The following is a 230,686-nucleotide window of genomic DNA, read 5'->3' on the forward strand; positions in this document are numbered from 1 at the left end:
TCCAACCCAAATTATATTGGGCTTGTGCATACCCTTGTTCTGCTGATTTACGAAACCATTTTAGCGCTTCTTCGTAATCCTGATTAACTCCTACTCCATTGTAATACAGCAAACCTAAATTTTTTTGAGCAGTTTGCTGACCTTGCTCTGCTGCCTTCCGAAGCCAATACGTAGCCGATGCGTAATCTTCACGAAAAAGATAGATTGCTCCCAAACTAGACTGTGCTGGTACACTGCCTTGTTTTGCATTTTGTATTAGTTTGTCCAAATCAGACACATCTTCCGCCCAAGCTGCTTGCCCTATGCCAAAAGCTAGTAAGGCAACCATCATTTTTTTTAATAATTTATTCATTCTAAAATCTATTTCTTTCAAGTTATTGTTTCTGTTTTATACTAGTTTTTCAGACGACGTTTTATTTCTTTCTTGGTTTTGCCTGACGATAGCCGTTACCGACATTTTTACCTGTATTGATACAAATGCGCCCTTCACATATGTAGGCATCCGACTCAGCAAATGCTTTGGCAGTTTCAATGGCATGTTCATAACTCTCCAATTCCGCACGCCTATCAGCCAAATCAACAACCATATATCGCACCACCACAAACAATATAATGACAGCAATAGCTAATACTACGCCTATGCCGATATACCAGCTTTTGATAATTTTATTGAGCTTTCCCACTTCACGATTTAATTCATCAACTGCCTTCTTATACCCTTCACTTGCTAAGCCCAATGACTGCTCAGTTTCTTGACGGATAGTTTTCCCTGCATTGTCAACTATATTACCAACCTGTCGTCTGAACCGGTTGGACTCCTCCGACAAAGCACGCTGTTGCTCATTAATTCGGCCATCAATTTTCTTCCCCTGTTCGATAACGTCCGCCCGCAACATTACCAACACCTTTATAGCCTCATCAAATTTCTTATCGTCCATTTAAACCTTCCCTGATATACGGATTTAAAGCGTTCTGACCATTGCCCGGCTTGAATGTACCAACTCCTGTTGCCGTTCCAATTCCTGCTGTTCTTTATATTCAACCAACAGATTTTCTCCCTGCCTCAGCATACGCTGACCTTCTTCCGACTGCGCCAGACTTTTACCTAACATATCTAACTGACTGCTGTCCGCAGACAAAACTGCAGCGTATAAATCACTACCGTTCAAATTATTCCAGTCAGGCAAATTATAGTTGAAAGAGGACTCATCTTGAATTTGTTTGATAGGCTCTCCATTTATATCAGTAACCGTCTCACTTTCCACTGGCAAACCACGCTCATCTTGACGCAAATAATCAGTATTTACCGTCTTGATAGTTTCATTTTTTTCGTCGTAAGTTTTGACTGTTTTACCTATAAGGTTGCCATCTTGGTCGTAATGATTGGTTTGAGAATTGATGGGATTAGGTACAGAAACAAACATTGACTCACCGATATAATCAGGTCTTATTGGCTCATTATGAAATTTACTGACTATTTCGTTGGACATCGTTACAGCCAAATATTCAGGAGCGTTATAAAATTTATGTTTCTCGTCACCTGATGCAAAAGGCTTATTATAACTGTCCATTTCAACATCAGATTTTGCCAAATTAGGATCAGTTGCATGAACCAACTCATGAAACAAAACATTAGCAGCAGATTGGACTCCTAATGAAACTTTTTTCCCATTAATTTCAGAAAAAATCTCTGCCGATTGATTAGGGTTCCAAAAGATAATCCCATCAGTATTATTGGGTCTTAGTGGATAAAAAGTGTTATCTCCCTCTTTAAAGATTACGATATGAATACCCATATCAGAAGCATTTTGAATCAACGAATTAGCTTTTTCATTTTGCTGCAAATATTGCAAAGCCAAGTCTAATTTTTTGACATCATCCGAATCTGCAGGCATTAAAGCATTCACTTTTGTTTTATCAAACTCTTTCGTCTCATTACTGTAAGCGTTATTTTCTATTAAAACTCTCCCAAAAGTTTCCTTATTTTGCACACTGGCAACAAAACCTTTTTTATTAAAATCCACACCGCTTGTCATAAACAGCTCCAACTTAAATTAATCATTTCAGGATATTTTGATTTGGATCGATCATATTAAATAACTCTTTTAATCCTTTTGAATCCAATAAAATCAAGAATCTCTCATCATTCTTAATAATTTTACTGAATAAAAAAGCTTCTCCCACTGCTGCCTCTCGAGTAAGTATTTGGACAGAATGGGTGTTATACTTAATTTCAATCAATATCAAATATACTGAATCAAATTGATCATAGGGATTTAATGTACTTTTAATTCTATTAAAACCAGAGAAAAAATGAGAATAGTCTTTTGGTTCTAAACGGTAATGGACAGATTTTGTACCAAATAAGTCTTTATAACCCAAACCTTCCCCTACTCTTTGTTTAATTTGCTCAGCAGTAGAAATTGGTGAAAATGATTCAACAAATCCATAAAGAGCATATACATCGATAGATTTAACACCCTCACTAGGAATTTGTATCACCTCATCTAATTTTTTTGCATTCTTAGCAAAATAAGTATTCATATTATGCAACTCCTGTTTTTTCGAAATGTTCACATCTTTTACCAAAGTTTCTGTTTGGCAAGCTGATAATGTTATACAAAAACTAATTCCAAGTAGAAATCTCAACATAACTATCCTTTCTTATATCTTTTCCACAATTTTAAAAATATAGATAACTGGGAATTTCAAAAACTTCTCCGCAACGGCTCACTCCATAATAGCTTCTTGTTTTTTCAATTTTCTGATAAACACGCTTTTGTTCTTCATCCATTTTAAAATTTGGCCTTATTTGCCAATACTCCAACATTACATATCCATAAAATTTCCCAGTGAATTTATAGACATATTTAACCGGACCGCTACCGTCATTAATATCACCTATATATACATGACAGCAATCATCATTAAATGATTTAAAATTAGCAATATCAAAAGTCTCAGAATTTTTAGAAAAATCTTGATTTTTTTTATACCCACCCAAAGAAATATCTGAACCCTTATTTATCAACAAAATTATTGCATCATTAACCATTTTTTCTTTTGAATATTCAGAAAAATACTTTCTGTCCCTAATGCAATATCCTTTATCTACGATTTGCGACATACCCATATATAAAATTAACGGGGTAACAATGATTAAAATTGCTATACATCGCCGCACTTTTATAGGAAGTGTGCACGTATATTTATAAATTCTCCATACGATGTACACAATAATAGGAAAAAAGACTATTCCAACTAACCACATCAGCATTATTCCTACAACATCCATATTACCTCCTGTTTTAGCCGTAGGCTGGATTCAGAATCCGACCTTTTCATGATTCGAGTTTAAAGTCCCCTTTTATCATGATGATTAATCTATTTTTACATTTGCTATCATAATCACTTTTCAGACAACCTCAACCTTCAAAATAACTGTCCACGCCATATTGCTTTAAAACGTTTTTCAATTCGGGAATGCGGATTACGGGATCAACCGCCATCGGCGGCATAGGCGGTTCGACACCGTCTTCGTTTTGATTACGACACCAATCTGCCATCGCAAAAACTTGGATTAACACCGGTTCGGCAAGTGCTTTGTCGATGTCCAGTTCGCTCATGGCTTGGGCAAAACAGGCGACCCATTCGTTGCGGACTTGTACGTTGACGGCAAAAGGCATATGGCGGGCACGCAGTTGGGGATGGCCGTATTTTTCGACAAAGAGTTGTGGACCGCCGAGCCAGCCGCTGAAAAATTCGTAGAGCTTTTCGCGTATCAGGGTCATGTCTTCGCCGTGCATTTGGCGCAAGGCTTGGTATTGCGGCTCGAGTTCCATCAAGTCGTAGAAACGGTCGGTCAGGGTGCGGATGCCGGTTGCGCCGCCAAAAGATTGGTACATGTTTGGGGACTTTCTGTGTGGATTATTGCGGGATTTATTTTGAGACGTAGGATTCAGGCAAGCATACTTACCTTACATAATGGCCGTCTGAAAGTTTCAGACGGCCTTTGAAGATTTAGCGGATTTTGAGGGTACTTAAACCAATCAGCACCAAGACGATGGTGATAATCCAGAAACGGACAACGACTTGGGTTTCTTTCCAGCCTTTTTGTTCGTAATGGTGATGAATCGGCGCCATCAGGAAGATGCGTTTTTTGGTACGTTTGTACCAACCGACTTGCAACATAACGGAAATGGCTTCAACAACAAACAGGCCGCCCATAATGACGAGGACAAATTCTTGGCGGATGATGACGGCAACGGTACCGAGTGCCGCGCCAAGCGCGAGCGCGCCTACATCGCCCATAAAGACTTGTGCCGGATAAGCGTTAAACCACAAAAAGCCGAGACACGCGCCACACATGGCGGTACAGAAAATCACGACTTCGTTCGCGCCGGCAACGTAAGGTAATTGCAGGTATTGTGCAAATTGTGAGTGGCCGCTGGCATAAGCAAAAATGGCAAGGCCGGCGGCAACGAGGACGACGGGAAATGCGGCCAAGCCGTCCAAACCGTCGGTCAGGTTAACGGCATTGGATGTGCCGACGATGGTCAGGTAGGACAATACCAAGAAGCCGACTACGCCAAGCGGCAAGGCAACTTGTTTGAAGAAGGGAACAATCAGGATATTGTTGGCGGAATTTGTCGCAAGGTAGAACAACGCCAAGCCGGCAATGATGGCAACGCTGGACTGCCACACCATTTTGAATTTGGCAGACACGCCGTTAGGGTCTTTATAAACCACTTTGCGCCAGTCGTCGTAAAAACCGAGTGCGCCGGTAGCGAGCAGGACGCCTAAGAGAATCCAAATATACGGGTTTGCCCAGTTGCCCCACAAGATTGTGGATACGGTAATGGCGGTCAAAATCAACGAGCCGCCCATGGTTGGCGTACCGTTTTTGACGAGGTGGGTTTGCGGGCCGTCGGTACGCACTGCCTGGCCGACTTTAAGCGCAGTCAGTTTGCGGATGGTCCACGGACCAAGCAATAGGGAAAACGCCAAAGCAGTCAAAGCCGCCATGACGGCGCGGAATGTGGTGTATTGAAAAATATTCAGACCGGTTAACCAGTTACTGAAATGTGCGAGCCATAAAAACATGGAACTTCCTTTTTTGTTTTTGTTGTTACAGCGGGCTTATGCCCAATTAAAAATCAATCGGTATGCCGTCTGAAATTGCAGACGGCCTTATTGAGTAAGATTATTTCTCTACCACGCAAATCGGATAGTTTCCGGGGTTCTTTCCGCCGCCCAAGTCCAAGCAGGTATCTTCATAGATAAATGCCTGTACTTTCATTCCGGCATAAAACGCGGCAAACAGCAAACCAGCCAATAGAAAAATCTTTTTCATATTTCAGACGGCCTTTTACGCGGTTGTTGCTGCCAACGCCTCAACCACTTCTTCCATCTTCATAAAGCGCGAGCCTTTGACCAACACAGTAGCGCGTTCAGGCAAATCATGGCTCAACACTTGAATCAAAGGATCTTTGTCTGCAAACCACAAACCTTCCGCACCAAACGTCTCTGCCGCTTCAACGCTGTTGTCGCCGACAAAATATGCAGCCTCGATGCCTTTATCCCGTGCATACGCGCCAACTTCGGCGTGCATGGCGGCGGCTTCATACTCACCCAATTCGCCCATGTCGCCCATCACAAAAATACGCGGCGCGGGCATAGCGGCAAGTACATCAATGGCGGCTTTCATGCTGTCGGGGTTGGCATTATAAGTATCGTCAATCAAAGTTGCATCTTTAATGCCTTGCTTGATATTCAGACGGCCTTTGATATTACTGAAATTTTTCAGGCCGTCTGAAACTTCGGCAAGACTCAAACCTGTTGCCAAAGCCAGAGCCGCCGCTGCTACGGCATTATGCACATTGTGACGGCCGGGGACTGGCAATACCACGGCAACACGTTCATTACCACGCACCAAATCAAATTCGCAGGACAACGGTTTCAACTCAATATTTTCTGCATGGACATCGCCACTGGCAACGCCAAAAGTCTGAGCGTTCAATTGTGCAGTAGCAGCTTCAAATGTAGCGATATTGGCATCTTCGCACGGAATCAGCGCAATGCCGTCTGAAAGCAAACCTTCGTAGATTTCACTTTTGGCTTTGGCAATATCACCGACACCATCAAAACCGCAACCGACATGCGCACGCAAAGCGTTATTGACCAGAGCAACATTCGGACCGGCGATTCGGGTCAGCAAAGATAATTCACCAAAATGGTTCATACCCATTTCAATAACGGCATAGCGGTGTTTTTCGTTCAGTTTCAACAAAGTCAGCGGCAAGCCGATATGGTTGTTGAAATTGCCGGCAGTTGCCAACACGGCTTCATCGCCGAATCGATGACGCAATACGCCGGCCAACATCTCTTTCACCGTCGTTTTGCCGGAAGAGCCGGTAATGCCAAAGACAAACGGATTCACATTTTCACGCCACGCCTTCGCCAGTTTTTGCAACGCCACAAGCGTATCGTCAACCTTCAGCGCGCCTTTCAAAGCCGCACAATCTTCGCGCGAAACCACAACTGCCGTTGCCCCCGCTGCCAACACATCTTCAACAAAGTCATGCGCGTCAAAGCGCTCACCGACAAGCGCGAAAAATACGTCGCCGTCCTGAATATCGCGGCTGTCTGTCACAATACGCGAAACGGGTTGATTTTCAGACGGCATTGGAAGGCCGAGAGTTTGACAGATGAAATTTAGGTCTAGTGGTTTCATGATTGTGTTTCTTGTCCTTGTTCTAACGGCTCCACATTTTTATCCGTATTTTGGGAAACCATTTTTAAATGACGATAATTGCGTCCTGCCAGCACAATAAAAAGGATAGCGGCAAAATTTACGCCGACAGTAAGTTTATTTATTATGAGGCTGAACGATAGTTTCAATACACTATCTATATAAAATACAAAAGAAAATACATCGCTTGCAAAAGCAATCTGCAATATGCATGGCATGTACACATATGTCATTCTCTTAAAACCGACTTCACGGAATTTAAACGCATTCCATGCTGCAGACAGCGCCAATAAACCTAAAGCGAAAATTAAAACTCCAAACAGCACAGACCATGCTATGTTGTTAATCAGTCCTTGCACACTCTGAATTGATGCCAGAATCAACCAAACCACGCCCTGTACAAAAGTCAGCCATGCCATAAATTTGCCGCTTTTGGGCAATTTTTTATATTCAGGAAATGTATTGGAAAACCAACTTTTCATACTACAAATCACTTTCTCTTATCAACTGCCGATTTTCCCGTACTGCTGGTAATCGGAAAAACACAATACAATGGTTTTACCGTTTTGGCGGTAGGGGTGGCAAAGGCTGTAATTGCCGTCTTTTACCTCATAACGTATTTCATTTGTTTGTCCGGCAAATATTCTTTGCAAGTATTCACGCTCGCTCAAATTCGGAGCATAAAGATATTGCGTTTTGCTGATTGTTTCTTTATTGCCATTCCGAGTAACGACAAAACCATTATCATCGCCTACTCCCTGAGCATTAGGTGCTTGCTCATCAATCCCACTTAAATGGGAATCGGCTGAGAAAGCCAAATAAACCTGTTTATTACCGATCGTATCCGGCACAATCACCGTAGCGGCTTTAAAGGCAGAATCTTCCTTCGACATCAGCTCAAGGATTAACGCCGCTTTTCTGATGTACGCCAAGTCAAAACGATAATCTGCCAAAGCATTGATTTGCGATGGATTATCCTTGACGATGCGCTCTAGCGATTGAGTCAAGATCTGACGTTTTTTCTGAACAGTCAGATAATTTCCGCCAAATAACAAGGCGGCTAAAACGGGAAATACTGCCAACAACAAATATAAGGTTTTCCGGCCGCCTTTGCTTTCTTCCTCTTGTCCTCGCTCGGCGATACGGGTCAAATTCAGCATGATGTTCAGTATCAAGGCCCCTGCCATCACGGCAAAAATCCCCAAAATACTCATCAGGAAAATTTCCGTAATGTATTCGCGGAATACCTTAAGCCCGAAAACATTGGATACAATCAGAACAAATACCCAATACACCAGCAGAACGACTGCCACTATACCGACAATATTCGTTGCCTTAACCAATTTCTTTGCGTTCATACTCTCAAATCTTGTTCAGACGGCCTATCTGCTCTGATTAATCAGAGGATACGGATTCACCGCGCCGTTCGGCAGATACACGCCGTAATGCAAGTGAGCTGGCGTAGTCCTGGCGTTGCCGGTTTTACCGACATAGCCGATGACCTGCCCTTCTTTGACTCGCTCATACAGACGGATACGGGCAAATTTATTCAGATGGGCATAGTAATGCCATGCACCCGGCCCTTGAATACCGACAACTTTACCGCCCAATCGGTTGCGTCCGATTTTGGTGACGATGCCGGGCGTGGTACTGCGTATTGGCGTATTTTTCTTAGCAAAAATATCCACACCTTCATGCCTGCGCCCCTGACTGCGCGCTGTGCCCCAAGTGTCATCAAAACGCTTGCCTTTAACAGGATTGGGCAGGCTTTGCTCGGCCGGAGGCTGTTGCGCCCTCAACTGCTCGATTTCGGCAGTAGGACGCGGAAGTTGTTTGGTTGTACAGCCTGCGAATAAAACTACGGCCGCACTGATTAATAAGGTTTTTGTCGGCATTTTCAGCATCAAATCGGTCTCCTTGTTGTTCAGACGGCCTTGTTAAAAAGTCTTCTGAAACAAACAACTGTGATGGGTTTAATGGCTGACGTGCCGTAATGCGTGTGTCGTATTGCTTTTATTGTATATGCTTAAATCTTTTTCAGACGGCCTTAAGGTTTCGGGCCGTCTGAACATTTGTGATATGGCTTAACCGCGCTCTGCCAATGCTTTTTCTGCGATTTCAAAATCGGAGAAATGGTGCTTCACGCCTTGTACATCCTGATAGTTTTCATGCCCTTTACCAGCAATCAGAATGATGTCGTTCGCGGCAGCCTGCTCAACCGCATAACGGATGGCGGCGGCGCGATCAACCTCGACGCATTCAGAATTAGATACGGCAGGCAAAATATCGTTGATGATGTCTTGCGGATTTTCCAAACGCGGGTTGTCGCTGGTGACGACAACTTTATCAGCACCCTGCACGGCTGCCGCGCCCATCAGTGGACGTTTGCCGCGGTCTCGATTGCCGCCGCAGCCGAAGACGCACCATAAGGCCGCGCCCTGCGGTTTGATTTCCTGCAAGGTGGAGAGTGCTTTTTCCAGTGCATCGGGCGTGTGGGCATAATCGACAACGACCAAAGGTTTGCCGCTGTTCATAATGCAATCCATGCGGCCTGAAGCAGGACGGATTTTTGCCAGTACTTCCAAAACGTTATTGAGTGGATAACCGTTGGCACACAGCAAGGCAACGCAGGCGGCGAGATTTTGCGCGTTGAACCGTCCGAGCAGGCGCGTGCGACAGCGGCCTTCGCCCCATGGTGTTTGGAATACGGCTTCCATGCCGTCTGAAGAAGCGGTGAAATCGGTAATGCGGATATCGGCGTGTTCGCTGAAGCCGTAGCCGTAAACGGTCAAATCAGGGCAGTCTTTTTTCAGACGGCCTACCAGTTCTGCACCGTATTCATCATCGACATTAATGATGGCGTGTTTCAAGCCGTGCCAGTAGAACAGGCGCGACTTGATGGCGCCATAGGCTTCCATGGTGCCGTGATAGTCGAGGTGGTCGCGTGTGAGATTGGTGAAGATTGCGCTACGGAATGGCACGCCGTTGACGCGCGATTGGTCAAGGCCGTGGCTGGAAACTTCCATCGCGGCGGCAGTTGCGCCTTGCTGGCGGAAGCGGTAGAGCAGGGTTTGGACATCGACAGGGGCAGGCGTGGTATGCGTGGTCTCTTCCAATGCGCCCCAAAAGCCGTTGCCGACTGTGCCGATAATGGTGGTTTTTTCGCCCAACAAATCGGCAGCTTGCGCCAGCCATTGTGTGATAGAGGTTTTGCCGTTGGTGCCGGTTACGCCCCAAACTTTAAGGCCGTCTGAAACATTGCCGTAAACTTGCGCCGCCAACATACCAGCGCGATGTTTCAGATCTTTAATGCCTTGATTGGGAACATTCCATTCGGGATTCCATATGAATTTGCCGTCATCATCCCAAAAAACAAAGGTTGCACCGTTGGTAATGGCGGCAGGAATATAGCTGCGACCGTCTGTATATTCACCCTGACAGGCAACGAAAATGTCACCCTGTTTAATTTGTCGGCTGTCTGAATGCAACAAACGCCCTGCTGCGTTTTCACACAGCAGAGGCGGAAAGTTGGTTTCAGCCAAGGGGGTTAACTTGCTGAACATAAACAATATCTCTTTGATTGTTTGGATTATGACGGTACTTTGACAGTAGCGGTATTACTTAAAGGCTTAGTCGGGGAAACGCCCAAGATGTTCAAGCTTCCGCTCATGACTTCTTTGAATACGGGACCGGCAACCACGCCGCCGTAATAGCCGTTGGCAGTCGGTTCGTCGATGGTAACGGCCACAATCACGCGTGGATTTTTAGCCGGAGCAAAACCGATGAACGTACCGACGTGTTTGTTATCCACATAGCGGCCATTAACCAGTTTACGCGCCGTACCGGTTTTCGCACCTACGTCGAAACCATCCACAGCACCGGCAGTACCAGTACCGCCGGCTTCAGTAACGGAAACCATCAACTCACGCACTTTTTTCGCAGTAGAGGCTTTGATGACACGCTTGCCTTTAGGTGCAACCGCTTGTTTTTCAAAACTTACCGGCAACAATTCGCCATCATGGGTCAAGACAGTATAAGCTCGCGCCAATTGCAATAAGCTTAATTGCAGACCATAACCGAAAGACATGGTTGCCTGTTCGATTTTTTGCCATCTGCGCCAGCTTCTCAACAAACCTGCAGTCTCACCAGGAAAGCCTGAATGCATACGCACGCCCACACCTAAATCGTGATAGAAATCATACATTTCTTTAGGCGTAAACATGGCAGAAAGTTTACTGGTACCGACGTTTGAAGATTTTTGCATAATGCCACGCACATCCAAAGTAGGATAAACGTGGGTATCTTGTACGGTAGCCGGCCCGATTTTGTAAGGCAGGGTATTAAATGTGTCGGTCGCATCCACTTTGCCTGAATCCAATGCTTTAGCAATGGTAAACGGCTTCATGGCAGAACCGGGTTCGATCATGTCGGTTACGGCGCGGTTACGGCGCTGTTCGCTATTGGCTTGACCCGGTTGATTCGGATCGTAAGCCGGGCTGTTGACCAATGCCAAAATCTCGCCGGTTTGCGCATCCAATACCACAACCGTACCCGCTTTGGCTTTATGATAAGCCACAGCTTTGTTCAACTCCTCATAAGCCAGCGTCTGAATGCGCTGATCCAAAGACAAAATCATGTCTTGGCCGTTTTTAGGCACGCTGTTGCGCGGAGAGTCGAGGCTGTCTACGATATTGCCTTTGTTGTCGCGCAATACGACTTTCGCACCATCTTCGCCGCGCAGGCTGTCTTCACGGGAAAGCTCCAAGCCCTCCTGACCCTTGCCGTCGATATTGGTAAAACCGATAACGTGCGCAAACAGATTGCCCATCGGGTAATGGCGTTTCAATTCTTTTTGGAAGGCGATGCCTTTAATGCCCAATGCTTTGATTTCTTCCGCTTTTTCGTAGCTGAGTTGACGCTTCAGATAGATAAAGCCTTTGTCTTTTTTAGACAATTTATTTTTTAACACTTCAACAGGCACATCGGCAATGGCAGACAGTTTCTCCAACTGCTCGTCAGTCGGCATTTCCTCCATACCGGAAGGCATGGCATACAATGATTCGGTAGGTGCGCTCAAAGCCAATGTAGCACCATTGCGGTCAGTAATCATACCGCGTGATGCAGGCAGCGGAAGCGTGCGCACAAAACGTTGGTCACCCTGATTTTTCAAAAACTCATGCTGACTGGTTTGTAGATAAACCCCGCGCACCAACAGACCGGTAAATGCCAGCGCAACGGCACCCAGCACCAAACCGATACGTCCGTTACTTGTCAGCGGTTTTTTTGTTTTTGTGGTTCCAGACAGCATTTGAGGTTTATATTCGTTCTTAATTAACATGTTGGACTTCTCATGACTTAGCTGCTCAGTGAGCTATTAATTCCCGTAAATCTTGCACTAATGCAAGGCTCTATATTCTTATTTTTTGCGTTCCAGCATAGCCGTATTATGCGCACCCGGCGGAAGCAGATGTTGCTTTTCGGCCGCCACTTTAATCAACTTGTGGTTTGCTAGCCTAGCCTGCTCCAATTTCAAGCGCGCGTAATCCTGTTCCAACTGAATTTCCCGTTTTTGCGCCTTATCCAACTCGATAAAATGCAAGCGGGACTGGTTTTGCTTAAACACTACGGCAAAAGCTGAGACCGTCACCAAAACCAGCAATAAAATATTCAATTTACCCATCTCAAACTTTCAGACGGCCTGTCAAATAGAAACATCCCTTGCGACAGTGCCGAAACGCTTTCCCTAGTCAACAACCGAAAATTCGCCACTGCTTCGCTCCGCCACACGCAAAACTGCACTGCGCGCACGCGGATTGGCTTCAGTTTCTATCGAACCCGGTTTGATTGCTTTGCCCACAGCCTTCAAAGGCAGCTGAGGCAAATCCGCTTCCTTAACCACTGCCCAACGAGGCAATGGCGCATGTTGCGAATATTTTTTAATAAACTGCTTCACAATTCTGTCTTCCAGCGAATGGAACGCAATGACAGCCAAACGTCCACCCTCTTTCAGACGGCCTGCAACCTGCGGCAAAACTGCCTCTACCTCTTCGAGCTCGCGGTTAATAAAGATGCGAACTGCCTGGAAGGTGCGCGTTGCAGGGTCTTGTCCGCGCTCACGAGTACGGACGTTTTGCGCCACAAGCTGCGCCAGCTTGCGGGTTGTATCGATGGGACTCTCCTCGCGTTGCGCAACAATGGCGCGCGCAATCTGGCGACTAAACCGCTCTTCACCATAATTCTTAATTACCTCATGTAAATCCTGTTCGGATGCGGTTGCAATCCATTCTGCCGCAGACATCCCGCGAGTCGGATCCATCCGCATATCCAATGGCGCATCAAAGCGGAAACTGAATCCGCGGCTGCCATCGTCAATTTGCGGCGACGAAATCCCCAAATCAAAAAGCGCACCGTCAATCTTATCGATGCCTAATTCATCCAAGGCCGTCTGAAATGTTTCAAAACCATTGTGTACGACACTGACGCGCTTATCTTGCTCTGCCAATTCATTAGCTACCGCAATCGCCTCGGGGTCTTTATCAAAAACAACCAAACGACCCTGCTCACCCAAACGCGACAAAATCAGCCGGGAATGCCCTCCCCTACCGAACGTACCGTCCACATAAATCCCGTCTTCACGGATTGCCAACGCATCCACCGCCTCATGCAACAAGACAGTAACATGCTGATAATTCTCAACTTTACTCACAATTGCAAATCCGTTTGACTCAATTGGAAAGCCAATTCATCAGGATCGATATCCAAAGCCCGATTCATTTCCTCTTCCCAATGTTCGCGGCCCCACAACTCCATACGGTTTGCACGACCAACCAAAGTAACTTCTTTTTCAAAATCCACGCGTTTGCGCAGATTGGCCGGAATCAAAACGCGTCCGGCGCTGTCCCATTCCAAAATCTCCGCATTGTGCAGCAACAAATTCTGATACCGTTGCAAAGCTTCATTGCCGGCTACTTTCAACTTCAAAATCTGCTCGGCTTTCTCTTCCCAAACGGGCTCGGGGTACATTAATAATTTTTTTCGGGAATCCAGTGTGACCACAATTGCAGGCGTATAACGGCGCAGCAAAATATCGCGGAATTTGGCAGGAATCGCCAACCGCCCTTTACTATCCATACTCAATTCATGAGCACCGCCAAACACATCACACCCCAAATTCGATTAAAATAAAACTAGAGTGGGATTAAAAATCCCACCTCCCTAAAATATTTCGTTTTCACTTCTACGGAACACTTTTTAGGAAAAAGTAACCACTTCCACCCACTATGCCCCACTAACCGACACTATAAGAAATTTTGGCAATCAGGTCAAATTCGTTTCTTATCTGAAATGAAACACTAAATGCTTAAAATTCAATAGTTTATATACGCAACAATGAATGACATATGGATTTTATAAGCATTCCGTTTAGCATAAAATACTAGATATAGTATGATTTATATTATAAAAATACTACATATAGTATTTTTATACTCAATTACCACCCATTCCGTAAGCAGCTATAATATACAAACAAATTCAAATTTTTTACATTATCTAACAGTCATGAAGCCACAACTCCCCCTCCCCTCCCCTGACGCACAAGCCTCTTCAGCACACCTGACTAAGCTCATCAAAAACGAAATTGAACAACATCAAAACTGGATACCTTTCTCCCGATTTATGGAGCTTGCCCTTTACACACCCCAATACGGCTATTACAGCGGAGGCAGCCATAAAATCGGCACGGACGGCGACTTCATTACTGCCCCCACCCTATCTCCCTTATTCGGGCAAACCCTTGCCAGACAACTTACCGAATTACTGCCACAAACAGCAGGCAATATCTACGAATTTGGTGCAGGCACAGGCCATCTTGCCGCTACTTTGTTACAAAATCTTTCAGACGGCCTAAATCATTACTACATTATTGAGCTGTCGGCAGAGCTTGCAGAAAGACAACGTCAACATATTCTTGAGCACACATCTCCCGAAGCAGCCGCAAAAGTCATCCACCTCACCGCATTACCCGAACACTTTGACGGCATCATCATCGGCAACGAAGTATTGGATGCCATGCCGGTCGAACGCTTGATTTATCAAGATGAAGGATTTCAACAAATCGGCGTCAGCTTAGAGAATGACAAGTTAATCGAAGCCATCAGACCATTGGCCCAAGCCAAGCTTACACAAACAGCCTCTTTGTACTTTCCTCCCCTCCCTTCATACACAAGCGAGCTTCACTCGGCACAATATGCCTTTATCCAAACCCTGGCCGCCAAATTGCAGCGCGGCGGCATGATATTTATCGATTACGGCTTCGATGCCGCTCAGTATTACCACCCGCAACGCAAGGAAGGCACATTTATCGGCCACTATCGCCATCACACTATCCATGACCCATTTTTCAATATCGGCCTGACCGATTTGACTGCGCATGTCAATTTCACCGATATCGCACGCGCCGGCACGGAATCAGGTTTGGACTTAATCGGTTACCTGCCCCAATCTTATTTCCTACTCAATCTCGGTATCACTGATCTGCTGGCACAAATCGGTAGCCCGGATTCGGTTGAATATATCCAAGCCGCAGCAGCAGTACAGAAACTGATACATCAGCACGAAATGGGCGAACTTTTTAAAGTGATCGCTTTTGGCAAAGACATCGATATTGATTGGGCAGGCTTCAGCCACGGTGACATTTGCCATAAACTATAGCCTGACAATCTACTTTTTATTTTTTAAAAACAATAAGAAATAAAAAAAACCAAAATTATCGCTTGCCAAATATTCAAAAAAAACTATAATAGCGACTTCACGAAACGGCGAATTAGCTCAGTCGGTTAGAGCAGAGGAATCATAATCCTTGTGTCCGGGGTTCGAATCCCTGATTCGCCACCAAATTTCGGGGGTATAGCTCAGTTGGTAGAGCGCTTGCATGGCATGCAAGAGGTCAGCGGTTCGATCCCGCTTACCTCCACCACTAAACAAAAAAGCTCTTGTTAAATACAAGAGCTTTTTTGTTTGGCTTAATTAATAACTGATTACCCATTAATTTTGCCACTTCAATACCCCCAATCAATAAAGGCCGTCTGAAACATTTCAGACGGCCTTTTGTCTTTAATTACTTCACAAGCTTCAATACTTTTTTCGGTTTGTCTTCCGCAGATTCAGCTTTTTTATCTTCCGCCGCCGCAGCTTCAACAGAAGCAGGCTGATATGGTTCTACCTCAAAACCCATACCCTCTCCACTTTCGCGACCAAATATACTGACAATATGACCGACCGGAATCCAAATCTCGTGCGCTACGCCGGAAAAGCGTGCAGAGAAATTGACCCATTCGTTGTCGATATTCAAGTTATGGCTGGCGGTAGGACCAATATTTAAAACAATTTCATTATCACGCACATACTGCATCGGCACTCGGGTATGTTCATTTACCCAAGCCACGATGTGCGGTGTTTGGTTATTATCCAAACACCATTCATACAAAGCACGCAAAAAATACGGTTTGGTTGAAGTTGCCATAGGTTCGTCCTTTAGCGGCGCATGGCTTTTTCAGCCGGCGTCAATGCTTCAATAAAGGCTTCGCGTTGGAAAATACGCTCGGCGTACTTCAGCAAAGGAGCAGCAGATTTACCCAGTTTGATGTCGTAATAATCCAAACGCCACAACAGTGGAGACAAAGCAACATCAATCATGGAGAAGTCATCGCCCAAGATGTATTTGTTTTTAGCAAAAGACGGTGCCAACAGTGTCAAACCATTACCAATGGCTTCACGTGCTTTAGCTTGTTCTTTATTGGTAGATTCAGGGTTTTCCAACACTTGCACCAAGCTGAACAATTCTTTTTCCATACGGTACAGTACCAAACGGCCGCGACCGCGCATAACAGGATCACCCGGCATCAACTGAGGATGAGGAAAACGCTCGTCAATGTATTCGTTGATGATGTTTGATTCGTGCAAAATCAAATCACGCTCAACCAGAACCGGTACTTGGTTATACGGATTCATCAAAGCCAAGTCTTCAGGTTTATTGAACACGTCCACATCTTTGATTTCAAAATCCATGCCTTTTTCGTACAGCACAAAACGGCAGCGTTGGCTGAATGGACAAGTAATACCTGAATACAATGTCATCATAATCTTTTACTCCTGATAAATCTTTTCAGACGGCCTTAAGCCTTATAAAAATTCAGACAGAATTATACATAATTTCAAACACTTAATCCAGAAATTTCACATATCACTTTGTTTATATTAAGTAATTTTAAAATTTACATTATTTCCGCATAAACCAATTTCACAAACAAAAAAGGCAAACCCGAAATAGGTTTGCCTTTTTGATTCAAAAGAATTAGTGAACGTCTTTCCAGAATTCTTTTTTCAGGAAGTAAGCCAATGGCAGCATTACCGCAAACAGGAATGCCAGAACCATGTAGCCGATGCGGTGGCGTTGCAACTGAGCAGGCTCACCCATGTACACCAAGTAGTTCACCAAGTCGCGTACATAAGTATCGTACTCTTTTTGGATCACTTTACCGTTAGGCAGGCGACGGCTTTGCAGACCGGTAGATTCCCAATACAGCTTAGGAGTTAGGTTGCCATGCTCGTCTTTAATCATAACGGGCTGACCTTTGGCATCCAACTCAACGGCTTGAACACCTTGTTGCTCCCACAATGGGTGAGGCATACTCGCACCGGCCAAAACAGTATTGTTCCAACCGTTCGGACGAGTTGGGTCTTTATAGAAGCCGCGCATATAGGCGTACAGGTAGTCTGCACCCTTAGAACGGGCAATCAGGGTCAAATCCGGCGGAGGCGCACCCAACCATTTGGAGGCATCTTTCGGATCCATTGCCGCTACCATGACATCACCAACGTTGTCTGTTGTGAACATCAGGTTTTTCTTGATTTCATCTTCAGTCAAACCGATGTCTTTTAGACGGTTGAAGCGCATACCGCTTGCAGAGTGGCAAGACAAACAGTAGTTTGTAAAGATTTGCGCACCGTGCTGCAGGCTGACTTGGTCACGCAGGTCGATATCGACTTTTTCGTAGTGTCCGCCGCCGCTGGCAACGGCTGCACTCATAGGCACTGCCAGCAATAAGGCAGCAAACCAGTTTTTCAGAGTTTGTTTCATTTTCGCTGCCCTCATCAGATATTGGTTGCAAACAAGTAAGCACCGACAACGGTAATACCGACGTAAACAAAGAACATAATTTTTTGTTTAGTAGTGCTCATGGTTACGCGTTCAGGAACTGGTTTGTTGGTATCCAGTTTGGTATAGAACGGCATACCCAGGAAGAATGCAAAGTAGACGAAAGACAGGATACGTGCAACCAAAGTACGAGTATCAGTTGCTACCATTGCACCCAAAATACCCAAACCGATGAAGGCAATAATGAACAGAACCAACGCCGTTTTGAAGATTGGGCCGCGATAGCGGACAGATTTAACCTCGCCTTTATCCAACCAAGGCAACAAGGCGATCAGTACAACTGCTGCACCCATACCGATTACACCCCATACCTGAGTACCGGCAAAGGAAGGAATCGCACGCAGAATTGCGTAGAACGGAGTGAAGTACCATACCGGCGCAATGTGCGGAGGTGTTTTCAGCGCATTCGCTGCATCGAAGTTTGGCGCTTCCAAGAAGTAGCCGCCACCTTCAGGTGCAAAGAACAACACAGAACAGAAGACAATCAGGAATACAACGACGCCCAAGATGTCTTTAACGGTGTAGTAAGGATGGAAGGGGATACCATCGCGTGGAATACCGTTTTCGTCTTTGTTTTTCTTGATTTCAACGCCATCAGGGTTGTTAGAACCCACTTCGTGCAGGGCGATGATGTGTGCCACAACCAAGCCAAGCAATACCAGAGGTACTGCGATAACGTGCAGGGCAAAGAAGCGGTTCAGAGTAACGTCGGAAACGTTGAAGTCACCGCGGATCCAAGTGGACAAATCAGGACCGATAACAGGGATGGCGGAGAACAGGTTAATAATTACCTGCGCACCCCAGAAGGACATTTGACCCCAAGGCAACAGGTAACCCATAAAGGCTTCTGCCATCAATGCCAAGAAAATCAGGGAACCGAAAATCCACACCAATTCACGAGGTTTTTTGTACGAGCCGTAAATCAGGCCACGGAACATGTGCAGATAAACGACGATGAAGAAGAAAGATGCGCCGGTGGAGTGCATATAGCGGATAATCCAGCCGCCGGACACGTCGCGCATGATGTACTCTACTGCGGTAAAGGCAGCAGGCAGATGGTAGGCGTTAAGGTTGCCGTCCGGTTTGTAGTTCATGGTCAGGAAAATACCGCTGACGATTTGAATTACAAGGACGAGCAGGGCCAAAGAGCCGAAGTAATACCAGAAGTTGAAGTTCTTCGGCGCATAGTATTGAGCCAAATGCTCATTCCACATTTTAGACAGAGGGAAGCGATCGTCCATCCAGCCTAACAATGCTTTTGCTTTGCTATTGGTTTGGTTTGCCATAATTATCGTTCCTTATTTTTAGTCTTCGCCCACCAAAACAGTCGTATCGCTCAGATATTTGTAAGGCGGTACAACCAAGTTGGTCGGTGCAGGAACACCTTTATACACGCGGCCTGCCATGTCGAATTTCGAACCGTGGCAAGGGCAGAAGAAGCCGCCTTTCCAGTCTGCACCCAAATCCGCAGGAGCAACGTCGGGACGGTAAGTCGGAGAGCAACCCAGGTGGGTACAGATACCGATAGCGACGAGGAGGTTCGGTTTGATCGAACGGTGCTCGTTTTTAGCGTATTCCGGTTGCTGATCCACTTCGGAATTAGGATCCGTAACTGCGCCATCCAAACTTTTCAAGTCTTTGAGCTGTTGATCTGTGCGGTTGACCAGCCAGATCGGTTTGCCCTGCCATTCGGCAGTCAGCATTTGGCCTGCTTCGATTTTGCTGACATCTACTTCGACAGCAGCACCGGCAGCCTTAGCTTTCTCCGATGGGAAGAAGCTGGCCACGAAAGGCGTAGCTACGCCCAGAGCCGCCACACCGCCTGCACCGCAAGTAGCCAGTGTCAGGAAACGGCGGCGACCGTTGTTGATTTCTTGATTATCCATTATTCAGTCGTCCTAAAATTTTGGGAATACCGAGCCATTAAACAGCGTAATTCTACCTAGTTTGTTGTAATACTCAAAGCATTATTTAAAATAAGGTAAAGTTTTATGATATTTCTCAATACTCAAGCAGGATTGTTTTCATCAAAGTGAACCACTTCGATACCGAATTTTTCTGCCACGGCATCGCCTAAGGCGCGTACGCCGTAACGTTCTGTCGCGTGGTGGCCTGCGCTGATAAATGCCACACCTGTTTCATTGGCAAGATGATATTGCGCTTCGGAAATTTCACCGGTCAGATACGCATCGACACCTTCGTCTATGGCCGTCTGAAAAAATCCCTGCGCACCGCCGCTGCACCAGGCAATACGTTTGATTTCGCGTTCAAAATCACCGATAACGGTCGGCTTGCGGCCGAATACCGCCTCAATGCGTTCAGACAACTGCGCCAATGTTTGCGTGGTTTTCAGACGGCCGGTATTCAACAGGTTTTGCACGCCGAATTGTTTTTCGAGCGCCCAATCGAGTTTCTCGGCCAATTGTGCGTTATTGCCTAATTGCGGGTGCGCATCCAGCGGCAGGTGGTAGCCCGCCATATTGATTTGGTGTTGCAGCAAGGTTTCAATGCGTGCTTTTTTCCAACCGGTAATCGTGACAGGCTCGCTTTTCCAAAACATGCCGTGGTGAACCAAAAGCATATCCGCTCCCTGTCCTACGGCAAAATCGATTGCAGCTTTGCTGGCGGTAACCGAAGTGGCGATTTTGGCAATTTCTTCTTTGCCTTCGACCTGCAAACCATTGGGCGCATAGTCTTTAAACAGCCCGACCTGCAATATCTCATCACACCAAGCCAGAATTTCGCGGCGTAAAGCCATATTCCGCTCCTTATATCTATCTTCAAAAACAGCTTCGCATTCTAACCGCAAAATCTGTTTATGCCTCAAATTCTTACATTCCGATTTCAGCAATCATTCCCAACATTAATCATTTGCACATCATCATGAATTATTTTAATATACCCCACCTTACCCACAGGCCGTCTGAAAACACATGGACTCTATTATCGAATTGCGTCATCTCAAAACCTTGCTGGCTTTAGAAGAAACCGGCAGCGTTTCCCTTGCCGCCAAACGGGTTTTCCTGACCCAATCCGCCCTGTCGCACCAAATCCGCGCCTTGGAAAATTATTACGAAACGCCGTTGTTTGAACGCAAATCCACACCTTTGCGCTTCACTCCGGCCGGTATGCGCCTGCTGCAACTGGCGCGCGAGCTGTTGCCGCAGGTTGCCGCTGCCGAACGTGATTTGGTGCGGATTATCGAAGGCGAAGCCGGCGAACTCAGGCTTGCCGTCGAATGCCACACCTGCTTTGACTGGCTGATGCCTGCCATGGGCGAGTTCCGCCCGTTATGGCCGCAAGTTGAATTGGATATTGTTTCCGGTTTCCAAGCCGATCCGGTCGGGCTGTTACTGCAACACCGCGCCGACCTTGCCATCGTTTCCGAAGCCGAGCCGCTCAACGGCATCAGCTACCGCCCTCTGTTTGCCTATGAAATGGTCGGTATCTGCGCAGAAGACCACCCGCTTGCCGACAAAGACGTTTGGGAAGCGGAAGATTTTATCGACGAAACCCTGATTACTTATCCCGTCCCCGACGAAATGCTGGATTTGCCCAAAAAAGTGCTGCTGCCCAAAGGCATTAATCCGCCGCGCCGCCACAGCGAGTTGACCATCGCCATTATTCAACTGGTTGCCAGCAAACGCGGCATCGCCGCCCTGCCCTATTGGACGGTCATGCCGTATTTGGAAAAAGGCTACGTCGTCCACCGCAAAATCACTTCAGACGGCCTGCAAAGCAAACTTTATGCCGCCATTCGTACGGAAGACGCCAACAAAGGCTATCTGGACAATTTCTGCCAAATTACTCACGACCGCTGTTTTGCCGACTTGCCGGGTTTGAGCGAATTGGAAATGTAAACTTGAAACAATCAAAAGGCCGTCTGAACAATTTTCAGACGGCCTTTTTTAATACATACAAAAATTTCACTGCTTCTATTCGGACTCATCCGAACCCAAACACGCCGACAAATCGATTTCAGACGGCCATGTTTTATCAGGCGCAACCCGAATATCGAAATGCTCGCCGCGATAGTCGAAAACCAAACGCCAAGCGTGCAGAAACAGATGTTCCGCCTCATCGCCGCCATACAGCGTATCGCCCAAAATCGGACTGCCTATGCTTTTCATGGCCACGCGCAGCTGATGGGTTTTGCCGGTAAACGGTTGCAACACAAACAGGCGCAAACCGGGCTGCAGGCTTTGGCTGCTGAAACGGGTAACGGCAAAATTATCCTCGTCACGCGTCAGCTTCCATGTACCGCGCCGCGAACGCGCCATACCGCCTTTCACTCAGCCCTGCTTTTTCGCCGGCTTGTGCGTACCGAGTGCCAAATAAGTTTTACGCATGGTTTTCTCGGCAAACTGCGCCGACAAAGCCGCCGCGCTGTCGCGGTTGAGCGCAAGCAGCAACAGGCCACTGGTGGCTTTGTCCAAACGGTGAACCAGCCACACGCGTTCAACGCCGAGCTGCTGTGCCAGCGATGCGGTCAGACAAACCTCCCCTTCCGATTCGCTGTGCACCGATACGCCGCAAGGCTTATTAATGACCACAAAGTCTTTGTGTTCAAAAACAATGTCCCACATTTCAGACGGCCTTCAACACGATACCGTCGCCAAGCAGGGTCAAAATACCCAGCAGGCAGAACAAGATACATGCGGCAATGCGCACTGCTTTGGCCGGAATTTTGCGCATCAGCATTTCGCCCAAATACACGGCAGGCACAGAAGCAATCATCAAACCGGCAATACTGCCGACCACGACCAGCAGGATAGATTGGTATTTTGCCGCCAAAAGAACTGTTGCAATCTGCGTTTTATCGCCGATTTCAGCCAAGAAAAACAGGACGACCGTCGCCGTAAATGCGCCGTATTTCAGCCACTTGCCGTCAGGGTCTTCGTCTTTGTCCGGCAACAGCAGCCATAATCCGACCGCAATAAAGCTGCCGCCAACCACCCATTTCATGACTTCGGGCGAAATAGCGGATGCCAGCCAGACACCGAGTGCGGCTGAAACAAGATGGTTCAACAGGGTTGCAATAAAAATACCGGCAACAATCGCGTTTTTGTGGGCAAAACGTGCTGCCAAAAAGAGCGCGAGCAATTGCGTCTTATCGCCGATTTCGGCAATGGCAACGCCCAGCGTCGAGGAGAAAAAAGCTTCCATGATTTAAGATACTCAACCGACAAGCGGGCAAACAAAAAGCGCTGTGCATACCGCCCGCAAGGGTATGGACAACGCTTACGTCTTGCCTGTCTTCCGATAAAGCAGAGAAGATACCGCTGCCACGGCCGCACAAGCCGATTATGTTGACAACGGTTTCGGCATTGCGCCGAATGGCTACTCCCGTAAGAGTGAAGCGCGAATTGTAAGGCAAACCATGGCTTGAAGCAACAGAAAGAAAAACAAAAGGCCGTCTGAAACCCAATGTAAAGCAGATTTCAGACGGCCTTTTTCACAGCGATTAATTATCGGAGAACAAATCGCCTACTTTTTCGCCTACTTTTTCCCAAAACGATTTTTTGCGCGGGGTTTGGCTGAGGTTGAGACCGGAGGAGATTTTTTCAAATTCTTCCAGCAACTCTTTCTGACGATCGGTCAGGTTAACCGGAGTTTCAACCAAAATGTGGCAGTACAAATCGCCGGTCGAGCTGGAGCGCAGAGACTTGATGCCTTTGCCTTTCACGCGCATACGGCGGCCGGTTTGCGTTTCTTTCGGAATGTGCAGTTTGACTTTGCCGTCCAAAGTCGGCACTTCGACTTCGCCGCCCAATGCGGCAATGGCAAAGCTGATCGGCAGTTCACAATGCAAGTCCAAGCCGTTGCGCTCGAAGATTTTGTGCTGTCTTACGCGGACATTGACATACAAATCGCCTGCCGGTGCGCCGTGTTGACCCGGCTCGCCCTCGCCGCTCAAGCGGATGCGTTGACCGTCGTCGATGCCTGCCGGAATGTTGACTTCAACCGTTTTGCTGGTTTTGGTGCGGCCTTCGCCACGGCATTTGACGCAAGGATCTTTGATTTCTTTGCCTGTACCGTGACAAGTCGGACAAGTCTGCTGCATTTGGAAAATGGCTTGGCGGACGTGTACCGTACCTGATCCGTGACAGGTCGAACAAGTCGATGCGGATGTGCCCGGTTTGGCACCTGAGCCGTGACAAACATCACATTCTTCGTAAGTCGGAATGTTGATGCGTTTTTTCACGCCTTTGGCGGCTTCTTCAAGCGAAATTTCTATGCCAACCTGCAAGTCCGCGCCGCTGTAATCCGGCTGGCGGCCGCCGGCACCGCCGCCGAACATTTGGCTGAAAATATCGGAAAAATCGAAGCCTTGCGCGCCGCCGAACCCGCCAAAACCGCCGAATCCGCCCGCGCCGCCGCCCATGCCCTGCTCAAACGCGGCATGGCCGTATTGGTCGTACATGGCACGTTTTTCCTTGTCTGACAAGGTATCGTAAGCTTTTTGGACTTCTTTAAATTTTTCTTCCGCTTCTTTGTTGTCAGGGTTGCGGTCGGGATGGTATTTCATTGCCAGCTTGCGGTAGGCTTTTTTGATTTCATCGTCGCTAGCGCTGCGGGCAACACCAAGTGTTTCGTAAAAATCTTTATTGCTCATAATTTTGATAGTGTTAAGAATGAATTCAAACTGGGTGGGATATGTGGGCGAGTATCAAAAACTCAAGTCAGTATTTTCAAGGCCGTCTGAAATTGTGCTTTTCCGACATCCAAACATTCAGACGGCCTTTGTCAAACCGACAGGCCCGACAACCTGCTATAATCCCATCTTTATTTTTTCCAACGTTTTCAAGCGAAAAACAGAATGACTATGCAAGAACATTACCAACCCGCCGCCATCGAGCCTGCGGCGCAGAAAAAATGGGACGACGAGCGTATTTTCAACGTCTTCGAAGACGCTTCCAAACCCAAATACTACTGCCTCTCCATGTTCCCCTACCCCAGCGGCAAGCTGCACATGGGGCATGTGCGCAACTACACCATCGGCGACGTATTGAGCCGCTTCAAACGCTTAAACGGCTTCAACGTCATGCAGCCTATGGGTTGGGACGCGTTCGGTATGCCGGCGGAAAACGCGGCGATGAAAAACAACGTCGCCCCCGCCGCTTGGACGTACGACAATATCGAATACATGAAAACCCAGCTCAAAAGCCTGGGTTTTGCGATTGACTGGGAGCGCGAAGTCGCCACCTGCAAACCCGAATACTACCGCTGGGAACAATGGCTGTTTACCAAGCTGTTTGAAAAAGGCATCGTGTACCGCAAAAACGGCACGGTAAACTGGGACCCTGTCGACCAAACCGTCCTAGCCAACGAGCAAGTCATCGACGGACGTGGTTGGCGTTCGGGCGCGTTGATCGAAAAACGCGAAATCCCGATGTATTACTTCAAAATCACGGATTACGCCGAAGAGCTGCTCAACGATTTAGACAAGCTGGAACACTGGCCGGAACAAGTCAAAACCATGCAGCGCAACTGGATCGGCAAATCTCGCGGTATGACTGTGCGCTTCGCCGTTTCAGACGACAGCAAACAAGGCTTGGAAGGCGATTACGCGAAATTCCTGCAAGTTTATACCACCCGTCCCGACACGCTGATGGGCGCGACTTATGTTGCCGTTGCCGCCGAGCATCCGCTGGCAACCGCCGCAGCCGCCGACAAACCCGAATTGCAGGCATTTATCGCCGAATGCAAAGCCGGTTCGGTTGCCGAAGCCGATATGGCGACGATGGAGAAAAAAGGCGTGCCGACCGGCCGCTACGTCGTCAACCCGCTCAACGGCGACAAGCTGGAAGTGTGGATTGCCAACTATGTATTGTGGGGCTACGGCGACGGCGCGGTCATGGCGGTTCCGGCGCACGACGAACGCGATTTTGAGTTTGCCACCAAATACAATCTGCCTAAAAAACAAGTGATTGCAGTCGGCGACAACGCATTCGATGCAAACCAATGGCAAGAATGGTACGGCGACAAAGAAAACGGCGTATTGGTCAACAGCGGCGACTTGGACGGCATGAATTTTCAGACGGCTTTCGACGCCATCGCCGCCAAACTGCAAAGCCAAGACGCAGGCGAACCGAAAACCCAATACCGCCTGCGCGACTGGGGTATTTCGCGCCAGCGCTACTGGGGCTGCCCGATTCCCATCGTCCATTGCGAAAAATGCGGCGACGTCCCCGTCCCTGCCGACCAACTGCCGGTCGTCCTGCCTGAAAACGTCGTACCCGACGGCATGGGTTCGCCGCTGGCAAAAATGCCAGAGTTTTACGAAACCACCTGCCCATGCTGCGGCGGCGCGGCGAAACGCGAAACTGACACCATGGACACCTTCATGGAATCGAGCTGGTATTTCTTCCGCTATATGTCGCCCAAGTTCGCAGAAGGCATGGTATCGGCTGAAGCCGCGAAATACTGGGGTGCGGTCGACCAATACATCGGCGGTATCGAACACGCAATTTTGCACCTCTTGTACGCGCGCTTCTTTACCAAACTGATGCGCGACGAAGGCTTGGTCAGCGTGGATGAACCATTTGAACGCCTGCTCACGCAAGGCATGGTCGTCTGCGAAACCTACTACCGTGAAAACGACAAAGGCGGCAAAGACTGGATCAATCCTGCCGATGTCGAGCTGACTTTTGACGACAAAGGCCGCCCCGTTTCCGCCGTCCTCAAAGCCGACGGCCTGCCCGTCGTGATCAGCGGCACGGAAAAAATGTCCAAGTCCAAAAACAACGGCGTCGATCCACAAGAACTGATTAACGCCTACGGCGCGGACACCGCCCGCCTGTTCATGATGTTCGCCGCACCGCCCGAACAGTCCCTCGAATGGAGCGACAGCGGCGTCGAAGGCGCACACCGCTTCCTGCGTCGTCTGTGGCGTACCGTTTACGAATACTTGAAGCAAGGCGAAGCAGTCAAAGCGTTTGCAGGCAACCAAGACGGTTTGTCTAAAGAACTCAAAGACCTGCGCCACAAACTGCATTCCACTATCGCCAAAGTCAGCGACGACTACGGTCGCCGTCAACAGTTCAACACCGCCATCGCCGCCGTGATGGAACTGCTCAACCAATACGACAAAACCGACACCGGCAGCGAACAAGGCCGCGCCGTCGCCCAAGAAGTATTGGAAGCCGCCGTACGCCTGCTGTGGCCCATCGTGCCGCACATCTGCGAAACCCTGTGGAGCGAATTGAACAGCGCGAAACTGTGGGAAGCAGGCTGGCCGACAGTCGACGAAGCCGCCTTGGTCAAATCCGAAATCGAAGTGATGGTTCAAGTCAACGGCAAATTGCGCGGCAAAATCACCGTCGCCGCCGACGCCTCCAAAGCCGACCTCGAAGCCGCCGCCCTTGCCAACGAAGGCGCAGTGAAATTCATGGAAGGCAAGCCTGCGAAGAAAATCATCGTCGTTCCCGGACGCTTGGTGAATATCGTCGTCTAAATCGCTTTTAAGGTTTAGCCACACAGATAAAGGCCGTCTGAAACCCTATATTCAGGTTTCAGACGGCCTTTTTTACTACCCGATTTTATTCGCCGTAATAGGCTTTGGTCAGGATTTCTTCCATATCGGCCACCATGGCGAGGCGTGGGTTGGCCGGGGTGCATTGGTCTTCAAAAGACATCATGGCCAGCTCTTTTCTGCCGTCGAGGAAGGTTTTCTCATCGATGCCCTGCTCTTTCAACGACATTTTGATGCCGACGTTGACCGCCAGTTCATGGCAGGCGCGGGCGAAGGATTCGACGCCTTCAGCCGGCGTGCTGCATGGCAGGCCTAAGGTACGGGCGATTTCCTGATATTTCAGGTCGGCTTTGTAGTAGTTGTACTTCGGCCAAGTGGCGGTTTTCTGCGGACGCGTGCCGTTGTAGCGGATGACGTGCGGCAGCAGGATGGCGTTGGCACGACCGTGCGGAACGTGATATTTGCCGCCGATTTTGTGTGCCATCGAGTGGTTAATGCCCAAGAACGCATTGGCAAACGCCATGCCTGCGATGGTGGAAGCATTGTGCATATGCTCGCGCGCTTCAGGATCGGCCGCACCGTGTTTGTAGGAACGTTCGAGGTATTGGAACACGAGCTTGATGGCTTGCAGGGCGAGGCCGTCTGTAAAGTCATTCGCCAGTACGGAAACGTATGCTTCTACGGCGTGGGTCAATACGTCCAAACCGGTATCGGCGGTTACGCCTGCCGGCACAGTCATGGTAAACGCAGGGTCGACAATCGAAATGGTCGGGGTCAGCGAGTAGTCGGCAATCGGATATTTCTTATCGCCGTCGCTGATGACGGTAAACGGCGTGACTTCGGAGCCTGTACCCGATGTGGTAGGAATGCCGATAAATTTGGCTTTGCGGCCCAATTCAGGGAAGCGGAACGCGCGTTTGCGGATATCCATGAATTTTTGCACCAAGTCTTCAAAATCGACTTGCGGCTGCTCGTAGAAAAGCCACATGGCTTTTGCCGCATCCATTGGCGAACCGCCGCCCAGCGCGATAATGGTGTCGGGCTGGAAGCTGCGCATCAAATCCGTGCCTTTATAGACGGTTTGGACGCTCGGATCGGCTTCGACATCGGTAAACAGCTGAATGGTCACTTTGTTTTTGCGTTGATGCAGTTGGTGGGTGATTTTATCGACAAAGCCCAGATCAACCATCGAACGGTCGGTCACAATCATGACTTTTTCGCAGTCTTTCATGTCTTGCAGATATTGGATGGAATCGCGTTCAAAATAGATTTTGGCGGGCACTTTGAACCATTGCATGTTGTTTCTCCGACGGCCTACTTTTTTGATGTTTAACAGATTGACTGCGCTGACGTTGCCGCCGACGGCGTTTTTACCGTAAGAGCCGCAACCGAGGGTCAGAGAAGGCAGGAAGGCGTTGTACACATCGCCGATGCCGCCGAAAGTAGAAGGCGAATTCCAAATCACACGCAGCGCTTTGACGCGGGAGCCGAACGTTTTGACCAATTCCTCGTCGGCGGTATGGATGGCGGCGGAGTGTCCCAAACCGTCGAAGGCAACCATTTCTTCGGCGAACTTCAAACCTTGTTCGGTCGAATCCGCCTTAATCATGGCCAAAACAGGTGAAAGTTTTTCGCGGGTCAGCGGCTCGTTCGGACCGACTTCGCGGCATTCGGCGATGATGATGTTGGTTTTTTCAGGCACTTTAAACCCGGCCTGCTCGGCAATCCATGCCGCCGGTTTGCCCACAACGGCGGAATTGAGTTTCGCTCCGCCGCAGCTGGCACAATTCGCCGTTACGCCGAAGATAAACTCTTCGAGCATGGCTTTTTCTTTTTTGTTGGCAAAGTACACGCCGTAGGATTTGAACTCTTCGGCCAACTCTTTGTAAATCTCTTTATCGGCAATTACCGCTTGCTCGCTGGCGCACACCATGCCGTTGTCGAAAGATTTCGACATCACAATATCGTGTGCCACCTGTTTGATGTCCGCCGTTTTTTCAACATAAGCAGGTACGTTGCCCGCCCCGACGCCGAGCGCAGGTTTGCCGCAAGAATACGCGGCTTCTACCATCGCATTGCCGCCGGTCGCCAAAATCGTTGCCACGCCCGGATGCTTCATCAGCGCGGAAGTGCCTTCCATAGACGGCTTTTCAATCCACTGGATACAGTTTTCCGGCGCACCGGCCGCAATTGCCGCATCGCGCACAATACGCGCTGCATGGGCGGAACACTGCTGTGCAGACGGATGGAACGAGAAAATAATCGGATTGCGGGTTTTCAGCGCAATCAGGGATTTGAAAATGGTGGTGGAAGTCGGATTGGTCGTCGGCACAATACCGCAAACTACGCCGACAGGATCGGCAATTTCAGTAATACCGGTTACATCGTTTTCGCTGATGACACCCACGGTTTTCAAATCGCGCAGGCGGCGCACGACGTTTTCGCAGGCAAACAGGTTTTTCGTCGCCTTATCCTCAAACACGCCGCGTCCCGTTTCTTCCACCGCGTGCATGGCGAGTACACCATGTTTGTCCAGCGCGGCGATAGAGGCTTTGGCCACAATAAAATCAATCTGTTCCTGATCCAACTTAAGAAACTCATCCAACGCCCGTAAACCCTTTTCAACCAGGCTATTTACCTCGACTACAGCTGGGCTGACGACGTTGTCGGCTGATGCGTTCATGGTGTATCTCCTTAATAAAAGGTGGCAATAAGGTCAATAAATTTTCACTACGATAACTATAAGTAATTTAGTTACATTCTGCTTTGACCTACATCACAAACCATGATTGAACTTTTCAGACGGCCTCTTTATCATTTATTCATTTTAATTTATTGAAGTATAATGATTTTACTCTCACGTAACCGAAGACGGTCATTCTTGGTCGCTTTCCCCGCATATTAAAATAAGAACAGAAAACCAATGTATCAAAATTACATACTTAAAATAAAACAAAGGCCGTCTGAAAATATTTTTCAGACGGCCTTTTCATATCTATCTTTTATTGACTGATGTCTTCCAGCGTACGGCCTTTGGTTTCTTCACCCAATACCAAGATTACCGCCACAATCAACAGCATAACCAGCGCAAACATCATAAAGATATTGCCGAAGCCGCCGCTGTTGCCCACCATCATCGCCACTACCATGGGCGCGAGTATGCCGCCGACGCGGCCGATGGCGCCTGCCCAGCCGGATGCGAAGGCACGGAAGCGCAAGGGGTAGAGTTCGGGAGTGTAGGTGTACAAAACGCCCCATGCGCCCAAGTTGAAAAAGGACATCAGGCTGCCCCAAATCATCACTTCGGCGGCAGTTGCACTCTGCCCGAAAAACCATGCGCACACGGCACAAGCGGCCAGGAAGCCTGCCAGCGTTGCTTTGCGGCCGATTCTTTCCACCAAAGCCGCGGCGGCAATATAGCCGGGCAGTTGCGCAACAATCATCACCAGCATATATTCAAAGGTTTTAACCACAGTATTGCCCTGCTCGACCAGCAATTTGGGCAACCAAGTGAAAATGCCGTAATACGAAAACACAATGCCGAACCAAACCAGCCACAACATCAGCGTGCGCCGTGCAAACGGATGTTGCCAAAGTTGGACGAAGCGGATGCGTTCGCGCGGAGCGGTCGGTGCGGCAACGGCTTCTGTCGGCGGCGTTATGCCCGATTGCATTTCCAGCGCGGATACCAAATGGTGCGCTTCGTTGGTTTTGCCGCGGGAAAGCAGGTAAGGCACGGATTCGGGAACGAACTTCAACACCAACGGCACATAAAACAGGGGCAAGGCGCCGAATAAAAACGCGCTGTGCCAGCCGGTTTGCGGAATAAAGAAATAAGACACCAGCGCGGCCGAAAGCCAGCCCAAGCCCCAAAAGCTTTCCAGCAACACAATAAAACGGCCGCGTACTTTCGGCGGCGCATATTCGCTGACCAGCGACACGGCGACGGGCAGTTGGCCGCCCAAGCCGACGCCGACAAAAAAACGGCACACCAGCAAAACCGTCAAATCAGGCGCAAGCGCGCACAAACCTGTGGCAATGCTGTACACCACCATTGTGCCGGCAAAAACGGTTTTCCGTCCGAATCTGTCCGCCAGCCAGCCGCTGAATACTGCGCCCAAAGCCATGCCGACAAAGGCAATGCTGACAATCCAGCCCAACTGCGCCGGAGCCAGCGCCCAATCTTTGCCCAAAGCCGGCAATACAAACGACACCAAGCCTGTATCCATGGCATCAAACAGCCAGCCTATACCGACCAACACTAAAAGTTTGTAATGGAAGCGGGAAGGCGGCAGATTGTGCAGCCGCGTCAGAATATCCATAACTTCTTTCCTTTATTTGTGTATTATCGAATTAGATTTTATAAATAACTGCTTGAGTTTCAGCGACAAACCCCAAATAGAGCATTATGTCGATTTTAACATTTATACAATATGCAAAGAATAGGAAGCGCGCGTTTTTTGGCTATTTTTGAATATCTTAATCTCAGCGATAAACCGCATACCCTATTGAACCGTTATACAAGACATCACTTCAGGCCGTCTGAAAGTCGATAATCTGGTTTTCAGACGGCCTGCCGTTTTTTGCAAAGGCTTCATGCTTGGGTTATGATGTTTATTTGTAATATGTAAACAGATGATTGCCTGTTTTTACATAACAGGCCGTCTGAACAACGGAGAACGATATGAATGCGGTTGTAATTGCGGTCATCATCATGCTTGTGCTGTCTTTATCGCGCGTGCATGTGGTGCTCAGCTTGGCTGTCGGCGCGTTTGTCGGCGGCTTGGTGGCCGGTATGCCTTTGGAGAATGTAACCAACGCGGCCGGCGATGTGGTGCAGCAAGGGATTATTCCTGTTTTTAACGAAGGCCTGAAAGGCGGGGCGCAAATCGCGCTGTCTTATGCCATGCTCGGCGCGTTTGCCATGGCCATCACGCATTCCGGCCTGCCGCAACAGCTCGCCGGCGTGATTATCCGCAAGCTCAACGGCGGCGAAGGCAATGCGAAAGGCGAAGGCGCGGTCAAATGGCTGCTGCTGGCGATTATTTTGTGCATGGGCGTGATGAGCCAAAACGTTGTGCCGATTCATATCGCGTTTATTCCGATGATTATTCCGCCGCTGCTGTTGGTGTTCAACCGTTTGAAACTCGACCGCCGCTTGGTGGCCTGCGTGATTACGTTTGGCTTGGTAACGACTTATATGTTCCTGCCTTACGGTTTCGGCTCCATCTTCTTGAACGACATCATGTTGGGCAATATCCGCTCGGCAGGCATGGACACCAGCGGCATCAATGTGATGCACGCAATGGCGATTCCGGCTTTGGGCATGGTGTCCGGCTTGCTGCTGGCCTTTTTGCACTACCGCAAACCACGCATTTATCAAAACAATACCACTGACACGGAAGACAACCGTGCGGCAGTGCAACAACAGGAGCCTTCAACCTATCGCAGCTTGGTGGCGGCCGTGGCGATTGCCGTGTGTTTTGCCATTCAGCTTTTGTATGATGGTTCGCTGGTATTGGGCGCTATGTTGGGCTTTGCCGTGTTTATGATGTTAGGCGTGATGAACCGCTCCGCCGCCAGCGATGTGTTCGGCGAAGGCATCAAAATGATGGCGATGGTCGGCTTTATTATGATTGCGGCACAAGGTTTCGCCGCCGTAATGAACGCAACCGGCGAGATTCAGCCTTTGGTCGAACACAGCATGGCTTTGTTCGGCGGCAATAAAGGCATGGCCGCATTGACCATGTTGTGCGTCGGCTTGCTGGTGACCATGGGCATCGGCTCATCCTTCTCGACTTTACCGATTATTACCGCGATTTATGTGCCTTTGTGCATGAGCTTGGGCTTCTCGCCTATGGCGACCGTCGCCATCGTCGGTACGGCCGGTGCGCTGGGCGATGCAGGCTCCCCTGCTTCCGACTCGACGCTCGGCCCGACCATGGGTTTGAACGCCGACGGTCAACACGACCACATCCGCGATTCGGTTATCCCGACTTTTATCCACTACAATATCCCGCTGATGGCTGCCGGCTGGATTGCCGCAATGGTGCTGTAATATGAGCGATATTCAGGAATTGGAACACCGCGTCACGGAACTGGAAATTCAGACGGCCTTGCAGGAAGATTTAATCGGCAGCCTGAACGACACCATCGCCAAGATGCAGCAGGCTTTGGATTTGCAGCAAGGCCAGTTGCGGCTTCTATATCAACGGATGCAGGACAAAGGCGCAAACGGTGAACGCGAACCGTACAGCCTGCGCGACGAGATTCCGCCGCATTATTGATAAACTAAAAAGGGCATGTTTGATACATGCCCTTTTCTTTCATAACAAAGGCCGTCTGAAAGTCAATTAAGCTTTCAGACGGCCTTTTAAACAATCAAACCTTACAAACAAGCCAATTCGTTGGCCATTTGCTGCTCGACGGTTTCACGTTGGCGGATAAGTTTGCATTCGTTGCCGTCAACCAATACTTCCGCCGCACGGTTGCGCGTGTTGTAGTTGCTCGCCATGCTTGAGCCATACGCACCGGCGCTGCGGATAAGCAGCAAATCCCCTTCTTCGCAGGCGATGGTGCGGTCTTTGCCGAGGAAGTCGCCGGTTTCGCAAATCGGGCCGACGATATTGGCCGTCAGAGGCTCAATGTCTTTGGTTTCGACCGCTTCGATGTGATGATAGGCATCATAAAGCGCCGGACGCATCAAATCGTTCATCGCCGCATCGACCATCACAAAGTTTTTCTCTTCGCCATGTTTGACGAACTCAACTCGCGTCAACAACGCGCCTGCATTGCCGACCAAACTGCGGCCTGGCTCAAGAACCAGTTTCAGACGGCGTGTACCCATCAGTTTTTGAACTTCTTTGGCATACGCGCCCAAATCAGGCACATTTTCATCTTGGTAAACAATGCCGACACCGCCGCCCAAGTCCAAGTGTTCCAACACAATGCCTTCGGCTGCCAGTTGGTCGACCAAGGCCAAGATACGTTCGCAGGCTTCGACAAGCGGGCTGAGGTCGGTCAGTTGTGAGCCGATATGGCAGTCGATACCGACGATTTTCAAATGGCTTTGTCGGGAAGCATGACGATAGGCCTCAAGCGCATCGGCATAGGTAATACCAAATTTATTGGCTTTCAGGCCGGTGGAGATATAAGGATGGGTTTTAGCGTCGACATCAGGGTTGACACGCAGGGAAACCGGAGCGACTTTACCCAAACGCGCAGCAACTTTCTGAATGCGGTCGATTTCGGGAATGCTTTCCATATTGAAGCATTTCACGCCTGCATTCAGCGCAAATTCAATTTCTGCCTCACTCTTGCCCACACCGGAAAAAATCGTTTTCGCCGCATCGCCGCCGGCCGCCAAAACACGCGCCAACTCGCCGCCGGACACAATGTCAAAACCGCTCCCCAAAGAAGCAAAGTGCTTGATGATGCTCAGGTTGCCATTCGCTTTAACTGCATAGCAGACAAGCGGATTTAAAGCGGCAAATGCGGTTTGGTAGTTTTCAAATGCCTCGGTCAGCGCAGATTTGCTGTACACATAAAGCGGCGTACCAAACTCTTCGGCAAGGTGTGTATAAGGGACTTGTTCGCAGAATAAAGTCATGTTTGTGAAGTCTTTTTTAATCGTTGGTTTGAGTGGTCGGTTCTTTGGCCGTATCAAATTTCAAGCCGGTTTGAATCACGCCGAAGCGCGCCTTGTCGCCTTCTTTGGGCAGGTAGAGGTCACCTTTGTAACCGCAGGCAGAGAGCAGCAGAGCCGTTGCCGCTGCAAAAAATACGCCGTATTTCATCAGTAAAACTTTCTTCATCATTACGAATGTGGCAAGATTCGGTATCTTAAACAAAAACCACACAAAAAGCCATGATGACCGAAAGCGAATTCATCCGCATGAGCGAAGAATTGTTCGAACACATCGAAGACCAAATCGACGAAAACGGCTGGGATTTCGACTGCCAGTTTGCCGGAAACGTACTGACCATCGAAGCCGAAGACGGCACGCAAATCATCGTCAACCGCCATACGCCCAACCAAGAATTGTGGATTGCCGCCAAAAGCGGCGGCTACCATTTTGCCGAGCAAAACGGCACATGGCTGGCAACACGCGACAGCCGCGATTTCTACGACGTTTTAAACGAAGCACTGAGCGAGGCTTCGGGCGAAGCAGTTGAGATTGCGGAATTGTGATTCAGTCTTCAAATATCCCTAGCTAAAAATCTATTTACCTCAAAGGACACCCAAATGCCCCTACTAGACAGTTTCAAAGTCGACCACACCCGTATGCACGCCCCTGCCGTACGCGTGGCAAAAACCATGACCACGCCCAAAGGCGACACCATTACCGTGTTTGACCTGCGTTTCTGCATTCCCAACAAAGAAATCCTGCCTGAAAAAGGCATTCATACGCTGGAGCACCTGTTCGCAGGCTTTATGCGCGACCACTTAAACGGCAACGGCGTTGAAATCATCGACATTTCCCCGATGGGCTGCCGTACCGGTTTCTATATGAGCCTCATCGGCACGCCCGACGAGCAAAAAGTGGCCGACGCATGGCTCGCTTCAATGCAGGATGTTTTGACCGTTCAAGACCAAAGCAAAATCCCCGAGTTGAACGAATACCAATGCGGTACTTACCTGATGCACTCGCTTGCCGAAGCACACGAAATCGCCCAAAACGTTTTGGCACGCAAAGTCGCCGTCAATAAAAACGAAGAGCTGACATTGGACGAAAGCCTGTTGAACGCTTAATACTCAATGACAGCAAAGGCCGTCTGAAACTTTAATATGACAAGTTTCAGACGGCCTAAGACCTTTTATTCCAATTTTCAACCTTTCAGCCATAGTTTTACACCGCCTAAAAATAAGTTGGCGGTTGCTGACAGTGTACATAGTATAATTACACTTTAAACAAACAACCTGATTCTATTGCCTTTATGAAACCGTTTTTCTGCAAAACCGCCATTGCCCTCAGCCTGACCCTCCCTGCCGCCGCCAACGCTGCCGAGTATGTCTGCAATGTTGAAGGCATCACTGTTTATACCTCTCACCAGATCAACAATACCTGCCGCGTAGTTGACACAAACACCACCACAGAGAGCAGCATTGTTGCAGAACCTAACGTATTCACTGAATCTGAACCAGCTAATAAATCCGTTACAAATGGTTCCGCCATTCTCAACGATATGTCCGCTTTAAAAACGGCACAAACAACAGAATTCAAAGCATCTGCCACTGACTACGTTCATGCTTCTCAAGCAACGCCTGCGGTACAAACCCCAGTCGTTGTTACTCGAAATGAATACGGTATTCCGGCACCTATTTCCATTCCTATTGCACAAGCTCGTCTAACTTCTCAAATTGACAAAAACGTTGCTGACGGCCTTGCCATTCTCAGCGATACAACTGTTTTAGACACTGCCCCTACAACAAAGTCTGAAATTGACACTACCGACGTTCTCAACGTCATGCCTGCTACTACACAGCCTCAAACTATGGCTGTTCAAACTCCAAACAATACTCCTGCCACTATTACGCAAACCCTTCCAACAACATCTGCGATTCAAATCCCTCAAACAATTATTCAGAATCCTGTTGTTTTACCCAAAACACCTGATAGAACTGCGGCCAAACAAAATAACCAAACCGTAATTGCCTCAGATGAAGCAATCGACAAAACACCTATCAACGTTGAAACCAAGCGTAAAGGTAAAGCCTATACCAAAACCTCAACCCGACATAATGCAAAAAACACCAATACTGGTAAAACAACTGTCGCAAACACGGCTAACGAACAAACGATTAAAACCGTTGTTGCGCCAACAGTAGAATCAAATGTACCAAATAAACCTGCTACAACGGTTTCCCCGGTAGATCAAAGCAAAACATCCGCGCAAACACCTTTTCCTAAGGCATATACACCTGCTGCTAATATTCCGTTTGATCCAAGCAATGTTTACAACGATATTAAAATTTTGCCCCATATTCCAATTACAAGCGTGACCAATACAGCCGAAGCTGCCAATCCGCGCCTCAATATTATCCTGCGCAACCGTCAGAACAAATCACGCAGTTCTTCATACAGCAAATACAAAGCCCCTGTTATCCGTACTGCTCCTGTGGTTACCCCGGCTCCTAAACCAAGCCCTAAAGAAACCCGCAAACAGATATTGCAGACTGAAGTACGCAATGAACAGGCTGCTATTACCCGCCTTCAAACACAGCTGAATGCGGCCAAACAAAAAGGTGATCAGATTAAAATCCAACAGCTGACCCGTACCATCAACGCCCGTAAAGCGAATATCCGCGCTATTCAAGGCGAGATGTCTCGTTGATTGGTTTTAGATATAAAAAGGCCGTCTGAAAATATTTTCAGACGGCCTTTTTAATGGTGCAAACCTTATTTATTCAAAAGACAAATACTTTCTCTAAAATCATTTGCTGATCACACCAAAGTACATTTCTTTACATCCCTACCCTCGTACGCCGTTACTTCTTCTATCCAATCGGCGATATTTTGCCAATAATATTGCGGCTTTTCAGACGGCCTATCAGCCTGCATCACTTCATCATTCAACACAACGGGAACACCCTGCTCTGCACCGGCTTCAAGCACAATCCAAATACTGCCTTCATGAGTATCGGCATGAGCCGCTTGATGTTCGTATGCCCAACCAACCGCAGCTTGTCCGCCATTTTGCAAAGACTGCATCGCCAGAGATAATGGATGAAAGCACGTATCTACATTGTTGTCGGCAGCCACGACCAAAGTTGCACCATGCGTTCCTAACGCTTGCGCGGCATGAAAAACGGGAGCATTGTGCAGGTTGGCAATAAAGTCAAACGGCATCGCGGCGTGATGGTTCAGCACATTGTCTGCCATTTTTTCAAATACGGATGGCGAAGAGAACGGCGTACCGAGAAAAACGGCGCAATCAGAACGAATTTCGCATTGCTCTTTCAGTTGCCCTGCACCAAGCGCGGCAATCAAACTCAAGCGGCTGAGGCGGCGGGTATCTATACCGCTTTGCTGCTTTAAGGTTTGCTTGAGAATTTTGCCGCCAGTGCCGGCGTCAGTATCAAAACGCACGGCGGCGGTAATACGGATATTAGGATTTACGGTTGCCATTGCCATACCAAAGATGTGTTGCTGCCGCCAAAACCAAACTGATTAGCCAAACAGAAAAAGCCGCCTTTTTGTGAAGCCGCGCACTCGGAAAAACAAATTTCCCTCCCCTGATAATCGCTGCTTTCGCCTTGTTTTAAAGCGGATAAAAGCAGGGCTGTTTCAAGGGCTGCCGTTGCGCCAAGCGTGTGTCCGATTTGCGGTTTGAACGCCATCAAAGGCGGCAGTGTACCGAATATATTTTCCAGCGCGGCCAATTCGGCGGCATCGCTGTCAGCCGTGCCGATACCGTGTGTTTTAACGGCTGCAATGCTTTCAGGAGCGATGCCTGCAATATCTAACGCATGGCGCATCACCTGCTCTTGAGCTTGGCCATCGCTTTGAATCAGGTCATTGCCTGTATTGGCGGCGTGTCCGATAAGTTTCAGACGGCCTGAAGAAGATTCGGGAGCAGCGGAAGATAAGGCAAGCGCAGCAACACCTTCGCCTAAAATCAAACCGTTTCCGCCAAAAGGCTGATAGTGTTCGGCCAGCAAACCCAAGCTGTGAAAATGCAGCAAGGTCAGCCGGTTGAGGTTTTCAATGCCAAGCACAAAGGCACACTCCGCCCCGCCGCGCAAACAATTATCCGCCTGAATCAGCGCATGGGCAGATGAAGTGCAGGCAGTAGCGAAACTGAAAATTTGCCGATTGCCGCTGCGCCGGCGCAAATCTTCGGCGAGATAAAGCAAATTGTGTTCCTCTACCACCCTATTGCCCGCAAGATGGCGATTTTCATATTCGGAGATGGAATAGGAACTGGAACCGATAAACACCGGCGCATCATGCCAGCTTTCAGACGGCCAGCCTGCATTTTCGGCGGCTTGTCGCAAATGTTGTTCGGCAATATCCGCAAATTCCTTCCGCCCCAAACTGTCGCCGGCAAATGCACGAAAATAAGCAGCCTGCTGCGGTTGGTTTAAAAACGTATAAGACACCGCATCAGGCCGTCTGAAATCCGTTTGCGGATTCAAGGCAGAAGTGGCCGCCGTACCGCAAACCCAACTCACGCGCCATGCTCCGCACGGATAAACGCCGCCAAATCGCGTACGCACATCATATGTTTGCGCACCATCCGGTCGCCCTGCAGGCGTACTTGAAAATACTGTTGTAAGGCAACGCTGATTTGCAGCGCATCAAGCGAATCCAAACCGACCGGACTGTCATCGCCAAACAAAAGTGCATCGTCGGTGAAATCATCCATATCCACATCGTCGGCCTTATCGGCCTCTTGTACGATTAACTTTTTCAATTCCGCTTCCAGCTCGTGCTCAGCCAGTGTAAAGGTGTAAGACATTTTTTAAACTCCCATTTTTATCTCATGAAGCAACAGCTTGTTTTAACAAAACTCGTTACACTCGTTTTAGCGAAACTCGCTACGCTCGTTTTCAGACGGCCTGAACTTTATGCAAAATCGCCCCAAAGCGTCTGCATGGCGGCAATGGCCGCAAGTGAGGCGGTTTCGGTACGCAACACCCGTTTGCCAAGCGTAACGGATTGAAAACCGGCATCAAATGCCTGCTGCTCTTCCTTCTCCGTCCAGCCGCCCTCCGGACCGACCATAAACACGACCTTGCCGGATTGCGGCCGAACATCGCTCAGTTTTTGTGCGCGGTTCAAGCTCATTAACAGTTTGGTCGTTTCCTGCGGCAACTGCTGCAGAGCCTGCGCATAAGTCGTCAGCGGCAAAACCTTCGGCACAATATTACGGCCGCTTTGTTCACACGCCGAAACGACGATTTCCTGCCAACGTGCCACCCGCTTTTCAGCGCGTTCGCCACTCAAGCGGACGACACAGCGTTCACTGATGACCGGGTGAATTTCTGCCACGCCCAATTCCACGCTTTTCTGCAAAGTGAAATCCATGCGCTCGGCGGAGGATACCGCCTGTACCAACGTAATGTTCAGCGGCGATTCGTTGTCCGTTGCCTCTTCACGCAAAATCCGCACGCTGGCGCGGCGTTTTTCCAAAACTTCGGGCAAAGCCGGATATGCCTTGCCATTGCCGTTGAACAACACGATTTCTTCCGTGTTTTTCACGCGCAATACATTCAGATGGCGCACCACATCATCGGGCAATTCGACTACGCTGTCGGGGCTTAAGGCAAAATCAACATAAAATCGGGGCATGGTTTCCTGCTTTATTCATGTATATAATTTGAACTTTCGTGAACGAAGTTGAAACACGGCGACATACACTTGCCTGCCTGATTTCAATTTCATCCACTATAATTTAAAACTTCCCGAATTTTAATCCACTGTCACGCAAAACTGCAAAAAACAAGGATACGCCGTGCTATATCGTTTACAGAAAGTCGTCCGCCACATCGCCCAAACCGAAGTCATGCCGCGTTTTCTGAACACGCCGTCACGACGCAAGGAAGACGGCTCGGTTTTGAGTGAAGCAGATTTGGCCGCACAAACCGCTTTTGCCGCCGCCCTGCCCTTATTGGAGGATTGTCCGATGTTGGGCGAGGAGATGAGCGTTCTGGAGCAAACCCGTTTGTGGAACGAACATTCAGACGGCCTGTGGATTGTCGATCCTATCGACGGCACAAACAACTTCGTCAACGGTTTGCCGCATTTTGCCGTATCCGTCGCGCTGGTTAAAAACGGCCACGCCGAATTGGGCGTGATTTACAATCCGGTCAGCGGCGAATGTTTCTATGCCGAACGCGGTAAAGGCGCATTCCTCAACGGCACGCCGCTGCCGCTGCGTTCGGAAAACAAAAAACTCAACGAATCCATCGCCGGCGTGGAAATCAAATACCTGCGTTCGGGCAAACTCGCCAGCCGCATGAATACCCTTGCCCCATTCGGCACAATCCGCAGCATGGGCAGCAGCACGCTCGATTGGTGCTACCTTGCCAGCGGCCGCTACGATATTTACATCCACGGCGGACAAAAGCTGTGGGACTACGCTGCCGGCGCATTGATTTTTGAAGAAGCCGGCGGCTGCCTGACCACTTTGGAAGGAGACGATTTTTGGAGCGGCGAACATGTATTCAAGCGTTCCGTCATCGCCGCATTGCAACCCGAGCTGTTTCAGCAATGGGTGAAATGGATTCGAGAAAATCAGTAAAAATACCGTTTATCTTCAAAAAATCACGATTATCTTGCAATTTATTGAAATTATTTCACTTCTTAACAGCATTTAATACTAAAAACGGTAGAATATTAATCGCTGACACAACACCGCTCTTTCATCCCTTTTGGGCGGTGCAGCAAGTAAGACGTTTTCCCGCAATGTATTGGCCATTCATACTTCTCCCTTAGTATGAATGGTTTTTTTTATCTGAAAAAACAGCTCAGGCCGTCTGAACGTTCAGACGGCCTGTTTACATTACTATTTGAAAAACTGTCCGCAACACGCCTTAAACTTTTTGCCAGAACCGCACAAACAAGGCTGTTTCATCGTCGGCAAAGCAACGGTCGGATCAATAAAGTACCAACGCCCGTCTATTTTCACAAACGCCGACAATTCATGATGGCACTCAGTTTGCCCGTTCTCTTCAAAATACGCCTCAAACTCGACCAAAGCATGCAGCTTGCCAAACGGCACATGACGGATAACCTTCAATCCCGACCACTGCGTCTGCTTACTCCACGACGCCAAATCCTGCTTGTCCAACAAATTCTGCTGCGCAGGGACAGTCGTGTCCACGATATAGTCGATTTCCTGCAAAACATACGCGCTGTAACGCGAGCGCATCAACTCTTCCGCCGTCGAAGCCGCCGCCTCACGCGCATGAAACGGTGCGCAACATTCCGCATAAACGCGCCCCGACTGACAGGAGCAAAGTGTAGCCGTCATTCCTAATTACCCAAATAAATCCATTTCAAAATTATAACGCAAACCCGACTCAGGCCGTCTGAAAACGAGCGTAGCGAGTTTCGCTAAAATAAGCGTGGTAAATTTCACTAAAATAAGCGTAAAGAGTTTCGCCAAAATAAACGCAACAATCTGATATAATGCGCCTTTTCGATTTTGATTATCCATGATGACCATTCCCATCCAAAGCATCAGCCGCCTGTTGCCGCAAACCCAATGCCGCGAGTGCGGCTATGAAGGCTGCTTACCCTATGCGCGCGCCCTGTCGGCAGGAGAAGCGCCGGTAAACCTGTGCGCGCCGGGTGGGGAAACCGTCATGAAAGACCTGGCCGACCTGTTGGGCAAGCCCTACCTCGCGCCGGCAAAAACACAAATCAAAGCAGTGGCCCTGATTGACGAATCCGCCTGCATCGGCTGTACCGCCTGCATCCGCGCCTGTCCTGTCGATGCCATTATGGGCGCGTCCAAACTGATGCACACCGTCATCAGCGACGAATGCACCGGCTGCGGCTTATGCGTTACCCCCTGCCCCGTCGACTGCATCGACATGGTTCCCGTATCGCAGTCCTTCCTGCCGTCCGCACGCCGTTTCAGCACCTCTGCCGAACCGCGCTTTGCCGCCGCCGAACACGCACAAAGCCGTTTTGAACGCCATACCGCGCGCAAACAGCGCGACGATGCCGAACGCAAAGCTCTGCTGGCGCAACGCGAAGCCGCCGTCAAAGCCAAACAGGCCGCACAGGCGCAAACCCAAACAACCGCACCAAGCGCCGTATTCAACCCCATGGATTTGATTGCCAAAGCCATGGCCAAAGCGCAATCGCAACAGGACAAACTCGTCTCCTCCGACAACCGCGAAGACTTCAAAGCGCGCCAAATCGAAGAAGCCAAAGAACGCGCCGAACTGCGCCGCGCCCAACGCGATGCCAAATACGGCAACGAAGCCGAAAAAGCCGCCGCCATCGAATTTCTGCGCCGCTATAAAGCCGAACAGGAAGCGGCCAAAGAAGCGCGCTGATATCCAAAACAACAAACCTATTCCGACCGCTTCAGGCCGTCTGAAAACATTGCACGAAAACCAATAACTTTATGACCACACAAGAATTTCCACACCAGCATACCGCCCATTGCGAAAGCGGTGTGATGTCCACTCTGCTCAAATACCATGGCCACAATTTAGACGAAGCCATGATTTTCGGCATTGCCCACGCGCTGACGTTTGTCTGGATGCCGCTGATCAAATTAAACGGCATGCCGCTGGTTTCCTACCGTACCGCGCCGCGCAGCATCATCAAAAACACCTGCAAAGCATTGGGGCTGAAATTATCCGTCCGCAAATTTTCCGACGCACAAAGCGGGCAAGCCGCATTGGATGCTGCGCTGTCTTCAGGCAAACTGGCCGGTTTGCAAACCTCCGTCTTCTGGCTGCCCTACTTCCCGCCGCAAATGCGCTTCCATTTCAACGCACACAATCTTTTGGTGTACGGCAAAGACGGCAACGACTACCTCATCAGCGACCCCGTATTTGAAACCGTACAACGCTGCGCCGCCGAAGATTTGCAGCGGGCGCGCTTTGCCAAAGGCGTATTGGCGGCAAAAGGCATGATGTACACCTTGGAAGACAACAGGCCGTCTGAACAAATCATGGCAGACTTGCCCGCCATTATCCGCAAAGCCATACGCAAAAACGCTAAACATATGCTCGCGCCGGTCTTTTTCATCGGCGTCAAAGGCATCCGCACGCTGGCCAAAAAAATCGAATCCCTGCCCGCCAAACAAAACGACAAATACCAAAAACTGTTTCTCGGCCATTTGGTGCGGATGCAGGAAGAAATCGGCACCGGCGGCGCAGGTTTCCGCTACATCTACGCCTACTTCCTCGAACAGGCCGCCCATATCTGCAACGAACCTGCGTTTCAGACGGCCTCAGAACAAATGACCGCCATCGGCGACCAATGGCGTCAATTCGCAGCCATGTGCGTGAAGCAGTGCAAAAAACCGTCCGAAAATGGCTGCCGCAACATCGCCGAATTTCTGCGCAAAATTGCGGACGATGAAGAAACGTTGTGGCGGGGATTGTTGAAATAATGGGGAATCATGCGGCATAACTCAATCCGCCGCGTACAGTTTTGAAATCAGGTCGTCTGAAAACTAAAAGAAAAGATAAAAATGCGTTACTTAGCCACACTCTTATTATTGTGTTCCGCCTTAACCCATGCCGCGCCGCCGAACGGCTTTGCCTTGGTTCATGATGCCGACGGACATACCAACTTACGCGAAAGCCCCGATTTGAATGCCAAAGTCTTGGCAAAAATTCCCAACGGTACGCCGTTGAAATGTTTGGGTGATGGCGGCGAAGGCAGTTTGACTTTCTGTACTGCCCAGCTGCAACAACCTGCCGCAGAAGACTACGGTTTCATCCATTACAGCCGTCTGATATTTCCCGCCTCCGACAAAAACTTCGTCCGCCTGCGCGAACAATCCGGTCATGACGATACTCTGACTTTGTCCGGTAGCGGACAAACGGTACACATCGTTGCCCGCCGCATCCATCCAAAACTCAGCGACTTCTCGGGCATCAACAAAGACAAATACACCGCGCGGCTCTATCAAGGCAAACCTTTCTATGGTACAGACTACGACATTCCCAAAAGCGTGTTCGCGCTTGAACGTATCACGCTGAACAGTCAAACAGTTCCCGCTGCCGAACTGCAAGGACTGTTCTCGCCCGATTTTGCCGCCACTGCACGCGGCAGCAATGTATATCAACGCTGGGAAGCCTATTACCGCCACACCGACAAGACGCTTTATCTGTTCGGCAGACAAAGTTCGGGAGCCGGTAGTTTCGATGTCTGCTTTATATTTAAGGACGGCAAATTCCAGCGCCGCTATTTATGGAATGCTGCGATTTAAATATCGCTCGAAAAGGTCGTCTGAAAACTCAAAGAAATGGTAAAAATGCGTTACTTAGCTTCCCTCTTATTATTGTGTTCCGCCTTAACCCATGCCGCGCCGCCGAACGGCTTTGCCTTGGTTCATGATGCCGACGGACACACCAACTTACGAAAAAGACCCGATTTGAATGCCAAAGTTTTGGCAAAAATTCCCAACGGCACACCGTTGGAATGCATGGAAGAACTCAGTGAAAACAAGCCAGACTTCTGTTTTGTCCAGCTACAACAGGCAAGCGCCGACGATTCCGGCTTTATCCATTACAGCCGTCTGATATTTCCCGCCTCCGATAAAAGCTTCGTCCGCCTGCGCGAACAATCCGGTCATGACGATACGCTGACTTTGTCCGGCAACGGTCAAAAGGTACACATCGTAGCCCGCCGCATTCACCCAAAACGCAGTGATTTCTCGGGTATCAGCAAAGACAAATACACCGCGCGGCTCTATCAAGGAAAACCGTATTATGGTATCGACTCTATGATTCCCAAAAGCGTGTTCGCGCTTGAGCGTATCACGCTAAACGGTCAAGCGGTTCCCGCTACCGAACTGCAAGGACTGTTCTCGCCCGATTTTGCCGCCACTGCACGCGGCAGCAATGTATATCAAGGCTGGGAAGCTTATTACCGCGGCAATGATAAAACACTTTATCTGTTCGGCAGACAAGGTTCGGACGGCGATCCTTTCGGCGTCTGCTTTATATTTAAGGACGGCAAATTCCAGCGCCGTTATTTATGGGGTGCTGTGATTTAAATATCGCTCGAAAGGCCGTCTGAAACCATGATTCAAATCCAATCCCTCTCCCACCGTTATCCCAAAGCCGAAACCGCCGCGCTGGACAATGTGTCGTTCGACATTGCCGACGGCGAATGTTTGGGGCTGCTCGGTCACAACGGTGCGGGGAAAACGACGCTGATGTCGCTTTTGGCCGGCTTGCAGGAAGTGCGGCAGGGCGAAATTTTGTTTGACGGCAAGCCGTTGCGCCTGCTGAGCCGCAGCGAGCGGCAGAAAATCGGTTTGGTGCCGCAGGATTTCGCGTTTTATCCGCAGCTTTCTGTGTGGGACAACCTGCTGTTTTTCGCCTCACTTTACAAAGTGCGCGACAAAGGCCATCTGAATGCGCTGTTGGAACAGACTGACCTGACCACCCACAAAAACAAAGCGGCAAAGCATCTTTCGGGCGGGCTTAAACGTCGTCTGAATTTTGCCATCGGCCTGATTAACACGCCGCAATTGGTGTTTCTCGACGAAATCACGGTCGGCATCGACCCGCAGTCGCGCCGCTTTATCCTCGACAGCGTGGCGGATTTGACGCGGCAGGGGGTAACGGTGGTTTACACCTCGCACTATCTGTCGGAAATCGAGCAGCTTTGCGGCAAAATTGCGCTGCTGCAACACGGTAAACTGGTGTACCACGGCGGTTTGGACGAGCTTTTAAGTACGCAAACCGGTGTCGTGCGCTTTACCGTCGAACCGCCGCTGCCGCCTCAAACACTGGCCGCTTTGGGTGCAAAGCAAGTGGACAGCCGCGGCATGATGGAAACGGCGCACGATGCCGCCGCCGTTTACGCCGTCCTACAACAAAGCGGCGCGCAAATCCGCTACTTCCAGCAGGGACACGGCTCACTGGAAACGTTTTACCTTGATTTCCTGCGTAAAGACGAGCCAGCAACAGATAAGCAAAATCCACAATGACGACTTCCTCCCTCCTCAAAGAACTCAAACTGCTCTGCCGCGACCTGCACGGTTTGGCCGTGTTGTTTGTGATGCCCATCGCCTTCATGCTGATTATGTCGTTGGCGCTGAGCCGCGACCAAGACCCGCACACCGACAGCCGCATCGCGCTGGTCGGCGCGGCAGACGACAGCGTCAATACCGCACTGGCCGCCGCGCTGGAAAAAGAGCAGATTCATGTTACGCGGATGCCGTCTGAAAAGCTGACCGACGCGCAAAACGGCCTGCATGACAAGCGTTTCCAACTGGTGCTGCTCAACCCGAACCCCGCTTCCGGCAAAATCGCCGACAACAAAGCCCTGCAAATCTATGTACCGCCCGATACCGAGCCTTCATGGCTGGCGGCGGTCAAAGGCGTTTTGCAGCAGCACTACACCCAAACGCGGCTGGACGCTTATTTCGACAACAACGAAGGCATCAAAATCGACAATAAAAAACTGCCCCGCGCCATCCGAAAAGACATCCAGAAAAAAGTCGATGAAAAAAACGACGAACAATTCGCCGCCGTGCGCAGCTTTTTAGATAAAAAAATGCTGGAAGAACACTATCTGAGCGCAGGCAGCGGCACTGTGGAAAAACCCAACGCCGTACAGCACAGCGTCCCCGCATGGCTGATTTTCGGTATGTTTTTCATCATGATACCGCTGTCGAACGTCATGGCACTGGAACGCCAGACCAACACCATTACCCGCCTGCGTCTCGCCCGCGCTTCCGCGTCCGGCCTGATTGCCGCCAAACTCGTCCCCTATTTCCTGATTAACCAGCTTCAGTTTGTCGGAATGCTGCTGCTCGGCCGCTACCTGCTGCCCGAAATCGGCGTACCCGCCCTCATACTCAACGGCAGCCTTGTTCCCTACGCGCTGCTGTCCGCCGCCGTCAGCGCCGCCGCACTCGGCTACGCGCTGTTAATCAGTGTCTGCGCAAAATCTACCGAACACGCCGTCGTACTCGGCGGCGGCGGCATTATCCTGATGGCGGCAATCGGCGGCATTATGGTGCCCGCCCACGTCATGCCCGAAACCATGCAGCAACTCACTTGGATTTCCCCAATGGCTTGGGGCTTGAAGGCTTTTCAGGAATTGCTGCTCAACCGCAGCGGACTGGACGGAATCGGCCGTTATCTGCTTTTATTGTCTGCATTCTCTTTTGCCACGCTGACTGCTGCCGTATTGGTTTATCGTAGACAGTTGCAGACGCAAGTAAGGTTTTAAACATTTGTCTGCCAGGTAGAAAGCTTATTTCTCAAAACCATTCCTATAAAACTTCAGGCCGTCTGAAAATATCTTTCAGACGGCCTGATGCCTGATGTGCTATGGATTGTTTCAATAACAAAATATTTTCAACAAAATCCTAAAATCCAAACGTAAAAAACCTGCTTTTTTCAAAGCAGGTTTTTATATTTGGTGGGTCGTGAGCGATTCGAACGCTCGACCAACGGATTAAAAGTCCGCTGCTCTACCGACTGAGCTAACGACCCGACAAGATGTGCATTATAGAGACGGGTCACACAGCTGTCAACACCTTTTTTTAAACTTTTTTATTCGACGACGATTTTCGGGAAGCGGCTGCTGAAGTCTTTGCCTTTATCGGCAATGGTCAACGCGATTTGGAAGGCGGCTTCGGTGTAGATGTCGGCGATGGTTTGGTTGTTTTCAAACAAGGCCGAAGATGTGCCGCTGTCCATGGCTTCGCGTACAGGCAGGCTCAACGGAAGCTGGCCGAGCAACGGTACGTTCAAACGCTCTGCCAAGTTTTTACCGCCTTCTGCGCCAAAGATTGCTTCGGCATGGCCGCAGTTGGAGCAGATATGGACAGACATGTTTTCCAAAACGCCCAAAATCGGGATATTGACTTTGTTGAACATATCCACGGCTTTGCGTGCATCAATCAGGGCGATGTCTTGTGGCGTGGTGACGACAACGGAGCCGGTTACGGGAATTTTTTGCGACAGGGTCAATTGGATATCGCCGGTACCGGGCGGCAGGTCGATGAAGAGATAATCGACATTGTCCCACTCGCTTTGGAACATCAGCTGTTGCAAGGCTTGGCTGACCATCGGGCCGCGCCAAACGACGGCTTGGTCGGTATCGACCAGGAAACCGATAGACATTACTTGAATGCCGCTTTCGGCTTCAACGGGAATCAGTTTTTTGTTTTGTTGGTCGGGTTTGCGGTCTTGTACGCCGAGCATGGTGGGCTGGCTTGGGCCGTACAGGTCGGCATCGAGTACGCCGACGCGTGCGCCCATTCTGGCCATTGCGGTGGCAAGGTTGGCAGTGGTCGTTGATTTGCCGACACCGCCTTTGCCGGATGCAACGGCAATAATATTTTTCACGCCTTTGATGGTCGCCACGCCGGGTTGGACTTTGTGCGTACCGATTTCGGTATCAATACTCAAATGAATATGCGTGTCGCCAGTATGGGCCATAACGGCTTCTTGGAGGGCGTTGGCAATGTCTGCGGCGATATGGGCAACTGGGAACGCGAATTTCAGGCCGATATGCAGGCCGTCTGAACGCTCTTCAAGGAGTGTAACGGCTTTTTCGCTGCCCAAAGTACGCATTGTATGGGGAATCAATACGGCATCGAGTGCGGTTCGGATGGCTGGGATATTCATAATCTGCCTCTTGAATGTGGGAAATTGTTTATGTGCGCGATTTGTCGTGCGACAAATCTGCCGAATTATACCCTTGAACGCCATGCAAGGGATACGCCCGAAAAACTTCAGGCTGCCTGAAACATCGGGCAGCCTGAAAAAAGGATCAACTGAAACGCGGCCTTATTCGCTCAAGAGCGCAATGTCGGCAACTGCGTTCATTTGTTCTGCCAAGCGGTTCAACAGGTTCAAACGGTTTTGCTTCACGGCGGCATCTTCAGCCATCACCATCACGCCGTCGAAGAATGCATCGACTTGCGGTTTGACGGAAGCCAGCTCGGACAAAGCAGTTTGGAAATTGCCTTCGGCAACGGCGGCGGAGATTTTCGGCTGCAAACCTTGCGCGGCGGCATACAGGGCTTTTTCTTCGTCCTGTTGCAGCAGGCTTTCGTTAACCGCGCCCAACTCGGCATCGGCTTTTTTCAGCAGGTTTTGCACACGTTTGTTGGCTGCGGCCAGTGCGGCGGCTTCGGGCAGCTGTTTGAACGCGGCAACGGCCTGCAGTTTCGCCACTACGTCGTCCAAACGGCGCGGCTGTTTCGCCAATACGGCGGCGACGATGTCTTGCGGATAATCGTTTTGCAATAACACGGCCAAACGCGCCTGCATGAAGTCGGCAGTTTCAGACGGCGTTTTCTCGTTGAGCAAACCTTGCGGGAAGCTGTTGAAGGCCGTCTGAATCAGTTCGTTTACGTCCAAACCGTACTGCATCAGCATACGCAAAATACCCAATGCGGAGCGGCGCAGTGCGTATGGGTCTTTGTCGCCGGTCGGAATCAGGCCGATACCCCAAATGCCGACCAAGGTTTCCAGTTTATCGGCCAACGCAACGGCGGTTGCCACTTTGCCGTTCGGCAGGTTGTCGCCGGCAAAGCGCGGTTGGTAATGTTGCTCGATGGCTTCGGCGATTTCTTCGGTTTCGCCGTCCAAGCGGGCATAGTATTTACCCATCGTGCCTTGCAATTCGGGGAACTCGCCGACCATTTCGGTGACCAAGTCGGCTTTGGCCAAACGTGCGGCGCGCTCGGCTGCGGCGGCATCCGCACCCAATGCTTTGGCGATATGGGCGGCAATGCTTTGCAGACGCTCGATGCGCTCGGCTTGCGAACCGATTTTGTTGTGGTAAACCACGCTGGACAATTTCGGCAGGCGGCTTTCCAAAGTCGCTTTTTGGTCTTGTTTGTAGAAGAACTCTGCATCAGACAGGCGCGCGCGCAAAACGCGTTCGTTGCCTTGAATGATGTGCGACGGGTCTTCGGTTTGCAGGTTAGACACCAGCAGGAAGCGGTTCATCAGCTTGCCGTTTTGATCGAGCAGCGGGAAGTATTTTTGGTTTTGCTGCATGGTCAGAATCAGGCATTCTTGCGGTACGGCGAGGAAGTGTTCTTCAAAACCGGCTTCCAATACCACAGGCCATTCGACCAATGCGGTCACTTCGTCCAACAAGGCTTCATCAGCGGCAACGGTCGCGTTCAGACGGCCTGCCTGCTCGTTCAAGGCCGTCTGAATGGCGGCTTTGCGCTCGGCAAACGAAGCGACGACTTTGCCTTGTTCGCGCATTTGGGCGGCGTAGCTGTCGGCATTTTCAATGGCGATTTCGCCGTTGGAGAGGAAGCGGTGCCCCAGTGTTTTGTTGCCGCTTTGCAGACCCAAAACGCTGACGTTGACGATGTCGCCGCCGTGCAGCACGATCAGGCTGTGTACAGGACGCACGAAGGTGAATGTGCTGCTGCCCCAACGCATGACTTTCGGAATCGGCAGTTTTTTCACTGCGGCATTGATGATGTCTTCCAAAAGCTCGCCCAGCGGTTTGCCGGTTTGGACGTATTCGTAGGCATACACGTCTTGCTTGCCGTCGTTGATGATGGTCAAGTCTTCGATTTTCGCACCCGCACCGCGCGCAAAACCTTCCAAAGCCTTAGTCGGCGCACCGTCTTTCATAGCATTCGCCACGGCCGGGCCTTTTTTCACGATTTTTTGGTCGGCTTGAACGGCCTTCACGTTTTTGACTTGAACGGCCAAGCGGCGCGGAGAAGCGTAGGCGGTGTACTCGGCTGCGCCGTCAATCAGTTGCGCTTTTTCCAAGCCTTCGGCAACGGAAGCGGCAAAATGGTTGCCCAAATTATTGAGGGCCTTTGGCGGGAGTTCTTCAGTGAGAAGTTCGATTAAGAGGGTTTGGGTTGTCATGTGCTTATCGTTAAATAGGAAATTGGTTTGGCGTCTGAAAACGGCATCATGCGGTTTTCAGACGCAAGGTTGATTGAATTGACGGCGATTTTATCATTTTCAGACGGCCTGTGGCTGTCTTTCACAAACAATTTGCCCAATTTTCAAGCAACTTCGTCCGCAACGGCTTCAATTCGCAGCGCGGATATACGGCAAACCGCTGGTTTCGTCGCTTTCGGGAATGTCGCTTCCGGCAAACAGCGCGCCGGCCAAACGCACGGCTGCGCCGGTTACTGCCGGAGAAATCATAAAGCCGTGGCGGAACAGGCCGTTGACTTCAATCAGGCGGCGTTCGCGGCTGAAGCGGATTTCAGGATTGTGGTGGTTTAAAGTCGGACGCAGGCCGGTGGCCAGTTCCAAAAGGTTCGCCTCGCCAAATGCCGGATGCACGGCGTACAGCGCGGACAAAAGTTCCAAACCAGAACGCACGCTGGCCGGCGCTTGGCTTTCGCTTTCGATTTGGGTCGCACCAATCACAAAAATATGGTTTTCCTTCGGTGCGATATACAAAGGATAGCGTGGATGCAGCAGGCGTACTGGACGGGACAACTCGACTTCGGGTGCGTAAACGCGCGCCACTTCGCCGCGTATGCCGCGCAATTGACTTTCAGACGGCCTGTTCCACGCTGCTTTTGCACCATAACCGCGGCAGTCGATGACCCAATCGTATTGCACCGCCAAATCTTCGACTTCGCGTTCGCACAACCAATGGCAAGGCACATTCATTGATTCCAAAGCATCGGCCAGCGCATTCAATACCTGCCGTCCGTCCAACTGCCCTTCCGCCGGCAGATACAGGCCGTCTGAAAACCGTCCTGCCAGTTGCGGCTCGTTGGCCGCGATTTCGTCCGCGTTCCAACGTATGGTTTCGTGTTCCGGCACGCCGCCGCGCTTCAAATGCCGGGCGAACTCGGCAGAAAGCGGCTTGTCCTGCGTATGCCAAACAATCAGGCTGCCTTTTTCCTGCATCATCACCGGCGTATTCAGACGGCCGACAATCGCGCGCCAAAGCGCAATACTTTGTTTGCCCAAACGGATGACTTCGGGCGTTGCCTCCACCGCTTCGGCAGAAGGTGCCAGCATGGCCGCGGCAACATAAGCGGCGGCTTGCGCGCCGTTGCGTTCACCTTTCTCAAACAACTCGACCGAAATACCCTGCTCTGCCAGTTGGAACGCCATCAGACGGCCAGAAAGACCGCCACCGAGTACCGCAACCTTAGACATCAGTTTCTCCTTGTTTTTAATATATAAATAAGCAGTATATTTTAGAACTTGTTTTGCTGTATCACAATATCGACAGAAAATGAGAACATTTTTTACAGGTCATGCTCAAGCTAAATCAGGAATAAGTAAACAAAAATCTTTCCTCAAGCTGCCAATCAGCTTTTACAAAAATATCTTCCTTACATAAAACCTACTATAATGTCATCTTTTGACATATTCACATTCACTCAGCTTCATTGCACCTGCTGATTGGTCCTGAAGCATACATTTGATTTTATAAGGAATAATGATGAAAAGCTTGGGCAGTACTTTATTTATCCTCGGCGTATTGGCATTCGGTTTGAATTATATGAACGCGGTACCCAAAGTTTTAGCCTGGATTTACGAATGGGGCGAAGATACCGCCCTATGGATTAAAGCAGGCATTACGGGTAGTGGCGCTTTACTTTGGTTGGCAGGCAACTTCCTAGAAAAACCTGCAGAGGCAGAACAGGAAGAAGAAGAATAAATACCATAAAAGGCCGTCTGAAAAGTTTCAGACGGCCTTTTTTATATCTTCGGCAAAACAGTACCTACTTTATGTCCGAAAATATGCCTTAATCGGATAAATTGCTTGTTTATTACTCCACGCGTCGAAGTTGACTTTTGTGGATATAACCCTGAATCGAAACATGATGACCATACTCGTTTTTTTCTGTGTAAGCTCCCTGATTGCTGTACCACAACCAGTCGCCTTTTCTGAAGGCTGGGACGATCTGTACACGTGTTCCGTTTGGGAGTGTTTTGATGATTTCGCCTTGCTTGATCGGTTCTTCGGGGTAGCTGTTGTTACGGACGTTTGCCGATCCGTCAGGGCTGGCGACAACATAATTGTGCACGATAAAGCCTTGGCTTTGATGGACGTAGCCTGTACGGTGCCCGTCTAATTGAATATGAAACCATTTACCCTGTTTACTGAGTATTTTATGTTTTTTGCTTTCATAATCCAGTACGGTCATGATTTTGCTGCGTGTATCAGGCGCGGAACGGACGTTTGCAGAGCCATCGCATTCGGTATAAGGCAAAAAGTAATCAGCGGCTTGGGCTGCTGCCGACGACAGTAAAACCGTTAAAAACAGTGCCATTTTCTTCATGGTTGGTTTTCCTTATATGTTTAGAGTGAGTTTGTTGTGGCGGTAAATTGTGTTGCTGTACAGGGCTTTTGACGCTGAATACGCCCGCCTGTTTATCCAAACTTCACTTCTGCCCCGAATACTTCCTGCCATAGTTTTCGCACATTGCCGTAATGGGTCAGCAATTCGTCCGTCACTTCGGTTTTTTTGGCATCGCGCAGTTTGGTGTTGTGTTGCTGCTGGCGGTAGAAGCGGTAGGCGGTGCGGCTTTGTTCGGCGAGGGTTTTGTCGATGAGGCCGCAGTCGGCGGCGATGTTCAATAGGGCGATGTTGCCGTAGTTGTCCAAGAGTTGCGGATACTGGCGGGCATGGGCAAGGATGAGGTATTGGACGATAAATTCGACATCGACCACGCCACCGCGCGCGTATTTGACGTTGCTGTCGGCAGGCGGATGGGTGGGGAACATTTTTTCGCGCATTTCGATGATTTCGCCTGCTAAAACGGTTTGGTCGCGTTCGGCAGTCAGCATTTCGGTGCGGATGCGGTCGAAGGCCGTCTGAACATCAGGCGTACCGCAGATAAAACGGGCGCGGGTGAGGGACTGGTGTTCCCACGTCCAGGCGTTTTCGCGCTGGTATTTTTCAAAGGCGGCGATGCTGTGGGCGAGGAAACCTGCGTCGCCATTGGGGCGCAGGCGCAGGTCGGTTTCGTAGAGGCTGCCTGCGCCGGTGGCGGCGGAAAGCCAGTTGGTCAGGCGGCGGGCAAGGCGGCTGTACACGTCGCCTGCATCGGGATGAGGGTCGTCATAAAGATAGACCAAGTCGAGGTCGGAGGAATAGCTGAGCTCTTTACCGCCCAGTTTGCCGTAGCCGATGATGGCGAATTGCGGCGTGTCGCGGTGTTTTTTGGGCATATCCGCCCACGCGCACGGCACGGCGGCGGCGAGGATGGTGTCGGCGAGTGCGGAGAGTTGATCGGAAAGTGATTCTACCGTCCACAATCCGGCAAGGTCCTGAACGGCGAGGCGGAAGACTTGGGCGTGTTGGAAATGACGCAGCGTGTCCATTTGCGCTTCAGTATCGCCGCCGCAGGCTTTGAGGTCGTTTGAAAGCGAGACGGCGAGTGCCGACCAGTCAAACGCGGTATCCAAAAGCTGCGCGCTGATAAGTTCGTCCAGCAGAATCGGATATTTGCTCAGATACGCCGCCACCCATGAGCTTTGGCTCATGATTTGTGCCAGATGTGCCAAGGTTTGCGGATGTTCGTTGAGGAAGGCGAGATAGGCGGAGCGGCGGCTGATGTTTTCGAGGAAGTCAAACAGCCGCATTAATGTATCGGTCGGGTTGGGTTGCTCGGCTGCCGCCTGTACCAACAACGGCACAATGGCGTCAAAACGCGGCTGGGCGTGTGCGGAAAGGTGGCGGTATTTATGGCCGTTGCGGATTTGGTCGAGCCGCGTGGCGATGGTTTCGGCATCAAACCCATATTCTTTCAGACGGCCTTGCCGCTCTTCTTCGTCGGGCTTGTTTTGCCATGCCCATTGCCATTCGCTGTTGTCTAGGGTTTGCTCTTCGGATTCGCTCAAAATTTCGTTGAACAACTGATTGACTTTGTTTCGATGAACGTTGAGGTCGTCTGAAAAGGTGGTGTAGCTGTCGAAACCCATGCTTTCGGCGAGCAGTTGCTGCTGTTCGGGCGAGGTCGGTAGGGTTTGGGTTTGCTGGTCGTCCCAGTATTGCAGGCGGTGTTCGACGTCGCGCAGGAAGCGGTAGGCGGCAAGCAGGGTTTCGACGTTTTCAGACGGCATGATGCCCAGCTCGGCTAGCTTTTTCAGCGTTTCCTGCGTGCCTTTCAGTTGCAGCGCGCGCATTTGGCCGCCGCGTATCATTTGGAAAATCTGGGCAATAAATTCGACTTCGCGGATGCCGCCCGCGCCGAGTTTGATGTTGTCCGCCATGCCTTTCTTGCTGACTTCGCTGCGGATTTGGCGGTGCAGGTTGCGCATTGCTTCATATGCGCTGTAATCCAGATATTTGCGGAACACAAAGGGGCGCACCAGCGCTTTGATGTCGTTCGGATACGGCGTGACTACGCGGCCTTTACACCACGCGTAGCGTTCCCATTCGCGCCCTTGCGTAATCAAATATTGCTCCAGCGCGGTTTCGCTCAACACCAGCGCGCCCGAATCGCCGTCCGGCCGCAGCCGCATATCGACGCGGAACACCTGCCCGTCGGCGGTAATGTCGTTCAGCAGCGCAATCAGTTTCTGCCCGACTTTGGTGAAAAACTCCTGATTGCCGCGCTCGCGCCTGCCGTCGGTGTCGCCCGATTCGGGATAGATGAAAATCAAATCGATGTCGGAAGACACGTTCAGCTCATAGCCGCCCGCCTTGCCCATCGCCACCACGCTCAAATGCTGCGGTGATTTGGTATAACGCCCGATCGGCGTGCCGTACATGTCCCGATAATAGGCGTAGGCGAAATCCAGCGCGGTATTGACGGCAAAATCGGCAAACAACGTAATCGTGCGGGTTACTTCGTTCAAATCGCTGATACGGTTTATATCGCGCACGATAATCTGCGACACCACATAACGGCGCAACTCGCGCAACTGCCGTGCCAACTCTTCCTCGTTTTCTTCCGCGCGGATTTTGTTCCAATCGGCAAAGGCTTGGAAATCCGCTTCGGTCAACACCTTGTCCAGCATGGGCAGGAAAATTTCGGGCTTGAGTTTGCCTGAATCAAGGTTGCGGGCGAGAAAAAGGGAATAACGGCGGGCAGTATCGAGGCGGTTCATAATCTTTGCCTGAATAAACAGAAAAGACCATCATAGCAAGGTTTCAGGCCGTCTGAAAGCCACGCTTTCCCCTATCCGTGCAATCGGCTAAAATACCAACTTTGCAACCCATCATAAGGAAACCGCCATGACCCGTATGGTTCACTGCGTCAAACTCGGCAAAGAAGCCGAAGGCATGAAATTTCCGCCGCTGCCCAACGAATTGGGCAAACGCATTTTTGAAAACGTTTCCCAAGAAGCATGGATGGCTTGGACTCGTCACCAAACCATGCTGATCAACGAAAACCGCTTAAGTCTTGCCGACCCTCGCGCACGCGAATACCTCGCTCAGCAGATGGAACAATACTTCTTCGGCGACGGCGCAGATGCCGTACAAGGCTACGTTCCGCAAGAGCCTAAATAAGCATTGAAAAGCCAAGGCCGTCTGAAACCCGATTTTCAGACGGCCTTTAAAATTCCCGATTGCCCCGCATATTAGGCAAATAGAACAGATAAATCATACAAATCCATGATTCTCTGTTAAAATCCAAATTTCATTCATTTCCAATCCACACTGGAGCAAACGCCATGCAAAACGACGTTTACGACTATACCTCGCAAGGCTCGGTTGCCAAAAATACCGTCCTGCAAAAAACCTACCGCCTGCTCGGCTTGTCTTTCATTCCTGCCGTTGCCGGCGCGTTCTTTTCCGCCAAAACAGGCTTTAACATTTTCGCCATGTTCGGTTCATACTATGTTGCCCTGGCCGCCTTCTTCGGCTTCTTCTACGGCATGACCTTCCTGATTGAGAAAAACCGTTACAGCAACGTCGGCGTAGCCCTGTTGATGATCTTCACTTTCGGCATGGGCCTTGCCATCAGCCCTATGTTGCAATACGCCTTAGCGATTAACAACGGCGCGCAAATCGTCGGTACGGCCGCCGCCATGACCGCCGGTGTATTCTTCACCATGTCCGCTATGGCACGCCGCACCACAATGAACATGAACAAACTCGGCAGCTTTCTTGGTGCCGGTGCGATCGTGCTCATGATTGCCGTTGTGGCCAACATCTTCCTCAACATCCCTGCCCTGAGCCTGACCATCGCGGCCGGCTTCGTTGTCTTCAGTTCCCTGATGATTATGTGGCAGGTGCGTGCCGTTATCGACGGCGGTGAAGACAGTCACATCAGCGCGGCGCTGACCATCTTCATCTCCATCTACAACATTTTCAGCAGCCTCTTGAGAATCCTCATCTCTATTAGCGGTGACGACTGATAAAGCCAAAAAGGCCGTCTGAAATTTCAGACGGCCTTTTTGATTTTTGACATCACCGGCAAACTCCCCTATCCTGAAAACCACACAAACCCCATTCCCAACCCAAAATGACCACGACCACTCCGCGCCGTGCCGTGTACGCAGGCAGCTTCGACCCTCCCACCCTCGGCCACCTGTGGATGATACAGGAAGCCCAATCCCTCTTTGACGAACTCATCGTCGCCATCGGCACCAATCCCGAAAAGCGCAACACCTACACCATAGAAGAACGCCGCGCCATGCTCGATGCCATTACCCACCCCTTTCCCAACGTCCGCATCAGCGTGTTTGAAAACCGCTTTTTGGTCGATTACGCCCGCGAAGCCAACGCCAATTTCATCGTCCGCGGCATCCGTTCCGCCGCCGACTACGAATACGAACGCTCGATGCGCTACATCAACAGCGACATCGCCCCCGAAATCTCCACCGTCTTCCTGATGCCGCCGCGCGAAATAGCCGAAGTATCCTCCACCATGGTCAAAGGCTTGGTCGGTCCACAAGGCTGGCGCGACATGATAGGCCGCTACCTCCCCGACCCCGTCTATCAAAAAATCCTGCAAGACCACGAAACAAACACATAAAACAAAGGCCGTCTGAACATTTCAGACGGCCTTCCAATTTCCATTGATTATTTACGGGCAGACATCAACACCTGCAGGTTTTGATTCAACGTTTCCATGTCCAACCAACCGGCGGCAATAAACAGCATCAAAATCACCGTACCCACACACAGCACGCCGATACCATACAACAGATAGCCCACCAAAACACGGCCTACCGTCGCATTCCCCATCCACATCAAACCGCGTACCTGCACCACAAAAACCCAAGCCTGCCACAGCAGCGCAAACGCAGCCAACGCCGGAACATACAACACCAGCAACAGCGGCAGCAGCAAAGCCTCAGACACCAAAATAAAGCCCCACAAAGGCAGCCGGGGCGCACCGTAATAATGCAGCACCTTACGCATCGAGCGGCTCAACACCAACCATTTCACAATCACCAAAATCACCGACAGGCACACCGCCGCCGCGCCACTGCCAAACAAAGGCGACATGTTGGCCGCGTTCACCACGCCCAACAACAGCAGCACCGCCGCCATTACCAAAGGCGAATACAAATACGTCTCCGGCGAACGATAGCGCAAACGCAAAACATCCCACATATCACGAACAAACACATACAGCATGGCATAAATCCAAAGCAAAAAAGCCGATTGTATCTTAGGCCGTCTGAAAATCAAACCGGCAAACCTAAAAACCGCCAATTAAAACGAAAAATAATTCAATACAAAACAAAATCTTAATTTACCGCCTCAAAAATAAAGCCTACAACCGCTTGCACAAGGCAACGAAATTTGGTTTAATTCACATCTCGCAACGAAACACGCGAAGGCCAGATAGCTCAGTTGGTAGAGCAACGGATTGAAAATCCGTGTGTCGGCGGTTCGATTCCGCCTCTGGCCACCACCAACCGCCTTAAAGCGGTTATTTTTTTATCTATACGATTTGCACACTATACTTAGCGCAAATCCCATTCCAGACCATGCGTCCCGATTTCCACACAAGGCCGTCTGAAAAATTTCAGACGGCCGTTGTTCATGTTGGCATGGCATAAAAATCTACTTCACCGCCTCATTCCGACAGAATACGGCGCTTCCATCCAAATCGGCTGAAACCTTCGCGCACATACTGAATATGAATAAAGTTCAAGGCAGGTCGGTTTACTATATAATACCGTCCAAACCAACCATAACTTACTCATTGCAGGGAAGATAATGAAAAAAGTGCTGATTGTGCATTACTCACAAACGGGGCAGCTCTCCAGCCTGGCGCGAAATTTTGCCGCGCCGTTGCAAACAGCCGGCGTACAGGTCGATTGCGTAAATATCGTACCGGAGCAGGCATTTCCGTTTCCGTGGCCGTTTTGGCGTTTTTTCGATACCTTTCCTGAAACCGTCCATTTAAAACCCGCTCCGATTCTGTCGCCGCACATTCCGTCCGAAGATTACGATGTGGTGGTTATTGCCTACACCGTTTGGTTCCTCTCTCCTTCGCAACCGATTACCGCCTTTTTGCAACGCGAAGAAACGCGCCGCCTGCTGGACGGCAAACCGGTCATCACGCTTATTGGCTGCCGCAATATGTGGCTGGGCGCGCAGGAAAAAATGAAATCTTTGCTGAAACAAAACGGCGCCAAACTCATCGGCAACATCGTAAAAATCGATGCCTGCAACAGCGCAGCAAGTTTCATTACCACGCCAGCATGGATGCTGACCGGCGACAAGCGCTATTTCCGCTCCCTGCCCTCTGCCGGCATTGCTGAAGAAGAATTGGCGGATGCGGCGCGGTTTGGTACGAAATTGCGCGATGCACTGTTAAACCAACAGCCTTTGGACGAAACCCTGTTTCAAAACATGAGCGCAGTGACAGTGAATGAAAAACTGATTTTCAGCGAACGCGCCGCCGGCCGCAGCTTCTTCGTCTGGGGCAGGCTTTTGATGGCGGCAGGCAGGATTTCTCCGCTTTTGCGCCGTGCCTTGTTGTGCTTCTACATCGTCTTTTTATTGGCGATGATTTTAGTGGTTTTACCTGTCAGCATAATTTTGAAAAAACTGCTGCATCCGCTGCTCAAAGGCCGTCTGAAAAAGCTGGCAGATTATTATGAGCAACCGTCAGGCAGATAATAATTTTCAGACGGCCTCAAACCAGGAACCCATCATGCCCGAAGTGATCCACTACCCCGAGCGCCGTCGCTTTCAAATCGATATTGACGGTTTGGAAGCAGGCTATATCAGCTATACCGAACACAACGGCGGCTGGGACGTAAACCATACCGAGGTCTCGCCCAACTTCCGTCATCGCGGCATTGCCAAACTGCTGGTGGACGCGCTGATGGAATATGCCGAAACACATCACATCCCGTTGACTGCAAGCTGCGACTACGCGGCGCGGTTTATCGGTTGATTATTTTGACAAACACATTATGACATCAAATAACACACTCAAAGACGTTTATCTCAACCGCGTTTCTGCCTTTTTGCCCAATGCCCCCGTCGGCAATGACGAAATGGAAGCCGTACTCGGCATGGCAGGCGATGTGCCTTCACGCGTGCGCCGCATGATTTTGCGCTCCAACGGCATTTTGTCGCGCCATTACGCCATCGACCCCGAAAGCCGTCGTACGACACACACCAATGCCGAGTTGGCCGCCGAAGCGGTCAACGGCCTGTTTGCCCAAGGCGTTGCGGCAGAAGCCGTCGGCAGCCTGGCCTGCGCCACTTCCTATCCCGACCAAACCATGCCCGGACACGGCGTGATGGTGCATGGTTTGCTGGATATGCCGCCTTGCGAAGTGTTCAGCATGGCAGGCGTATGCGCAGCAGGGATGGCGGCGATGAAACATGCCTACAACGCCGTGCGCACCGGCGAACACGCACATGCGGTTTCCGTCGCTTCCGAAAACGCCTCGGCAGTCATGCGCGGCGAAGTGTTTCAAAGTGAAACCGACCATAAAAAACTGGAAAACGCGTCCCCCGAAATCGGGTTTGAAAAAGACTTTTTGCGCTGGATGCTGTCTGACGGCGCAGGCGCGGTGTATCTGTCCGATCGTCCCAATTCAGACGGCCTCAGCCTGAAAATCCATTGGATAGACCTGCTTTCCTACGCCAACGAAATGCCGCCCTGCATGTATGCCGGCGCAGAATTCCGCGACGGCGTATTTGAAGGCTGGAAACACGCAGATGCCGATTACGGCCGCCGCCACAGCCTGATGGCGGTCAAGCAGGACGTCAAACTGCTGAACGAAAACATCGTCCGCTATACAGTGGAAAAACCCCTCTCCCAAATCGCCGCCAAACACGGCATCCGCGCCGAAGAAATCGATTGGTTCCTGCCACACTACTCTTCCGGCTTTTTCCGCGACCGCCTTTCAGACGGCCTGAAAAACATCGGCTTCGACATTCTGCAGGAAAAATGGTTTACCAATCTGCACAACAAAGGCAACACGGGTTCGGCCTCGATTTACATCATCCTTGAAGAATTTATGCGCACTTTCCCTATCGAACACGACCAAAAAATCCTGTGTTACGTTCCGGAAAGCGGCCGTTTTTCAACATGTTTCATGCTTTTGGAAGCAGTAAAGGCTGTCTGAATGAAGATTGACGATATCCCTCAAGACAACAGCGCCAGCTACCACGGCCACCGCAAAGTCATCTACGGCACCCGCGACGGCCACTACGAAGCGGCCACCAGCAACGGTTGGCAGGACGAAGCCTACGCCACCGAAATGGCGGTGTGCGAACTCAATGCCCAAACGCAGGCAGCGCGCGAAGCCGTCGAAAAAGGCGAATATTCGCCGCTGTACTACCATATGTTCCGCTGCCGTTATGATGAAACCGGCTTGGCCATGGCGGCAGGCGTATGGAAATGGCAGCTGCGTCGGCATTTCCGTCCCGAAGTGTTCGCCAAACTACCGGCAAAAACCCTGCAAAAATATGCCGATGCCTGCCAAATCAGCATAGACGACCTCAAACAAACCAATATTTAAAGCTCCTCATGATTACCCTGCATTCGCTCGACCAATCCCGCGCCCTGCGCATTGTTTGGCTGCTTGAAATCCTCGGTACGCCCTACCGTCTACAAACCTACCGCCGTCATCCCGACACTTTGCTCGCCCCTGACGAACTCAAAGCCGTCCATCCCTTAGGCAAATCGCCTTTATTGGATGATGACGGCTTTATCTTGGCGGAAAGCGGCGCGATTACCGACTATCTGATTCAAACCTACGGCAACGGCCGTCTGATGCCCGAACGCGGCAGCCGCGAATACTGGCAATATCAACGCTGGCTGCATTATGCCGAAGGTTCTCTGATGCCGTTATTGCTGCTCGGACTGGTGTTCCGCCGGATTGAAAGCGCGCCCATGCCGTTTTTCGTCAAACCGATTGCCCGCAAAATCAGCGGCAGCGTCAAAAGCAGCTTTATCCATCCGCAAGCCGCGCTGCATCTTTCCCACATCGACAGCGAGTTGGAAAACCGCGAATGGTTGGTCGGCAACAGCCTCAGCGGTGCCGACATCATGATGAGCTATCCGCTGCAAGCCGCGGCCGACCGCTTCGATTTCGCCGACTACCCCAATATCCGCGCTTATTTGCAACGCATCGAAGCGCATGAAGCCTACCGCCGCGCCGTTGAAAAAGCAGGTTCGCCTTTATTGAAACTCGACCAATAAAACAAGGCCGTCTGAAACGTTTTCAGACGGCCTGAAACCTTGGTTCACTTATCGAACAGCTTTGCGGTAAACGGCGTTTTTACCCAAGCGCCGCCCGAGTGCTTTGTTCCCCCTCGCCGTTCCACTATAATGGCAACCCATATCCTTCTAAAAAATAACACCATGCCAACCGACAACCGCCCGACTCTCGCCATCGACACCAGCACATCCTTTCTGTCCATCGCATTGGAACATCAAGGCGAAGTCCGCCTGTTTCATGAAAACGTCGGCACCAAGCAATCCGAACAAATCCTGCCGCAAATCGAACGCCTCTTTAAAGAAGCGGGCATCACGGCCGCCGATTTGGGCTGCATCGTCTATGCACAAGGCCCCGGCGCATTTACCGGCCTGCGTATCGGCGCGGCGGTTGCACAAGGTTTGGCCACGCCGTTTGACACGCCCATGATCGGCATTCCCTGCCTCGATGCCGCCGCTTCGCTGCTGCCGCCATCAAGCTGTGTACTGGCGGCCACCGATGCACGTATGGGTGAAGTGTTCTACGCATGGTTTGATACGCAAAACCACATCCGCTTGAGCGATTACACGGTTGGCAAAGCCGCCGCCATTACCGCTCCCGAAGGCAAAACACCTAGCGGCGGCATCGGCAATGCCTTTACCCTCGCCGACAAACCGCCTTTTGACGGTCAGGCCGATATGCCGACCGCCGCCGATTATCTCAGACTTGCCCGCAGCGGCCGCTATGTTGCCACCGATGCGGCACACGCCGAGCTGCTCTACGTCCGCAACAAAATTGCCCTGACCGCGCAAGAGCAAGCCCAACAAAAGGCCAAACCGTGAACCTGCGCCCAGCCTTACTTGCCGACTGCCCCACCCTTGCCGCCATCGACGCACAAGGCAATCCTTCGTCGTGGACGGCGCAGCAGTTTGAATCGGCGGTTCAACACCATCCCGACAGCGTTTGGCTCAGCCAGACCGACCACCAAATTACCGGCTTTATCGTGTGGCAAACCGTATTTGACGAATCCGAGCTGCACCTGATTGCCGTCGCGTCCGACTACCGCCGCCAAGGCATTGCGTCCGCTCTGTTGCAACACTGGCAAAACGCAGTGCAACAACAAGGCGCAACCCGATTGCTGCTCGAAGTCCGTGCAAGCAATGAAACCGCGCAACAGCTCTACCGCAAACACGGCTTCCAAACCTGCGGCCGCCGCAAAAACTACTACGCCCTGCCCGACGGCGGCAGCGAAGATGCCGTATTGATGGAGAAATCATGTTAAGCAGCCGCTATCTGCACCTGCACGAAGCCTTGGGCTTGGGCCCGATGTGGCTGAACCGAAACGCCAAAATCATCCATGCTGCGCCTCAAGCCGCAGCATCAGCCGCGCCCGTCCGCCCCAAAACCATTGCTGCCGATACCGCGCAAGCCGTGCGTACTTTATCCGCAGGTGCCCATCAGGCACGCACCGCCGCCATTGCCACTGCGCAAACGGCCAAACCGGCTGTCCGCGTTCCCGAAGCGGCACCCAAAGCCATGGCCGAAACACCGGCAAAAACAGAAAAAGCCGTGCATTCAGACAATCTTCCCCGCCTTGACGTAACCATCAGGCCGTCTGAAATCATGGTGGTCAGCATTTGTCCGTCCACCGAAGACAGCCTGCACGGCACGCTCTTTAGCGGCGACGTCGGCACGCTTCTCGACAACATTCTCGCCGCCATCGGCCTCAAGCCTGAGCAGGCGCACAAAACCGCATGGGTCAAAACCGCGCCCGTGTTCACCGCCCTCCCCGATGCCGAACACATCCGCTCCGAGCTTGCCGAAATGCAAAACGAGCTGACCGCTTCGCAAGCACGCGCAGTCTTGTTTCTCGGCAAAATCTTCGACAGCCCCGACATGATCGGACTGATGAACGAATTGTGCGCAGAGCGGCCGCATTTCATCATTCCCCACCCCGCCCGCCTGCTGATGCAGCCGCAACTTAAAGCGCAAGCATGGCAAATCTTAAAGCCATTGAAACAGCTTTTGGCCAAGGCCGTCTGAACATTCTGTTTAACCTGAAATCAGGTTTTCCACCAATAAAAAAGGGCGTGTTCGACACGCCCTAATGTTTTTCAATATTCCGCCGAATGCCAGAAAGGCTGACCCACCGTCGGCGTACTGGCGCGCGCTTTCTCACGCGCTTCCACAGGTTCCGCCTCATATGCCAGACGGCCCGACTCGACCGCAAGCGCAAAAGCGCGTGCCATATTGACCGGATCGCCGCTGCGGGAAACGGCGGTATTCAACAACACACCGTCAAAGCCCCATTCCATCACTTGCGCCGCCTGCGAAGGCAAACCCAAACCGGCATCAATAATCAACGGCGTGTCGGGCAGGCGTTCGCGCAGGACTTTCAACGCATAAGCATGAACCACGCCCAAACCCGTGCCAATCGGCGCCGCCCACGGCATCAACGCCTGACAGCCTGTGTCGAGCAGGCGGCGGCAGGCAATCAGGTCTTCAGTGCAATAAGGCAGCACTTTGAAGCCGTCTTTAATCAGGATTTCCGCCGCTTCGACAAGCTGAAACACGTCCGGCTGCAACGTGTCATCATCGCCGATAAGTTCGAGCTTGATCCAGTCGGTATCAAACACTTCGCGCGCCATTTGCGCAGTAGTCACGGCTTCCTGCACACTTTGGCAACCTGCGGTATTGGGCAACACAGGCACACCCATTTCTTCCAATAACGACCAAAAACCCTGCCCGTGCGCTTCGCCGCCGCTACCGGCACGGCGCAATGAAACGGTAATCATCGCCGGTCGCGCGATTTGGACAGACTGCTTGAGGATTTCCGGCGTCGGATAAGCAGCCGTACCGAGCAGCAGCCGTGAAGGGAAAGTTTCTCCGTATAGGGTAAACATGATGGATTCCTTTGTAATATTATTTTTGGGACAATAGCCTTCTGAAAAATCGGTTTAGATAGTTTCCAAATAGTTTTCAAGTCCTTCGGCGACCTTGGTCGGAATAAACTCGGTAATTGTGTATTTCGCCACGCCTTCTCGGTGAAACGGGTCTTCTGCAATTAACTTTTCCACCTGTTCCCTGCCTGATGCTTTCATCAGGATAACGCCGCCTGTCCGCGGCTGTTTGCGTCCAGACATCACAAATACACCTGCTTGATAATACTGTTCGAGATACGCAATATGCTCGGACAGGTAGGTTTCAACCGCAGCCAAGTCTTTCATATATTCCAACGATACGATAAACATTTCTCTTCCTTTTCTCAGCATTAAACCAATAGCGCAGATATACGCACAGTAAAACCGCTTATCCGCCGACTACGGGGCGCACAATGTCCACTTTATCGTTTTCGTTTAAAACCGTTTCCGCATACGCGCCTTTGGCGACAAACTGGGTATTGACGGCAACAGCAAACGGTTTTTGCGGCTCAGTTTGGGTGATAAGGTCGGCAACGGTTGTGCCGTTTAATGTGATGGTTTCATTGTTCAATATAATCTTCATAATGTTTGCTTCTCTTGTCGGGCTTCTTATTTTCAGACGGCCTTATTGATCCCACAAAGCCTGAAACGCTTTAACCACCGCTTCGGGATTTTCCGCTTCGGTCACGGCGCGGACGACGGCGAGTGAGGAAACGCCGGTTGCCAGCACATCTTCGGCATTGTTCAAATCGATGCCACCAATGGCAACGACGGGCGTGCCGCGTGCCTGTCTGACGTATTCACGCAGTTTGTCCAAACCTTGCGGGGCGGTCGGCATTTGTTTGGTCGTGGTCGGGAAAATCGCGCCGCTGGCGACATAGCTGGGGTGTACGGATAGGGCGCGGTCGAGTTCGGCAACAGAGTGCGTACTCAAGCCCAAGCGCAAACCGGCGGCTTCAATCGCGGCAAGGTCGGCGGTGTCCATGTCTTCCTGTCCGAGATGTACGCCATATGCACCCGCTTCTATTGCCTCGCGCCAGTGGTCGTTGATAAAAAGCTGGGTTGTGCTGTTTTGACAGGCGGCGACGCAACGTTCGATTTCACGTTTCAATTCGTCGCCATGCAAGGTTTTGCAACGCAGTTGCACTGTGTCGGCACCTGCTTTGACCATGCGCTCGACCCAGTCGGCGGTGGGAACGACGGCGTAAAATTTCAGGGGGGATTTGAGTGGCGGGAAATTCATGGCGGCTCCGAATCGGACAAATTGTTGTCATGTTATCAGAAAGGCCGTCTGAACAATATTTGTTTTCAGACGGCCTTATCAAATGGTTTTAAACAATCAAGAAGGATGTTACAAACCCACCCTTTTGCTGATTGGGATAAAGGTTGTTACAACAAAAACAATGTGGCCAATCCCAAGAAAATCAGGAAGCCGCCGGAGTCGGTAACTGCGGTAATCAGCACCGAGCTGCCCAATGCGGGGTCGCGTCCGGCTTTTTCCATAATGACGGGAATGAGGACGCCGACGGTTGCGGCAAGCAAAAGGTTCAAGGTCATTGCGGCCACCATGACCAAACCGATGCCGATGTTGCCGTAGAGCAGCCATGAAATCACGCCCATTACCGTACCCCAAATAATGCCGTTGACGAGGGCGACGCCGACTTCTTTTTTCAACAGACGGCCTGCCTGCGTGCTGGTCATTTGTCCCATCGCCATGGCGCGGACGATCATAGTGATGGTTTGGTTGCCGGAGTTGCCGCCGATGCCGGCGACGATGGGCATCAGCGCAGCCAGTGCGACGATTTTCTCGATACTGCCTTCAAATGCGCCAATCACGCGGCTGGCGATAAAGGCGGTACACAGGTTGATGGCGAGCCACATCCAGCGGTTTTTCACCGAGTCCCAAATCGGGGCGAACAAGTCCTCTTCTTCTTGCAAACCGGCCATGTTAAACATGTCGGCTTCGGATTCTTCACGGATCACGTCCACCATTTCGTCAATGGTGATCCTGCCGATCAACTTTTTGTTTTCATCGACAACCGGCGCGGTTACCAAGTCATAACGTTCAAACGCCTGCGCCGCTTCTTCCACGTCGTCTTCGGGACGGAAGCGCACGACATCGGTGGCCATCACGTCCGCCACCATGTCTTCGGGGTCGGCGACCAAGAGTTTGCGGATGGGCAGAACGCCTTGCAACACGTCGTTTTCATCGACCACGAAAATCTTGTCGGTATGGTCGGGCAGGCTGTCGAAACGGCGCAAGTAGCGCAATACGACTTCACACGCCACATCGGCGCGGATGCTGACCAATTCAAAGTCCATAATCGCGCCGACTTGGTTGTCTTCGTAAGACATCGCCGCTTTGACCTGCTCGCGTTCTTCTTCATCACGCGTTTGCAGCGCTTCGTACACCACTTGGTGCGGCAAGTCGTCTGCCAGTTCTGCCAATTCGTCTGCGTCCAAATCATCGACGGCGGCCAACAGCTCGTCTTTGTCCATGGACTCGATCAGCGTTTCGCGTACGGCGTCGGATACTTCCAGCAAGACTTCGCCGTCGTCTTCCGGGGCAACCAAAAGCCAGACGATGTTACGCTCGCGCGGCGGCAGGGATTCCAAGACGGCGGCCACGTCGGCAGGGTGCAGCTCGGCCAAGAGGACGGTCAGCTCGGTGAACTTGTCGCGCAGGCTTTCGTCTTCAATCGGCACGCCTGCTTCGATTTGTTCGAAGGACGGCTCGAGGATTTCGCATAAGGCGTGGATGCGGTCGATATCGTCAGAGATGCGATCGTCAGAAATGCTGTCTTCCACCGCATCATTGTCGGGGGTATGGTCGAGATTCGGAGGGGTTTGTTCGATGCTCATAAATGCTCCGCCCGCCGGACGCGGGGAGGCATTTCGGCGGGATGATTATTGTTGTTGTGTGTCTGATGGGAAGTTCAAAGGCGAACTGGGAAGGTCCATAATTCGAGCCTGCTGAGAGGCGCAGAGTTGTAAACGGTGCATATTCTACTCTTTTTTAGGCCGTTTTACCATTTTTAACGAGGAAGGCCGTCTGAAATCGGGTGATATCGATCCCTTTTTTCAGACGGCCTGATGATTTGATTTTATTTGTTTCTCCTGCCAAACGCTTCTCTGACCACATTCAACCAAGCCCTTAAGGCCGGCGTCGGGCGTTGGTGTTTTTTCCATGCCATGGTGAGCTGCCAGCGGATTTCGGGTTCGACCAAAGGAATGGCGGCAAAGACATCGGGATTGATTTTTCGGGCATAGTATTCGGGCAGTAGGGCAATGCCCATATTGTGCGCCACCATGTCGGCAACCAAATTCCATTGCCCGGTACGGTAGACAACGTTGGGGGTAAAACCTTGATTGCGGCAGGCCGTCTGAATGGTTTCGTTGAGGGAAAAGCCAGCACCGAAAAGGATAAAGGGCTCGTATTGCAGGCTTTTAAGTGTCAGCGCATCGTGTCTCGCCCGATTTTTCGGCATCAAAACAACCAGCGGATAGTCGCACAAAGTGATACTGTCGAAGTCTTCGTGAACCGGCGCGAGCAGTTGTCCGGCATCGAGTTCGTTGTTACGCAGGGATTGCTCGATGGCGAGCGAACCTTGTTCCAAAAACGACAATTCGATGTCCGGCCATTTTTGGTGGAAATCAAACAGCGCATGACTGAGCAAATCGCTGCCAAACAAGGCCAAACCCAAACGCAGCGTCCCGCTTTTGACATGGCGGTAATCGTCAATGCGGGCAAGTAATAAATCGCGTTCATGCAAAAGGTTTAAAGCGTGGCGATAGACTTCTTCGCCGATTGCGGTCGGCTGCACCTGCCGCTTTTTGCGTCCGTTTTCTTTGCACAAAAGCGGTACGCCCAATTCCTCTTCCAAAGCCTGAATGATTTTGCTGACCGTCGGTTGCGTAACGTTCAACGCGGAAGCAGCGGCAGAAAAACTTTGCAGGCGGATAAGTTCGGCAAAACAATGCAGGTTTTTGAAATCCATTATTCCTCTAAGGCATGATTATTCATTTAATAATTCATATTATGCAGAAACCAGGTTTCTATAATCAAGCCTTTCATTCGACACACACCGGCATCATGGATTCCTTCACCAGATTTTTTCAGACGGCCTTGCAGCTTGCCATCATCGGCGCAGTATGGGGCGTTTCCGAACTCATTGTCCGCTTCACGCATCTGCCTGTTTCTTCAGGCGTATTGGGTCTGTTTCTCATGCTCGCATTGTTAGGCTGCCGCATTATCCGCCCCGGCATGGTCGAACACGGCGCAAAATGGGCATTGGGAGAACTCGTCTTTTTCTTCATCCCCATCATGGTTTCCGTCTTGCAATATCAAGACTTGCTGATGTCCGAAGGTTGGCAGCTGATTTTGACCATCGCCGTCGGTACCGCGCTTGTGATGATCAGCACCGCCCTCACCCTCGACTTCTGCTACCGCTGGAAGCGCCGCCTCTACAAAAAACTCCACTCCTAAAAATAGAGAATAAAAATGGACTACACCGCCCTCGCCTGCTTCATCTGGACTTGTTTCGCCTACGTCGTTGCCAAAAAAATCCACCGCAAAAAACCCTTAATGATTTTCTCCCCCGTCGTTACCGTCTCCGTCAGCACCATCCTTCTGCTGCTGGCATTCGGCATCAGCTACGACACCTACCATCGATACACCCAAGGCATCGTCTTCCTGCTCACTCCGGTTACCGTTGCCTTTGCCGTCCCCATCTATGAAAACCGCGAAGTCATCCGCCGCCAACTGCCTATTTTGTCCATCGCCATTATGGTAGGCATGTTTGTCGGCGTAGTCAGCGCATTCCTCATGAGCCATATGTTCCACTTCAACAACGAAGTGACCAACAGCCTGATGGCGCGCTCCATCTCCACCCCGTTTGCCGTCGTCCTCGCCAGCGAAATCCACGGCTCCGCCTCGCTTGTTTCCCTGTTCACCATCATCACCGGCTTTGTCGGCATGATATTCGGCGACCTGTTTTTAGCCTTCACCCGTATTCGTTTCCGTACCGCCAACGGCGTGGCATTCGGCAATGCCGCCCACGGTTTCGGCACATCGCGCGCCGGACAACGCCACGAAACCGAAGGCGTCATGGCCAGCCTGACCATGATTCTGGCCGGACTGTTTATGGTATTGTTTGGCCCGACCATGGTGCATTTGGTGATTTGGATGATGGGTTAAGCCCTTTCTCCATTCTTGCAGATACATAAAAAGGCCGTCTGAAAAATGACTTTCAGACGGCCTTCAATCTTATAGAAAGGTTACAGTGTAGAAACTGAAGTTTCCGCTAAATCATGAATGGTATCCAAAGCAGATGAAGTAATACCATGACTTGAATAGGTCGCCTTGTCTGTGGAAAGACCGGCAGAAGAATCAAGAGGATCAGCCTCACCAAACGCACGACTCAAAAGTTCATCGCCATTGAAAGCTTTGGATTCCAATATCGGCTTCGCGGCTGGCTGTGCAGGCTCGAAACCTTCCCACTCACGCGGATCAAGGTGGATGATATGATCATCATCATAACTGTCATTAGGCCCTTTTCCTTCTCCTGAAAAAGTACCGTCCCACTCGCGCGGATCGAGACGGAAGACATGCTCATTATGGCCATTATCGGCCCCTATGCCTTTTGAAAAAAAGCCGTTCCACTCACGCGGATCGAGACCGAAAACAAAATCTTTAGAATCAATTTCTGTACCTGGTTGATATACTTTAGCCACGGAACTCTCCTTAAAAATAAACAGTTGCTATACCCAATGCCCCATCAGGTCGATGAGAGCCTTTATTCTAAAACAAAGAAAACGGCAGGCTGAGGCCAAAGGGAACAACGGTTCATTAAAACGACAATCGGACTAAAATCTTTTAAAAACAAATAGATATAATTTAAACATCATAATCAATAATACATAATCAAATATCCGGACTACCCCGCCAATCAGGGAAATCCTTCTGTCCCACCTTCCCCGTCATGTCGCAAAAAGGCCGTCTGAAATTTAAGTTTCAGACGGCCCTTTCATTTACTCAAACCTTATTCTTTAGGCAGGCGCAGGACGGAGACGATGAATCCGCCCCAAATGACGATCAATGCGACAAGCATCATAATAATGGCTGAAGTACTCATTATTCGTCTCCTTCACGTTCGTGTTCATGTTCGTCTTTGACATTGAAGTTCTGACCATGTTTCCATGGCAAGAACGACAGCAGGATAGACAATACCAAGAGAGCGCCCACCATGCCCCAACCGAAGATATTGAGGAAGCTGTCAGGATAGCCGCTGTAATTCTCTTTTAAGAGGCCGGCGGTATCTTGATAAAGCATATAGCCGAGCATAGCAACGGTAACCACCACGCTGGCGGTCCACACTTTGCCGACACGGATGGAAGACAGCGCGTTCAAGTGGTTGCGCAGTTCCGGCAGCTTGTGCAACAGGACAATCGCCAAAACATAAACAAAACCGGAAGCCACAATGCCGTAAGTATTGATGAATTTGTCCAATACGTCCAACACAGGCAGGCCGGTGGTCGTACCGAACAGCAAGGTGGAAATAATCGCCATTGGCACGCCTGCAATCAGCGTCGCGCTGACACGGCCGAGATTCATTTTGTCTTGAATCGCGGCCACAATCACTTCAACGATGGAAATCATGGAAGTGACACCGGCAAACACCAGCGAGCCGAAGAACAACACGCCGATCAACGCGCCCATCGGCGCTTGGTTGATGATGGTCGGGAACGCGATAAACGCCAAACCAATACCGCTGGATGCCACTTCGCTGACTTCTTTGCCTGCGGCTTGAGCCATAAAGCCCAATGCTGCGAATACGCCGATACCGGCGAGCAACTCAAAGCTACTGTTGGCAAAGCCGACAACCAAGCCTGTGCCGCCCAAGTCGGTTTTTTTCTTCAGGTAAGAAGAATAAGTAATCATGATGCCGAAGCAGATGGAGAGCGAGAAGAAGATCTGGCCATATGCGGCTACCCAGACTTTCGGATCGGACAATCGGCTCCAGTCAGGCGTAAACAAAGCGTCCAAACCTTTTGCCGCGCCCGGCAGAGTCAGGGCGATGCCCACCATGATGACAAACATCACCACCAACAAAGGCATGAAGAATGTGGACGCACCGGCTACGCCTTTTTGTACGCCCAAAGCCATAATCGCCAGCGTAAACACCCAGACGGCAATCAGCGGGCCGGCAACTTTACCGACAAAATCCAAGCCCAAGTCTTTGGCATCGGCCATTTGCAGGAAGTCTTTAAAGAAGAAGGTCTGCGGATCCGTACCCCATGCCGAAGTCAAAGAATAATAAGCATAGCTTGCCGCCCAACCGACAATCACGGCGTAGTAGATACAGATGATGACGTTGGTCAGGAAGTTCCACCAACCCATCGGCTCAAACAAACGGCCGAGGCGGCGGAAGGCCAAAGGTGGCGAACCGCGGTAACGGTGGCCGATGGCGTAGTCGAGCAGCAACAGCGGAATACCTGCCGTCAGCAGCGCAACCAAGTAAGGGAGGACGAAAGCACCGCCGCCGTTGTCGAAAGCGATGTAAGGGAATCGCCAAATGTTGCCTAAACCCACGGCCGAGCCGATGGCAGCAAACATAAAGGCGCGGCGACTGCTAAACGTCGCGCGTTCGCTGGATTGAGAATTTGACACGATGAACCTCTTAAAAATCGAGTGTCGCCAAGGCCGTTCAGCCTTGCGCGTATATATTTAGGAATCAGGCCGGACAAGCCGGTCGGTTAAAGTAGATATTCGGACAAGGATAATATCCGATATAGAGAATGCACCGCTTATGGCCATGCAAACATAATCTGACCTTATCGTAAAAAAATTTAACACTGTTGGCAAGTCAGTATTGAATTTAAATCACAGCAAAATCTTCATACACTACGACTAAAAACTTCATACACTTATTTATATAACACCCGAACACAGCCCAATCCCTCCCGTTTCCCCCTCCCTTATTCCGACCATTTCCCCTTTGCTAAAAACCGCCTTCCCCTTATCCGGCAAGGAAAATCGGGAATCCAAGGCGTTTAAATTCCATGTCATCAAAAATGTTCAGACGGCCTTTTACTTTTGCTCGATTAAACCCGGGCCGTCTGAAAATTTCACTGTTGCATGTTGTAATCAAGAAACCGTCCTCAAATTCTGTTTAATATAAACAAAAACAATCCGCCTTTTTCTACACTCTTCATCACCATTATTTAAAATAAGCATAAAATATCAAAAATAAAATGAATAAAAAAATAAAATGACAAAAAAACCCAAAATAAAATTAATTTTAAACCCGTACTTCTACTCTAATCATCCACAATCAAAAATAATCGAATCAAAAAATTTCAATAAAACATTAATTACACAGCACTACATTTTTGCTATAATTGCCGCCATTCAATCCACAACCCAAACCCAAAAGAAGAGGAAAAGCCATGGGTATCAAAGTTGCCATCAACGGTTACGGCCGCATCGGCCGCCAAGTAGTGCGCGCTATTTTCGACTACAAACTGCAAGACCAACTCGACATCGTTGCCATCAACGCCAGCGGAAGCATCGAGACCAACGCTCACCTGACCAAATTTGACACTGTTCACGGCCGCTTTGACGCCGATGTTTCCCATGATGAAAAACACCTCATCATCAACGGTAAAAAAATCCCTTACTTCTCCACCCGCAATCCTGCCGAATTGCCATGGGGCGAATTGGGCGTTGACCTGGTCATGGAATGTACCGGCGCGTTCACCAGCAAAGAGAAAGCCAAAATCCACTTGGAAAGCGGCGCGAAAAAAGTACTGATTTCCGCTCCCGGCGGCGATGACGTTGACGCAACCATCGTTTACGGCGTAAACGACGACGTGATTACCGGCGACATGACCGTTATCTCCAACGCGTCTTGTACCACCAACTGCCTGGCGCCTGTAGCCAAAGTGTTGAACGAAAACATCGGCATCGTAAACGGCGTGATGACCACCATCCACGCACTGACCAACGACCAAACCGTCACCGACGTACGCCACAAAGACCTGCGCCGTGCGCGTAGCGGCGTGGAAAACATGATTCCGACCAAAACCGGCGCGGCAAAAGCCGTCGGCTTGGTATTGCCTGCCCTGAAAGGCAAACTCGACGGCCTCGCCATCCGCGTACCGACCGTCAACGTTTCCCTGGTTGACCTGAGCTTCCAAGCAAGCCGCGAGACTTCTGTCGAAGAAATCAACGCGCTGATGAAAGCCGCTTCCGAAGAAGGCCGTCTGAAAGGCGTTTTGGGTTACAACATCCTGCCGCTGGTTTCTATGGACTTCAACCACACCACCCAAGCCAGCACATTCGACTCTACGCTGACCAAAGTAACCGAAGGCAAAATGGTTAAAGTGTTCGCATGGTACGACAACGAGTGGGGCTTCAGCTGCCAAATGCTGAACACCGCGCGCCGTATGTTCGGTTTGGAAGTACGTCCGTTCTAATCGGCTTCCAACGCAAAGGCCGTCTGAAACATCTTTTCAGACGGCCTTTTGTATTTCCTTTAAAATATCGCATTCCCATTTATTTTCAGACGGCCTTTTCATGTTTCCCAACAAATCCGCCCCCAATCTGCTTCAAGGCTTGAACCCCGAACAACTCTCCGCCGTAACCTGGCCGCCGCAATCCGCCCTTGTGCTGGCGGGCGCGGGCAGCGGCAAAACGCGCGTGCTGACCACGCGCATCGCATGGCTTTTGCAAAGCGGACAAGCCAGCGTACACAGCATTATGGCGGTAACGTTTACCAACAAAGCCGCCAAAGAGATGCAAACCCGACTCGGCGCGATGATTCCCGTCAACGTCCGCGCCATGTGGCTCGGCACGTTCCACGGCCTCTGCCACCGCTTTCTACGGCTGCACCACCGCGACGCAGGCCTGCCGTCTTCCTTTCAAATCCTCGACAGTGGCGACCAGCTTTCCCTCATCAAACGCCTGCTCAAAAGCCTCAACATCGCCGAAGAAATCATCGCTCCGCGTTCACTGCAAGGCTTTATCAACGCGCAAAAAGAATCCGGCTTGCGCGCTTCCGTATTGAGCGCACCCGATCCGCACACGCGCCGCATGATTGAGTGCTACGCCGAATACGACAAAATCTGCCAACGCGAAGGCGTGGTCGATTTTGCCGAGCTTATGCTCCGCAGCTACGAAATGCTGCAAAACAACGAAATCCTGCGCCAACACTACCAAAACCGCTTCAACCACATTCTGGTTGACGAGTTCCAAGATACCAACAAGCTGCAATACGCCTGGCTGAAACTGATTGCCGGCAACCACGCCGCCGTCTTTGCCGTCGGCGACGACGACCAAAGCATCTACCGTTTCCGCGGCGCAAACGTCGGCAACATGACCGCGCTAATGGAAGAATTCCACATCGACGCGCCCGTCAAACTCGAACAAAACTACCGCTCCGTCGGCAACATCCTCGCCGCCGCTAACGCCGTCATCGAAAACAACGACGAACGCCTCGGTAAAAACCTGCGCACCGACGCCGAAGCAGGCGACAAAATCCGCTACTACTCCGCCTTTACCGACCTCGAAGAAGCCCAATTCATCGTGGACGAAACCAAAGCCCTCGAACGCGAAGGCTGGGATTTGGACGAAATCGCCGTCCTCTACCGCAGCAACGCCCAATCGCGCGTCATCGAACAAAGCCTGTTCCGCAGCGGCATCCCCTACAAAATCTACGGCGGCCTGCGCTTTTACGAACGCCAAGAAATCAAACACGCCCTCGCCTATCTGCGCCTCGCCGTCAATCCCGACGACGACAACGCCCTCTTGCGCGTCATCAACTTCCCACCGCGCGGCATCGGCGCACGTACCATCGAAAACCTTCAGACGGCCTCAAACGAACAAGGCATCACCCTCTGGCAGGCAGCCTGCAATGCCGGCGCAAAAGCCACCAAAATTGCCGCCTTCGTCCGCCTAATTGAAGCCCTGCGCAACCAAGTCGGACAAATGCCCCTGTCCGAAATCATCGTCGGCATCCTCAAAGACAGCGGTCTGACCGAACACTACAAAACCCAAAAAGGCGACAACCAAGACCGCCTCGACAACTTAGACGAACTCGTCAACGCCGCCATCGAGTTCAAACCCGAAGACAGCAACTTTGAAACCCTGCCTGAAAACATTTCAGACGACCCCGCCTTCCCCATCCTCGCTTTCTTGAGCAACGCCGCCCTCGAATCCGGCGAAAACCAAGCAGGCGCAGGCGAAAAAGCCGTCCAACTCATGACCGTCCACGCCTCCAAAGGCTTGGAATTTAACGCCGTCTTCCTCACCGGCATGGAAGAAGGCCGCTTCCCCAGCGAAATGAGCCTTGCCGAACGCGGCGGCCTCGAAGAAGAACGCCGCCTCATGTACGTCGCCATCACTCGCGCCCGCAAACGCCTCTACATCACCATGGCGCAACAACGCATGCTGCACGGACAAACCCAATTCGGCATCGTCTCCCGCTTCGTCGAAGAAATCCCGCCCGAAGTATTGCACTACCTGTCCGTCAAAAAGCCCGTCTACGACAGCTACGGCAACACACACCAAACTACCGTACAACGGGACAAAATCATCGAAGACTTCAAACAGCCGCAAACCTACGCAGGCTTCCGCATCGGCCAAAACGTCCGCCACGCCAAATTCGGCACCGGAGTCATCATCGATGCAGTGGACAAAGGCGAATCCGCCCGACTGACCATCAACTTCGGCAAACAGGGCGTGAAAGAGTTGGACACCAAGTTTGCGAAACTGGAAGAGATGTAGAAGGGAGATGGCAGAGGCCGTCTGAAAACGGGAGGAGCAATTTTGCCGAAACCTCCGCCGTCATTCCCTCGCAGGCGGGAATCCAGAAGTAGAAATGTAGGTTGGATACTCGTATCCAACAAAAACATTGACGCGTCTATCGTTTCCGAAAAAAACGCTGTTGGAAAATGTCGGATTCGAGAATCCGACCTACGGCTGCTGCTTTTGGGGCGATGAAAAAGCAGCCTGCACTTTAAATTTCACTCGTTTCCCTGCTCATAAGATTTCAAACAATTGTGCCAACAGCACATCCTGCAGCACCACCCGCGTTTCGGCCTGCCGAAGCAGCCGTGCGAGTAGTGCATCGATTTCTACGCCCGAAACAGTTTGACGCAGGCTGGATAAAGCCTTCATGCGGTTTTTTTGTTCGAATGCATCTTCCATACCAGGTTTGACACAAAAATACCAAAACGGCTCGGTCCTCATGTGGTAGAGCGGCATGCCGAAATTTTCTTGGTGGTATGCGTTTGCCACCCACCGCTGCCATTGCTGTCTGAATATTGCCTGCCATTCTTCCAAAAGCGTATCCGAAAAATCAATTTTTTCTGTGTGCAGGCTGCCTGATTCATACAGCAGGCATAAACTGTATAGAAGGATGAATTTATGCGGGGCACGGTTGTTTGCTTGTGTAAAACTTGTATGCAGGCTGCGGAATTGTTCCGCATATTTTAATAATGCTGCCAAATCTTTCATACCGCTTCCTTCTGCAAACTTTGCAATACCTCCTCCGGTTGCCAATTCAATGCGCGGCAATAATCAATAAACTCAAAGATATCCAGCCGCCTGTCACCTGTTTCCACTTTTCCTACGAACGAATGCACCACATTCATCCGTTCCGCCAATGCACGCTGCGACAACCCCAAATCCAATCTTCTGCGGATAAGGAGTTGTCGCAAATAGGTGTGTTCGGCAGAGTGTACCGACAAACGAATATTTCTCATGCGCTCCGATTTTAGGTACAATCACGCATGCACCTGTTTTAGGTGCAAATAAGAAATATGTATAAAAATGACCGTAATACCCATACACCCTGCCAACCCGTTCGACGCTATACGCCAAAACATCACTGAAGAATATTTGAGCGAAACACAGAACTACCCTTGGATTGTTACCTTTTCAGGCGGCAAGGACAGCACCCTTGTCGCCCATTTGGTGTTTGACATGCTGCTTTCGCTGCCGCCGATGCTGCGGACGCGGCAGGTGTTCTTCATTTCCAACGACACGCTGGTGGAAAGCCCGTTGGTGGTGAAACACATGCGCCAATCTTTGGCAGAAATCCTGCGCGCCGCCGAAATTTTCAGGCTGCCCGTCAGCGGCGAAATCACCGTGCCGAAATTGCAGGACACGTTTTGGACGCTGCTTATCGGCAAAGGCTACCCCACGCCCAACCGCTCGATGCGCTGGTGTACTGACCGCCTGAAAATCCAACCAACCAGCGGCTACATCCTGCAAAAAGTAAACGAAAACGGCAAAGCCATCATCGTGCTGGGTGTGCGCAAAGACGAATCCGCCACCCGCAAGGCCAGCATAGAAAACCACAAGAACCTGGAAAACAGCAACCTGACCCCGCACGGCGATTTGAAGAACGCGCTGGTGTACCGACCAATTGCCGATTTGAGTACCGACGATGTGTGGGAATTCCTTGCTGCCAACGACCCGCCCTGGGGAGGCACACACAGCGATTTAATCAAGCTCTATCGCGAAGCCGCCGGCGGCGAATGCCCGATTGTGCTGTCGCAGGAAGAAGCCCCCGGCTGCGGCACCAATTCCAGCCGTTTCGGCTGTTGGACGTGTACGGTGGTCAATAAAGATAGAAGCCTGCAAGGATTTGTGGATGCGGGGAAAACCGAATTTGCACCGTTAATTGAATACCGCAACTGGTTGGTGGATATCCGTAACAAACCCGAATACCGCCAGGCCGAACGGCGCAACGGAAAACTCACGTTCAAAGGCGGAAAACACATCCCCGGCCCGTTCACCATCACGGCGCGGCAGGAAATGCTGGCGAAGCTGCTAGACGTGCAGGCTGCTTTCGGCGAAGAACTGATTTCGCAGGACGAAATCGACCTAATCAAGCAGATTTGGACGGAAGATATTTTGAAACAAGGAGACAGACGATGAACCCGGAAACCGAAGCACAAATTGCCGACCTGCTGCTGTGGCGCGACCCTGACGCGCGCCATTTGCTGGAAGCGGCCGCCGAAAAACACAATGTCAAAATGGAAGCGGCGGCAGAACTTCTTGCTTGGGCGCGCCAGGTGCGGCGCAAGGGTGACAAATACGGCGGCATGAAGCAGAAGCTGGACAAAATCTTCGAACAACAGGATTTATGGGGGGAATAAGGTGTATATCAAACGGATAAAACTGAAAAATTTCAAATCCTACGCCGAAGCCGAATTTGAATTTCCCCCACCTGAAAAAGGGCGAAACCTGATTTTGGTCGGGGCGGAAAACGGGCACGGTAAAACCACGCTGCTGGAAGCGATTTACCTGTGCCTGTACGACAAAGACGCGATTGCCAATTTCCAACGCGCCGGACTGGGCGACAGCAAATTCAAATACCATGACTTCATCAGTCAGTCGCTGTACAAGGAAGCCGCCGCCCAAATGGCTAGATCCTACGAGATGGTGTTAGAAATGGATTTGATGAAAACCGGCACGTTCGACGAACAGGGCATCCGCATCGTCCGCAAATGGCATTTCGACCATCACGGCCGTTATCGGGAAGAGTTTAACGAACTGATGCTGTATTCGTCCGACAAAGGCAGCCTGCAACCCATTTCGGGCGAAGAAATCCAAGATTATCTGGAAGATTACGGCCTGCCGTCCGAATATTCCACGTTTTTCTTTTTTGACGGGGAACAGCTGGTCAATATCGCCAAACAGTTCGGCGCAGGCGGCTGGATGAGCAGTGCGCTGAACAAACTTTTGGGCATCGACCTGCTTAAAGTCTTGCAGGCAGACGTGAGGGAATACGGGCAGAAGCTATACAGCGAAAAGGCGGGTGGCAGGCAGAAAGAGCAGCTTTCTGAAGCCGAACGCCGTTTTCAGGCTGCCTCTGAAGAGTTGGCGCGTCATACCGAAACCCTGCAACAGTGGCAGCGGCAGAAGCAGGAAGCCGAAACTCGGCAGGACGACTTGCAGATGCGGTTGCGGGGCGCGGGCAGCACGCAGCATTCCAAAGAGCTGATTGCCCAAATCGAACAGTGCGAAACCGAAACCGCCCAACTGAACCAAAGCATTCAGGCAGCCTTGTTAGCCTTGCCGCTTGCCCTACTGCCTGAAAACGATATTGCCGCCCTGAAAACGCAGCTTCACGGTGATTACCGCCGCCTGCTGCATGAGCAGGGCAAAGAGCAGAACGCGCACCGGTTGGAAGAATTCTGGCAAGCGTTTTCCACCAATCCCAACACGCTGGAACTACTGACGCCGAAAATCCTGAAAGACGAACTGCTCAAACGTGCTCTGAACGAATCATGGAACGTTCTGTTCGATAAACTGCCGCCAGATGCATCTGACCCCATGCAGCATAATTACTTGGACGATGCAGGCTTTCAGGCGGCCTCCGACAACATCGCCCGCATCACATCGCCTGACAACGACCTCGGCAGCCTAAACAAAGAGAAAAACCGTCAGGAAACCAAACTGGCCGAGCTGAAACGCCGCTACGAACAGCAGGAAGACAGCCTTGCCGATTCCGACCGCCTGCGCGAAGAATTGGAGCGCGTTCAGAAAGAGCTGGCCGAAGCCAACCAAAAACTCGGCGGCGCGCAAAACAGCATCGAGCGCAGCCAAACCGAAGCCAACCGCCTGAAAACCGAATGGGAAACCCTGCAACAGGCACTGATAGACAGCCTGCCCAAACAACAAAAGGCCGAGCGCGCCGAAGCCGTATGCCGTCTGATAGACGACTTGGCCGTGCAACTGCGCCGCAGCAAACTGGATGCATTCCGCAAAACCGTAAGCAGCCTGCACAAGAAAATCGCCCATGACAAACAAATCGGCGACATCGAAATCGGCGAAGACGGCAGCCTGTCTCTGTACAGCCAAAACGGCACGGCTATCGACTTCCAGCCGCTTTCGCACGGTGAAAAGAAAATACTGGTGCTGACCCTGATTGCCGCGCTGGCCGAAATTACCGACTACCAGGTCCCCTTCGTGGTCGACACCCCGCTCACATCTTTGGACACGCGCCATTGCGACAACCTGGTGCAATACTGGATGAATCTGAACCGCCAAGTGATTATTCTGGTGCAGAGTGCCGAAATCGGTTCCGAAGCCTATCAAAAGCTCAACGCACAGGGGCGCATCGGCAAAAGCTACCTTATCCGTTCGCAAAGCCTGCAAGGTGGCGGAAAATGCGCCACCGTTACCCCGCACGCCTATTTTGAATAAAGGGAAACGCCATGTACGAATTGGACGACGACAAAATCTGCAACGACAAATACTGGGTAACGCTGACCGAAAACACCCACATCAAATCCAGCGGCGAAGCAGCCAAAATCCTAAAACAGCTCGAAAGCGACGGCGTGCTGCCTAAAATGCAGAACCATGAATGGGCGCGGCTGTGCATCGCCTTCTGCTTTGCCAAAACCAAAAATATCAAAGATTGGGAACAGAAACCCAGCATGGACGGTGGTTTGGAAATCGCATCGTTCAACACCTGCTTTAATCAAAACGGCAAAAAAGGCGAAGAAAAATTTTGGCTAGCCTACATCAGCCAGCGCATGTTTGACGAAGTGCCAGAACGGAAATTCACCAAAAAACACTTGTTTGCCTATATCCAACTGGCGTGGCACAACGGCGCGAAACTGCTGGAGGAACGTTACCGGAAAGCCTTGGACTACTGTGACGGCAGCATCGTGGAAGCCAAAAAAATATTCTTTGACGAACTGGCCGGCTTGGCGGCGCAACACAGAGACGGTGGTTCGGACGGTGCTACACAGGCCGTTTCAGGCAGCCTGCACCCGGCCGCTTCCGCTATGGAAGAACAAACCTGCATCAAACTCAAAACCGCACTGGACAAAACAGTCGGCAAGGGCGGCACGATACAACCAGAATACGGCGGCGTACGCTACGACTGCCTGCGCGTGCAGTTCGACCGCTATGTGGATTTGGAAAAATACCACAGCCAGATTTGCTCCGAATTAGGCATCGGCGATGACGAAATGCGCTGCGGACGCATACGCGGCGAAGCCAATACATGGCACATCAATATCCTGCGCCCGCAAGACACTTGGCGGCAATACGGGCAAAGTGAGTTTCAGACGGCCTTACAGCAATACCGCGCATCGGCACAGCAATTCAGATTGCCAGTGTGTATCGGTTTGGACGAACGCGGCGAACCCGTGTTTCAAGATTTTGCCACCGCGCCGCATGTGATGGTAGGCGGGGAAACGGGGGCTGGGAAATCGGTACTGGTGCGCTCAATGCTGGCTTCCCTGTTCGAACTCGCTCCTCAGAATGAAACGGAAATCGTCGTGTGTTATTGCAAAGTTTCTGCGGATTTCGCCGCCTTCAAAGACCGTCCGAATTTATGGCAGGGGCGCATAGTCAGCGATGCGGAAGAAGCTGCTGAAATATTGTCGTCTTTTGCTGACGAGATGGATAAACGATACCGCCTGATGGACGAATACGCTGCAAAGGATATTGCAGAAGTCCCACAGCACGCCCGTCCAAAATATGTTGTTATCGTGATTGACGAACTGGCCGACCTTATCGATGTCAGCAGTGACGCAGAAGGGCATTTGGTACGGCTGGCACAAAAAGCGCGCTCCGCAGGAATGTATCTGTTATTGGCAACGCAACGCCCCGATGCGAAAACACTCAGCGGCCGCCTACGTGACAACCTGCCGACCAAAATTGCGTTGAAAACAGGCAAACGCCAGTCTTCCGAGATTATCTTGGGCGAGCGCGGTGCTGAAAACCTGACGGCCAAAGGCGATCATTTGGTCAAATGGAACAATGAAGCAGCACGTTTTCTGCACGGGTATAATGTATAATTTGTTCAACCATCCTTTGCAAAGGTCTCAGGCCGTCTGAAACTTAAATGGGGTTTCAGACGGCCTTTTCCTTTGGGGATTAATGATCAGGCTTTAGATTCACCATCATTCTCTGCTTTGGGCGGAACGGGGGCAAACCAGCCGACCAGAAGCAGCAGCAAGCCGACGATGATGAAGGAGGCGATACGCTCGATACCTCCGCTGTTGGAAAGCTCGATCAGGAAGAGTTTGACGACCACGATGCCCACCAGCGTTGCGCCAGTCATCCAGTAGGAACGCTGTTTGCGGCGGTTGCCGAGTACCATCAAGATGATGGCGGTTACTGCCCAAACGACGGAGAGGCTGGCTTGCAGGCCGAAGGATTGGAGCATGATGTCGAGACGCCAAGTGATGCCGTCGTAGAAATGCCATACGCGCATCACGCCTGCGCTGATCAGCATAAATGCCAAGGCGGCGACAGTGGTTGCCGTGGTACGGCGAAGCTCAGGCGGTAAGGCTTCGGGCAGGGATTTCAGGGCAAACCAAAGCATACCGGCGCTGGCGAGTTCCACCGGATTGAGCACGGGAATATACGGCAACGGCGAAGGTTGGAACGGCGTGGAGAAGTTGGTCCACAGCATCCAACAAGCAGCGGCAAGGGCGCACAACGGCATAGCAAAATGCTGATAAATGGCTTGATGCCGTCTGAAAAAATCGCGGTGGCGCTGCGTATGGAAAACAATCCACATCGCCAAAGGCACGACAAGCCATGAGAGCTGCGCCCAAACGCCGTAAAAACGCTCGCCGGCATACAGCGCCGTCCAAAGCGTCCACAGCGCGCCAAGTATCGTGATATTGAGTTTGTGCAACCAAGCCAAATCATGGCGCGGATAGTTGTTCAAAATAATGAAGTTCAACACGGTAGCGGCCACAAGCGGCAAGGCTGCGGCGGCTGTCACCGCATGCTCGGTATGGTAGGAGAGGAAATGCAGGCCAAACAATGGCAAGAATGCCAAATTGGTTTGCAGAAGCTCTTCCCATTTCAGACGTTTGGCAAACAGCAGTAAGCTGGCAAATATCGGCCACAGCCACAACTGGGTAAACAGGGTTTCCTCGCCTGTCCATTGCATATAAAGGGCGTAGCTGCCTGTTGCCAACGCAGTAAGCAGGATGATCCAGCCTGCAACCTGCGCAAAGTAAACCTCGTTTCCTTCCGGCTTTTCGCTTGCAACCGGCACGCGCGGATATTGCAGCGCGTAGGCAGCCGCAAACAGCAAAGGTGTAGCGGCAACAAGGTACAGATGGGTCAGGAAACCTTTGGATTCATAAATGATGCTGCTTTGCAGCAACAAGGCGAACAATACATTGCCCAAGACAAAAGTGATAAACACATTCGGCTCGTGTTTGCGTCGGCAGAATGCCCACGCTGCCGCCAAAGCGGAAAGGGCAACAATGCTGCCGCGGTCGGCCAAGAAGAGCAAAGGCAAAATAGAGATGTACAGCAAGGCGGCAGACAACACGGCCGTCTGAACGGATTTTTCCCATTGCGCCGAACCTTCGCGACGCAAGAAATACCACAGCAAATAAATCGCCGCACCGCCAAGCAACACTACAACTGTCGTGAACCACTGCCCTTCCAGAACGGTATCAGTGCCGAAGCCCTGATAATTACCCAGCTGAATCAGTGCTGCCAAGAGATAAACAATCAGCGCACCCAAACGGATATGCGGACGCTGTTGGCGCAGACCGAAGAAATACACCAGCGCGGATTCTGCACTCCACAAAATGACCGTATTGCTCGGTTCAAAATAAAGCGGAACAGCAATCGTGAGGAACAACACCGCCAAAGCAAAAAACGCCTGACGTAAAATATACAAACCCTGCTGACGTTTCAGCAGCAGCGCGGCCAGTCCGTACACAGTGGCAAAACCCAATGCGGAAAGCGCATCTGCAGACGGCCAATGCTCCACCATGCGGTATTGCAGGCCGAACGCCGCCGCCATCGTGCCAAACAATAAAGTATGGTCGAGGACATGCACACGCAGGCCGTGTGTATAAATACTGTTGCCAATCTCCTCCAAAGTCGCATTGTCGGCAATCGGCGTAACGCTGTCTTCGCTGTTTTCCGTCAGCTTACGGCGTGCGAACAGATAAGCGATAAAGGTATAAAGCAGCCAGTGGTAAATCAGGAAAGGCTCGGTAGTAGCGAAATGTTGCGGCGTATAACTTCGCATGCCCCACAGCGCGGCAATGGCAAAAGTAGCGGCAAAACCCGTCAGGTTCAGCGGACGCCATGCCTTAAACCACGCAATCGCGGCCACACCGCCATTGAGCAGGGCAAGATAAGAAAACAGCACCAAATAATTGCCGCTGCCGTCTGAAGTCAGCAAAGGCGCGGCCATACCGCCGATTAAAGCAACCTGCGCCATAATCTGCGCATTCTGCCTTACCGCCAGCCACGCCATCAGCACAACCATCGCCACCATCAGCCCGAACACGACCGACACAGGCAGCAGCGGATGCAGTTTCAACGCCGCCAAGGCCGTCAAATACATCACCGCCACGCCGAAACCCTGCAACACCAAGCCATATTCACGCTTACGGCTTTGCAGCTTCCAGCCGCCGACTACCGCCGCCAAACCCGCGCCTGCCACCGTCAGATAACGCAGCTCCACCGGCACATGAACCCGCTCGGAGGCATAGCGCAACAAAAACGCCAAGCCGAGGAACAGCACCACAATACCGGTTTTCAACAGCGGATTACCGCGCAAGAACCAAGCAAAAATCGGATTGTCGGAAAACTTATACTCTCCGCCTTCCACCTTATCTTTATGGATAACGAATTGACGCGATGGCGCTTCTTCGTTTTCAGACGGCATCGAAGCAACAACAGCCTCTTTCTTAGGCAGCCTTGCTTGTTCAGCAGCAACCGGAGCAACCGCCTCGACAACTTCTTCCACAACAGGCTCAGACGAAGCAGCAGCCTTGGCAGAAACAGGATTAATAGGTATAGAAAAAGAAGGAGCAAACGCCTCTTCAATTTTCTGCTTAACAGGCGCAGCTTCCGCTTCAGGCTCAACCCGAACATGAAGCGGCTCAGAGGCCGTCTGAACATCGGCAACAGCCCGAACCTCAAGCCCCTGCCCCACCTTCGCCTCATCACGGACAGCCTCATGCTCCAACACAGACAAACGTTGTTTCAGCAGCTCGATTTCCTGCTCCAGCTTTTGCATCCTGTCGCCTGCCGTAGCAGATTCAGCCAAACGCTCTTCTTGGCGTTGTTTGGCGATTGACCAAGCAACCAGCCAAAACAACGACCCAATAATGACGCCGGTGAACATCTCATCAGCAAAATAGCCGATAATAATAGGAATAAGCAGGCCAAAAAACTGCATGAAACACCTGTTTGATAACAATAAGAATATGCCGATTGTAACACCGGCAACATTATTCATGAAAAAAAGAGACAAAAGGCCGAGAATAAAAGCATACGGCAAATAGAATATAAAGAATCGGCATAAAAAAGGCCGTCTGAAAATGTTTAGGGATTTTCAGACGGCCTCTGCCTATTTCAGCAACCCAACGCAAGTCATGAAAAGAAACGCATTGGGTCTTGTTTCAAACTACGGCTTACCCTCCCGACAATACCGCCGCACCTGTTTTTGCGACGCTTTCGTCTTCATCAACCGAGCCGCCGCTCACGCCGACGCTGCCGACGACAACGCCGTTTTTATCCACCAGCAGCATACCGCCGGGAAAAATCACCAAACCGTCGTTGGTCACCTCAATACCGTAAAGCTCGCCGCCCGGCTGCGAAGCCTTGCCCAAATCGCGGGTGGACATATTGAAATAGCGTGCCGTTTTCGCCTTTTTCTGCGCAATATCAATGCTGCCGATAAACGCATCGTCCATACGCACAAACGCCTTCAAATTACCGCCCGCGTCCATGACCGCGATATTCATCGGCACCTTGATTTCACGCGCCTTTTTCATCGAAGCCTGCACCACCGCCTGCGCCTGAGCCGTCGTCAAATCGCCCGGCAGCGTTTTGGTCAAACCCGCCGAAAACGCCGGCGCACCCAATGCCAAAGTACACAACAATGCAACTGATTTTATGCTGCGCATAACTGTCTCCTTGTATTGAATCCATGAAAGGTACTGCACTTTTGATTGTATGCCTGTCGGCGGGAAGAATAAAGGCCGTCTGAAAACCATAAGATAGGTTTTCAGACGGCCTCGGATGGGTTTTGGGTTTAGGTTTGGTAGGCTGGCTACAATTTACCGAATATTATTTGCAACGCATCAGCGTACGCGTCCGCCAAACTTTTTTGCCTGAGCCGTCCGTCGAGTAATCACGGAATCTTTGCGTCAGCACGCCTCGGTTTAAAGAAAACTCAAAATTATCGTTATAAATCTGCGTACCTTGCTCCGGCTCCTCTTCCCGAACGCGTGCCGTACCTGCAATTTTATCGGGTGAATAAATTCGATAATTCAGTTTCGTATATTTCGCACCCCATTCCCAACCATTTAATTCAATTGATTTTTTACCTATTTCAATATAAAAGCCGCTATCTTCCGACAAATCGACATTACCCATAGCAGCGTTAAGCTCTTTCTCATTTACAGCATATCGCATGGCACATAAGGCCCTTATATGTTTGGGCGAAACCTTCCCTTCATACTTCCCTGCCCATTTGCCTTGAAACGCTTGTGGAATATCTTGGGCAGCGGCTTGGAATCCAAGAAGGAGCAAACCGGCGGTCAGAACAGATTTTAAAGTAAGCGACATTATTTTTATCTTTCAAGAAAGAGTGTTTAAATCAATATGAATAATACAGGAAATGGAAAGAAATATAAAAAGGCCGTCTGAAAACATTTAGAAGGTTTTCAGACGGCCTTGGGTGGGTTTTGGGTTACAAGCACCGCGTGCGTGCGTACCGCACACACCCTACACCCGATGCCCAGTTTCAGTAGGTCAGATTCTTGAATCTGACGGCTTTTGAGATAGCAGGCTTTTGTCGGATACAAGTATCCGACCTACGGCTGGCTATGATATTCATTCATTTTCAACTTTATCAAAATAATTTTTTAAATCTTCAAATAAAACATCTTTATTCATATCAAATTTAATAAATTTGATAAATTCAATAGGTACATTAGCCATGGTGCTAATCCTTTTTAATTCATCCAATAAAAACTCTCTGTTCGATATCATTAAAAATCTTAAATTTTTCCCTTGGTATTTATATGCACTTAAATATATTTTACTAATTTGCTCAAGTACTCGCTCAGATAACTGATTATTCTTAAAAAATTTAGCTTCAATAATAACAGGTTGAATACTTTTACTATGTTTTACATCTACTATAAAGTCATAACAAAATCTACTTCCCTCTATTACTACACCAGTATTTTGGGCAAAAGGATACCCCAAGTTATGAAGTACAGAAGCAATCTCGTCTTCATATTGAGTATATGGACGAACCTTACTCATCCTATTTACTGCGGCGATTGCAACTTTATCTAATGTCGAATCTTTAAGGGTTTCTCCTGCATTTTCTAAAACTTTACTAATATCATTTTTTACAACCCTAACAGCATTATTAAATTTAACGCCATATATTTCAGAAATCCCAAACTCTTCAATAATCTTTTTTATCTCAGGTAAAAATGCTATTAAACTGACCAAAATAAACCCTATTAAAAATCCAAAGTTATAATTTTTAAATATTGAACATATAATTAGCAAAAATAGTGATAAAAAACCAAACAAATTAAGATAATTATCTCTTGCCCATAAGACTATCTTACTAAACTTCTCTTTTTTCATTAAATTAACTCCTTTTCTCTTAAAAAATGTTCTCAGTTTTACGTAAAAACAAATATATGTATTTAATACTTGGCATATTAATGCGCCTCTTCCCAATTCATTCCCACGCCAACCTCCGCCACCAGCGGCACTTTCAACATCCCTTCATCCACTTTCGCCATAATCTGTGGCAGTTTTTCTTTCACTGAATCCAGTTCTGCTTCGGGTACTTCCAGCACCAGTTCGTCATGCACCTGCATAATCAGTTTGCTTTTCAGGTCGTCTGAAACCAGCCAGCGGGACACGTCTATCATGGCGCGTTTGATGAGGTCGGAGGCGGTGCCTTGCATGGGGGCGTTGATGGCGGCGCGTTCGGCTCCGGCGCGGGCGTTGGCGTTTTTGTTGCGGATGTCGGGCAGGTAGAGGCGGCGGCCGAACAGGGTTTCGACGAAGCCTTGGGCGGCGGCTTGTTCTTTGGTGCGCTGCATGTATTCGGCGACGCCGGGGTAGCGGGCGAAGTAGCGGTCGATGAAGGTTTTGGCGGACAGGTTGTCTATGCCCAGCGATTTGGCGAGGCCGTATTGGCCCATGCCGTAAATCAGGCCGAAGTTGATGGTTTTGGCGTAGCGGCGTTGTTCGGGCGAGACGTTTTCGGGGGCGATGCCGAATACTTCGGCGGCGGTGCGGCGGTGTACGTCTTCGCCGTTTTGGAACGCGGCGATGAGGGTTTTGTCGCCGGAGAGGTGCGCCATGATGCGCAGCTCGATTTGGGAATAGTCGGCGGAAACGATGACGCTGCCTTGCGGTGCGGTAAAGGCGCGGCGCACGCGGCGGCCTTCTGCGGTGCGGATGGGGATGTTTTGCAGGTTGGGGTTGTTGCTGGCGAGGCGGCCGGTAATGGCGACGGCTTGGGCGTAGGTGGTATGTACGCGGCCGTCTTTGGGGGAAATCATTTCTGGCAGTTTGTCGGTATAGGTGGATTTGAGTTTCGCCAGGCTGCGGTTTTGCAGGATGATTTTGGGCAATGGATAGTCGGGCGCGAGCTGTTCGAGCACGGCTTCGTTGGTGGAAATGCCGCCTTTGGCGGTTTTTTTCAGGCCTTTGGTGGGAATGCCCATTTTGTCGAACAGGATTTCTTGCAGCTGTTTGGGCGAGTTGAGGTTGAACGGCTGGCCTGCGGCGGCGTAGGCTTCTTGTTCGAGCTTCATCAGCTCGGCGCCGAGTTCCGCGCTTTGGCGGGCGAGTTCGGCGCGGTCGATTTGCACGCCGTTGCGTTCCATTTCAAACAATACTTGCGCGACGGGCAGCTCCATTTTTTCATACATTTCAAGCTGTTTGTCATCCATTTGCGCGCGCAGGTGTGCTTCGAGGCGCAGGGCGAAATCGGCGTCTTGGGCGGCGTATTCGGTCGCCTGCCCGATGGCGACATCGGCAAAACTGATTTGCTTCGCGCCTTTGCCGCACAGCGATTCGTAGGTAATGGTTTCCAAGCCCAGCCAGCGTTCGGATAATTCGTCCAAGCCGTGTCCCAGATGGCTCTCGATGATATAGGAAGCAAGCATGGAATCGCCGGCAATGCCGTTCAGGGCGATGTCGTAGTTGGCGAAAACGTGTTGGTCGTATTTGAGGTTTTGCCCGATTTTTTTCAGGGCGGGGTTTTCCAAATGCGGTTTCAGACGGCCTAATACGTCTTGCAAATCAAGTTGTTCGGGGGCGGCAGTCAGGCTGTGTCCTACGGGGATGTAAACCGCTTCGCCTGCTTGGAACGCGATGCTGATGCCGACCAGCGCGGCATTCATCGCGTCTAGGGACGTGGTTTCCGTATCGATGCCGATGGTGTCTGCCTGCGCCAGTTTGTCCAACAAAGCGGTAAATTGCGCTTCAGTAGTAACGGCTTGATAATCCAGCTTTTCAGGGGCTGGGGCAAGTTCGGGTTGTTTTTCCGGCTGTGTTTCCATCGCCAATGCAGCTTGTTCGCCGATATGCTCACTACCGAACAAATCAGTGTTTTGCGCTTCGTGCATACGGCTTTCCGCCTCTTTCAGCCAAGTGCGGAAGCCCCAGCGTTTGAAATCGACAACCAGCTGCGCCCATTTAGGCGTAGTACGGCGCAGGCTTTCAAGGCCGTCTGAAAGCTCGGTGTGCAAATCCAAATCGGTTTTAATCGTTACCAAATCATACGACAGCGGCAGTTGTTCCAAAGCGGCTTGCAGGTTTTCGCCCACCTTGCCTTTGATTTCCGCAGCGTGTTCCATCACGCCTGCCAGCGAGCCGTAGGCTTCCAACCATTTCACTGCCGTTTTCGGGCCGCACTTTTCCACGCCCGGCACGTTGTCCACCTTGTCGCCCATCAGCGCGAGATAATCGCGGATTTGGTCGGGGCGTACGCCGAATTTCTCCTTCACACCTTCAATGTCCAGTGTTTCGCCGCTCATCGTGTTCACCAGCGTTACGCGCTCGTTCACCAGCTGCGCCATGTCCTTATCGCCGGTAGATACCACCACGTTCCACCCTGCTTCGCTAGCCATCTTAGCCAAAGTGCCGATAACGTCATCCGCTTCCACTTGCGGAATCACCAATACCGGCCAGCCCATCAGGCGCACCAAATCCGGCAAGGCTTCCGCCTGTGGGCGCAAATCGTCCGGCATCGGTGGGCGCGTCGCCTTATAGTCGGGAAACATCTCGTGGCGGAAATTCTTACCCTTCGCATCAAACACCACCGCGCAATAGTCGTGCACATAATCCGCACGCAGCCGGCGCAGCATGTTCAACACGCCATACATCGCCCCCGTCGGCGCACCGTCGGGCGCAGACAAATTCTGCCCCATGGCATGATAGGCGCGGTAAAGATAAGAAGAGCCGTCAACGAGAAGGAGTGTGGGTTTGTTGGACATGGAGAACCTGCTGTGTATATGAAAATAATGTACGGATTATAAAGGAAAAGGCCGTCTGAAAACCGAAAATCAAGTTTCAGACGACCTGATGTTTACATAAATATACGGTTTCAGGTATTGCGCCTAAGAATCCCATCTTGTATATTTGTATTCAAATGAATACAAACCAAAGCAAACGAATATGAATGCAACGAACCGTATCCCAATTAGTGTGCGCATCACTCAGGAAGATGCTGATTTTATTGCCGAACTCAAAATCGAAGGTGCGAATACGCCGTCTGAAAAAATCCGCGAATTGCTCAAGCTGGCGCGCTTGGCGCATACGCAGACACGCGATTACGGCTCCGCGCTGACGGCGCAGGAGCAATTTTTCCAAGCAGCAAAACACGAAATCTTGCACGCAGAAAAGCAGGCCGGAGTGCATTCACATATCGTGGCACGCTTGTTTGAACAGCTTCCCGACTTGGGCGCAACACTCGCCGCCGACCTGCCCGAAGAAGCCGACCTCGATGATTTGAAAAAATACGAGCGCGAACTGATGTGGCGCATCGTCCGCCTCACGGACAGCATCTTGCAACTCGCCGTAACCGGCAAAGGCGCTGCATACGACGATACGGTATTGCAACAGCTTGAAAACACTTTGAAACTGGCAAAGATTGTGCAGCAGGCAAATGAAGTTTAAGGCTGCCACCATACCAAATGAAACAAACACATTTTAGTGAAAGGAAAATCCAAATGAGCGAAACCCTATCCCGCCGAGTAGGCCGTCTGGTAAGCGGCGGTTTTCATGCCCTGATTGATGCGGCGGAAAACCTCGCGCCTGAAGCGGTAATGAACGAAAGCATCCGCGAAATTGAGCGCGCAGTAGATGAAGTGCGTGCTGAATTGGGCAAAGTGTTGGCGCAGAAACACCTTGCCGCCAAGAAAATGGCCGATGAAAGCAACCGCCACGAGGCCATCGATGCCAATCTGCAAGCCGCTGTAGATGCCGGCCGCGATGATCTTGCCGAAGCGGGTATCGCCGAACAGATGGACATCGAAGCGCGTCTGCCCATCTTGGAAAACACCATTGCCGATTGTGCCGCACAAGAAAAAGAGCTGGAAGGCTTTATCGCTGCCCTGCAGGCGAAAAAACGCGAGATGCAGCAGCAGTTGCAAGACTGGCGTGCCGCACAGCAAAGCATGGGGACAGGCAAAACAGCCGGTGGCAACGGCAGCGACCTCAACCGCATTGCCCGTGATGCTGAAAAAAGCGGCAATGCCTTCGACCGTGTGATGGGTCGCCAAAACTCGGTACACAGCAGCACTGATGCGGCGCAGTTGGCCAAGCTGAAAGAACTGGAAGACTTTAGCCGCAACAACCGCATTGCCGAAAGATTGGCGGCATTGAAAGCGAAATCATAAGCCATATTGAAAAAATCGCGGTTTCAGACGGCCTCTATCTTCACGGGGCCGTCTGAAAAAGAAAACCATACACACCTCAATAACAAAAATAATGCCGAATTGGGAAAAATCCTGTCGGTTACGACAAATTAATAAAAATACCCATATCCAATCGGCTTAACTTTAAAATAAAATATATGCCGTCTGAAAATTAAAAAGAATAAGGAAATGCAATATGTGGAATTTAATCAACACCCCCGAAACTGAAATCTTCGGCATTGCCATTGCGCTGATGGTTTTGCTCGGTGTGTTGGAAGTCATTTCCATGCTGGCAGGCGGTATCAGCGACTGGTTGGACAACCTGTTGCCCGACAGTCTGACCGAAACCGCGCACGCCGAGGTCGGATTGGATGTGGCGGACGCAGGCATATTCGTGCGTTTCCTGAGCTGGCTGTATGTCGGACGTATTCCGGTGTTGATGTTGATGGTGGTATTTCTTGCCGTATACGGATTAACGGGTTATCTGTTTCAGACGGCCTTTGCCATTGTATTCGGCAGTTATCTGAATGGCACGCTGGCAGCAGTCATCGTTTGGTTTCTTTCCCTGCCCTTGGTGCGCGTAACGGCTAGCGGTTTGTACAAAATTATGCCGAAAGATGAAACCACTGCCGTTTTGCAGGAAAGTTTAATCGGTCGCGTCGGCACAGTGGTGTTGGGCGAAGCTCGGGTAGGCAATGCGGCGCAGGTGCGCGTAAAAGATGCTTACGGCCAACAGCATTATGTGATGGTAGAGCCTGACTCTGAAGATGTATTGAAACAAGGCGATGCGGTATTGCTGGTGTCGTTGGACGGAAATACATTTAAAGCGATTTTAAATCCGAGCGGCAGCTTGGTAGATTAAGGCCGTCTGAAACCGCTGATTTATCGATACGGTAAAAATAGATACTTTACCGCCCTATCCTCACTATCTAGAAATTTGAAATAACAATTAGAAAAACAACCACCCTATTATTTCAACCCATATTTTTAACCCTTTCAGACGGCCTCTCTCCCTCAAAGCCTTCTGAATCCACCGCCCCAAAGGCATATTAACAAGAAGAAAGGAAAAACCATGAATTTGGTCTCCATCGGCACCATCGCCGGCGTCATACTCGTCGCGCTGTTTGTACTCGGCCTCATCCTGACCCGTCTGTATCGCCGTGCCAGCAAAGAAGTCTCATTTGTCCGCACTGGTTTTGGTGGTGAAAAAGTCATTATGAACGGCGGTGCGATGGTGCTGCCCGTATTGCACGAAATCATCCCCGTCAACATGAATACACTGCGCCTTGAAGTGCGCCGCGCTGCCCAACAAGCGCTGATTACCCGCGACCGTATGCGCGTTGACGTGATGGCAGAATTTTACGTCCGCGTTAAACCCAGCGCCGAGAGCATTGCGACCGCTGCACAAACGCTGGGTATGAAAACCATGTCTCCCGATGAGTTGAAAGACCTCGTCGAAGGTAAATTCGTTGATGCCTTGCGCGCCGTTGCTGCTGAAATGGCCATGGAAGAGTTGCATGAAAAACGTGTTGATTTCGTTCAGAAAGTACAGCAAGTCGTGAGCGAAGATTTGTTTAAAAACGGCCTCGAACTCGAAACCGTTTCCCTGACCGGCCTCGACCAAACCAGCTTTGAGTTCTTTAACCCGCAAAACGCCTTTGACGCGGAAGGTTTGACCAAACTGACCGAAACCATCGAAGGCCGCCGCAAAAAACGTAACGAAATCGAACAAGACACCGACTTGGCAATCAAAACCAAAAACCTCGAAGCCGAGCAGCAACGCCTGAAAATCTCGCGCGAAGAAGAATACGCCAAACTCGAACAAGAGCGTGAAATTTCGGTACGCCGTGCTGAACAAGAAGCCAGCATTGCCGAACAAGAATCTCAGAAAAAACGTGAAGCGGAAGAAGCCAAAATTGCCGCCGAACGCGAAGTGGATTTGAAACGTATTGCCGCCGAACGCGACATTAAAAACGAAGACATTAGAAAAGCCCAAGCCGTTGAGCAAGCGGAGGTTGAACGACGCAAAGCCATCGAATTAGCCGAGCAAGACCGCGCCATCGCCGTTGCCGAAAAATCGCGTGCCGAATCTGAAGCCAAAGCCGAAGCCGACAAAGCTCGCGCCGCCGCCGTTCGCGAAGAAGAGAGCGTGATTACCGTACGCGAAACCGAACGCGCCGAGCGTGCCAAAGCGGTGGAACTGATTGCCGCTGAAGAAGCCGCGCAAAAAGATGCGATTTCGCTCACTGTTGCCGCTGAAGCTGAAAAACAAGCCGCACAAGACCGCGCTGAAGCCGTGCGTATTGCTGCCGAAGCCGAAGCCGAAAAACACCGCCTGCAAGCCAAAGGTGAGGCCGATGCCAAAATTCTGTTGGCACAAGCGCAAGAGCAACAATACAAAGTTGATGCAGAAGGTACCCGCGCTGTGAATGAAGCTGCCAACGTCCTGAGCGTTGAACAGGTTGAAATGCAAGTCCGCCTTGCCCTCTTGAAACACCTGCCCGACATCATCCGCGAATCCGTCCGCCCAATGGAAAAAATCGAAGACATCAAGATTTTGCAAGTCAATGGTCTGGGTGGCTTTGCCGGTGGTGCAAACGGCGCGGAAGGCGCTTCAGACGGCCAAACCACACAAGCCAGCCTTGCAGACCAAATGGTCAACAGCGCCCTGCGCTACCGCAGCCAAGCCCCGTTGGTTGACGGTCTCTTGAAAGAGTTGGGACTGAATGGTGGCGACATCAACGGCCTGACCCAAGGACTAGATAAAACCATCGACCAATCATAAACGAATGCCGTAATAATGATTTAAAGGCCGTCTGAAACTTTTCAGACGGCCTTTTTTGTATGCGAGCTCAGAAAAACGCTAATATTTTCAATACTGATAAATTCAGATCTGTTGTAGTTGTAATAAATTAGGAATCATCCAATCTGTTTTCAAGGATAAAAAGATTGGGTGGGCTATTTTAAATGTGAATCACAAGGCTAACTGCTTCAATAATGATCCAGCAATAATTTAATCATAAAAACCTGTTCTACCATTTCAATTTCAAACTTGCTGTTTACTCGTCTATCGACATTTCAATATCAAGCCGCTTATCTTCAGACAAATAAAAAAGCACAACATTTCGTTGTGCTTTTTCTTAATGAACCCACATTACTTGTTTTTTTGCGAACGAAGGTAGTCCAAAGTTTTCAGCTGGGCAATGGCTGCTGCCAATGCTTTGTGCGCTTCGGCCAGAGATTTATCATCTTTGGCTGCAGAAACACCTGCCTCGGCTGCTTTTTTAGCTGCTTCAGCACGCGCCTGATCCATTTCGGTACTGCGGACGGCAACGTCTGCCAATACAGTAATCTTATCAGGCTGTACTTCTAAAACGCCACCGGAAACGGCAACCAGCACTTCTTCAGCTTCACCCGGAACAGTCAAACGCAATGCTCCGGGGCGTACCAAACTCATAATCGGCTCGTGTCGTGGATAAATACCAAGCTCACCTTGAACGGTCGGAACCACCACAAAGCTGGCCTCGCCCGAATAGATGTTTTGCTCGCTACTAACCACTTCAACTTGCATGGTGCTCATGCCGGCCTCCTTAGTTTAAGGTTTTCGCTTTCTCAGCCGCTTCTTCGATGCCGCCTACCATGTAGAACGCTTGTTCAGGCAGATGGTCGTATTCGCCGTTCAAGATGGCTTTAAAGCCGGCGATGGTGTCACGCAATGAAACGTATTTGCCTGGAGAACCGGTAAATACTTCGGCAACGTGGAACGGTTGAGACAGGAAGCGTTGGATTTTACGGGCACGCATCACAGTCAGTTTGTCTTCGTCAGACAATTCGTCCATACCCAGAATGGCAATAATGTCGCGCAATTCTTTGTATTTTTGCAGAGTAGACTGTACACCGCGCGCTACGTCGTAGTGCTCTTGACCCAATACCATCGGATCCAATTGGCGTGAAGTAGAATCAAGCGGGTCAACTGCCGGGTAAATACCCAAAGATGCAATATCACGGCTCAATACGACGGTTGCGTCCAAGTGGGCGAAAGTTGTCGCTGGAGACGGGTCAGTCAAGTCATCCGCAGGTACATATACGGCTTGGATGGAAGTAATGGAACCGGTTTGGGTAGAGGTAATACGCTCTTGCAAACGACCCATTTCTTCAGCCAATGTCGGTTGGTAACCCACTGCAGAAGGCATACGGCCCAACAGTGCAGATACTTCGGTACCGGCCAGAGTGTAACGGTAGATGTTGTCAACGAAGAACAATACGTCGCGGCCTTTACCGTTTTCGTCTTTTTCGTCACGGAAGTATTCGGCCATAGTCAAACCGGTCAAAGCAACGCGCAGACGGTTGCCTGGAGGTTCGTTCATTTGGCCATACACCATGGCTACTTTATCCAATACGTTGGAATCTTTCATCTCGTGGTAGAAGTCGTTACCTTCACGGGTACGTTCACCCACACCTGCGAACACGGACAGACCGCTGTGCGCTTTGGCGATGTTGTTAATCAATTCCATCATGTTCACGGTTTTGCCCACACCGGCACCACCGAACAGACCTACTTTACCGCCCTTAGCAAACGGACACAGCAAGTCGATCACTTTAATACCGGTTTCCAACAATTCGGTAGTTGAAGACAACTCGTCGAATTTCGGAGCAGTTTGGTGAATGGCACGGCTCTTGTCGGTATCGATCGGACCTGCTTCATCAACAGGCGTACCCAATACGTCGACAATACGACCCAATGTACCTTTACCTACCGGCACAGTGATTGGCGCACCAGTATTGCTTACAGACATGCCGCGTTTCAGGCCGTCTGAACTACCCATTGCAATAGTACGGACAACGCCGTCACCCAGAAGCTGTTGAACTTCCAGAGTCAGACCGTTCTCGTCCAATTTCAGGGCATCGTAAACATGCGGGATAGCGTCGCGTGGAAATTCCACGTCAACCACCGCACCAATAACTTGTACGATTTTGCCTTGGCTCATTATCGTATCCTAATTTCCTGTTCAGGCTTCAGACGGCATTAAACTGCCGCTGCACCTGCTACAATTTCTGACAATTCTGTGGTAATCGCAGCTTGACGCGATTTGTTGTACACCAAGCGCAATTCTTTAATGGCATTGCCTGCGTTGTCGGTTGCGGCTTTCATCGCTACCATACGCGCGGCTTGTTCGGATGCCATGTTGTCGCTCAATGCCTGATAAACCACAGACTCTAAATAGCGGCGAACCAAATATTCCAATACGGCGATAGGACTCGGCTCGTAGCGGTATTCCCAAGTAAATGAAGAATGACCCGCTTCGTCGTCAATAACGTTTTCACCGATAGGCAGCAAAACTTCCATACGCGGCTCTTGGCGCATTGTATTGACAAAACGTGAGTAAACCATATGGATACGGTCTAATTCATGCTTCTCATAACGTTGGAAGATTTCGGTCAGAGGTCCGAGCAGCAATTCCATTTTTGGGGTATCGCCCAAATTGGTTGCGCTGGCAATAACATTCAAACCGATGCTTTGGCATGCAGCCAAACCTTTACTACCCAGGCACACGACTTCGACTTCGATGCCTTGTTCCTGATACTCTTGAACTTGCGCCAAAAACTTTTTCAGTACGTTTGCGTTCAAGCCACCGCACAAACCTTTATCCGAGGTAATCAAAATGAAACCGGCACGACGCACTTCGCGGTGCGGCTCCAACAATTTGATACCATGATCGGCATGGGTCTGTGCAAGATGGCTCATCACTGTACGCACTTTTTCGGCGTACGGACGCGCTAAGCGCATCCGGTCTTGAGTCTTCCGCATTTTAGAGGTCGACACCATTTGCATCGCTTTAGTGATCTTTTGGGTATTTTGAACACTACGGATTTTGGTGAGAATCTCTTTTCCGACTGCCATTTCAGACTCCTTTCATCTCAATACTTATGCTTGGTAAGCGTAAGAAGATTTGAAAGATTTCATGGCTTCGGTCAATGCTTTTTCGCTTTCGTCAGACATTGCGCCTGATGCATTAATCGCTTCCAGAACCTCAGGATGTTGCGTACGTACGAAACTCAAGAATTCTGCTTCGAAAGCCAAGGCTTTGGATACCGGAACATCTGCGTAAGAACCGTTGTTGATCGCCCACAAAGTCAATGCCATTTCGGCAGTGTTCAATGTGCTGAATTGTTTTTGTTTCATCAATTCAGTAACCACTTCACCGTGTTGCAGCTGTTTGCGTGTTGCTTCGTCCAAATCGGAAGCAAATTGCGAGAACGCCGCCAATTCACGGTACTGTGCCAACGCCAAACGGATACCGCCACCCAGTTTTTTGATGACTTTGGTTTGTGCTGCACCACCCACGCGCGATACGGAAATACCGGCATTGATTGCAGGACGGATACCGGCGTTGAATAAGTCGGTTTCCAAGAAGATTTGGCCATCTGTAATCGAAATTACGTTGGTTGGTACGAATGCGGATACGTCACCGGCTTGGGTTTCAATAATTGGCAACGCAGTCAGAGAACCGGTTTTGCCTTTTACTTCGCCATTGGTCAGTTTTTCAACTTCGTTTTCGCTGACGCGAGCTGCACGTTCCAACAGACGGGAGTGCAGGTAGAATACGTCGCCAGGATATGCTTCACGACCAGGTGGACGGCGCAACAGCAGGGAAATTTGACGGTATGCAACGGCTTGTTTAGACAAGTCATCGTATACGATCAGTGCATCTTCACCGCGGTCACGGAAGAATTCACCCATGGTACAACCGGAGTAAGGAGCGATGTATTGCAGTGCAGCGGCTTCAGAAGCAGTTGCAGCAACCACGATAGTATGTTCCATCGCACCATGCTCTTCCAATTTGCGTACTACGTTGGCAATAGAAGATGCTTTTTGACCGATAGCCACATAAATACAGATAACGCCTGTACCTTTTTGGTTAACGATGGCATCCAGTGCTACGGCAGTTTTACCGGTTTGACGGTCACCAATGATCAACTCACGTTGGCCACGACCAACCGGAACCATAGAGTCAATAGCCTTCAGGCCGGTTTGCATTGGTTGGTCAACCGATTTACGCGCAATCACGCCTGGTGCAATTTTTTCGATTGGAGCAGTCAATGTTGTGTTGATTGGACCTTTACCATCGATAGGACGACCCAATGCATCAACCACGCGGCCAACCAGTTCGCGACCGATCGGCACTTCCAAAATACGGCCGGTACAGGTAACTGTATCGCCTTCTTTAATGTGTTCGTACTCACCCAACACTACGGCACCGACGGAGTCACGCTCCAAGTTCATGGCTAGACCGAAAGTGTTACCGGGGAATTCGAGCATCTCACCTTGCATCGCGTCTGACAAGCCATGAATGCGCACAATGCCGTCTGTAACAGAAACAACGGTACCACGGGTACGCACTTCTGCATTGACGGACAGATTTTCGATTTTGGCTTTAATCAAATCGCTAATTTCAGCAGGATTAAGCTGCATGAAAACTCTCCTAATTTGTCATAGTCGCATACAAAGCATTCAGTTTGCCTTGTACGGACAAATCCAAGACCTGATCACCCACTTCTACTTTGATGCCTCCGATTAATTCAGGGGCAACTTTAGCTACCACATCCAATTTGCTGTTGAAGCGTTTTGTCAGGATATCGGTAACATCGGCCAGCTGCTGAGAACTGAGTTCATACGCGCTGTAAATTACTGCCGATTTCGTATTGTTGTGTATCAAGGTCAAATCTTGATATTGGGCATAAATTTCCGGCAATACCAGCAAACGCTTCTGCTCGGCCAAAACGGTAATGAAATTTGCCAATTCGACATTTTTGATACCGACAAGACCTTTGAGCGTTTCTGCTTTTTCGGAAGCTCCCGTTTCCGGTTGCTCGATGAAAGCAATGACTTTCTCATCTTGAACAACCGCTGCGAGTTCTTTCAGTTCGCCCAACCAAGACTCGATTTGGTTTTTTTCCTGAGCCAGACTAAACAATGCTTTCGCATAAGGTCTGGCAATCGTTGCGAACTCTGCCATAAGATTACAGCTCCTGTTTTAAGGTACTGAGCAAATCTGCATGTTTGGAAGCATCAACTTCCTTACGCAAGATAGATTCCGCACCTTTAACAGCCAGTGTAGCAACCTGTTCGCGCAACACTTCGCGCGCACGGTTAACTTCTTGCTCCACATCAGCTTTTGCTTGGGCTGCAATGCGTGCTGCTTCATGAGAAGCTTGCTCTTTGGCTTCTTCTACAATTTTTGCAGCACGTTTTTCGGCGTTGGCAACCATTTCGGTTACCTGATTACGCCCTTCGGCCATAAGTTCTGCAACTTTTTTCTCTGCCTGCTCAAAATCGCTCTTACCGCGTTCGGCAGCAGCCAAGCCCTCGGCGATTTTTGCGGCACGCTCATCCAATGCTTTGGCAATCGGAGGCCATACGAATTTCATCGTAAACCAAACCAAGCCAAAGAAAACCAGGATTTGCGCAAATAAGGTTGCATTAATATTCACGTTACTTAACCTTCGTATCTGGGTTAATCAAACAGACCGTAAGCCTGTATCTGAACGGATCGCTCCGTTTTGATTACGCAGCACCAGTACCAAACGGGTTAACGAAGGCGAACAACAGGGCAATAGCCACACCGATCAAGAAGGCAGCGTCGATCAGACCAGCGATCAAGAACAGTTTGGTTTGCAAAGGACCGATCAGCTCAGGTTGGCGAGCAGAAGATTCCAAGTATTTAGAACCAACCATTGCAATACCGATAGAGGCACCCAATGCGCCCAAAGCAACGATCAAACCACATGCGATAGCAATCAAACCCATTTTTAAACTCCTTAAGATAGTAAAGGTTAAACTACAAAAACAAACTACGAAAAAACTACTTGATTAGTGTGCATCATGCGCTTGTCCGATGTATACGAACGCCAACGCCATGAAAATAAATGCCTGCAAGGTGATAACCAAAATATGGAAAATCGCCCAAGCCAAACCGGCAATCAGATGGAACACAAACAAAATTGGATCCAAAGTTTCGATACTGCCGGTTGATGCCCATGCACCACCCAACAAAGCGATCAGCAGGAACACCAGCTCACCGGCATACATATTACCAAACAACCGCATACCGTGGGATACGGTTTTGGACAAAAACTCTACCAAGTTCAGCAGAAAGTTAGCCGGAGCGAGTATCGGGCCAAAAGGCGCGCTGAACAATTCGTGAATCCAACCGCCAAAGCCTTTGATTTTGATATTGTAATAAATACATACCAACAATACGCCAATTGCCAAAGCCAAAGTCGTATTCAAGTCAGCAGTCGGTACAACGCGCAACAGTGCATGATGATTACCGGTAATGCCTTGCCATGCCACCGGCAGCAAATCAACCGGCAACATATCCATGGCGTTCATCAGGAAAATCCAGACAAACAGGGTCAAACCCAAAGGCGCAACGGCTTTACGCGATTGTTCGTTATGGATAATGCTCTTACACATGTTATCCACGAATTCGAACAGAATTTCAACAGCCGCCTGAAAACGACCGGGCACGCCAGCAGTTGCTTTTTTGGCACCACGCCACAAAAGGAAGCTGCCGATTACGCCTAACAGAACAGCAAAAAAGATTGCATCAAGGTTAATGAACGAAAAATCAGCGATGTTTTTCAGTCCTTGACCCTGAGTAACATCCGACATACTGGTCAAGCTTTGCAAGTGGTGCTTGATGTAGTCGGCAGCGGTCATAGTTTCACCTGCCATAGTGTTTCACTCTCAACAATACTAAAAAAACCAAATGACTGACGCCAAGAAACGCCAATAAAAATGGGTAAAATACCAGTGATCGATGCCATATCGCAAAAACAACCAACATAGATACCAGCGACAGCACTACTTTTAAAACCTCTCCGCCGATAAACATCGAACTTTGCAGATCGGGATTTCGTCGGGAAAACTTTAAAAGTAAAACTGCAACCAGGGTAGGCAAAATATACGAAAATCCTCCCGCCAAAGCAGAGAGGAAGCCGGGGAATCCGGAAAATAACGCACAAACAATTGAAATTATTAACAATACAATCACTTGCAATGGGACTATCTGATTCATTGTACTCCACACCCCAAAACGCAAGGTAAATTAATATAATCAAGAAGTTTGTTAACGTCAAGCAATATGTTAATCTTTGTGAACTTTTCACAGATAAATGATTAACACATATAAAACAAATCTTTGCAGGAACAGAGTTTAACACAAATTACATGTTGCTACACAGATTTTACAGAAGATTTTGATTTGTATTGTAAACATCTGTACGACCAGTCCTTTTATCAAAAATTCAGGCCGTCTGAAAACCTTTTTTCAGACGGCCTGTTTATAAAACTGTTAAAACTCTTGATTAATGCCTAACTGTTTCAGCAAATATTCGAATGTTTCCGGCGTATCAAAATGCAGTACAATTTTGCCTTTTTTCTGATTGCTGGTTTTGACTTCGGCATTGACACCCAAACGCTCGGTCAGGGCATCATTGATACGGCGGATATCCGGGCTGATGGTTTTGGCCGCTTCCGGTTTGGCTTTTTGATGCGCCAACTGGCTGCGGCGCTCTACCTCGCGCACCGACCAACCGTTTTTGACGGCTTTCTGCGCCAACTCCAATTGGTCAACCACATGCAAAGTCAGCAACGCACGAGCATGCCCCATTTCCAGGCGGCGTTGATAAAGCATTTCCTGAACCGGCTCAGGCAGGCTCAACAGGCGCAGGCTGTTGGAGATGGCACTACGGCTTTTACCGACGGCTTTTGCGATGGTTTCATGAGTCAGGCCGAATTCATCGGCAAGACGTTTCAAACCTTGAGCTTCTTCAATCGGATTGAGGTTTTCACGTTGCAGGTTTTCAATCAAACCCATGGCCAACGCGGTTTCGTCGCTAATGGTCTTGATAACGACGGGAATTTCGGTCAAACCAGCCAACTGGGAAGCACGCCAACGGCGTTCGCCGGCAATCAATTCATATTGAGACAGACCACGTTCGCGCACGATAACCGGCTGGATAATGCCTTGCGCTTTAATGGAATCGGCCAATTCCTGCAAAGCTTCATCATCAATTTGCACACGCGCCTGATAGCGGCCGGGCTGAATATCGGCGATGGCAACCGTTGTCAGGCGGTCGCTACTACTGCTGTCCACTGCATTGGAAATCAGCGAATCCAAACCGCGTCCCAATCCACCTTTTGCTTTTGCCATATTGTTTTCCCTTTCAGACGGCCTCATTGTTGAAATGACGTATTCTATCGGATATTGCCGCTTTACGACAATTTGAATCACGATGATTTGACTATTGCCATTTATTTACGGAGCGAAACCGCAAACATGCCCCTTAAAGCGTTACTCAAACGGATTTCTTCCGCATTTTCCAATATAGCGCGCGTGATATGGGTTTCCTTGATTGTATCCGCACCTAAATATAGCTGCGGCTGCCTCAATACCGCTTGGCGCATTACCCCGTTCAAAATATCCAAATCCAAAGACGGCGTGAGCCATTGTCCTTGATATTTGACGAACACATTGCTTCTTCCACCCTCTAACAACAGGCTGTCTGAATTGAAAAACAGGCTATCAAATGCGCCCTGCCCTTCTGCCGTTTTCCATGCTTGGTCAAACATTTCACGGCGCGTGGTTTTGAAACGGCGTAGATAATCGCGTTGGTTTAATGTGTGTTCACTCAGGATGACGTATTGTTGCCCATCCAATTCAGAAACAGCCGCATGGCTCAATGCAAGGCCGTCTGAAAACAAAGCGGCTTTGACTCTAAATAATCCACTTGGCAACGCATCTATATAGTGTTGGATTTGCTCTGCCGCATTTTGAGGCCAAGGCAGGTTGAGTGCTTGTGCCGAGCTATTCAGACGGCCTAAGTGCAAATCAAGCAAACGACATTGTTTGTCTTCCACGCGCATGGTTTCAAAAATACCGAAATCAGGCCGCAAGTTATTGAGAAAACGCGCCTTCCAACCGCACTCGCGATATTCAGCTTCAGGATCGCTATCAATCACAATCCCCGAACCGACACCATAAACACCTTGATAAAGGCCGTCTGAAACCGGTTTCAGAGATAAGGTACGAATCACAACATTAAATACGCCTTCAAATCCCAAACCCGTATCACACGGATGTAAAAAGCCGATGCTGCCTGTGTACAAACCGCGCGGTTCGGATTCAAGAGACTCAATAATCTGCATACTCATTCGTTTGGGCGCGCCGGTAATACTGCCGCACGGGAATGCTGCACAGAAAATATCGGCAACCGAAACATCAGGCAGCACCTGCGCCTCGATGGCACTGGTCATCTGCCAAACGCTGCCGAAACGGGAAACTTTAAACGGTTCAGGCACGCGTACTTTGCCCGTTTGCGCGATTTTGCCGAGGTCGTTGCGCAACAAATCGACAATCATCACATTTTCGGCGCGATTTTTCGGGTCGTTTTGCAATTCAACGGCACGGCGTTCATCTTGTCCATCATGAAGAATCGGCGCAGTGCCTTTCATCGGCTCGGTTGTGATCAGGCCGTCTGAATCGATTTTGAGGAAAAGTTCGGGAGAAAAACACAAAGTCCACGCGTCCTGCCCTGCCCCGTCGGGCAGACAAGACAAAACGGCATACGGCACAGGCTGGCGCAAACGGCGGTAAAGCTGGATCGGATTGCCGTAAGTTTGTAGGTGCAGGCGTGCGGTGTAATTGATTTGATAGGTGTCTCCGCGGCGGATAGCTTCGTGGATTTGACGGATATGCTCGAGATAATCGGCTTCGGATACGGAGAATCGGGGAGTGGAGATGCCTGCCTCAAGGCCGTCTGAATGATTGGACAGCCAGCTTTCGGCATCGATTTCGGAACAATCGGCAAACCAGTGCAAACGCAAATTGCCACTGCGCGCGGATGAAATATCCATCAATGACAATCCGAATTCGTAGTCTGCAAACAACACTGCATGCAGACCTTTTTTCCAACCGGCTTGCAAAATACTTGTTAACGAATCCAGTTCGTTATGATAAAACCGATGGCTTTCTACATGATTTTGATAGAGTTTTGCTCGGCCGCTCACGGCATCGTCAAACAGGGCGAAATAAGGCATGATTGCTGTACAAATAGGCTGATTATACGCTGCTTTTACATAAGTTAGCAGACAAATTCAAAAAAAGCACTCGAATGTAATTTTATGTAGTCGAACGAAGTATAAAAGGGTAGAATCAAACCATACCACACCATATCATTTAAAACTTAATCGATAAGGAGACTTTATGGCAGACCACCAATTAGAACCGTTCGAGAATGTTGAACTGGGCGAGAAACAAGACCAGCTGCAAGTATTCGAAAAGGCTGTTTTGGAACACGAAGGACGCGGCACTGACGAAGATTCGAGCAGCGCACCGCTTCCTGCCAACTACCCGTACAAACAACGTATGCGCCGCTCTGTTTACGAAAAAGAAAAACAGAAGCTGCAAATCGAATTGTTGAAAGTACAAAGCTGGGTTAAAGATTCCGGTCAGCGTATCGTCAGCCTGTTTGAAGGCCGCGACGCAGCCGGTAAAGGCGGTACCATCAAACGCTTTATGGAACACCTGAATCCGCGTGGCGCGCGCGTGGTTGCTTTGGAGAAACCAACCACTACCGAACGCGGCCAATGGTATTTCCAACGCTACATCCAAAACCTGCCGACCGCGGGCGAAATGGTATTCTTCGACCGCTCATGGTACAACCGTGCCGGCGTAGAACGCGTTATGGGCTTCTGCGAACCTAACGAATATCTGCTCTTCATGCGTCAAACCCCTGAATTGGAACGTATGCTTGTTGCCAGCGGCATCCACCTGTTCAAATTCTGGTTCTCCGTATCCCGTGAAGAACAACTCCGCCGCTTCATCTCCCGTCGTGACGACCCCCTGAAACACTGGAAACTATCCCCTGTGGATATCCAGTCACTCGACCGCTGGGACGACTACACCGAAGCCAAAAACGCCATGTTCTTCCACACCCATACCGGCGACGCGCCTTGGGTCATCATCCGCTCCGACGACAAAAAACGTGCACGTTTGAACTGTATCCGCTACTTCCTGCACCAGCTGGACTATCCGGGCAAAGACGTGAAAGCCATCGGCAAAGTGGACGATAAAATTGTTTTGATTCCCGACACACGTTACAAAGAAAAAACCGTAGACATCGGACACGATTAATTCTTAAAGCACAAAAGGCCGTCTGAAATTTCATCTTTCAGACGGCCTTTTCTTAATCCTTGCGATTCCAGTAAGTTTTTTGTGCGAATACCAATTTATTGTCAGTGAATTTCACACTGTCCAAATTCAATGCCCAAACATCGCTTTTCATCACTCTGGCAGCAGGATGCGCTTTGTAATACAAAGACTGCGCCGCTTTCAGATCCGCTTCATCCTCAATCAAAGTGGCAGTCGCCGCAAACTGAATGCCGCTGATTTTTGCGATGCTGTCAGGTTGTCCGGCAATAGTGCCGGCTACTTTGGCAGAACGGCTCATCATTCCGCCATGCTTCGTTTTCAAAGATGTCAGCACAATCAAGCGGGCATTCGCCTCATCAAACACATAAAAACAGCAAGCCGCCCAAACTTCGCCCTCTTCCGCAGCAGCAATACTGACGACATGATGATTACTCAAAAACTTCACTATATTGGCAGGAATCGTTTGCATGGTTTTTATCTTCCTTCTCAGTCGTAACTTATACTCAGGCCGTCTGAAACATCAGCCCTGCCATCGCGGCACATTGTTTTGAATGATACCGAACAAGTCCAAAGCATGAGAGACGCTGTGTGTAATCATATCTTCGATGGATTCAGGCTTCTGATATAAAGCCGGAACGGGAGGAAACACAATGCCGCCCATCTCTGTCACGCGACGCATGTTTTCAATGTGCGCCAAGTTTAACGGCGCTTCACGCACCATCAACACCAGCTTGCGCCGCTCTTTCAACGTTACATCCGCCGCACGGCTGAGCAAATTATCGGCAAATCCATGAGCAACCGAAGCCAAGGTTTTCATTGAACACGGCGCAATCAACATCCCATCCGTCAAAAACGATCCACTGGCAATACTTGCCCCGACATTACGGACGGAATGCACGACATCCGCCAAAGCATAAACGTCTTCTTTGGTGTAATCCGTTTCCAAAGCGCGGGTCATCTCCGCCCCTTGCGAAACCACCAAATGCGTTTCTACCTGATGCTCACGCAAAAGCTGCAAAGCCTTCACGCCATACTGAAAACCGCTGGCACCGCTGATGCCGACAACCAAACGCTTCATTGTATTTCCCTGTCTCAACCTAAAGGTAAATGAAAGGCAGATTCTCAAGACGAAAAAATAACCGCTAAAAAGCGGTTAGATTTTCTAATGTGGTGCCGACAGCGAGATTTGAACTCGCACAGCCTACGGCCACTACCCCCTCAAGATAGCGTGTCTACCAATTCCACCATGTCGGCATAAATCAAATTGTCTTACTGCTGCTGAGGATTCGGTGCAACAGGAGTTGTATTGTTTTGTGCAGGCGTTGCAGGCTTAGGAGCTTGCTGGGTCTGCTTCACATCGCTGAAGTCTAAACCGTGCTTACTGGAGTGGGTGTGAATATACACCATCGCCATGCAGGTCGCAAAGAAAAATGTTGCGGCAATAGCAGTTGAGCGGCTCAAGAAGTTGGCATTACCGGCAGAACCGAATACGCCTTGCGCGCTACCGCTGCCGGAACCGAACGTTGCGCCGGCATCCGCGCCTTTACCGTGTTGCAACAATACTAACACGATTACGGCTAAAGCGGAAATAATATTAATGATCCAGATAAGGGTTTTAAAGGCTTCCATATGTTTTCTACGAGGCTTGTGCTGCGTTGATGATGGCGGTAAAGGAGTCATATGATAATGACGCGCCACCAACCAATGCGCCGTCTACATGAGGTACTGCGAAGATGTCGGCCGCGTTATCCGCTTTCACACTTCCGCCGTAAAGAACGCGGATTTTAACATCGCTTCCGCACAAAGACAAGATTTCTTTGTAGATAAATGCGTGCATATCGGCGATTTGTTCGACGGTGGCAACTTTGCCTGTACCGATCGCCCAAACCGGCTCGTAGGCAACGGCAATGTTTTGGGTGTTCAAACCTTGCAGGATGGAAAGCTGGTGGGCAATGACTTCGTGTTCTTTACCGGCTTCGCGTTCTTCCAAGCTTTCGCCGACGCACAACAATGGAATCAGGCCGACGTTGAGGACGTTTTCCATTTTGCGGCGTTGGATTTCGTTTTTCTCGCCGAAATAAAGGCTGCGCTCGGAGTGGCCGATAAGGACGATGTCTGTACCGATGTCGGCAAGCATTTCGGCGGACACTTCGCCGGTGTACGCGCCGTTATTCGGGAAACGGCTCACGTCTTGCGCACAGGTCAAGATGCGGTTGTTCAAAACAATCTGCATGGCGTTGTGCAGTTGCAACAGATAAACGGTCGGAGCGGCCAGGCCGATTAACACGCGTTCTGCGGTTGGCATGATACGGAAGCGGTGCATAAGCGCATTGTTGTTTTGGAGTCGGCCGTTCATTTTCCAGTTGCCGATAACCCATTTTTGATCCCACATTCCGATTTGGTGATACATCTTTATTGCTCCGTGTGTTGGTTGTTGCTTGCTGTAGCGTCGTGTAATGTGAAAGTTTAGTGGATATATGTGCGCTTGGCAATTATTAACGAGCCTCTGGGCCGTCTGAAAGATGGCACACTCTCCGACAAGGATTTATAATGTATGCTTCGATAAAATTAAGAATTGAACGGAGCACAAATATGGACTTTGAAAAAGCGCGTTTCAATATGGTTGAACAGCAGATTCGTCCGTGGGATGTCTTGGACTTCGACATTTTGGATGCTTTGGAGGAGATCGAGCGCGAACATTTTGTCGGCGAGGCTTTTCAAGGTTTGGCCTATGCGGATATGGAGCTGCCGCTGACCAACGGCCATAAGATGTTGGAACCCAAAGTCGTTGCCCGCCTGGCTCAAGGTTTGAAACTGAAAAAAGACGAAACCGTCTTAGAAATCGGTACAGGCTCAGGCTATGCAACCGCCCTGCTGTCCAAACTGGCCGGCAAAGTCATTACCGATGACATCGATGCCGAGCAGCAGCAACGCGCCAAAAAAGTTTTGGACGAATTAGGCTTTGCCAACGTTGATTATGTGCAAAACAACGGCCTGACCGAAGCATCGCAAGGCGCTCCTTTTGATGCGATTTATGTAGGCGGCGCAGTAGACAGCGTACCTGAAATTCTGAAAGAGCAATTGAAAGACGGCGGCCGTATGGTGGTTATCGTCGGCCGCAAACCGGTACAACGCGCGCTTTTGCTGACGCGCAACGGCAATGAGTTTTCCGAAAAAGTATTGTTCGACACCGTCGTGGCACACTTGGAAGACAAATCGGCCAATCCGTTCGGCGATTTCGATTTTTAAACAACAGGCCGTCTGAAAGTTCAGACGGCCTCATACTTTTACACCCTACCCTATGACCGACATCATCCAACTCTCGCCCACTGAATTGAAACAATGGCAGGACGAAGGCCGCGCATTTCATCTGCTCGACGTCCGCACCGATGAAGAACGCGCCATCTGCACCCTGCCCGCCGCCATTCATATCCCGATGAACCTCATCCCCCTGCGCCAAAACGAGCTGCCCGACGACGATTTGCCCATCGTCGTTTACTGCCACCACGGCATCCGAAGCCTGCACACGGCAATGTATTTGGAAGATGCCGGATTTGAAAACCTCTACAACCTGCAAGGCGGTATTGATGCTTGGGCAATGCAGGTGGACAGCAAAATGATGCGATATTAAATTGATTTTTAAACAAAAGGCCGTCTGAAACTGGATTTCAGACGGCCTTTGCGATTATTTCACAAACCGTGCATCTGCCATAAACGGCCGTGTAGCCGCCGGTTTAGCGGAATAGAAGCGGGAGAAAGTGCTATCGATTTTAGTCTGTATCGGCTTACCGTCCAATGTTGCCGATGCTTCCAATTTCACACCACCGCCACTGGTTTCGCCCAATTTCATATTTGGCAACGTCAGTTTGGCAATATTGAGTTTCACATTTTCCACTTTGGTATCTGGAGACATCAGCTGTTTGCCGACGGGGCGGATTTTCTCATCTTTGTCGTGCGGAGCAACACCACCGTTGTCGTCAACCACGCCGATATTAATTAATCGGGCAGACGCCAAATCCATCTTGCCGTTTTTAACCGGAATACCGACAAACAGTTTTACACCTCGATGAATAAACGTATTGTCCCGCCACTGAGTTTGGCCCTCTTTCGGCGGTTTGGTTTCTGCCGCCACCGAATAAGTGCGGCCCATAATCATCAATTTATAACCCGGAATTTTATTCGAACCCAATCCGTCGGTAATGTCTTCGACCAGTTGCGGCGCAGTCAGGGTTTCGTTTGCCAAAATACGGGCTGAAGTTTCTGACAGATGGGCAGGCTTGCCGTCTATGATCAATGCCTGTTCATGGCCGAAATCAGACGCAAATGCAGGTACGGCAGCCAGTGCGGCGGCCAATGCCAGAATACGGATAGTTTTCATTGCAGACTCCTGATAAAAATGTAATTGGGTTGATTACCCGATAAAATCCGGGCGATATTGATAGGAATCGGTATTTTTATACAAATGATACAGATTATCAAGAATATTTAGCTTTCGAAATAAAAAAGGCCGTCTGAAAACCAAGTTTCAGACGGCCTTTTAATCTACTTAAAACCTTCTATCAGTCTTTGAAGCGTTTGAATACCAATGTGCCGTTGGTACCGCCAAAGCCGAAGGAATTGGAGATGGCAACGTCGATTTTCGCGTCACGCGCTTCGTTGGCACAGTAGTCCAGATCGCAACCGGCTTCAACGTCTTGTTCAAAGATGTTGATGGTCGGTGGAGATTTTTGCTCGTGTACCGCCAACACGCTGTACAACGCTTCCACGCCGCCGGCTGCGCCAAGCAAGTGGCCGGTCATGGATTTGGTGGAGTTAACGATGACTTTGCGCGCATGATCGCCCAAAGCGCGTTTGATGGCTTTGGTTTCGTTGGCATCGCCCAAAGGAGTCGATGTACCGTGTGCGTTGACGTAATCAACGTCTTCAGGATTCAGGCCGGCATCTTTCAGGGCGCGGGTAACCGCCAATGCAGGGCCTTCTTCATTAGGCGCGGTAATGTGGTAGGCATCGGAGCTCATGCCGAAGCCGACAATTTCGGCGTAAATTTTCGCGCCGCGTTTTTTCGCGTGTTCCAATTCTTCCAACACCAGCACGCCAGCGCCTTCGCCAATGACGAAACCGTCACGGCCTTTGTCCCACGGACGGGAAGCGGTGGCAGGATCATCGTTGCGGGTGGAAAGTGCCTTCATGGCGGCGAAACCGCCAACGCCCAAAGTGCTGATCGCGCCTTCTGCACCGCCGGCAATCATCACGTCTGCGTCGCCGTATTTAATCAGTCGTGCAGAGTCGCCGATAGAATGCGCGCCGGTCGTACAGGCAGACACCATGCCGTAGCTCGGGCCGCGGTAGCCTTTGAGGATGGTCACGTGGCCGGAGATCAGGTTAATCAGCGAGCCTGGAATAAAGAAAGGATTGATTTTGCGCGCGCCGCCTTCGATAACGGCTTTGCCGGTCGCTTCGATGCTGGGCAGGCCGCCGATACCGGAGCCGATGTTGACACCGACGCGGTCTTTGTCGAGGGTTTCCAAATCGTCCAAGCCTGAATCATTGATGGCTTGCAGGGCGGCGGCAATACCGTAGTGGATGAACACGTCCATACGGCGCGCTTCTTTCGCGCTGATGTATTGGCCGATGTCGAAATCGCGCACTTCGCCGGCGATTTGGCTGTTGATGTCGGATGCGTCAAAGCGGGTAATTCGTCCGATGCCGCTTTTGCCTGCGAGCAGATTGCTCCATGCGGTGGCGACGTCGTTGCCGACCGGTGATACTTGGCCAAGACCTGTGATGACTACTCTTCTCTGACTCATGATAATCTCGCTGTTGGTTGTCGGGATTTTCGCGGCAGCCTTGCTCTTTTTCTTCGTGAAAACGGGCAAAACTCATGCCGTCTGAAATTTCAGGGGTTTAATAATAAGGTAAAAGCCTCTATTGCGATGGCGCAGCAGAGGCTGGATGTTTGGTGCGACCGATTAGCCTTGGTGGGCGTTGATGTAGTCGATAGCCAATTGTACGGTAGTGATTTTTTCAGCGTCTTCGTCAGGGATTTCGCAGCCAAAAGCTTCTTCCAAAGCCATCACCAGTTCTACGGTGTCCAGAGAGTCAGCACCCAAATCGTCTTGGAAAGAAGATTCGTTTTTCACTTCGGCTTCGTTTACGCCCAGTTGTTCAGCAACAATTTTTTTAACTTGTTGTTCGATGTTTGACATGTCAGTCGTTCCTTTTCGCCTTACGGCAGGTTGTTTAAGAGAAATAATTCGTCGGTATTGTACCGAATTCGGATAGAGTTTTCCATCTAATCCTACATTTTAGCACAGATTATTCTGGAAAAACCTGTTGTTGCGCATATTAGCATAGGCTGATTTTAACCTACAAGCAGGAATTTGTTTTTCTTTGGTATCAATAAGTTAAGAAGCGGAAAGGTCGTCTGAAAACTGATTTCCCTGTTTTCAGACGACCTTTTATTCAATCAAGGCAGATTTGGGATAACCCAAGTAGCGTGGGCTTTGCCCACGAAATCCACCATCCAACAACTAAATCCGACAACAGTCACATAGACTTTCATTTTGGCATTCATCTCGTGGGTAAAGCCCACGTTACGGCTTGCTGTAACGGCAACTTTGCCCTTCCTTCATCTAACGGAGGAAAAGTTTGCGGACGTATGCTAATATATTGTAAATTGCGGGAAGTGTGCCTGTCAGATTTAGCCGTAATGGCAAGGCATTATTTCATTACTCAAAAATTCTTTATGAATTAGATGTTTAAAATAAACTATTAAAACTTTAGGATACGCATATGCAAGATCAGGAAGAAAGTAAAAATCAGGAAATACAAGAAAAGCAGAAACAAGAAGACAATGGTGCCATGACCAAACTGCAAGATGTATTCAACCTTGCACATGACCAAGCTCATCCTGACAAAATCGATGCTGCCATCCGTGCCAATACGCGGGTATCTGGACCTAACATGTGGGTATTAATGTTTGCCATTGCCGTGGCGAGTATCGGTTTGAATGTAAACAGCACGGCAGTAGTGATCGGGGCGATGTTGATTTCCCCGTTAATGGGGCCGATCGTCGGTATGGGTTACGGTGCCGCGGTAGGCGATACTGCACTGATCCGCCAAGCAGCACGCAATATTATTGTGTTCATCGTCATCAGTTTGGTTACCGCTACACTGTATTTCCTGCTAACCCCGTTGAAAGAGGCACAAAGCGAGCTTTTGGCACGTACCCAGCCAACCCTATGGGACGTGTTAATTGCCTTCTTCGGCGGTAGTGCAGGCATTGTGGCATTAACGCGCAAAGAAGGAGGCAATGCCATCCCGGGTGTGGCAATTGCCACTGCACTGATGCCTCCTCTGTGCACGGCGGGCTATGGACTAGCACACGGTAACTGGCACTATTTTTTCGGTGCTTTTTATCTGTTTGCCATCAACTGCGTGTTCATCGCTTTTTCCACCCTACTGTTTTCCAAACTACTTAAGCTGCCGCGCAGGGGGCTGGTAAGTGAGACCAAACGCAGACTACACCGTATTATTATCACAGCCGTAGTGTTGACAGTGATGATTCCGAGCGGATATATGGCATCAAGACTGGTGCGTCAGGAAATCTTCAACACCAGAGCCAATGCTGCCATTGCCACTGCGAAGCAACAGGAAGGTTTTTTCGTACTGCGTAAGATGTTGAACTATAGAGAAAATAAAGTCGATCTGATTGTCAATGGAACGGGCAATGCCGAGAAAATTTCCGCCTTGCTGGTGAAAAGCCTTGAAGCGTCAGGTGTGAAAGCGCCGAAGGTAAACGTGGTTTATGCGGGAGGGGACGATGCCAAAATCGAAGAATTGCTGGCAAGCCAAAACAACTCGGTTCAGCAGCAAAATGATCTGAAAGAGCAGCAGGCCTACATCGATACCGTGCTTGCGGGCAAAACTGCCGATACCGCCGGTGCTGACGATGCTGCGGTACTTAAGGAATTAAAAGCCCAATATCCGGAAGCGGAAAAAATCGTTGTCGGACGCGGCTTGGCTTGGGATAAAGCGCAAACAACGCCTGTTTCCGAACAGTCTGAAAGCCAAAAAAACGCAGAACCGAAGACAGATACATATGACGATATCGTCGTTGTCTCTCTCGAATTGGAGCAGCCACTACCTGCCAAAGATTACGAGCGGATACAGGCGTGGTTACGCCAGCGTTATGAGGGTAAGGTAGTGCGCATATTGCAAACGCACAAGTCTCAGACAGATAAACCGTCTAACGAATAATCGCCTTCAGGCTTTATCCATTTCCGAGAAATCATTGATTGTTCCTAGTACACCAAATCCGCCTCAAACACGCCTCTCAAGGCGTTGGAGAGGCGGATTTTTTTCTGCGCGTTCGAGCATGTCGCGGGTGATGTGCGTTTCGATGACGGTGTCCGCGCCCAAGTAGGTTTGCAGCTGCTGCAACACGGCTTGGCGCATGATGCCGTTGAGGATATCCAAATCCAGAGACGGGGTGAGACGGGTGTTTTTGTGCATGTTCATGTTTCAGTATTCTCCTGGAAATACTGTAAACAACGCTACTAGTTTCTACAGCATCGAATTGATAACGGTTCGCCCACACCGGCAAGGTTTTCTGCACCAAGGACGAGTTTGAGTTTCTCAAAGTCGATTTGGTCTTCGCAAAAGACTTCGGGAAAGATTTGTTTGAGTTTTAATATATTGTTTTGTTTGAAATTATTTTCTAAATCGTGTATAATTTTTCGGTTCGGTTGCCATAATTGCGTCTTCCATCAATGATCACTTACAAAGTGTCCATTTTATCGGGATATGTTGAAAGTTAAAAGAAAAGAAGGCCGTCTGAAAAACTTTAATATTCGTTTTTCAGACGGCCTTCTTTTCACTTGCCGAAACAAGAGTATTTTGTTTCTCAACTTTACAAAACGGTCAGTCCTGCTGCTTGCTTCTACCCTAAAAACTCTTTCAAAAACAGCAAGACGCAGGCGAGTTCGTCGGCGGATTCTCGTTGCGTGCCGTTGCCGGTATGGCCGCCGCCGTCAGGCGAGTAGAGCCAAGATTGCGGCGAGGTTTCGCGCAGTTTGGCGTAGAACTTGAGCGCGTGGGCAGGATGGACGCGGTCGTCGCTGAGACTGGTGGTAATGAGCGCAGGCGGATAATCGATGCCGTCTGAAAGATTGTGATACGGCGACAATTCGCCCAGCCAGCGTTTGCAGACTTCGTATTTCTGCGGGTTGCCGTATTCGTCCGTCCAGCTTGCGCCGGCGGAGAGCAGCGGATAGCGGATCATGTCGGTCAGCGGCACTTCGCACACCAGCGCGCCTATGCTTTGCGGTTCGCGCACGAAGGCGGCGGCGGTAATCAGGCCGCCGTTGCTGCCGCCCTGCAAACCTATGTGTTCGGGCGAACTCATGCCGCGTTCGGACAAATCACGCACGACGGCCAGCAAATCATCGACGCTTTTGTGTTTGCTGATTCCCTGCGCCGCCTGATGCCAGCGCGGGCCGAACTCGCCGCCGCCGCGGATGTTTGCCAATACAAAGGCATTGCCCTCTTCCAGCCAATATTTGCCGACGCTACCGAGATAATGCGGCAATTCGGGAATGCCGAAACCGCCGTAGGCATAAACCAAGGTCGGCGTGTCGGGCGTGGCGTTTTTACCGACGTGGAAATAAGGAATGCGCTCGCCGTCGGCTGAAGTCGTCCAAAACTGCTGCACGTTGATGCCGTCTGAATCGAACTGCTGCGGCTGGCGGCGCATGACGGTCAGTTCCATCACGTTCAAATCCAGCGCAAACAGCGTCAGCGGCGTGGTGAAATCGCTGGCGGCAAGGTAAACCACGTCGCCACCCCACGGTTGGTCGGTCATTTCCAACGCACCCGAAGGCAGGCGCGGCAGTTCGACTTCCTGCCATTTGCCGTCGGTAAAGCGCCATGCTTTCAGACGGCCTTGTACGTTCTCCAACAGGCTCGCCACGACAAAACGCTTGGTCGTTTCCACGCTTTCCAATGCCTGCGTTTCATCGGGCGCAAACAAAAGCTGCGCCGCGCCCAATTTGCCGCGGTTTAATTTTACTGCCACCAGCGCACCACTCGGATAGCTTTGGTTCGCGCGGTTCCAGTCCTTCCGCAGCGTCAGCAAAAGATGTCCGGCCAGATAGCCAACCACGTCGCAATCGTTGGGCAGGTTTAACGGTTTCGCCTCGCCTTCGGCTGAGACCTGCAAATAGGTTTTGGTGTAAAAACCGTCCGATGCTTCAATCAAATCAATCGGCGAACCCTGCGGATCGAGATAACGCCACGCGTTCACCATCATGCCGTCTTCGGCAATTTGATACACCGGCAGGCTTTCCTCGAAACTTTTGCCCCGTTCCACCAGCCACACTTCGCGCGGATAGCCCGATTCGGTCAACTGGCGTTCGTCCCAAGCCGGACACACCCACACGCTGTTTTCATCGCGCCACGACACATGGTTTTTGCCTGCCGGAAAGTGAAAACCACCTTCTACCAACTCCCCTGCTTCCAAATCCACTTCCAGCGTGTACGCGGTATCGCCGCCCGATTTGCTCAGTGTTAACAACGCGCGGTTGGGCTGTTCCACCAAGTGCGACACGCCGCCCAAATACACATCGTCGCCGAGCAATTCGTCGAAGTCCGCCACCGAAAACAGGATTTTCCACTCGGGATAGCCGGAACGGTACGTCGCCGCGGTACATACGCGGTACACGCCCTTCGGATATTCTGCGTCCTGATGGAAATGGTACATCCGCGCGCGGTGTTCCTGACAAAATGGAATCTGCCGCGTGTCCTGCAACTGCGCCAAAATGCCGTCGGACAATGCGCGCGCTTTGTCGTTTTCTAAAAAACGCGCACGCGTTTCGGCATGCGCCGCGGCGGCAAAATCTTGCGTTTCGGGAGATTCGAGGTTTTCAAAATGGAGATAGGAATCGGGGTAAGATTTCATAGGAAAAGGCCGTCTGAAAGATTGGGAAACGGAATTATAACGGCAAAATCAAAAAAGGCCGTCTGAAACCTGCGTTTCAGACGGCCTGAGACATTATTCAATTTAACGTCCGTATATTTTCCACAAACCTTCCTGCAAACCAAACGCAGGCTTGCCGTCTTGCGGCTGGGTGCGGACATAGCTGCCGTCAGGCTGCATCAGCCAAGCCTGGGTATTGTCTTCCAAGGCCATTTCCAAACCTTCGCGGATCACGCGTTCTTTGAGTTCGGGCGTGGTAATCGGCGTGGCGACCTCAATGCGGCGGAAGAAGTTGCGACCCATCCAGTCGGCGCTGGAGATAAAGGTATCGTCTGCGCCGTTGTTATGGAAGCAATACACGCGCGAGTGTTCGAGTTGGCGACCGATAATGGAGCGGACGCGGATGTTTTCGGACAAGCCTTTTACACCTGGGCGCAAAGTACACATACCGCGCACAATCAGGTCGATTTGCACGCCTGCTGCGCTGGCTTGATACAGCGCATCAATTACACTCGGCTCGATGAGTGAGTTCATCTTGGCGGTAATCCGCGCCGGTTTGCCGGCTTTGGCGTGTTCGGTTTCCTGCTTGATGCGGTCGATGACCATTTTGTGCAGGGTAAACGGGCTTTGATAGAGCTTGTTCAGACGGCCCGGCTTGCCCAAACCTGTGATTTCCATAAACAAAGTGTTCACATCGGCAGTGATTTGGTCGTCGGCGGTGATGATGCCGAAGTCGGTGTAGATGCGCGATGTGCCTTGGTGGTAGTTGCCGGTACCTAGGTGTGCATAACGCTTGAGCACACGGTCTTCGCGGCGGATAACCAAAGCCATTTTGGCGTGAACTTTGTAGCCGAATACGCCGTACACGACGTGCGCGCCCGCCTCTTCCAGCTGTTTCGCCCAGTTGACGTTGTTGGCTTCGTCAAAACGCGCCATCAGTTCGACCACGACGGTAACTTGCTTGCCCGCCAGTGCGGCCTTCATCAATGCGCGCACAAGCTCAGAATTGCTGCCGGTACGGTAGATAGTCATTTTGACGGCCAACACATCCGGATCGGCCGCTGCCTCGCGTATCATTTGGACAACCGGATCGAAAGACTGATACGGGTGGTGCAGCAAAATCGGTGACTGTTTGACCAATTTGAACACGGAGCCGTTTTTGCGCAAGGCTTTCAGACGGCCTGCATTGCGCGGCGGAAACTTCAAATCCGGCCTGTCCACCAAATCGGGAACGGCATTGAGGCGCACCAAATTGACCGGGCCTTTGACCTGATACAGCTCGGCAGAAGTCAGCTTGAACTGGGCAAGCAGAAAGTCGTGAATATGCGCCGGACAAGTGTCTGCTACTTCCAAGCGCACGCCGTCGCCGTATTCGCGGTCGTGCAATTCGTTTTGAATCGCGGCACGCAGGTTTTTCAAATCTTCTTCATCGAACGTCAAATCGCTGTCGCGCGTGAGACGGAACTGATGGCAGTCTTTCACCTTCATGCCGGGAAAGAGTTTGCCGACATGGGCGTGCAAAATCGAAGACAAGAACACAAAGCCTGCATCGCCGCCGCAAATTTCAGACGGCATGGGGACGACGCGCGGCAAAATGCGCGGAGCCTGCACAATCGCCATACCAGACGGCCGGCCGAACGCATCCGTGCCTTCGAGTTCGACGGCGAAGTTGAGCGATTTATTTAACGGGCGAGGAAACGGGTGTGACGGATCAAGGCCGATGGGCGTGAGAATGGGCAACAGCTCATTGTCGAAATAGTTTTCGATCCATTTTTTCTGCGCGGCCGTCCATTTGTGGCGGCGATAGAAATGAATGCCAGCGCGGCTGAGTGCAGGCTGCAATACTTTGTTAAACAGGTCGTACTGCTCGCGGATCAGAGCCTGCGCCTCTTTCGCCACCGCTTCGATGGTTTCGGCCGCGGTTTTTCCGTTGTCGAGCGGCTGATGCGGACGCAGTTTGTTTTCGCGTTTCAACCACGCCATGCGGACTTCAAAAAATTCGTCCAAATTGGAAGACACGATGCACAAAAAACGCAAACGCTCCAACAAAGGAACTTTCGTATCCTGCGCCTGAGCCAGTACACGGCGGTTAAACGCCAACAGGCTGAGTTCTCGGCAAAGAATGCGTTTTTGCTCGGGCATGGTTCACTCCTGAAACATCGGTCATTAAGACTATCAAGTATAACGTTTTGCCGCCGTTCCGTCAGGTTTCAGACGGCCTTGACAGAAAACCTTATCCCTATTTGAGGCAAGTCAAAGGGTTATCCGTTGTTTTCTATGCCGAAACAGCGGTTTTTGCTATAATGCGCAGTTTAATGCAACCGCAATACCACTGCTAAAGGATAAGAAAATGGGCTTTTTGCAAGGCAAAAAAATTCTGATTACCGGCATGATCTCCGAGCGTTCCATCGCTTACGGCATCGCCAAAGCCTGCCGCGAACAAGGCGCGGAATTGGCATTTACTTATGTTGTCGACAAACTGGAAGAGCGCGTCCGTAAAATGGCGGCCGAACTCGGCTCCGAACTCGTGTTCCGCTGCGACGTTGCCAGCGACGACGAAATCAACCAAGTTTTCGTTGACTTGGGCAAACACTGGGACGGCCTCGACGGTTTGGTGCACGCCATCGCGTTTGCCCCGAAAGAAGCTTTGAGCGGCGACTTCCTCGACAGCATTAGCCGCGAAGCATTCAACACCGCTCACGAAATCTCCGCATACAGCCTGCCTGCGCTGGCCAAAGCCGCACGTCCGATGATGCAGGGCCGCAACGCCGCAATCGTTGCCCTGAGCTATTTGGGCGCCGTTCGTGCCATTCCTAACTACAACGTTATGGGCATGGCCAAAGCCAGCCTCGAAGCCGGCATCCGCTTCACTGCTGCCTGCCTGGGCAAAGAAGGCATCCGCTGCAACGGCATCTCCGCAGGCCCGATCAAAACCCTGGCCGCTTCCGGCATCGCCGATCTCAGCAAACTCTTAGGCCACGTCGCTTCCCACAACCCACTGGGCCGCAACGTTACCACTGAAGAAGTCGGCAACACCGCCGCCTTCCTCTTGTCCGACCTCGCTTCCGGCATCACCGGCGAGATTACCTACGTTGACGGCGGTTACAGCATCAATGCGCTGAATGACGAAGAGAACTAAACAGTTTTTACACAAAACGCACTTTCATCATGAAAGTGCGTTTTTTATGACTATTACATTATGGCTTGAATAACTGCATAACCAAAAAGGCCGTCTGAAAGTCAAATACGGATACGAAACATTGCCTTTACAGGCTTTCAATGATTATATTTTCAACATTATTATATTATCATTCTACCTCAATTTGAAATTCCGATAGAACATTGATTCTAAAGATAACATTCATGTTATCTAATACTTAGCCGCTGATAAAAAGTGGTGTAAAAAAGTAACAGAAAAATTTCAGACGGCCTGTTTTTCATACAGAAGGCATAGAAGCAGGACATTTTTGGTATAAAATACAAAATTTAACATTATTGAATTTTTCTTAACTAATAAAGCGTTAAGATGCCTGCCGATTTATTGAATCACATCTGATTTTGACTCAAACACATACAGGAGATTAATTATGTCAATCGCTTCAGAATTTAAAGAATTTATTATGCGTGGCAACGTTGTCGACCTCGCAGTCGGTATGGTTGTCGGTACAGCATTCAGCGGCATCGTCAAATCATTGGTTGACGATGTAATCATGCCTCCTATCGGTCTGCTGATCGGCGGCGTTGATTTCTCCAACCTGTTCATTACCCTGAAAGACGGCGCACAAGCCGCTCCTGCTGAAGGTTACGCCAACCTGGCGGCCGCTCAAGCAGCCGGTGCCGTTACCCTGAACATCGGTCTGTTCATCAACACTGTGATCAGCTTCCTGATCGTTGCCGCTGCCATCTTCTGCGTGGTTAAAGCCATCAACTCCTTGAAAAAAGCCGACGCTCCTGCTGAAGAAGCACCAGCAGAGCCTAGCGAAGAAGTTCTGTTGTTACGCGAAATCCGTGACTCTCTGAACAAAAAATAATCACAATACCTAAACATACACACACAAACCAAGGCTGTCTGAAACCATTTCAGACAGCCTTTTTTCATACCGATCTATTTATCGTCAAGCCCTTCCCATCGAAAGAATCACACTCCTCCCTTTCTCAGCAAGCTATCCTGCTTTTTTAACCATGAAGCAACGCTCATGGCAAACACAAAGAAAATGAGCAGCACAATTCCTTGCCAATAAAAAAGCCCGATGCGTTCAACATCGGGCTTTTAACTGGAAAACCAATCTTAATCTTTGCGTGTTTCCACCAAAATCATTTCGACTGCTACGTCTTCCACTTCTACTTTAGGCACATCCGAACGGCGTGTTTTAGCGACCGGTTCAGGTTGTGGCTGCGCGGCAAAAGCGGCAACAGCTTGCGGATCGGTTTCAACGAAGATCAAATCGCCCAAGCTCTCAGGCACAACGATTGCAACAGGCGCTGCTTGAGCTACGGCTTCAGCTGGTGTGGCAACAGTTTCGTCTGGTACTTCAACCGGTGCAACAGTAGCCGTTTCATTCGGAGACAATACTGCAGAAATGGCTTCTTTGACGTTGCTGACTGCAGAAGCAAGCAGGGCTTGTTCGGCATCTACGCCTTCAGTTTGCGCTACGGCAGGCTCGTCTTCGCTTTCAATCGCAAATACGAATGGCTCTGCGCTGGTCACTTCAGGCTCGGATACTACAATCACCAGTGGCTCGGCATGATCATCTTCCTGCGGCAAAGGTACATTTTCAGCTTCAACCGTTTCGTTCAAACCTAAAACATGCGCTACAGCAAAGAGGACTTTGTCGGCGGTGTCGGTAATGTTCAGGTATTGCTCGATTTTTGCTGAAGACGGAATATTGCGTTTTTTGCTGTTGGAACGGCGGTCGTTGCGATTGTTGCGCTGACGGTTGTTGCAGTCTCGTCCTTGACGGCCATTGTTTTTCACGCCCTCTTCGTTGCGGGCGTTGTCGTCCGCTTCGACTTGCGCCTGTTTGCCATCGGCTTGAACGTTCACGTCCTCAACACGGTTTTCCGCAGATTGATTACGGTTGCGCTCGTTGCGACTGTTGTTGCGGCGGCGTTTATTGCCGTTTTGTTCCGCTTGGTTTTCAGACGGCATCTCAGCCAGTGCAGCCACTTCTTGAACGTTTACGTCCTCAACCACTTCCTCAACACGGTTGCGCTCATTGTTGCGATCATCGCGGCGGTTGTTACGGTTGCGGTTGCGGCGGGTGTCTTTACGCTCGTCATTGCGGCTTTCGTTTGATTTGTTTTCTTCAAACTTGCTGTCGGCAGCTTCGGCATTCACTTCGCGCACTTCGACTTTACTGCCGTCATGTTTGTTGTTGCGGCGTGGATTTTGACGGCGGCTGTTTGAACGGCGGTTGCTGTTTTGGTTGCGGTTGTTTGCCGTACGTTTTTCAACAGGCTCTTGAGCAACTGCGGCAGGTGCAGGCTCGCCGCCGAAAATGCGTTTCAACCAAGCTTTGAAGCTGTCCCACCAAGAGGCTTTTTTCTCAGGGGCGACAGTCGGTGCAGGCTGGGTATGGCGTACGCCTTTGACAGCTGGCTCAGGACGGGAAGCTTTGGCTTTTTCGCTGCCGAAAGGTTTGGCGGATTCGTCTTCTTCCGGCTCGGCGACGCGTTTGTAGCTCGGTTCGCCGTCTTCTTCTACGTCATCAATGCGGATGCGGTTGATTTCGTAGTGCGGATTTTCCAAGTGGATGTTTGGAATCAGGACGACGTTGACATCCAAACGCTCTTCCATCGCAAACAGCTCGGCGCGTTTTTCGTTCAACAGGAAGGTGGCAACATCGACAGGCACTTGTGCGTGTACTTCGCCGGTGTTGTCTTTCATCGCTTCTTCTTGAATAATGCGCAAAACGTGCAGGGCGGTGGATTCGATGCCGCGGATAACGCCGGTACCGGCACAGCGCGGACACGCAACATGGCTGCTTTCGCCCAGAGCCGGTTTCAAACGTTGACGGCTCAATTCCAAAAGGCCGAAACGCGAAAGTTTGCCCATTTGCACGCGTGCGCGGTCTTTTTTGAGCGCGTCGCGCAGGACGTTTTCAACATCGCGTTGGTGTTTCGGATTTTCCATGTCGATGAAGTCGATGACGACCAAACCGCCCAAGTCGCGCAGGCGCATTTGACGGGCGACCTCTTCGGCGGCTTCCATATTGGTTTTGAACGCGGTGTCTTCAATGTCAGAGCCGCGTGTGGCACGCGCAGAGTTGACGTCGATGGAAACCAGGGCTTCGGTGTGGTCGATCACAATCGCGCCGCCGGAAGGCAGGCTGACGCTGCGTGAGAACGCACTTTCGATTTGGTGTTCGATTTGGAAACGGGAGAACAGCGGCGTGTGGTCTTGATAGAGTTTCAGACGGCCTACATTGCTCGGCATGACATAGCTCATGAACTCGGCAACTTGGTCATAAACTTCTTGATTATCCACCAGAATCTCGCCGATGTCGGGACGGAAATAGTCGCGAATCGCACGAATCAGCAACGAGCTTTCCATAAAGAGCAGGTAAGGATCGTGGTGTGCTTTGCCTGCTTCTTCAATGGCTTGCCAGAGTTGTTTGAGGTAGTTCAAGTCCCATTCCAACTCTTCCGCGCTGCGGCCGATGCCGGCAGTACGGGCAATGATGCTCATGCCGTTTGGAATATCGAGTTCGGCCATAGCGGCTTTCAACTCTTGGCGCTCTTCGCCTTCGATACGGCGGGATACGCCGCCGCCGCGCGGGTTGTTCGGCATCAATACCAAATAGCGGCCGGCCAGGCTGATGAAAGTGGTCAGCGCCGCGCCTTTGTTGCCGCGCTCGTCTTTTTCGACTTGGACGATGACTTCCATGCCCTCTTTGAGCACGTCCTGAATACGCGCCCTGCCGCCTTCGTAGTCGCGGAAATATGAACGCGATACTTCCTTAAACGGCAAAAAGCCGTGGCGGTCGGTTCCGTAATCGACGAAACACGCTTCCAGCGACGGCTCAATGCGGGTAATGATACCTTTGTAGATATTGCCTTTACGCTGTTCTTTGCCCAGCGTTTCGATGTCCAAGTCCAAAAGGTTTTGGCCATCGACAATGGCAACGCGCAGCTCTTCGGCCTGCGTTGCGTTGAATAACATTCTTTTCATAGTCACCTCGTGAACAGCGGCCGTTTGATTTGTGAATATCTTTTTCAGACGGCCTGTCTGTCCGGTTGGCACTCTTCAAAGGCAAGATGGGAAAATCCCCGTGTAACCAGTATTTGATTTGAAATCCGCAAGGTTGCATGCTTGAACTCAAGCCATGTGCGGACGGATTCGGATAAAGAAGGAAATAAAGAACAATGCGGCGGAAAGGTTGATGGTTCCGCTGCCGTCCGAATGCTGATGCTTCGGACAAAATAAGGCAGCCTACATCTTCTTATTATCGTAGCGCCGGTAATTTCGGACGGTGCTGCGCGGACTGCGTCTTACGCCCGGCCGGACGGCAGGTTCAATTCAAACTTAATTACGGGATTGCGTTTGCCGGCTTTGAACAAACACAAGGAAATGCTTTGCGGAGTGCGTTTTTAATATAAAATCTCGTTTTAACAATAAATCCGTTTCAGACGGCCTGCGACGGCAGGTTCTGTTCCCGAAACGGACGTTTGGGATTATAGAGAAAATGCACGCAATACGCAAAGATTCAGTCAGCCTGATTGCCGTTGCCGAACACGAGGAAGGCCAACGCCTTGATAACTATCTGATAAAAATCCTCAAAGGCGTCCCGAAAAGCCATATCCACCGCATTATCCGCGCCGGCGAAGTGCGGCTGAACAAAAAACGCTGCAAACCCGACAACCGCATTCAGGCAGGCGATACCGTCCGCATTCCACCGATACGCATCGCCGAAAAACAAAGGCCGTCTGAAAGCCAGGCCGCGCCTGCTCGCGAGTTTGACATCGTTTACGAAGACGATGCGCTTTTGGTCATCAACAAACCTTCCGGCGTTGCCGTCCACGGCGGCAGCGGCGTGAGCTTCGGCGTCATCGAACAAATCCGCCGCGCCCGTCCCGAAGCACGTTATCTCGAACTCGTCCACCGCCTCGACAAAGACACCAGCGGCCTTTTGATGATTGCCAAAAAACGCAGCGCCTTGGTGAAACTGCACGAAGCCATCCGCAACGACCATCCGAAAAAAATCTATCTCGCGCTGGGTGTCGGCAGGCTGCCGAACGACCGCTTCCACGTCAAGCTCCCCCTGTTCAAATACACCGGCGCACAAGGCGAAAAAATGGTGCGCGTCAGCGAAGACGGCCAATCCGCCCACACCATTTTCCGCGTGTTAAACCGTTTTTCAGACGGCCTTTTGCACCAAGTCGGCCTGTCCGACCTGACCTTTGTCGAAGCCACCCTGAAAACCGGCCGCACCCACCAAATCCGCGTCCACCTGCAATCACAAGACTGCCCCATTGCCGGCGACGAACGCTACGGCGACTATCAAGCCAACAAACGCCTGCAGAAACTCGGTTTGAAAAGAATGTTCCTGCACGCTTCCGAGCTGCACCTCGCCCATCCGCTGACCGGCGAAAAACTGATTCTGAAAGCCCCCCTGCCGCAAGAATTGGCGCAATTTGTTTTAATGTTGGAAAATCAGGAAAAGGCCATCTGAAAGGAAACCCATGAAACCCAAACTCATTATTTTCGACTGGGACGGCACGCTTGCCGACACCACCAACCCCATCATCCACACCTTCCAACAAAGCTTTGCCGATTGCGGTCTGCCCGTTCCCGAAGCCGACCAAATCCGTCCGCTCATCGGATACAGCCTCTCCGGCATCATCCGCCGCCTTGCCCACAACGTCAGCGAACACGTTCAGGAAACCCTGATTGAGACCTATGCCGCGCACTACCTCAATCCCAACAACCGCAACATGACCCTGTTCCCCGAAGCCCTGCCCTGCCTGCAACGCTTGAGGCAACAAGGCTATTGGCTTGCCGTAGCGACCGGCAAAGGCCGCAGCGGACTGGATAGGTCCATCGAGCAAACCGGCACCCAAGCCTTTTGGCTGGAAACCGCCTGCGCTAGCGAATATCCGTCCAAACCCGCGCCCGATATGGTACTCGCCCTCTGCGACCGACTGGGTGTTGAGCCGGAAGAGGCCATCGTCGTCGGCGACACCACCCACGACCTAGAAATGGCCGCCAACGCCAAAATCCGCGCCATCGCAGTCACCACCGGCGCGCACACCGCCCAACAACTTTCCGCCATGCCCCATGTCGCCATGCTCAACAGCTTGGCCGAATTGCCTGATGTATTGGAAACCTTATAAAAGGCTATGCAACATCTATATTAAAGGCCGTCTGAAACCTATGTTCAGACGGCCTTTAATTTGTTTTATCGATCCGAGCGCACCCTGACAAATGTTGCAAATTTCGGCGTTCCCTTTTGCGTAAAACCACGATAACGGTAAGTAATCAGCGCACCGATTTTCGGCGGATGGTCGCGGTCTTTATCCTTAAAACCGCTGCCGATACGAAACTCGCCATATCGGTTTTTACACCCTACCGCACCCAAACGCCCGACATTGCGCCCTTTGCCCTCATAATGACGCGTTACCGTACATTCATCATCATATTCACTTTTCAGCTTCAACAGCTGCCCATTTCTACCGCTTGCATAACGGGCTTCAGGTTGACGCAGCATCACCCCTTCCCCACCCAGCGCTTCAACTTGTTTCAAAAAATCCAAAGCATGCTGTTTGTCGCGCACCTTGACTTGCGGAATAACCGTAAACCGTGCCGACGGGTGTGATTTCAGCCATTTCGAAGCCGTTTCCAGCCGCTGATACAGATTACCCTGCGCCTGCGGCACATCAAAAACATGCAAACGGATGCCGTCCCAATTTCCCGAGGCAGAACGCACCATCGCGGAAATTTGCTCAAACCGCCCTCGTCTTTATCGTTACAATTTGACATCCCCCATGATTTCATGAATACTGTAAATAAGCAGTACCAAAGATTGGAGGAATTATTATGAGTGGTTCAAGCAAATTTTTCTTTATTTTATCGGGTATTTTAAGCATTATCCTGGGGATATTCTTACTCTTAAATCCCGTTATTAATCTCATGGCTTTTGCCTGGCTATTTTCTATTATCTTTTTTGTCAGTGCAGTCAGCTCCATTATAAATTATTTTATGTTACCCCCTGAATTGCGTAGCGGCTGGTATCTCATCAGCGGTATTATCAATGCTCTATTCGGTATCTTTCTCGTATGCGGCGGATTTGCATTCCTACCGTTAGTATTCCCGATCACAATCGGCATCTGGATGGTAATCGATGCTATCATCATTTTCATTAAATCAAGAAAGTCCGACAGCATGGTATCACTCATGGGACGTAATGCAAAATGGCTTGCACTAATTCTTTTACTATTAGGCCTATTACTCATATTCCAGCCGATTGCTTCCGGTAAGGTATTTATCTACTTTATCGCTTTCGGTTTCTTATTTGACGGAATTTATTCCATCGGTGAGGCTTTTAAAAAATAGAATATAACTAAATAATTACACTATAAGATCGACCAGGTACTGCCAAATAGCTGTCATAAATTACGATGTCTATTTCGTATTTGTGGCAGCTATTTTATTTGTTTTGGCTAGCCGTCATGGTAAATGTATTCGCCTACTACATTTGCAAGTGGTTAGACGCTTTTCTAGCTCTTTTATTTAGCAACTAGCCCAAAACGCTCTAACATTAGCGTAATATGGTTCGCATTACATTATTCATAAGACACTTTTCCAGACTTGCTTTTTTATTATATATGCATAATAACAAAAGGCCGTCTGAAATGTAAACAACATTAAATAAGCATTCCCTAGGAACACCCATGGCACTCCAATTTGAAATCAATGCCGTTACCCCCTTCCGTCAAAACTGCACGTTGATTTGGGATGATGAAACCAAAGAAGCCGTTTTGACCGATGTCGGCGGCGATGTACCCTATTTATTGCAACAAGTCCAAAACAAAGGCCTCAAGCTGACCGCCATTTGGCTGACCCACGGCCATCTTGACCATGCAGGCGGCGTGGTTGAGCTTTTGAAAACCTGCGACGTACCTGTTCTCGGCCCGCACAAAGACGACGAATTCCTGCTCCAAGCCCTTCCGCAAACAACGGCGCAATACGGTTTCCCTGTTTCTCCGTCATTCACGCCGACACGCTGGCTGGAAGAAGGGGAAACGCTCAAGGTCGGCAACCACAGCTTCCAAGTCCTCCACATTCCCGGCCACACTCCCGGACAAGTCGTTTTTTACAACGCCGAAAACGGGCTTTTAGTCGCAGGCGATGTTTTGTTTTATGAGACCGTTGGTCGCACAGATTTTCCGCGCGGCAATCATGATGACCTCATAAACAATATCTGCGCTAAACTATTAACCCTGCCCGAAACCACGCAAGTTATAGCCGGACACGGCCGTATGACCAGTATCGGGCATGAGAAAAGGTACAATCCGTTTCTGGTTCGTTAATATGAATTTTGTATAAAGCCAACATTCTGACATACACAGATTATGCGTATAAAGGAAAACTGGCATACAATTTGCAGGGATAATACCCGAAAGATTAAGTACCTAATCTCCGGCAAATGCCAAAAAGAACTAAAGCACAAAGATAACAAGGTATTACGCAATACAACCTGATTTATCAAAAACCGGAAATCTCTAAACCCCAAGCCTTACTCGCAGTGAAATTGTTACAAAGTGACAATAAATGTCAGTCAGGCCGTCTGAACGGTTCTGCCGATTCAGGCGGATACAACGGAGATGAGGCGTAATGCCCTGCCGGAATGTGCCAATGTTCTGTTTGTCAAACCATCGGGTACATCTTTAAGAAGCACAACATTATTTGGGTAAACCGGCAAACTCGCTGCCGGCACTAACAGGCCGTCTGAAAAGTTCGGCCGGTAAAATCAATAAAAGGATTATCAAATGAAAAAAATCGCAAAAGTAGGCTTCGTCCTGCTGGCTACCGGCCTGCTGGCCGCCTGTGCTACTAAGAGCAAAATCACTCCTGAAGGCACTACAGACGAGCCACGCTTCCCTAAACCTTACTCCCTGACCTTCAACAAAGACCGCGGTACATTCCCGACTTTTGACGAGCTGGATCAAATGCGTCCTGGTCTGACCAAAGACGACATCTACAAAATCCTCGGCCGTCCTCACTACGACGAAGGCATGGTTGGCGTGCGTGAATGGGACTACCTGTTCCACTTCTACACCCCAGGCGTAGGCGTTGACCCTGAAAACACTTCTGGCGTTGAAGGCATCACTACTTGCCAATACAAAGTGATCTACGACAAAGACAAATTTGCACGCAGCTTCTTCTGGAATCCAGTATTCCCTAAAGATGCTGTATGTCCTCCTCCAGCACCTACACCTAAACAAGAGCCTCAAGTGATCATCCGCGAGATCATTAAAGAAGCTCCTAAACGCATCCGTCAATAAGGACAAATTTGAAACGGATCCTATTGGGTATAGCCTTGGCAGCAGGTCTGAATTCTTTGGCCGCTGCCGATGCGGTCAGCGACTATATCCAACGCAAAAAAGTTGTGGTCAATACAGCTAAGGCGGAGCTTTGCTTTGCCGATGACGGTCAGTGCCATCCGGTACTGATTGGCAAGACCACGCCGAAAGGTAAATTCAATATGACGCCGATGATGACCAGCAAACCGGGTTACGGTGGCGAGGTTATCGGCTTCAAAGAAGAAAATGACTTTCTGTTTGCGTTACACAGGGTATGGACGCTCAAGCCGCAGGAAAGACGCATGGAACGCATCGCTTCTCCTCATGTGGCCGACCGCATCATAACCAATGGTTGTATCAACGTACAAAATAATGTGTACGAAAAACTGCGTCAGTATTTCATTCTGGAAATCATCTGATGTAAGTCAGTCAAACAAAGGCCGTCTGAAACTTTTCAGACGGCCTTTCTTCTCAAACGAAAATTCAACGGCAATTTGCTTGCTCCGTCAGTACCAAACGAAGAATATTTGACCGCTTCATCCTCAATTCATCCTCAAACCATATCACTTTTTACCATATCTAAAGAACCAACGGTTATTTATGCCGTTTCTCGCCCAATGCTAGAATCGCGCGTTTATATATCGGGCTCGCCGAGAAATCAAATAAATAATATAGTGGCAGGAATAGCTTTTATTCCCTGCCCCCTTACACACAAACATCATGACCGATTCTTCTGCAAAATTACCCAATTTGTGGCTGCTGATTGCCGCTGCCGCCTCCATCCTGCTGATTACCATCGGCATGAGGATGACTTTAGGGCTTTTTGTCCTGCCCGTCGTCAACTCGACCGAATTGAGCATGACCCAGTTCAGCCTGATTATTGCCGTTTTCCAATTGATGTGGGGTATATCGCAACCCTTGTCCGGTGCGTTGGCCGACCGCTTCGGCGCGTTTAAGGTTTTAGCCGGCGGTACGGTTCTGTTGATTGCCGCCTGTCTGATGGTGCCGCAAATGCCGACTTGTTGGGGGCTGATACTGAGTATTGGTTTATTGTTGGCATTCGGTACGGGTTCGGGCGGATTTTCCATCATTATGGGACAGGTCGCCGCCAAAACGCCGCCTCATCGGCGCGGCTTGGCTTCCGGCCTGGTCAATGCAGGCGGGTCCGCAGGGCAATTTTTGTTCGCGCCGTTGGTTCAAGGTTTGATTGCCCTGCCCCACGTCGGCTGGGCGGGGACATTTTATGTTTGGGCAGTCATTGCCATCTTGATTTTACCGATTTCTTGGTGGCTGGCCGGCGGCAAACATGCTTCTCACACCGTCCATACCGACAACGGCGGCCAAACCCTGAAGCAGGCCGTCTGCAAGGCTTTCGCCAACCGCAGCTATATCTTGCTGCATTTGGGTTTCTTTACCTGCGGTTTTCACATCGCCTTTTTGGTTACCCACCTACCGACCGAAATTTCACTTTGCGGCCTCCCCGCTACGGTCGCTTCGACCTCCATTGCCATTATTGGTTTGGCAAACATCGCCGGCTGTATTTTTTCAGGCTGGTGTACCGGCAGATTTTTGGGCAAATACGTCCTCTTCGGTTTATATGCTTCGCGTGTCGCCATGATATTGATTTATCTGGCCGCCCCTAAAACCGATTTAAACTTCTATCTTTTCGCCGCCGGACTCGGTTTCACTTGGCTGGCAACCGTCGCCCCCACCGCCGCCATTACCGGCAAACTTTTCGGCACACGCTACTTGGCCACCCTCTTCGGGTTGACCATGTTGAGCCACCAAATTGGCGGCTTTTTGGGTTCGTACATCGGCGGCATCGTCATAACGCGCTTCAACGATTACGGCTGGATGTGGTACGCCGACGCGGTCTTGGCAGGCGCGGCCGCCCTGTTGAATTTACTGATTCATGAACGGAAAGCGGCTGCAACCTGACGCGGAAACCTTGACATTTCAAGGCCGTCTGAACGTGCTATCGATACCTTCAGACGGCCTGTTGTTTAAAAACGAATAACATGGTAACCTTTTAATAATGGATGAAATGATTCGTCCGATATTTCTACAAAACAAAAAGGACTCTATCTTATGAACCGTCGTCAATTTATCGGCAGCGCCGCTGCTGTTTCCCTCACCGCCGCCGCTTCTTTCGCCCGTGCTCACGACCATGCAGGCCACGCCAGTCATGCTGGTCACGCACATTCTGCACCGCGCGCCTACGAAGCTGCACGCAAAGTGGCCGCACATTGCGTTGAAGCCGGCCAAATCTGTCTGGCACACTGCATCGCCCTGTTGAGCTCCGGCGATACTTCCATGAAAGACTGCGCAACCGGCGTTAACCAAATGTTGGCACTGTGCGGCACATTGCAAAACCTCGCTGCCCAAAATTCACGCCTGACTCCGTCTTTGGCAAAAGTGTGCATCGAAGCCTGCAAACAATGTGCTGCCGCCTGCAAAGAACACGCCGGCCACCACGCTGAATGCAAAGCCTGCTACGAATCTTGCTTGGCTTGCATTAAAGAATGCGAAAAAATTGCCGCTTAATCAATATTAAAAAAGGCCGTCTGAATTTCAGACGGCCTTTTATTTTGCTATTTTGTTTACGCTATTCGGCTGCAAGCTCTTGCTCATCCAGCAGTTTTTTCCGAACAATCGCAGGATTGCCCGCAGCCACGCAATAAGGCGGCACATCTTTGGTAACCACCGAACCTGCGCCGATTACCGCGCCCTTGCCGATGGTAACGCCGCCCATGATAATCGCACGTCGACCAATCCAAACATCATCTTCAATCACAATCGGGCTGATGTCTGTATAACCTTCAAAGCGGCGGGTTTCAGGGTTGAATTTGTGGTTGGTCGAATAAAACAGACATTCCGGCCCCATCATCACATTCTTGCCGAGGGTCAAACCGCGGCAGATTTCGCAATTTACGCCGATGCCCGAATTATCGCCGACTACTGTATCCGGAAAGACGTATCCGCCTTTTTCAATATTGACGTTTTTACCAATGTTTGGAGAAATGCACGCAGCCAAAGCAGCACGGAATTTTTGCGCAATCCGGCCGAATGGTTTGCAATAAGACGGAGGCAACATTCCTCCCCAAACACGCAAAATGCACGTCAATATCCTTTTCCACATTGATTCCGTCTCCTGTTCGTACAAGCGTAAATATTATTCAGACTATTATTCTTCTTAAAGTTTCACATCTAGAAGAGGTTTTACATCCTCTTTTCAGTTAGATTACAGCCCGATTACACAACATTTGGTTTGAAACTCTATTCTAAACTGTTCTCGCCTGTTGCGAAACTGCCCTGCATACAAAATATCCTCTTGACGAAACAGCCAAAAATAGCGAAAATTCCACGCTTAACTGAAGTACAGGCAAAACCCCTGTGCCCGCTTAATCGAAAGGAAATCAAATGAAACAAGGTATTCACCCGAACTACCACGAAATCAACGTTACCTGCTCTTGCGGCAACAAATTCGTGACCAAATCCGCAATGGAAAAAGACAGCTTCAACGTTGAGGTTTGCTCTCTGTGCCACCCTTTCTACACCGGTACTCAAAAAATCGTCGACACTACCGGTCGTGTGGACAAATTCAACAACAAATTCGGCAACCTGTTCAAACGCTAATTGCCGCTTTGTCAAAAAGACTGCTTCGTGCAGTCTTTTTTGCATTCAGGCCGTCTGAAACATTTCTTTCAGACGGCCTGAGCCTTTTGTCATCAACCGAATGCCATATCATTCCCAATATTCGATAAAAACGAGCCGTAAGCATTATTTTACAAAGCTCTCCGGTCCGGCATATCGCGCAAACCCGTCAAACCCTGTACCATTGCTATTCAAACCAACCGTTTTTTTGACCTTCCATGCTGACTTACACACCGCCCGATCCGCGCCGCCCCCAAAAAACCCATGAAAAACCATGGCTACTGCTGCTGATGGCCTTTGCCTGGCTGTGGCCGGGCGTGTTCTCGCATGACTTGTGGAACCCTGCCGAACCCTCCCTCTTTACCGCCTCCGAGTCCATGAAAAACGGCGGCAGCCTGCTGGTTGCACAAATCTTCGGACAACCCGATTTCACCCTCTCCCCTGCTTTTTTGTGGGCGGCAACCGCATTCCAAACCCTGTTTTCGCCTTGGGCGGCCGATACCTATGATGCCGCACGTTTTGCCGGCGTGGTATTTACCGCCATCGGACTGACCGCCTGCGGTTTTGCCGGCTTCAACTTTCTCGGCAGACACCACGGCCGCAGCGTTGTCTTGATCCTCATCGGCAGCATCGGTTTGCTGCCCATCGCCCACTTCCTCAATCCCATGTCGGCCGCCTTTGCCGCGTTTGGATTGATTCTGTGCGGCTTTTCACTGGCACGCCGCCGCGTCATTATTGCCATTTTACTGTTGTGCGGCGGCTGGGTTTTACTCTCCCTCTCCTCAGGCTACCTGCTGACCGCGGCCATGATGTTTTTGGCACTTGCCCTGTCGTTCCATTCCACTTGGCAAAGCAAACGCTATCTGCTGACTCTGATTGGCGCCATCGTCGTTTCCCTGCCCCTGCTGATTCTGTATCCGCTGGTTTTATCCAAAACCAATCCCGAATGGTTTGATATTTGGTTCAACCATTATTCCTTAGGCGTATTCGGCGGCTTCCATCAGATTCAGACGGCCTTCAACCTGCCCTATTATCTGAAAAACCTGTTGTGGTTTACCCTGCCTGCTTGGCCGCTGGCGGCATGGACGCTCAGCCGCACGCGTATCCACGATAAAAACTGGGGCATTCTGAGCCTGTCGTGGCTGGTTATCATGACAGCCCTGCTCGCCATCAACCCGCAACGCCTGCAAGACAACCTCGTTTGGCTGTTGCCGCCGCTCGCCCTGCTCGGCGCGGCACAATTGGACGGCCTGCGTCGCGGCGCAGCGGCATTTATCAACTGGTTCGGCATCATGGCATTCGGTCTGATTGCCGTATTCCTGTGGCTGGGCTTCTTCGCCATGAACTACGGCTGGCCTGCCAAACTGGCCGAACGCGCCGCCTATTTCAGCCCGTATTACATCCCCGACATCGACCCGATTCCGATGGCCGTTGCCCTGCTGTTTACCCCGTTGTGGCTCTGGGCGATTACGCGTAAAAACATCCGCGGCCGCCAAGCCGTAACCAACTGGGCAGCCGGCGTTACCTTGGCCTGGGCTTTGCTGATGACCCTGTTTTTACCGTGGCTCAACGCCGCCAAAAGCCATGCGCCGGTGGTTCACCAAATGGAAGCCGCACTTTCTTCCGAATTGAAACAGAAACTTTCAGACGGCCTCGAATGTATCAGCATCGACGGCCAAGACCAGCGCACACGAATCGCATGGACACAATACAGCCATATTAAAACCACGACCGACAACCCGTCCTGCCGCTACCGCCTCATCCGCCAAGCCGCCAACATCGGCGCACCTTCGGGCTGGCAAACCTTGTGGCAAGGCGCAAGACCGCGCAACAAAGCCGAGACTTTCCTATTGCTGGAAAAAACTGCGGCGCAGTAAATCACACCAGCCTCAAAACTGAATACCCCCAATCCAACAAAAGCCGTCTGAAAGAACTTTTATCCTTTCAGACGGCCTTTGACTCACTTTAACACCGCTTCCCGTACAATGGCCCTTTTCCCTTATCTGCCTAAAAATATGAAACCCAACCGCCTTTTGCCCCTCGTCCTCTTATTGACCACCCTCTCCGCCCATGCCAAAGATTTCATCATCTACGACCGCATGGACTACGTCGGCAAACCCGACCTTACTGCCGACAAACTCTCCAAAGTGTTCTTGGTTTACGAAAGCGAGCTGGTCAAACCCGATCCGACGGGCAAACGCAAACACGGCGTACTCAACGAAGCGCGTATCCGCGAATTGGCCAAACAATCGCGCCGCGAAGGCTACCGCACCATTTCTACCGACATCGAAAGCTGGTTTGCCGAAAAAGACGGCCAACTGCTGACACCTGACGAATTGAGAACCGACTTCGCGCGGATGTACCAAATCTTTAGAGAAGAAAACCCGCGCGCCTTCATCAGTAACTACGGCATGCCTTCCGAACACCTGCACGGCATCCGCCACTACCGCCCCAACGTTGACAACGAAGCCATCTTGGCCAAATGGCGGCAAGTCAGCAAACGCCGTGCGCCCACCGCCGCCATCAGCGACTATGCCAATCCTGTGTTCTACATCACTTCCCCCGATTTGGTGCAATGGGAAAAAGACGTGAAAACCGCCGTTGACGACATCCACCAACGCTTTCCCAACAAAAAAATCATCGGCTACATCTGGCCGCAATATTATTCGGCCACCAACAGCCCTTATTTCAAACAGTTCATCGACCCCGTCCGCTGGCGCAAAATGCTCGAAATCAGCAAAAAATACACCGACGGCGTGATTATCTGGTCGGACAAGCGCGATGAAAACAACCAAATCGTGCGCTGGAACGATCCGCGCATCCAAGCCACGATGAAAGCGACTCAAGCCTTCATCCATGCCAATGCCAAAGAAATCAAGGTGGAAGGTTTGCAGAAATATTAAAAACAAGGCGGGTATGTTTGCCCGCCTCTTTATATACCTACACAGCTGTCTGTATGTTTGACACAACACGCTGCAAAACGACCGTGCCACCAACGCTTCTGCATTCTTTCACACGTTTTTACCCGTTATTCCTAAGCGCAGGCCGTCTGAAAATTGCCCGAATATCCAATACCCTTTACAATACCCGTAATTAAAATACATTTTTCGACACTCCCCTCCTGCATGAGTTCCATACCCTTCATCGAAATGAAAGACGTTGCCTTCGCATATGGCGACCGTCCTATTCTGAACAACATCAACTTCAGCATTCCACAAGGCAATTTCGCCGCCGTAATGGGTGGTTCGGGCAGCGGTAAAACCACGCTGATGCGCCTGATTACGGGTCAAATTCACCCGCAATCGGGCAAAGTGCTGATTGAAGGGCGAGATTTGGCCGCATTTTCGGCGCAGGAGCTGTACGAACACCGTCGCCGCATGGGCGTTTTGTTCCAACACGGCGCATTGTTCACCGACTTATCCGTCTTCGACAACATCGCCTTCCCTATGCGCGAGCTGACGGATTTGCCCGAAGCGGTCATCCGCGATTTGGTGGTGTTGAAACTGAATGCAGTCGGTTTGCGCGGCATTGAAAACCTGATGCCTTCCGAGCTTTCCGGCGGTATGTCGCGCCGCGTCGCCCTCGCGCGTACGATTGCGCTCGACCCTGAAATCATGTTGTATGACGAACCTTTCACCGGCCTCGACCCGATTTCGCTGGGCGTCATCGCCCACCTCATCAGCCGTGCCAACAAAGCCCTGCGCTCAACCAGCGTGATGGTAACGCACGACATCGAAAAATCGCTGGAAATCGTCGATCAAGTGATTTTCTTGGCACACGGCGAAATCATGTTCTCCGGCTCGCCCAAAGAAATGCGCGAACTCGACTCGCCTTGGGTACGCCAGTTTGTCGGCGGTTTGGCAGACGGTCCTGTCGCATACCGCTATCCGGCGCAAACGACTTTAAAACAAGACTTGCTGGGCTAATTTCAGACGGCCTGAAACTTAAACAAGGCCGTCTGAAAACCATTTAACCAATCAACTGAAACCTATGAATTTTATCCGTTCCGTCGGGGCAAAAACCCTCGGCTTCATCCAATCGCTGGGCAGCATTACGCTGTTTTTCCTGCAGATCCTGGCCAAATCAGGTACGGCGTTTGCCCGCCCGCGCCTGAGCATCCGCCAGGTTTACTTTGCAGGCGTGTTGTCTGTCCTGATTGTTGCCGTGTCCGGCCTGTTTGTCGGTATGGTATTGGGCTTGCAAGGCTATACGCAGCTGGCAAAATTCAAATCCGCCGATATTTTGGGCTATATGGTTGCCGCTTCCCTGTTGCGCGAATTAGGTCCCGTATTGGCGGCCATCCTGTTTGCCAGCAGCGCGGGCGGTGCCATGACCAGCGAAATCGGCTTGATGAAAACCACCGAGCAGCTTGAAGCAATGAACGTGATGGCGGTCGACCCTGTGGCACGCGTGGTTGCGCCGCGCTTTTGGGCGGGCGTGTTTTCCATGCCTTTGCTGGCTTCGATTTTCAACGTTGCCGGTATTTACGGCGCGTATTTGGTCGGCGTCGAATGGCTGGGTTTGGACGGCGGTATTTTCTGGTCGCAAATGCAAAACAACATTACCTTCCATTACGACGTACTCAACGGCTTAATCAAATCCGCCGCTTTCGGTGTAGCCGTTACGCTGATCGCCGTACATCAGGGCTTCCACTGCGTACCGACTTCCGAAGGTATTTTGCGCGCCAGTACACGCACAGTAGTGTCTTCCGCCCTGACCATCCTTGCCGTCGACTTTATGTTGACCGCGTGGATGTTTACCGACTAAAGGCCATCTGAAACGACACTTAAAAAGAATGAAACAAGGACAATAGCACATGAAAAAAAATGCTTTGGAATTTTGGGTAGGACTGTTTGTCTTACTGGGCGCAGCCGCTATCGGCTTTCTCGCCTTCCGTGCCGCCGGCGGACAATCGTTCGGCAAATCATCACAAACCTACACCGTCTATGCCGATTTCAGCGACATCGGCGGCTTGAAAACCAACGCGCCGGTCAAATCCGCAGGCGTACTGGTGGGCCGCGTTGCCTCCATTCAGCTCGACCCTAAATCCTATCAGGCAAAAGTCGCCCTTAATCTGGACAGCCAATATCAGTTCAGCAGCGACGTTTCCGCACAAATCCTGACTTCAGGCCTGTTGGGCGAACAATACATCGGCCTGCAACAAGGCGGCGATACTGATTCTTTGGCGGCAGGCGACACCATTACCGTCACCAGCTCCGCCATGGTTTTGGAAAACCTTATCGGCAAATTCATGACCAGCTTTGCCGAAAAAAACGCAGACAGTGAATCTGCTGGTCAAAACGAACAATAAACACATATCAACCCAATATTCAGGACACTCCCATGAAAAAAACTTCCTTCATCAGCGCATTGAGCATCGGCGTATTGAGCATCAGCATGGCATTTGCCTCTCCTGCCGACGCAGTCAACCAAATCCGTGAAAACTCCGTTCAAGTGCTGAAAATCCTCAACAGCGACGATGCCAACACCGCACGCCAAAAAGCCGAAGCCTACGCCATCCCTTACTTCGACTTCCAACGCATGACCGCTTTGGCCGTCGGCAACCCATGGCGTACTGCGACTGACGCACAAAAACAAGCGTTGACCAAAGAGTTCCAAACCCTGCTGATCCGCACCTACTCCGGCACCATGCTGAAATTCAAAAACGCCAAGGTCAACATCAAAGACAACCCGGTCGTAAACAAAGGCGGTAAAGAAATCGTTGTCCGCGCCGAAATCAACGTTTCCGGCCAAAAACCGGTCAACATGGACTTCACCACCTACCAAAGCGGCAGCAAATACCGCGCATACAATGTCGCAGTCGAAGGCGCAAGCTTGGTTACCGTATACCGCAACCAATTTGGCGAAACCATCAAGGCCAAAGGCATCGATGGCCTGATTGCCGACTTGAAAGCCAAAAACGGCGGTAAATAATCCACCCACACACCATGCCGCCTGATGTTCAGACGGCATGGTGCCTTACATCATAAAGACACCATGCAAACAGAAATCCGCAACGGCACGCTCTACATCAGCGGCGACGTTACCGTCAAAACCCTGACTGCCTCCGCCTTTGCGCGCTACGAACAACAATGCCGTCTGAAAGAAACAGACAGCATAGACTTCAGCCAAGTAGGCAAAGCAGATTCAGCCTGCGTTTCCCTGCTGCTCAACGCTCTGCGCCGGACAGACAAAAAACCGACCATTCAAAATATTCCCGATTCCGTCCGCGCACTGGCCGAACTTTACGAAATCAAAGACTGGTTGCAATCATGAAAAAAACCACCGCTTCCCTCTGCCTTCTCATCAGCCTTGCCTCCGCGCCCGCACTGGCCGAACGCAATCCGGCCGACCCTTATGAAGGCTACAACCGTACCGTTTCCAAGTTCAACGACAAAGCAGACAAATACGTCCTTTCCCCTGTCGCACGCGGTTATCGCAAAGTAACGCCCAAACCAGTGCGTACCGGCGTGATCAACTTCTTCAACAACCTGCGCGATGTCGTCAGCTTCGGCAGCAATGTTCTGCGCCTTGACGTCAAACGCGCCAGCGAAGACCTCGTCCGCGTCGGCATCAACACCACCTTCGGCCTTGGCGGTTTAATCGACGTAGCCGGTGCAGGCGGCGTACCCAGCAATAAAAACACCCTCGGCGACACCTTCGCCTCATGGGGCTGGAAAAACAGCAACTACTTCGTTGTCCCCCTGTTCGGCCCATCTACCGTACGCGATACCATTGGCAACGCCGTTACCACCGTCTACCCAGTTAAAAACGCCGTCTTCCACACCAGAGCAGGACGCTGGGGCACAATCGGCCTGCAGGCCATCAACACCCGTGAAGAACTGCTCGACCTGACCGACAGCCTCGAAGGCGCAGCCATCGACAAATACAGCTACACACGCGACCTTTACATGAAAGTCCGCACCCAACAAACCGGCGGCACGCTCCCTCAAAGCGAAGACGACAATATCGACATCGATGACTTGGTGGACAGCAACACCACTTCCGAACCGGTAGCAGTACCACAATCCGCTCCGGCAGAAATCCCCGATACAGCCAATCCCCAAACCCTGTATCAAACACCATCAGAAAACCCCTGATTATTCCCAAAAATAAAGGCCGTCTGAAATTCAGACGGCCTTTATCCCCCAAAAGATAGCCAGTCCACCACCTTTGCTATATCATTCAACTATACAGAAACCAAGGAAAACACCATGTACGAAGTCAACCGCAGCGTCTTCCTGCTTATCCCCCTCGATCCTTTTTGGAACTGGCTGAAATCCCTGCCCGGCAATCACCTGGACGGCCTGACGCTTGAAGATATCCAAGCCGATGCCAATTCCTACCTCGTTCGCCCGTGCGAAACTGCCGACGAAGTATGGGACGAAATCGAAGCGCGTTTTGAAGACATTTTTGCTGCCGAATTGGCCGACTGGTGCGAAGACGAAAGCGAATGGCCGGATTTGGACGCCGACATTTTCAACGAATGGTTCGACATCCAACTCTCCACCGTGATTACCGACCTCGAACACGAACCCATCGCACGCGAAGAGTTCCAACCCATCAATCTCAACTGATGAAACTGACCGTCCGCAACTACCACCTCGACGGCTACGGCCACGTCAACAATGCGCGCTATCTTGAATTTCTCGAAGAAGCGCGCTGGACGTTTTTCCAAGAGCATGACCTTCTGTCCGAACTCAAAGGCATCATGCTCGTTGTTGCACGCGTCGATATCCGCTACCGCCGCCCGTCGCTTGAAGGCGATGTTTTAACCTTCACAGGCCGTCTGAAAGACATCGGCACACGCCACATCATCCTCAGCCAAACCGCGACCCTACCCAACGGCAAAGCCGCCATCGAAGCCGAAGTGACCCTTATGCCCGTCAGCAGCGAAAGCGGCCGCAGCATCAGCGTTCCCCAAACCTTAGCACACGCCATTCAAAACCTCGAATCATGAAAAAAATACTCACACTCCTTGTCATTGCCACAATTGGCGCGCTTCTTGCCTTCGTCCTTATCCCCAGCAACAAAGCCGCCCCTGAGTTCGCCCTGCCCGACCTGCAAGGCAAAACCATTACCAACACCGATTTAAAAGACAAAGTTACCCTCATTAACTTCTGGTTTCCCTCCTGCCCCGGCTGCGTGAGCGAGATGCCTAAAATCATCAAAACCGCTCAAGACTATCAAGGCAAAAACTTCCAAGTCCTCGGCATTGCCCAACCCATCGACCCCATTGAAAGCGTCCATCAGTACGTCAAAGAATACGGGCTTCCTTTCACCGTCATGTACGATGCAGACAAAACTGCCGCAAAAGCCTTTGGCACACAGGTTTACCCGACTTCCGTCCTGATCGACAAAAACGGCAACATCCTCAAAACCTACGTTGGCGAACCCAATTTCACCCAACTCTACCAAGAAATCGACCAAGCCCTCGCCCAATAAATCCAAGGCCGTCTGAAACCACATTTCAGACGGCCTAAAACCGAAATATCCTTTATAATAAGCAACATTTTATCCGTTCAGACACCAAGCTCCTCTATTAACAAAGGCCGTCTGAAACAACCGAATACCCATAAGAGAACATCATGAAATTTATCGACGAAGCAAAAATCGAAGTCGCCGCAGGCAAAGGCGGTAATGGCGCAACCAGTTTCCGCCGCGAAAAATTCGTACCCCGCGGCGGCCCTGACGGCGGCGACGGCGGCAAAGGAGGCAGCGTTTGGGCAGAAGCCGATGAAAACACCAACACCCTCGTCGAATACCGCTTCGTCAAACGCTACCAAGCCAAAAATGGCGAAAAAGGCCACGGTTCCGACCGCTACGGCGCAGGTGCGGACGACATCGTCCTCAAAATGCCCGTCGGCACCCTTATCCGCGACCTCGACACTGACGAAATCGTCGCCGACCTGACTTATCACGGACAGCGCGTCTGCCTCGCCAAAGGCGGTAAAGGCGGCTTGGGTAACATCCACTTCAAATCCTCCGTCAACCGCGCGCCAAAACAATCCACGCCCGGCGAAGAAGGCGAAACCCGTTCCCTGCAACTTGAGCTCAAAGTCCTCGCCGATGTCGGCTTGTTAGGTATGCCCAATGCCGGTAAATCCACCCTGATTACCGCCGTATCCGCCGCACGTCCCAAAATCGCCAACTACCCCTTCACCACACTACACCCGAATTTAGGCGTCGTGCGCATCGACGAAAACCACAGCTTCGTCATGGCTGACATCCCCGGCCTGATTGAAGGCGCGGCAGAAGGCGCAGGCCTCGGCCACCGTTTCCTCAAACACTTATCGCGCACCGGCCTGCTGCTGCACGTCGTCGATTTAGCGCCCTTCGACGAAACCGTCAACCCCGCCGAAGAAGCCCTCGCCATCATCAACGAATTGCGCAAATACGACGAAGAACTCTACGGCAAACCGCGCTGGCTCGTGCTGAACAAACTCGACATGCTCGACGAAGAAGAAGCCCAAACGCGCACTGCCGCCTTCCTCGAAGCCATCGGCTGGGATTACCCCAAACCAGACGACCGCTTCCAATTCGACATGGAAACCCCGCGCCTCTTCCAAATCAGCGCACTGACCCACCAAGGCACGCAGGAATTGGTACACCAAATCAACCAATACCTGACCGAGAAAAAACGCATTGAAGCGGAGAAAGCCGAAGCGGAACAGGCAGCGGCAAATACCGAGATTGCTGAGCAGCAGCCTAAAACGGATACTGGCGTGTTTAAGCCGGAGTAAGAAATTTCAGACGGCCCTCGGCATCTAAAATTTAACCTATCAAGTTTTACAAAAGGAAAACATCATTATGAAACTTAAATTAGTCTCTTCAAAAGAAGAAATTATTGAAAACTTGATTCGTTTTGCTCTTTATCAATATAGTGAAGATGAGAGTGAGAAAATTTATTTTAAGGAACGTTTGAGAAAAGGCCAAAATCTCGTCTTTGCCTCTTATGGTAGTAACTATATTTTTTGCCCAAGTCGCTTTGTGGGATATAAAAATTGCATTATAAATAATCATCGGGATGCGATAAATAAAAACGGTTCAGAGACAACGAAACAAATCAGTAGGTTATTAGGAGTCAAAAATACAGAAAATAAAATTGCAGAAAAGGAATATTTGAAACTTTGTAAAAAAATGGGTATTTCTCCAGAAAATAGAAAACGGACATACTGGAAAATCAATTTTCCTGATATATCCTCTAATTTATCTTCTTATAACGGATTTCCTAATGAAGAAGAAATCAAAATTGATGAGGATAAATTTTTAGAGGGTCAAGTCACCCAAGTATGGGTCAATAAATATGAACGAAACAATGATGCTCGAAAAAAATGTGTAGAAAAATATGGCTACACTTGTTCAGTTTGTAATTTTAACTTTGAGAAATTTTATGGTGAATTTGGAAAAAATTTCATTCATGTTCATCATTTAATACCTATTTCAAGCAAAGGTAAAAGTTATGAGCTGAACGCAATTAAAGACTTACGCCCAGTATGCCCCAATTGCCATGCTATGTTACATAAAACCAATCCGCCACAAACTATAGAACAACTCAAACTTTTTATTGAGCAGCAAAAAAATCATTGAATCATAAACTTTAAGCGAATCCCATGACCACCATCTACAACACCCTTACCCGCCAAAAAGAACCTTTCGCCCCCATCGACCCTAAAAACGTGCGTATGTACGTTTGCGGCATGACCGTTTACGACTATTGCCACTTAGGCCATGCCCGCGTGATGGTCGTGTTCGACATGATTGCCCGCTGGCTGCGCGAGTGCGGTTATCCGCTTACTTATGTGCGCAACATCACCGACATTGACGACAAAATCATTGCCCGTGCGGCTGAAAACGGCGAAACCATCGGCGAACTGACCGCGCGTTTCATTCAGGCTATGCATGAAGATGCCGATGCTTTGGGCGTGTTGCGTCCCGACATCGAGCCGAAGGCGACGGAAAACATCCCGCAAATGATTGCGATGATTGAAACCCTGATTCAAAACGGCAAGGCATACCCTGCCTCAAACGGCGACGTTTACTACGCCGTGCGCGAGTTTGCCGCTTACGGACAATTGTCGGGTAAATCGTTGGACGACCTGCGCGCAGGCGAACGTGTGGAAGTGGACGGTTTCAAACGCGATCCGCTTGATTTTGTGTTGTGGAAAGCCGCCAAAGCAGGCGAACCGGCATGGGAAAGCCCGTGGGGCAACGGACGTCCGGGCTGGCATATCGAATGCTCCGCCATGAGTGAAAACCTGTTCGGCGACACTTTCGACATCCACGGCGGCGGCGCGGATTTGCAATTCCCGCACCACGAAAACGAAATTGCTCAAAGTGTCGGCGCGACAGGCCATACCTGCGGCCACGACCACGCTCAAACCCACCACGGTCAAAGTATCGCCAGCCACGTCAAATACTGGCTGCACAACGGCTTTATCCGTGTGGACGGCGAAAAAATGTCCAAATCGCTGGGCAACTTCTTCACCATCCGCGAAGTGTTGAAACAATACGACCCCGAAGTCGTGCGCTTCTTCATCCTGCGCGCCCACTACCGCAGCCCGTTGAACTACTCCGACGCGCATTTGGACGACGCAAAAGGTGCGCTGACCCGTCTGTACACCACGTTGAAAAACACACCAGCGGCTGAGTTTGACTTATCTGAAAACGCCAACGACTACACCCGCCGTTTCTACGCCGCCATGAACGACGATTTCGGTACGGTCGAAGCGGTTGCCGTGTTGTTTGAGCTGGCAGGCGAAGTGAACAAAACCAATGATGCGCACCTCGCCGGCTGCCTGAAAGCCTTGGGCGGCATCATCGGCCTGCTGCAACGCGATCCAATTAAGTTTCTGCAAGGCGGTGCAGTTTTAGAAGGTCTTTCCAAAAAAGAAATTGATGACTTAGTTAAGCAATATGACTTGGCTTGCGCACAAAACAACCAAGCGGAATCCGACCGTATTCGTAACTTTCTTCTGAATGAATATGGTATCTTTCTAGAAGATAGCTCTACTGGCAACACAAATTGGCGACCATCAGAAGAAATTGAGCATCATTTTCAAAGTGGTTATTTTATCCGTAAATCTCTCTCCAACGAAGAAATCGAGGACTTAATCGCCCGACGCAAACAGGCACGCGCGGATAAAAACTGGGCGGAATCCGACCGCATCCGCGACCTTCTGAACGAACACAAAATCATTCTGGAAGACAATGCCGGCGGTACGACTTGGCGCCGCGGTTGATTTCATGGCATAGATAAAAGGCCGTCTGAAACTGTTTTCAGACGGCCTTTTATTTTGCTATTTCCAAAAGGGCGCAAACATCGCGCCCTTTATGTAAAACATCATTTCATTTATGCGCCGAATACTTTCAGACGGCCTTCGATTGGTTGGAAGTTTTTTTCACCGGCAGGAGCCGCGATACCGCCAATCACCATTTGCGCACGCAACAACCAGCTTTCCGGCAGGTTCCATTCTTTGGCAATGGCCGCATCAGGCAACGGATTGTAGTGTTGCAGATTGGCGCCGGTACCGGCAGCCGCCAATGTTGTCCAAACAGCATATTGAACCATGGCATTTGCCTGATCCGCCCAGATCGGGAAGTTGGCCACATAAGATGGGAACTGCTCTTGCAAGCCTTTGACAACATCTTGATCTTCAAAGAACAAAACCGTCGCCGCGCCTGCTTTAAACAAGTTCAGTTTTTGTGCAGTGGCTTCAAACTGCTCGGCAGGAACAACCGCACGCAACGCTTCTTCGACAAAATGCCACACTTTGGCATGTTCTTCGCCAAACAATACGACCACTCGGGCAGATTGCGAATTGAAAGCAGACGGCGTATGCAAAACGGCGTGTTCGATGATTTTGGTTACTTCCTCATTGGACAGAGGCAGAGTGTTGTTCAATGCATAGATAGAACGACGGGTTTCAGCAGCTTGTTGCAAAACAGAATAAGTCATGATCTTTTCCTTAAATTAATCTTTATCTTTACCAAAAACGTTATCCAATGCCCACGCTCCGCCACCGGCTACTGCCAGATACAGGAACACGAAACAGAACAAAACGGCAGATTCGCCATGGTTGGCCAATGGGAACAAAACATTACTAGAAGACGCGTGTGCCATAAAGTAGGCGGCTGCCATCTGACCGGACAAAACAAACGCGGCCGGACGGGTAAACAGACCCAATATCAATAAGATACCGCCGACAATTTCCAAAATACCGGCCACCAGCATCAAGCCTTCAGGCGCGCCGCCCATGGACATCGGAAAACTGAAAAACTTGGCCGTACCATGCAGCAAAAACAAATACGCCGCAACAATACGCAAGACAGACAATACAACAGGTTGGAATGATTTGAGGGCTGACATCTTAATAATCCTTATTTTAATGGCTACCTGAAGGAGGTAGGGAGCAATTTCAATAAGTGCAGTATAGATAATTCCCAGTAAGAGATATATACTCGAATTATTGATACAACGTTTCCTAATAAGAAATCATGGATACCCTATTCAGCCTAAAAGTTTTCCGCCAAGTTGTTCAAAGCGGCAGTTTTACCCGTGCCGCCGATCAGCTCGACATCTCCACCGCCATGGCCAGCAAACACGTCAGCCATCTGGAAAACACCATTCAAGCCAAGCTCTTACACCGCAACAGCCGCAACCTCCATCTGACCGAAGCAGGCGAAGAATACTACCGTCAATGCAGCTACGCACTGGATACCTTGGACACTGCCGCCCAAAAAGCGGCAGGCGGTGCTGATACGCCGCAAGGTATGTTGCGCGTTACCATGCCCCTGTGGTTTGCAGGCGGCAATATGAGCGCATGGTTGGCCGAATACCGCCAGCGTTATCCCAACGTCACGCTCGACCTCGTCCTCGACAACCGCCATATCGACCTCATCGCCGAAGGCTTCGACCTCGCCTTGCGTGTTTCCAAAACCCCCTCTCCTTCGCTGATCGTCAAACCGCTGGCCAAAATCGAATTCGTCCTGCTTGCCGCACCCGACTACCTCGCCCGGCACGGCACACCCGATACGCCCGAAGCCGTCATGCAGCATCAAGCCATTCTGCCTTCCTATACCAGTCAACAAGACTGGGAAATTACCCACCGCGCTACCGCAGAAAAAGCCATTCTCCATCTCTCCCCGGTTATCCGCAGCGACAACACGCTGATGATCCGCGAGCTGATTAAAGCAGGCGCAGGCATAGGCTATCAGCCCCTTTGGGCAGTCCAGCAGGAATTGAAGGACGGCACATTGATCCAACTCCTGCCCGATTACACCATCCGGACAAACCAACTGAACGCCACCTATGTCGACAGGGCATTTCTCAGCGCGAAAGTGCGCAGCTTTATCGACTTTCTCAATGAAAAAATATCGGAAGGATAAACATCAAGGCCGTCTGAAACACTTTTCAGACGGCCTTTAATCAAAACAACAATCCAATCAATAATTGGTCGAGCAGAACTGTTCGCGTTTGTCCGCATCGGCGGCATAGCATGTCAAACCCATGCCTGACGCATTGCTGTTGTTCGCTTTCGCACCCGGTTTCTTGTTCACCAAAACCTTACCGTTTTTTCCGATTTCCACGGTTACGCCTTTGCCGTTTTTCAACTTCCATTTCAACACTTGCGCATCGGCACTTTGGCATTTGCTGACCGTACAGCCGCCTTCTGTCGCGACGTTGCCGTTTTTATAAATCACGCACTGCTGCTGGCTGTCGGTACAGGCCGCATATGCAGCAACGGAGAAACAGGAAATCAGCGCGGCAAACAAAACAGGTTTCATGGTTTGAACTCCTAAGGTTGTGATGATGGGTTTGTGATATTTGGAACTATACGCTTATTTGTATGTACCTACTACAAAATGTATCGGTAACATTCAACGGGCGCAGCACTATATCCATTCCACCAATTATCTAATTCGCCCCATACGATAAAGGCCGTCTGAACATCACTTTTCAGACGGCCTTCAATTGGTTTTCTACCTTAACGCTTCAACTTCGCAAACGCATCCGCCATTGCAGAATTGGTTGGGGCGCGCTCGCTGCGTTGGGGTTTGCGGTCGCGGCGTTCCTGATGTCGGGTTTCAGACGGCCTGTTGCCTTTGGCTGCGCCGCCTGGTTCGTCATCCAGTCGCATAGTCAGCGCGATGCGTTTACGTGCGGCGTCGACTTCCAGCACTTTCACTTTCACCACGTCTCCGGCTTTCACCACTTCGCGCGGGTCTTGGACGAACTTGTTGGACAGGGCGGAGATGTGCACTAGGCCGTCCTGATGGACGCCGATGTCCACGAATGCGCCGAAGTTGGCGACGTTGGAGACCACGCCTTCGAGTATCATGCCGACTTGCAAGTCGCTGATTTCGTGGATGCCTTCGGCGAATGAGGCCGTCTGAAACTCGCCGCGCGGGTCACGGCCGGGTTTTTCCAGCTCGGACAGGATGTCCAGAATGGTCGGCAGGCCGAAGCGTTCGTCGATGAAGTCGGACGCTTTGATTTGCTTCACGCGCTCGCGGTTGCCGATGAGTTCGGCGGCGGTAATGCCTTGTTGCGCCAGCATTTTAGCGACGACGGGATAGGCTTCGGGGTGGACGGCGCTTGCGTCCAGCGGCTCTTTGCCGCCGTTAATCCGCAAAAAGCCCGCCGCCTGCTCGAAGGTTTTTTCGCCCAAACGCGGCACTTTCAGCAATTTTTTGCGGCTGTCGAACGCGCCGTTTTCATCGCGGTAGGCGACGATGTTTTGGGCAAGGGTTTGATTCAAACCGGAAATCCGTGCCAAGAGTGGGGCAGAGGCGGTGTTTACGTCCACGCCGACGGCGTTCACGCAGTCTTCGACCACCGCGTCCAGCGATTTGGCGAGCTGGCTTTGGTTCACGTCGTGCTGATACTGGCCCACGCCGATGGATTTGGGGTCGATTTTCACCAGCTCGGCGAGCGGATCTTGCAGCCTGCGGGCGATGGACACCGCGCCGCGCAGGGAAACGTCCAAGTCGGGGAACTCGCGCGCCGCCAGTTCGGACGCGGAATAAATCGACGCACCTGCTTCAGAAACGACGATTTTGTGCAGCCCCATTTCCGGCATTCCGCGCACCAGTTCGCCCGCGATTTTGTCGGTTTCGCGGCTGGCGGTGCCGTTGCCGATGGCGATGAGCTTCACGCCGTGCTGCTTAATCAGGCGCGACAGTGTTGCCAACATATTGTTTTCTTGATGCAAATAGACAATAACGGTATCCAGCAGCTTGCCCGTGTCGTCCACCACGGCGCATTTCACGCCGTTACGGTAGCCGGGGTCTAGGCCCAAAGTCGTCAGCCGTCCGGCAGGCGCAGCAAGCAACAAGTCTTTGAGATTACGGGCGAACACGGTAATCGCGTCGGTGTCGGCGGCTTCTTTCAGACGGCCTAGGGCTTCGAGTTCCAGCGACAAAAAGATTTTCGCGCGCCAAGTCAGGCGCACGGTGTCGCGCAGCCATTTGTGGCCGTCTGAAACCTTGAAACGACGGGCAATGAGTTGCTCGTATTCGCTTTGCTGCGTAATCGGCGTGTCGTCGGGCTGGTATTTGAGTGCGATGTTCAAAATGCCTTCGTTGCGGCCGCGCAATACCGCCAGCGCACGGTGGCTGGGCATGGTGCGAATAGGTTCGCGATGGTCGAAATAATCACTGAATTTTTCGCCTTCGGTTTCTTTGCCTTCAACGACTTGCGCGTGGATTTCGGCTTCGTTCCACAACTTGTCGCGCAGCGTGCCGATGAGTTCCGCGTCTTCGGCAAACTGCTCCATTAGAATCGCGCGCGCGCCGTCCAACGCGGTTTTGGTGTCGGGGACGTTTTCGTTCAGGTAGCCCTGCGCGGTGGCTTCCACGTCCTGCGGCTGCTCGGCAAGCAGCGCGTCCGCCAGCGGTTGCAACCCGTGTTCGCGCGCGATTTGCGCTTTGGTGCGGCGTTTGGGCTTGTAGGGCAGATACAGGTCTTCCAGCGCGGTTTTGTTGTCGGCGGCTTCGATTTGCGCCCTGAGGTCGTCTGAAAGCTTGCCTTGCTCTTCAATGCTTTTTAAAACAACGGCTTTGCGCTCTTCCAACTCGCGCAGGTATTGCAGCCGCTCGGCAAGCTGGCGCAACTGCGTGTCGTCCAGCCCGCCCGTGGCTTCCTTGCGGTAGCGGGCGATAAACGGCACGGTCGCGCCGTCGTCCAAAAGCTCGATAGCGGCGGTGATTTGGGCGGCGGTAGCCGAAAGTTCTTGGGAGAGGATTTGAGTAATGTTCATCAATAGAATTCCAACGGACAGGCCGTCTGAAATTTCAGACGGCCTGATTTAAAAACAATCGCTTTAAGGTAGCGAATTATAATATTCGTAGGCTTTGTCCATGTCTTCAAACTGGTACATATGTCCTTTTTCCAGCACCATCGCATTATCACAATATTGCTTCATGGCGCTGTGGCTGTGCGACACCAAAATGATGGAACGGTCTTTGCGCTTTTCAAACAACTCGTACTTACATTTATCGGCAAAGCGCGAGTCGCCAACCGCAATCACTTCGTCAATCAGATAGCAGTCAAATTCTACCGCCAACGACAAAGCAAATGCCAAACGCGCCTTCATACCCGAAGAATAACGCTTAACCGGCTCATAAAGATATTGACCCAGCTCGGAAAACTCTTCGGTAAAGTTTTTCACATAATCAATATCGACGTTGTAAATCCGGCAGATGAAACGCAAATTGTCCATACCGGTCAGACTGCCTTGAAACGCACCGGAGAATGCCAAAGGCCAAGAAATACTCATCGTCCGCTTGATTTCGCCCGTGGTTGGCGGCTCAACGCCGCTAATCAAACGGATGAGCGTCGATTTACCTGCACCATTACGGCCGAGAATACCGATTTTCTCGCCCTTCTCCATTTTGAAGTTGATATCGTGCAAGACTGTCCGCCAACCTTGGCGGGTCAGATAGCGTTTGGAAACGTGTTCAACTGAAATCATTGCGGCTCAACCCCTTTGCTGAATCTCGCCACCATCGCCAAACCAAGCAGCAGCAAAACTAAATTACACAACAAAATATACCAAGGATTTTCGTAAGTCGTGACGCTGTTACCAAAATATCCGGCACGGAACATTTCTGTACCATGCACCATCGGAATCATCAGCACATAGTGTTGTAACTGCTGAGGCAGGTTGTGTACGAAGAAAAACACGCCGGATAAAGGCATCATCACAAAACTGATGGTACTCCAAACCTTACCAAACGGCTCAAAGTGAAACGCCACCGAACAAATGACCAGCCCCAATCCAACGGCAAACATAGCCATTAAAAGCCAAGCCAACAACATATAGAAAATATCTGCCGGTACATCAATCCAACCGATGACGACCAATGCGAACATAATCACGACCTGCGCAATGGTGGCACCGGCAATCTCCAACAACATACGCGCAAAAATGGTATCTAAAACGCGTACATTTCGGTGATACAGCAGGCTTGTATTGGCAGAAATCGAACCGATAGCACGATTAGAAGCATTACGCCACATCATCATCATCGGATAGCCTGTCAGCGTGAATGCCACGATATTCAAGGCTGACACGTTGTGCATGCGGAAAAATTTCCACATCAACACCATAACCAAAGTCAGCAGCAAAGGTTCGACAAACAACCACAAAAAACCAATGTTATTACGACCGTAGCGAGTAATAATTTCACGCATTAAGAGTGCGCCGATTACCCTTTTTTGGATAAGCAGCGACTCCAAAAACGATGTTTTATGTAGCTCTTTCATCAGTTTTTATGCTCACGGATACTTGCCGTCAGCAACACGGCAATGCCATAGACAATCAAACCGATGACAAACGTTGCCACGATGTTGTACAAACGGTTTGGCTCATGTGCCAAGTCAGGTTTGTTCGGCTGGGAAATCACTTCCAGATACAATTGCTGACGATCTGCTTCCGCTTTTGCACTTTCCAAAGAAGTCATCGCCGCAGCCAATTGTTTCTCAGCCAATTCATTTTCCAAATACACGCGTTGATATTCCGCCGCCTGATTGGACAACGAACCCTCACCTCCGCCAGAAATCGCTTTCATTTGTTGCGAGATTTCTTTACGCAAGCTTTTCTCGCGCGCAATCAAACCTGGAATTTGCGGGTTTTCAGGCGTAACGGCTTTTACCTGGTCAAGCTGGGTTTGAATGACAATCAACTCGTCCTGCAATTTGGATACCAAACCCATTTGCACATCGGATTGCGCCTTCAAGTCAAAAATACCGTTGGACACACGGAATTTTGTCAATTGGGCAGAAGCTTCTTTAACTTTCTCTTCGGCCGAATTAACCACTTCCTGAGCATAACGAATCGTATCCTGACGCGCACGCTCGTTCAGCTGGTTGATCAATACCTCACCCTGTTTGAGCAAAGCATCATTGATCTTTTGAGATTCACCGGCATTGAACGATGTAACGCTCAAATTGGAAATGCCTGAGACAGAGTCAAAATGGATGGATACCTTATCGCGGTAGTATTGATAAAACGCTTCATCCTCGCCACGCAGGCCAAAACCATTAAAACGGCTGAAGATGTCGCCTTCTTTTTCATAAAAATCACGAACGGGCATTTTCTTACGCAACGCGTCCAAAGCTGAACGCGACTGCATATATTCCTGCACGGTATAAATATCGTCTTGCGCACGAGAGAAACCAGACCCCTGCAAAATGGCACCCAAGCCGTTCAAAGACGATTGGCTCTTAGGAGAACGCACCACAAAGCTGGACTGGGATGTGAACTGATCGGAAGCAAATATTCCGTAATACACACCGGAACACAAAGTCGGCACGATAACCGTTACCCAAAGCAACGGATTAATCTTACGCAACCAAGAATTTTTGGCCTTTTTCTTTTCGGGAGCCGGTTGTTCCGGTTTCACATCCACATTTGCAGAAACTTGCTCAGACATTATTTTCCCCATTAGTTCACTAAATTATTAATACTGTTCGCACCGCTAACCACAGGCGAGAACACAAATGACAAGAACTTGCGTACTTCAGCCATCGGCGCATTCGATACGTACACCACGTCCTTATCCTTCACAGGGAAACGCTGCATCCAAAACATAGAATTCGCATCTGCCAGGTTCAAACGGTAGACCACAGGAATCTCTGCACGATCGCCATAACCCTTTTCAACCCATTTAGATTGTTTCTCAGGAGGCAGCTCGGATAAAGGCGCATAACGGAATACAAATACACCGCGCGCATCTGCACTATAATCCTGCAAGCCGCCCATACGTCCCACAGCCTCAGCCAAAGACAAGCCCTTCACAGAGAAACCAATCTGCTGCGTATGACCGACCGCACCCATAGACGTAAACGTGCTCGGATTAGTAATCATTGTGACTACATCACCACGGCGCAACAAAATATTTTGACGCGGATGCGCCACCAAATCTTCTAATGCAATCGTTCTGACAACATTACCGCGTGTCAGCTGTACGTTCGTATCCTGTACATTCGCAGTCGAACCGCCCACGGCAGCCACCGCATCCAACACGCGCTCGCCTGCAGCCGTCAAAGGCATACGTACACTGTTACCCGCACGGATAACCGATACATTCGCCGCATTATTTTGCACCATGCGCACCATTACCTGCGGCTGGTTCGCCATTTTTTTCAGACGGCCTTTAATAATATTTTGCACCTGAACCGGTGTTTTACCGAGGACAGACACATCGCCGATAAACGGCACAGAAATCGTACCTGAAGAGCTGACCATCTGTTCGGGCAGCTTCGTTTGCTGCGCATTACCCGAACCGGTAGACGACAAAGCCCCACCGAACAATACAGCCGGAGGAGCTTCCCAAATCGTAATGTCCAGCACATCACCTATATTAATAGCCCCTATTGATGATGTACCATCGCCCAACTGAGCAAATGACTGATTAACTTGCGCTTGATATAGCGACTGAGCTACCGCACCATTCACATCAATCAATTCCACCTCCGGCACTTCGGCTGTAGCCGGCTGTTGCCCCAAAGCAACAACATTTCGTGTACTTGGGCCGGAAGTAGGAAGAGAAGAGCATGCAGCCAACAGACTGACACACAACAATAACATGCCCCTGCGGGTAAGACATTCTGCTTTCAACATTGATTAAATCTCACTATACTTTTAATTACGCGCAGCCATTATAACACCTGATGAAATATTAGGCCGTCTGAAACCTGACATAAGTATCAAAAAACATCACATTACAGCGAATACCGTCATGAGAAAACTTAAAAAACTGATTCGACAACCAGGTGTATTCTTCCGCGACTATCTCAACAAAAGATACCCTGTCCGCAACGCCGAACAGCGTACAACAGAGTCTGACGAACCGGTCATTATCGACAACAGCCTGTATTTAGCCGAACTTGAAAAGAGTATCAACCTTCCCCCTATTAAAGTTGATGTCGTTTTCACATGGGTAAATAACCAAGATCCCCAATGGCAGCAGCGTCGCCGCCAATATAGCCCTACTGCCGAACAAAACGCACTTCACAATAATGACGAAGCCCGTTTCAGCAACCACAACGAACTTTACTATTCACTTCACAGCGTGCGTACCTTCCTGCCGTGGGTCAACCATATCTACATCATTACCGATAACCAACGCCCCGACTGGCTCAATCCCGTCGACTATCCCAACGTCAGCATAATAGATCACAGTCAAATCATTGCCCCGCAATACCTGCCCACCTTCAATTCGCATGTAATCGAAGCACACCTGCACAACATTCCCAATCTAAATGAACACTTCATCTATTTTAACGATGATGTATTTGTTGCCCGTCCATTACCGAAGGAACACTTCTTTCACGCCAACGGCATTGCTTCACTATTTATTGCAGACAAAAGCCTAAAACAAATGTCCGAAAGAGGAACCGATACACCCACTCTTTCCGCCTCAAAAAACTGCATCGCACTATTACAACAGCACTACGATTGCCACATCGACCGTCCGTTAGTACACACCTATATTCCACTGCATAAAAGCAGCTTTCAATTTGCTTGGCAGCACTACCGTACTGAGATTGAAGCCTTTTTATCCAACCGTTTCCGTTCTAACCACGATCTCAACCTTGCCACCTTCCTCGTACCTTGGCTGATGTTTTTAAACAGGAAATCTACAGTAGGTAATGAAATATGTTATTATTTTAATATCCGCTCCAACAAAGCGCCTGCCCAATATATCAAGCTCTTAGAAAATAAAAAAACTGGGCGGCAGCCACACTCTTTTTGTGCCAACGATTTTCACAGCCAGCAACAGATTGAAAACTACCAGGACAAACTGATTCAAATGCTGGAAAATTACTTCAAAACCAAATAAAAATAAAAGGTCAAAAAAATGAACAATAAAAAATTTCGGAAGCTCTTACGAGACCCTAAACTCTTTTTCCGCGACATGTACGCCAAACGCGTAATGAAACTCAAAAAATACCTTCCCTTAAAATACGAAGGTAATAATCAATTTACAATCGTTTCAGCCGTTTATAACGTCGAAAAATACCTAGATGAATACTTTGACAGTATCGTCAAACAAAGCTTGAATTTCAAAAAACACATTCAAATCATTCTAGTAGATGATGGATCAACCGACCATTCGGCAGAAATCATCAAACGATGGCAAGCCAAGTTTCCAAAAAATATCCATTATTTTTACAAAGAAAATGGCGGCCAGGCCTCGGCACGCAATCTGGGTTTGCAACATACACAAACTGAATGGGTAGTATTTACTGACCCTGACGATTATCTTCACCCTGACTACTTCAAATCAGTAGATACGCAAATTAGCCAACATCCGTCGGCAGTAACTGTAGCTACTAATATGAAGTTTTTCTTTGAAAATCAAAATATCATTAAAGATAGTCATCCTCTAAAATTCCGTTTTGACAAAACCCACGTTATTGATGTTGCCAAGCTCGATAAATTCATCAATATGTCTGCTGCCTCAACCTTTTTCAGAGTCAGCCATATTAAAAAACAGAATTTGGTGTTTGACCACAATGTTAAGCCAAACTTTGAAGATGGCAAATTTATTGCAGACTATTTATTAGATTTGCAGGACGCAAAAGCTGTGTTTGACAGAGATGCCGTCTATTTCTATCGTAAACGTGAAAGTGGTACATCCACTTTAGATACTTCTTGGCAAAAAGTAGAAAAGTTTTCTAATGTTTTTGAGTATGGCTTCTTGCCTATGCTTCAAAACTATAAAAACCGCTTAGGGCATGTACCCTCCTCAATACAAAAAACCGCATTATATGATATGGCTTGGTATATTCAACAATTGCTTAATAGACCTGAACGTCTAGATTTGTTGGATGCCAAACAAAAATCACATTTTTATGATCTAATGCAGCAGGTTTTTAATTATATTGATCAAAAAAATATTATGGAATTTGGCTTAGCAGGAGTATGGCTATTCCATAAGGTTGGTATGCTTGGAATGTTCAAACAGAGCGAGCCGCCATTCCAAATCGCCTATATTGAAAACATTGATCGTGAACGCAAACAGTTCCTTATCAGCTATTTTACCTATTTTGACCAGCCATATTCTGTACAGGCCGATGGGCATGAGCTTATTCCCGCCTATGCAAAAAGCGTGGTCAATAAGCTAAATGAACAATTATTTGTTTACGAAAAACGTTTGTGGGTTCCCTATGGTGATGTTGCAGACAACGCCAAAATTAATATCCTACTAAACAAAAAAGCAATGCGGATTTCGATTAAAGGTAAAACCTTTATGCACGGCATTGCATTAAATGAACTTATCGGTTTATTTACGCCGTCTGAAAAATACCTTTCAGACGGCAGCTGGCTCTTAATGGATAGGGAAACTAAAGCTGACGACAACGCCGAGCATTTTTATCGTTATATGATGCAGAACCACCCAGAGCAAACTTGCTATTTCGTACTTAACAGAACTGCCCCAGACTGGAACCGTCTCGAACAGGAGGGCTTCAAACTTGTAGAATTCGGCGGTAGTGAATATGAACAACGTTTGCGTAAAGCTGAAAAAATCATTTCCAGTCATTTGGAAAAACACATCAACAATTATTTTGGGGATTTATACGAACACAGCAAAAAATTTGTCTTCCTTCAACATGGAGTCACCCAAAACGACCTTTCTGCATGGTTCAATACTAAAACTAATCTACATTGTTTTATTACTACTGCCACCCCTGAATATCAAACAATCATAGCTAACCCTAGCCGCTATAAGCTAACAAAAAAAGAAACAGTGTTAGCAGGCTTTCCTCGTTATGATAGTTTAGTATCAAAAAATATTGATCAAAGTAGAAAAATCCTAATTATGCCTACTTGGAGAAACAATATTGTAGGACAAAATATTGGTCGCGGTAGCAACACACGTGCGTTAAATAGTGATTTTATGAAAACTTCCTATGCACAACATTGGTTTAATTTTTTGCACTCTATAAATTTAAGACAATTAGCAGAAAAGTTTAACTATGAAGTTATATTTGCTCCACACCCAAATATTGAGCCTTATTTAGACTTCTTTGATATTCCTAATTACATTCAGGTTTGGAAAGGATCAAGTGCTATAGAAAGTATACAAACCTTATTTGGCCAATCATCAATTTTAATTACTGACTATTCCTCTGTAGCCTTTGATATGGCATATCTGAATAAATCTATTATCTATTATCAATTTGATCAACAAGAATTTTTCTCTGGAGCCCATACCCTCCAAAGGGGATGGTTTGACTATGAAAGTTCTGGCTTTGGGCCAGTCACGTTAACTGAACAAGAAACATTTAATGAACTAGAAAATATTCTCAAAACGGGTTTAAAACCAAAATATCTTGAACGTATCCGTGCTACCTTCCCATTTCAAAAAGGTGGTAACTGCGAACGTGTGTATCAAGCTATTATCGCCCTTGATCATGCCGAAACTGTCGACAATCTACCGATTCTGGTCGATATGATTGAGCAAGCAGAAAATCATCAGGCATGGGACTTGGCTGCAAGCCGTATTCAAACTCTGCTTGATACAGGCCGTCTGAATGCGGAAGAAACAACTGATTATCGCCATCGTTATCTGAACGCTTTATTTGAGAGCAAACAGTTTGATACTTTGCAAAACCTGTTACCTGATTATCCCGATACCGCAGGTTACTGGAATGCGAAAATGGACTTATATATCGGTAATGCCGTTAAAGGGGCGGAATTTTTTGCTGAAAACGAGCATATAGGAACGCAAAATGATTTACTTATAGCATTACTTGCAGCCTCGTTTCATCAAGCAAAAAGGCCGTCTGAAAAACTGTTTGCCCGGATAGGTACAGACTTACCCGATTCATATCAACCTTTGTTAGCCGTAGCACAAAAGCTATCGGAGCAGAATTATTTTGTAGCATTAGCTTTACTGAAAACGTATATTGATAGCTTGGATGATCGCACAAAAGGTTATCTCAAACCCGAGCTATTGGCTTCTTACCTCTGCATGAAACTTGGTAACTTACAAGGCGCGCATCAGTATTTGGTTGCTTTTGAAAAACATACTCAGAATGATCCAAGTTGCCGTATCGCCATTGCAAGACTGGCAAAATTACGCGGTGATTCTGAAAAACTATTTACCCAGCTTAACCGTGCCTTTGAAGAAAATCTGCTCTTAATTCCTGAAGATTTAACAGTCGATTATCTGAAAAAAATGTACGCCACCGGCAACACTGACGGCGAAGGATATCTCTTGGCTCAACTGCGCCAAAAATATCCTGAGAATCCATCTTTGGCCTTGTATGAAGCTGAAAAACTTGCTCAAAACCAAGATTGGGAGTCTGTCACCAAAATATTGGCTGATTTTGCACAAACCTCACCGGAAACGATGTATCTTTATACAACTGCTTTATGCCGTCTGAAAAATCATCAGGCAGCACAACGTTATTTTGACAGTCTCTCTCTACAAGATACAGCAGCATATTGGAAGCTGGCAGCTGAAATAGCCGAAGCTAAAGGTGACAAGGTATTACAGGCTGAGTGTCTGAAAAAACAATTGGCTTGTTTAGAGTAATCTCTGTCTTATCTTAAAAAAGGCCGTCTGAAAACTTTTATGTTTTCAGACGGCCTTTACTATTAGATTCACTAATCAAGTTCTACTGTTGAATTGATATAGGTAACATGATTCATTTCTGTCAAATCCTTACCTTCATCTATATCTGTATATAAAACATTATTGCGTTCCCAAAATACATCTTTGCGTATAACTTTAGCCGGCACTCCTGCAATAACGCAGTTATTAGGAAACTGTTTTTTCACTACCGAAAATGCACCAACAATACTACCGCTACCAATCTTTGTACCACCCCAAATTGTTGCGCCATAGGCTACCCACACTCTGTCTCCAATGGTAATGTCTTTAGAAACATTTAAACGTTTTCCAGTATGAACATCATAAATCGGGTGTGCATCATCAGTACGGATTTGATTATTAGTGGCAAACATACAATCTTCACCAATGGACAAGGTTGTATGTTCGGCAACAGTAATATAAACCGGATTGGTACTGGTAGTTTTACTGCCGATGTTAATCGTACAGCCTACTCCCAAACACCATTGGCCTTGCATAGAAACATTTTCTCCAATATAGACTTTGCTGTCCTTACCTAAAAATTCCAAAAATACATTACGCAAGTTTGCATTAGGGTGGATAACAACTTCATTCCCACCTCCTCCTAGAAATTGGAAATGACAGTTTCGCAGATTATCAGGTGCAGTAATTTTATTTCCGGAGGTGTCAATATAATTACCTGACATCACTTCTTTTTTGCGGCTGTTAACTACTGGACGTTCAGAAAAATATTGTTCCGCACGTTCGGCCAATTTGATAAAGACCGCACAGGTTTGGGCAAAATCCAAAGCACTGACATCATAAATGTATACATTATCTCCATCCTGCTTAGATAAACTGAAGTTTGGAAACATTTCTCCGATATTATTTATCTCACTTTTATTACGATAAAACAGGAAAATCTTCTGCCAATTCAAATTTAAGCTGACAGAAAATGGGGTTTCACGGTCAGATTTGAAATTGCAGTACACATTCTGCTGATAATAAACATCAACAGACGTATTCTTTAATTTGATACTTTTAAGAATTTCTTGCTGAAATTCTTCAGTCGTTTTACCTAACATTACATTCCCCAAACATGATAAATATGGTTCAAATATTAAAAAAATAGACAGTAAATTTTAAACTTACTGTCTATTTACTTCGCATTTAGTTCAGATTAATGTCCGAATCAGTGATATGGATGTCCAACAGCAAATTATTGATAATGGTATTGGACAAGAATACTGTATTTCCTGAAAAATCTATGTGCTTTTGAATTTTTTCAAAGTCAAACTCACATAATACAATCGTAGGCAATGCTTCTTTCAGCTCTTTAATATCCGGATAAAACTCTGATACTTTAGCCGATGAAATGACCACTTGATTTTCAAGGTTATGATCAATTACATCTGGTAGCTTTTTGAAAGTCTCCAAAATCGGCGTACGGATAGAGTGCAGATACAATGGATCTTTGCCACCATAGTATTTATGGTTGCCCAAAAATGGGTCGATTGCAAAGGTTTTGTACCCACCAATTAAGCCGTGATATACCGCCCCAGTACCGCCTGATGATGCACCGCAAATGACTACGTTTTTCTTATCTACGCCATAAATACTCATCAGGCTCTTAATGAAACGCTGGATATTGTCTTCGATATTTTCATCAAACTTTGTATTCAAACCGTGACTGCCAAACGCGTCTGATACATCAGCCATACGGATGATATAAGTATTTGGCATGATACTGTTGCTGATAAATGGAAATGGGTGGCTATAATAACGGTCAACCATATTCTCATTGCTCTTATTGGTATAAGAGAACAACACCAATACGTTTTTCTTGTTGGCACTTAATACTTTCGGTGCTTCAACAGTATAAATAACATTTTCCAACTCATGGAAAGAGTCTGGGAAATAAGCCAAAAGATCTTTATAACTGTGCTTGTTCACACGACGGAACACACTTACACCCATTTTGTGTTCAACAGCTAAAAAGCCTCTATTATTTAGCTCATAAACATAATCACTTAGACCATGATTCCGAGCATAGCTTAGGAAAAACTCATTACTGTCGCCTTTGACACCAATGTATTCAATTTCCGGCTTATCCAAATACTCGGCTAAATTAATGCCTTTATTTTTTTCAACATTCAGGATGTAACACAATTCGCTGCCAAGATAAATGGAAGTAACTTCTAAAATCTCACTAAATTTATCCTCAATTTTTGCCCAATCGGCTTCAGCAAATTTAAAAGACAATACTGTCTTTTCTTGATTAACCGATTGTGGGTAACTTCCATAGACTTCTGAAATATATTTCAGGAATTTTGGGAAAATAGAAATTTTAGAAACCTTGCTCTTATTACGCTCAATAAAGTTAAAGGTTTGTCCTACTACCGTATAACTGACGCTGACAAAATAGTCGTTCAACAGAAAATCAAACACTATACTTTGATTGTTATAAATCCAAGCGTTAACCTTTTGAGGATCAATCTTGGCTTTTCGTAAGATGTTTTGCTGAATTTTATATAAATCCATTTTATAAACCCTGCTGATATTTTTCCAACAATGCTTTTTTGTCGGTTTTGTGGTTGGTGCTGACTGGAATTTCATCAATGTGAATAAATTCAGACGGCATCATGTAAGACGGTAAATTTTGTACTAATGCGTCTTTGATCGCCTGAGTATCTGCACTTTGCTTGGCTGTATAGAAACACACCAAACGCAATACTGCGCCTGTGTTGCGCTTCAACGCCACTACTGCCACATTATCAAAGGCAAATTCCTTAAGGTTAAGGATTTTTTCTTCAATTTCTGAAAGTTCGATACGGTAGCCATTGAGCTTAATCTGCTCGTCTTTACGGCCTTGTACATAGAATAATCCATTTTTTTCAAAACCGTAGTCACCTGTTTTATAAGTACGGTTATCTGCACTGTGTACTACCAAGCGTTTAGCATTTTCAGTTTCGTTGTTCAGATAGCCACGCATTACATGGTTACCGCTAATCCAAATCTCTTCGTCAACAATCTCTAATTTGGAATTAAGCACGGCAACGCCTACAGGCAACTCTTCTTCTGCCGCCAGCATATCAGACGTAATATCAACGTAAGTTGTTGCTACAGTAGCTTCAGTCGGACCATAGGTATTGATAACACGGACACCGGGAAATTTTTGAAAAATCATATTTACTACTGGTTTGCCAAGTTTTTCGCCACAGAACAAAAATTCTTTCAAACTCGGTAAAGTAGCCTGACTACATTTAGGGTTAAGCAGCTGCTGCATGGCAAAAGAAGGCGTGGAAACCCAAGTAGTAATTTGTTGTTTGGCCAAAAAATCAATCCAGGTGGCAGGATTAGAAATAGCATCACGACTGTTCATGACAATGCAACCACCGTAAGCCAAGTTGCCAAAGATTTCATACATTGACAAATCAAACGCAAACGGAGCCTGATTCATAAACACATTAGGTGCGGCTAAATTAAGCTGCTCTTTCATCCATTTCATCAGGTTGAATACAGCTTCACGACCGATTTGCACCCCCTTAGGTGCACCGGTTGTTCCTGAAGTAAACATGATGTAAGCCAAATCTTTTTCAGCCAGCTCTACTTCTTCGTCAGTCTGCTTTTCAAAAGTTTGCGTTGCCGAACGGTACACAAAGCGTGCTTTCGACAGTTGGCAGATATTGTTCAGACGGCTTTCAGGATAAATACTATCCACCGGAATAAAAGGGATTTTGTTTAATAAGCAGGCATAAATTGCCACTGCAAAATCAATTTCTTTATGGCCGTGCAACACTAAAGGAATGTTTTTGGTAATATCTGCTATGCTTTTGTAAGCCTCGATAAATGCGGCTATTTTTACACGCAACTCTTCCCAAGAACATTCCTGAGTATCATTAACTAACGCTTTTCCCGAAGTTTGGCTGAAACGGTATTCCAAAAAATCATCAAGATTTTGGAATTCATTTAATTGTTTCATGATTTAGCCTTTGTAATTATTTTCAACATATTGAATGATATTGGCTGAGTTTGCCAAAATATCAACCAGTTGCTCAAACGGCAAATCAACATCAAATTTTTGTTTGATGGCCATAACCAAATCCATTGCGCTCACAGAATCAATAAGTCCTGTAGACAACAATTCTTCATTTGCTGACACTTGTTTTTGTGCAACTTGTGAAATCAACGCCAAAACTTCGTTAGATACTGACATGGTAAGATCCTTTTATTAAAATTGAAATGATAACGCTTTGCACCCTGTGCATAACACTGTGATTATCCCATATTTTTTTACTTTTCAGGTAACTAAATATACAATATCCAAATAAAGCAATCCCTCTTTGACAACACTTACACCAGATCATCTGAAAGCGTTTGTATTTTCAGCCAACCGGTTTCACGACTTCCAGACACAATTTTAATTAAGGAAAACCAATGACTATTCTTATCACCGGCGGTACCGGTTTTATCGGTTCTCATACCGCTATTTCGCTGATTGAAGCGGGCTATGATGTTGTAATTCTCGACAATCTGTGCAATTCCAGTATCAACATTCTGCCGCGTCTAAAAAAAATCACTGGCAAGGATATTCCTTTTTATCAAGGAGATATCCGAGATCGTGCTATACTGCAAAAGATTTTTGCCGAACATAAAATCCAAACTGTGATGCACTTTGCCGGTTTGAAAGCGGTAGGAGAAAGCAATACACTACCTATGAAATATTACGATTACAACGTGTCGGGTAGCTTGATTTTGGCAGAAGAAATGGCTAAGGCAGGAGTATTCAGTATTGTATTTAGCTCATCTGCTACAGTATATGGTGACCCTGCTCGCACGCCGATTACCGAAGATATGCCAGTAGGAGGTACAACCAATCCTTACGGCACATCAAAATATATGGTTGAACGTATTTTGACTGATATTCAAAAAGCTGACCCACGCTGGAGCGTGATTCTGCTACGCTATTTCAATCCTGTAGGCGCACACAAAAGTGGTTTAATCGGAGAATACCCCAATGGTATTCCAAATAATCTCTTACCGTATATCTGCCAAGTCGCTTCGGGTAAACTGACAGAGTTGTCAGTATTCGGAAACGACTACCCCACCCCTGATGGTACAGGTGTACGTGATTATATCCATGTTGTTGATCTAGCTGATGGCCATTTGAGAGCTATGCAAAGCCATTCAACCAAGTCCGGCGTACATATATTCAATTTAGGTACAGGTAACGGCTATTCCGTACTAGATATGATCAAAGCCTTTGAAGCTGCTTCAGGCCTGAAAATTCCTTATCGAATTAAAGACCGTCGCCCTGGTGATATTGCTGTTTGTTACGCCGACCCTGCCTACACCAAAACGCAAACCGGTTGGGAAACCAAGCGTGATTTGGCGCAGATGATGGAAGACTCATGGCGTTGGGTCAGCAACAACCCAAATGGCTACGACGATTAAGTTGACCTGATACAGGCCGTCTGAAAGAGATGTTTTCAGACGGCCTCTTTATCTGAAAAACACACTTTCTGTCTGCTATAATCCGTTTATATCATTTTGACTATCCTCTGAAACTTATGAAAAAAATCCTTGTTACCGGCGGTGCGGGCTTTATCGGTTCTGCCGTTGTCCGTCATATTATCCAAAACACCCAAGACTCTGTCGTCAATGTCGATAAGCTGACTTATGCCGGCAATTTGGAATCTTTGACCGAGGTAGCCAATAATCCTCGCTATGCTTTTGAGCAAGTGGATATTTGCGACCGCGCCGAACTCGACCGCGTATTCGCACAACACCAGCCTGATGCCGTGATGCACTTGGCTGCGGAAAGCCATGTCGACCGCTCTATCGATTCGGCAGGCGAGTTTATCCAAACCAATATCGTCGGCACATTCAATCTGCTTGAAGCGGCCCGCGCCTACTGGCAACAAATGCCGTCTGAAAAACGCGAAGCCTTCCGCTTCCACCATATTTCTACCGATGAAGTCTATGGAGATTTGCACGGCACAGACGATTTGTTTACTGAGACCACACCATACGCGCCGTCCAGCCCCTACTCTGCCTCCAAAGCATCCAGCGACCACCTCGTCCGCGCATGGTTGCGTACTTACGGTTTGCCGACCATCGTAACCAACTGCTCCAACAACTACGGTCCGTACCATTTCCCGGAAAAACTCATTCCTTTGATGATTCTGAACGCGCTCGATGGCAAACCGCTGCCTGTGTACGGCGACGGTATGCAAATCCGCGACTGGCTGTTTGTCGAAGACCACGCGCGCGCGCTGTATCAGGTTGTTACCGAAGGTGTTGTCGGCGAAACCTACAATATTGGTGGCCACAATGAAAAAGCCAATATTGAAGTCGTCAAAACCATCTGCGCCCTGCTGGAAGAGCTTGTTCCTGAAAAACCGGCCGGTGTGGCACGTTATGAAGATTTGATTACTTTCGTACAAGACCGCCCCGGCCATGACGTGCGCTACGCCATCGACGCAGCCAAAATCGGCAGGGAGCTGGGCTGGAAACCGCAGGAAACATTCGAATCCGGTATCCGCAAAACAGTACAATGGTATTTGGACAACAAAACCTGGTGGCAAAACGTATTGAACGGCAGCTATCGTTTGGAACGTTTAGGCACCGGAAAATAAGTTTTCAGACGGTCTGTTCCCATATTAGGCCGTCTGAAAATCACGCAAACACACACTACTCAGGAGAAAACCCATGAAAGGCATTATCCTTGCCGGAGGCAGCGGCACGCGCCTCTACCCCATCACGCGCGGCGTATCCAAACAACTGCTGCCTGTGTACGACAAGCCCATGATTTACTATCCCCTGTCCGTATTGATGCTGGCAGGAATCCGCGATATTTTGGTGATTACCACGCCCGAAGACAACGCCTCTTTCAAACGCCTGCTCGGTGACGGTAGCGATTTCGGCATTTCCATCAGTTACGCCGTGCAACCCAGTCCGGACGGCTTGGCACAGGCATTTATCATCGGCGAAGAATTTATCAGTAATGACAATGTCTGCTTGGTTTTGGGCGACAATATTTTCTACGGCCAATCATTTACGCAAACATTGAAACAAGCCGCCGCCAAGACCCACGGCGCAACCGTATTCGGTTATCAAGTCAAAGACCCCGAGCGTTTCGGCGTGGTTGAATTCGACGACAACTTCAACGCCCTGTCTATCGAAGAGAAACCGCAACAGCCCAAATCCGATTGGGCGGTAACCGGCTTGTACTTCTACGACCGACACGTCGTCGAGTTCGCCAAACAAATCAAACCGTCCTCCCGCGGCGAATTGGAAATTTCCGACCTCAACCAAATGTATTTGGAAGACGGTTCATTGTCAGTACAACTTTTGGGACGCGGTTTCGCATGGTTAGACACCGGCACCCACGAGAGCCTGCACGAAGCCGCTTCATTCGTCCAAACCGTGCAAAACATCCAAGACCTGCAAATCGCCTGCCTGGAAGAAATCGCTTGGCGCAACGGTTGGCTTTCCGATGAAAAACTGGAAGAGCTGGCGCGCCCGATGGCAAAAAACCAATACGGCCAATATTTGCTGCGCCTGTTGAAAAAATAATGTTTGAGGCCGTCTGAAACTTTTCAGACGGCCTTTAGATGAAAGATAAAACGATGAACATCATTGATACTGCCATTCCTGACGTAAAACTGCTTGAGCCGCAAGTCTTCGGCGACGCGCGCGGCTTTTTTATGGAAACCTTCCGCGACGAGTGGTTCAAGACCCAAGTCTGCGAACGCACCTTCGTGCAGGAAAACCACTCCAAATCCGGCAAAGGCGTATTGCGCGGCCTGCACTATCAAACTGAAAACACACAAGGCAAACTCGTACGCGTGGTTGTCGGCGAAGTATTCGACGTAGCCGTCGACATGCGTAAAGACTCCCCCACTTTCGGCAAATGGGTGGGCGAGATTCTGTCCGCAGAAAACAAACGCCAACTGTGGGTACCCGAAGGTTTCGCACACGGCTTCTATGTACTGAGCGATGAAGCCGAGTTCGTCTATAAATGTACAGACTATTACAACCCCAAAGCCGAACACTCGCTGATTTGGAATGATCCGACCGTCGGCATCGACTGGCCGTTGCAAGGCGAGCCGAACCTGTCGCCTAAAGACTTGGCCGGCAAAGTATTGGCCGAAGCGGTAACGTTTTAAAAAGTTTTAAAAATAATTCAGGCCGTCTGCAAGAATGCTCCTCTTTTCAGACGGCCTACAATCCATTAATAACAATAATCGACGAAAACGCATTGTGAAAAACGCCTACATCCCCTCTCGCGGCATTCGCAAAATCCCCCATCTCTCCACCCTATTGCCCGAGTTTCATATCTGCAAAGACGGAAAAGGAGCAGAGGCTGTGGTCGGCTGGGGTTTGCGCCCGACGACACACAAAGCGCGTGCGTTTGCTGCCGAACACCAGCTTCCCTTTATTGCTTTGGAAGACGGCTTTTTACGTTCAGTCGGACTAGGGGTCGCCGGTTATCCGCCCTACTCCATCGTCTATGACGATATCGGTATCTACTACGACACCACCCGTCCTTCGCGTTTGGAACAACTGATTCTTGCCGCCGATACCATGCCGTCTAAAACCTTGGCTCAGGCGCAGCAGGCGATGGATTTCATCCTACAACACCACCTGTCCAAATACAACCACGCGCCCGAACTTTCAGACGATCATCCTTTACGTTCCCCATCCAAGCCTGAAACCGTCCTCATCATCGACCAAACCTTCGGCGATATGGCCATCCAATATGGCGGCGCAGACGCCTCTACGTTTGAATTGATGTTTCAGACGGCCTTAAATGAAAACCCGCAAGCCGATATCTGGGTAAAAACCCATCCCGATGTTTTGTGCGGCAAAAAACAAGGCTATCTGACCCAACTGGCGCAGCAACACCGCGTCCATCTTTTGGCAGAAGACATCAATCCGATTTCCTTGTTGCAAAACGTCGATAAAGTTTATTGCGTTACCTCGCAAATGGGTTTTGAGGCGCTTTTGTGCGGTAAACCGCTGACCACCTTCGGCCTGTCGTGGTATGCCGGATGGGGCGTAAGCGACGACCGCCATCCAAAAATCGACAGCCTTGTTCAAACCCAACGCCGCGCCCCCCGCAACTTGCTGCAACTCTTCGCCGCAGCCTATCTGCAATACAGCCGCTACCTCAACCCCAATACCGGCGAAGCAGGCAGCCTCTTTGATGTCATCGACTATCTGGCGACGGTCAAACGCAAAAACGACAAATTGCGTGGCGAGTTGTATTGCGTCGGTATGTCTTTATGGAAACGCGCGGTTGCCAAACCGTTCTTTAACGTACCCTCTTGCCGTCTGAAATTTATCTCTTCCACCCAAAAACTGGCCGGGGTCAAACTGTCCGACGATGCACGCATCCTTGCCTGGGGCAACGGCAAAGAGGCCATCGTCCGTTTTGCCAAACAACACAACATCCCCCTGCTGCGCATGGAAGACGGCTTTATCCGCTCGGTTGGACTCGGCTCCAACTTAGTGCCGCCGCTGTCGCTCGTTACCGACGATATGGGCATTTATTTCAATGCCGAAACCCCGTCCCGTCTTGAACACATCTTGCAAAACCAAAACTTCGACGATCAAGACTTTCAGACGGCCTTAAAGCTGCAAAAAATGCTGACCGAAAACCACATCAGCAAATACAACGTCGGCAGCTCAAACTTTACCGCTCCATCAACCGACAAAACCGTGATCCTCGTTCCCGGCCAGGTTGAAGATGATGCGTCTATCCGCTATGGTTCGCCCCAAATCTATCGCAATCTGGATTTGCTCCGTACCGTGCGCGAACGCAATCCCGATGCCTATATCATCTACAAACCGCATCCCGATGTAGTCAGCGGTAACCGCATCGGCCATATTTCCCCTGAAGATACGGCGCGATATGCAGACCAAACCGCCGAGCAAGCCGATATCCTGACCTGTCTCCAATACGCAGACGAAGTACATACCATGACTTCGCTGACCGGTTTTGAAGCCTTGTTGCGCGGCAAAAAAGTCAGCTGCTACGGCCTGCCTTTTTACGCTGGTTGGGGGCTTACCCGAGATCTGCTGCCCATTCCGCGCCGCAGCCGCAGGCTTGAGCTTTGGCAGCTGATTGCCGGCACGCTCATCCACTACCCCGACTACATCCACCCCGAAACCCATCAGGCCATCAATGCGGAAACCGCAGCCCAAATCCTGATACGTCAAAAAAATATGCAAAAAAACAACAACGGATTACATCGCGGGTACTTTGCTAAAAAATTATGTAAAATCAAACAACTATATCGATCTTTCAAATAAACGCCATCTAAATTAACAATACGTCATAAGTTTGCCTCTGTTGCGGCATTATTGCCTTTGCATCGTTAATTCTCTTGGCGTATGCTTTAAAGTTCAACCTAAAACTATTACATAAAAAACAAAACCACATTGCGACATGAAACAGACTGTCCTCAAAAACAACCTGCAAAACCTGCTTGAAAGCGCAGAAAATATCCTGCTGCTTCAAGGCCCTGTCGGCGATTTTTTTCTGCGCCTTGCCGACTGGCTGACTGCAAACGGCAAAACAGTACATAAATTCAACTTTAATGCAGGCGACGACTATTTTTATCCGCCCACTCAAGCGCATACCGTTGTTTTTAACGACGACTACGAGGCCTTTCCTGAATTTTTGCAAGAATATATTGTTCAACATCACATCCAGGCGGTTGTCTGCTTTGGCGACACACGCCCTTATCACGTCATTGCAAAACGAATTGCAAACGAAAACCAAGCCAGTTTCTGGGCGTTTGAAGAAGGCTATTTCCGCCCCTACTACATCACCTTAGAAAAAGACGGCGTCAACGCATTCTCCCCATTGCCGCGCCGTGCTGACTTTTTTCTTGAACAATTCCCTAAGCTTGCCCAGCAAGAATATAAAGCACCAACGCCGGTACGCGGCGGTTTTACGCCCATGGCAAAAAACGCCATCCGTTACTATATCGAATTATTCCGTAATCCACGCAAATACCCCGACTACATCCACCACCGCGCACCCAATGCCAGCCATTATCTCAAACTGTGGTCGCTCTCCATCCTCAAGCGTTTGAACTACTATATTGAAGACATCCAAATCGCCAAACGTGTGGAAGCAGGCAAATACGGCAAGTTTTTTATTGTTCCCTTGCAGGTATTTAACGACAGCCAAGTCCGTATCCATTGCGACTTTCCCAGCGTCCGCAGCTTCCTGCTCCATGTTTTGAGTTCATTTGCCGAACACGCGCCTGCCGATACCAACATCATCATCAAACATCATCCGATGGACCGCGGCTTTATCGACTACTGGCGCGACATTAAACGCTTTATCAAAGAACACCCCGAACTCAAAGGCCGCGTGACTTACGTCCATGATGTCCCCCTGCCCGTTTTCCTGCGCCATGGTCTCGGCATGGTTACCATCAACAGCACCAGCGGCCTGTCCGGACTGATTCACAATATGCCTGTCAAAGTGCTCGGTCGTGCCTATTATGATATTCCCGGCATTACTGACCAAAATACCTTGGCAGAATTTTGGAATCATCCGACACCGCCTGACAAAGAGCTGTTCCATGCCTACCGAATGTACCACCTCAACGTGACCCAAATTAACGGCAACTTCTACAGTCAGGTGTTTTTCCCCAACAAAAAAACCTCCGACTCTTCCACACCAACAACCTGACTTAGCGAAAGAAAGTTCAGGCCGTCTGAAAACATTTCAGACGGCCTGAAGCAATCAATACCTTAGCTACTGCCATGTAAATAAAACACAAAAACCTGCATTTATCATTAACAATAAATTACAAAAACAGTATAATGACCGAGCTGTCATGAGCGCATACCGACTCAACCTGAGCCCTTTGTAACACACAAAATATGGATGTACTCCCAGGCAAAACAATATAACAAGCCAAACATCCTACAGATAAGCCAGCAAGGCAATACACTCTGCAAAACTATGCCGAGCAATATTTTTACAAAGCCCTCAACCGGTATCGCCGCCCATATGCCGCAGCATCCGTCTTCCACTTTATACCCGCCCGCAAACCATGACCGTCGCTCCTGATATCCTCTACCGGCAAGCCGCCGCCCTTTTGGAACAATCCAATACCGCCCAAGCCCTGCCCCTGCTGCAACAGGCCGCAGAGCAGGGATATACGGAAGCTGCTTTTGTATTGGGCAATCATCTGCTGCAAAACGGTCATCCGGAGCAGGCACTTCCATGGCTGGAAGCCGCCGCAGCCCAACGCCATCCCAAGGCACTCTTTATCCTGCTGCAACAACGCGAACGCAACGGCACCCCGACCGGACAGCTTCTTAACGAATACGCCTGGCTGGGTGAGCAAGGTCATCTTGAAGCCCAATTAATCCTCATGCGTTACCATGCGCAACGCAACGATCCACAATCGCTCTACTGGGCAGAGCTTGCCGCCGCCCGATATGCCGCGCCTGCATATTACCATCTGGCACGCCATCATCAACGACAAGGCGACGTTGCAACTGCCATCGAACAATACGAAAAAGCGGCCGCGCTCGGCGTGACTGCAGCCTGCTGGCAACTCGGTCAAATCTACTTCTACGGCACAGGCATCAGCCCCAACCACGCACAAGCCGAACAATACCTCGAACAAGCCGCGCAAGCCGGCCACATCGCCGCACAAACCCTGCTGGCCGACCTTCTTGCCGCCCAACGCAAACCCGAAGCCTTAGAATGGTATCGTCGTGCCGCCGATAAGGAGCAAGCGGAAGCACAGGCCAAGCTGGCCCAATACGCCCTGACCGGCGAACTTTCCGAACGTGATCCGTTCCAAGCGGCGCGCTATGCCAAAGTCGCCGCCGAGAAAGACCATCCCGAAGCCCTGAAAATCATGGGCGACCTCTACCGCTATGGCCTCGGCATCAAAGCCGACAACCATATTGCGCATGATTACTACCACCGTGCCGCCGCGCTGGGTTCTGCCGCCGCCGCGCAAAAACTCATTAGCGACGCCGCGCTGTACCATCCGCAACAATACGAACAAATCAAAACTGCCGCCCTGCAACAGCAACAAACCGAGACTACATACCGTTTGGCGGAAACACAAGCCCACGCCATCGGCCGTCCCGCCGACTACAATGCCGCACGCAAGAATTACATGGAAGCTGCCGAGTTCCACCATAAAAACGCGGCGGCAGCCTTAGGCCGCATCTACCATTACGGCCTCGGTACGGCGCAAGACCCTCGGTCGGCTGCACACTGGTACGCCATCGCTGCCGAACAAAACCATCCTTCCGCCCAATACCACCTCGCCTGTTTTTACTATCACGGACAAGGCGTCGGCTGTCATGTTCCGACCGCCTGCTACTGGCTGCAGGCCGCCATCAGCAACGGCCACACTTCGGCCGAATCTTTAACATCCCTATTAGAACAATGGCGCCGCGAAACGCACCATGCCATCGGGCAAAAGGCTGTCTGAAAAGATTTACACTCGCATTTTTTGACAATCTTTAACTATTCCCCTAATATTTGCCAGTTATTTTTCACGGACACGTCATCGTTTTCATTTCTTTCTGAAAACACCTTGTCCGCGCATCAATACCATGACACTCGGCGGATAACGCCAAGCGTTGAAACACACTACATCCGGAACGAAAACGGATACTCGGAAAAACATTTCTAGGAGGTGAAACAACATGGAATGGGAATTCAACAGTTATTACACACTGATTGCCGCCACGCTCGTGTTGCTGGTTGGTAAATTTCTGGTTCAAAAAATCAAATTCTTAAGAGACTTCAATATTCCCGAGCCGGTCGCCGGCGGTTTGATTGCCGCTATCGTCCTGTTCGCCCTGCACGAAGCCTACGGCGTCAGCTTCAAATTTGAAAAACCGCTGCAAGATGCGTTCATGCTCATCTTCTTCACATCCATCGGTTTGAGCGCCGACTTCTCCCGTTTGAAAGCGGGCGGTTTGCCTTTGGTTATCTTTACCGCCGTGGTGGGTGCATTCATCATCGTCCAAAACTTTGTCGGTGTCGGCTTGGCGAGCGCATTGGGCTTGGATCCGTTGATTGGCCTGATTACCGGTTCGATTACCCTGACCGGCGGTCACGGTACTGCAGGCGCATGGGGTCCTGACTTTGAAAGCAAATTCGGCCTGACCGGCGCAACCGGCCTAGGTATGGCTGCCGCCACTTTCGGTCTGGTATTCGGCGGTTTGATCGGTGGTCCTGTTGCACGCCGTCTGATCAACAAAATGGGCCGTAAACCTGTCGTCAAAACTGCCAAATCCGACGACAACGATGCTGCCGACGACATCTTCGAACAAGCACAGCGCACCCGCCTGATTACTGCCGAATCTGCTGTCGAAACCCTGGCTATGTTTGCCGGCTGTTTGGCTTTTGCCGAAATCGTGGACAGCTACGACAAAGCCTTCTTCGACTTGCCTAAATTCGTATGGTGTCTGTTTGCAGGCGTGGTCATCCGCAACGTCCTGACTGCCGCCTTCAAAGTCAATATGTTTGACCGTGCCATCGACGTATTCGGTAACGCCTCCCTGTCCCTCTTCCTGTCTATGGCTCTTCTGAACCTGAAACTGTGGGAATTGACCGGTCTGGCAGGCCCTGTAACCATCATCTTGGCCGTACAAACCGTCGTGATGATTCTGTACGCCACTTTCGTTACCTACGTCTTCATGGGTCGCGATTACGACTCTGCCGTATTAGCAGCCGGTCACTGCGGCTTCGGTTTGGGTGCCACCCCGACTGCCGTTGCCAACATGCAGTCCATTACCCAAACTTTTGGCCCGTCTCACAAAGCCTTCTTGATTGTGCCTATGGTGGGTGCGTTCTTCGTTGACTTGCTCAACGCCGCCATCCTCTCCGGCTTCATCAGCGTCATCAAAGGCTGATACGTCTGACATAGAAAAGCACTTGCCGCATTTACTTGCTGCAAGTGCTTTTGTTATGATAAGCACGTCAGGCCGTCTGAAAGGCCGTCATCTTCAGGAGTACCCATGTACAAAAAAACTGCTTCCGTATTGATTTTAAGCACGATTCTGCTTGCCGCATGCAGCAAAGAAGAGCCCAAAGCCGCACTTGATTGCGCCCAACCGGCCACACTGCAAAACATCCGTACCACCATCGAAGACACCCTCAAACAACAAGCGCGCTCCTTTGCCCGCAATGACAACCGCCAATTCGTCGATGCCGATAAAATCATCGCCGCCGGCCTCGAATTAGAAACCCTGCTTGAAGACCCCAAAGAAACCGAAGACAACGGCAAAGCCATCTGCCGCGCCAACCTCAAAATCCGCATTCCCGACACCATCCTCAAAACGGCCATAGACAACAGCCCGCTGATTTACGGCAACACCCCGTTGTCCGACATGCTCGAACAAAAACTGATGGGCAGCAACCTGACTTTTGAAAATAACACGTTCAGCACCACCCTGCTCTACACCCCCGACAAAGACGGCAAACCGGTTTTCGAAGACAATACCCTGAGTTCCACCGCCCAAACCCTTTCCGCCACCCTGCTGCCCTACGGCGTGAAAAGCATCATCATGATAGACGGCAAACCTGTGTCCAAAGAGCAGGCCATCAAACTGCTGCAAAACCAAAACACGGAAGAACCGCCCACCCTCAATCCGCAAGACATCCTGGAAAACAACGCCGCCAGCCAGGCTGCCGGCCTGACCGATGACGGCGACGATTCAGATTACGAAGTCCTGCGCCCCGACCATGAAACCCAACGCAACGAGCCGCCCGGCCTCAGCCAAAGCGAACTTGACAACGCGCGCGCGCAAAACCGTCAGGCGGACGGCGAAATCAACGACCTCTGGGGCGGCTTAGACAGCGATGTCAAACAACAAATCCTCGGCGAGCAACGCGCCTGGATTCAAAGCAAAAAACTCAACTGCCAACAAGCCGCCGCGTCCGCAGACAGCGCCGCACAAGCAGAATACCTGCGTCTGCAGTGTGAAACCCGCATGACCCGCGAGCGCACGCAATACCTGCGCGGCTATTCCATCAACTAAAACCGATACGGCCGTCTGAACATTCAGACGGCCTGCACGAAAGCACATCACATCATGCAATACCGAATCCACCGTGAAGGCGATGCCCAAAACACACCCTCTTCAGCCTCCACCCCCGTTGACAACTGGGAGCGCAACACCCTGCGCGAAGTCCTCCTTGCCGCCTACCAAGAACAACGCCGCGCCCGCATTTGGCGCAATATCTGGCGCGGCGTCGCCGTCCTCATCTTCCTCAGCCTGATCTTTGGCTTCGCAGAAGAAGAAGGAAAAACCACGAGCATCCAAGCTCGCAGCGAACACACCGCCGTTATCGACCTGACCGGCGAAATCGGCAACGACATCGACGACCAAGTCCAAATCCTGCGCGACAGCATGGAAGCCGCCTACAACAACGGCAACGCCAAAGCCATCATCATCCGCGCCAACAGCCCCGGCGGTTCGCCTGTCGTGTCCAACACGGCCTTTAACGAAGTCCGCCGCCTCAAAGCCGAACACAAAGACATCCCTGTCTACCTCGTTGCCGAAGACATGTGCGCTTCCGGCTGCTACTACATTGCCGCCGCAGCCGACAAAATTTACGCTGACCCTTCCAGTATTGTCGGCAGCATCGGCGTGATCGGCGGCGGTTTCGACTTTACCGGCCTGATGGACAAAGCCGGTGTCAAACGCCGTCTGAAAACCGCCGGCAGCAACAAAGGCATGGGCGACCCTTTCACGCCTGAAACGCCAGCACAAACCCAAATTTGGGAAAGCATGTTGGGCGATATCCACCAAGAATTTATCAAAGCCGTCAAACTCGGCCGCGGCGCAAGGTTGAAAGACAAGCAGTATCCCGACGTTTTCAGCGGCCGCATCTATACCGGCAAAGAAGCCAAACAGGTCGGCCTGATTGACGACTTCGGCAGCATTTACAGCGTTGCCCGCGATGTCGTCAAAGCCCCCGATCTGGTCAACTACACGCCGCAAGACGATTTCAGCAAAATGCTCAGCCGCCGCTTTGGTGCGGAAGTGAAGGCCAAAGTCAAAGAAACTTTGTCTGAAATTTGGTAAACCAAAAAACCAAAAGGCCGTCTGAAACCCAAAACATGGGTCTTCAGGCGGCCTTTTTTATATCGTTTTTAAAATAAAACGCTGATTATTGTCCAAACATCCATCGACTTCATCAAATCGGCAGGCAGATGCTCTCTGATGATGCTTTTATGGGGACAGATTACGCCTGCAAACGATTAAACCTCCACGCTTCAGACGGCCTGCTTCTGCATATTGTGCGCCATATCAAGCGCGGCGCGGACAGCGGTAATCAAACTGCCGGAATCAGCTTTGCCTGTGCCTGCCAAGTTCAAGGCAGTACCATGGTCGACGGAAGTGCGGATAAAGGGCAGGCCGAGGGTGATGTTCACGCCTTCACCAAAACCGGCGTATTTGAGCACCGGTAGCCCTTGGTCGTGATACATGGCGAGGACGGCATCGGCATCTTTGAGCAAGAAGGGTTGGAACACGGTATCGGCCGGATAAGGGCCGCGTGCGTCTATGCCTTCGGCCTGAAGGGCATGAAGTGCCGGAATAATGGTATCGATTTCTTCGTGTCCCAAATGGCCGCCTTCGCCGGCGTGGGGATTGAGGCCGGTAACGAGGATGACCGGATTGGCTATGCCGAACTTATGGCGCAGGTCGTGTTCAAGAATGCGGACAACTGACTCGATTAAAGGCTTCGTGATGGCGGCGGAAATGTCTTTCAGCGGCAGATGGGTGGTGACCAATGCCACACGCAGGCCGCCGCCGGTCAACATCATGACGACTTGTTCGGTATGGCTTTTTTCGGCGAGGTATTCGGTATGGCCGCTGAAAAAGCCGTTGTCTGCGTGGGCATCGTTGATGATGCCTTTATGCAGCGGCGCGGTAACCATACCGGCAAACAGGCCGTCTGAAATGCCCTGATACGCCGTATCCAGCAGTCGGAGCACATACGCGGCATTAGCAGGATTGAGTTCGCCCACCCGACACTCGGCATCTAAAGGAATATGCAGAACTTCAAGTTCGCCCTTGGGCAACGGATCAGCCGCTTGGGCTTGGAAGTCGCGCAGGATAACGGATTTGCCGAGCTGTTCGGCCCTTTGCGCCAACAAGTTTTTGTCACACAAAACAACGGGGCGGCAAGGAAGGTCGGCGAAAGCCAAATCGAGGCAGATGTCGGGGCCGATACCGGCCGGTTCGCCGGATGTGATGGCGAGAATGGGAGCAGTCATGGTGTTTCTCGGTATGGTTTACAGTATTTAGACAACGTCAGGCAAAATGCCTGCCCTACTTTTGCAGATTAACACAAATACAAAAAGGCCGTCTGAAAACAGTTTTTGCTTGGTCAAACTGTTTTCAGACGGCCTTGGCTGTTTACCGTTTTACACTTAAGAACGGCGGCCGATCATGCGGTACAAAACATCGTGGCCTTGAATGCGGTGGACGACAACCATGACAATGTGGCCGGCGACAAGCGCGAAGAGCAGCCAGCCGAGTTTGCCGTGCGCCATATTGCCGAGATTGGACATCCATTCGATTTTCTCTGGCGAACCCTGCATCACTTCGACACCAAAGACTTTCAAAGGACCGCGGCCGCCGCCGTATTGGCGGATCATGCCGATAACGGGAACGGCGAGCATGAGGACGTAAAGGGCAAGGTGGCCTGCTTTGGCGGCAAAGCTGTCGGCGGCAGGACGTTTGGACGCATTGAGCAAAGCCCAAACAATGCGCACGGCAATTACCAACAGCGTGATGAAACCGATGGATTTATGCACGCCGAAGAGCGATTTGACCCATTCTTCGCCATCGTAGATGGTCCAAACGGTAATGGTGGAGAGGATGCCGATGAAACCGAGTACGGTCAGCCAGTGCAACGCGCGCGCGACGGCATCGTAGGTTTGTGGACGTGTAGCGGTCATAATATTTCCTTATTGTTGATTTATTTGGTTTTTTTGAATCGGCGGCATTGTAACAAAAATGCCGAACCAATTATGTTGCCTTTTTGAAGAGATTTCGTAAATGTTTGGAAAATTTGAAGAAACGGCAGTTTTATCCGTCAGGCTGCCCGGGCCGTCTGAAAACAAGGGCAGGAATACCACCTTCTATGCCGAACTCGGGCTAAAATAGGCGCTTTTATTCTAGGGTACGCATCAATGCAGGTTTGGATTCGGCGGTGTGCGCTGTTGCTTCTGCCTTTGGGTTTCTTGGCGGTCATGGTGGCCGCGCCTTTGCTGTCGCTGGCGTTTTACGACGGCGAAGGCGCTTGGGCGGAAGTGGTGGCTGATGACTATATGCGCCTGCGCTTGGGCTGGACGGTGGCGCAGGCGGTTTTGACCTGCGTCTTGGTCACGGCTTTGGGCGTGCCTGCGGCGTGGGTGCTGGCACGGATGGACTTCGCCGGACGGCGCACGGTTTTGCGCCTGCTGATGCTGCCTTTTGTGATGCCGACCTTGGTTGCGGGCATGGGCGTACTGGCCTTGTTTGGCGCACACGGTATGCTGGCGGCAGGTTGGCAGGACACACCGTGGCTGCTGATTTACGGCAACGTGTTTTTCAACCTGCCGGTTTTGGTGCGCTCGGCGTATCAGGGATTTGTGCGTGTGCCGCAGGCGCGGTTGCTGTCGGCGCAATCTTTGGGCGCGGACGCGTGGCGGCGGTTTGTCTGGGTCGAATGGCCGGTGGTACGCGCGTGGGTTGCCGGCGGCGCGTGTCTGGTGTTTTTATATTGTTTTTCAGGCTTCGGACTCGCCTTGCTGCTCGGCGGCGAACGTTTTGCGACGGTGGAAGTGGAAATCTACCGGCTGGTGGCGTATGAGTTGGACATGGCGCGTGCGTCGGTGTTGGTGTGGCTGGTGCTGGCGGTTACGGCGGCGGCAGGCGGTTTGTATGCGTATTGGAGCAGGCGCGTGGCTGTGGATAAATCGGTCTCGCCTTTGCCTCCTCGTGCGCCGATATGGGCTTGGGAAAAATGGCTGACGGCAACAGTTTTGGCCATGTTGGCAGTGTGCTGTCTGCTGCCTTTGGCTGCTGTGTGGCTCAAGGCGGTATCGGCAGGCTCTTCTTGGGCAGTCTTGCTGGAAGCGCAAACGTGGGCGGCAGTGTGGAACACCATCCGTTTCTCTGCGGCAGCCGTGGTGGCGGCAACGGTTTTGGGCGTGCTGTATGCGGCGGCGGCACGGCAAATGGCGTGGTTGCGCGCGCTGATGTTTTTACCGTTTATGGTGTCGCCCGTGTGCATCGCGTTTGGCGTTTTGCTGCTCTATCCGCAGTGGACGGCCTCGCTGTGGCTGCTGACGGCAACTTACGCGCTGTTGGCGTATCCGTTTGTGGCCAAAGATGTATTGGCCGCGTGGGACGGTTTGCCCAAAGATTACGCGGCGGCGGCGCGCACTATGGGCGCAAACGGTTTTCAGACGGCCTGTTATGTAACCGCGCCTTTATTGAAACCTGCCTTGCGGCGCGGCCTGACTTTGGCTTCGGCAACGTGTATCGGCGAATTTGCGGCCACATTGTTTCTGTCGCGCCCCGAATGGCAGACGCTGACCACTTTGATTTACGATTATCTCGGACGCGCCGGTGCGGACAATTACGGACGGGCAATGGTGTTGACGGCGGTATTGACCGCTTTGGCTTTAACGGCATTTTTGCTGGTGGACGAAGCGGAAGGGCAAAAGGCCGTCTGAACGCGGTCGGCTCAAATTCCCTTCACTTTCACTACTCTATTGCCGCGCCTTGTATCGAAAATTGATTGAATCCGCTATATAATTTGTTTTTAACCGCACTCAACACGACCTATCATGACCGACTTAGAAACCAAACGTCTTGAAACCCAAGCCATGCTGGACAATGCCGACTTGCTGTTTGACCAAAAACAATGCCGCGCGGCCTTGCAAAAAGTTGCCGACGACATCACCCGCGACTTGGGCGACAAATACCCCCTGCTCTTGCCTGTGATGGGTGGTGCGGTGGTGTTTACAGGGCAGCTGCTGCCGCTGTTGCGCTTCCCTTTGGACTTTGACTACGTCCACGTTTCCCGCTACGGCGACAAGCTCGCAGGCGGCGCGTTCAACTGGAAACGCATGCCCGACCCCGAGCAAATCAAAGGCCGTCATGTAGTCGTTTTAGACGACATTCTGGACGAAGGCCACACCATGGCCGCCATTCAGGAAAAACTGTTGGAAATGGGCGCGGCAAGCTGCCGTGCGGCCGTATTTGCCAACAAACTGATCGACAAAGAAAAACCGACCAAAGCCGATTATGTCGGTTTGAACGTGCCCAACCGCTACGTCTTCGGCTACGGCATGGATGCCGCCGGCTGTTGGCGCAACCTCGGCGAAATCTACGCCTTAAACAATAAATAAAACAAAGGCCGTCTGAAAAATCTTCAGACGGCCTCAACCCCCATGCTAGGAACACATCATGATAGGTTTGTTAATCATTACACATGAAACCATAGGTGAAGCCTATCGCGGTTTGGCCGACCATTTCTTCCCCAACGGCTTCCCCGAAAATCTCCACATCCTCGGCGTACAGCCCGATGAAGATCAAAACGACATCATCAACAACGCCATCGCCGCGTTGCAGGAATTTCCCGACAACCGCGGCGTGCTGATCATGACCGACATCTTCGGCGCAACCCCGTGCAACGCCGCACGCCGGCTGGTGCGCGAAAACAAATCCGCCATTCTGACCGGCCTCAACGCCCCGATGATGATTAAAGCCATCCAATACTCATCACAAGCCGAAAATCTCTCCGACTTCACCGAAACCGTCAAAGAAGCCGCCATCCGGGGCATTTTCGCCATTACATCCGCACCTGAAGACCTGGTGTGCAAAGAACACGGCTAAGGCCGTCTGAAAACATTCACTTTACGAACATTTAGGGGACATCCATGCTCAAACAAGAAATCGAAATCATCAACAAACTCGGCCTGCACGCGCGCGCTTCCAGCAAATTCACCCAAACCGCCTCCCAATTCCAAAGCGAAGTCTGGGTCACCAAAAACGGCAACCGCGTCAACGGCAAAAGCATCATGGGCCTGATGATGCTGGCCGCCGCCAAAGGCACCGTGATTGAGCTGGAAACAGAAGGCGCAGACGAAGCCGCCGCCATGCAGGCGTTGACCGACCTCATCAACGACTACTTCGGCGAGGGCGAATAATGAGCATCGTCCTACACGGTGTGGCCGCGGGCAAAGGCATTGCCATCGGCCACGCCCACCTCATCACGCGCGGCACAACGGAAGTCCCCCAATACGACATTGATCCCGACAAACTCGTTGCCGAAGTTGCCCGTTTCGACAACGCCATCAAAGCCACGCGCAAAGAATTGGAACAGCTGCGCGGCGCAATTCCCGAAAACGCTCCGACCGAATTGGGCGCGTTCATCTCCCTGCACCTGATGTTGCTGACTGACGTCACCCTCTCGCGCGAACCCATCGACATTTTGCGCGAACAGAAAATCAACGCCGAATGGGCATTGAAACAGCAAAGCGACAAGCTCGCCGCCCAGTTCGACAGCATCGACGACGACTACCTGCGCGAACGCAAACAGGACATGCTCCAAGTCGTCCGCCGCATCCACAACAACCTTGTCGGCCAAAGCAACGAAATCAATCTCGCCGGCAACCTGTTTGACGACACCGTCCTCATCGCGCACGACCTCTCGCCTGCCGATACCGTATTGTTCAAAGAGCAGCACATTACCGCCTTCGTAACCGATGCCGGCGGCCCGACCAGCCACACCGCCATCTTGGGCCGCAGCCTCGACATCCCGTCCGTCATCGGCCTGCATAACGCCCGCAAACTCATCACCGAAAACGAAATCGTCATCGTCGACGGCATCAACGGCACCCTCATCATCGATCCCGACGAAGTCGTCCTCAACGAATACCGCCGCCTCGCCCGCGAATACCGCAGCCACAAGCGCGAACTCAACAAAATCAAAAAAACCGCTGCCACCACGGCCGACGGCATCAACATCGAACTTTTAGCCAACATCGAATCCGCCGAAGACATCAAAACCCTGCACAACTTCGGCGCAGACGGCGTCGGCCTCTTCCGCAGCGAATTTCTTTATCTCAACCGAGACACCATGCCGTCTGAAGACGAGCAATACGAAGTGTACAGCGCGATTGTGAAAAAGATGAAAGGCAAAAGCATCACCATCCGCACCGTCGATTTGGGTGTCGATAAAAATCCGCGCTGGTTCGGCCAAAACAGCTCGCCCAACGGCAGCCTCAACCCTGCACTCGGCTTAACCGGCATCCGCCTGTGCCTCGCCGAGCCGGTCATGTTCCGCACCCAAATGCGCGCCATCCTCCGAGCCGCGGTACACGGCCCCGTGCGCATGATGTGGCCGATGATTACATCCATTTCCGAAGTGCGCCAATGCCTTATCCATCTGGACACGGCCCAACGCCAACTCGCCGAACGCGACGAAGCCTTCGGCCCGGTCAGCATCGGCTGCATGATTGAAATCCCGTCCGCCGCCATGACCGTCGGCAGCATCCTCAAGCTCGTCGACTTCATCTCCATCGGCACCAACGACCTGATTCAATACCTTCTGTCGGTCGACCGCGGCGACGACAGCGTCAGCCACCTTTACCAACCCGGCCACCCTGCCGTCCTCAAAACGCTGCAACACATCATCCGCACGGCAAACCGCATGGAAAAAGGCGTGTCCATCTGCGGCGAAATGGCCGGCGATACCGTCTTCACCCGACTGTTGCTCGGCATGGGCCTGCGCCGCTTCTCCATGAATCCCAACAACCTGCTTTCGGTTAAAAACATCATCCTGCACAGCCACACCGGCCATCTCGAAAACGATGCCGCCAAAATCCTACGCTGCGAAGATCCGGAAAAAACCGAGAAACTGATTAAAATCCTCAACCAAAGCGAACAGGCGGAATCACAGGCCGTCTGAACCTCCGGCAAGGGCGTGTTTCAATACACGCCCTTTTTATTCGCCCCCATTTTGGGTTTACACCCGATTCTCCCTCAAGCCTCCTTCTTCCCTATTTTGCCATTTCAAAAACCAACCTTTTTCACTTTTTCCCAATATTGCTTACAGGCCGTCTGAAAAATATATGGCGCAAGTGAAATAAACGCTTTTAGACCCACCCCAAAGGCCGTCTGAACCCCGATTACAAGGTTTCAGACGGCCTGCTGTACTCAACCGTATATCTTTTATTTTTTTGCAATAAATGACCCTTTGCCTATTCCTTCCAGCTACTGCCCACTATGGCTTTAGGCACCCATATCATTCCTTTTCACTAGGTCTTCAGCATACCCAAACATTATCCCTTTATTTTAATGATGCAACTTTTTACTCTAAAATATGTCTATTCTCATGTTTCACTTGAAAAAAGATTCAATACCTTGTAAATTTATAAAAGATAATAGTTATCATCATATTTTAAAGGAGTAGTTCATGAGATTTACGCAACTTTCTGCTTTGATTGCCGCTGCAGCGTTATCAGTCGGCTCCGTATCCGCTTTTGCCAAACCGGTTCAGCTGACCGATACCATCGGCCGTAAGGTAACCGTCGACCTGCCTGCCAAACGCGTGGTTTTGGGCTTCTACTACCAAGACTACATGGCCATCGGCGGTAAAACCGCGCTGGACAACGTCGTCGGTTTCTCCAAAGCAGTTTGGGCCGACTGGGCGCCGCCAAGCTGGGCGGCATTCAGCAAAGCCGTGCCTAAACTGAATCAGCTGACCGACGTGGGCGAAGTGGAAGTCGGCACTTTCTCGATTGAGAAAGTATTGGCGCTGAAACCCGATTTGCTGGTTTTGGCCGAATGGCAATACAAGGCTTTGGGTTCCGATCTCGACCGCATCAACAAAGCCGGCATCCCCATCGTCGTGTTGGACTACAACGCGCAAACAGTGGCCAAACACGTTCAATCGACCAAGCTCATCGGCACGCTGACCGGCCAGCAGCAAAAAGCCGACAAACTGGCGGCAGACTACAAACGCGTTGCCGACACCATCCAAGCGCGCGTGCAAAAAGCCAACCTGCCCAAGCCTAAAGTGTATGTCGAGTTCGGCAACAAAGGCCCTGCCGAACACAGTGTTACCTTCGGCAAGAGCATGTGGGGTTCGATGACTACACTGGTCGGTGGCAACAATATCGCCGCTTCTTCGGTCGAATTCTACGGCCCGATCAATCCTGAAAAAGTATTGGCCGCCAAACCCGACGTGATCGTGATTACCGGCCGCGAAACCGAATTGAAGAAAAACCCTGCCGCCATGGTGATGGGCTGGGGCATTCCGAAAGCGGAAGCGGAAAAACGCTTGGCAGGCTTTGCCAAACGCGCCGGCTGGGCAAACCTGCCTGCGATTAAAAACAACCGCCTCTACGCCGCCTACCACGCCAACTCACGCACGCTGTCCGACAGCGCATCGATTCAATTTATGGCCAAAGCGATTTATCCGCAGTTGTTTAAGGATTTCAACCCTGAGAAGACCTATCTGGACTTCTACCGCCAAAACCTGCCCGTCGTACCGAACGGTACGTTCTACCTCTACCCCAAAGGACAATAAGGTAGTTTAGATTTTCAGACGGCCTTTTAAATCGGAAGGCCGTCTGAAATTTTTGCGGAAGAAAAAGGCAAACCCGTTCTCCCCTTTATCAACATTCTTTTTTAAAGGTTTGAAACATGAATGATTCGGTTGTCGCCGAGATTGTGAGAAACCAGCGCAAGTTGGAAGGCAAGCGTTGGTTGATTGTGTTGATGTTTTTAATCATCGCGGCGGTCAGTTTTTTATTCGACATCGCCACCGGCCCTGCGATGACGGACACGCTGCCGGTCGGCGAAGTGGTCAATGTTTTGCTGGGCAAACCCGAAGTCGATGAAATGAACCGCCTGATTGTGATGGATTTGCGCCTGCCGATCGCGGTGATGGCCTTGGTGGTCGGTGCGGCTTTGGGTGTCGGCGGTGCGGAGATTCAGACGCTCTTGAACAATCCGATGGCCAGCCCTTATACACTGGGCTTGGCGGCGGCGGCAGGTTTGGGCGCGTCGGTGGTGATTGCGTTCGGCGGTTTCGGGCTGCCTGAAACGGTCGCCGTCCCCATCGGGGCGTTTGTAATGACCATGCTGGCTTCAGGCATCTTGTTTCTGTTTGCTTCGGCGCGCCGCTTCAACTCGGCGATGCTGGTGTTGGTGGGGATTGCGCTGTTGTTTCTGTTTCAGTCGATTTTGTCGCTGATTCAGTTTATCGCCGCGCCTGAGATTTCGCAGCAGATTCTGTTTTGGCTGTTCGGCAGTTTGACCAAGGCGACTTGGGAGACGGTCATCGTTACGGCGGCGGTTACGGCGGTATGCGTGTTTCTGCTTTCGCGCGACGTGTGGAAGCTGACCGCGTTGCGCTTGGGCGAAGAACGCGCCGTCGGGCTGGGCATCAATCTGCAACTTTTGCGCCTGAAAACGCTGGTGTTGGTGGCGGTGATGACGGCGACGGCAATCAGTTTTGTCGGCGTGATCGGCTTTATCGGCTTGGTTGCCCCTCATGTGGCGCGGATTCTTTTGGGCGAAGACCAGCGTTTCTTCCTGCCCGGCGCGATGTTGGCGGGGGCGGCGTTTTTATCGGTGGCCAGCGTGTTGTCCAAGGTGATTATCCCCGGCGCGCTGTTTCCGGTGGGGATTGTTACGTCGTTTGTCGGCGTACCGTTCTTCTTCTGGATTGTATTAACGAAACGATAGGCCGTCTGAAATGTTGAAACTTGAAAACGTACACATCCGGCGCGGCGATTATGTGGTTGCCGACAGTATCGATTTGACGCTGGAACAAGGCAAAGTCTATTCCGTGCTCGGCCCGAACGGCACGGGCAAATCCTCGCTGATGAAAACGATTTTCGGCGAAGTAGCGCACAAAGGCACCATCCGCTACGGCGACGAAGTGTTGAGCAAAATCCACCTGCAAAGCTGGCGCAAACGCATAGGCTATATGCCGCAGGATACCGCCGCCGAAGCCTCGCTGACCGCACTGGAAGTCGTGTTGCTCGGCCGCATGGACGCGCTGCATATGCACGTCGGCGACGAACTGCTGCACGAAGCCGCAAGTATCATGGCGGAACTGGGCATCGGCCATCTGGCGCACCGAGACGTCATGCGGCTTTCCGGCGGACAGCGACAGCTCGTCATGTTCGCCCAAGTCATGCTGCGCCGCCCCGAAATCCTGATGCTGGACGAACCAGTCAGCGCGCTGGATATGCACCATCAGCTCAATCTTTTGGAGCGCGTGGTGCAATACACGCACGAACACAATCTGGTTACGCTGATGGTCTTGCACGATTTGAGCCTCGCCGCGCAATTTTCAGACGGCGTGATTCTGCTCGGCGAAGGCAAAGTACAGGCGCAGGGCGCGCCGCAGGACGTATTGCGGGCGGACATGATCGGCAGGCTGTACAAGGTGGATATCGAACTTTTATACGACAGCAAAGGCCTGCCCGTTATCCGCCCGATGCGGCAGAGTGCTTAACTTGACCACTCCTGCAAATGTCAGATTTGAGCATCCGGCCTGCAAACTCCCTGCAACTTATCCCCTCTCCCGCGGGAGAGGGTTAGGGAGAGGGCGGTAAGCCCAAGGTTTACCTCTCCGACTCATCAGCCCGTCCCATATTTTTTATCCTTAGAAAGGACTCCCTCCATGAAAAAATCCCTCTTCCTCCTCATGCTGACCGCCTCCCTCGGCGCATACGCCGCCAACCACGAAATCAAAATGCTCGACAACGGCAAAGACGGCAGCATGGTGTTCGAGCCCGGCTACGTCAACGCCAAAGTCGGCGACACCGTAACCTTCAAAGCCACCAACAGCGGACACTGGGTGCAAAGCAAAGCCCTGCCCGAGGGCGTTGCCGACTTCCTCTCCGAAGACGGCAAAGACTTCACCCTCAAACTCGACAAAGAAGGCGTGTACGTCTATACCTGCCCGCCGCACCGCATGATGAACATGAGCGGCGTGATTCAGGTCGGCAAACCGGTGAACAAAGCCAAAGCGCAAGCCGTTGTCGATGAAATGGAAAACCGCGCCATGCAAAGCAAAGGCCGTCTGAAAAAATACATGGCGCAAGTGAAGTAAAAGCGTTTATTCCTGAATCAAAGGCCGTCTGAAACCTTTCAGACGGCCTGTTTCCTTTGCGTAAAACACGCATCAAGGCTATATCTTCCGTTTCAGTTTCCGATAAAATAGGCCTATTCCGACACAAGACCCGTAAGCATGATACGCCGCCTTTACGCCACGCTGTGGCACCTCGCCCCCTTCCTGATCCGCCGCCACCTGCGCCGCCGCGCCCTCAAATCCCCAGCCTATCTCGAGCATTGGGACGAGCGTTTCGGGCAGGCGTATCCCAATCCCGTACAACGCCCGATTTGGATACACGCCGTATCCGTCGGCGAAACGCGTGCGGCCGAACCTTTGGTGCAGGCATTACGCCGCCATTTTCCCGACTCGCCGTTTCTGATTACCCAAATGACGCCAACCGGCCGCGCCACCGCGCAATCCCTGTTTCCCGATGCGCAATGCCGTTACCTGCCCTACGACAAATCCGAATGGGTCGCCCGATTTTTAGCCGAACACCGCCCCATCTGCGGCATTTTGATGGAAACCGAAATCTGGCCCAACCTGATGCACGGCTGCAAAAAAGCAGGCATTCCCCTCTTTTTGGCCAACGCGCGCCTCTCCGAAAAATCCCAACGCGGCTACCTCAAAATCCGCAAGCTGGTCGAGCCTGCCATGCAGACCCTCTCCGGCTGCTTTGCCCAAACCGCCGCCGATGCCGAACGCCTGCACCTCATCGGCGCATCCAACGTCCACGTCTGCGGCAATACCAAATACGACATCGCCCCCCCCGACGACCTGCGTCCGCTTGCCGCCGCCTTTAAAGAGCGCATCGGCGCACGAGCCGTCGTCGTCTGCGCCAGCACGCGCGTGTATAAAGGCACAGACGAAGCCGAGCTGCTCCTCAAAGCATGGCAGGGCTACCGCGGCAATGCCTTGCTGGTCATCGTCCCGCGCCACCCTGAAAACTTTCAGACGGCCTACGATACCGCCAAATCGCTTGGTTATACCGTGCAAAAACGCAGCGACAGACAACCCGTTTCCCCCGACACACAGGTTTGGATAGGCGACAGCATGGGCGAACTTGCCGCCTACTACCTCAGCGCAGACATTGCCTTCGTCGGCGGCAGCCTCGTTGATGCCGGCTGCCAAAACATCATCGAACCCATCTCCTGCCGCGTCCCCACCCTCTTCGGCTACTCCAACTACAACTTCACCCAAGCCTGCAAAGGCGCAGTCGAAGCCAAAGCCGCCGTCCGCGTCGAAACCGCCGAAGTCTGGTACAGAACCACGCGCCAATACCTCGACGACGAAACGCTGCGCCAACAGCTGATCAGCCACACCGAGCAATTCATTTCGCAACACCAAGGCGCCAGTGCCAAAATTGCCAAAGCGATTGCAGATTGTTTGAATCAGCGTTAGCCCAATCCCTCCAAACAAATTTCCATAAAAAGGCCGTCTGAAACCCCAATTTTTTGGATTTCAGACGGCCTTTTCTCAACCTACAAACTTAGCGTCCTGCTTTCAACACGCGGCGTGCAAATACGAACATACCGAAAACAAAAAACGCCAAGCCCAGCCATTTGGCGGCCGTATCCCAGTTTTCCAGGTTCAGGGCCAAAGGCGCATCCGAACCGCCGTTGGTTACGGAGAAGGCGATGATAAACGCCATAATCACACCGATCAGGCTCTCGCCGACAATCAAACCGGCGGAGAACAGCGTACCAATACGTTCCGCATTTTTCAGACGGCCTTCACGGTTTTCTTGACGGCGGGCGATGACGGATTTCAACACCGCCGCCAATACCGCGCCGATCACAATCGGCATATTCACAGACGGCGGCAGGTAAATGCCCATGCCCACGGCCAATACCGGCAAAGCACGCTTGCCGCCGGAAGATTTGCGCAATGTGAAATCGACCGCAATCAACGCCACGCCGATGGCCACGCCGGTGAAAATATAATCCCATTGCAGATTGTGCGAGAAAATACCTTGGGCGATGGTGGTCATCAAAGTTGCCTGAGGAGCAGCAAGGGCTTGGGCCGCATCCATGCCTTCACGCGGCATCGCGCCGGTAAAGCCGTAGGCTTCATACAAAAGCTCCAATACAGGTGAAATCACCACGGCACCGACAACGCAGCCGACAATCAGCGCAACCTGCTGTTTCCAAGGCGTTGCTTTTACCAGATAACCCGTTTTCAAATCCTGCAGGTTGTCATTGGAAATCGAAGCCACACAAATCACAGACGCGCCGCAAAACAGCGTCAACGCCAGCAGGAATTTGCGGTTTGCCTCATCCGCCATCAAGCCGCCGGATTCGCCGACCAACAGCAACACCAGCGAAATAATGACGATAGAGACGATGCCCACACCCGAAATCGGGCTGGAAGACGAACCGACCAAACCGGCCATATAACCACAAGCCGCCGCCACCAAAAAGCCGATAATCGAAGCCAGCAGCGTACATACGACCACCAACAGCCAAGCCAAACCGCCGGAAATATGCGAGTCGCCGATAAAGTGGAAGAAGGACACGCCCAACACCAGCATCATCGCCAACACCCAGGCAATCATCGCCTTAGGCGACAAATCCTGTTCCGTCCGCTCGGTCATCTGCGCGCCGCCGAAATTGCGGAAAGACAGGCGCATACCCTCGACCATCGGTTTCATCAAAGTCAACAGCGTCCAAATAGCCGCAATACCGATCGTACCCGCGCCGATAAAACGGACTTTTTCCTTCCACAAAGACATCGCAAAAGGAATCATCTCCATATCGGCAGGTTGCGGAATATGCGCCGACAAATAAGGCACGGCCACACCCCAGGCAATCGAAATACCCAGCAAAATCGCGATACCGCCGGTCAGGCCGACCAAATAGCCTGCGCCCAGCAAGGCCAGTGAAAAGCCCATCGGCACTTGGAACACCGACGCGCCGCCTTTAAACCAAAAGCTCGCGCTGTCCGCCACCACACGCAAACCGCTTGCGCAAAAGCTCATTAAACCAGCCAATGCACCCCCCGACACCAATTCCTTGATACCGCTGCCGCCTTCCTGTTGGTCCGCATCATGGTCGCCGACCTTCAAAATCTCAGCCGCCGCCACGCCTTCCGGATAAGGCAAATCGCTCTTCACCACCATCGCATAACGCAAAGGCACAGTGAAAATCACGCCCAAAATACCGCCGGACATACACAGCAGCGTTGTCTGCCAAAACGGAAAGCCCGCCCAATAACCGGCCATCAGCAAACCCGGCAAGATAAAAATAATACTGGAGAGCGTACCCGCAGCCGAAGCCTGAGTCTGCACCATATTATTTTCCAGAATATTGCTGCCTTTAAAAAACTTCAAAACCGCCATCGAAATTACCGCAGCCGGAATCGAAGACGCAAAAGTCAGGCCCACCTTCAAGCCCAAATACACATTGGATGCTGTAAAAATCACCGTAATCAACGCGCCGAGTATCATCCCCCGCAGCGTCAGTTCACGGAAACTCGCATAAGGATCAACCGCCTGTTTCATAAAAATCTTCCTGTATCAGGTAAACAATCAAATCAAAACTTTTCAGACGGCCTTTTGATACATCCATCAGGCCGTCTGAAAAGCCTCTCTCTTACCATTTTAATAAACTATCCGATTACACGCAAAAGCCCTATTTATTTTCATTTGACGTCAAACAATAAAATCATATCGATACAGACGTTTGGGGCAGTTTGACGGTTTCAGGTAAAATAACGCCAAATTCATCAACCGTTCAGAAAGCCGCCGCCATGTATTCACTCGTCCGCCCCATCCTATTTCGTTTCGATGCAGAAAAGGCCCATCATTTCACGCTCAACAGTTTGCGTTCTATCGAAAAACTCGGCCTGCTGCCCAAGGTGGACAGCCACACCCGACCAACCGAGCTGATGGGTTTGCAGCTGCCCAATCCGGTCGGCTTGGCGGCAGGTTTGGATAAAAACGGCGAGTGTATCGATGCGTTTGCCGCTTTGGGTTTCGGCTTTGTCGAAATCGGCACGGTAACGCCCAAGTCGCAGCCGGGTAATCCGCAGCCGCGCCTTTTCCGCGTTCCCGAGCACCAAGGCATCATCAACCGCATGGGTTTCAACAACCACGGCATCGACGCGATGATCCGCAACATTGAAAACAGCCGCTTTAAAGGCATTTTGGGCATCAACATCGGCAAAAATGCCGTTACGCCGATTGAAAACGCGGCCGACGATTATCTGATTTGTTTGGAAAAAACCTACGCCCACGCAAGCTACATCACGGTCAATATTTCCTCACCCAATACGAAAAACCTGCGCGCCTTGCAGGGCGGCGACGAGTTGAGCGCATTGTTGGAAGCCTTGAAAAACAAACAGGCGCAACTGGCGGCCGCGCATGGTAAATATGTGCCGCTGGCGGTCAAAATCGCGCCGGATTTGGACGAAGCGCAAATCGACGACATCGCCCATGTGGTCAAATCCGTGGAGATGGACGGCATCATCGCCACCAACACGACCATCGACAAATCAAGCTTGGGCAGCCATCCGCTCGCAGGCGAACAAGGCGGCTTGAGCGGTTTGCCCGTACGCGAAAAAAGCAATCAGGTGTTGAAACTTTTGGCAGAACGCATTGACGGCAAGCTGCCGATTATCGGCGTCGGCGGCATCATGAACGGCGCGGACGCGGCAGAAAAAATCCGCTTGGGTGCCAGTGCGGTGCAGGTGTACAGCGGTTTGATTTATCGCGGCCCTGAGTTGATTAAAGAGTGTTTGGCTGCGTTGAAATAATACTTTTCCAAAAATAAGGCCATCTGAAATCTTTCAGACGGCCTTTTGATATGCTTTCATTCTTCAAACAGATTGCCTTGTGCCAATAAGGTTTTGACCGGTGCGAAATCGCGACGGTGTTCCGGCAAGACACCATATTGTTTCAACGCGGCCAAATGTTGCGCCGTGCCGTAGCCTTTGTGGCGGTCAAACCCGTATTGCGGATAGCGTTTCGCCAATTCATACATTTCCGCATCACGCGCGGTTTTGGCCAAAACCGAAGCGGCAGAGATTTCAATAATTTTGCTATCGCCTTTGACCACGGCTTCGGCAGGGACATTCAAATCTTTCGGCACGCGGTTGCCGTCTATCCACACTTTGTCGGGCACGACCGACAGCCCCTCGACTGCGCGCTTCATAGCAGCCATGGTTGCGTGCAGGATGTTCAGTTTCAGGATTTCGTCGGGGTCGGCAAAGGCAATGCTCCACGCAACCGCCTGTTCCTTAATCATCTGCGCCAACATATCGCGCTTTTTTTCGCTCAGCTTTTTTGAGTCGGTCAAACCCGGCAGGTCAAAATGTTCCGGCAAAATCACTGCCGCCGCAAATACGCTGCCGACCAAAGGGCCGCGTCCCGCTTCGTCCACGCCTGCGCTTAAAACCGTCGCCATTTTTTCACCGCCTGTCTGATTCAAAGCCGCCATTATATCCGCTTGCGGCAGATAAAATCCGCAATAGGACAAATCGTTTGGGAGCAGTTCAAATTTCATCTGCTTTACCAATCAGTTATAATTTACATCTCCACATACCCATACGTCTTACAACATGCCTGCCCAATCCGAACGCCTCCATTTTTCCGAACGCTGGCTCAACGCCTACGAACGCTACCGCTATCGCCGCCATATCCACGCCTTCCGCCTCGGTTTGGCGATCGTGTTCTCCACCCTGTTGGCCAAAGTCTTCCACCTGCAACACGGCGAGTGGATCGGCATGACCGTCTTTGTCGTCCTCGGTATGCTGCAATTCCAAGGCGCGATTTACTCCAAAGCAGTCGAACGCATGCTCGGCACGGCCATCGGTTTGGGCGTCGGGTTGGCCGTTTTATGGTTGAACCAGCATTATTTGCAAGACGGCGTTTTCTTCTATCTGATTATCGGTGCCGCCAGCGCGGTGGCCGGTTGGTCGGCAGTCGGCAAAAACGGCTATGTCGCCATGCTTGCCGGTTTGACCATGTGCATGCTCATCGGCGACAGCAGCCACCATTGGCTTGACAGCGGCCTGATGCGCGCCATGAACGTTTTGATTGGTGCCGCCATCGCCATTGCCGCCGCCAAACTCCTGCCCCTGCGCTCCACCCTGATGTGGCGCTTCATGCTTGCCGACAACCTCACCGACTGCGCCAAAATGATTGCCGAAATCAGCAACGGCAAACGCATGACGCGCGAGCGTTTGGAACAAAACATGATTAAAATGCGCCAAATCAACGCCCGTATGGTCAAAAGCCGCAGCCATCTGGCCGCCACATCCGGCGAAAGCCACATCAGCAACAATATGATGGAAGCCATGCAGCATGCTCACCGCAAAATCGTCAACACCACCGAGCTGCTCCTGACTACCGCCGCCAAACTGCGCGCGCCCACGCTCAACGAAAGCGAAATCCGCCTGCTCGACCGCCATTTCAACCAACTCCAACGCGAGCTGCGCCTGACCGTCCGCCTCATCAAAGGCCACTACGCCCGCCGCATCCGCATCGATACTTCGCTCAATACCGAACTAAGCAAACCGGCCGCCCGCCTGCATTACGAATGGCAAGGCTTCCTCTGGCTCAGTACCAATATGCGTAACGAAATCGCCGCATTGGTGATCCTGTTGCAACGTTCGCGCAATAAATGGTTGGACAAAAAAGAGTTACTGCGCCTCAAAGAACACCTACGCAACGATAACCGATCCGGAGCAACAATAGGCCGTCTGAAAAACACAAACTCAAAATAAAAGACAAAAGCAAATTAGCCGCCGACATCATCGGTCAATAAAAAAGGCCGTCTGAAACCCAATGGTTCAGACGGCCTTTCAATCAATCCAAGCAACAATAAATGCCGCATAAAGCAAAATCCCCTGCGATTGCAGGGGATTTTTATATTTGGTTGCGGGAGCAGGATTCGAACCTACGACCTTCGGGTTATGAGCCCGACGAGCTACCATGCTGCTCCATCCCGCGTCAGAAGTTGTAACTATACGGAAAGACGGAATCGCTGTCAAGCGTTTTTGACAGAAAATGCGAAAAACGCCGCTTTACAAAAAACCGTCCGCATGGTTTAATTTTCGTTAATAAAGAAACAGGGGTGCTGCTTTCAAACCGAGCGGCTGAGAAATACCCTTTACACCCGAACAGGATAATACCTGCGTGGGGAGTTTCGGCAAATGTGATTTTAAACGGTTGATTGAAGATATCCACAAGGCCGTCTGAAAAAAAAGCAATGCTCCTGTTTCCATTTCATAACCGAGAAACAGGAGCAATTTTTTATGACTACCGCTAAAAAAACCGGCGATGAGGCGCGCCGTCTTTCCGACTTGAGCGAAGACATCGGCATCCGCTTCCAATATCCCAATTCCGACCGCGTCTATATCCCAGGCAGCCGCGCCGACATCCGCGTGCCTTTGCGCGAAATCCGTCAGGACGACACCTACACGGCGCAAGGTACGGAAGCCAATCCGCCAATTCCGGTGTACGACACCAGCGGCGCATACGGCGATCCGGCGGCGCACATCGACCTAAAACAAGGTTTGCCACACGTCCGCACCGCATGGCTGGAGGAACGCGGCGATACCGAAATCCTGCCCAAGCTTTCCAGCGAATACGGCACCGAACGCGCGCACGATCCGAAAACCGCCCATCTGCGCTTCAACCAAATCACCCGCCCGCGCCGCGCCAAAGCCGGCCACAATGTAACCCAGCTTCACTACGCCCGCCAAGGTATCATCACGCCGGAGATGGAGTTTGTCGCCATACGCGAACGCATGAAGCTGGACGAGCTTTTCAGACGGCCTGAATACGCCAAGCTCTTGAAACAACACGCAGGGCAAAGTTTCGGCGCGAATATCCCGACCCACCCCGACCAAATCACGCCCGAATTTGTGCGCCAAGAAATCGCCGCCGGACGCGCAATTATCCCTGCCAACATCAACCACCCCGAACTCGAACCGATGATTATCGGCCGCAACTTCCGCGTCAAAATCAACGGCAACTTGGGCAACTCCGCTGTAACCTCCAGCCTGACCGAAGAAGTCGAAAAAATGGTGTGGTCGCTGCGTTGGGGCGCGGACACGATTATGGACTTATCCACAGGCGCGCACATCCACGAAACGCGCGAATGGATTATCCGCAACGCGCCCGTCCCCATCGGCACCGTGCCGATTTACCAAGCTTTGGAAAAAACCGGCGGCATCGCCGAAGACCTGACTTGGGATTTGGTGCGCGACACCTTAATCGAGCAGGCAGAACAAGGCGTGGACTATTTCACCCTGCACGCAGGCGTATTGTTGCGCTATGTGCCGATGACGGCCGACCGCCTCACCGGCATCGTATCGCGCGGTGGCTCCATCATGGCGAAATGGTGCCTTGCCCATCATCAGGAAAACTTCCTTTACACACATTTCGACGAAATCTGCGAAATCATGAAAGCCTACGACGTGTCGTTCAGCCTCGGCGACGGCCTGCGTCCCGGCTGCATTGCCGATGCCAACGACGAATCCCAATTCGCCGAGCTGCACACCTTGGGCGAATTGACCGCCAAAGCGTGGGAACACGACGTACAAGTCATGATCGAAGGCCCAGGCCATGTACCGTTACAACGCGTCAAAGAAAACATGACCGAAGAGCTGCAACACTGCTTTGAAGCGCCTTTCTACACCCTTGGTCCGCTCGTTACCGACATCGCCCCCGGCTACGACCACATCACCTCGGGCATAGGCGCGACCAATATCGGCTGGTACGGCACAGCCATGCTTTGCTACGTGACCCCGAAAGAGCATCTCGGCCTGCCCGACAAAGAAGACGTGCGCACCGGCATCATCACCTACAAACTCGCCGCCCACGCCGCCGACCTCGCCAAAGGCTGGCCGGGCGCACAGTTGCGCGACAACGCCCTGAGCAAGGCGCGTTTCGAGTTCCGCTGGCGCGACCAATTCCGCTTAAGCCTCGACCCCGAACGCGCCGAAAGCTTCCACGACGAAACCCTGCCCGCCGAAGGCGCGAAAATCGCCCACTTCTGCTCAATGTGCGGCCCCAAATTCTGCTCAATGAAAATCACGCAGGAAGTGCGCGACTACGCCGACAAGCAAAAAGCCCAACGGCAGGGCATGGAAGAAAAAGCGATTGAGTTCGTCAAAAAAGGAGCGAAGCTTTACAGTTAAAACATAAAACAAGAAAAGGCCGTCTGAAAATGTTTCAGACGGCCTTTTTAGTGAATAGCCTTTAAGCCAAAGCAATAGCACTACGGCTGCCTATTTTTCCACCCTGCGGAAATGGTGCGGACGGAAACCGAGCGCGGCGAGGGAAACAAAGTAGAGGCCACCTCCCAAGGCAATCAGGACGCAGAGTTGTCCTGCTTTTTTAAAGCCGCCGACGTGCACCCATTCAAACGGCAGATAAGATTGCGCCAGCCACAAACCGCCGCCCATGACGACCAAAGAGATGACCATTTTGACCAAAAACGTTGCCCATCCTTTAACGGGGCGGTAAATGCCGTGTTTGCGCAAAAGGAAAAACAGCAAACCTGCATTCAGACATGCGCCCAAACCGATAGCGAGGGATAGGCCGACGTGTTTGAGCGGCGAAATGAAGGCAAGGTTCATCACCTGTGTACAAATCAGCGTGAAAATAGCGACCTTAACGGGGGTTTTGATGTTTTGGCGCGCATAGAAGCCGGGTGCCAACACTTTAATCATAATCAGACCGATCAAGCCGAAGGAATAGGCAATCAGCGCGTATTGGGTCATTTGCGCGTCGTGCAGCGTAAATTCACGGTACATGAACAAGGTCGTAACCAGAGGGAAAGACAACACGGCAAGTCCAACGGCGGCAGGCAGGGTCAGCAGCATACACAAGCGCAAACCCCAGTCGAGCAGGCCGGAAAACTGCTCGGTATCCTGACTGGCGGCGTGTTTGGACAAGGTAGGTAATAAGATTGTACCGAGTGCTACGCCCAAAACGCCGGTAGGCAATTCCATCAGCCGGTCGGCGTAATACATCCATGACACGCTGCCGGACTGCAAAAACGAAGCAAAAATAGTGTTGATAACTAAGGAAATCTGCGCCACGCTCACGCCCAAAATAGCCGGCGCCATTTGTTTCATCACGCGGTTGACCGCTGCGTCTTTAAAGCTGAGTTTGGGCATTTTCAAGAAGCCCAGTTTCGCCAACCAAGGCAGTTGGAACACCAGCTGCAACACGCCGCCGACAAATACCGCCCACGCTAAAGCCATAACAGGCGGATCAAAATACGGTACGAAGAACAGGGAAAAGACGATAAAGGAGATGTTCAAAAAAGTCGGCGTAAAAGCGGGAATACCGAATTTATGATAGGAATTGAGTATCGAACCGACAAAAGACGACAAGGAAATCAAAAAGATATAAGGAAACGTCACCCGCAGCAGGTCGATGGAAAGCTGAAACTTATCGGCATCTTTGGCAAAACCGGGCGCGGAAACATAAATCACCCACGGCGCGGCAAGTATGCCCAGCGCGGTAACAATGACCAACACAAACGACAACATACCGGCCACATGACGTACAAATGCCTGCGTGGCTTCGGGTGAGCGGGTTTCTTTGTATTCTGCCAAAATCGGTACGAAGGCTTGGGCAAATGCGCCCTCTGCAAACACGCGCCGCAGCAGGTTGGGCAGTTTAAACGCGACAAAAAACGCATCTGTCGCCATGCCTGCACCAAACGCACGGGCGATAATCGTATCGCGCACAAAGCCCAAAATGCGTGACACCATCGTCAGGCTGCCAACCTTGGCCAAGGCTCCCAATAAATTCATGTATTTTCCTTACTTGTCTTTCAGTCCGTCTGAAAATCCGGCTTCTTCCAATACTGCCGCCGCCGCCAATGCCGCCGTATCTTTTTTCAACAGCAGATGCAAGGCTTGGAAATCCTGTTCCAACGCGGCCACGGCTTCAGGGTGGTCATACCAGTCTGCCACGGCCTGCGCCAGTTTTTCAGGGACGGCATCGTGTTGCAGCAGCTCGGGAACGGCGGCTTTACCCAACAGAATATTGGGTAAACCGACATGCGGCACTTTGATTTTGTTTTTCACATACGCATAAGTCAGCGGCGAAATTTTGTAGCTGATGACCATAGGCCGTTTACACAAGGCCACTTCCAAAGTCGCCGTACCGCTGGTGACCAATACCACGTCGGCAGCGGTGCAAACCGTATCCGACTGCTTGTCGGTCAGCGTGATGGGAAGAGAGGCGAACTCAGGCTGCGCCAAAATTTCGCTAATGCGTTTGCGCGTTGCGGCCGTTGCCACAGGCAGCAAAAACTGTGCCTGCGGGTAACATTTCAACAGCAATAAGGCCGTCTGAAAAAATACCGACGCCATGTAATCGATTTCGCTCACGCGGCTGCCGGGCAATATGGCAAACACGGGCACGTCCGCAGGCACGCCCAGCTTCTGCCGCGCCGCCGCCCTATCCGCTTCCACGGGCATGGTTTGCGCCATCGGATGGCCGACAAACTCGGCCTTGCCTCCGGCATCGATATATAGCTGCGGCTCCATCGGAAACAGGCACAACACGCGGTTGACCTGATGCACGATTTTATTGACCCGTTCGCGCCGCCACGCCCAAACCGACGGGCTGACGTAATGAATAGTATGAATACCTGCCTGCTTGAGTTTTTCCGCCACGCCGAGATTGAAGTCCGGCGCATCGATGCCGATAAACACATCCGGCTTAAGGCGGATTAAATCGTTCACCAGCCCTTTGCGGATTTTCAAAATCTGCGGCAGGCGTTTGATGACCTCAACAAAACCGCGCACCGCCAGCTTTTCCTGATCGTACAAACTCTCGAAACCCTCCGCCTTCATGCGCTCGCCGCCGATGCCGGTAAACCGCGCATTCGGGCAACGCGCCTTAATGGCACGGATTAAGTGTGCGCCGAGCAAGTCGCCGGAAGCTTCGCCGACGCTGATGGCGATAAGGGGGGAGGGATTGGAGTTCATGTGTTGTTGAGGTTCGGAAGCTAAAAGATTTGGGGGCGGACATTTGCCCGCCCGTTTTCAGACGGCATCAGTAGCAAACGGACAGGAAACCTGCCCTACTGCGCGGATTTTTGCAATCCAAAGGCCGTCTGAAAAAGTTTCAGACGGCCTTCAATCCATCCATCAACGGATAATGCCGCGTGTGGATTGTGTAAAAAAGTCTTTAAATACCGCCAATTCGCTTTGGGTTTCGGCGCGTTTCAGAATGTCTGCCTTGGCCTCTTCAAACGGAATGCCGCGATGGTAAATGGTTTTATACACATCTTTGACGGAGGCAATCTGCTCGGCCGTGAAACCGTTGCGGCGCATACCTTCACTGTTGAGGCCGGCCGGTTCGGCGCGGTAGCCAGCAGCCATGAAGTACGGTGGTACGTCTTTGTGTACGCCGGCAGCAAACGCGGTCATGGCGTAGTCGCCGATTTGGCAGAACTGGAACACCAGCGTGTAGCCGCCCAAGACGACGTAGTCGCCGATGGTAACATGCCCTGCGAGTGAGGCGTTGTTGGCGAAGATGGTATGGTTGCCGACCACGCAGTCATGAGCGAGGTGGCAGTAGGCCATAATCCAGTTGTCGTCGCCGATACGGGTTTCGCCGATGCCGGTGACCGTACCGAGGTTGAACGTCGTAAATTCGCGGATGGTATTGCCGTTGCCTATAATCAGCTTGGTCGGCTCGTCGCGGTATTTTTTGTCCTGCGGAATTTCGCCGAGGCTGGCAAATTGGAAAATGCGGTTGTTTTCACCGATGGTCGTATGGCCGTTGATGACGACGTGCGGGCCGATTTCGGTATTCGCACCGATTTGCACATTGGGGCCGATGATGCTGTATGGGCCGACTTTGACGCTGGAGTCGAGTTCGGCTTTAGGGTCGATGACGGCGGTCGGATGGATAAGGGTCATGCTGTCTCCTTGCTGTCTGATACAGGTATTGCCTGCAAGATGCCGTCTGAACTTTCAGACGGCCTGTCCCATTCTTACACCACGCGTTTGGCGCACATAATCACGGCTTCAACCGCAACTTGGCCGTCGACTTTGGCAACGGCGTTGAATTTGCCAATACCGCGTTTGTTGGTCAGCAGCTCGACTTCAAAAACCAGTTGGTCGCCGGGGATGACTTGGCGTTTGAAACGAGCGTCGTCGATACCGGCGAAGAAGAAGAATTCGTTTTCTTTGCGGCCACCTTCGCTGAGGATGGCGAGTGTGCCGCACGCTTGCGCCATAGCTTCGATAATCAACACGCCGGGCATCACGGGCAGGTCGGGAAAATGGCCTTGGAACTGCGGCTCGTTCATGGTGACGTTTTTAATCGCAGTCAGGGTTTTCATCGGTTCGAACGCGGTAATGCGGTCGAGTTGCAAAAACGGATAGCGGTGTGGGATAAGTTTTTGAATGTCTTTGGCTTCGATCGGGAGTTGTACGTCCATGATGTTCGTCTTTCCTTGTTTGTATTGGGTTTAAACGTATTCGGATGCGGGGCGCGGACTGTTTGCGCCGCCTTTAGGCTTCGTCGCTGTCGGCAAGCTGTTTTTCCAGCGTTTTGAGGCGTTTGTTCATTTCGCTCAAACGGTGGATATAAACGGCATTGCGCGCCCAGTCTTTGTAGCCCGACATCGGGAAAATACCGGCCAGATGCTGGCCGCTTTCGGTAATGCTGTGGGTAACGGATGTTCCGCCGCCGATGGTGGTTTTATCGGCGATTTCAATGTGTCCGACCGTGCCGACGCCGCCGCCGATAATACAATAATTGCCGATGGTGACGCTGCCGGAAATACCGGTTTTGGCGGCAATCACGGTGTGCGAACCGATTTTGCAGTTGTGACCGATTTGGACTTGGTTGTCGATTTTGGTGCCGTTGCCGACGGTCGTGTCGCTCATTGCGCCGCGGTCGATATTGGTGTTTGAACCGATTTCCACATCATCGCCCAGCGTGACCGCACCGGTTTGCGGAATTTTAAACCATGAATCACCGGCAAAGGCCAAGCCGAAACCGTCCGCACCGATGACTGCGCCGCTGTGGATTTCAACACGGTTGCCCAAAGTGCAACCGTAATAGATGACAGCGTTGGGATGCAACACGACTTCATCACCCAAGGTGCAATTGTGTTGGACAACGGCATTGGCCAAAATACGGCAGCCTTCGCCCAATACGGCATTCGCGCCGATATAGGCATTCGCGCCGATTTCGCAGCTTGCCGGCACTTTGGCGCCTGCCTCGACAACAGCGGTCGGATGTACGCCGCCCTGTGCTTTGACAATCGGCGAGAACAATCGTGCCACTTTGGCAAAATAAAGATAAGGGTCGGCAGCCACAATCAGGTTGCGGCCTGTAAATTCGTCTGCGGCTTTCGGCGACACAATCACTGCGCCTGCTTGGCTGTCGTGTACTTCGGCTTTGTATTTCGGATTGGCCAAAAAGCTGATGTGTTCCGCCTGCGCCTGATCCAACGGACGGACGGCGGTAATGGCGATGTCTTCGCCTTTCCATTCGCCGCCGAGTTGGGAAACGATTTGGGACAGGGTGTATGCTTGTGAAGTCATGATAATCTGCCGTCAAGATGTCAGGCCGTCTGAAAGATGCCGGTTTGGGTTTCAGACGGCCTTAGGTTTGTCTGTATGGTTACATTCGCTGCCGAGCAGGGTCAGTTTGCGTTTAGGGCTTTGATAACGCTGTCGGTAATGTCGTAGCGGCCGTTGACGTAAATCACGTCCTGCAAGATGAAGTCGTAACCTTCGCGCTTGGCCAAATCGACGATGACGCGGTTGGCATTTTGCTGGAGCGCGGCGAATTCTTCATTGCGGCGCAGGTTGTAGTCTTCAGCCAACTCGGTCTGCTGCTTGCGGAATTTCTGTACCAGATTGCGCCATTTTTGGGTTTCCGCTTCCCTTTGGCTGTCGCTGAGCTTGTCGCTACTCAGTTTTCGCTCCAAAGCCTCGCCTTCCTGCTGCAGCTTTTGCAAGGCGGTTTGACGGCTTTTGAACTCTTTTTCCAAAGTCATCTGAATGTTTTGCGCCTGCTTGGATTCCTGATAAACGCGCTCGGTATTGATAAAACCGATTTTCTGCACGCCATCCGCCGCCGCTTGCGGCAACAGCACGAAACCCGGCAGGGCTACGGCGAGGATTCGGAGGGTGTCGGCTATTTTACTCATGATAAAAATCCTTGCTTGAAAACAAACGGGCGGTTTGCAATAAGCTTGCCGCCAATCTGCCATGAGGCCGTCTGAAACGGACAAACCCGGTTTCAGACGGCCTAAACATCATCAGAATGTCGTACCGAGTTGGAATTGGAAGCGTTGGATTTCGTCGCCTTCTTTTTTCTTAATCGGATAAGCATAACTGAACTTCATCGGACCTAGCGGAGAGAGCCAGGTCACGGCAGCACCGGCAGAGTAACGCAATTCGTTTTTGAATGTCGATTTGTGCGTTGTGCCTACGCCATATACGTTTTGGAGCGCGCCATTGGTGTAATAAGAATTGCTGCTGCTGTCGTTGTAGGTTTTGTCGTCCCACACACTGCCCGCATCAGCAAACAGGCTCAGACGGACGGTACGCGAGTCTTTAATACCCGGCATTGGGAAGAGCAACTCTGCGGAAACGTTGGCTTTTTTGTTACCGCCGTAGCTGATTTTCTCGCCGTATTCGTCATAGACTTTCGGGCCCAGCGTACCGCTTTCAAAGCCGCGGACGGATCCTAAACCGCCGCCGTAGAAGTTTTCAAAGAATGGCATGGTTTTGGTTTTGCCGTAGCCGTTGCCATAACCGACTTCGCCACCCAGCATCAACGTGAAATCTTTGCTCAACGGGAAGAACCAGGTTTGGTTGTGGGTCAGGGTATAGTATTGCAGGTCGCTGCCCGGCAAAGCGATTTCGCCATTTACGCCGGTCAGGTAACCGCGGGTCGGCCACAAGGCATTGTCAGTTTTATTGCGTCCCCAGCCAATGGTACCTTTGTACAACCAGCCTTTGAAGTTACCTACGCCGCTGCCGTCGCCTTTACCATATTGGTTGATAAAGTCGGCATAGCGTTTAGGCGCGCCTTTGTAGGTGTTCACGGTCAGACGCTCTGCGGCCAAACCGAAGTTCACACGGTCATATTCGGTAACTGGAATACCAATACGCAAACCGCCGCCGAAAGTCGTGGTTTTATACTGTTTCGCGCTGGAAGAAGCTTTACGCGGGTCGTAAGTCTTGCCGTAAAGGTCGTAGCCCAAGCTTACGCCGTCAGGTGTGAAGTATGGGTCGGTAAACGACAACGAGCCGTTTACTGTGGTTTTACTGCGGGAAGCACGCAGGGCAACGGATTTACCCGTACCGAACAGGTTGTCTTGAGCCACGCCGGCAGACATCACCAAACCGGTATCCTGAACCCAACCTGCGCTCAAGTCGAGCGAGCCGGTAGAACGTTCGGTCAGGCTCATGTTCAGGTCAACTTGGTCAGGCGTATTGGCCACAGGAACCGCATCAAATTGAACGTTGTCGAAGTAGCCCAACAACTCAACGCGCTCTTTAGAACGTTGCAGTTTGGCAGAGTCGTAAGGAGCCGATTCCATTTGGCGCAACTCACGGCGGATAACTTCGTCACGGGTTTTGTTGTTGCCGGTAATGTTGATTTCGTTTACATAGATTTTGCGGCCCGGTTGAACGGTCAGCACGAAATCAACGGTATGTGTTTCGGCATTTGGAATCGGTTGGACATTGATTTCGCTGAATGCGTAACCTGCCTGACCCATGCGGTTTTGAATGGCTTCGAGCGAATTGGACATTTGCGCGCGCTCGTACCATTTGCCCGGCTTCATGGTCAGCAGTTTTTCCAAATCTTCTTTCGGCACTTCCAGCGTATCGCCTTCGATGCGTACATTACCCCAACGGAAGCGGTCGCCTTCGCTGACGGTTACTTTAATGGTCTGCTTGGTTTTATCTTCGTTGGTTTGGATATCGGTATCCAAAATGCGGAAGTTGAAGTAGCCGTTGTTTTGATAGAAATTGGTAATTTTTTCCATGTCCTGAGCAAATTTTTGCTCATTGAACTGGTTGCTCTTCGTGATCCAAGTCCACATGCCGCCTTCGCTCAGGGACATTTGTTTCATCAGACGGCGGTCGGAGTAAACTTCGTTGCCCTCAAATGAAATATCGGTAATCTTGGTAGATTTTCCCTCTTCGATGGCAATATCGATAGACACTCGGTTGCGGGCAAGTTTGGTTACGGTCGGAGTGATTTGGACAGACTGTTTACCACGGCTCAAATACTCTTCTTTCAAACCGGCAACAGCTTGGTTCAGCGTTGCTTGGTTGAAGTATTGGGATTGTGCCAAACCAAATGCTTCAAGGTTTTTCTTGATGGCATCGTTTTGCAGCATTTTCGCGCCGGTAATATTGAGCGAGCTGATGGTCGGACGCTCAATCACGGTCAACAGGACTTGATTGTCCATGGTCTCGACGCGTACGTCGTCAAAGAAACCGGTTGCGTAGAGTTTTTTGATGATTTCTTCACTGCGCGCATCATTGAAATTATCACCGACTTTAACGGGCAGGTAGTTAAAGACGGTACTCGGCTCGGTGCGTTGCAGGCCTTCGACGCGGATGTCCTGAATGGTAAAGTCAGCCAATGCCAGTGGAGACAGGCTCAATACCATTAAAGCGGAAGCAATCTGGTTCAGTTTCATAAATTATCCAAACAAACGGTTGATGTCATTAAAGAAAGCCACAGCCATCATCAAAAGCATAGCTGCCAGTCCGAAGCGCAGGCCGACTGCCTGTATGCGCTCGCTCAAAGGCTTTCCGCGTATCCATTCGGCGGTATAGAAAACCAGATGTCCGCCGTCTAAAACGGGCACGGGCAAAAGGTTCAACACGCCTAAGCTGATGCTGACCAAGGCCAGAAATTCGAGGTAGCTCTGCAATCCGAGTTTGGCGGATTGTCCGGCGACATCAGCAATGGTCAAGGGGCCGGAAATATGGTTCAAAGAGGCATTACCTGTAACCAGTTTTCCGAAAAATTTGAGGGTCGTCCACGAATAGTTGACGGTTTTGTTCCAACCCAATTCAAAGGCTTGGGCAACGGAAGGCGTATAACGGTAGCGGATGGTTTTATCCCACTCTTTATCCGCCTGGGCGGCAAGCCCTGCTCTACCCACCAGCACGCCTGCCGACTGCTCGACGCTGTCCGGCCGGATAGCGGTCGCCAGTATTTTACCGTCGCGCTCGTAAGTCAGCTCGATTCGTTTGCCGGGGCTGGCGCGGAAAAGTTCCGTCCATTCCTGCCAGCTTTCGATGGGCTTCCCATCGGCGGTCAGCAGTTTGTCGTTTTCCTTCAAACCTGCTTTTTCGGCCGGACTATTGGTCAAGACTTTGCCGATGCGGTTAGTAATTCTAAAAGGCAAAAGGCCGATGTTGCCTTGGCTTTTCGCAACTTTACCTGCTTCAGGTGTGCCGGCGGCATCAATTATGCGGATGGCTTGGGTATTTGAGGCCGTCTGAACAGCGACTTTTACAGGGCCGGCTTCAAGGTTCAACACCATCTCGGTTTGCGCATCGCTCCAGTCTTTAACGGCGATTCCGTTGACCGATACAATTTTATCGCCTGCCTGAAAACCTGCTTTGGCGGCAATACTGGCAGGCTCGACCATGCCGACATAAGGGCGCAACTCGGTTACGCCGAAGGAAAAGCTCAAACCATAAAGCAAAACGGCCAAAATCAAATTGGTCAAAGGACCGGCGGCGACAATGGCGATGCGCTTGGCCGGATGCTGCTTGTCAAAGGCGTACGGCAAATCTGCTTCTGCCACCTCGCCTTCGCGCGTATCGACCATTTTAACGTAACCGCCCAGCGGAATCGGGGCAAGACACCACTCAGTATCGCCACGTTTTCGGGTGAAAAAGGGCTTACCGAAGCCGACGGAAAAGCGCACGACTTTAACGCCGCACCAGCGGGCAACAATATAGTGTCCGAACTCATGCAAGCTGACCAAAATCAAAATGGCGACGATAAAGGCTAAAAAGGTTTGCAAAAAAATCCCCTGAGTGGAATGTGATGATCAACGGATAAGGCCGTCAGAAAACCGATTATAAAGGCAGTTGTTCCATTTTGTCTGCCTAAATGCCAAGCGGTTGACGTTTCAGACGGCCTGTCATTTAAACGGACACATCAGACAGACACAATCCGATTTTTTCAGCCGGCAGAGGAAACACGCAAAATCCGCGTCTGTGTCTCCGACCGTTGTACCAAGCGTCAAGGCGGCCGTTTGAGATTCTGTTCCGTTACGGCATTGCAGGAAATAAAGTCGCAGTCCGTCCGATGGTTTGTTGCTCTTTCCAACCTGTCTTACAGGTCTACCGTTATTTAAACAGCCAATACCCAGCATACGATAACACGCCGCCGCCTATCATCAGCCATACGGCCAATATGCCCGCTAACAGCAGCGGTTTGACACCCGCCGCCCGCACTGCCTGCCAGCGCGTCGTCAATCCCAGTGAGAACATTGCCGTGGTAAGCAGCAGCGTATCCAGCGTCAGTACTGCCCGGTAAATGTGCGGCGGAGGGGGAAACCAACTGTTGACAACCACCACCACCAGAAATGCCGGCACAAACCACGGCACGGCAAAACGTCTGCCGTTTGCCCGTCCGTCCCTGCCGCCTGTACAGGCGGGAAGTGCCAGCAGCAACGGAGCCAGCAACATCACCCTGATCATTTTGGTGATGACCGCCACATCGGCTACGACAGGGTTAACCGCCGCTCCTGCCGCCGCCACTTGCGCCACTTCATGCACGGTGGAACCGGTATAAATACCCCAGGCAAACCATGCTGCGGCAGAAGCATCGTCAGGCAGCAGCGATGCGGCCAACAGCGGATACGCAAACATGGCCAGCGTACCGAACACCACCACGGTCGCCACCGCCACGCCTACATCGCGTTCCTCCGCCTTCAGCACCGGCTGCGCCGCTAATACCGCCGCCGCCCCGCATACCGCACTGCCCGCACCGACCAATGCGGCGGTTTTGGCATCGAGCCGAAACCGTCTGCCCAGCTTCATGGCCAGCAGCATGGTTCCCGCCACCACTGCCGCATCCACCAGCAAAGCAGGCCAGCCCACATAAGCCACTTGGCTTAAAGTAAGCCTGAAACCGTAAAGCATGATGCCCACCTGCAACAGCCATGTTTTGCCGAACGCAATTCCCCTCGCCCATAAGTCAGGCATACGCAGCAACAATGTATTGCCCAGCAGCATTCCGGCAACAATCGCCAAGGTGAGCGGGCTGATGCCCCAGCCGCTTAAAACGGGGGACTGCGCCCCTGCCATACACAATACCGATGCTGCCAACAGCGGCACCAACTGCCCTATTACGAACAAACGTTTTTTCATATTACGCATCCTGCAAAACCTGCCGCACCGTTGGTGATACCTGTTTTGCCTATTGTATTTATCTCAATGCAGCCATAAATTCCCGAGCCTGCCTGCGTGTTTGCGCGTCTTGCGCCAGCAGGCCTTCGATATCGTGACGGCCGTCTGAAAAATCTTGGGCAAGGCAGTGGGCAACGACTTTGGCAATATCGGTAAACTTAATGCGTTTATCTAAAAAAGCGGCCACGGCAACTTCGTTTGCGGCGTTCAGCACGCAAGGTGCGGCGCCGCCTGCATTCATGGCCTGATAGGCAAGTTTCAAACATGGGAAACGGTCAAAGTCAGGTTTTTGAAAGGTCAATGCGGACAATGCGCCGAAATCCAGCTCGCCCACGCCGGAGTCGATACGTTCGGGCAGGCCCAAGCAATAAGCAATCGGCGTACGCATATCGGGATTGCCCAACTGTGCCAATACCGAACCATCTCGATAACGCACCATGCTGTGTATCACGGATTGCGGATGAATGACGACTTCCAGTTTTTCCGGCGGACAGTTAAACAGCCAATGCGCCTCAATCAACTCCAAGCCCTTATTCATCATTGACGCGGAATCGACGGAAATTTTGCGCCCCATGCTCCAATTCGGATGCTTGACCGCCTGCTCGGGCGTAATGCTGTCAAATGTACTTAAATCGGTGTTAAGGAAGGGGCCGCCCGATGCGGTCAGGATAATCGAATTGATACCGTGCTCATTCAGACGGCCTGTGTAATCCCTTGGCAATACTTGGAAGATGGCGTTGTGTTCGCTGTCAATCGGCAAGACGGTGGCGCCGTTTTGACGGGCAGTTTCCATGAACAATGCGCCGGAAACCACCAGCGTTTCTTTGTTTGCCAGATAAATGGTTTTGCCTTTTTGAGCGGCGGCCAAAGCCGACGGCAAGCCGGCCGCGCCGACAATGGCACACATCACGCCGCTGACTTCATCGGCAGAGGCGACATCAATCAGGGCTTGAGAACCATATAAAACCTGTGTACTGATGTCTTCTTGTTTGAGTTTCTTTTCCAGCTCGGCCGCATGACTGACATCGCCGACAACGGCATATTCCGGGTGGAACTGTTTGCATTGCGCCGCCAGTTTATCCACCTGCCTATGCCCTGCCAGCGCGAACACGCGGAATTTTTCAGGATGGCGGGAGACAACGTCTAAAGTGCTTTCGCCTATGCTGCCGGTACTGCCTAATATGGTCAGGACTTGTTGTGTCATGGTGTGTTCTTTATGTGCTGTGCAAACGGTATTTAGTGTATTTGAAATAGATTTCTTTGCCGTTTCCAATTTTCAGACGGCCTTTTGCCTCCCAGCTGAAAAGGCCGTCTGAAAGAATTACTCAATGCCGTATTCGATGGTAACAACCAGTCGAACCTGTTTGCCGACGGTGCTTTTATCGTAAGAACCGCCGTACTCGTCGTCCTCGCTGCTGCCGGTGTCGGCATAGATGTTGAACGAGCCTTGCGAAGCAGAACGCATGGCGCCCACTTTGCCGCCGCCGGTTTTGGCAAATTCGGCCGCGCGTTTCTGCGCATCCTCAGTCGCCTGCGTGATCAAATCGCGTTTGATGGTTTCCAAATTGCCCAGCAAATATTGCGGATTGTCGAAGCGGATGAATTCGTTTTGCGCACGGAAATTCAAAATGGCGCGCTGTGCTGCTTGGATTTTGTCCAGTTTTTTGGTGTTGACCACAATATTGAGGTCGCCATCGTAGCCGTTGGGCGTGCGGGTTACGTTGCCCAGTTCATCGCGGGTTTCATTGAAAACGCGCGATACTTCGGGCAGACCCACTTTCATTTCAGCCGCCGCAAAGCCTTGCTCACCCAAAAATTTAGACAGCTTCTTGCGTCTTGCCGTCAGCAAATCCAAAACTTCCTGGTAGCTCTCGCCGTGCGCATTTACGCCCGTATTCCACGTCGCGCTGTCGGATTGGAAGTTTTTCTCCGCCAAACCTTTTACGGTAATTGTCCCCGGTTGGCGCAGATTCTTAAACTGCACGCCCAAAATAAACGCCGCAGCCATCAATCCCAGTGCCAACAATACGCCCAAGATCGATAAAGATGAAATCTGTTTTTGTTCGGACATAATCAGCTCCCCCCAACCATGTGAGACAGGCGGTTTAAAACAAATATACAAAGGCGGCATAAATACTGATAACGGCAATCAGGCTGTCCACGCGGTCGAACACGCCGCCGTGTCCCGGCAACAGATTGCTGCTGTCTTTGATACCTGCCGCACGTTTGAGCCAGCTTTCCAGCAAATCGCCGCACACGCTGACAACGGTCAGAATCAAGCCGATCAAAATAGTTTTTAACCAACCGGCTTCAAAAGCCAGCCAACCGGCTTTCCATACGATGGTCATGTATACGGCAACGCATAATGCACCGCCGATCGCACCTTCCCAGCTTTTACCCGGGCTGATGGTCGGCGCAATTTTGCGCTTGCCAAACGACTTGCCGCAGAAATACGCGCCAATATCGGCCACCCACACCAAACCCATAATTGCCAATAAAGACAGCGCATCTTCAGGCTGAGGGCGTAGGTAAACCAATGCGAACCAAAACGGCATCACCAACAACCAACCGACCGTGTAAGCCTGCCAGCCGCCGTTCAACTTCCATTTCGCTTTCAGCCACCAAGGCATGACAATCAGCCAAAACGCCAATACGACATACCAAACCAAATCAGGCAGCTGCCAACCGCCGGCATAAGCAATCACACCAAACACCAGCGTTGAAGCCAGATAATGATTGATTTTCAGCTTGTCCAAGCCGCTCATGCGGGCATATTCCCACAAAGTCAGCATAGCAATCAGGCCGCAAAACGCCGCCCACAGCCACATAGGTGCATAAAATAGCATACCCAGCATCAGCGGCAAGAGCCACAGCGCCGTCAAAATCCGTTGTTTCAACATAGTTCTCAACCCCGTTGCTGCTCAACCGGCAGCTGTTCGGAAGTCCGCCCGAAGCGGCGTTCCCGTTTTTGGAACGAAGCAATCGCCTCGCTCAGCGATTTCTCATTAAAATCAGGCCACAGCGTATCCGTAAAATACAATTCCGCATACGCCATCTGCCACAGCAGGAAATTACTGATGCGCGTCTCGCCGCCGGTGCGGATAAACAAATCCGGCTCGGGTGCATCGCCCAACATCAAATAGCGCGACAACGCCTCTTCCGTAATCTCAGCTACACCCTCGGCAATCAACTGATTTGCCGCCTGCAAAATATCCCAGCGGCCGCCATAATCGGCAGCAATGCTCAAAGTCAAACCGGTATTATTTGCCGTCAACGCCTCTGCCGCCTCAATCCCCTTCAGGATTTCAGCATTAAACCGCTCACGGCTGCCGATGACCCTCAAGCGCATATTATTATCGTGCAAACGGCGCACCTGCTTTTGCAAAGCCTGCAAAAACAGCCCCATCAGAAAAGAAACCTCTTCCTCGGGGCGTCGCCAGTTTTCAGTCGAAAAAGCAAACACGGTCAAATACTGCACACCAAGTTCAGCACAATGCTTCACCATGTTCTCCAGCGCATCCAAGCCGCGCTTATGCCCCATCACACGGGGAAGAAAACGCTTCTTTGCCCAACGTCCGTTGCCGTCCATAATCACAGCAATATGTCGGGGGATGGCAGAGTGTTCCAAAATCGTCTGCGTACTGCTTTTCATGTCTGCCTTTCAGGGAGCAAACCGTCCAAAGGCCGTCTGAACGGTTTGCACACAGGATTAAATCGCCATCAAATCTTCTTCTTTGGCAGCCAAGAGCTTGTCTGCCTCAGCAATGTATTTGTCGGTCAACTTCTGAACCGCTTCCTCGCCACGGCGGGCTTCATCTTCAGAAATCTCTTTGTCTTTCAACAATTTTTTGATGTGGTCATTTGCATCACGGCGCACATTGCGGATAGACACACGGCCCTCTTCCGCCTCGCCGCGTACCACTTTGATCAAATCTTTACGGCGTTCCTCAGTCAACATAGGCATAGGGACACGGATCAAATCTCCGACAGAAGCAGGGTTCAGGCCCAAGTTGGAATCACGGATCGCTTTCTCAACTTTTGCAGCCATATTGCTCTCGAAAGGTTTCACACCAATCGTACGCGCATCCAAAAGCGTTACGTTCGCTACTTGGCTTACAGGCACCATGCTGCCCCAATATTCCACTTCCACTTGGTCAAGCAGGCCGGTATGCGCACGGCCGGTACGCACTTTAGCCAAATTGTCTTTCAATACTTCCAGAGAACGCTGCATTTTGCCTTCAGCTGTCTTTTGAATATCATTAATCATCTTATACTTTCAATTTCATAGGAATAAAACAGGATTAACCGAGAATAGTACCGTTAAACCGCCCCCACGACAAGGCTTTACGCCCCAACAGCCTTGTTTTCTAACCGATATTTAACATCAAACAAAATAAAGGCCGTCTGAAAATCTTTCAGACGGCCCTTATTATTTCAAGCAACTACATCAACTGGGTCTTTTGGCTTGATTTATTTGCCGGCTGACCCCAAGCTGAAATCTCCCTATCATTTTCAATCGGCATCTAATTTTCATAACTCAAAAGCTAACAGTTGTACTCTTGGTAATTAAAGTTAACTCGCCCTCAATATCTACAATCACTATCTAAAATCTTCTCTCTGAAGTAATGAAGTTCGCAAGATAAATCCAAATATAGCAACCTACCTTCCTATGCAAATTTTCACATTAGTTTGCAAAATTTGTATAAAAATTGTATTACGTTATAATTGGTTTTATTCGAATACGTTATTTAATTCACCTGAAAACGAACAGATAAATGCAAATTAACTGGAGAATATCTATGAACAAATTACTCATTCTATGCTCAGCATTAGCACTTTCTGCCTGTGTTGTACCACATCCTTATACTTCAACCGAATATCAAAAATATAAACAAAGTGATTTGAAAGTACCAAATCAACCTTATCCTATACGTTTAGAAGGAGAGTTCGAGCGTAATGGTAAGTCTTTCCCCAAAGCAAATCCGGCTCTAACAAAAGCTGCCAAAATTGCACTAAACGGAACAAAGATTGTAACAGTAGATCCGCAAGCCCAAAACAGCCTAAAAATCCATGCCAACAATATCGCCAATATTGGTGGTGCAGTAGGTAACGGTATAAAAACAGGTCTGACTTTTGGATTAGCAGGCAGTACAGTTCAGGATTACTATCAATTCTACTGTAGCTACTCAGATGGCAAAAAAGAATTAAACCGTTCCGAATTTAATCACGCTATTGTGACTACTTTTGGTTTAACCTCCACACCAAAAGAGCTGACTCCCCATAGCAATCTGGATCAGGCATTTATCTCTGTAACCAAAGATATTGTCGTTAATTGCTTAGGCGACTTGCAAAACAAAGGTTTCTTGTTACCAGAAGCAGCCAATACCAATGCGGGCAGCAACTGAAGTTTCTGAAGATGTTGCCAAAGCTGCCATTATAAACCTGAATATGGCAACTCTAGGTCAATGTTCCAAAGCTCATCCCTAAAGCAATCCGTATTTGACATATAAAAAGGCCGTCTGAAAATCTTTCAGACGGCCTTTTTATGTGTCAAATCCTACTCTCTATTCCGCTCATTCCAAAAGTAACGCCATACAAAGCATGGAAAGGCAAAAATCAGGTAGAGGCAGACAACGGTCGCGTAAAACTCCCAATCTTGGGCATGTACGGCACCGGCTCGCGATTCGAGGATATAGGCGAGGATCGCGGTAAGAAGGAAGCCTGCCAGCAATTCGATCAAGTGATGGCCGATATGTTTGCGTTTCAGGGCGATGATGCCGAAAAATTTGGTGGTAATAAATGGTGCGTTGGCAAAGATAAGTGCCAACAGCAAAAGAATGTACATGGATGCGGTCATGATGGTCTTTCTGTTTTCAGACGGCCTGTGTGTGATTTTAACATGTTAAACGGGCATTCTTGCCCATCATTATCTGTGGAATATTCAATATCTTGATGATGCCCGCTTGATGATTGTTCAAAGGCTTTAGGCCGTCTGAACTTGGGTATATTTCATCCGAATGCGAATCCTAACAAAAACGGCGACTTTGGAACAGCCGCCGTTGGTTTTGTTTGAAGCTTACAGGGTATTTTCCAATGCTTTGGCACACCAGTCGATAACGGTTTGCGGCATGATACCCCACAGGAGCAGCAGGAAGGCATTGACCGTCAGGACAAATTTGGCGGCATAGTTGCTGCCGACCGGCTGGTCATGGTCAGGTGCATCGAAGTAGATGACTTTGATCACACGCAGGTAGTAGAACGCGCCAATCAGAGACATGATGACGGCAAACACTGACAACCAAACATAGCCTTGTTTCAAGAGCGCCATAATCACGCCGAACTTGGCGTAGAAGCCCATCAGCGGCGGAATACCTGCCATGGAGAACATGGACAACAACATCAGGAAGGCAAACCATGCATGGCGGTGGTTGAGGCCAGCGAGGTCTTTGATGTCTTCACACTCAATATCTTTGGTAGACAATACCATCAAAACACCGAAGCTGACTGCCGCCATCAAAGCATAGGTAATGGCGTAATACAAACCTGCGGTAAAGCCGACCGCGCCTGCCATAAACGCCAACAGGATAAAGCCCATGTGCGATACGGTGGAATAGGCAAGCATACGTTTGATATTGGTTTGCATGATGGCGGCAAGGTTACCGACCACCAAAGAAGCAACAGCAAGGATGGCCAACATCGGCGCCCAGTCTGAATGTATGGTATCCATACCTGTAATCAGGATACGGAATGCGAAGACAACGGCGGCAATTTTCGGAGCCGTACCCACAAAGGCGGTAACAGAGGTCGGCGCGCCATCGTACACATCGGGTACCCACATATGGAATGGAACCGCACCCAATTTAAATGCAATGGCAACCACAATAAATACCACACCTAATTTCAGCAGCCATTGATTAGCCTGCCCATTGGCCGCAGAGGCCAAGACGGAAGCAAAATCAAGAGAACCGGTGGCGCCGTAAACCATGGAAATACCATAGAGCAACAAGCCGGAGGCCAATGCGCCCAATACAAAGTATTTCAGCGCAGCCTCGGCAGACCGACCGGAATCGCGACGCAGGGCAATCATGGCGTACAGCGATAAAGACAACAATTCCAAACCAATATACGCAGTCAAGAAATGTGCCGAGCTGACCATGACACTCATACCCAACAGGGCAAACAGCGACAAGGTATAAAACTCGCCTTTAAAAATTTGGCGATCTTGGTTGTACGGTTTACTGTAAATAAACAGACTGAATGTCAGCGCATACAACACTAGCTTCGCCAAACGAGACATGCCGTCTGCAATATACATTCCATTAAACGTAAGCAGACTGCCCTGTTCCCATACTGCCAATTGGGTGACGGCCACGACAATGACCGTTCCCAAACTCATCAGATGGGTCAGATAGCGGTTTTTATCGCAAATCCACAAGTCTGCCAGCAATACGACACCCAATAGCGCAAGCAGCACGATTTCGGGCATGGCGGGCATTAAATTCAAATCAGACCAGTTCATTTACACACCTCAAATCTTGCTTTGTGCCACATGGGCAATCAAATCGTTTGCCGCTTGATGCACCACTTCGATAAACGCTTGCGGATACAGACCCATGCCCAAAACAGCAACCGCCAAAATCGCCAAAATCGCAAATTCGCGGCAATTGATGTCTTTCATTTCGGCAACGTGCGGATTGTGGATCGCACCAAAAATAACGCGTTTGTACATCCACAGGGTATAAGACGCACCGTAAATCAGAGTCATAGCAGCCAACGCACCTACCCAGAAATTCACTTTAACCGCACCCATAATCACCATAAACTCGCCCACGAAGCCGGAAGTCGCAGGCAAACCGGCATTGGCCATACCGAACAACATCATAAACGCCGCAAACTTAGGCATCACATTGACCACGCCGCCATAATCGGCAATATTGCGGGTATGCAGGCGGTCGTACATCACACCGATACACATAAACATCGCGGCAGACACGAAACCGTGGGAAATCATTTGAATGATTGCGCCTTTCAATGCCCAGTCATTCAGTTGGCCGTTCACAAACAGGAACATACCCAAAGTGACAAAACCCATATGGCTGATGGAAGAGTATGCCACCAGTTTTTTCATATCGGTTTGCACCAAAGCCACCATACCGATATAAATCACGGCAATCAGGCTCAATACGATGATTACAGGGGCAAAATAGCGTGCCGCATCCGGCATAATCGGCAGGATAAAGCGCAAGAAACCATACGCACCCAGTTTCAGCGTAATTGCCGCCAACACCATCGAACCGCCGGTCGGCGCTTCAACGTGGGCATCCGGCAACCAAGTGTGCACGGGGAACATCGGCACTTTTACAGCGAATGACAGGAAGAACGCCACAAACAAAAGCTGTTGTACGCCCAACGGAATCTGTTTGATGTTTTGGAAATCGACAATAGAGAAGCTGCCTGTTTGATAGTACAGGTAAACCATGGCAACCAGCATCAAGAGCGAACCCATCAGCGTATAGAGGAACAGCTTGACCGACGCATAGACGCGGCGCGGGCCGCCCCATACACCGATAATCAGGTACAGCGGAATCAGCATACCCTCAAAGAACACATAAAACAGAATCGCATCCTGCGCAGCAAACGCGCCGTTAATCAAACCCGACATCATCAGGAATGCCGCCATATACTGCGCCGGACGTTTCTGAATGACTTCCCAACCGGCCAATACCACCAACAGCGTAATAAACGCATTCAAGATGATAAAGAGCACTGAAATACCGTCCACGCCCAATGCGTAGTTGATTTTCAGAAGCGGAATCCACTCGTGGAACTCGGTAAACTGATAGCCGCCGCTCAAACGGTCGAAACCGGTAAACAGGGGCAGCGTTACCAAGAAACCGGCAAGCGCACCCATGAAGGCAAGCACACGCGCCAGCGGCGCACGGCTGTCTTTACCGGTCGCCAAAACCAGCACACCTGCGGCGATGGGTATCCATATTGCCAAGCTGAGTAGGTAGTTGGAAAACATAGTGGTTAACCTGTGGTTAAAATAAAAAATATAGTTGTGTGGGTTGGTCTTTCAGACGACGTTTTAAGAGGTCGTCTGAAAAAGATTATGTGTATTTTGCATATGGCGGAATCAATAAAAACGTATATCTGCCGTCATTCTTTCATTCCATTGCCGCCTAAAACCTTCTTTTCAGACGACCTCAAACACTGCCTTCTTTCTCGATCACCAAAATCCGCGCTTCGCCGCACGGATGGGCGACGTGTTCCGTACCGATTCCTGCATAGAAGATGTCGCCGCTTTTCAACCGAACGATGCGTTCTTCGCCGTTTTCTCGGTAGTGCATATCGACTTCGCCGTCCATCACGGCAAACACTTCCTCGCCGTCGTTGACGTGCCATTTGTAGGGCTGGTCCGTCCAGTGCAAACGCACGGTGGTGCCGTTCATATTGGCGATGTCGAATGCGCCCCATGCTCGGGAAGCGGTAAATTCGGCGGAGTGGATGGTTTGTGTGTCGGGCATTTTCGCGTCTCTTTGATTCTGTATCTAGATAAACCTAGCGATACAACTGTTTATTAAATCCCGTACCTATCCAAGTAAATCAATTATGAACGAAATGCTGCCTACGCCCCGCCTACTCGGTTGGTTTCCATCTCAAGTTTAATGAACGCATCAATCATACTACGCCAAACTGCTTCTGCTACTTCGGGTGACAAACCGGCCTTTTCAGCATAAGCGCGGCGCGAGGCAATCACTTGAGCCACCCGTTCGGGCGCGGAAACCGCCTGCACATCGTTTTTAGGTTTCAGACGGCCTGCCTGCCGTACCAGCTTCTGCCGGCGGGCGAGTAATTCTATTAATTCCTTGTCCAAACCATCGATGGCTTCACGGACTTCATCCAGGGTTTGCGGTAATTTGTCTTCAACCATTGTTTCTCGTGTTTCCTTTTTCAGACGACCTTAAACGCCGTCTGAAAATCTCATTTTTACCTGAACAATCCCCAGAAAGTCATGCCGAGCAGTACCAATACGCCGAATACCATAGCGGCTGCGTAGGTGTAGATAAAGCCGGTTTGGGCTTTACGCACTTGCGCGGCAATCGCGCCGACCAGTTTGGCGGAGCCGTTGACAATACCGTTGTCGATAATGGCGGTATCGCCGACTTTCCAGAAGAAGGTACCCAATGCGCGTGTGCCTTTGGCAAAAACGTTGAAATACAGGACGTCGAGGTAGTATTTGTTTTCAAACAAAACGTAAATTGGACGGAACGCCTGTGCAATTTTCGCAGGCAGGTGCGGCAGTTTGACGTACAGAAGCCATGCGCTCAAGACACCTGCGATAGCAAGGTAGAGTACAGGCGAATGCAGGCTGTGCGACACCATTGCCAATGCACCGTGGAACTCTTCCTTCATGATGTGCATGGTCGGATGCGCGTCGGCATTAACAAAAATCACGTCTTTGAAGAAATCGCCGTAAAGCATAGGCTCGATGGCAACGTAGCCGATGATGACGGACGGAATGGCAAGCAGAATCAAAGGCAGGGTAACAACCAACGGGCTTTCGTGCGGATTGTCGTTTTTGCCCAAGCCGTGATGCTCTTCACCATGATGATCGTCATGATGCTCAGGCAGGCTGCGCCATTTCTCTTCACCGTGGAACACCATAAAGTATTGGCGGAACGCGTAAAACGCGGTAACGAACACGCTGGCGAGGACGGCGAAATAAGCAAAGCCGCTGCCCGGCAGGGTGCTGTATTTCGCTGCTTCGATAATCGAATCTTTGGAATAGAAGCCGGAGAAGAACGGCGTACCAATCAGCGACAAGTTACCGATCAACATGGTCAGCCAAGTAATCGGCATGTATTTTTTCAGGTTACCCATGTGGCGCATGTCTTGGTCGTGATGCATACCGATAATCGCGCTACCTGCGGCCAAGAACAACAAGGCTTTAAAGAAAGCGTGGGTCATCACATGGAACATTGCCACGGAATAAGCAGACGCGCCCAAAGCCACAGTCATATAACCCAGTTGCGACAGGGTAGAATACGCAACCACACGTTTGATGTCGTTTTGAATCACGCCCAAGAAACCCATAAACAGGGCGGTAATCGCACCAATCACCATGATGACTGACAGCGCAGTGCTGCTCATCTCATAAATCGGCGACATACGCGATACCATGAACAGACCGGCGGTAACCATGGTTGCGGCGTGAATCAATGCAGAAATCGGGGTCGGGCCTTCCATCGAATCAGGCAGCCAGACGTGCAGAGGGAATTGTGCCGATTTACCCATCGCACCGACAAACAGGAGCAAACAGGTTACAGTAATCAAAGACCATTCCACACCGGGGAACAATTGAATGGTGGCCGTCTGAACATTAGGCAGATAAGCGAATACATCTTGATAGCGCAGGCTGCCGCCGAAATAGGCAAGCACCAAGCCGATACCGAGCAAAAAGCCGAAGTCGCCGACACGGTTGATCAAAAAGGCTTTCAGGTTGGCAAATGTTGCGCTCGGACGTTTGAAATAGAAACCAATCAAAAGGTACGACACCAAGCCCACAGCCTCCCAGCCGAAGAAGAGCTGGATGAAGTTGTTGCTCATAATCAGCATCAACATGCTGAAAGTAAACAAAGAAATATAGCTAAAGAAGCGTTGGTAGCCGACTTTTTCATCATGCATATAACCGATGGTATAGATATGCACCATCAACGACACGCCCGTTACAACAACCATCATCATCGCCGTCATCGTATCGACCAAGAAGCCGACGGAGAAATCCAAGCCGCCCATTGTCAGCCAGGTATAAACGTTCTCGTCAAACTTGGTACGGCTGCCATTGAGGAATCCCCACAGCACATAAGCCGATAGCACGGCAGACACCGCCACACCGAGTATCGTAACCGTATGCGCACCGGCACGTCCGATTTTGTTGCCGAACAAACCTGCAATCAACGAGCCTGCCAAAGGCACAAGGGCAATTACCAAATATAAAGTCATGTCGTTCATGATTACCCTTTCAACTCATCCAAATCGGCAACGTTGATTGTTTTTCTGTTACGGTACACCAATACCATAATCGCCAAACCGATGGCGGATTCGGCAGCGGCAACGGTCAGTACGAAAAATACGAAAATCTGTCCGGCAGTATCGCCCAAATATTGGGAGAAAGCGATAAAGTTGAAGTTCACCGCCAAAAGCATCAGCTCGATGGACATCAGCAATACCAGCACGTTTTTGCGGTTCATAAAGATACCCATTGCGCTGATACCGAACAGGAGCGCACCCAATACCAGATAATGCGTCAAGGTAATCATGCTTTGCCCTCCCCTTCCTGCTTGAGGTCGTCTGAAACTTCGTTTTCTTCGGCAGATTCGACTTGCGGTTTAACCGCTTCCATTTTCACCAGACGCATACGGCCTTGATCGGCGCGTACTTTAACTTGGTCGGCAGGATCCATGCGTTTCGGATTGGTAGTTTTGCGGTGAACCAGCGCAATCGCGGCCACCATACCCAACAGCAGCAATACCGCCGCCAATTCAAACGGCAACAGGTAGTCGGTATAAATACGGCTGCCCAAATCGCGGATATTATTGTAATCAGCCGGAATGTCTTTCATCAAACCAAATGCGGCCAGGTCGGTTTTCGGATTGATCAAAATCAGGATCAGGGCAACCGCCAACAATGTGCCGACCACACCGGCAACAGGCGCATGACGCCAGAAACCGGCGCGCATTTCTTCAATGTCGATGTTCAACATCATCACGACGAACAGGAACAACACCATCACGGCGCCGACGTAAACCACCACCAGCGTCACGCCCAAGAATTCGGCCTGCATCAGCATCCAAAGCATCGCGCTCACGCAGAAGGTCAGCACCAGATGCAAAGCGGCGTGAACAGGGTTTTTAGCGGTAACGGTACGAACCGCACCGTACAAAACGATGGCGGCAAGAATATAGAACAGAATCGCGGAAAAAGTCATTCGTCTGCTCCTTAACGATACGGCGCATCAGCGGCTTTGCGTTTGGCGATTTCAGCTTCGTATTTGTCGCCAATGGCCAAAAGAATCGGCTTGGTCATGTGCAAGTCGCCTTTTTTCTCGCCGTGGTATTCAAAAATATGGGTTTCCACAATCGCATCGGTCGGGCAGGCCTCTTCGCAGAAACCGCAGAAGATGCACTTGGTCAGGTCGATGTCGTAACGCTTGGTGCGGCGGGTGCCGTCTTCGCGTTCTTCCGATTCGATGTTAATCGCCATTGCCGGACAAACTGCCTCACACAATTTACACGCAATACAGCGTTCTTCGCCGTTCGGATAGCGGCGTTGGGCGTGTAGGCCGCGGAAACGCACGGATTGCGGCGTTTTTTCTTCAGGGAAGTAAATCGTGTCTTTGCGGGCAAAAAAGTTTTTGAGCGTTACGCCCATGCCTTTCACCAATTCGCCCAGCAGGAAGGTTTTTACTAAATTAGCCATTTTCGGATGCTCTTTTCGGATTGTTCTGTTTACAGGCCGTCTGAAAGCGGTTTTTTAACCTGCCGCGCCCACCATTTCTAAAAACTCTGCTTCGGTCAGCTTCGGGGTATCGTTGGCCAAGTCGTAATACGGAGCTTTGCAATCGATAAAGATTTGCGAAGTGGTTTCAAAGCCCGCGTTGTCGGCAAACAGCCCGGCGTTGATGTAATAATCGTTGCCAACTTTCACAAACAGATGTGTGCCGCAGTGTTTGCAAAAACAGCGTTGCGCCCATTCGGACGACTGATAATGCGCAATGTGTTCGCTGCCTGTAATTTCAGGCGACTGGGCGGCCAAAGTAAAAGACGCGCCGCCGCCCCATACGCGGCATTTTCCGCAATGGCAGGCGTGGAGTTCGCGGTTTTCGGCGGTTTCCAGTGATACTGCGCCACACAGGCATTGAGCTTTCATTAGGTTCTCTCGGTTTGAAACGGTTAAAAATTTGGGTTATAGGCTACCTGAAAACTTTCAGACGGCCTCCCTGCCCTATTTCCACAAATTCAGCGGTGAAATCATCCACACGCCCAAAATCACGATGTAGGCGAAGCCGATCGGAATCAGCACTTTCCAGCCCAAACGCATGATTTGGTCGTAACGGTAGCGCGGGAAGGTTGCACGGATCCACAGGTACCAGTACAGCACCGCCGCCATTTTCACGAACATCCAGAAGGCGGAAGGCGTACCGATAAAGCCCCAGCTTTGCGGGAACGGAGACAACCAACCGCCGAGGAACATCAGCGATGTCAGCGCAGCAATCAGAATCATGAAAATGTATTCGGCAAGGAAGAACAGCGCGAATGCGAAGCCGGAGTATTCAACGTGGTGACCGGCAACGATTTCAGATTCACCCTCTGCCACGTCAAACGGTGCGCGGTTGGTTTCGGCAACGGCGGAAATCAGATAGACGATGAAGATGGGGAAGAGTGGCAGCCAGTTCCAAGAGAATACCGAACCGCCGGCAATACCTTTGGCTTGTGCGGCGACAATATCGGAGAAGTTCATACTGCCCGATACCATCACGACGCACACCAGCGCGGCACTCATGGCAATCTCGTAGGAAATGCTTTGTGCGGAAGCACGCATTGCGCCCAAGAACGAATATTTGGAGTTGGAAGCCCAGCCCGCGATGATCACGCCGTAAACCGACAGCGAGGTAATCATCAGGATATACAAAAGGCCGATATTGATGTTGGTCAGCACCCATTCTTCGTTGAACGGAATCACTGCCCATGCCGCGAAAGACGGGGCGAGCGACATAATCGGGCCGATATAGAATAAGGCTTTGTTTGACAGCTTCGGACGGGTTACCTCTTTAAACAAGAGTTTGAACACGTCGGCAAACGGCTGAATCAGACCCCACGGGCCGGTTACGTTCGGGCCGACACGAAGCTGCATAAAGCCGATGACTTTACGTTCGAAATACGTCAGGTAGGCAACGGTCAGAATCAGCGGAATCAGGATAATCACGATTTTGACGATGACGGATACCACCAAGCCTACGGTGATGCCCAAATCGCCCAGACCGAGCGTTGCGGCAAAGAGGTTTTGGAACCATTCTTGCATGATCAAGCTCCCGCCAGTTCAATAGTGTCCATCAACGCACCCAGCGCGGCATTTTCGGTATGCAGCGGCAGATGCACCACGTTTTCAGGCAAACCGGCATCGGCTTTGACAGCAACCGATACGCTTGCGCCGTTTTGTTTGGCGACAGCGGTTTGTCCGTCTTGCAGGCCCAAGCGTGCTAATGTGTTCGGATTTACACGCGCAGCAGGCACGGCGGCATGGCTGGTTTCTTGCAACGGTGCAGAACGGCGCACGATAGAATCAGTGTGATAAATACCGACACCGCCGACACGGACGAGGCGGTCTGAGGCCGTCTGAACGCCCTCCCCTGCCCATGTGCTGCGGTTATCCAGTTTAGACGGCAGGCTTTCTGCATCCAGCGCATCTTTCAGAATCGCAGTGGTATCGTGGTATTCAAAACCTCTCAGGTCAAACAGGTTGCCCAATACGCGCAACACTTTCCACATCGGACGCGAATCGCCGAAGCCTTGTACCACGCCGTGGAAAGATTGCAGACGGCCTTCCATATTGATGAAGCTGCCCGAGGTTTCGGTAAACGGCGCAATCGGCAGCAATACGTCGCACACGTCCAGCAGCGTTTCGCTGACAAACGGTGTAAACGCCATCACGCTTTTCGCCTGTTTCAACGCGGCTACGGCTTTTGCACCGTCCGCCGTATCGATTTCAGGCTCGACATTGAGCAGCAAGACTGCCTGTTTCGGCGTGTTTGCCATTTCGGCAACGCTCTCGCCAGAGTTCACGCCCAAGACATCTGCACCGACGCTGTTGGCGGCTTGCGGCAAAATGCCCAGCACTGCGCCGGTCGCGTCAGCCAGCTCTTGCGCGGCGGCATAAATGGCGGCGTAATCAGGATGGTTTTGCACTTCCGCGCCCAAAATCACCGCTGCTTTTTCAGCGTTTTTCAGGCTGGCGGTAACTGCGTGTTCCGCATCGGCAGACAGGTTTTTCAGACGGCCTGCCCACTCGTCGGGATGTGCGGCTTCTTGAGACAGAAGCGGCATAAACAATTCTTCTTTACTGCTGGCCAATACGCTCAAGGCCATACGGTCTTTGGCGGCGCGGCGCAGGCGGGCGGTCAGGAGCGGCTGTTCTTTGCGCAAGTTCGCGCCGACTACCAATACGGCATCGTTGTCAGCCAAAGATTCGATACTTTGTCCCAACCATTGCGCACCTTTAAGGCCGTCTGAAAGACGTTTGTCTTGTTGGCGCAAACGGGTTGCAAAGTTTTTAACACCCAAGCCGTCGGCAAGTTTTTTGGCCAGATACAACTCTTCAACCGTATTCATCGGATTGGCCCAAATGCCAACTTGGTTTTGGTTGCCGTCTTTGGCGATACATTCAATCGCACTGCGGACATATTCCAACGCGGTTTTCCAATCCACGTCCATCCACTCGCCGCCCTGTTTGATTTTCGGGTTTTTCAGACGGCTTTCGTGATACAGGCCTTCGTAGGCGAAACGGTCGCGGTCGGACAGCCAGCATTCGTTGATGGCTTCGTTTTCCAACGGCAACACGCGGCGGACGGTATGGTCTTTGGTTTGTACAATCAGGTTGCTGCCCAAAGCGTCATGGGCGGAAACGGATTTGCGGCGGTTCAATTCCCAAGTGCGCGCGTTGAAGCGGAACGGTTTGCTGGTCAATGCACCGACAGGACACAAATCGATGACGTTGCCTGACAATTCGGTTTCCACTGCTTTGCCGATAAAAGGCATGATTTCGGAGTGTTCGCCGCGGTTGGCCATAGCGATTTCTTGCACGCCGGCGATTTCTTCAGTGAAACGAACGCAACGGGTACAGTGGATACAACGGCTCATTTCCTCGGCGGAAACCAAAGGCCCCATGTCTTTGCCGACAACAGAACGTTTTTCTTCGGTATAACGGCTGGTGGTTTTGCCGTAGCCCATCGCCAAATCCTGCAACTGACATTCGCCGCCTTGGTCGCAAGTCGGACAATCAAGCGGATGGTTGATGAGCAGGAACTCCATCACGCCTTCTTGCGCCTCTCGGGCTTTTGCCGAATGCGTACGCACAATCATGCCGTCTGTAACCGGCGTGGCACAGGCGGGCAGAGGTTTGGGGGCTTTTTCCACGTCCACCAAACACATACGGCAGTTGGCGGCGATGGAAAGTTTTTTGTGGTAACAGAAATGCGGGATATAAGTACCGAGCTTGTGCGCGGCTTCAATCACCGTCGCGCCCTGCTCCACAGATACCTGTTTGCCGTCGATTTCGATTTGTAACATGGTTCGTTCCTAGTTACGGGTATTTAATAAATAATTCTTTTAGAGGCCGTCTGAAAACTTAGCACCACTTATTCGGTTTCATCGGTCCGCCGTGTTCGATGTAATGCACAAACTCATCACGGAAATGCTTGGTAAAGCTGCGGACAGGGAAGACGGCGGCATCGGCGAGGGCGCAGATGGTGCGGCCTGCCATTTGGTTGCCGACAGAATCCAACAAATCCAAGTCTTCCATGCGGCCTTTGCCTTCTACGATGCGGTGGACGATGCGGTAGAGCCAGCCCGTACCTTCTCGGCAAGGCGTACATTGGCCGCAAGACTCGTCGTAGTAGAAGTAGCTCAGGCGCTCAAGGGCTTTGACCATGCACACGTCTTCGTCCATCACGATAATCGCGCCGGAACCCAGCATCGAGCCTGCTTTGGAAATCGAGTCATAGTCCATATTGGTCTGCATCATGATGTCGGCAGGCAACACGGGCGCGGACGAACCGCCGGGGATAACAGCTTTAAGTTTTTTACCGCCGCGCATACCGCCCGCCATTTTTAAGACTTCGGCAAACGGCGTACCCAATGGCACTTCATAGTTGCCCGGACGCTCGACATGACCGGAAATACAGAACAATTTGGTACCACCTGCATTCGGAATACCTTTATCGGCAAAGGCCTGTCCACCGTCACGGATAATGAATGGGACAGAGGAGAACGTTTCGGTATTGTTGATGGTGGTCGGTTTGCCGTACAAGCCGAACGAAGCAGGGAATGGCGGTTTAAAGCGAGGCTGACCTTTTTTGCCTTCCAGCGATTCGAGCAATGCGGTTTCCTCGCCGCAAATATATGCGCCGTAGCCGTGGTGGGCGAAGAGTTCAAATTCAAAATCCGAACCCAAAATATTTTTACCCAAAAAGCCTGCGGCGCGCGCTTGGGCGAGTGCGGCTTCAAAGCGTTGATAGCCTTCAAAAATTTCGCCGTGAATATAGTTGTAGCCGGCTTTCGCACCCATCGCATAACCGGCAATAATCATGCCTTCAATCAGGGCATGGGGATTGAACATGATGATGTCGCGGTCTTTGAACGTACCCGGCTCGCCTTCGTCGGTGTTGCAAACCACATATTTCTCGCCCGGGAAGGAACGGGGCATAAAGCTCCATTTCAAACCGGTCGGGAAGCCCGCACCGCCACGACCGCGCAAACCGGAGGTTTTGACTTCGTCAATCACATCGCTTTGCGAGATGTTTTCGGACAGGATTTTACGCAGGGCGGTATAACCGCCACGTTTGACGTATTCGTCCAATGTCCAGCAATCGGGATTGGCGGTATCCACTTGGTCAAAAATCACGCCTGATTGGTAAATAGCCATTTTTGGTTTTGCCTAACTTAACTTTTAGGGTTTCTTTTTTATTTTCAGGTAACCGGAAAATTTATTTAGCGTACACGCTTATAATCATCCAATTTGATAATGCCATTTTTTTCTACAACTTTTACATCAGTAACGCCTTTGTGCCCCATGTCTCGATAACTCACACGGTACCAACCTTTATTTTTAATAATAGGCTGGATATTAGATAAAATACTCGTGCCGTCACCATCTTGCGCTTCTGTCCGTAGCTCCCAAGTGCCATAACAAGGAGCATCTTCACAATCATATTCAGCACTATAAGCACGTTCTAATTTTTTCAAAAAGCGAGATGTCCCGAAACGTTGCGCATCGACACCTAATTCTTCGTTACCAAAAACATACCGCTTATAAAATTGAGAAATAATTTCGTTGGCTTCACTATCTGTAAAATCTGCAAACGCGTAATTGGTTGTAGCAACAAATAATGAAATAGCTAAAATAACTTTTCTCATAATTTAAAGCCTTCCTTATCGAAAAGTTTCAGACGGCCTTTTATTTCAGTTCGGCAAGTTTCTTGTCAATTGCTTCTTCGGTCATAAAGCTGCACATGCTGTGGTTGTTGACCAGCATGACCGGTGCGTCGCCACATGCGCCCATGCACTCGCCTTCAACAAGGGTAAATTTGCCGTCGGGCGTGGTTTCGCCGTAGCCGATACCGAGTTTTTTCTTCAGGTATTCGCCGGTATCCATACCACCGCGCAGGGCGCAAGGAAGGTTGGTGCAGACGGTCAGTTTGTATTTGCCGACAGGCTCGAGGTCGTACATATTGTAGAAAGTAGCGACTTCGTAGGCTTGTGCAGGCGAGATGCCGATATAGTCTGCGACAAAAGCGATGGTCTCGGGAGCAAGCCAGCCTTTTTCGGTCTGGGCAATACGCAATGCGCCCATAATGGCGGAGCGACGTTGGTCGGCAGGATATTTTGCCAATTCAATATCAATTTGTTTTAAGGATTCTGCGGATAACATTATCGGTCAACCTCCCCGAATACGATGTCCTGCGTACCGATGATGGCAACGACGTCGGCCAGCATGTGGCCTTTTGCCATTTCGTCCATGCCTTGCAGGTGGGCGAAGCCGGGTGCGCGGATTTTCAGGCGGTAGGGTTTGTTCGCGCCGTCTGAAATGATATAAACGCCGAACTCGCCTTTCGGATGTTCGACAGCGGTATAAGTCTCACCCTCGGGAACGTGCATACCCTCGGTAAAGAGTTTGAAATGGTGAATCAGGTCTTCCATACCTGTTTTCATTTCGGTACGTTTAGGCGGAGCGAATTTGTGGTTTGTGGTAATGACCGGACCCGGATTGACACGCAACCACTCGGAGCATTGTTTGATGATGCGCACGGATTGACGCATTTCTTCCATACGGCAGAGGTAACGGTCATAGCAGTCGCCGTTGACGCCGACAGGGATGTCGAAATCCAT

The 230,686-nt window shown here is 50.5% G+C and carries 221 protein-coding genes, 6 tRNA genes, 3 pseudogenes and 1 riboswitch (1 of these 231 running past the window's edge); of the genes and pseudogenes, 98 read left to right on the top strand and 132 right to left on the bottom strand.

Annotated elements, in window-relative coordinates; all coding sequences use genetic code 11:
* From ACTHS8_RS04705 to mraZ, 17 genes are all read right to left on the bottom strand, one after another.
* Positions 1–352, bottom strand: a 352-nt coding sequence (locus ACTHS8_RS04705) for a tetratricopeptide repeat protein (RefSeq protein WP_440373123.1), incomplete at its 3' end; no start/stop codon positions are given.
* Positions 353–413: 61 nt separating this feature from the next.
* The gene (locus tag ACTHS8_RS04710) at positions 414–938 is read right to left on the bottom strand and encodes a hypothetical protein (protein WP_440373124.1); all 525 of its coding nucleotides are present in this window, start codon (positions 936–938) and stop codon (positions 414–416) included.
* A 24-nt stretch (positions 939–962) separates the two neighbouring features.
* Positions 963–2,036: a hypothetical protein gene (locus tag ACTHS8_RS04715; RefSeq protein ID WP_440373125.1), complete on the bottom strand. Its 1,074-nt coding sequence runs from the start codon at positions 2,034–2,036 to the stop codon at positions 963–965.
* A 22-nt stretch (positions 2,037–2,058) separates the two neighbouring features.
* Positions 2,059–2,544, bottom strand: a complete 486-nt coding sequence (locus ACTHS8_RS04720; protein ID WP_440373126.1) for a hypothetical protein — start codon at positions 2,542–2,544, stop codon at positions 2,059–2,061.
* Between the two features lie 139 nt (positions 2,545–2,683).
* Positions 2,684–3,295 carry a hypothetical protein gene (locus ACTHS8_RS04725; protein WP_440373127.1) on the bottom strand — a complete coding sequence of 204 codons (612 nt, stop codon included), beginning with the start codon at positions 3,293–3,295 and terminating at the stop codon, positions 2,684–2,686.
* Positions 3,296–3,425: 130 nt separating this feature from the next.
* Positions 3,426–3,905, bottom strand: a complete 480-nt coding sequence (locus tag ACTHS8_RS04730; protein ID WP_063076847.1) for a group II truncated hemoglobin — start codon at positions 3,903–3,905, stop codon at positions 3,426–3,428.
* 115 nt (positions 3,906–4,020) lie between these two features.
* Complete coding sequence (mraY, locus tag ACTHS8_RS04735; protein WP_036493428.1) at positions 4,021–5,103, bottom strand: phospho-N-acetylmuramoyl-pentapeptide-transferase; 1,083 nt, start codon at positions 5,101–5,103, stop codon at positions 4,021–4,023.
* 100 nt (positions 5,104–5,203) lie between these two features.
* Positions 5,204–5,353 (bottom strand): hypothetical protein, encoded by a 150-nt coding sequence (locus tag ACTHS8_RS04740; RefSeq protein WP_049322572.1) that lies wholly within the window; start codon positions 5,351–5,353, stop codon positions 5,204–5,206.
* 15 nt (positions 5,354–5,368) lie between these two features.
* On the bottom strand, positions 5,369–6,733 hold the full coding sequence (locus tag ACTHS8_RS04745; protein ID WP_440373128.1) for a UDP-N-acetylmuramoyl-tripeptide--D-alanyl-D-alanine ligase: 1,365 nt from the start codon (positions 6,731–6,733) through the stop codon (positions 5,369–5,371).
* Positions 6,730–7,233: a hypothetical protein gene (locus tag ACTHS8_RS04750; RefSeq protein ID WP_063076845.1), complete on the bottom strand. Its 504-nt coding sequence runs from the start codon at positions 7,231–7,233 to the stop codon at positions 6,730–6,732. The genes ACTHS8_RS04745 and ACTHS8_RS04750 overlap by 4 nt, the downstream gene beginning before the upstream one ends.
* Positions 7,234–7,254: 21 nt before the next feature.
* On the bottom strand, positions 7,255–8,109 hold the full coding sequence (locus ACTHS8_RS04755) for a hypothetical protein (protein WP_063076844.1): 855 nt from the start codon (positions 8,107–8,109) through the stop codon (positions 7,255–7,257).
* Between the two features lie 24 nt (positions 8,110–8,133).
* Positions 8,134–8,655: a M23 family metallopeptidase gene (locus ACTHS8_RS04760; protein ID WP_440373129.1), complete on the bottom strand. Its 522-nt coding sequence runs from the start codon at positions 8,653–8,655 to the stop codon at positions 8,134–8,136.
* A 180-nt stretch (positions 8,656–8,835) separates the two neighbouring features.
* On the bottom strand, positions 8,836–10,314 hold the full coding sequence (locus ACTHS8_RS04765; protein WP_063076842.1) for a UDP-N-acetylmuramoyl-L-alanyl-D-glutamate--2,6-diaminopimelate ligase: 1,479 nt from the start codon (positions 10,312–10,314) through the stop codon (positions 8,836–8,838).
* A 26-nt stretch (positions 10,315–10,340) separates the two neighbouring features.
* Positions 10,341–12,089, bottom strand: a complete 1,749-nt coding sequence (locus ACTHS8_RS04770) for a peptidoglycan D,D-transpeptidase FtsI family protein (RefSeq protein ID WP_003748269.1) — start codon at positions 12,087–12,089, stop codon at positions 10,341–10,343.
* A 78-nt stretch (positions 12,090–12,167) separates the two neighbouring features.
* Positions 12,168–12,431 (bottom strand): cell division protein FtsL, encoded by a 264-nt coding sequence (gene ftsL / locus ACTHS8_RS04775; RefSeq protein WP_003681879.1) that lies wholly within the window; start codon positions 12,429–12,431, stop codon positions 12,168–12,170.
* A 63-nt stretch (positions 12,432–12,494) separates the two neighbouring features.
* Positions 12,495–13,457, bottom strand: a complete 963-nt coding sequence (rsmH, locus tag ACTHS8_RS04780) for a 16S rRNA (cytosine(1402)-N(4))-methyltransferase RsmH (protein ID WP_440373130.1) — start codon at positions 13,455–13,457, stop codon at positions 12,495–12,497.
* Entirely contained in the window at positions 13,454–13,909 is a 456-nt protein-coding gene (gene mraZ / locus ACTHS8_RS04785) for a division/cell wall cluster transcriptional repressor MraZ (RefSeq protein WP_440373131.1), read from the bottom strand. The genes rsmH and mraZ overlap by 4 nt, the downstream gene beginning before the upstream one ends.
* A 402-nt stretch (positions 13,910–14,311) precedes the next feature.
* On the opposite strand from mraZ, the gene ACTHS8_RS04790 reads away from it, so the two are divergent.
* The 3 genes from ACTHS8_RS04790 to ACTHS8_RS04800 all read left to right on the top strand — a co-directional run bounded on the left by ACTHS8_RS04790 (position 14,312) and on the right by ACTHS8_RS04800 (position 15,728).
* Positions 14,312–15,463 (top strand): class I SAM-dependent methyltransferase, encoded by a 1,152-nt coding sequence (locus ACTHS8_RS04790; protein WP_440373132.1) that lies wholly within the window; start codon positions 14,312–14,314, stop codon positions 15,461–15,463.
* 106 nt (positions 15,464–15,569) lie between these two features.
* Positions 15,570–15,646 (top strand) — tRNA-Met (locus ACTHS8_RS04795).
* A gap of 6 nt (positions 15,647–15,652) precedes the next feature.
* Positions 15,653–15,728, top strand: a tRNA-Ala gene (locus tag ACTHS8_RS04800).
* Between the two features lie 141 nt (positions 15,729–15,869).
* Here ACTHS8_RS04800 and ACTHS8_RS04805 read toward each other — a convergent pair.
* The 6 genes from ACTHS8_RS04805 to ACTHS8_RS04830 form a co-directional block, all read right to left on the bottom strand.
* Positions 15,870–16,274, bottom strand: a complete 405-nt coding sequence (locus ACTHS8_RS04805) for a ClpXP protease specificity-enhancing factor (RefSeq protein WP_440373133.1) — start codon at positions 16,272–16,274, stop codon at positions 15,870–15,872.
* 11 nt (positions 16,275–16,285) lie between these two features.
* Positions 16,286–16,891 (bottom strand): glutathione S-transferase N-terminal domain-containing protein, encoded by a 606-nt coding sequence (locus ACTHS8_RS04810; RefSeq protein WP_003685910.1) that lies wholly within the window; start codon positions 16,889–16,891, stop codon positions 16,286–16,288.
* A gap of 214 nt (positions 16,892–17,105) precedes the next feature.
* Positions 17,106–17,891 (bottom strand): cytochrome c1, encoded by a 786-nt coding sequence (locus ACTHS8_RS04815; RefSeq protein WP_254322270.1) that lies wholly within the window; start codon positions 17,889–17,891, stop codon positions 17,106–17,108.
* Between the two features lie 14 nt (positions 17,892–17,905).
* Entirely contained in the window at positions 17,906–19,255 is a 1,350-nt protein-coding gene (locus ACTHS8_RS04820) for a cytochrome b (RefSeq protein WP_049328413.1), read from the bottom strand.
* Between the two features lie 18 nt (positions 19,256–19,273).
* Entirely contained in the window at positions 19,274–19,855 is a 582-nt protein-coding gene (gene petA, locus ACTHS8_RS04825; RefSeq protein WP_049335346.1) for a ubiquinol-cytochrome c reductase iron-sulfur subunit, read from the bottom strand.
* Positions 19,856–19,977: 122 nt separating this feature from the next.
* The gene (locus ACTHS8_RS04830; RefSeq protein ID WP_440373134.1) at positions 19,978–20,727 is read right to left on the bottom strand and encodes a Nif3-like dinuclear metal center hexameric protein; all 750 of its coding nucleotides are present in this window, start codon (positions 20,725–20,727) and stop codon (positions 19,978–19,980) included.
* Positions 20,728–20,902: 175 nt separating this feature from the next.
* Between ACTHS8_RS04830 and ACTHS8_RS04835 the strand changes: the two genes are divergently transcribed.
* Positions 20,903–21,829 carry a LysR family transcriptional regulator gene (locus ACTHS8_RS04835; RefSeq protein ID WP_003748251.1) on the top strand — a complete coding sequence of 309 codons (927 nt, stop codon included), beginning with the start codon at positions 20,903–20,905 and terminating at the stop codon, positions 21,827–21,829.
* A 75-nt stretch (positions 21,830–21,904) separates the two neighbouring features.
* On the opposite strand, the pseudogene ACTHS8_RS04840 reads toward ACTHS8_RS04835, so the two are convergent.
* From ACTHS8_RS04840 to dnaJ, 3 genes and pseudogenes are all read right to left on the bottom strand, one after another.
* A pseudogene (locus tag ACTHS8_RS04840) lies at positions 21,905–22,555 on the bottom strand (TIGR01621 family pseudouridine synthase).
* A 1-nt stretch (position 22,556) separates the two neighbouring features.
* Positions 22,557–23,135 carry a TMEM165/GDT1 family protein gene (locus ACTHS8_RS04845; RefSeq protein WP_004518907.1) on the bottom strand — a complete coding sequence of 193 codons (579 nt, stop codon included), beginning with the start codon at positions 23,133–23,135 and terminating at the stop codon, positions 22,557–22,559.
* A gap of 298 nt (positions 23,136–23,433) precedes the next feature.
* Entirely contained in the window at positions 23,434–24,585 is a 1,152-nt protein-coding gene (gene dnaJ / locus ACTHS8_RS04850) for a molecular chaperone DnaJ (protein ID WP_049322586.1), read from the bottom strand.
* A 210-nt stretch (positions 24,586–24,795) separates the two neighbouring features.
* On the opposite strand from dnaJ, the gene leuS reads away from it, so the two are divergent.
* Positions 24,796–27,426 (top strand): leucine--tRNA ligase, encoded by a 2,631-nt coding sequence (gene leuS, locus ACTHS8_RS04855; RefSeq protein WP_440373238.1) that lies wholly within the window; start codon positions 24,796–24,798, stop codon positions 27,424–27,426.
* 85 nt (positions 27,427–27,511) lie between these two features.
* On the opposite strand, the gene adhE is transcribed toward leuS, so the two are convergent.
* Positions 27,512–30,127, bottom strand: coding sequence for a bifunctional acetaldehyde-CoA/alcohol dehydrogenase (gene adhE / locus ACTHS8_RS04860; protein ID WP_440373135.1), 2,616 nt, complete (start codon positions 30,125–30,127; stop codon positions 27,512–27,514).
* Between the two features lie 319 nt (positions 30,128–30,446).
* On the bottom strand, positions 30,447–31,766 hold the full coding sequence (locus ACTHS8_RS04865; protein WP_254342715.1) for an MFS transporter: 1,320 nt from the start codon (positions 31,764–31,766) through the stop codon (positions 30,447–30,449).
* A 362-nt stretch (positions 31,767–32,128) separates the two neighbouring features.
* Between ACTHS8_RS04865 and ACTHS8_RS04870 the strand changes: the two genes are divergently transcribed.
* Positions 32,129–33,502 carry a Na+/H+ antiporter family protein gene (locus tag ACTHS8_RS04870; protein ID WP_254342713.1) on the top strand — a complete coding sequence of 458 codons (1,374 nt, stop codon included), beginning with the start codon at positions 32,129–32,131 and terminating at the stop codon, positions 33,500–33,502.
* A 1-nt stretch (position 33,503) separates the two neighbouring features.
* The gene (locus tag ACTHS8_RS04875) at positions 33,504–33,731 is read left to right on the top strand and encodes a SlyX family protein (RefSeq protein ID WP_004518924.1); all 228 of its coding nucleotides are present in this window, start codon (positions 33,504–33,506) and stop codon (positions 33,729–33,731) included.
* A 101-nt stretch (positions 33,732–33,832) separates the two neighbouring features.
* Here ACTHS8_RS04875 and lysA read toward each other — a convergent pair whose 3' ends face one another.
* Positions 33,833–35,053, bottom strand: coding sequence for a diaminopimelate decarboxylase (lysA, locus tag ACTHS8_RS04880; protein ID WP_440373136.1), 1,221 nt, complete (start codon positions 35,051–35,053; stop codon positions 33,833–33,835).
* Between the two features lie 16 nt (positions 35,054–35,069).
* Positions 35,070–35,261 (bottom strand): LPS translocon maturation chaperone LptM, encoded by a 192-nt coding sequence (lptM, locus tag ACTHS8_RS04885; protein WP_003684659.1) that lies wholly within the window; start codon positions 35,259–35,261, stop codon positions 35,070–35,072.
* A gap of 50 nt (positions 35,262–35,311) precedes the next feature.
* Between lptM and cyaY the strand changes: the two genes are divergently transcribed.
* The 3 genes from cyaY to ACTHS8_RS04900 all read left to right on the top strand — a co-directional run bounded on the left by cyaY (position 35,312) and on the right by ACTHS8_RS04900 (position 37,779).
* Entirely contained in the window at positions 35,312–35,635 is a 324-nt protein-coding gene (gene cyaY, locus ACTHS8_RS04890; protein WP_440373137.1) for an iron donor protein CyaY, read from the top strand.
* Positions 35,636–35,689: 54 nt separating this feature from the next.
* A complete protein-coding gene (luxS, locus tag ACTHS8_RS04895) occupies positions 35,690–36,196 on the top strand; it encodes an S-ribosylhomocysteine lyase (RefSeq protein ID WP_004518928.1) in 507 nt (168 codons plus the stop codon).
* A 185-nt stretch (positions 36,197–36,381) separates the two neighbouring features.
* Entirely contained in the window at positions 36,382–37,779 is a 1,398-nt protein-coding gene (locus ACTHS8_RS04900) for a hypothetical protein (protein ID WP_440373138.1), read from the top strand.
* Positions 37,780–37,889: 110 nt separating this feature from the next.
* On the opposite strand, the gene ACTHS8_RS04905 is transcribed toward ACTHS8_RS04900, so the two are convergent.
* From ACTHS8_RS04905 to ACTHS8_RS04920, 4 genes are all read right to left on the bottom strand, one after another.
* Positions 37,890–38,579, bottom strand: a complete 690-nt coding sequence (locus tag ACTHS8_RS04905; protein WP_440373139.1) for a hypothetical protein — start codon at positions 38,577–38,579, stop codon at positions 37,890–37,892.
* Positions 38,561–39,619 carry a beta-ketoacyl synthase N-terminal-like domain-containing protein gene (locus tag ACTHS8_RS04910; protein WP_440373239.1) on the bottom strand — a complete coding sequence of 353 codons (1,059 nt, stop codon included), beginning with the start codon at positions 39,617–39,619 and terminating at the stop codon, positions 38,561–38,563. Before ACTHS8_RS04910 ends, ACTHS8_RS04905 begins: the two co-directional genes overlap by 19 nt.
* On the bottom strand, positions 39,616–39,906 hold the full coding sequence (locus tag ACTHS8_RS04915) for an acyl carrier protein (RefSeq protein WP_003748215.1): 291 nt from the start codon (positions 39,904–39,906) through the stop codon (positions 39,616–39,618). Before ACTHS8_RS04915 ends, ACTHS8_RS04910 begins: the two co-directional genes overlap by 4 nt.
* Positions 39,907–40,013: 107 nt before the next feature.
* The gene (locus ACTHS8_RS04920; RefSeq protein ID WP_440373140.1) at positions 40,014–40,739 is read right to left on the bottom strand and encodes a 16S rRNA (uracil(1498)-N(3))-methyltransferase; all 726 of its coding nucleotides are present in this window, start codon (positions 40,737–40,739) and stop codon (positions 40,014–40,016) included.
* A gap of 163 nt (positions 40,740–40,902) precedes the next feature.
* Here ACTHS8_RS04920 and ACTHS8_RS04925 point away from each other — a divergent pair, with 163 nt between their 5' ends.
* Positions 40,903–41,691, top strand: coding sequence for an inositol monophosphatase family protein (locus ACTHS8_RS04925; RefSeq protein ID WP_440373141.1), 789 nt, complete (start codon positions 40,903–40,905; stop codon positions 41,689–41,691).
* 264 nt (positions 41,692–41,955) lie between these two features.
* Here ACTHS8_RS04925 and ACTHS8_RS04930 read toward each other — a convergent pair whose 3' ends face one another.
* Together ACTHS8_RS04930 and ACTHS8_RS04935 are read right to left on the bottom strand one after the other, a co-directional pair.
* On the bottom strand, positions 41,956–42,423 hold the full coding sequence (locus ACTHS8_RS04930) for a YchJ family protein (RefSeq protein WP_440373142.1): 468 nt from the start codon (positions 42,421–42,423) through the stop codon (positions 41,956–41,958).
* Positions 42,424–42,429: 6 nt separating this feature from the next.
* Positions 42,430–42,609, bottom strand: coding sequence for a hypothetical protein (locus ACTHS8_RS04935; RefSeq protein WP_222570774.1), 180 nt, complete (start codon positions 42,607–42,609; stop codon positions 42,430–42,432).
* A gap of 1 nt (position 42,610) precedes the next feature.
* On the opposite strand from ACTHS8_RS04935, the gene ACTHS8_RS04940 reads away from it, so the two are divergent.
* The 6 genes from ACTHS8_RS04940 (at position 42,611) to ACTHS8_RS04965 (ending at position 48,335) form a co-directional block, all read left to right on the top strand.
* Positions 42,611–43,459: an RnfABCDGE type electron transport complex subunit B gene (locus tag ACTHS8_RS04940; RefSeq protein ID WP_440373240.1), complete on the top strand. Its 849-nt coding sequence runs from the start codon at positions 42,611–42,613 to the stop codon at positions 43,457–43,459.
* Positions 43,460–43,530: 71 nt separating this feature from the next.
* Entirely contained in the window at positions 43,531–44,529 is a 999-nt protein-coding gene (locus ACTHS8_RS04945) for a BtrH N-terminal domain-containing protein (RefSeq protein WP_063076819.1), read from the top strand.
* Between the two features lie 81 nt (positions 44,530–44,610).
* Positions 44,611–45,354, top strand: coding sequence for an SH3 domain-containing protein (locus ACTHS8_RS04950; protein ID WP_440373143.1), 744 nt, complete (start codon positions 44,611–44,613; stop codon positions 45,352–45,354).
* Between the two features lie 45 nt (positions 45,355–45,399).
* Entirely contained in the window at positions 45,400–46,143 is a 744-nt protein-coding gene (locus tag ACTHS8_RS04955) for an SH3 domain-containing protein (protein WP_440373144.1), read from the top strand.
* 27 nt (positions 46,144–46,170) lie between these two features.
* Positions 46,171–47,085 (top strand): ABC transporter ATP-binding protein, encoded by a 915-nt coding sequence (locus ACTHS8_RS04960; protein WP_440373145.1) that lies wholly within the window; start codon positions 46,171–46,173, stop codon positions 47,083–47,085.
* On the top strand, positions 47,082–48,335 hold the full coding sequence (locus ACTHS8_RS04965) for an ABC transporter permease (RefSeq protein ID WP_440373146.1): 1,254 nt from the start codon (positions 47,082–47,084) through the stop codon (positions 48,333–48,335). The genes ACTHS8_RS04960 and ACTHS8_RS04965 overlap by 4 nt, the downstream gene beginning before the upstream one ends.
* A gap of 190 nt (positions 48,336–48,525) precedes the next feature.
* Here the strand turns inward: ACTHS8_RS04965 and ACTHS8_RS04970 are convergent.
* The 4 genes from ACTHS8_RS04970 to ACTHS8_RS04985 all read right to left on the bottom strand — a co-directional run bounded on the left by ACTHS8_RS04970 (position 48,526) and on the right by ACTHS8_RS04985 (position 53,230).
* Positions 48,526–48,601, bottom strand: a tRNA-Lys gene (locus tag ACTHS8_RS04970).
* A gap of 60 nt (positions 48,602–48,661) precedes the next feature.
* Positions 48,662–49,741, bottom strand: coding sequence for an iron-sulfur cluster carrier protein ApbC (apbC, locus tag ACTHS8_RS04975; protein ID WP_440373147.1), 1,080 nt, complete (start codon positions 49,739–49,741; stop codon positions 48,662–48,664).
* Between the two features lie 162 nt (positions 49,742–49,903).
* Positions 49,904–51,967 carry a glycine--tRNA ligase subunit beta gene (gene glyS / locus ACTHS8_RS04980; protein WP_440373148.1) on the bottom strand — a complete coding sequence of 688 codons (2,064 nt, stop codon included), beginning with the start codon at positions 51,965–51,967 and terminating at the stop codon, positions 49,904–49,906.
* Between the two features lie 168 nt (positions 51,968–52,135).
* Positions 52,136–53,230, bottom strand: coding sequence for an FAD-dependent oxidoreductase (locus ACTHS8_RS04985; protein WP_440373149.1), 1,095 nt, complete (start codon positions 53,228–53,230; stop codon positions 52,136–52,138).
* Positions 53,231–53,519: 289 nt separating this feature from the next.
* Between ACTHS8_RS04985 and ACTHS8_RS04990 the strand changes: the two genes are divergently transcribed.
* Complete coding sequence (locus ACTHS8_RS04990; protein WP_314588811.1) at positions 53,520–53,738, top strand: cell division protein; 219 nt, start codon at positions 53,520–53,522, stop codon at positions 53,736–53,738.
* Between the two features lie 112 nt (positions 53,739–53,850).
* On the opposite strand, the gene ACTHS8_RS04995 is transcribed toward ACTHS8_RS04990, so the two are convergent.
* Together ACTHS8_RS04995 and glnE are read right to left on the bottom strand one after the other, a co-directional pair.
* Positions 53,851–54,363 (bottom strand): SH3 domain-containing protein, encoded by a 513-nt coding sequence (locus ACTHS8_RS04995; RefSeq protein WP_440373150.1) that lies wholly within the window; start codon positions 54,361–54,363, stop codon positions 53,851–53,853.
* 92 nt (positions 54,364–54,455) lie between these two features.
* The gene (glnE, locus tag ACTHS8_RS05000; RefSeq protein ID WP_440373151.1) at positions 54,456–57,140 is read right to left on the bottom strand and encodes a bifunctional [glutamate--ammonia ligase]-adenylyl-L-tyrosine phosphorylase/[glutamate--ammonia-ligase] adenylyltransferase; all 2,685 of its coding nucleotides are present in this window, start codon (positions 57,138–57,140) and stop codon (positions 54,456–54,458) included.
* 127 nt (positions 57,141–57,267) lie between these two features.
* Between glnE and ACTHS8_RS05005 the strand changes: the two genes are divergently transcribed.
* The 3 genes from ACTHS8_RS05005 to coaD all read left to right on the top strand — a co-directional run bounded on the left by ACTHS8_RS05005 (position 57,268) and on the right by coaD (position 59,014).
* Positions 57,268–57,543 carry an oxidative damage protection protein gene (locus ACTHS8_RS05005; protein WP_003682648.1) on the top strand — a complete coding sequence of 92 codons (276 nt, stop codon included), beginning with the start codon at positions 57,268–57,270 and terminating at the stop codon, positions 57,541–57,543.
* Positions 57,544–57,707: 164 nt separating this feature from the next.
* Entirely contained in the window at positions 57,708–58,394 is a 687-nt protein-coding gene (locus ACTHS8_RS05010; protein ID WP_254323604.1) for a Bax inhibitor-1 family protein, read from the top strand.
* 107 nt (positions 58,395–58,501) lie between these two features.
* Positions 58,502–59,014 carry a pantetheine-phosphate adenylyltransferase gene (gene coaD / locus ACTHS8_RS05015; protein WP_250578985.1) on the top strand — a complete coding sequence of 171 codons (513 nt, stop codon included), beginning with the start codon at positions 58,502–58,504 and terminating at the stop codon, positions 59,012–59,014.
* Positions 59,015–59,061: 47 nt separating this feature from the next.
* On the opposite strand, the gene ACTHS8_RS05020 is transcribed toward coaD, so the two are convergent.
* Positions 59,062–59,622: a hypothetical protein gene (locus ACTHS8_RS05020; protein WP_440373152.1), complete on the bottom strand. Its 561-nt coding sequence runs from the start codon at positions 59,620–59,622 to the stop codon at positions 59,062–59,064.
* Between the two features lie 204 nt (positions 59,623–59,826).
* Here ACTHS8_RS05020 and ACTHS8_RS05025 point away from each other — a divergent pair.
* The 9 genes from ACTHS8_RS05025 (at position 59,827) to ACTHS8_RS05065 (ending at position 65,702) form a co-directional block, all read left to right on the top strand.
* Positions 59,827–59,902 (top strand) — tRNA-Phe (locus ACTHS8_RS05025).
* Positions 59,903–60,210: 308 nt separating this feature from the next.
* Positions 60,211–61,119, top strand: coding sequence for a dialkylrecorsinol condensing enzyme (locus tag ACTHS8_RS05030; RefSeq protein WP_440373153.1), 909 nt, complete (start codon positions 60,211–60,213; stop codon positions 61,117–61,119).
* A gap of 34 nt (positions 61,120–61,153) precedes the next feature.
* On the top strand, positions 61,154–61,399 hold the full coding sequence (locus ACTHS8_RS05035) for a GNAT family N-acetyltransferase (RefSeq protein WP_036493959.1): 246 nt from the start codon (positions 61,154–61,156) through the stop codon (positions 61,397–61,399).
* A 19-nt stretch (positions 61,400–61,418) separates the two neighbouring features.
* Entirely contained in the window at positions 61,419–62,585 is a 1,167-nt protein-coding gene (locus tag ACTHS8_RS05040) for a beta-ketoacyl-ACP synthase III (RefSeq protein ID WP_440373154.1), read from the top strand.
* Positions 62,586–62,981, top strand: coding sequence for a hypothetical protein (locus tag ACTHS8_RS05045; RefSeq protein ID WP_440373155.1), 396 nt, complete (start codon positions 62,586–62,588; stop codon positions 62,979–62,981). It begins immediately after the preceding gene.
* 8 nt (positions 62,982–62,989) lie between these two features.
* Positions 62,990–63,664, top strand: a complete 675-nt coding sequence (locus tag ACTHS8_RS05050; RefSeq protein WP_440373156.1) for a glutathione S-transferase family protein — start codon at positions 62,990–62,992, stop codon at positions 63,662–63,664.
* A gap of 129 nt (positions 63,665–63,793) precedes the next feature.
* A complete protein-coding gene (gene tsaB / locus ACTHS8_RS05055) occupies positions 63,794–64,501 on the top strand; it encodes a tRNA (adenosine(37)-N6)-threonylcarbamoyltransferase complex dimerization subunit type 1 TsaB (protein ID WP_440373241.1) in 708 nt (235 codons plus the stop codon).
* A complete protein-coding gene (gene rimI / locus ACTHS8_RS05060) occupies positions 64,498–64,941 on the top strand; it encodes a ribosomal protein S18-alanine N-acetyltransferase (RefSeq protein ID WP_440373157.1) in 444 nt (147 codons plus the stop codon). Before tsaB ends, rimI begins: the two co-directional genes overlap by 4 nt.
* Positions 64,935–65,702, top strand: a complete 768-nt coding sequence (locus tag ACTHS8_RS05065) for a uracil-DNA glycosylase family protein (RefSeq protein ID WP_440373158.1) — start codon at positions 64,935–64,937, stop codon at positions 65,700–65,702. Before rimI ends, ACTHS8_RS05065 begins: the two co-directional genes overlap by 7 nt.
* Before the next feature lie 71 nt (positions 65,703–65,773).
* On the opposite strand, the gene ACTHS8_RS05070 is transcribed toward ACTHS8_RS05065, so the two are convergent.
* The 6 genes from ACTHS8_RS05070 to ACTHS8_RS05095 form a co-directional block, all read right to left on the bottom strand.
* Positions 65,774–66,562, bottom strand: coding sequence for a thiazole synthase (locus ACTHS8_RS05070; RefSeq protein ID WP_440373159.1), 789 nt, complete (start codon positions 66,560–66,562; stop codon positions 65,774–65,776).
* Between the two features lie 54 nt (positions 66,563–66,616).
* Positions 66,617–66,910 (bottom strand): YciI family protein, encoded by a 294-nt coding sequence (locus ACTHS8_RS05075; protein ID WP_440373160.1) that lies wholly within the window; start codon positions 66,908–66,910, stop codon positions 66,617–66,619.
* 58 nt (positions 66,911–66,968) lie between these two features.
* Positions 66,969–67,163, bottom strand: coding sequence for a sulfur carrier protein ThiS (gene thiS / locus ACTHS8_RS05080; RefSeq protein WP_440373161.1), 195 nt, complete (start codon positions 67,161–67,163; stop codon positions 66,969–66,971).
* A gap of 42 nt (positions 67,164–67,205) precedes the next feature.
* Positions 67,206–67,823, bottom strand: coding sequence for a thiamine phosphate synthase (gene thiE / locus ACTHS8_RS05085; RefSeq protein ID WP_440373162.1), 618 nt, complete (start codon positions 67,821–67,823; stop codon positions 67,206–67,208).
* A gap of 146 nt (positions 67,824–67,969) precedes the next feature.
* Positions 67,970–69,442 (bottom strand): magnesium transporter, encoded by a 1,473-nt coding sequence (gene mgtE / locus ACTHS8_RS05090; RefSeq protein WP_440373163.1) that lies wholly within the window; start codon positions 69,440–69,442, stop codon positions 67,970–67,972.
* Positions 69,443–69,684: 242 nt separating this feature from the next.
* Positions 69,685–70,578, bottom strand: a complete 894-nt coding sequence (locus ACTHS8_RS05095) for a LysR family transcriptional regulator (RefSeq protein ID WP_440373164.1) — start codon at positions 70,576–70,578, stop codon at positions 69,685–69,687.
* 14 nt (positions 70,579–70,592) lie between these two features.
* Between ACTHS8_RS05095 and ACTHS8_RS05100 the strand changes: the two genes are divergently transcribed.
* Positions 70,593–71,066 carry a CidA/LrgA family protein gene (locus ACTHS8_RS05100; RefSeq protein ID WP_314592665.1) on the top strand — a complete coding sequence of 158 codons (474 nt, stop codon included), beginning with the start codon at positions 70,593–70,595 and terminating at the stop codon, positions 71,064–71,066.
* 15 nt (positions 71,067–71,081) lie between these two features.
* Positions 71,082–71,777, top strand: a complete 696-nt coding sequence (locus ACTHS8_RS05105) for an LrgB family protein (RefSeq protein ID WP_440373165.1) — start codon at positions 71,082–71,084, stop codon at positions 71,775–71,777.
* A gap of 80 nt (positions 71,778–71,857) precedes the next feature.
* On the opposite strand, the gene ACTHS8_RS05110 is transcribed toward ACTHS8_RS05105, so the two are convergent.
* From ACTHS8_RS05110 to ACTHS8_RS05120, 3 genes are all read right to left on the bottom strand, one after another.
* A complete protein-coding gene (locus tag ACTHS8_RS05110) occupies positions 71,858–72,313 on the bottom strand; it encodes a hypothetical protein (protein ID WP_440373166.1) in 456 nt (151 codons plus the stop codon).
* Positions 72,314–72,621: 308 nt separating this feature from the next.
* Entirely contained in the window at positions 72,622–72,714 is a 93-nt protein-coding gene (locus ACTHS8_RS05115) for a methionine/alanine import family NSS transporter small subunit (protein WP_036472778.1), read from the bottom strand.
* Positions 72,714–74,249 carry a sodium-dependent transporter gene (locus tag ACTHS8_RS05120; RefSeq protein WP_440373167.1) on the bottom strand — a complete coding sequence of 512 codons (1,536 nt, stop codon included), beginning with the start codon at positions 74,247–74,249 and terminating at the stop codon, positions 72,714–72,716. Before ACTHS8_RS05120 ends, ACTHS8_RS05115 begins: the two co-directional genes overlap by 1 nt.
* A 779-nt stretch (positions 74,250–75,028) precedes the next feature.
* Between ACTHS8_RS05120 and gap the strand changes: the two genes are divergently transcribed.
* On the top strand, positions 75,029–76,057 hold the full coding sequence (gene gap, locus ACTHS8_RS05125; protein WP_440373168.1) for a type I glyceraldehyde-3-phosphate dehydrogenase: 1,029 nt from the start codon (positions 75,029–75,031) through the stop codon (positions 76,055–76,057).
* A 100-nt stretch (positions 76,058–76,157) separates the two neighbouring features.
* Positions 76,158–78,365: a DNA helicase II gene (gene uvrD, locus ACTHS8_RS05130; protein ID WP_440373169.1), complete on the top strand. Its 2,208-nt coding sequence runs from the start codon at positions 76,158–76,160 to the stop codon at positions 78,363–78,365.
* Positions 78,366–78,620: 255 nt separating this feature from the next.
* Here the strand turns inward: uvrD and ACTHS8_RS05135 are convergent, their stop codons facing one another.
* Complete coding sequence (locus ACTHS8_RS05135) at positions 78,621–79,097, bottom strand: hypothetical protein (RefSeq protein ID WP_063068390.1); 477 nt, start codon at positions 79,095–79,097, stop codon at positions 78,621–78,623.
* Positions 79,094–79,345, bottom strand: coding sequence for a helix-turn-helix domain-containing protein (locus tag ACTHS8_RS05140; RefSeq protein ID WP_004518984.1), 252 nt, complete (start codon positions 79,343–79,345; stop codon positions 79,094–79,096). The genes ACTHS8_RS05135 and ACTHS8_RS05140 overlap by 4 nt, the downstream gene beginning before the upstream one ends.
* A gap of 67 nt (positions 79,346–79,412) precedes the next feature.
* On the opposite strand from ACTHS8_RS05140, the gene dndC reads away from it, so the two are divergent.
* The 4 genes from dndC to ACTHS8_RS05160 are packed head-to-tail and all read left to right on the top strand — an operon-like array spanning position 79,413 to position 84,406.
* Complete coding sequence (dndC, locus tag ACTHS8_RS05145) at positions 79,413–80,525, top strand: DNA phosphorothioation system sulfurtransferase DndC (protein WP_004518985.1); 1,113 nt, start codon at positions 79,413–79,415, stop codon at positions 80,523–80,525.
* Positions 80,522–80,746, top strand: coding sequence for a DNA modification system-associated small protein (locus tag ACTHS8_RS05150; RefSeq protein WP_004518986.1), 225 nt, complete (start codon positions 80,522–80,524; stop codon positions 80,744–80,746). The genes dndC and ACTHS8_RS05150 overlap by 4 nt, the downstream gene beginning before the upstream one ends.
* Before the next feature lies 1 nt (position 80,747).
* Positions 80,748–82,799 (top strand): AAA family ATPase, encoded by a 2,052-nt coding sequence (locus tag ACTHS8_RS05155; protein ID WP_004518987.1) that lies wholly within the window; start codon positions 80,748–80,750, stop codon positions 82,797–82,799.
* 11 nt (positions 82,800–82,810) lie between these two features.
* On the top strand, positions 82,811–84,406 hold the full coding sequence (locus ACTHS8_RS05160) for an FtsK/SpoIIIE domain-containing protein (RefSeq protein WP_004518988.1): 1,596 nt from the start codon (positions 82,811–82,813) through the stop codon (positions 84,404–84,406).
* Positions 84,407–84,492: 86 nt separating this feature from the next.
* Here the strand turns inward: ACTHS8_RS05160 and ACTHS8_RS05165 are convergent, their stop codons facing one another.
* The 5 genes from ACTHS8_RS05165 to polA all read right to left on the bottom strand — a co-directional run bounded on the left by ACTHS8_RS05165 (position 84,493) and on the right by polA (position 93,088).
* Complete coding sequence (locus ACTHS8_RS05165) at positions 84,493–87,780, bottom strand: DUF2339 domain-containing protein (protein ID WP_440373170.1); 3,288 nt, start codon at positions 87,778–87,780, stop codon at positions 84,493–84,495.
* 235 nt (positions 87,781–88,015) lie between these two features.
* Complete coding sequence (locus ACTHS8_RS05170) at positions 88,016–88,510, bottom strand: GlcG/HbpS family heme-binding protein (RefSeq protein ID WP_440373171.1); 495 nt, start codon at positions 88,508–88,510, stop codon at positions 88,016–88,018.
* Between the two features lie 163 nt (positions 88,511–88,673).
* Positions 88,674–89,174 carry a hypothetical protein gene (locus ACTHS8_RS05175; RefSeq protein ID WP_440373172.1) on the bottom strand — a complete coding sequence of 167 codons (501 nt, stop codon included), beginning with the start codon at positions 89,172–89,174 and terminating at the stop codon, positions 88,674–88,676.
* A 267-nt stretch (positions 89,175–89,441) separates the two neighbouring features.
* Positions 89,442–90,215 (bottom strand): hypothetical protein, encoded by a 774-nt coding sequence (locus tag ACTHS8_RS05180; protein ID WP_440373173.1) that lies wholly within the window; start codon positions 90,213–90,215, stop codon positions 89,442–89,444.
* Positions 90,216–90,292: 77 nt separating this feature from the next.
* Positions 90,293–93,088: a DNA polymerase I gene (polA, locus tag ACTHS8_RS05185; protein WP_440373174.1), complete on the bottom strand. Its 2,796-nt coding sequence runs from the start codon at positions 93,086–93,088 to the stop codon at positions 90,293–90,295.
* Between the two features lie 181 nt (positions 93,089–93,269).
* Here polA and ACTHS8_RS05190 point away from each other — a divergent pair, with 181 nt between their 5' ends.
* The 4 genes from ACTHS8_RS05190 (at position 93,270) to ACTHS8_RS05205 (ending at position 97,295) form a co-directional block, all read left to right on the top strand.
* Entirely contained in the window at positions 93,270–93,770 is a 501-nt protein-coding gene (locus ACTHS8_RS05190) for a hypothetical protein (protein WP_063076785.1), read from the top strand.
* Between the two features lie 53 nt (positions 93,771–93,823).
* Positions 93,824–94,492, top strand: a complete 669-nt coding sequence (locus ACTHS8_RS05195; protein ID WP_188208857.1) for a PspA/IM30 family protein — start codon at positions 93,824–93,826, stop codon at positions 94,490–94,492.
* Between the two features lie 214 nt (positions 94,493–94,706).
* The gene (locus tag ACTHS8_RS05200; RefSeq protein WP_440373175.1) at positions 94,707–95,372 is read left to right on the top strand and encodes a YqiJ family protein; all 666 of its coding nucleotides are present in this window, start codon (positions 94,707–94,709) and stop codon (positions 95,370–95,372) included.
* Positions 95,373–95,582: 210 nt separating this feature from the next.
* Positions 95,583–97,295, top strand: coding sequence for a flotillin family protein (locus tag ACTHS8_RS05205; protein WP_440373176.1), 1,713 nt, complete (start codon positions 95,583–95,585; stop codon positions 97,293–97,295).
* Positions 97,296–97,664: 369 nt separating this feature from the next.
* Here ACTHS8_RS05205 and ACTHS8_RS05210 read toward each other — a convergent pair whose 3' ends face one another.
* From ACTHS8_RS05210 to ACTHS8_RS05260, 11 genes are all read right to left on the bottom strand, one after another.
* On the bottom strand, positions 97,665–98,090 hold the full coding sequence (locus ACTHS8_RS05210) for a F0F1 ATP synthase subunit epsilon (RefSeq protein ID WP_049331696.1): 426 nt from the start codon (positions 98,088–98,090) through the stop codon (positions 97,665–97,667).
* A gap of 10 nt (positions 98,091–98,100) precedes the next feature.
* Positions 98,101–99,498, bottom strand: a complete 1,398-nt coding sequence (atpD, locus tag ACTHS8_RS05215) for a F0F1 ATP synthase subunit beta (RefSeq protein ID WP_003683789.1) — start codon at positions 99,496–99,498, stop codon at positions 98,101–98,103.
* A gap of 38 nt (positions 99,499–99,536) precedes the next feature.
* Positions 99,537–100,412, bottom strand: a complete 876-nt coding sequence (gene atpG, locus ACTHS8_RS05220) for a F0F1 ATP synthase subunit gamma (protein ID WP_063076779.1) — start codon at positions 100,410–100,412, stop codon at positions 99,537–99,539.
* A 24-nt stretch (positions 100,413–100,436) separates the two neighbouring features.
* Entirely contained in the window at positions 100,437–101,984 is a 1,548-nt protein-coding gene (atpA, locus tag ACTHS8_RS05225) for a F0F1 ATP synthase subunit alpha (protein ID WP_003676111.1), read from the bottom strand.
* Positions 101,985–101,994: 10 nt separating this feature from the next.
* Positions 101,995–102,528, bottom strand: coding sequence for a F0F1 ATP synthase subunit delta (locus ACTHS8_RS05230; RefSeq protein ID WP_004519004.1), 534 nt, complete (start codon positions 102,526–102,528; stop codon positions 101,995–101,997).
* Positions 102,529–102,532: 4 nt separating this feature from the next.
* Complete coding sequence (locus ACTHS8_RS05235) at positions 102,533–103,003, bottom strand: F0F1 ATP synthase subunit B (RefSeq protein ID WP_004464459.1); 471 nt, start codon at positions 103,001–103,003, stop codon at positions 102,533–102,535.
* A gap of 73 nt (positions 103,004–103,076) precedes the next feature.
* Entirely contained in the window at positions 103,077–103,319 is a 243-nt protein-coding gene (gene atpE / locus ACTHS8_RS05240) for a F0F1 ATP synthase subunit C (RefSeq protein WP_003708448.1), read from the bottom strand.
* A gap of 63 nt (positions 103,320–103,382) precedes the next feature.
* Positions 103,383–104,249, bottom strand: coding sequence for a F0F1 ATP synthase subunit A (gene atpB, locus ACTHS8_RS05245; RefSeq protein WP_440373177.1), 867 nt, complete (start codon positions 104,247–104,249; stop codon positions 103,383–103,385).
* On the bottom strand, positions 104,239–104,592 hold the full coding sequence (locus ACTHS8_RS05250) for an ATP synthase subunit I (RefSeq protein ID WP_440373178.1): 354 nt from the start codon (positions 104,590–104,592) through the stop codon (positions 104,239–104,241). The genes atpB and ACTHS8_RS05250 overlap by 11 nt, the downstream gene beginning before the upstream one ends.
* A 276-nt stretch (positions 104,593–104,868) precedes the next feature.
* Positions 104,869–105,729, bottom strand: a complete 861-nt coding sequence (locus ACTHS8_RS05255) for a ParB/RepB/Spo0J family partition protein (protein WP_039863743.1) — start codon at positions 105,727–105,729, stop codon at positions 104,869–104,871.
* Positions 105,730–105,830: 101 nt separating this feature from the next.
* Positions 105,831–107,615 carry a chorismate-binding protein gene (locus ACTHS8_RS05260; protein WP_440373179.1) on the bottom strand — a complete coding sequence of 595 codons (1,785 nt, stop codon included), beginning with the start codon at positions 107,613–107,615 and terminating at the stop codon, positions 105,831–105,833.
* Between the two features lie 166 nt (positions 107,616–107,781).
* On the opposite strand from ACTHS8_RS05260, the gene ppk2 reads away from it, so the two are divergent.
* The gene (ppk2, locus tag ACTHS8_RS05265; RefSeq protein WP_036492084.1) at positions 107,782–108,711 is read left to right on the top strand and encodes a polyphosphate kinase 2; all 930 of its coding nucleotides are present in this window, start codon (positions 107,782–107,784) and stop codon (positions 108,709–108,711) included.
* A gap of 52 nt (positions 108,712–108,763) precedes the next feature.
* Here ppk2 and ACTHS8_RS05270 read toward each other — a convergent pair whose 3' ends face one another.
* The 5 genes from ACTHS8_RS05270 to tpiA all read right to left on the bottom strand — a co-directional run bounded on the left by ACTHS8_RS05270 (position 108,764) and on the right by tpiA (position 111,139).
* The gene (locus tag ACTHS8_RS05270; protein ID WP_440373180.1) at positions 108,764–109,198 is read right to left on the bottom strand and encodes a hypothetical protein; all 435 of its coding nucleotides are present in this window, start codon (positions 109,196–109,198) and stop codon (positions 108,764–108,766) included.
* Positions 109,199–109,249: 51 nt separating this feature from the next.
* On the bottom strand, positions 109,250–109,807 hold the full coding sequence (locus tag ACTHS8_RS05275; RefSeq protein WP_063076774.1) for a UbiX family flavin prenyltransferase: 558 nt from the start codon (positions 109,805–109,807) through the stop codon (positions 109,250–109,252).
* 90 nt (positions 109,808–109,897) lie between these two features.
* A tRNA-Leu gene (locus ACTHS8_RS05280) sits at positions 109,898–109,983 on the bottom strand.
* A 15-nt stretch (positions 109,984–109,998) separates the two neighbouring features.
* Entirely contained in the window at positions 109,999–110,358 is a 360-nt protein-coding gene (gene secG / locus ACTHS8_RS05285) for a preprotein translocase subunit SecG (protein WP_003683944.1), read from the bottom strand.
* A gap of 7 nt (positions 110,359–110,365) precedes the next feature.
* Complete coding sequence (gene tpiA / locus ACTHS8_RS05290) at positions 110,366–111,139, bottom strand: triose-phosphate isomerase (RefSeq protein ID WP_063076773.1); 774 nt, start codon at positions 111,137–111,139, stop codon at positions 110,366–110,368.
* 182 nt (positions 111,140–111,321) lie between these two features.
* Between tpiA and ACTHS8_RS05295 the strand changes: the two genes are divergently transcribed.
* Both ACTHS8_RS05295 and ACTHS8_RS05300 read left to right on the top strand, forming a co-directional pair.
* Positions 111,322–111,978 carry a protein-L-isoaspartate O-methyltransferase family protein gene (locus tag ACTHS8_RS05295; protein WP_063076772.1) on the top strand — a complete coding sequence of 219 codons (657 nt, stop codon included), beginning with the start codon at positions 111,322–111,324 and terminating at the stop codon, positions 111,976–111,978.
* 52 nt (positions 111,979–112,030) lie between these two features.
* Positions 112,031–112,360 carry a rhodanese-like domain-containing protein gene (locus ACTHS8_RS05300; RefSeq protein WP_003679997.1) on the top strand — a complete coding sequence of 110 codons (330 nt, stop codon included), beginning with the start codon at positions 112,031–112,033 and terminating at the stop codon, positions 112,358–112,360.
* Positions 112,361–112,414: 54 nt separating this feature from the next.
* Here the strand turns inward: ACTHS8_RS05300 and ACTHS8_RS05305 are convergent, their stop codons facing one another.
* The 4 genes from ACTHS8_RS05305 to ACTHS8_RS05320 all read right to left on the bottom strand — a co-directional run bounded on the left by ACTHS8_RS05305 (position 112,415) and on the right by ACTHS8_RS05320 (position 115,321).
* Positions 112,415–113,107, bottom strand: coding sequence for a hypothetical protein (locus ACTHS8_RS05305; RefSeq protein WP_440373181.1), 693 nt, complete (start codon positions 113,105–113,107; stop codon positions 112,415–112,417).
* 181 nt (positions 113,108–113,288) lie between these two features.
* Entirely contained in the window at positions 113,289–114,536 is a 1,248-nt protein-coding gene (gene fabF, locus ACTHS8_RS05310) for a beta-ketoacyl-ACP synthase II (RefSeq protein ID WP_039861923.1), read from the bottom strand.
* A 162-nt stretch (positions 114,537–114,698) separates the two neighbouring features.
* Complete coding sequence (acpP, locus tag ACTHS8_RS05315; RefSeq protein ID WP_003679644.1) at positions 114,699–114,935, bottom strand: acyl carrier protein; 237 nt, start codon at positions 114,933–114,935, stop codon at positions 114,699–114,701.
* Positions 114,936–115,195: 260 nt separating this feature from the next.
* On the bottom strand, positions 115,196–115,321 hold the full coding sequence (locus tag ACTHS8_RS05320; protein ID WP_265511057.1) for a hypothetical protein: 126 nt from the start codon (positions 115,319–115,321) through the stop codon (positions 115,196–115,198).
* A 200-nt stretch (positions 115,322–115,521) separates the two neighbouring features.
* Here ACTHS8_RS05320 and ACTHS8_RS05325 point away from each other — a divergent pair, with 200 nt between their 5' ends.
* On the top strand, positions 115,522–116,988 hold the full coding sequence (locus ACTHS8_RS05325) for a TIGR00341 family protein (RefSeq protein ID WP_440373182.1): 1,467 nt from the start codon (positions 115,522–115,524) through the stop codon (positions 116,986–116,988).
* 44 nt (positions 116,989–117,032) lie between these two features.
* Here ACTHS8_RS05325 and ACTHS8_RS05330 read toward each other — a convergent pair.
* The 3 genes and pseudogenes from ACTHS8_RS05330 to ppk1 all read right to left on the bottom strand — a co-directional run.
* Positions 117,033–117,225: pseudogene (locus ACTHS8_RS05330) on the bottom strand (aminotransferase class IV); the annotation flags it as partial.
* Between the two features lie 445 nt (positions 117,226–117,670).
* The gene (locus ACTHS8_RS05335; RefSeq protein WP_440373183.1) at positions 117,671–119,686 is read right to left on the bottom strand and encodes a prolyl oligopeptidase family serine peptidase; all 2,016 of its coding nucleotides are present in this window, start codon (positions 119,684–119,686) and stop codon (positions 117,671–117,673) included.
* A gap of 102 nt (positions 119,687–119,788) precedes the next feature.
* A complete protein-coding gene (gene ppk1, locus ACTHS8_RS05340; protein WP_440373184.1) occupies positions 119,789–121,846 on the bottom strand; it encodes a polyphosphate kinase 1 in 2,058 nt (685 codons plus the stop codon).
* Between the two features lie 208 nt (positions 121,847–122,054).
* Between ppk1 and fabI the strand changes: the two genes are divergently transcribed.
* Positions 122,055–122,843, top strand: a complete 789-nt coding sequence (fabI, locus tag ACTHS8_RS05345) for an enoyl-ACP reductase FabI (protein ID WP_049335828.1) — start codon at positions 122,055–122,057, stop codon at positions 122,841–122,843.
* 448 nt (positions 122,844–123,291) lie between these two features.
* Positions 123,292–123,735 (top strand): large conductance mechanosensitive channel protein MscL, encoded by a 444-nt coding sequence (gene mscL, locus ACTHS8_RS05350; protein WP_440366576.1) that lies wholly within the window; start codon positions 123,292–123,294, stop codon positions 123,733–123,735.
* A 257-nt stretch (positions 123,736–123,992) separates the two neighbouring features.
* Here the strand turns inward: mscL and ACTHS8_RS05355 are convergent, their stop codons facing one another.
* On the bottom strand, positions 123,993–126,875 hold the full coding sequence (locus tag ACTHS8_RS05355; protein ID WP_254324346.1) for an Rne/Rng family ribonuclease: 2,883 nt from the start codon (positions 126,873–126,875) through the stop codon (positions 123,993–123,995).
* A gap of 514 nt (positions 126,876–127,389) precedes the next feature.
* Between ACTHS8_RS05355 and ACTHS8_RS05360 the strand changes: the two genes are divergently transcribed.
* Positions 127,390–128,376, top strand: coding sequence for an RluA family pseudouridine synthase (locus ACTHS8_RS05360; protein ID WP_440373185.1), 987 nt, complete (start codon positions 127,390–127,392; stop codon positions 128,374–128,376).
* 10 nt (positions 128,377–128,386) lie between these two features.
* The gene (locus tag ACTHS8_RS05365; RefSeq protein WP_070824111.1) at positions 128,387–129,037 is read left to right on the top strand and encodes an HAD-IA family hydrolase; all 651 of its coding nucleotides are present in this window, start codon (positions 128,387–128,389) and stop codon (positions 129,035–129,037) included.
* 65 nt (positions 129,038–129,102) lie between these two features.
* Here ACTHS8_RS05365 and ACTHS8_RS05370 read toward each other — a convergent pair.
* Positions 129,103–129,660: pseudogene (locus ACTHS8_RS05370) on the bottom strand (DNA ligase); the annotation flags it as partial.
* Positions 129,661–129,740: 80 nt separating this feature from the next.
* Here ACTHS8_RS05370 and ACTHS8_RS05375 point away from each other — a divergent pair.
* The 6 genes from ACTHS8_RS05375 (at position 129,741) to ACTHS8_RS05400 (ending at position 134,770) form a co-directional block, all read left to right on the top strand.
* Positions 129,741–130,256, top strand: coding sequence for a DUF308 domain-containing protein (locus ACTHS8_RS05375; protein WP_070629697.1), 516 nt, complete (start codon positions 129,741–129,743; stop codon positions 130,254–130,256).
* A gap of 338 nt (positions 130,257–130,594) precedes the next feature.
* On the top strand, positions 130,595–131,233 hold the full coding sequence (locus ACTHS8_RS05380) for an MBL fold metallo-hydrolase (RefSeq protein WP_004519037.1): 639 nt from the start codon (positions 130,595–130,597) through the stop codon (positions 131,231–131,233).
* Between the two features lie 459 nt (positions 131,234–131,692).
* Positions 131,693–132,208 (top strand): outer membrane protein assembly factor BamE, encoded by a 516-nt coding sequence (locus ACTHS8_RS05385; protein WP_070646532.1) that lies wholly within the window; start codon positions 131,693–131,695, stop codon positions 132,206–132,208.
* An 8-nt stretch (positions 132,209–132,216) separates the two neighbouring features.
* Complete coding sequence (locus ACTHS8_RS05390; RefSeq protein WP_049332858.1) at positions 132,217–132,645, top strand: hypothetical protein; 429 nt, start codon at positions 132,217–132,219, stop codon at positions 132,643–132,645.
* A 301-nt stretch (positions 132,646–132,946) separates the two neighbouring features.
* A complete protein-coding gene (locus tag ACTHS8_RS05395; protein ID WP_440373186.1) occupies positions 132,947–134,164 on the top strand; it encodes an MFS transporter in 1,218 nt (405 codons plus the stop codon).
* 150 nt (positions 134,165–134,314) lie between these two features.
* The gene (locus tag ACTHS8_RS05400; protein ID WP_440373187.1) at positions 134,315–134,770 is read left to right on the top strand and encodes a four-helix bundle copper-binding protein; all 456 of its coding nucleotides are present in this window, start codon (positions 134,315–134,317) and stop codon (positions 134,768–134,770) included.
* Positions 134,771–134,831: 61 nt separating this feature from the next.
* Here ACTHS8_RS05400 and ACTHS8_RS05405 read toward each other — a convergent pair whose 3' ends face one another.
* Positions 134,832–135,365 (bottom strand): acyltransferase, encoded by a 534-nt coding sequence (locus ACTHS8_RS05405; protein WP_070591913.1) that lies wholly within the window; start codon positions 135,363–135,365, stop codon positions 134,832–134,834.
* 281 nt (positions 135,366–135,646) lie between these two features.
* Between ACTHS8_RS05405 and rpmE the strand changes: the two genes are divergently transcribed.
* The 15 genes from rpmE to cysS all read left to right on the top strand — a co-directional run bounded on the left by rpmE (position 135,647) and on the right by cysS (position 148,122).
* Positions 135,647–135,862 (top strand): 50S ribosomal protein L31, encoded by a 216-nt coding sequence (gene rpmE, locus ACTHS8_RS05410; protein ID WP_003681847.1) that lies wholly within the window; start codon positions 135,647–135,649, stop codon positions 135,860–135,862.
* Positions 135,863–136,098: 236 nt separating this feature from the next.
* Positions 136,099–137,757: an ArnT family glycosyltransferase gene (locus tag ACTHS8_RS05415; protein ID WP_440373188.1), complete on the top strand. Its 1,659-nt coding sequence runs from the start codon at positions 136,099–136,101 to the stop codon at positions 137,755–137,757.
* 138 nt (positions 137,758–137,895) lie between these two features.
* Positions 137,896–138,783 carry a hypothetical protein gene (locus ACTHS8_RS05420; protein WP_440373189.1) on the top strand — a complete coding sequence of 296 codons (888 nt, stop codon included), beginning with the start codon at positions 137,896–137,898 and terminating at the stop codon, positions 138,781–138,783.
* 222 nt (positions 138,784–139,005) lie between these two features.
* Positions 139,006–139,806, top strand: a complete 801-nt coding sequence (locus ACTHS8_RS05425; protein WP_440373190.1) for an ABC transporter ATP-binding protein — start codon at positions 139,006–139,008, stop codon at positions 139,804–139,806.
* A gap of 64 nt (positions 139,807–139,870) precedes the next feature.
* Positions 139,871–140,647, top strand: a complete 777-nt coding sequence (mlaE, locus tag ACTHS8_RS05430; RefSeq protein WP_003683792.1) for a lipid asymmetry maintenance ABC transporter permease subunit MlaE — start codon at positions 139,871–139,873, stop codon at positions 140,645–140,647.
* A gap of 49 nt (positions 140,648–140,696) precedes the next feature.
* Positions 140,697–141,191: an outer membrane lipid asymmetry maintenance protein MlaD gene (mlaD, locus tag ACTHS8_RS05435; protein ID WP_003681819.1), complete on the top strand. Its 495-nt coding sequence runs from the start codon at positions 140,697–140,699 to the stop codon at positions 141,189–141,191.
* Positions 141,192–141,223: 32 nt separating this feature from the next.
* Positions 141,224–141,814 (top strand): MlaC/ttg2D family ABC transporter substrate-binding protein, encoded by a 591-nt coding sequence (locus tag ACTHS8_RS05440; RefSeq protein ID WP_371459548.1) that lies wholly within the window; start codon positions 141,224–141,226, stop codon positions 141,812–141,814.
* A 63-nt stretch (positions 141,815–141,877) separates the two neighbouring features.
* Positions 141,878–142,156, top strand: a complete 279-nt coding sequence (locus ACTHS8_RS05445) for an STAS domain-containing protein (protein WP_036493932.1) — start codon at positions 141,878–141,880, stop codon at positions 142,154–142,156.
* A complete protein-coding gene (locus tag ACTHS8_RS05450) occupies positions 142,153–142,980 on the top strand; it encodes an MlaA family lipoprotein (RefSeq protein WP_371459547.1) in 828 nt (275 codons plus the stop codon). Before ACTHS8_RS05445 ends, ACTHS8_RS05450 begins: the two co-directional genes overlap by 4 nt.
* 114 nt (positions 142,981–143,094) lie before the next feature.
* Complete coding sequence (locus ACTHS8_RS05455) at positions 143,095–143,457, top strand: hypothetical protein (RefSeq protein ID WP_003681812.1); 363 nt, start codon at positions 143,095–143,097, stop codon at positions 143,455–143,457.
* Positions 143,457–143,840, top strand: coding sequence for an acyl-CoA thioesterase (locus ACTHS8_RS05460; protein ID WP_003681810.1), 384 nt, complete (start codon positions 143,457–143,459; stop codon positions 143,838–143,840). Before ACTHS8_RS05455 ends, ACTHS8_RS05460 begins: the two co-directional genes overlap by 1 nt.
* The gene (locus tag ACTHS8_RS05465; RefSeq protein WP_295708618.1) at positions 143,837–144,325 is read left to right on the top strand and encodes a peroxiredoxin family protein; all 489 of its coding nucleotides are present in this window, start codon (positions 143,837–143,839) and stop codon (positions 144,323–144,325) included. The genes ACTHS8_RS05460 and ACTHS8_RS05465 overlap by 4 nt, the downstream gene beginning before the upstream one ends.
* A 143-nt stretch (positions 144,326–144,468) precedes the next feature.
* The gene (gene obgE, locus ACTHS8_RS05470) at positions 144,469–145,623 is read left to right on the top strand and encodes a GTPase ObgE (RefSeq protein WP_295708620.1); all 1,155 of its coding nucleotides are present in this window, start codon (positions 144,469–144,471) and stop codon (positions 145,621–145,623) included.
* A gap of 67 nt (positions 145,624–145,690) precedes the next feature.
* On the top strand, positions 145,691–146,470 hold the full coding sequence (locus ACTHS8_RS05475; protein WP_295708623.1) for an HNH endonuclease: 780 nt from the start codon (positions 145,691–145,693) through the stop codon (positions 146,468–146,470).
* 23 nt (positions 146,471–146,493) lie between these two features.
* Complete coding sequence (cysS, locus tag ACTHS8_RS05480; RefSeq protein WP_295708625.1) at positions 146,494–148,122, top strand: cysteine--tRNA ligase; 1,629 nt, start codon at positions 146,494–146,496, stop codon at positions 148,120–148,122.
* A 110-nt stretch (positions 148,123–148,232) separates the two neighbouring features.
* Here cysS and ACTHS8_RS05485 read toward each other — a convergent pair whose 3' ends face one another.
* Together ACTHS8_RS05485 and ACTHS8_RS05490 are read right to left on the bottom strand one after the other, a co-directional pair.
* Complete coding sequence (locus tag ACTHS8_RS05485) at positions 148,233–148,838, bottom strand: nitroreductase family protein (protein WP_295708629.1); 606 nt, start codon at positions 148,836–148,838, stop codon at positions 148,233–148,235.
* A gap of 15 nt (positions 148,839–148,853) precedes the next feature.
* A complete protein-coding gene (locus ACTHS8_RS05490; RefSeq protein ID WP_440373191.1) occupies positions 148,854–149,249 on the bottom strand; it encodes a DoxX family protein in 396 nt (131 codons plus the stop codon).
* A 128-nt stretch (positions 149,250–149,377) separates the two neighbouring features.
* Here ACTHS8_RS05490 and ACTHS8_RS05495 point away from each other — a divergent pair, with 128 nt between their 5' ends.
* Positions 149,378–150,268 carry a LysR family transcriptional regulator gene (locus ACTHS8_RS05495; RefSeq protein ID WP_440373192.1) on the top strand — a complete coding sequence of 297 codons (891 nt, stop codon included), beginning with the start codon at positions 149,378–149,380 and terminating at the stop codon, positions 150,266–150,268.
* A 57-nt stretch (positions 150,269–150,325) separates the two neighbouring features.
* Here the strand turns inward: ACTHS8_RS05495 and ACTHS8_RS05500 are convergent, their stop codons facing one another.
* From ACTHS8_RS05500 to ACTHS8_RS05525, 6 genes are all read right to left on the bottom strand, one after another.
* Positions 150,326–150,667, bottom strand: coding sequence for a hypothetical protein (locus ACTHS8_RS05500; RefSeq protein WP_003683849.1), 342 nt, complete (start codon positions 150,665–150,667; stop codon positions 150,326–150,328).
* A 200-nt stretch (positions 150,668–150,867) separates the two neighbouring features.
* Entirely contained in the window at positions 150,868–153,141 is a 2,274-nt protein-coding gene (locus tag ACTHS8_RS05505; RefSeq protein WP_440373193.1) for a Tex family protein, read from the bottom strand.
* Positions 153,142–153,204: 63 nt separating this feature from the next.
* On the bottom strand, positions 153,205–153,855 hold the full coding sequence (locus ACTHS8_RS05510; protein WP_003747991.1) for an ABC transporter ATP-binding protein: 651 nt from the start codon (positions 153,853–153,855) through the stop codon (positions 153,205–153,207).
* Positions 153,852–154,649 (bottom strand): ABC transporter permease, encoded by a 798-nt coding sequence (locus tag ACTHS8_RS05515; RefSeq protein WP_070590183.1) that lies wholly within the window; start codon positions 154,647–154,649, stop codon positions 153,852–153,854. Before ACTHS8_RS05515 ends, ACTHS8_RS05510 begins: the two co-directional genes overlap by 4 nt.
* Entirely contained in the window at positions 154,649–155,818 is a 1,170-nt protein-coding gene (locus ACTHS8_RS05520; protein WP_440373194.1) for a capsule biosynthesis protein, read from the bottom strand. Before ACTHS8_RS05520 ends, ACTHS8_RS05515 begins: the two co-directional genes overlap by 1 nt.
* Positions 155,819–155,829: 11 nt before the next feature.
* Positions 155,830–157,008: a polysaccharide biosynthesis/export family protein gene (locus ACTHS8_RS05525; RefSeq protein WP_150537002.1), complete on the bottom strand. Its 1,179-nt coding sequence runs from the start codon at positions 157,006–157,008 to the stop codon at positions 155,830–155,832.
* Positions 157,009–157,126: 118 nt separating this feature from the next.
* Here ACTHS8_RS05525 and ACTHS8_RS05530 point away from each other — a divergent pair, with 118 nt between their 5' ends.
* Both ACTHS8_RS05530 and ACTHS8_RS05535 read left to right on the top strand, forming a co-directional pair.
* On the top strand, positions 157,127–158,230 hold the full coding sequence (locus ACTHS8_RS05530; protein WP_222570706.1) for a stealth family protein: 1,104 nt from the start codon (positions 157,127–157,129) through the stop codon (positions 158,228–158,230).
* Positions 158,231–158,323: 93 nt separating this feature from the next.
* Complete coding sequence (locus ACTHS8_RS05535) at positions 158,324–161,935, top strand: CDP-glycerol glycerophosphotransferase family protein (RefSeq protein ID WP_440373195.1); 3,612 nt, start codon at positions 158,324–158,326, stop codon at positions 161,933–161,935.
* Between the two features lie 71 nt (positions 161,936–162,006).
* On the opposite strand, the gene ACTHS8_RS05540 is transcribed toward ACTHS8_RS05535, so the two are convergent.
* The 4 genes from ACTHS8_RS05540 to ACTHS8_RS05555 form a co-directional block, all read right to left on the bottom strand.
* Complete coding sequence (locus tag ACTHS8_RS05540; RefSeq protein ID WP_063076571.1) at positions 162,007–163,056, bottom strand: acyltransferase; 1,050 nt, start codon at positions 163,054–163,056, stop codon at positions 162,007–162,009.
* Positions 163,057–163,141: 85 nt separating this feature from the next.
* On the bottom strand, positions 163,142–164,512 hold the full coding sequence (locus tag ACTHS8_RS05545; protein WP_222570704.1) for an XcbB/CpsF family capsular polysaccharide biosynthesis protein: 1,371 nt from the start codon (positions 164,510–164,512) through the stop codon (positions 163,142–163,144).
* Between the two features lies 1 nt (position 164,513).
* Positions 164,514–165,953 carry an AMP-binding protein gene (locus ACTHS8_RS05550; RefSeq protein ID WP_222570703.1) on the bottom strand — a complete coding sequence of 480 codons (1,440 nt, stop codon included), beginning with the start codon at positions 165,951–165,953 and terminating at the stop codon, positions 164,514–164,516.
* Positions 165,954–165,956: 3 nt separating this feature from the next.
* The gene (locus ACTHS8_RS05555; RefSeq protein WP_003747973.1) at positions 165,957–166,187 is read right to left on the bottom strand and encodes an acyl carrier protein; all 231 of its coding nucleotides are present in this window, start codon (positions 166,185–166,187) and stop codon (positions 165,957–165,959) included.
* A gap of 221 nt (positions 166,188–166,408) precedes the next feature.
* On the opposite strand from ACTHS8_RS05555, the gene galE reads away from it, so the two are divergent.
* The 10 genes from galE to ACTHS8_RS05605 all read left to right on the top strand — a co-directional run bounded on the left by galE (position 166,409) and on the right by ACTHS8_RS05605 (position 179,071).
* Positions 166,409–167,425 (top strand): UDP-glucose 4-epimerase GalE, encoded by a 1,017-nt coding sequence (galE, locus tag ACTHS8_RS05560; RefSeq protein ID WP_440373196.1) that lies wholly within the window; start codon positions 166,409–166,411, stop codon positions 167,423–167,425.
* 116 nt (positions 167,426–167,541) lie between these two features.
* Positions 167,542–168,609, top strand: coding sequence for a dTDP-glucose 4,6-dehydratase (gene rffG, locus ACTHS8_RS05565; RefSeq protein ID WP_070826780.1), 1,068 nt, complete (start codon positions 167,542–167,544; stop codon positions 168,607–168,609).
* Positions 168,610–168,682: 73 nt separating this feature from the next.
* Positions 168,683–169,549 (top strand): glucose-1-phosphate thymidylyltransferase RfbA, encoded by an 867-nt coding sequence (gene rfbA / locus ACTHS8_RS05570; RefSeq protein WP_063076566.1) that lies wholly within the window; start codon positions 168,683–168,685, stop codon positions 169,547–169,549.
* Positions 169,550–169,602: 53 nt separating this feature from the next.
* Positions 169,603–170,142 carry a dTDP-4-dehydrorhamnose 3,5-epimerase gene (rfbC, locus tag ACTHS8_RS05575; RefSeq protein WP_002251782.1) on the top strand — a complete coding sequence of 180 codons (540 nt, stop codon included), beginning with the start codon at positions 169,603–169,605 and terminating at the stop codon, positions 170,140–170,142.
* Between the two features lie 34 nt (positions 170,143–170,176).
* Entirely contained in the window at positions 170,177–172,291 is a 2,115-nt protein-coding gene (locus ACTHS8_RS05580; RefSeq protein ID WP_063076565.1) for a capsular polysaccharide biosynthesis protein, read from the top strand.
* 136 nt (positions 172,292–172,427) lie between these two features.
* A complete protein-coding gene (locus tag ACTHS8_RS05585; protein ID WP_440373197.1) occupies positions 172,428–173,687 on the top strand; it encodes a capsule biosynthesis protein in 1,260 nt (419 codons plus the stop codon).
* Between the two features lie 367 nt (positions 173,688–174,054).
* On the top strand, positions 174,055–175,461 hold the full coding sequence (locus ACTHS8_RS05590; protein ID WP_188208912.1) for a tetratricopeptide repeat protein: 1,407 nt from the start codon (positions 174,055–174,057) through the stop codon (positions 175,459–175,461).
* 217 nt (positions 175,462–175,678) lie between these two features.
* Positions 175,679–176,893, top strand: a complete 1,215-nt coding sequence (gene gltS / locus ACTHS8_RS05595) for a sodium/glutamate symporter (protein ID WP_440373198.1) — start codon at positions 175,679–175,681, stop codon at positions 176,891–176,893.
* Positions 176,894–176,998: 105 nt separating this feature from the next.
* Positions 176,999–178,021 (top strand): lysozyme inhibitor LprI family protein, encoded by a 1,023-nt coding sequence (locus tag ACTHS8_RS05600; RefSeq protein ID WP_440373199.1) that lies wholly within the window; start codon positions 176,999–177,001, stop codon positions 178,019–178,021.
* 54 nt (positions 178,022–178,075) lie between these two features.
* A complete protein-coding gene (locus ACTHS8_RS05605; protein ID WP_440373200.1) occupies positions 178,076–179,071 on the top strand; it encodes a S49 family peptidase in 996 nt (331 codons plus the stop codon).
* Positions 179,072–179,262: 191 nt separating this feature from the next.
* Here ACTHS8_RS05605 and pdxA read toward each other — a convergent pair whose 3' ends face one another.
* Together pdxA and ACTHS8_RS05615 are read right to left on the bottom strand one after the other, a co-directional pair.
* Complete coding sequence (gene pdxA, locus ACTHS8_RS05610) at positions 179,263–180,267, bottom strand: 4-hydroxythreonine-4-phosphate dehydrogenase PdxA (RefSeq protein ID WP_285070919.1); 1,005 nt, start codon at positions 180,265–180,267, stop codon at positions 179,263–179,265.
* A 156-nt stretch (positions 180,268–180,423) separates the two neighbouring features.
* Positions 180,424–180,954, bottom strand: a complete 531-nt coding sequence (locus ACTHS8_RS05615; protein WP_083297191.1) for a cytochrome b — start codon at positions 180,952–180,954, stop codon at positions 180,424–180,426.
* A gap of 234 nt (positions 180,955–181,188) precedes the next feature.
* Between ACTHS8_RS05615 and ACTHS8_RS05620 the strand changes: the two genes are divergently transcribed.
* The 10 genes from ACTHS8_RS05620 to waaA all read left to right on the top strand — a co-directional run bounded on the left by ACTHS8_RS05620 (position 181,189) and on the right by waaA (position 191,525).
* On the top strand, positions 181,189–182,718 hold the full coding sequence (locus ACTHS8_RS05620; protein ID WP_440373201.1) for an ABC transporter permease: 1,530 nt from the start codon (positions 181,189–181,191) through the stop codon (positions 182,716–182,718).
* A 114-nt stretch (positions 182,719–182,832) separates the two neighbouring features.
* Positions 182,833–183,396 (top strand): hypoxanthine-guanine phosphoribosyltransferase, encoded by a 564-nt coding sequence (locus ACTHS8_RS05625; protein ID WP_070584372.1) that lies wholly within the window; start codon positions 182,833–182,835, stop codon positions 183,394–183,396.
* A gap of 58 nt (positions 183,397–183,454) precedes the next feature.
* Positions 183,455–183,883, top strand: coding sequence for a PTS sugar transporter subunit IIA (locus tag ACTHS8_RS05630; RefSeq protein WP_049344952.1), 429 nt, complete (start codon positions 183,455–183,457; stop codon positions 183,881–183,883).
* 44 nt (positions 183,884–183,927) lie between these two features.
* Positions 183,928–184,197, top strand: a complete 270-nt coding sequence (locus ACTHS8_RS05635) for an HPr family phosphocarrier protein (RefSeq protein ID WP_003683718.1) — start codon at positions 183,928–183,930, stop codon at positions 184,195–184,197.
* A complete protein-coding gene (gene ptsP, locus ACTHS8_RS05640; RefSeq protein WP_440373202.1) occupies positions 184,197–185,960 on the top strand; it encodes a phosphoenolpyruvate--protein phosphotransferase in 1,764 nt (587 codons plus the stop codon). The genes ACTHS8_RS05635 and ptsP overlap by 1 nt, the downstream gene beginning before the upstream one ends.
* 507 nt (positions 185,961–186,467) lie before the next feature.
* The gene (locus tag ACTHS8_RS05645) at positions 186,468–187,583 is read left to right on the top strand and encodes an ABC transporter substrate-binding protein (protein WP_314589748.1); all 1,116 of its coding nucleotides are present in this window, start codon (positions 186,468–186,470) and stop codon (positions 187,581–187,583) included.
* Between the two features lie 116 nt (positions 187,584–187,699).
* The gene (locus ACTHS8_RS05650) at positions 187,700–188,746 is read left to right on the top strand and encodes a FecCD family ABC transporter permease (protein WP_049335771.1); all 1,047 of its coding nucleotides are present in this window, start codon (positions 187,700–187,702) and stop codon (positions 188,744–188,746) included.
* A 10-nt stretch (positions 188,747–188,756) separates the two neighbouring features.
* Complete coding sequence (locus ACTHS8_RS05655; RefSeq protein WP_440373203.1) at positions 188,757–189,524, top strand: ABC transporter ATP-binding protein; 768 nt, start codon at positions 188,757–188,759, stop codon at positions 189,522–189,524.
* Positions 189,525–189,692: 168 nt separating this feature from the next.
* A complete protein-coding gene (locus ACTHS8_RS05660; protein ID WP_314597747.1) occupies positions 189,693–190,124 on the top strand; it encodes a plastocyanin/azurin family copper-binding protein in 432 nt (143 codons plus the stop codon).
* 138 nt (positions 190,125–190,262) lie between these two features.
* Complete coding sequence (gene waaA / locus ACTHS8_RS05665; protein ID WP_440373204.1) at positions 190,263–191,525, top strand: lipid IV(A) 3-deoxy-D-manno-octulosonic acid transferase; 1,263 nt, start codon at positions 190,263–190,265, stop codon at positions 191,523–191,525.
* An 88-nt stretch (positions 191,526–191,613) separates the two neighbouring features.
* Here waaA and ACTHS8_RS05670 read toward each other — a convergent pair whose 3' ends face one another.
* Positions 191,614–193,623 carry an OPT family oligopeptide transporter gene (locus tag ACTHS8_RS05670; RefSeq protein ID WP_070606341.1) on the bottom strand — a complete coding sequence of 670 codons (2,010 nt, stop codon included), beginning with the start codon at positions 193,621–193,623 and terminating at the stop codon, positions 191,614–191,616.
* Between the two features lie 248 nt (positions 193,624–193,871).
* Here ACTHS8_RS05670 and ACTHS8_RS05675 point away from each other — a divergent pair, with 248 nt between their 5' ends.
* A complete protein-coding gene (locus ACTHS8_RS05675) occupies positions 193,872–194,876 on the top strand; it encodes a quinone-dependent dihydroorotate dehydrogenase (protein ID WP_440373205.1) in 1,005 nt (334 codons plus the stop codon).
* Positions 194,877–194,932: 56 nt separating this feature from the next.
* On the opposite strand, the gene rnhB is transcribed toward ACTHS8_RS05675, so the two are convergent.
* Positions 194,933–195,526: a ribonuclease HII gene (gene rnhB / locus ACTHS8_RS05680; protein ID WP_440373242.1), complete on the bottom strand. Its 594-nt coding sequence runs from the start codon at positions 195,524–195,526 to the stop codon at positions 194,933–194,935.
* 154 nt (positions 195,527–195,680) lie between these two features.
* On the opposite strand from rnhB, the gene ACTHS8_RS05685 reads away from it, so the two are divergent.
* Positions 195,681–196,847 (top strand): FUSC family protein, encoded by a 1,167-nt coding sequence (locus ACTHS8_RS05685; RefSeq protein WP_440373206.1) that lies wholly within the window; start codon positions 195,681–195,683, stop codon positions 196,845–196,847.
* Positions 196,848–196,996: 149 nt separating this feature from the next.
* Here the strand turns inward: ACTHS8_RS05685 and ACTHS8_RS05690 are convergent.
* A tRNA-Met gene (locus ACTHS8_RS05690) sits at positions 196,997–197,073 on the bottom strand.
* 110 nt (positions 197,074–197,183) lie between these two features.
* A riboswitch (TPP riboswitch) is annotated at positions 197,184–197,283 on the top strand.
* Positions 197,284–197,378: 95 nt separating this feature from the next.
* Here ACTHS8_RS05690 and thiC point away from each other — a divergent pair.
* Entirely contained in the window at positions 197,379–199,268 is a 1,890-nt protein-coding gene (gene thiC / locus ACTHS8_RS05695; protein ID WP_440373207.1) for a phosphomethylpyrimidine synthase ThiC, read from the top strand.
* Between the two features lie 90 nt (positions 199,269–199,358).
* Here thiC and murJ read toward each other — a convergent pair whose 3' ends face one another.
* From murJ to frr, 14 genes are all read right to left on the bottom strand, one after another.
* Positions 199,359–200,897 carry a murein biosynthesis integral membrane protein MurJ gene (gene murJ, locus ACTHS8_RS05700; protein ID WP_440373208.1) on the bottom strand — a complete coding sequence of 513 codons (1,539 nt, stop codon included), beginning with the start codon at positions 200,895–200,897 and terminating at the stop codon, positions 199,359–199,361.
* 9 nt (positions 200,898–200,906) lie between these two features.
* Complete coding sequence (gene lpxB, locus ACTHS8_RS05705; protein WP_440373209.1) at positions 200,907–202,082, bottom strand: lipid-A-disaccharide synthase; 1,176 nt, start codon at positions 202,080–202,082, stop codon at positions 200,907–200,909.
* Positions 202,083–202,244: 162 nt separating this feature from the next.
* Positions 202,245–203,021: an acyl-ACP--UDP-N-acetylglucosamine O-acyltransferase gene (gene lpxA / locus ACTHS8_RS05710; protein ID WP_440373210.1), complete on the bottom strand. Its 777-nt coding sequence runs from the start codon at positions 203,019–203,021 to the stop codon at positions 202,245–202,247.
* Positions 203,022–203,095: 74 nt separating this feature from the next.
* Positions 203,096–203,545 (bottom strand): 3-hydroxyacyl-ACP dehydratase FabZ, encoded by a 450-nt coding sequence (fabZ, locus tag ACTHS8_RS05715; protein ID WP_003681704.1) that lies wholly within the window; start codon positions 203,543–203,545, stop codon positions 203,096–203,098.
* A 73-nt stretch (positions 203,546–203,618) separates the two neighbouring features.
* Positions 203,619–204,659, bottom strand: a complete 1,041-nt coding sequence (lpxD, locus tag ACTHS8_RS05720) for a UDP-3-O-(3-hydroxymyristoyl)glucosamine N-acyltransferase (RefSeq protein WP_107768629.1) — start codon at positions 204,657–204,659, stop codon at positions 203,619–203,621.
* 101 nt (positions 204,660–204,760) lie between these two features.
* Positions 204,761–205,270: an OmpH family outer membrane protein gene (locus ACTHS8_RS05725; protein ID WP_314589768.1), complete on the bottom strand. Its 510-nt coding sequence runs from the start codon at positions 205,268–205,270 to the stop codon at positions 204,761–204,763.
* Positions 205,271–205,381: 111 nt separating this feature from the next.
* Positions 205,382–207,784 (bottom strand): outer membrane protein assembly factor BamA, encoded by a 2,403-nt coding sequence (gene bamA / locus ACTHS8_RS05730; protein ID WP_314589769.1) that lies wholly within the window; start codon positions 207,782–207,784, stop codon positions 205,382–205,384.
* Positions 207,785–207,787: 3 nt separating this feature from the next.
* The gene (gene rseP / locus ACTHS8_RS05735) at positions 207,788–209,128 is read right to left on the bottom strand and encodes an RIP metalloprotease RseP (RefSeq protein WP_314589770.1); all 1,341 of its coding nucleotides are present in this window, start codon (positions 209,126–209,128) and stop codon (positions 207,788–207,790) included.
* A 328-nt stretch (positions 209,129–209,456) separates the two neighbouring features.
* A complete protein-coding gene (locus tag ACTHS8_RS05740; RefSeq protein ID WP_314589772.1) occupies positions 209,457–210,482 on the bottom strand; it encodes a YeiH family putative sulfate export transporter in 1,026 nt (341 codons plus the stop codon).
* Between the two features lie 58 nt (positions 210,483–210,540).
* Positions 210,541–211,725 (bottom strand): 1-deoxy-D-xylulose-5-phosphate reductoisomerase, encoded by a 1,185-nt coding sequence (ispC, locus tag ACTHS8_RS05745; protein WP_440373211.1) that lies wholly within the window; start codon positions 211,723–211,725, stop codon positions 210,541–210,543.
* Between the two features lie 117 nt (positions 211,726–211,842).
* Positions 211,843–212,592: an SIMPL domain-containing protein gene (locus ACTHS8_RS05750; protein WP_003686550.1), complete on the bottom strand. Its 750-nt coding sequence runs from the start codon at positions 212,590–212,592 to the stop codon at positions 211,843–211,845.
* 34 nt (positions 212,593–212,626) lie between these two features.
* On the bottom strand, positions 212,627–213,421 hold the full coding sequence (locus tag ACTHS8_RS05755; RefSeq protein WP_049332974.1) for a phosphatidate cytidylyltransferase: 795 nt from the start codon (positions 213,419–213,421) through the stop codon (positions 212,627–212,629).
* 5 nt (positions 213,422–213,426) lie between these two features.
* Positions 213,427–214,173 carry an isoprenyl transferase gene (locus ACTHS8_RS05760; RefSeq protein ID WP_254342646.1) on the bottom strand — a complete coding sequence of 249 codons (747 nt, stop codon included), beginning with the start codon at positions 214,171–214,173 and terminating at the stop codon, positions 213,427–213,429.
* A gap of 57 nt (positions 214,174–214,230) precedes the next feature.
* A complete protein-coding gene (gene frr, locus ACTHS8_RS05765; protein ID WP_003686718.1) occupies positions 214,231–214,788 on the bottom strand; it encodes a ribosome recycling factor in 558 nt (185 codons plus the stop codon).
* Between the two features lie 532 nt (positions 214,789–215,320).
* On the opposite strand from frr, the gene ACTHS8_RS05770 reads away from it, so the two are divergent.
* A complete protein-coding gene (locus ACTHS8_RS05770; RefSeq protein WP_250581214.1) occupies positions 215,321–215,926 on the top strand; it encodes a hypothetical protein in 606 nt (201 codons plus the stop codon).
* Positions 215,927–216,078: 152 nt separating this feature from the next.
* Here the strand turns inward: ACTHS8_RS05770 and ACTHS8_RS05775 are convergent, their stop codons facing one another.
* From ACTHS8_RS05775 to nuoD, 16 genes are all read right to left on the bottom strand, one after another.
* Positions 216,079–216,378, bottom strand: coding sequence for a DUF2818 family protein (locus tag ACTHS8_RS05775; RefSeq protein ID WP_003686671.1), 300 nt, complete (start codon positions 216,376–216,378; stop codon positions 216,079–216,081).
* Positions 216,379–216,597: 219 nt separating this feature from the next.
* A complete protein-coding gene (gene nuoN, locus ACTHS8_RS05780) occupies positions 216,598–218,040 on the bottom strand; it encodes an NADH-quinone oxidoreductase subunit NuoN (protein WP_063076535.1) in 1,443 nt (480 codons plus the stop codon).
* Between the two features lie 9 nt (positions 218,041–218,049).
* Positions 218,050–219,546 (bottom strand): NADH-quinone oxidoreductase subunit M, encoded by a 1,497-nt coding sequence (locus ACTHS8_RS05785; protein WP_070461043.1) that lies wholly within the window; start codon positions 219,544–219,546, stop codon positions 218,050–218,052.
* Between the two features lie 181 nt (positions 219,547–219,727).
* On the bottom strand, positions 219,728–220,048 hold the full coding sequence (locus ACTHS8_RS05790) for a cupin (protein ID WP_063076533.1): 321 nt from the start codon (positions 220,046–220,048) through the stop codon (positions 219,728–219,730).
* 101 nt (positions 220,049–220,149) lie between these two features.
* Positions 220,150–220,455 (bottom strand): chorismate mutase, encoded by a 306-nt coding sequence (locus ACTHS8_RS05795; protein ID WP_440373212.1) that lies wholly within the window; start codon positions 220,453–220,455, stop codon positions 220,150–220,152.
* Between the two features lie 56 nt (positions 220,456–220,511).
* Positions 220,512–222,536 carry an NADH-quinone oxidoreductase subunit L gene (nuoL, locus tag ACTHS8_RS05800; protein ID WP_440373213.1) on the bottom strand — a complete coding sequence of 675 codons (2,025 nt, stop codon included), beginning with the start codon at positions 222,534–222,536 and terminating at the stop codon, positions 220,512–220,514.
* A gap of 2 nt (positions 222,537–222,538) precedes the next feature.
* Positions 222,539–222,844 (bottom strand): NADH-quinone oxidoreductase subunit NuoK, encoded by a 306-nt coding sequence (gene nuoK, locus ACTHS8_RS05805; RefSeq protein WP_003747881.1) that lies wholly within the window; start codon positions 222,842–222,844, stop codon positions 222,539–222,541.
* A complete protein-coding gene (locus ACTHS8_RS05810; RefSeq protein WP_440373214.1) occupies positions 222,841–223,512 on the bottom strand; it encodes an NADH-quinone oxidoreductase subunit J in 672 nt (223 codons plus the stop codon). Before ACTHS8_RS05810 ends, nuoK begins: the two co-directional genes overlap by 4 nt.
* An 11-nt stretch (positions 223,513–223,523) precedes the next feature.
* Entirely contained in the window at positions 223,524–224,003 is a 480-nt protein-coding gene (gene nuoI / locus ACTHS8_RS05815) for an NADH-quinone oxidoreductase subunit NuoI (RefSeq protein ID WP_002216341.1), read from the bottom strand.
* Between the two features lie 54 nt (positions 224,004–224,057).
* Positions 224,058–224,453: a GFA family protein gene (locus ACTHS8_RS05820; RefSeq protein ID WP_003686531.1), complete on the bottom strand. Its 396-nt coding sequence runs from the start codon at positions 224,451–224,453 to the stop codon at positions 224,058–224,060.
* A gap of 75 nt (positions 224,454–224,528) precedes the next feature.
* A complete protein-coding gene (gene nuoH, locus ACTHS8_RS05825; RefSeq protein ID WP_002216340.1) occupies positions 224,529–225,605 on the bottom strand; it encodes an NADH-quinone oxidoreductase subunit NuoH in 1,077 nt (358 codons plus the stop codon).
* Positions 225,606–225,607: 2 nt separating this feature from the next.
* A complete protein-coding gene (gene nuoG, locus ACTHS8_RS05830) occupies positions 225,608–227,869 on the bottom strand; it encodes an NADH-quinone oxidoreductase subunit NuoG (RefSeq protein ID WP_440373215.1) in 2,262 nt (753 codons plus the stop codon).
* A 58-nt stretch (positions 227,870–227,927) separates the two neighbouring features.
* A complete protein-coding gene (gene nuoF / locus ACTHS8_RS05835; RefSeq protein ID WP_440373216.1) occupies positions 227,928–229,223 on the bottom strand; it encodes an NADH-quinone oxidoreductase subunit NuoF in 1,296 nt (431 codons plus the stop codon).
* A gap of 65 nt (positions 229,224–229,288) precedes the next feature.
* Positions 229,289–229,714 carry a hypothetical protein gene (locus tag ACTHS8_RS05840; RefSeq protein ID WP_440373217.1) on the bottom strand — a complete coding sequence of 142 codons (426 nt, stop codon included), beginning with the start codon at positions 229,712–229,714 and terminating at the stop codon, positions 229,289–229,291.
* Positions 229,715–229,754: 40 nt separating this feature from the next.
* Entirely contained in the window at positions 229,755–230,228 is a 474-nt protein-coding gene (nuoE, locus tag ACTHS8_RS05845; RefSeq protein WP_049349260.1) for an NADH-quinone oxidoreductase subunit NuoE, read from the bottom strand.
* Positions 230,228–230,686 carry the final stretch of an NADH dehydrogenase (quinone) subunit D gene (gene nuoD / locus ACTHS8_RS05850; RefSeq protein ID WP_002231605.1) on the bottom strand. The gene runs 798 nt beyond the window's last position, so 459 of the gene's 1,257 nt are visible here — the last part of the coding sequence; its start codon lies off the right edge, out of view; its stop codon occupies positions 230,228–230,230. The genes nuoE and nuoD overlap by 1 nt, the downstream gene beginning before the upstream one ends.

This window comes from Neisseria sp. P0016.S008, assembly GCF_051957775.1.
Classification (GTDB): Bacteria; Pseudomonadota; Gammaproteobacteria; order Burkholderiales; family Neisseriaceae; genus Neisseria; species Neisseria flavescens_B.

Coding starts and splice junctions, on each gene's coding strand:
- ACTHS8_RS04710 (WP_440373124.1), bottom strand. CDS start 938: ATGGACGATAAGAAATTTGATGAGGCTATAAAGGTGTTGGTAATGTTG.
- ACTHS8_RS04715 (WP_440373125.1), bottom strand. CDS start 2,036: ATGACAAGCGGTGTGGATTTTAATAAAAAAGGTTTTGTTGCCAGTGTG.
- ACTHS8_RS04720 (WP_440373126.1), bottom strand. CDS start 2,544: ATGAATACTTATTTTGCTAAGAATGCAAAAAAATTAGATGAGGTGATA.
- ACTHS8_RS04725 (WP_440373127.1), bottom strand. CDS start 3,295: ATGGATGTTGTAGGAATAATGCTGATGTGGTTAGTTGGAATAGTCTTT.
- ACTHS8_RS04730 (WP_063076847.1), bottom strand. CDS start 3,905: ATGTACCAATCTTTTGGCGGCGCAACCGGCATCCGCACCCTGACCGAC.
- mraY (WP_036493428.1), bottom strand. CDS start 5,103: ATGTTTTTATGGCTCGCACATTTCAGTAACTGGTTAACCGGTCTGAAT.
- ACTHS8_RS04740 (WP_049322572.1), bottom strand. CDS start 5,353: ATGAAAAAGATTTTTCTATTGGCTGGTTTGCTGTTTGCCGCGTTTTAT.
- ACTHS8_RS04745 (WP_440373128.1), bottom strand. CDS start 6,733: ATGAAACCACTAGACCTAAATTTCATCTGTCAAACTCTCGGCCTTCCA.
- ACTHS8_RS04750 (WP_063076845.1), bottom strand. CDS start 7,233: ATGAAAAGTTGGTTTTCCAATACATTTCCTGAATATAAAAAATTGCCC.
- ACTHS8_RS04755 (WP_063076844.1), bottom strand. CDS start 8,109: ATGAACGCAAAGAAATTGGTTAAGGCAACGAATATTGTCGGTATAGTG.
- ACTHS8_RS04760 (WP_440373129.1), bottom strand. CDS start 8,655: ATGCTGAAAATGCCGACAAAAACCTTATTAATCAGTGCGGCCGTAGTT.
- ACTHS8_RS04765 (WP_063076842.1), bottom strand. CDS start 10,314: ATGTTCAGCAAGTTAACCCCCTTGGCTGAAACCAACTTTCCGCCTCTG.
- ACTHS8_RS04770 (WP_003748269.1), bottom strand. CDS start 12,089: ATGTTAATTAAGAACGAATATAAACCTCAAATGCTGTCTGGAACCACA.
- ftsL (WP_003681879.1), bottom strand. CDS start 12,431: ATGGGTAAATTGAATATTTTATTGCTGGTTTTGGTGACGGTCTCAGCT.
- ACTHS8_RS04790 (WP_440373132.1), top strand. CDS start 14,312: ATGAAGCCACAACTCCCCCTCCCCTCCCCTGACGCACAAGCCTCTTCA.
- ACTHS8_RS04805 (WP_440373133.1), bottom strand. CDS start 16,274: ATGGCAACTTCAACCAAACCGTATTTTTTGCGTGCTTTGTATGAATGG.
- ACTHS8_RS04810 (WP_003685910.1), bottom strand. CDS start 16,891: ATGATGACATTGTATTCAGGTATTACTTGTCCATTCAGCCAACGCTGC.
- ACTHS8_RS04815 (WP_254322270.1), bottom strand. CDS start 17,891: ATGAAACAAACTCTGAAAAACTGGTTTGCTGCCTTATTGCTGGCAGTG.
- ACTHS8_RS04820 (WP_049328413.1), bottom strand. CDS start 19,255: ATGGCAAACCAAACCAATAGCAAAGCAAAAGCATTGTTAGGCTGGATG.
- petA (WP_049335346.1), bottom strand. CDS start 19,855: ATGGATAATCAAGAAATCAACAACGGTCGCCGCCGTTTCCTGACACTG.
- ACTHS8_RS04830 (WP_440373134.1), bottom strand. CDS start 20,727: ATGGCTTTACGCCGCGAAATTCTGGCTTGGTGTGATGAGATATTGCAG.
- ACTHS8_RS04835 (WP_003748251.1), top strand. CDS start 20,903: ATGGACTCTATTATCGAATTGCGTCATCTCAAAACCTTGCTGGCTTTA.
- ACTHS8_RS04845 (WP_004518907.1), bottom strand. CDS start 23,135: ATGGAAGCTTTTTTCTCCTCGACGCTGGGCGTTGCCATTGCCGAAATC.
- dnaJ (WP_049322586.1), bottom strand. CDS start 24,585: ATGAGCAATAAAGATTTTTACGAAACACTTGGTGTTGCCCGCAGCGCT.
- leuS (WP_440373238.1), top strand. CDS start 24,796: ATGCAAGAACATTACCAACCCGCCGCCATCGAGCCTGCGGCGCAGAAA.
- adhE (WP_440373135.1), bottom strand. CDS start 30,127: ATGAACGCATCAGCCGACAACGTCGTCAGCCCAGCTGTAGTCGAGGTA.
- ACTHS8_RS04865 (WP_254342715.1), bottom strand. CDS start 31,766: ATGGATATTCTGACGCGGCTGCACAATCTGCCGCCTTCCCGCTTCCAT.
- ACTHS8_RS04870 (WP_254342713.1), top strand. CDS start 32,129: ATGAATGCGGTTGTAATTGCGGTCATCATCATGCTTGTGCTGTCTTTA.
- ACTHS8_RS04875 (WP_004518924.1), top strand. CDS start 33,504: ATGAGCGATATTCAGGAATTGGAACACCGCGTCACGGAACTGGAAATT.
- lysA (WP_440373136.1), bottom strand. CDS start 35,053: ATGACTTTATTCTGCGAACAAGTCCCTTATACACACCTTGCCGAAGAG.
- lptM (WP_003684659.1), bottom strand. CDS start 35,261: ATGATGAAGAAAGTTTTACTGATGAAATACGGCGTATTTTTTGCAGCG.
- cyaY (WP_440373137.1), top strand. CDS start 35,312: ATGATGACCGAAAGCGAATTCATCCGCATGAGCGAAGAATTGTTCGAA.
- luxS (WP_004518928.1), top strand. CDS start 35,690: ATGCCCCTACTAGACAGTTTCAAAGTCGACCACACCCGTATGCACGCC.
- ACTHS8_RS04900 (WP_440373138.1), top strand. CDS start 36,382: ATGAAACCGTTTTTCTGCAAAACCGCCATTGCCCTCAGCCTGACCCTC.
- ACTHS8_RS04905 (WP_440373139.1), bottom strand. CDS start 38,579: ATGGCAATGGCAACCGTAAATCCTAATATCCGTATTACCGCCGCCGTG.
- ACTHS8_RS04915 (WP_003748215.1), bottom strand. CDS start 39,906: ATGTCTTACACCTTTACACTGGCTGAGCACGAGCTGGAAGCGGAATTG.
- ACTHS8_RS04920 (WP_440373140.1), bottom strand. CDS start 40,739: ATGCCCCGATTTTATGTTGATTTTGCCTTAAGCCCCGACAGCGTAGTC.
- ACTHS8_RS04930 (WP_440373142.1), bottom strand. CDS start 42,423: ATGACGGCTACACTTTGCTCCTGTCAGTCGGGGCGCGTTTATGCGGAA.
- ACTHS8_RS04935 (WP_222570774.1), bottom strand. CDS start 42,609: ATGGATAATCAAAATCGAAAAGGCGCATTATATCAGATTGTTGCGTTT.
- ACTHS8_RS04940 (WP_440373240.1), top strand. CDS start 42,611: ATGACCATTCCCATCCAAAGCATCAGCCGCCTGTTGCCGCAAACCCAA.
- ACTHS8_RS04945 (WP_063076819.1), top strand. CDS start 43,531: ATGACCACACAAGAATTTCCACACCAGCATACCGCCCATTGCGAAAGC.
- ACTHS8_RS04950 (WP_440373143.1), top strand. CDS start 44,611: ATGCGTTACTTAGCCACACTCTTATTATTGTGTTCCGCCTTAACCCAT.
- ACTHS8_RS04955 (WP_440373144.1), top strand. CDS start 45,400: ATGCGTTACTTAGCTTCCCTCTTATTATTGTGTTCCGCCTTAACCCAT.
- ACTHS8_RS04960 (WP_440373145.1), top strand. CDS start 46,171: ATGATTCAAATCCAATCCCTCTCCCACCGTTATCCCAAAGCCGAAACC.
- ACTHS8_RS04965 (WP_440373146.1), top strand. CDS start 47,082: ATGACGACTTCCTCCCTCCTCAAAGAACTCAAACTGCTCTGCCGCGAC.
- apbC (WP_440373147.1), bottom strand. CDS start 49,741: ATGAATATCCCAGCCATCCGAACCGCACTCGATGCCGTATTGATTCCC.
- glyS (WP_440373148.1), bottom strand. CDS start 51,967: ATGACAACCCAAACCCTCTTAATCGAACTTCTCACTGAAGAACTCCCG.
- ACTHS8_RS04985 (WP_440373149.1), bottom strand. CDS start 53,230: ATGTCTAAGGTTGCGGTACTCGGTGGCGGTCTTTCTGGCCGTCTGATG.
- ACTHS8_RS04990 (WP_314588811.1), top strand. CDS start 53,520: ATGAAAAGCTTGGGCAGTACTTTATTTATCCTCGGCGTATTGGCATTC.
- ACTHS8_RS04995 (WP_440373150.1), bottom strand. CDS start 54,363: ATGAAGAAAATGGCACTGTTTTTAACGGTTTTACTGTCGTCGGCAGCA.
- glnE (WP_440373151.1), bottom strand. CDS start 57,140: ATGAACCGCCTCGATACTGCCCGCCGTTATTCCCTTTTTCTCGCCCGC.
- ACTHS8_RS05005 (WP_003682648.1), top strand. CDS start 57,268: ATGACCCGTATGGTTCACTGCGTCAAACTCGGCAAAGAAGCCGAAGGC.
- ACTHS8_RS05010 (WP_254323604.1), top strand. CDS start 57,708: ATGCAAAACGACGTTTACGACTATACCTCGCAAGGCTCGGTTGCCAAA.
- coaD (WP_250578985.1), top strand. CDS start 58,502: ATGACCACGACCACTCCGCGCCGTGCCGTGTACGCAGGCAGCTTCGAC.
- ACTHS8_RS05020 (WP_440373152.1), bottom strand. CDS start 59,622: ATGCTGTATGTGTTTGTTCGTGATATGTGGGATGTTTTGCGTTTGCGC.
- ACTHS8_RS05030 (WP_440373153.1), top strand. CDS start 60,211: ATGAAAAAAGTGCTGATTGTGCATTACTCACAAACGGGGCAGCTCTCC.
- ACTHS8_RS05035 (WP_036493959.1), top strand. CDS start 61,154: ATGCCCGAAGTGATCCACTACCCCGAGCGCCGTCGCTTTCAAATCGAT.
- ACTHS8_RS05040 (WP_440373154.1), top strand. CDS start 61,419: ATGACATCAAATAACACACTCAAAGACGTTTATCTCAACCGCGTTTCT.
- ACTHS8_RS05045 (WP_440373155.1), top strand. CDS start 62,586: ATGAAGATTGACGATATCCCTCAAGACAACAGCGCCAGCTACCACGGC.
- ACTHS8_RS05050 (WP_440373156.1), top strand. CDS start 62,990: ATGATTACCCTGCATTCGCTCGACCAATCCCGCGCCCTGCGCATTGTT.
- tsaB (WP_440373241.1), top strand. CDS start 63,794: ATGGCAACCCATATCCTTCTAAAAAATAACACCATGCCAACCGACAAC.
- ACTHS8_RS05065 (WP_440373158.1), top strand. CDS start 64,935: ATGTTAAGCAGCCGCTATCTGCACCTGCACGAAGCCTTGGGCTTGGGC.
- ACTHS8_RS05070 (WP_440373159.1), bottom strand. CDS start 66,562: ATGTTTACCCTATACGGAGAAACTTTCCCTTCACGGCTGCTGCTCGGT.
- ACTHS8_RS05075 (WP_440373160.1), bottom strand. CDS start 66,910: ATGTTTATCGTATCGTTGGAATATATGAAAGACTTGGCTGCGGTTGAA.
- thiS (WP_440373161.1), bottom strand. CDS start 67,163: ATGAAGATTATATTGAACAATGAAACCATCACATTAAACGGCACAACC.
- thiE (WP_440373162.1), bottom strand. CDS start 67,823: ATGAATTTCCCGCCACTCAAATCCCCCCTGAAATTTTACGCCGTCGTT.
- mgtE (WP_440373163.1), bottom strand. CDS start 69,442: ATGAGCATCGAACAAACCCCTCCGAATCTCGACCATACCCCCGACAAT.
- ACTHS8_RS05095 (WP_440373164.1), bottom strand. CDS start 70,578: ATGGATTTCAAAAACCTGCATTGTTTTGCCGAACTTATCCGCCTGCAA.
- ACTHS8_RS05100 (WP_314592665.1), top strand. CDS start 70,593: ATGATTATTCATTTAATAATTCATATTATGCAGAAACCAGGTTTCTAT.
- ACTHS8_RS05105 (WP_440373165.1), top strand. CDS start 71,082: ATGGACTACACCGCCCTCGCCTGCTTCATCTGGACTTGTTTCGCCTAC.
- ACTHS8_RS05115 (WP_036472778.1), bottom strand. CDS start 72,714: ATGAGTACTTCAGCCATTATTATGATGCTTGTCGCATTGATCGTCATT.
- gap (WP_440373168.1), top strand. CDS start 75,029: ATGGGTATCAAAGTTGCCATCAACGGTTACGGCCGCATCGGCCGCCAA.
- uvrD (WP_440373169.1), top strand. CDS start 76,158: ATGTTTCCCAACAAATCCGCCCCCAATCTGCTTCAAGGCTTGAACCCC.
- ACTHS8_RS05135 (WP_063068390.1), bottom strand. CDS start 79,097: ATGAAAGATTTGGCAGCATTATTAAAATATGCGGAACAATTCCGCAGC.
- ACTHS8_RS05140 (WP_004518984.1), bottom strand. CDS start 79,345: ATGAGAAATATTCGTTTGTCGGTACACTCTGCCGAACACACCTATTTG.
- dndC (WP_004518985.1), top strand. CDS start 79,413: ATGACCGTAATACCCATACACCCTGCCAACCCGTTCGACGCTATACGC.
- ACTHS8_RS05150 (WP_004518986.1), top strand. CDS start 80,522: ATGAACCCGGAAACCGAAGCACAAATTGCCGACCTGCTGCTGTGGCGC.
- ACTHS8_RS05160 (WP_004518988.1), top strand. CDS start 82,811: ATGTACGAATTGGACGACGACAAAATCTGCAACGACAAATACTGGGTA.
- ACTHS8_RS05165 (WP_440373170.1), bottom strand. CDS start 87,780: ATGCAGTTTTTTGGCCTGCTTATTCCTATTATTATCGGCTATTTTGCT.
- ACTHS8_RS05170 (WP_440373171.1), bottom strand. CDS start 88,510: ATGCGCAGCATAAAATCAGTTGCATTGTTGTGTACTTTGGCATTGGGT.
- ACTHS8_RS05175 (WP_440373172.1), bottom strand. CDS start 89,174: ATGTCGCTTACTTTAAAATCTGTTCTGACCGCCGGTTTGCTCCTTCTT.
- ACTHS8_RS05180 (WP_440373173.1), bottom strand. CDS start 90,215: ATGAAAAAAGAGAAGTTTAGTAAGATAGTCTTATGGGCAAGAGATAAT.
- polA (WP_440373174.1), bottom strand. CDS start 93,088: ATGTCCAACAAACCCACACTCCTTCTCGTTGACGGCTCTTCTTATCTT.
- ACTHS8_RS05190 (WP_063076785.1), top strand. CDS start 93,270: ATGAATGCAACGAACCGTATCCCAATTAGTGTGCGCATCACTCAGGAA.
- ACTHS8_RS05195 (WP_188208857.1), top strand. CDS start 93,824: ATGAGCGAAACCCTATCCCGCCGAGTAGGCCGTCTGGTAAGCGGCGGT.
- ACTHS8_RS05200 (WP_440373175.1), top strand. CDS start 94,707: ATGTGGAATTTAATCAACACCCCCGAAACTGAAATCTTCGGCATTGCC.
- ACTHS8_RS05205 (WP_440373176.1), top strand. CDS start 95,583: ATGAATTTGGTCTCCATCGGCACCATCGCCGGCGTCATACTCGTCGCG.
- ACTHS8_RS05210 (WP_049331696.1), bottom strand. CDS start 98,090: ATGAGCACCATGCAAGTTGAAGTGGTTAGTAGCGAGCAAAACATCTAT.
- atpD (WP_003683789.1), bottom strand. CDS start 99,498: ATGAGCCAAGGCAAAATCGTACAAGTTATTGGTGCGGTGGTTGACGTG.
- atpG (WP_063076779.1), bottom strand. CDS start 100,412: ATGGCAGTCGGAAAAGAGATTCTCACCAAAATCCGTAGTGTTCAAAAT.
- atpA (WP_003676111.1), bottom strand. CDS start 101,984: ATGCAGCTTAATCCTGCTGAAATTAGCGATTTGATTAAAGCCAAAATC.
- ACTHS8_RS05230 (WP_004519004.1), bottom strand. CDS start 102,528: ATGGCAGAGTTCGCAACGATTGCCAGACCTTATGCGAAAGCATTGTTT.
- atpE (WP_003708448.1), bottom strand. CDS start 103,319: ATGGGTTTGATTGCTATCGCATGTGGTTTGATCGTTGCTTTGGGCGCA.
- atpB (WP_440373177.1), bottom strand. CDS start 104,249: ATGGCAGGTGAAACTATGACCGCTGCCGACTACATCAAGCACCACTTG.
- ACTHS8_RS05250 (WP_440373178.1), bottom strand. CDS start 104,592: ATGAATCAGATAGTCCCATTGCAAGTGATTGTATTGTTAATAATTTCA.
- ACTHS8_RS05255 (WP_039863743.1), bottom strand. CDS start 105,729: ATGGCAAAAGCAAAAGGTGGATTGGGACGCGGTTTGGATTCGCTGATT.
- ACTHS8_RS05260 (WP_440373179.1), bottom strand. CDS start 107,615: ATGCCTTATTTCGCCCTGTTTGACGATGCCGTGAGCGGCCGAGCAAAA.
- ppk2 (WP_036492084.1), top strand. CDS start 107,782: ATGGCAGACCACCAATTAGAACCGTTCGAGAATGTTGAACTGGGCGAG.
- ACTHS8_RS05270 (WP_440373180.1), bottom strand. CDS start 109,198: ATGCAAACGATTCCTGCCAATATAGTGAAGTTTTTGAGTAATCATCAT.
- ACTHS8_RS05275 (WP_063076774.1), bottom strand. CDS start 109,807: ATGAAGCGTTTGGTTGTCGGCATCAGCGGTGCCAGCGGTTTTCAGTAT.
- secG (WP_003683944.1), bottom strand. CDS start 110,358: ATGGAAGCCTTTAAAACCCTTATCTGGATCATTAATATTATTTCCGCT.
- tpiA (WP_063076773.1), bottom strand. CDS start 111,139: ATGTATCACCAAATCGGAATGTGGGATCAAAAATGGGTTATCGGCAAC.
- ACTHS8_RS05295 (WP_063076772.1), top strand. CDS start 111,322: ATGGACTTTGAAAAAGCGCGTTTCAATATGGTTGAACAGCAGATTCGT.
- ACTHS8_RS05300 (WP_003679997.1), top strand. CDS start 112,031: ATGACCGACATCATCCAACTCTCGCCCACTGAATTGAAACAATGGCAG.
- ACTHS8_RS05305 (WP_440373181.1), bottom strand. CDS start 113,107: ATGAAAACTATCCGTATTCTGGCATTGGCCGCCGCACTGGCTGCCGTA.
- fabF (WP_039861923.1), bottom strand. CDS start 114,536: ATGAGTCAGAGAAGAGTAGTCATCACAGGTCTTGGCCAAGTATCACCG.
- acpP (WP_003679644.1), bottom strand. CDS start 114,935: ATGTCAAACATCGAACAACAAGTTAAAAAAATTGTTGCTGAACAACTG.
- ACTHS8_RS05325 (WP_440373182.1), top strand. CDS start 115,522: ATGCAAGATCAGGAAGAAAGTAAAAATCAGGAAATACAAGAAAAGCAG.
- ACTHS8_RS05335 (WP_440373183.1), bottom strand. CDS start 119,686: ATGAAATCTTACCCCGATTCCTATCTCCATTTTGAAAACCTCGAATCT.
- ppk1 (WP_440373184.1), bottom strand. CDS start 121,846: ATGCCCGAGCAAAAACGCATTCTTTGCCGAGAACTCAGCCTGTTGGCG.
- fabI (WP_049335828.1), top strand. CDS start 122,055: ATGGGCTTTTTGCAAGGCAAAAAAATTCTGATTACCGGCATGATCTCC.
- mscL (WP_440366576.1), top strand. CDS start 123,292: ATGTCAATCGCTTCAGAATTTAAAGAATTTATTATGCGTGGCAACGTT.
- ACTHS8_RS05355 (WP_254324346.1), bottom strand. CDS start 126,875: ATGAAAAGAATGTTATTCAACGCAACGCAGGCCGAAGAGCTGCGCGTT.
- ACTHS8_RS05360 (WP_440373185.1), top strand. CDS start 127,390: ATGCACGCAATACGCAAAGATTCAGTCAGCCTGATTGCCGTTGCCGAA.
- ACTHS8_RS05365 (WP_070824111.1), top strand. CDS start 128,387: ATGAAACCCAAACTCATTATTTTCGACTGGGACGGCACGCTTGCCGAC.
- ACTHS8_RS05375 (WP_070629697.1), top strand. CDS start 129,741: ATGAGTGGTTCAAGCAAATTTTTCTTTATTTTATCGGGTATTTTAAGC.
- ACTHS8_RS05380 (WP_004519037.1), top strand. CDS start 130,595: ATGGCACTCCAATTTGAAATCAATGCCGTTACCCCCTTCCGTCAAAAC.
- ACTHS8_RS05385 (WP_070646532.1), top strand. CDS start 131,693: ATGAAAAAAATCGCAAAAGTAGGCTTCGTCCTGCTGGCTACCGGCCTG.
- ACTHS8_RS05395 (WP_440373186.1), top strand. CDS start 132,947: ATGACCGATTCTTCTGCAAAATTACCCAATTTGTGGCTGCTGATTGCC.
- ACTHS8_RS05400 (WP_440373187.1), top strand. CDS start 134,315: ATGAACCGTCGTCAATTTATCGGCAGCGCCGCTGCTGTTTCCCTCACC.
- ACTHS8_RS05405 (WP_070591913.1), bottom strand. CDS start 135,365: ATGTGGAAAAGGATATTGACGTGCATTTTGCGTGTTTGGGGAGGAATG.
- rpmE (WP_003681847.1), top strand. CDS start 135,647: ATGAAACAAGGTATTCACCCGAACTACCACGAAATCAACGTTACCTGC.
- ACTHS8_RS05415 (WP_440373188.1), top strand. CDS start 136,099: ATGCTGACTTACACACCGCCCGATCCGCGCCGCCCCCAAAAAACCCAT.
- ACTHS8_RS05420 (WP_440373189.1), top strand. CDS start 137,896: ATGAAACCCAACCGCCTTTTGCCCCTCGTCCTCTTATTGACCACCCTC.
- ACTHS8_RS05425 (WP_440373190.1), top strand. CDS start 139,006: ATGAGTTCCATACCCTTCATCGAAATGAAAGACGTTGCCTTCGCATAT.
- mlaE (WP_003683792.1), top strand. CDS start 139,871: ATGAATTTTATCCGTTCCGTCGGGGCAAAAACCCTCGGCTTCATCCAA.
- mlaD (WP_003681819.1), top strand. CDS start 140,697: ATGAAAAAAAATGCTTTGGAATTTTGGGTAGGACTGTTTGTCTTACTG.
- ACTHS8_RS05440 (WP_371459548.1), top strand. CDS start 141,224: ATGAAAAAAACTTCCTTCATCAGCGCATTGAGCATCGGCGTATTGAGC.
- ACTHS8_RS05445 (WP_036493932.1), top strand. CDS start 141,878: ATGCAAACAGAAATCCGCAACGGCACGCTCTACATCAGCGGCGACGTT.
- ACTHS8_RS05450 (WP_371459547.1), top strand. CDS start 142,153: ATGAAAAAAACCACCGCTTCCCTCTGCCTTCTCATCAGCCTTGCCTCC.
- ACTHS8_RS05455 (WP_003681812.1), top strand. CDS start 143,095: ATGTACGAAGTCAACCGCAGCGTCTTCCTGCTTATCCCCCTCGATCCT.
- ACTHS8_RS05460 (WP_003681810.1), top strand. CDS start 143,457: ATGAAACTGACCGTCCGCAACTACCACCTCGACGGCTACGGCCACGTC.
- ACTHS8_RS05465 (WP_295708618.1), top strand. CDS start 143,837: ATGAAAAAAATACTCACACTCCTTGTCATTGCCACAATTGGCGCGCTT.
- obgE (WP_295708620.1), top strand. CDS start 144,469: ATGAAATTTATCGACGAAGCAAAAATCGAAGTCGCCGCAGGCAAAGGC.
- ACTHS8_RS05475 (WP_295708623.1), top strand. CDS start 145,691: ATGAAACTTAAATTAGTCTCTTCAAAAGAAGAAATTATTGAAAACTTG.
- cysS (WP_295708625.1), top strand. CDS start 146,494: ATGACCACCATCTACAACACCCTTACCCGCCAAAAAGAACCTTTCGCC.
- ACTHS8_RS05485 (WP_295708629.1), bottom strand. CDS start 148,838: ATGACTTATTCTGTTTTGCAACAAGCTGCTGAAACCCGTCGTTCTATC.
- ACTHS8_RS05490 (WP_440373191.1), bottom strand. CDS start 149,249: ATGTCAGCCCTCAAATCATTCCAACCTGTTGTATTGTCTGTCTTGCGT.
- ACTHS8_RS05495 (WP_440373192.1), top strand. CDS start 149,378: ATGGATACCCTATTCAGCCTAAAAGTTTTCCGCCAAGTTGTTCAAAGC.
- ACTHS8_RS05500 (WP_003683849.1), bottom strand. CDS start 150,667: ATGAAACCTGTTTTGTTTGCCGCGCTGATTTCCTGTTTCTCCGTTGCT.
- ACTHS8_RS05505 (WP_440373193.1), bottom strand. CDS start 153,141: ATGAACATTACTCAAATCCTCTCCCAAGAACTTTCGGCTACCGCCGCC.
- ACTHS8_RS05510 (WP_003747991.1), bottom strand. CDS start 153,855: ATGATTTCAGTTGAACACGTTTCCAAACGCTATCTGACCCGCCAAGGT.
- ACTHS8_RS05515 (WP_070590183.1), bottom strand. CDS start 154,649: ATGAAAGAGCTACATAAAACATCGTTTTTGGAGTCGCTGCTTATCCAA.
- ACTHS8_RS05520 (WP_440373194.1), bottom strand. CDS start 155,818: ATGTCTGAGCAAGTTTCTGCAAATGTGGATGTGAAACCGGAACAACCG.
- ACTHS8_RS05525 (WP_150537002.1), bottom strand. CDS start 157,008: ATGTTGAAAGCAGAATGTCTTACCCGCAGGGGCATGTTATTGTTGTGT.
- ACTHS8_RS05530 (WP_222570706.1), top strand. CDS start 157,127: ATGAGAAAACTTAAAAAACTGATTCGACAACCAGGTGTATTCTTCCGC.
- ACTHS8_RS05535 (WP_440373195.1), top strand. CDS start 158,324: ATGAAACTCAAAAAATACCTTCCCTTAAAATACGAAGGTAATAATCAA.
- ACTHS8_RS05540 (WP_063076571.1), bottom strand. CDS start 163,056: ATGTTAGGTAAAACGACTGAAGAATTTCAGCAAGAAATTCTTAAAAGT.
- ACTHS8_RS05545 (WP_222570704.1), bottom strand. CDS start 164,512: ATGGATTTATATAAAATTCAGCAAAACATCTTACGAAAAGCCAAGATT.
- ACTHS8_RS05550 (WP_222570703.1), bottom strand. CDS start 165,953: ATGAAACAATTAAATGAATTCCAAAATCTTGATGATTTTTTGGAATAC.
- ACTHS8_RS05555 (WP_003747973.1), bottom strand. CDS start 166,187: ATGTCAGTATCTAACGAAGTTTTGGCGTTGATTTCACAAGTTGCACAA.
- galE (WP_440373196.1), top strand. CDS start 166,409: ATGACTATTCTTATCACCGGCGGTACCGGTTTTATCGGTTCTCATACC.
- rffG (WP_070826780.1), top strand. CDS start 167,542: ATGAAAAAAATCCTTGTTACCGGCGGTGCGGGCTTTATCGGTTCTGCC.
- rfbA (WP_063076566.1), top strand. CDS start 168,683: ATGAAAGGCATTATCCTTGCCGGAGGCAGCGGCACGCGCCTCTACCCC.
- rfbC (WP_002251782.1), top strand. CDS start 169,603: ATGAACATCATTGATACTGCCATTCCTGACGTAAAACTGCTTGAGCCG.
- ACTHS8_RS05580 (WP_063076565.1), top strand. CDS start 170,177: ATGCTCCTCTTTTCAGACGGCCTACAATCCATTAATAACAATAATCGA.
- ACTHS8_RS05585 (WP_440373197.1), top strand. CDS start 172,428: ATGAAACAGACTGTCCTCAAAAACAACCTGCAAAACCTGCTTGAAAGC.
- ACTHS8_RS05590 (WP_188208912.1), top strand. CDS start 174,055: ATGACCGTCGCTCCTGATATCCTCTACCGGCAAGCCGCCGCCCTTTTG.
- gltS (WP_440373198.1), top strand. CDS start 175,679: ATGGAATGGGAATTCAACAGTTATTACACACTGATTGCCGCCACGCTC.
- ACTHS8_RS05600 (WP_440373199.1), top strand. CDS start 176,999: ATGTACAAAAAAACTGCTTCCGTATTGATTTTAAGCACGATTCTGCTT.
- ACTHS8_RS05605 (WP_440373200.1), top strand. CDS start 178,076: ATGCAATACCGAATCCACCGTGAAGGCGATGCCCAAAACACACCCTCT.
- pdxA (WP_285070919.1), bottom strand. CDS start 180,267: ATGACTGCTCCCATTCTCGCCATCACATCCGGCGAACCGGCCGGTATC.
- ACTHS8_RS05615 (WP_083297191.1), bottom strand. CDS start 180,954: ATGACCGCTACACGTCCACAAACCTACGATGCCGTCGCGCGCGCGTTG.
- ACTHS8_RS05620 (WP_440373201.1), top strand. CDS start 181,189: ATGCAGGTTTGGATTCGGCGGTGTGCGCTGTTGCTTCTGCCTTTGGGT.
- ACTHS8_RS05625 (WP_070584372.1), top strand. CDS start 182,833: ATGACCGACTTAGAAACCAAACGTCTTGAAACCCAAGCCATGCTGGAC.
- ACTHS8_RS05630 (WP_049344952.1), top strand. CDS start 183,455: ATGATAGGTTTGTTAATCATTACACATGAAACCATAGGTGAAGCCTAT.
- ACTHS8_RS05635 (WP_003683718.1), top strand. CDS start 183,928: ATGCTCAAACAAGAAATCGAAATCATCAACAAACTCGGCCTGCACGCG.
- ptsP (WP_440373202.1), top strand. CDS start 184,197: ATGAGCATCGTCCTACACGGTGTGGCCGCGGGCAAAGGCATTGCCATC.
- ACTHS8_RS05645 (WP_314589748.1), top strand. CDS start 186,468: ATGAGATTTACGCAACTTTCTGCTTTGATTGCCGCTGCAGCGTTATCA.
- ACTHS8_RS05650 (WP_049335771.1), top strand. CDS start 187,700: ATGAATGATTCGGTTGTCGCCGAGATTGTGAGAAACCAGCGCAAGTTG.
- ACTHS8_RS05655 (WP_440373203.1), top strand. CDS start 188,757: ATGTTGAAACTTGAAAACGTACACATCCGGCGCGGCGATTATGTGGTT.
- ACTHS8_RS05660 (WP_314597747.1), top strand. CDS start 189,693: ATGAAAAAATCCCTCTTCCTCCTCATGCTGACCGCCTCCCTCGGCGCA.
- waaA (WP_440373204.1), top strand. CDS start 190,263: ATGATACGCCGCCTTTACGCCACGCTGTGGCACCTCGCCCCCTTCCTG.
- ACTHS8_RS05670 (WP_070606341.1), bottom strand. CDS start 193,623: ATGAAACAGGCGGTTGATCCTTATGCGAGTTTCCGTGAACTGACGCTG.
- ACTHS8_RS05675 (WP_440373205.1), top strand. CDS start 193,872: ATGTATTCACTCGTCCGCCCCATCCTATTTCGTTTCGATGCAGAAAAG.
- rnhB (WP_440373242.1), bottom strand. CDS start 195,526: ATGGCGACGGTTTTAAGCGCAGGCGTGGACGAAGCGGGACGCGGCCCT.
- ACTHS8_RS05685 (WP_440373206.1), top strand. CDS start 195,681: ATGCCTGCCCAATCCGAACGCCTCCATTTTTCCGAACGCTGGCTCAAC.
- thiC (WP_440373207.1), top strand. CDS start 197,379: ATGACTACCGCTAAAAAAACCGGCGATGAGGCGCGCCGTCTTTCCGAC.
- murJ (WP_440373208.1), bottom strand. CDS start 200,897: ATGAATTTATTGGGAGCCTTGGCCAAGGTTGGCAGCCTGACGATGGTG.
- lpxB (WP_440373209.1), bottom strand. CDS start 202,082: ATGAACTCCAATCCCTCCCCCCTTATCGCCATCAGCGTCGGCGAAGCT.
- lpxA (WP_440373210.1), bottom strand. CDS start 203,021: ATGACCCTTATCCATCCGACCGCCGTCATCGACCCTAAAGCCGAACTC.
- fabZ (WP_003681704.1), bottom strand. CDS start 203,545: ATGGACGTACAACTCCCGATCGAAGCCAAAGACATTCAAAAACTTATC.
- lpxD (WP_107768629.1), bottom strand. CDS start 204,659: ATGACTTCACAAGCATACACCCTGTCCCAAATCGTTTCCCAACTCGGC.
- ACTHS8_RS05725 (WP_314589768.1), bottom strand. CDS start 205,270: ATGAGTAAAATAGCCGACACCCTCCGAATCCTCGCCGTAGCCCTGCCG.
- bamA (WP_314589769.1), bottom strand. CDS start 207,784: ATGAAACTGAACCAGATTGCTTCCGCTTTAATGGTATTGAGCCTGTCT.
- ACTHS8_RS05740 (WP_314589772.1), bottom strand. CDS start 210,482: ATGAAAAAACGTTTGTTCGTAATAGGGCAGTTGGTGCCGCTGTTGGCA.
- ispC (WP_440373211.1), bottom strand. CDS start 211,725: ATGACACAACAAGTCCTGACCATATTAGGCAGTACCGGCAGCATAGGC.
- ACTHS8_RS05750 (WP_003686550.1), bottom strand. CDS start 212,592: ATGTCCGAACAAAAACAGATTTCATCTTTATCGATCTTGGGCGTATTG.
- ACTHS8_RS05755 (WP_049332974.1), bottom strand. CDS start 213,421: ATGTTGAAACAACGGATTTTGACGGCGCTGTGGCTCTTGCCGCTGATG.
- ACTHS8_RS05760 (WP_254342646.1), bottom strand. CDS start 214,173: ATGAAAAGCAGTACGCAGACGATTTTGGAACACTCTGCCATCCCCCGA.
- frr (WP_003686718.1), bottom strand. CDS start 214,788: ATGATTAATGATATTCAAAAGACAGCTGAAGGCAAAATGCAGCGTTCT.
- ACTHS8_RS05770 (WP_250581214.1), top strand. CDS start 215,321: ATGAACAAATTACTCATTCTATGCTCAGCATTAGCACTTTCTGCCTGT.
- ACTHS8_RS05775 (WP_003686671.1), bottom strand. CDS start 216,378: ATGACCGCATCCATGTACATTCTTTTGCTGTTGGCACTTATCTTTGCC.
- nuoN (WP_063076535.1), bottom strand. CDS start 218,040: ATGAACTGGTCTGATTTGAATTTAATGCCCGCCATGCCCGAAATCGTG.
- ACTHS8_RS05785 (WP_070461043.1), bottom strand. CDS start 219,546: ATGTTTTCCAACTACCTACTCAGCTTGGCAATATGGATACCCATCGCC.
- ACTHS8_RS05790 (WP_063076533.1), bottom strand. CDS start 220,048: ATGCCCGACACACAAACCATCCACTCCGCCGAATTTACCGCTTCCCGA.
- ACTHS8_RS05795 (WP_440373212.1), bottom strand. CDS start 220,455: ATGGTTGAAGACAAATTACCGCAAACCCTGGATGAAGTCCGTGAAGCC.
- nuoL (WP_440373213.1), bottom strand. CDS start 222,536: ATGAACGACATGACTTTATATTTGGTAATTGCCCTTGTGCCTTTGGCA.
- nuoK (WP_003747881.1), bottom strand. CDS start 222,844: ATGATTACCTTGACGCATTATCTGGTATTGGGTGCGCTCCTGTTCGGT.
- ACTHS8_RS05810 (WP_440373214.1), bottom strand. CDS start 223,512: ATGACTTTTTCCGCGATTCTGTTCTATATTCTTGCCGCCATCGTTTTG.
- nuoI (WP_002216341.1), bottom strand. CDS start 224,003: ATGGCTAATTTAGTAAAAACCTTCCTGCTGGGCGAATTGGTGAAAGGC.
- ACTHS8_RS05820 (WP_003686531.1), bottom strand. CDS start 224,453: ATGAAAGCTCAATGCCTGTGTGGCGCAGTATCACTGGAAACCGCCGAA.
- nuoH (WP_002216340.1), bottom strand. CDS start 225,605: ATGCAAGAATGGTTCCAAAACCTCTTTGCCGCAACGCTCGGTCTGGGC.
- nuoG (WP_440373215.1), bottom strand. CDS start 227,869: ATGTTACAAATCGAAATCGACGGCAAACAGGTATCTGTGGAGCAGGGC.
- nuoF (WP_440373216.1), bottom strand. CDS start 229,223: ATGGCTATTTACCAATCAGGCGTGATTTTTGACCAAGTGGATACCGCC.
- ACTHS8_RS05840 (WP_440373217.1), bottom strand. CDS start 229,714: ATGAGAAAAGTTATTTTAGCTATTTCATTATTTGTTGCTACAACCAAT.
- nuoE (WP_049349260.1), bottom strand. CDS start 230,228: ATGTTATCCGCAGAATCCTTAAAACAAATTGATATTGAATTGGCAAAA.